This window comes from Halomonas campaniensis, from assembly GCF_014193375.1.
GTDB classification, from domain to species: domain Bacteria; phylum Pseudomonadota; class Gammaproteobacteria; order Pseudomonadales; family Halomonadaceae; genus Halomonas; species Halomonas campaniensis.
This window is the reverse complement of record NZ_JACHZF010000003.1, coordinates 1-209,385: the sequence shown is the minus strand read 5'-3', so window position 1 is coordinate 209,385 and position 209,385 is coordinate 1. Positions and strand designations below refer to the sequence as shown.

Genomic DNA, 209,385 nt, shown 5'->3' with positions numbered 1-209,385 from the left:
AGAGCTACCGGCTGAAGCAGAAGACGCTCAGCTGACGATCACGGGTGGGTCAATTTTGTTGACCGCTGGTGGGTCAGTTCTGATGGCCATTGACACATGCGCTGAACCAGATGCTTCAGCAGACCATGACCACCGCCGAGCCGCTGGAGATCGTGGTGCTGGACAGCGCCGAGGGCACCGCCAAGTCCTATGGTTCCACGCTCTGTTATCCGGTCATCGAGGAGCGCTATCACGATCGCTTCGCCAGCAACGGTATCAGAGGCCTGCTGACCAATGATCTCATCGACCAGCTGCCCGATCTGCAGAAGGAGGTCGAGGTCCAGATGCAGGACCGCGTGGGGCAGGCCTATGACGGGGCACCGCAGACGCGTCAGCGGCTGGCCGCCGAGCGCCTGGAGGAGCGGCACCTGCTGCGCGCCCTGCAGGCGGATGCGGCACGCTTCGACAGCGACCTGCCCACCCGCGTGATCCTCTATTCGGACATGGTGGAGAACTCCGGCCTGGCCGGCGTGGAGGCGATCCTGGCGGGTGACGCCGAGCAGCGTCTCGAGCTGGCGATGGCCGCGGTGGATGGCCTGCCACGCCTCGATTTCCAGGGGGCCATGGTCTACGGCTTCGGCACCGGTGCCGTGCTGGAGGACCCCGCCGCCGCGGACGCCCTGAGCGGCTTCATGCAGCAGGCGGTGTATCTGGCCAACGGCTACCCGGTGGACTTCTCCCGCGAGCTGGCCGTGCGGGCGGTGCGTCCCTCCAGCGTGGCGAGCTACGACCTGGAGGTCGACGCCGATGGTCGCCGGCTTCAGGGACGGATGCAGTTGATGGCGGACGCCGGAGGGCGCCTGACCGACAGCTTCGTCGATCTCGGCACCGATAGCCGCAGCGCGCACTTCGAGGGCGGCCGCCTGCTCTGCAGCCAGGATGACCGCTGCCAGCTCGAGGGCAAGCTGGCCACGGCGTTGCTGTTCGAGGACCCCGAGAACGTCTTCCTGGAGGGCAGCCGAGGTTCGCTGTCGGGCCATCTGGGATTTCGTAACGACCGGCTGGCAGACACCGACAACCCGGCACTGCTCCCGATGGAAGCCGAGGTGAGGCGCTGACATTCCGTCGGTCGGTAACCCGCAACACCCAACCCACGCAGGAAGCTCGAAAAATGAAGAAGACGTTTCGCCCCGCCATCGTCGTGGCGGCCATGCTGGCCTTCGGCCTGCTGCTCAGCGGCTGCCAGACCCTCTCTCCCCAACAGCGCTCCGCCCTGGGGACCGGCGTCGGGTCGCTGGTAGGCGCGGTGGCCGGTTCCCAGCTGGGGGATGGCAACGGCCGTCTGGTCGCCATGGCGCTGGGCGCCGCCCTGGGGGGCTATGTCGGCAACCGCTTCGCCGACCACCTCAACCAGCAGGAGCAGGAGTCGCTGGCGCAGACCACCCGCCAGGCGCTGATGGCCGATGAGGGCAGCGCCGGCGCCATGGACTGGACCAGTGAACAGCGCCGCGATGTGGACGGCCAGATCATCTATGGCAAGGCGGTACCGGCCCACGACAGCCAGTCCGTGGCCTACCTGGCGGAAGTGCGGGGCGAGTCCGTGAGCTCCGAGGAACAGGCCAGGCTCGCGAGCCTGGCCACGGGGACCCACTGTCGCCCGACGCGCACCTCTTTGTCGGTAGAAGACCGCGTTGTGGCGGATGGTGCCATCTGGTGCCGCACCCCGGAAGGCGACTACGCACCGCTAGATACCCTGGCGGCCTGATACCCCCTGGGGGCCGATCCTCGGCTCCCAGGTACTCCGTGGACTTCCACGCACCCAATCCCGAGGAAACGACATGAGCCACAACGACACCACCCTGGAAGCGCCTGCCAGTCCGGCCAGCTCCGCTGCCCAGAACGACAAGACCTTCGCCTTCGTGACCTATGGCCTTAACCTCGCCACCATGCTGCTTGGCATCACCTGTCTCATCGCCGTGGTGCTTTGCTACGTCAAGCGAGGCAGCGGGTCTGCCCTGCTGGAGAGCCACTACCGTTTCCAGATACGTACCTTCTGGATCAGCCTGATCGGCGGCGTGGGCCTGATGCTGGCCTATACCCTCTCCTTCGCCCTGATGTTCATCGGCATCGGCTACCTGCTGCTGCCGGTGGTCACCATCGCCGGGCTGCTGCTGGTGGTCTGGTTCTATACGCGGATGATCATGGGCCTCGTGCGTGTCTCTCGTGACGAGCCGATCAGGAACCCCGCCAGCTGGCTGTTCGGCTGAGCCGGAAAGGCCCGGACGCCCGGGCCTGATTCACCACGCGGGACCCCGAGGCCGCCTGTCGTCAGCCAACCGGCGCGGCAGGCGGCCTCACTTCCTTCCTGAACCCCTGCCCTGCATCGACGTAGCTCTCGGCGTCGGCGCCACCATGCGGCGCTCCCCCCCCCCCCCAGCCGGAAGACGCCTACCGCCGCCATCAGCCCGCCGGCGGCGCTCTCGCGGGTGGTGGCGCTCAGCTCGGTGGCACTGGCTGAGACCCGCTCGACCTGGGCGGCGCCGCTCTCGCTCGATCAGCAGCGCCGAGAGGCCCATGAACATGGCCGCCGCGCCGGATTCTTTAGGGGCGTCAGAAGGTCTCCCACTCCTCCTCTGCGGCGGTGGGCTGCCGTGGCGGTCGGGCCGGCGAAGGCTGGGGGCGGGCAGGCGGTGGGGTGGTGCTCTGCGCCTTGAGCTGCGGGTCGTCGCCCAGCACGAAGGTATCGATCAGCGTGCTCAGCTGAGTGGCATGCCGGCGCATCTCCTCCGCGGCGGAGGCGGTCTGCTGCACCATGGCGGCGTTCTGCTGGGTCATGGTGTCCATCTCGGCCACCGCGGTGTTGATCTGGCTGATGCCGCTGTTCTGCTCGCGGGCTCCGGCGCTGATCGCCGCAATCACCTCGTTCACGCGGGAGACGCTCTCCACGATGCCCTGCATGGTGGTGCCGGCGCGCTCCACCAGCCCGGTGCCTTCCCGCGTGTGGGAGACGGAGGCATCGATGAGCGTGCGGATCTCCTTGGCCGCTTCGCTGGAGCGGCTGGCCAGGGAGCGCACCTCCTGGGCAACCACCGCGAAACCGCGTCCGTTCTCGCCGGCGCGGGCGGCCTCCACCGAGGCGTTGAGCGCCAGGATATTGGTCTGGAAGGCGATGGAATCGATCAGGGTGATGATCTCGCTGATCTGTCCGGCGGAGTGGTCGATATCGGCCATGGTGCGTGCCACCTCGCGCATGGCGGCTTCTCCCTCGCGGGCCACGCCGGCGGTCTCCTGGGCCAGCCGGTTGCCCTGCTCGGCGGCTTCGGCGCTGTGGTTCACCGTGGCGGTGATCTCCTCCATGGAGGCGGAGGTTTCCTGCAGGTTGGCGGCGGCTTGCTCGGTGCGGGTGGCCAGCTCGTCGCTGCCCTGGGCGATCTCACCGGCGGCGCGATCCACGCTGTAGGTGCTGCGCCGCACGTCGCGCAGGGTTGCCTGCATGCGTGCCACGAAGGCGTTGAACTGGGTGGCCAGGTCCCCCAGCTCGTCATCGCGAACGGCGGTGAGGCGTCGGGTCAGGTCACCCTGGCCACGGGCGATCTCGCCCATGGCAGCGGCCGTATCCCGAATCGGGCGAACGGTGTGGCGTACCAGCAGCGTGCCCAGCGCGGCGACCCCGGCGAAGATCAGCAGGCCGATCAGGGCAGCGCTGGTGAGGCTCTGGCGCAGCTCGGTCGCCGCCACGGCCTCGGCCTCGGCCATGCTCTCGTCGATATCGGTGACATAGACGCCGGCGCCGAGGACCCAGCCGAGCTCCGGAATGGCGTCCACGTAGGAGTACTTCGGCTCGACGCGGTCGGTGCCGGGGTATTCCCAGGGGTAGTCGTAGCGGCCGCCGCCGCTGCGGCCGACCTCGATGAAGTCGCGCACCAGGTAGCGCCCGTCCGGTGCGCGCAGGCCGCTCATGTCGGTGCCTTCCCGTTCGCGGCTGTAAGGCAGCACCACGTTGGTGCCGTCGACGTCGTAGACGAAGATGTAGTTGTCGCCCTCGAAGCGGATGGCACGGAGTACCTCGGCCGCCCGGCGGCGCTTCTCGGCCGCACTGAGCGCCGGGTTCTCGAGCACGGGGGTGATGGCGGAACGGGCGCTCTGCACCACGTCCTGCACGCCGGCCTGGCGGGTCTCCAGCAGCAGCTGGCGTTGCTGGGCGAGCTGGGCGTGGCCGTCCTGAACGCGTGAGAGGGCCTGGCTGACGGTCAGGGCGAGGATGGCCATCAGCAGGGGGATCAGGACCAGCAGCAGCAGGCGGGTCTGCAGGCTGATGGAGCGCCTGGGGGCAGGCTGGGTATCGGGCATGGTGGGATCTCGACGAAAGGGTAGATTGGAAGAGGTTTCCATATCGGCCTCTCGGCATGGGACTTTAGTCGCCTTGTTCTAAAGGCAACCCGGCTCGCGCCGATAAGCGAGGGAGGTTGTAGCCAAAGGCTGCTGAATTGACCTGACAACGCCCGCCGCCGCACGAGGGAGGGTATCATGGCGGGCATTTTTGCAATGCCATTCCCACGGGCCGAAGGCAGCAGGGAGGAGAGATGCAGCGTCGAGAGTGCCTTGCCACGCTGGCCGCCCCCGATCGCCTGGAGGGCCTGATGGAGGCGCGCTACCTGCCCAGGGGGCCGGTGTCATGAGGCGGAACCTCTGTCGTGGGCTCGGCGTCCTGACGCTCTGGCTCGCCGTGCTGGTGCCCCAGGCCCAGGCCGAGCACGACCTGGTGCTGGGCATCTTCGCCTACCGCGAGCCGGCGGTGATGATCGAGCGCTACCAGCCGCTGGTCGACTACCTGGATGCCCAGCTGCCCGAGGCTCGGGTCACGCTGCAGGTGCTGGGGCTGGACGAGATCGAGCGCGCCATCTCCCACCGCCAGATCGACCTGCTGATGACCAACCCCAGCCACTACCTGGAGGTGCGCAGCCGCAACAGCCTCACCGGCGCCCTGGCCACCCAGATTCGCCTGGAGCATGGTCAGGAAGTCAGCGCCCTGGGGGGCGTGATGATCACCCGGGCGGACCGCGACGACATCGCCGGCCTGCGCGACCTCAAGGGCCGCAGCGTGGCGATACCCGGCAAGCGCTTCCTGGGTGGCTACCAGACCCAGGCCTACGAGATCCAGCAGGCCGGGCTGTCGCCGGCCCGGGACCTCGCCCTGCTGCAGCTGGGCAGCCACGATGCCGTGGTCGACGCCGTGCTGGAGGGGCTGGTGGATGCCGGCTTCGTGCGTACCGGCGTGCTGGAGAGCCTCTCCCGGGATGGCCGGCTCGACCGCAACCGGCTCAAGGTGCTCAATGCCCAGCGGCTGGCGGGCTTTCCCTTCGCGGTGTCGACGCGGCTCTACCCGGAGTGGCCGCTGATCGCCCTGCCCCAGGTCGAGCGGGCCACCGTACAGCGCATCGCCATGGCCCTGTTCGCCCTGGCCCCGGAACACCCCGTGGCCCGGGCGGCGGGGATCGCCGGCTTCGCCCCGCCCATGGACTACCTGCCCGTGGAGAACCTGGCGCGCAGCCTGCGCCTGCCGCCCTTCGACCAGTCGCCGCCGATCACCTGGCACGATATCTGGGAGCAGCACCGCCCCTACCTGCTGGCGCTGCTGGGCGCCTTGCTGGTGGTGGTCCTGCTGCTGGTGCTGCTGTCGCGCCGCAACCGCAAGCTCAAGCGACAGCGCGAGCAGATGCGGCTGGCGGCCAGCGTCTTCAGCCATACCCACGAGGGCATCATGATCACCTCGCCGGCGGGCCGGATCATCGAGGTGAACCGGGCCTTCAGCGAGATCACCGGCTACTCACGCCAGGAAGCCATCGGGCAGCGCACGAGCCTGCTCAGCTCGGGCCGCCACGACGCACAGTTCTACGCCAGCCTCTGGGAGAAGCTGCTCGACCGCGGCTACTGGGACGGCGAGATCTGGAATCGCCACCGGGGCGGGCGGGTCTATCCCCAGCGGCTCACCATCAGCGCGGTGCGTGACGACAGCGGCGAGGTGCAGCGCTACGTGGGCCTGATCGCCGATATCACCTCGCTCAAGGCCCATCAGCAGGAGCTGGAGCATATCGCCCACTACGACGCCCTGACCGGGCTGCCCAACCGCACCCTGCTCGCCGACCGGATCCGCCAGGCCATGGCGGCGGCAAGGCGGCATCAGCAGCGCCTGGCGCTGGTGTTCATCGACCTCGACGGCTTCAAGGCGGTCAACGACGCCCACGGGCACGCCATGGGGGATCGCCTGCTGATCGAGCTGGGTCGCCGCATGAAGGCGGCGCTGCGCGAGAGCGACACCCTGGGGCGCCTGGGGGGCGACGAATTCGTGGCCGTGCTGGGCGATCTGGATTCCGAGGCGGCCTGCCTGCCGGTGCTGGAGCGCCTGCGGAGGGTGGCGGCGGCGCCGGTCGAGATCGATGGCCAGCGGCTCGAGGTCTCGGCAAGCCTGGGTGTCACCTTCTACCCGGCCGGCGAGGAGCTGGATGCCGACCAGCTCCTGCGCCAGGCCGACCAGGCCATGTACCGCGCCAAGCGCCGGGGCAAGAACCGTTACGAGAGGTTCGAACCGGTGCGGGATGGCATTCCCGCCCCGGCGGACGGCCAGGAATCGTCATCATGCCCGTCGTCGACGTGATCATCGAGCTCTCCCCCGAGGCCTGCCTGGCCCACTACGAGGGGCGGACGGGCCAGGTCCATACCCGCAGCCTGGACGGCCGGCGGGTGATCTTCCCCGCCGAGGCGCTGCGCCGGGTGGTGACCCGGGACGGGGTGCACGGGGTCTTCCGGCTGCGTTTCTCGGCCGAAGGGCGCTTCCAGGCGATCGAGCGACTGCGCTGACGATGGCGCACAAGACCCGTAACCCATCATTCGCGACACCCACAGCAGGAGCACGTGGCATGCCGATCAAGATCCGCTACCTGGCGCTGGATGCGCTGCTGCTGATGGTGGCAACCCTTCTCGCCACCCTGGGCCTGGCCGGCCTGCTGTCCGGGTGGCTGGCCCCCGGCGCGTCGCCGCTGTTCGGCCTGCTGGGCGCGGGTGGTTACCTGGCTCTGCTGCTGGCCGGTCTCGCCCTGGTGGGGCTGTTATGGCGCCGGCAGCGCCTGGGGCGCCTGGCCATGGTGGCCGGGCTGGCGGGGGTGCTGGCCAGCAGTCTCGCCTGGGCCGTGCTGAGTGGGGAGCAGCATGCCGCGACCCAGCGCCAGGCGGGCTATCTGCTCGACAACATCCAGCTGAACGCCGAACAGGTGATGGCCTCGCGGCTGACCCTGATGCGCCGCATGGCGGACCGGCTGGATGCGGCCGGCGGTGAGCTGGACGCGGGGGTGATGCGCCGCGACGTCCAGAGCTACCTCAATGATGCCGGCAGCCTGCAGGGGATCGGCCTGCGTGATGGGTCCGGCGAGTGGGTGTGGGTTCACGGCCGCGATGCAGGCCGGGCGGAGTGGCTGCGCGTTCAGCTGGAGGACGCGGCGGTGATGGAATGGCTGGCGGCGCCGTTCGAGGAGCCGCGCATGATGGTACCGAGTGCCGAGAGCCCGGGCCTGGCGCTGATGGTCATCGCGGTGCCGAGCAGCGGCCAGCAGCTGGTGACCCTGCTGGATACGGCGACGCTGCTGGGTAACGAGCTGCGTGTCCAGCTGGGCCTCTACCGGGTAAGGGTCGAGCAGGCTGCCCGGCCGCTGCTGGAGCTGCGCCTGCCCGGCACCCTGCCCTGGGCCACGGCGGGGCTCTTCGAGGATCAGCTGCTGGCGCGGCGCCACGTCGGCCTGCCCGGCGGCACGCGGTTGACCTTGGCGGCCTATCCGGGCCCCCAGCACGACTGGCTGCAGGCGGGCCTGGCGCCGGCCCGGATCTCGGCCGGGTGGCTGCTGCTGAGCTGGCTGCTGGCCTTCAGCCTGGGGCTCTCCGGGCAGCTGATGGCGCGCTCCCGCGCCCTGGCGTCGGCCCGCTCCCAGCTGGAGGCCCAGCACGCGATTCAGACCATGATCGCCTGCGAGGCCCCGCTGGAATCGACGCTGGCCGAGATCTCCCGGATGCTGGAGCGCCAGCTGCCCGGCTCGCTCTGCTCGATCATGCTGGCCAGCGAGGATGGCCGGGTCCTGCGGCTGGCCGCCGGGGGCAGCCTGCCGGCCGCCTACTGCGAAGGCATCCGCGAGATCGCCATCGGCCCCCGGGCCGGGGCTTGCGGCAGCGCGGCCTTCCTGCAGGCGCCGGTGATCTGCGACGACCTGGCGCAGGACCGCCGCTGGTCCGGCTTTCACCCGCTGCTGCGGGAGCATGGTCTGGCGGCCTGCTGGTCCTGCCCGGTGCTGGGCAGCGATGGCCGCCTCCTGGGCACCTTCGCCACCTACTATCGCCAGCCCGGGGCCCCCGGCTCAGGGGAGATGGCGCTGCTGGAGAAGGCCGCTGGCCTGGTGGCCCTCGCCGTGGAGCGCCAGCAGAGCCGGCGCTCCCTGCGGCTGCTCGAGCGCAGCGTGGAGTCCAGCATCAACGGCGTGGTGATCGTCGATGCCAACCGGCCCGACCTGCCGATCATCTACGTCAATGCGGCCTTCGAACGGCTGACCGGCTACTCCCGCCAGGAAGCCCAGGGCCGCAACTGTCGCTTCCTGCAGGGCGAGAACACCGACCCGGAGGCGGTCGAGGCCATCCGCTCCCGGCTGGCGCGCCACGAGGAGGTCCACGTCACGCTCTGCAACTACCACAAGGACGGCACGCCCTTCTGGAACGACCTCTATATCTCGCCGGTGCGGGACGGCCGAGGAGAGGTGACCCACTTCGTCGGCGTGCAGCACGATGTCTCCCAGCACAAGAGCTACGAGGCGAAGCTGGCGCACCATGCCAGCCACGACGCACTGACCGGGCTGGGCAACCGCAGCCTGTTCGAGGATCGCCTGGCCCATGACGCCTCGCTGGCCCAGCGCCAGCGGCACCGCCTGGCGGTGCTGTTCATCGACCTGGATGGCTTCAAGCCGATCAATGACGCCCTCGGCCATGCGGTGGGCGACCGGGTGCTGATCGAGGTGGCCCGGCGCCTGGAGGCCGCCGTGCGGGCCGGCGATACGGTGGCGCGGCTCGGCGGAGACGAGTTCGTGCTGCTGCTCCCCGGGCTGCTGAGTGAGGAGCAGGTGCTGGAAGTGGTCGAGCGGCTGATGCCGCTGATCGCCCAGCCCTACTGCGTCGACGGCCAGGAGCTCTACCTGACCTGCAGCGTGGGCATCGCCCTCAGCGAGCCGGAGATGGCCGACCCCCAGGCGCTGCTGCAGCAGGCCGACATGGCGATGTTCCAGGCCAAGCAGCAGGGCCGCAACACCTACCAGTGGTTCACCCGCGCCATCACCGAGAAGTTCGGCGAGCGGGTCTCGATGCGCAACGACCTGCAGGAGGCCATCGATACCCAGGCCTTCCAGCTCTACTACCAGCCGCTGGTGGATCGCGACGGCGAGCTGGTGGCGGTGGAGGCCCTGCTGCGCTGGGAGCATCCGCGCCGAGGGTTCGTCTCGCCGGCGGTGTTCATCCCCCTGGCCGAGTCCACCGGGCAGATCATGCCCATCAGCCGCTGGGTGCTGGAGCGGGCCTGTCGCGACATGCTGGCACTGGAGCAGAAGGGGCTGGGCCGGGTGAAGGTCGCCGTGAACCTTTCGCCCCTGCAGTTCCACCGGCCCAGCTTCCTCGCCACGCTGCGCCAGACCCTGCAGGAGACCGGCCTGCCCGCGGAGCAGCTGGAGCTGGAGCTCACCGAGGGCATCCTGATGGACAATACCGAGCTGGCCATCGATATCCTGCATGCGCTGCGCGGCATGCGGGTGGATGTCTCCATCGACGACTTCGGCACCGGCTTCTCCAGCCTCAGCTACCTCCGCCAGCTGCCGATCAGCACGGTCAAGATCGACCGCAGCTTCGTCCGCGACGTGACCCGCAATCCCCAGGATGCCGCGATCGTGCAGGGCATCATCTCCATGGCCGGCCACCTGGGGCTCAGGGTGGTGGCCGAGGGCATCGAGACCCGGGAGCAGCGCCAGCAGCTGGCCGACTACGGCTGTGACACCTTCCAGGGCTACCTGCTGGCGCGCCCCATGCCGCTGGAGGATCTGGCGCTCTTCCTGGCCAGCCCTCAGCCGGCGTGAGTCAGCCGCGGCTCCGCGGACGGGACCCTTAGCCTGAAGGAGCCCACCGCCGCCATCAGTTCGCCGGCGCCGTCGGCCAGCCGCTCGGCGGTGGCGTGGGCCTCGTCCAGCGCGCGGGTGGAGTGCTGCAGCGAGGCCTGCATCTCCAGCACGCTGCCCTCCAGCTCCTCGATGCCCTGGTGCTGCTGCTGGCTGGCGCCATCGATCTCGCGCAGCCGCTGTGCGACACGGTCGAAGGCGGTCAGCACCCGCGCCATGGCCTGGTTGGCGGTTCGCGTGCGGCTGACGCCCGCCTGCACGCTCTCCTCGGTCTCCCGGATGCGGGTGCGGATCTGCTCGGCCGTCTCACGGGTGCGCTGGGAGAGCTTGCGCACCTCGCCGGCGACCACCGCGAAGCCGCGGCCTTCTTCCCCGGCTCGGGCCGCCTCCACCGAGGCGTTGAGGGCCAGCAGGTTGGTCTGGAAGGTGATCTCGTCGATCTCCCCCAGCAGCTCGGCGATGCCGGCGGCGTTGGCTTCCAGCGCCTGCATGGCCTGCTGCAGGGCATCGACCTCCGCCTGGCCGCTGCGCGCATGGCCGGCGGCCTCGCCGGCCAGTTCCCGCACCCGGCTCGCCTCGGCGGCGCTCTCGCGGGTGGTGGCGCTCAGCTCGGTGGCGCTGGCCGAGACCCGCTCGACCTGGGCGGCGTTGCGCTCCGCCTGCTGGCGCAGCCCGGCCTGGCCGGTGAACAGCGCGTCGCTCAGCGTGCCGACCTCGTGGCCGGTGGCCTGGGCCTTGAGCAGGGTGGCCGCCACCCGCTGCTGCATGGTGTCGATGGCGGCAAGGATGGGGCGGCGCCGCTCCCGCTCGCTGAAGGTGGCGTCCAGCCGGCCCTCTCCGGCCTGTTCGGCGAAGGCGGCGACGCGCAGGCCGTCCTGCACCATGCCGTTCAGCACCTGGGCCAGGTAGCCCAGTATCGCCGCCTGGGCCACCACGGCCCCGGCATGCTGTAGCAGGCAGACCACCAGCGCCGCGGCATCGTGGTGGGCATGCTCGCCCAGGCCCGCGTAGAGGTTGACCATGCCGAGGTACTGCAGCCAGGTGAAGGCGACGTGATGCACGGCGATCACCGCGGCGCCGAAGAGGATCACCCGCCAGCGGCTGTAGAGGATCAGTGCCGAGAGCATGATGAAGATGCTGAAGTGGGCCTCGATCAATCCGCCGCTCTGCTCGATCAGCAGCGCCGAGAGGCCCATGAACAGGGCCGCCATGGCGTAGCCGTTGAGGGCATGGCCGGGCAGGCGCCACTGCAGCAGGGCCACCAGCGGGAAGGCGATGCCGCCGAACAGCATCGCCAGCGGCAGGGTCCCGTTGAAGACGCCCAGGGCCAGGCAGAGCGCCAGGTGCAGCCCGGCGGGCATCCACATCAGCCGGTCGATGCGCTGCTGGTGCCGGGCGTCGGCCTGGCCGCGGCGGGGCGTCCGTGGGTGGGGCATGGCGTATCTCCTGTCGAGGGAAAGGGCCGGGGAGGCGAAGCGTCATGCCGCCCTGAGCAGAGCTATCGGCCGGCACGCCGAAAACTTTACTGTATTTTTTATTAGTACAGCTTTTGTACAGAAATTTGCGCGGGCGAGTCTTGCGCCGGTCGCCCGCCATCGACGCTCAAGTTCCTGTTCCTGCGGCCGATGATTGGGACAGACCCATTTCCCTTTGGTGGATCGTCTAAGGGTGCAAGAGGCAGGGATGACAGACGCGCAGGAACAGTACAACCGGGTCACCGCACCCGCCGACATGGAAGCCCTGCTGGAGAGCCTGAGCCAGCCGGGCGGGGCCTCGCTGCAGTTCGACGCCGACGGCAGCAAGCCGATGCCGGTGCTGGTGACCGAGCAGGTGCCCGGCGAGCACCTGACGCTGGATATCAGCGCCATCCGCGAGGTAGCCGGCGAGCTCAGGCGCGGGGCCGAGTTCCGGCTGCTGGGGCAGTCCCGTGACCAGATCCTGCGCACGCCGCCGCTCGCCATGGAGGCGTGCCATGAAGCGGGCGGTCGGATGCTCTGCCGCTGCCCCTACCCCACCAGCCTCGAGGTGCTGCAGCGGCGCGAATCCTTCCGCGCCAGGCTGCGGCTGGGCATGGAGGTGGGCGCCATCCTGCGTGTCAGCGGTGACGAGCCCCCGGTGCAGGGGGACCTCAAGGACCTGTCGCTGGAGGGGTGCCAGCTGGAGCTGCCCCTGGCCGCGGCCAGCCGGCTGGCGTCGCCGCTCCCTCTGGAGATCGAGCTGTGCTTTCCCAACGGCACCCGCTTCGTGGTGCGGGGCAACCCTCGCCACCACGTGACGGATGCCGAGCGGCAGTCGGTGCGCGCCGGCTTCCAGTTCGCGGGCACCAGCGGGGACCAGGAGCGGCAGCTGTGGCACTTCGTGCGGGAGATCGAGCGCGAGGCGGCGCGGCAGGCCAACGTTACCGATGTCTCGCTGCTGCCCTCGCTGCTGTTCCAGAACGATGCCGCCGCCCAGGCGCCGGTGAGCCGACGCAATGTGCAGCCCTACGCCACGCCCATGGCCCGGCGGCTGGCCCGGGTGGCCGGCTACCTGGATGCCCAGCTGCTGGAGCTTCAGGAGGGGCGCTCGCTCGATTCGGTGCAGCTCTCCCGCCATGCCGACCGGCTGCTGGCCCTGCACGACGAGGATCGCGAGGCGCTGCTCTTTGCCACGCGCTGCCTGCGCCACGAGCCGCTGCTGGTGCGGCACGGGCTGGGGGTGGCCGTGCACCTGCTCGACCTGGCCGCGGTGGGCAGCATGCCGCGCGACGTGCGCAAGGCGCTGGTGGCCTGCGCCATGGTGCATGACCTGGGCAAGGCACTGCTGCCGGAAGGGCTGCTGGAGGCGACCGCCCTCGATGACGACCAGCGGGCCGAGCTGCAGACCCACGTGGCGCTGCTGACGCCGCGGCTGACGCACTGCCAGTGGTTGGCCGCCAGCGTGGTCGAGGCGGTGGTGGTGCGCATCAACGAGCGGCTCGACGGCAGCGGCTACCCCGAGGGCGTGGCGGGGGAGGGGCTGGGTGAGCTGGCCCGCCTGGCCGCCGTGGTGGACGCCCTGGAGGCCATGCGCCGCGATCGCGCCGACCGGCCCGCCTGGCGGGTGGCGGAGGCCTATCGCCATCTGCTCAGCCATCCCGAGCGCTTCGATCAGCGCTGGGTGAAGCGCTACATCAAGTACTTCGGCCTGCTGCCCATCGGCTCGCTGGTGCGCTTCCCGGGCGGGGAGCTGGGGTGGGTCCAGCGGCTGGACGGCCAGGGACGCCCCGTCCAGGTGCAGCTGACCGACACGATCGAGCCACCGGGCGAGGCCCTGGGCGAAGTGCTGCGGGGCGAGCGGCTGGCGGCACTCGGCTCCCCCGTCGAGGAGATTCCGGTTTCCGTGTGACGAAACCCCATGCCGGCGCCTCAAGTCCCATTTGCCGGCGCCGATAACAGGAAATAACCCGCAACGGGCAGGCTATTCACGGAAACATCATTTGCCTCGCCTGTCAGAATCGTCAGGATTCACAAGGAGCCTTCCATGAGCAGTTATTCCGGGGCTGCGGCCTACAAGCGAGGGGCCGGCGCCTATGCCCGGGTCGGGGTCGAGAGCGGCGTCATGTCCGCGAGCCCCCACCAGTTGATCGTGATGCTCTTCGATGGCGCCCTGGCCTCGATGCGTGCCGCCCGCATCCATATGCAGTCGGGCAACGTTGCCGAGAAGGGGAAGGCGATCTCCAAGGCGCTGGACATCGTCAACAACGGCCTGATGGCCGCCCTGGACGAGGAGAAGGGCGGGGAGGTGGCCTCTCGCCTGGCCTCCCTCTACGACTACATCTCCCGCCTGCTGCTGGCCGCCAACCTGCACAGCGACGAGAAGAGCCTGGACCAGGCCGAGGCGCTGCTCGAGGACGTGGCCTCGGCCTGGCGCGAGATCGGCAGCCAGGCGGGCAGGGAGTGACCATGCCGGCTCAGGTACCGCCGCGGGATGATTGCACCCGCCAGGACGTGCTGGTGGGCGCCTACGAGTCGCTTCTCGAGCGCTCCACGCGGATGCTCGCCACGGTGCGTGCCGCCGACTGGGACGGCCTGGTGGACCAGGAGACCCAGTACGTGGTGCAGGTGGAGCGGCTCAGCCGGCTGGATGCCGAGCAGCCACTGGATGACCGCCGTGCCGCCCGCAAGGCCGCGCTGCTGGAGCGGATCCTGGAGCAGGACCTCGAGATCCGTCAGCGCCTGATCGAGCGTCGTGACGAGCTGGATCGCCTGATCGGCAGCTCGCGCAAGCAGCTCGCCCTCTCCCGGGCCTATGGCCCGCAGCAGGGCGGGGCGACCACCATCCAGGCCGAGCAGCGCTTCGCCAAGAAGGTGCCGTGAGCGGGATCAACCCTCTCATCGATACCCTGCTGCACCAGGTGCTGGGCAAGCGGGTGGATACCCCGCCGCCCCGTGAACTCAACGAGCCGGTCCGTCCGGTCTCTCCCGCCGATGCCCCCCGGGCCCTGCACAGCGACTCGCGGCTCGATGCCCGTGCCCGCTCCCCGCTGGTGCCCGAGGCCGCGCGACCCCAGCGCGAGCCCGGCCAGGCGCCGGCCGCGGTTCGCCCTGCCGGCGATGCCCCGCCGGCCTCCACCCAGATCCACTTCACGCCCTCCGCCCGCTCCATCGCCGATGTGCTGCTGCGCTTTCCGGCGCCGCCCTCCTCGGTTCAGCCGGCACAGCCGCTGGTGTTACCCGGCGAGGCGCCGGCGGCGGGCCAGCTGGCCGAGCGGCTGCAGGGCAGCGTGCGCGACAGCGGCCTCTTCTACGAGTCTCACCTGGCGCGCTGGTACCGCGGCGAGATGCCCCGCGACCAGCTGCTGCGCGAGCCCCAGATGTGGCGCACCCAGGCCTTCACGCCGGCCCCGGCGCCCGTCGGTGGCCAGGCGGCGTCGCCCTTGCAGCTGCCGCTGCCCTTGCCGGCGAGCGAGGCGGCTCGGGGCGGCATGGCGGGGGCGGAGCGCCCGGCCAGTCAGCCGGCCGCCGCGGCAGCGCCGTCATTGGCAGCGGGTGCCCCGCCGGCCTCCGGCGCCCCCGCGGGCGCTGCCGCTCCGGCCAGCCCGGTGCCTGCGGCCACCGCCCCGGTGGCGGAGGGCCGCGAGGTGGCGGCCTCTGCCCAGTCAGCCGCTGGCGGCCTGGAGTCGGCGGCCCGGCCGGTGCGTGACCCCGTCCAGGAAAGCCTTCAGGGCATCGTGCGCCATCAGCTGGAACTCCTGGTCACGCCGGTGCTGCGCTGGGAGGGCGATGTCTGGACCGGGCTCTTCATGGCGCTGGTCATGCACCTTCCTCCAGGCGAGCAGGGCGAGCCGGGGCGGGAGGAGCAGGACGAGGGCGAGGAGCGGGAGCGCCAGGGGTGGCGCTCCGAGATGACCCTCCGGGTGGCCGGGCTGGGCGAGGTGGGGGTCAGCCTGTGGCTGCGCGAGCCGCGGCTGGACCTGGACCTCACCGCCGCCGAGGCGGCCGTTCGGGATGAGCTGGCCCGGGGTGTGGAGAGGCTCCAGGCGCGCCTCGAGGCCTGTGGCCTGGCCGAGGTCCATGTGCGGATCAGGACTGCGGAGGAAGGGCCGTGAGCGACAGGACGCCCGAGCAGCGGCGCCGCGCGGTGGCCCTGGCCTACCGCGACGGCGACGATGCCCCCCGGGTGGTGGCCAAGGGCTACGGCGAGATCGCCGAGCGCATCATGGCCGAGGCGCGTCGCCAGGGCATTCACGTGCACGATGCCCCCGAGCTCGTTGGCCTGCTGATGGGGCTGGACCTGGACGAGCGCATTCCCCCGACCCTCTACCAGGTGATCGCCGAGCTGCTGGTCTGGGTGCGCGAGATCGCCGAGCAGTCGGAGGAGGGGTCTCGAGTTGAGTAACATCATGTAAAATTTAGTTGTCGTAGAGTAAAAGTCCAAAGCATGCTTTGTCTCTTTCGTGACACATGATGATCTGCTTCATCATAGAAGGATGATTTCTCTCATTCTTTTTTTTTAATATGACCTGGGTCACCTTCCTTGCTTACGCCTACCACTTTCGGGTGAGTTGCATCGCCCCCGCATTCCCCCACAATCGTTCACATTCTGACCAAGTCGTCCAGAGAGACGTCGGGAACCGTCAAGCCTGCTCGAGCCGGATCGGCCGAGTCGGGCGACAAGAAGAATGCTGTGTGCGGCGCATTGTCGCGCAGCCTACAACTTGGCGTTAGGGAACCATGCAAAATATTGACCTCCTGGACGAGATCGAGGAAATCAATCTCGCCTATCTGCTGCTGGCCCAGCGGATGCTCCACAGCGATCGCGTCTCGGCGATGTTTCGCCTCAAGATCGACGACGAGATGGCGGACCTGCTGCTGACCCTGGGGGCCCGACAGCTGGCCCGCCTGGCACGGACCAACCAGCTGCTCTGCCATTTCGGCCACGACAGCGCCGACCGGCTTCGCCAGGTGACCGAGAACCCCCGCGACCAGGGGCTGGGCCGCTTCCATGCATCGCTGCTGATGGCCTCCCGCGCGGGTGCGCTGTCTGCCGCCGAGGGGGCCTGAGCCATGTCGCAGAAGAGTCTGGTAAGCGAGATGCAGCAGGTCCAGCTGGCCATCGACCTCATCGAACTGGGGGCCCGGCTCCAGGTGCTGGAGACCGAGACCGAGATCAGCCGTGCCAAGCTGATCAAGCTCTACAAGGAGGTGCGCGGCATGTCCCCGCCCAAGGGGATGCTGCCCTTCTCGGCCGACTGGTTCATCACCTGGCTGCCGAATATCCACTCCTCGCTGTTCTACAACATCTACCTGCGCCTGCGGGAGGATCACGGCTGCGAGCGAATGGAGGCCTTCGTGCGGGCCTTCCGGCTCTACCAGGAACAGGTCCAGCTCGACGGTGCCGAGACCGTGCTGGGCCTGACTCGGGCCTGGACCCTGGTGCGCTTCTTCGAGAGCGACCTGCTGCAGCTTTCCGGCTGCACCCGCTGTGGCGGCCAGTTCGTCGCCCACGCCCACAGCCCCGCCCACGACTACGTGTGCGGCATCTGCCAGCCCCCCTCCCGGGCCGGCAAGACCCGCAAGCGCCAGCAGGAGGCCGTTGCCTCCCGGCAGGCCGCGAGACGCCGCGCCTGCTGACGTCACCGCGGAGTCACTTCCCCGACCGGCGCCCCTTCTCGGGGCGCCGTCTTTTTCTGAGCTCTCTTCCCTCAAGTCTGCCCGGGGGCGGCCGATACCCACAGTGACGTCCCCGTCGTGGTGGCCCTGCCGGGCCGGCGTGCCGGGACACGATCGCGGGCCAGTTAGCACGGCTCGCGGATCAGGTGACACTTGGTGAGCAAAGGATTCCGGCTGTGCTGATACCCCTTGGATATATCGTCGTCATCCTCTGCGTGTTCGGCGGCTTCGTGCTGGCCGGCGGCAGCCTGGGGCCGATCTTCCAGCCCACCGAGCTCCTGATGATCGGTGGCGCGGGCATCGGTGCCTTCATCGCCGCCAACAACGGCAAGGCGATCAAGGCGACCTTCCGCATCTTTCCCCGCCTGCGGCGCTCCGCCAAGTACGACAAGGCGCTCTACATGGAGCTGATGGCCCTGCAGTACAAGCTGCTGGCCAAGATTCGCCGCGAGGGCATGCTGGGCATCGAGCGGGACATCGACAATCCCCAGGAGAGCGCCCTGTTCAGCGAGCACCCCCAGGTGCTCTCCGACCCGATGATCATGAACTTCCTCACCGACTACCTGCGCCTGATGGTGAGCGGCAGCATGGAGCCCATGGAGCTCGACGAGCTGATGCTCCACGAGATCGAGGCCTTCGAGGCCGAGGCGCATATCCCGGCCGACGCCATCGCCAAGGTGGGCGATGCCATGCCGGCCTTCGGCATCGTCGCGGCGGTGCTGGGGGTGGTGAAGGCGCTGAGCACCGCCGATGCCGGCCCCGACGAGATGGGCCAGATGATCGCCCACGCCCTGGTCGGCACCTTCCTGGGCATCCTGATGGGCTACGGCTTCATCAACCCCCTGGCCAGCCGCATCGAGCGCCAGGCCAAGGAGGCCGAGAAGGTGCTGCAGTGCATGCGGGTCACCCTGCTGGCCAGCCTGCACGGCTATGCGCCGCAGCTGGCGGTGGAGTTCGGCCGCAAGGCCCTGCACAGCGCCGATCGTCCCGGGTTCAGCGAGCTCGAGGAGTACGTGCGCAACGCCAAGTCGGGCCCGGGTAGCGCATGAGCGCGGCAGGCGAGCGGCGCCCGATCATCATCCGGCGCAAGAAGGTCGTCCACCAGCACCACGGGGGGAGCTGGAAGATCGCCCTGGCCGACTTCATGACCGCCCTGATGGCGCTGTTCCTGGTGATGTGGATCCTCTCGGCGGCAAGCCCCGAGCAGCGCGAGGGGGTGGCGGAGTACTTCCGCACCCCGCTGGTCACGGCCATCACCGGCGGTGACGGCAGCGCCCAGACCAGCAGCGTGATTCCCGGCGGCGGACCGGACCCGGTGCACTCCGAGGGCGAGCGGGCGCGGATCGACATGCGCACCCAGACCCGGCCCAGCGAGGTGCAGCGCAACTTCTTCATGGACCTGCAGCGGCGCATCGAGTCGGCGATCCAGGAGGACCCCGAGCTGCGGCACCTGCGCAGCCAGCTGCGCTTCGACATGACCCGGGAGGGACTGCGCATCCAGCTGCTGGATACCGAGCAGCGGCCGATGTTCGACGTGGGCAGCGACCGGGTCGCCCCCTACATGCGCAACCTCTTGCGGACCATGGCGCCGCTGCTCAACGAGCTGGATAACGACCTGAGCATCGGTGGCCACACCGACAGCATGCCCTACGCCGGGGGCTATCGGGGCTACAGCAACTGGGAGCTCTCCAGCGACCGGGCCAACGCCTCCCGGCGAGAGCTGGTGGCCGGCGGCCTTGACTCGGCGAAGCTGCTGCGGGTCTCGGGCTTCGCCGACCGGGTGACGCTGCCCGAGCGCGAGCCCATGGACCCGGCCAACCGGCGCATCGAGCTGCTGGTGCTGTTCCCCGATGTCAGCGAGCAGATTCGCCGCCCGGCGCTGCTGGACGGGCCGGGCATGCCCTCGCCCGCGGCCAGGCTCGGGGGCGGCGACGTCGACCTGGCACCGGTGGAGGCGTTTGCCGAGAGCCTGCGCCAGGCCCTCGGCGGAGAGGCGGCCCCCGAGGCCAACCTCTAATTCACGAGCAGGATGTGCGGATGGATATCACCGATTTCTACGACACCTTCTTCGAAGAGGCCGAGGAGCTGCTCGCCGACATGGAGCGCCACCTCCTCGAGCTGGACGTCGAGGCGCCCGATGCCGAGCAGCTCAACGCCATCTTCCGCGCCGCCCACTCCATCAAGGGCGGCGCCGGGACCTTCGGCTTCGACGTGCTGCAGAAGACCACCCACCTGTTCGAGAACCTGCTCGACCACACCCGCAAGGGCGAGCTGACCCTGCGCCGGGATATCGTCGATACCTTCCTGGAAACCAAGGACATGCTCAACGACCAGCTGGACGCCTACCGCAACGGCGACGAGCCCGACCAGGCCGCCTTCGAGCGCATCTGCCAGACCCTCCAGCAGCTGGCACTGGAGGAGATCGGCCAGGGGCTGGAGGGGGCGCCGGCGCCCAGGGAGACCAAGCCGGAAACGGCGGAAAGCGGGACGGCCTCCCGTTCCACCGCCCAGGACGAGGCGGTTCCCGATACCGCCGGCGCGGCACCGGCGCCTGTCGCGGACGCCGAAGGCGGTGCCCTGGTCGTGGCGCTGCTGGGCGTCAGCGACGACGACCGTCAGCTGCTGGTCGAGGAGCTGGAGCAGCTGGGCGAGATCCGCTGCCAATCCGGTGACCAGGCCCGCTACGAGGTGGTGCTGGCGACCACCGCCAGCGCCGACGATATCGAGGCGGTGATGTGCTTCATCGCCGAACCGGAGCAGGTGGAGGTCAAGCCGGCGAGCGCCGAGCCTAGCGCCCCGGCCGAGCCGACCGCCGCTCCCGAGGCGAGCGCTCCGTCGGCCGCCGTCGAGTCGGCCCCGGCACCCGCCGAGGCCAGTGCCGCGCCGCCGGCTTCCGACAGGCCCAAGGCGGCGCCCCGCGCCAAGCCCGCCTCCAAGGGCAGCGCCGAGTCCACCTCGATCCGCGTCTCGGTGGACAAGGTCGACCAGATCATCAACCTGGTGGGCGAGCTGATCATCACCCAGTCGATGCTCGACCAGACCGTGAGCGAGCTGGGTGGCGTGGGCAACGGCTCGCTGCTCAACGGCATGAGCCTGCTGCAGCGCAACGCCCGGGACCTCCAGGAAGCGGTGATGTCGATCCGCATGATTCCCATGGACTTCGTCTTCAGCCGCTTCCCGCGGGTGGTGCGCGAGACCTCGGCCAAGCTCGGCAAGGAGATCGAGCTGGTCACCGAAGGGGAGTCCACCGAACTCGACAAGAGTCTGACCGAGCGGATCATCGACCCGCTGACCCACCTGGTGCGCAACAGCCTCGACCACGGTATCGAGCCGCCCGAGGAGCGCGAGGCCCAGGGCAAGCCGCGCACCGGTCGGCTGACCCTCTCGGCCCGCCACCAGGGCGGCAACATCCTCATCGAAGTCATCGACGACGGCGCCGGCCTCGATCGCGACCGGCTGCTGGCCAAGGCGCGGGAGAGCGGCCTGCCGGTCTCCGACACCATGAGCGACGACGAGGTGTGGCAGCTGATCTTCGCCCCGGGGTTCTCCACCGCCAAGGCGGTGACCGATGTCTCCGGTCGCGGCGTGGGCATGGATGTGGTCAAGCGCAACATCCAGGGGATGGGCGGCCACGTGCAGATCATGTCGCGCCGGGGCGAGGGGACGACGATCCGCATCGTGCTGCCGCTGACCCTGGCGATCCTCGACGGCATGCTGATCAAGGTGGGCCAGGAGGTCTTCATTCTGCCGCTCTCCACGGTGCTGGAGTCGCTGCAGCCGGCCCGCGAGGACCTCTACTCCATGGCCGGCGACGATGTGGTGCTCAAGGTGCGGGACGAGTACCTGCCGGTGGTGGCCGTCCACGAGGCGCTGGACGTCCAGGGGGCGCGCACCGAGCTCACCGAGACCATCGCCGTGATCGTGCAGGGCGAGGGGCGTCGCTATGCGTTGCTGGTGGACGACCTGGTCGGCCAGCAGCAGGTGGTGGTGAAGAACCTCGAGACCAACTATCGCAAGGTCCCCGGCATCTCCGCGGCGACCATTCTCGGCGATGGCAGCGTGGCGCTGATCCTGGATATCGCCGGCCTGCATCGCCTGGACCGAACCAAGCGGGAGGCGCGCCGCCCGAGCCGCGCGCCTGCCAACGATGACCAGCTCTTCCGTGTGGAAGGAGACAGCCAATGACCAGCCTGAATGCCAATGCCGCCATGGCGGCTGCCGAAGCCCAGAACCGCGAGTTCCTGGTGTTCTCCCTGGGGGACGAGGAGTACGCCATCGACATCCTCAAGGTCCAGGAGATCCGCGGCTACGAGAACGTCACCCGCATCGCCAATGCGCCGGACTTCATCAAGGGGGTGACCAACCTGCGCGGCGTGATCGTGCCCATCGTCGACCTGCGCATCAAGTTCCACCTCGAGCGGGTGGAGTACGGCGGCCAGACGGTGGTGATCGTGGTCAACGTGGCCGACCGCGTCGTCGGCATCGTGGTGGATGGCGTCTCCGACGTCATGACCCTCACCCCGGAGCAGATCAAGCCGGCGCCGGAATTCGGGGTGACCCTCTCCTCCGACTTCCTCAGCGGCCTGGGCAGCCTGGACGACCGCATGCTGGTACTGGTGGACATCGACAAGCTGCTGACCAGCGAGGAGATGGCGCTGGTGGAGAAGGCCTCGGACTGACGCCGGGTCGCGTTGCCGGCCGCCGGGCTCAAGTAGACCCGGCGGCCGCCGATAGAACATTCATCACCAACACTCGTTATCAATAACAAGCAAGACCGAGGGACGCATGCAGGGACTGTCGACGACGAAGAAGCTCTGGGGGCTTTTGGGGGTAATCTGGCTGGCCATGCTGCTGCTGGTCGGCTGGGGGGCCTGGGAAAACCGCCAGACCATGCTGGCCGAACGCAAGGCGGCGCTGGGTGACAGCATCGACATGGCGATGAACGCCATCGCCGGCCAGGCCGAGCGGATGGCCGATGGCGAGCTGGACGAGGCCGAGGCCAGGAGCGTGGCGGCCGCCATGGTGCGCGACATGACCTACGACCAGGGTCGCGGCTACATCTATATCTTCAACGAGGCCTATGAGCTGCTGGCCCACCCGCGCCTGCCGGTGGGCACCTTCGTCGGCGACTTCCAGAACGAGGAGGGGCGTTACCTGTTCCGCGAGTTCGTGGAGTCGGTGCACCAGGACGACGGCTTCGTCGACTATCTCTGGGCCCACGAGGAACAGGGGGGGCTGGCCGAGAAGTCCTCCTTCCACGGCTACTACGCGCCCTGGGGCTGGGTGGTCGGCACCGGGGTCTACATCGACGACATCGACGCGGCCTTCCTGGAGTCGCTGATCGGCAACCTGCTGTCGCTGCTGGCGGTGGGCCTGCCGCTGACGCTGCTGATGGGCCTGGTGATCCGCGATATCTCCCGCCGCCTGGGCGGCGATCCGCGCTATGCGGCGGAGGTGGTGCGCCATATCGCCGACGGCGACCTGACCCGCGATGTCAGGCTCGGCCGCGCCGAGGGCGAGAGCCTGCTGCACGACATCGACCGGATGCGCGCCACCCTGGCGGCCACCATCGGCGACATCCACCGCAGCGCCGACGAGCTGGGGGAGGCCGTGGACGAGCTCAGCGCCGGCAACGACGAGCTGGCCACGCGCACCGAGCAGCAGGCGGCCTCCCTGGCCGAGACCGCCTCGAGCATGGAGCAGCTCACCGCCACCGTGAAGCAGAACGCCGAGCACAGCGACCAGGCCCGCGAGCTGGCCGGCAGCTCGGCCAGCAGCGCCGAGCGGGGCCGCGAGGCGATGAGCGGCGTGGAGGCCTCCATGGCGGCGATCAACGAGAGCGCCACCCAGATGATCACCATCGTCGACACCATCGACGCCATCGCTTTCCAGACCAACATCCTGGCGCTCAATGCCTCCGTCGAGGCGGCCCGCGCCGGCGAGCACGGCCGCGGCTTCGCGGTGGTGGCCGAGGAGGTGCGCAAGCTCGCCAGCCGCAGCGCCGATGCCGCCCGGGAGATCAAGGGGCTCATCGAGACCTCCGGCGGCCAGGTGGAGGAGGGCAGCCGGCGGGTGGAGGAGGCCGGCGAGATCATTGCCGGCATCGCCCGGGAGATCACCCAGCTCAGCACCCTGGTCGGCGATATCTCCGCGGCCTCCCGGGAGCAGAGCCACGGCATCGAGCAGGTCAACGACGCCGTGTCGCAGATGGATCGCATGACCCAGCAGAACGCTGGCCTGGTCGAGGAGCACACCCTGGCCTCCCAGCGCCTGGCCACCCAGAGCCACCGCCTGCGCGATCACGTGCTGCGCTTCCGGACCGGCGGCGAGGCGGCGCGGCCGGCCGCCTCGGCCTCAGCCGAGCCCGAGTCTCACGCGGTACTTCCGGCGCCGCAGCGGCAACCGGCGCTGGCCGAGAGCTGAACCGGCGGCACCCGACGCCCCCTGGCGCCAGGGGAGGAGAGCCGGCCGACAGATGCCGCCCCTCCCGGAACATGACGGGCGGCTCCGGCCCGCTCGCAGCAGACACAAGGTGGCAGCGTGAAGCGACTGATCAAGCGGATCTTCGACAACATGACGGTGCGGCTGAGCTGGTTCCTGGTACTGGGCACCTTCTTCGTGCTGATCCTGATCCTCAGCTTCCTGGGGCTCCATGTCCTGGGTCAATCCGGCGCGGCCATGGCCGAGCTCGCCCCCCATGCCGGCGAGGCTGGCGCCCGGCACCAGCAGGCCTTCGCCGAGCTCTCCGCCACCCTGCGGCTCGCCATCCTCGGCGTGCTGGCGGCGGCGGTGCTGACCACCCTGGCGGTGGTCTGGGGTGTCACCGTCAACGTGCTGCGGCCGCTGTCGCGGGTGGTGACCCACTTCGACACCATGGCCAAGGGGGACCTCTCGGTGCCCATCGAGCACCTGGGCAACAACGAGATCGGCTGGCTCTACGCGGCGGTCGAGACCATGCAGCAGAGCCTGTCGCACACGGTGGGAACGGTGCGACGCAGTAGCGATGCCATCTACCAGGGCTCCCAGCATATCGCCAACGGCAACAACGACCTCTCGGCGCGCACCGAGCAGCAGGCGGCGGCGCTGCAGGAGACCGCCTCCAGCATGGAGGAGCTCTCCTCCACGGTGAAGCAGAACGCCGACAACGCCCGCCATGCCAGCCAGCTGGCCGGGGAGGCGTCGCGCACGGCCGGGGATGGCGGCCAGGTGGTGGGCGAGGTGGTCACCACCATGCACGAGATCAGCCAGAGCTCCCGGCAGATCACCGAGATCATCAAGGTGATCGACTCGATCGCCTTCCAGACAAACATCCTGGCGCTCAACGCCTCGGTGGAGGCGGCCCGGGCCGGCGAGCAGGGCCGCGGCTTCGCGGTCGTGGCCGGCGAGGTGCGCAGCCTGGCCGGCCGCTCGGCGGACGCCTCCCGGGAGATCCGCGGACTGATCGAGGCCTCGGTGGCCCGCGTCGAGGCGGGCACCCAGCGGGCCGACCGGGCGGGCCAGACCATGGAGGAAATCGTCGCCGCCGTGCAGAAGGTGAGCGACATCATGGATGAGATCGCCTCCGCCTCCCAGGAGCAGAGCCACGGCATCGACCAGGTCAACCTGGCGGTGGCCCAGATGGATCAGGTGACCCAGCAGAACGCGGACCTGGTGCAGCAGGCCGCCGCGGTGGCCAATCAGGTGGAGGCCGAGGCGGAGCGCCTGACCGGCGCGGTGGCGGGGTTCCGGGTGCCGCCGCGGGCCGGCGAGGCCCCGGAGGCGGTGCGGCCGGGCGACAGCCTGGCCCGCTGGATGCCGGCGCTGATGCCGGCCGCCGCCGCGCGGCCGGTGACAGACGGCGCGTCGCGAAAGGCCGACCCCGACCGGGAGTGGGAGTCCTTCTGACCCCGGGACCGAATGTGGCGGCTAGCGCCGGGCAAGGCCCCGCGCTGGCCGCCGACCCATAAGCCAACCAGAAGAGCGGCGCCGAAAGTCGCCAAAGGGAGCAGACGATGCGCGATAACCAGCCAGTCACCGGGCACGAGTACGAGCTCAAGGACGATCATTTCCTGATCTCGCGGACCGACCTCAAGGGGCGGATCACCTATGCCAACCCGGCCTTCGTCGAGGTCAGCGGCTATGCCCACGAGGAGCTGATCGGCTCGCCCCACAACCTGGTGCGCCATCCCGACATGCCGCCGGAGGCCTTCGCCAACCTCTGGGAGACCCTGGCGGAGGGCCAGAGCTGGCGCGGCCTGGTCAAGAACCGCCGCAAGAACGGCGACCACTACTGGGTGGATGCCAGCGTCACGCCGATCATCGAGGACGGCACCCTGGTGGGCTACGCCTCGGTGCGGGTCAAGGCGACACGCGAGGCGATCGACCAGGCCGAGGCGGCCTATGCGCGGATCCGCGAGGGCAAGGGCCGGCACCTCAAGCTGGTGCGCGGTCGCCTGCGTCGCCGCGGGCTGCGCGGCGCCCTGGCGCGCATCAATCTGGGCACCGTGCGTGCCCGCATCACCCTGATGGTGGGCGTGGCCGCCCTGCTGCTGGTGGCCAGTGGCGGGATGGGGCTGTTCGGCCTCCAGGCCTCCGGCGAGCGGCTGGCCGAGCTCAACCGTGACGGCCTCGAGGACGTGGTGCGTCTGCAGCAGATCGGCCAGCTGGTCAGCGAGGCCCCCCAGAGCCTCTCCGGCCAGGAGCGCATGGCGCTGCTCAACATCCGCCACGAGCTGGCGGCGGGCCTGGAGCAGACCGTCGAGCGGGTAGAGGGCATCTGGGCGGACTTCATGGCTCGGGAGGTGAACCAGGCGCCCGAGACCCGCGCCTTCGGCGAGGCGCTGCACACCTACCTGCAGGAGGGGCTGCTGCCCGTGGCGGGCTCGCTCACCGGCGAGGCCTTCGACGCCATGATGGCCCTCAACAACGACGCGCCTGAGCTCCTCGAGACCTCGGCCGAGCTGACCGCGTCCGTCAACGCGCTGATCCAGCGCGAGCGGCGTGCCGCCCAGGCCATGGCCGCGGCCGCCGAGGCGGGCCAGCAGCAGATGTTGATGATGCAGCTCGGGGTGCTGGTCGCCGGCCTGCTGCTGCTGGTGCTGCTGGGCGCCCTGCTGCTGCGGGCGGTGATGCGTCCGCTCACCCACGCCATCGACTTCACCCTGCAGATCGCCGCCGGAAACCTGGCGGCCCGGGTGCCCGAGCGGCGCCGCGACGAGGTGGGACGCCTGCTGGGGGCGCTGGACGTGATGCGCAAGAGCCTGGGCAGCATCGTCGGCGACGTTCACTCGGGCATCAAGGTGGTGACCCCGGCGGCCCGCGACATCGCGGTGGGCAACGACGATCTCTCGTCGCGCACCGAACAGCAGGCCGCCTCGCTGCAGCAGACGGCGTCGAGCATGGAGGAGATGACCACCACCGTGCAGCAGAACACCGACAACGCCCGCCAGGCCAGCGGCCTGGCCACCGAGAACGCCACCCGGGTGCGCGAGACCGGCGAGCTGATGCACGACGTGGTGGCCACCATGGGGCGGATCACCGAGAGCTCGAAGAAGATGGCGGAGATCATCGATGTCATCGACTCCATCGCCTTCCAGACCAACATCCTGGCCCTCAACGCCTCGGTAGAGGCGGCCAGGGCCGGCGAGCAGGGCCGCGGCTTCGCGGTGGTGGCCGGCGAGGTGCGCAACCTGGCGGGGCGCAGCGCCGATGCCGCCAAGGAGATCCGCGCGCTGATCGACGGCTCGTCCAAGGAGATCGGCGCCGGTGCCGCGGTGGTACAGCAGGCCGAGTCCGCCATCGAGGCGGTGGTCGCCGCCACCACGCGGGTCAACGACATCATGGGCGAGATCTCCTCGGCCTCCGAGGAGCAGAGCGGTGGCATCATCCAGATCAACCAGGCCATCACCGAGATGGACCAGGTCACCCAGCAGAACGCCGAGCGGGTCCAGGCCACGGCCCGGGCGGCCATGGAGCTGGAGCGCCAGGCCGAGCAGCTGGCCATCGCCGTGACCGCCTTCCGCACCCGGGGGGCGGGCATGGAGCAGGCGCCGAGCCTGGCCGAGCGGCGCGGGTCGGACGACGGCCAGGCCGGTGAGCGCCAGCCCGAGTCGCCCCGGGCCCGGCCGACGGTCTCCCGCGAGGCCACGCAACGGCCGGTGCGCCAGCCGGCCGCCGACGTCGAGGAGTGGGAGGAGTTTTGAGCGAGCCGAGGGAACAGCCGGCCTTCGCCGCCGGCGGCTGGTCATCCAGCGGGGCCATGGAACGGGACCTGGAGCTCACCGATGCCGACTTCACCCGCATCCGCGAGCTGATCTACCGGCGGGCCGGCATCGTGCTGGCGGAGCACAAGCGCGAGATGGTCTACAGCCGCCTCGCCAAGCGGCTGCGCCACTACGGCCTGACCCGCTTCGGGGACTACCTGGCGCGCCTGGAGCGCCAGCCCGAGGCGCGGGAGTGGGAGGCGTTCACCAACGCCCTGACCACCAACCTGACCGCCTTCTTCCGCGAGGCCCACCACTTTCCGCTGCTGGCCGAGCATGTGCGCAGCCGCCCAGGGCCGATCCGGATCTGGAGCGCGGCGGCCTCCACCGGCGAGGAGCCCTACTCCATCGCCATGACCCTCGCCGAGACCCTGGGGTCGCGGGCGGGCGAGGCCCGGGTGGTCGGCACCGATATCGACACCGAGGCGCTGGCCCGGGCGCGGGCCGGCATCTATCCGCTGGAGCAGGTGCACAAGCTCGAGGAGGCGCGTACTAGGCGGTTCTTCCAGCGCGGCACCGGGCGCCAGGCGGGACTGGCGCGGGTGCGCCCCGACCTGCGGGCCATGGTGGAGCTCGAGCCCCTCAACCTGCTGGCGCCGGGCTGGCCGCTCAAGGGGCCCTTCGATGCGATCTTCTGCCGCAACGTGATGATCTACTTCGACAAGGCGACCCAGGCCCGAATCCTGGAGCGCTTCGCCCCGCTGCTCAAGCCCGACGGCCTGCTGTTCGCCGGCCACTCCGAGAACTTCTCCTACATCACCAAGGCCTTCCGGCTGCGGGGCCAGACGGTCTACACCCTGGCGTGAGCCATTCGCGCCGGCTTCCCCTCCCGCCGTCCTCGGGCGGCTAAAGTCTTCTCGCCGCCTGCCGATAGTCCCATCAGAGTCCAGATCCTGCGGGGCTGCCTGTGTGCAGTGTCACGCCGAATGAGAGGAGGCCTGCCTTGAGTGCAGCCAGGATAAGGGTGCTGTGCGTCGACGACTCGGCGCTGATTCGTGACCTGCTCAGCGAGATCATCAACAGCCAGCCCGACATGGAGGTGGTGGCCGTGGCGCCGGACCCCCTGGTGGCCCGGGACCTGATCAAGCGCCACAACCCGGACGTGCTCACCCTGGACGTGGAGATGCCGCGCATGGACGGCCTCGACTTCCTGGAGCGGCTGATGCGCCTGCGCCCCATGCCGGTGCTGATGGTCTCCTCGCTGACCCAGGCCGGCTCGGAGGTGACCCTGCGGGCCCTGGAGCTGGGCGCCCTGGACTTCGTGGCCAAGCCCTCGCTCGGCATTCGCCACGGCATGCTGGAGTACGCCGAGGAGATCGCCGAGAAGATCCGTGCCGCGGCCCGCTCGCAGCCCCAGCGGGCCCGGCGCCGCGACGAGCCGCCGCCGGCGCGCCTCAAGGCCCCGCTGGTCTCCAGCGAGAAGCTGGTGATCATCGGCGCCTCCACCGGCGGCACCGAGGCGATCCGCCGCGTGCTCGAGCCGCTGCCGGCCAACAGCCCGGCGATCCTGATCACCCAGCACATGCCCGGCGGCTTCACCCGCTCCTTCGCCGAGCGGCTCGACCGGCTCTGCCAGATCCGCGTCAAGGAGGCCGAGGAGGGGGAGCGAGTCCTGCCCGGCCACGCCTACATCGCCCCGGGGGATGCCCACCTCAGGCTGGCCCGCAGCGGCGCCAACTATGTGGCGCGGCTGGATGACGGGCCGCCGGTCAACCGCCACCGGCCCTCGGTGGATGTGCTCTTTCACTCGGCGGCCACCCAGGCCGGACGCAACGCCATCGGCGTGCTGCTGACCGGCATGGGCAAGGACGGCGCCGCCGGCCTGCTGGAGATGCGCCAGGCCGGGGCGCCGACCATCGCCCAGGACGAGGCGAGCTGCGTGGTGTTCGGCATGCCGCGGGAGGCCATCGCCCTGGGCGGCGCCGCCGAGGTGGTGACGCTTGACGAGATCGCCCCTCGATTGATGGCGCTGGTGGCGGCCTCCGGCCGGGCCCAGCGGGTGTAGCACACGACAACGACGCCACAACACAGGAAGCAGCGGAATGACTCGACTCATGCGCAACATCAGCATCCACGCGGCCATGGTCGCCGTCCTGGCCTGCTTCTTGGCCTTCATCGCGGTGATCGCCGGGATGGGGGTCGTGGCCGACCGCAATGCCGGCAGCACCCTGCAGACGCTGAGCCTGATCAGCGACCAGCAGCTCAACGAGGTCAACCGCGGCGATGCCCTGATGAACGTGGGGCGCAACCATCTGGAGGTCGCCTCCAACCTGATCATGATCGGCCGGATGGGTCAGGCCAGCGGCCACCTGGACAGCGCCCTGGATCGCCTGGACCGGGCCGAGGCGCGCGTCAGCAACTTCGCCGATAGCCCCAAGACCGACCAGGGGGAGGCCATGGCCGAGCGCGTGGAGACCGCCTTCGCCGCGGTCTTCGAGCTGCTGCGCCGGCAGCACACTGCCCTGGACCAGCTCGACACCACCACCTTCAACCGCCTGCGCGAGGAGCTCGAGGCGCCCGTCGCGGCGCTGGATGCGGCCATGACCGAGTTCGTGGCCTACGGTTTCGATCGGACCGACGCCATGATGCGCGAGTACGACCTGCAGACCGACCGTTTCACCTGGGTCGGTCTGGGTCTGCTGGTGCTGATCGGCCTGCTGGTGGTGGGGATCTATGCCGGGCTGCGCACCATCATCATCCGCCCGCTGGATGCCGCCGTGGAGAACCTCGAGGCCATCGCCCGGGCGGACCTCTCCCGGGAGATCCAGGTGCGCGGCCGCAACGAGATCGGCCGGCTGTTCGCCGCCATGCGCGAGATGCAGCAGAGCCTGACTGGCATCGTCGCTCAGGTGCGCGACGGCAGCGGCTCCATTCACGTAGGCAGCCGCGAGATCGCCAGCGGCAACGCCGACCTCTCCTCGCGCACCGAGCAGCAGGCCGCCTCGCTGGAGGAGACCGCGGCGAGCATGGAGCAGATCACCGCCACGGTGAAGCAGAATGCCGACAACGCCCGTCAGGCCAGCGGCCTGGCGCTGGACGCCTCCGGCACGGCCACGCGGGGCGGCGAGGTGGTGGAGCGGGTGGTCACCACCATGCACGGCATCTCCGAGAGCTCCCGCAAGATCGCCGACATCACCGGGGTCATCGACTCCATCGCCTTCCAGACCAACATCCTGGCCCTCAACGCCTCGGTGGAGGCGGCCCGGGCCGGCGAGCAGGGCCGCGGCTTCGCAGTGGTGGCCGGCGAGGTGCGCAACCTGGCCAGCCGCAGCGCCGATGCAGCCCGCGAGATCAAGGGGCTGATCGAGGGCTCGGTCGCCCAGGTGCAGGAGGGCTCGACGCTGGTCGAGCAGGCCGGTGAGACCATGCAGGAGGTGGTGGCGGCGGTGCGCCGGGTCACCGACATCATGGACGAGATCTCCGCGGCCTCCCAGGAGCAGAGCGACGGCATCGAGCAGGTCAGCCAGGCGGTGGGCCAGATGGACCAGGTGACCCAGCAGAACGCGGCCCTTGTTCAGCAGGCGTCCGCCGCCGCGGCCTCCCTGGAGGAGCAGGCGGCCCGCCTGGAGCAGGCCGTGGCGGTGTTCCGCCTGGCCGGCATGCCGGCCCCGAAGGCCCGCATCGCCACCGAGGCCGAGCCGGCGCCCGCCCGCAGCGAGGCCGCCCCGCAGGAGGGCGCGCCGGCGCAGCGACTGCCGTCGCCGACTCGCCGCCCTGCGCGCCGGGAGGCGGTGACCGAGGACGAGTGGGAAGAATTCTGAACCATGGCCGGCGGCTCAACCGCCGGCATGCAAGACGCTATCGAGAGGAAAGCCAATGGCAGACAAGAACATGAGCATCCTGGTGGTGGATGACTTCCCGACCATGCGCCGCATCGTGCGCAGCCTGCTCAAGGAGCTCGGCTTCACCAACGTGGAGGAGGCCGAGGATGGGCAGGACGCCCTGAACAAGCTCAAGGCGGGCGGCTTCCAGTTCGTGGTTTCCGACTGGAACATGCCCAACCTCGACGGCCTGGAGATGCTCAAGCAGATCCGCGCCGACGACGGCTTGAAGCACCTGCCGGTGCTGATGGTCACCGCCGAGGCCAAGAAGGAGAACATCATTGCCGCGGCCCAGGCCGGCGCCAACGGCTATGTGGTCAAGCCCTTCACCGCGGCCACCCTCGAAGAGAAGCTCAACAAGATCTTCGAGAAGCTGGGCATGTGATGCGAGGGCCCCAGGCCCGACCGAAGGAGAGAGGATGATGAGCCCGAACGAAGCGTTCGAGACCGGCAAGGGGGCCCCCAGCGACGACCTGGTTCAGCGCATCGGGCACCTGACGCGCATGCTGCGCGAGAGCATGCGCGAACTGGGGCTCGACAAGGAGATCGAGAAGGCCGCCGAGGCGATTCCCGATGCCCGCGACCGGCTGAGCTACGTGGCGACCATGACCGAGCAGGCGGCGGAGCGGGCGTTGAACGCCATTGACCGCGCCCAGCCGCTGCAGGAGGACCTGGGCGAGCGGGCCGAGGCCCTGGACGGCCGCTGGGCCGAGTGGTTCGCCGAGCCCAAGTCGCTGGACGAAGCGCGCGAGCTGGTGACCGAGACGCGGTCGTACCTCGCCGAGGTGCCGCAGAAGACCCAGGCCACCAACAAGGAGCTGCTCGAGATCATGATGGCCCAGGACTTCCAGGACCTGACCGGCCAGGTGATCAAGAAGATGATGGACGTCATCCGCGAGATCGAGAGCCAGCTCGTCCAGGTGCTGATCGACAGCGTGCCCGAGGGCGAGAAGCGCGACGACATGCAGCGCCTGGCTGACGATCGCCGCCACAAGGACGCCAGGAAGCGCGACGAGGAGCTGCTCAACGGCCCCCAGATCAAGCCAGATGGTGCCGATGTGGTGAGCAGCCAGGACCAGGTCGACGACCTGCTGGACCAGCTGGGGTTCTGATCCCCGCCCCCTGGCACGCGCCGAGAGTCGTGAAATAGCTCGCGATTATCGGCGCTTTTTGACGTATCACCCCTTCCCCCACCTCCCCACAATGGCCAGGGTCCGTAAGACTGTCCCGACGAGTGGCCATGGCCGACCAGAGCAGCGATCAGGAAAAGACCGAACCGGCCACGCCGCGACGCCTTGAAAAGGCGCGCGAGGAGGGGCAGGTCGCCCGTTCCCGGGAGTTGACCACCTTCATGCTGCTGCTGGGCGGCGTGGCGGGGCTGTGGGGCATGGGCGCCATGCTCTACGACCAGCTGGGGATGGTGATGGAGCAGGCCTTCCTGTTCGAGCGCCGCCACGCGCTGGAAACCACGCCGATGCTCAGCCAGGCCCTGGACCTCGGCAGCCGCACGCTGATGGCGATGCTGCCGCTGTTCTTGCTGCTGGCCGTGGTGGCCCTGGTGGCGCCGGCCCTGCTCGGCGGCTGGCTGATCTCGGCCAAGTCGCTGAAGCCTCAAGCTTCCAAGCTCAACCCGCTCAAGGGGCTCAAGCGTATGTTCGGCGTCCAGGCCCTGGTGGAGCTGGCCAAGGCCATCGCCAAGTCGCTGCTGGTGGGCGGCGTGGCGGTGACCTTCCTGTGGAGCCAGCGCGGCACCTACATGGGCCTGATGGACCAGCCGATCCAGCAGGCCCTGGCCAACGCCCTGGAGCTGGCAGCGCTGGCCTGCGGACTGATCGTGCTGACCCTGCTGGTGGTGATCCTGATCGACGTGCCCTACCAGCTGTGGAGCCATGCCAAGAAGCTGCGCATGAGCAAGGAGGAGGTCAAGCGCGAGCACAAGGAGTCCGAGGGCGACCCCCACGTGAAGGCGCGGATCCGCCAGCAGCAGCAGGCCATGGCCCGGGGCCGGATGATGAGCCAGGTGCCCGAGGCCGACGTGATCATCACCAACCCGACCCATTATGCGGTGGCCCTGAAGTACGAGGAGGCCGGCATGGCGGCGCCGCGGGTGGTGGCCAAGGGGGCCGATCAGGTCGCCCAGCGCATCCGCGAGCAGGGCGAGGAACACGGGGTGCCCAGGCTCGAGGCGCCGCCGCTGGCCCGATCGCTCTATCACCATGTGGATCTCGATGCCGAGATCCCGGAAGCACTCTACACCGCTGTGGCGGAGGTCCTGGCCTGGGCCTTCCGGCTGCGGCGGGTGTCACAGGAGGGGGGCGACGTGCCACCGACACCCGAGGATCTGCCGGTGCCCGACGCGTTGGCAGTGCCGGGACCCGCTGACGAGGCGACACCATGAAGGCCTGGAGCGACTACCTGGGCCGCGGCGACTGGCTGGCCAACGTGCCCATGAAGGTGCTGGCCGGGCCGCTGCTGATCCTGTTCGTCATGGCGATGCTGATCCTGCCGCTGCCACCCATCGCGCTGGATCTCTTCTTCACCTTCAACATCGCCCTGGCGGTGATGGTGCTGCTGGTCAGCATGTTCACCGAGAAACCACTGGACTTCGCGGCCTTCCCCGCGGTGCTGCTGTTCACCACCCTGCTGCGGCTCTCCCTCAACGTGGCCTCCACCCGGGTGATCCTCATGGAGGGCCACCAGGGCGGTGACTCCGCCGGCAAGGTGATCGAGGCCTTCGGCCAGTTCCTGGTGGGCGGCAACTTCGCCGTGGGCCTGGTGGTGTTCCTGATCCTGATCGTCATCAACTTCATGGTCATCACCAAGGGTGCCGGGCGCATCGCCGAGGTGGGCGCCCGCTTCATGCTCGACGCCATGCCCGGCAAGCAGATGGCCATCGATGCCGACCTCAACGCCGGCCTGATCGGCGAGGATGATGCCCGCAAGCGCCGCGCCGAGGTGGCCCAGGAGGCTGACTTCTACGGCTCCATGGACGGTGCCAGCAAGTTCGTGCGCGGCGATGCCATGGCCGGCCTGGTGATCATGGTGGTCAACATCATCGGCGGCCTGCTGATCGGCATGCTGCAGCACGGCATGGACTTCGGCAGCGCGGCCCGCACCTACACCCTGATGACCATCGGCGACGGCCTGGTGGCCCAGATCCCGGCGCTGGTGATCTCCACCGCGGCGGGCGTCACCGTCTCCCGGGTCAACACCGACCAGGACGTCGGCCAGCAGATGATCAGCCAGCTGTTCGTCAATCCCCAGGTGATGATCCTGGCGGCAGCGGTGATGGGCCTGCTCGGCATGGTGCCCGGCATGCCCAACTTCGTGTTCCTGCTGTTCACCGTGCTGTTGGGCGGACTGGCCTGGTACCTGATCCGCCAGAAGGAGAAGCAGCAGGTGGCCGAGGAGCTCTCCGCCGAGCTGCCGCCGGCGCCGGAGGCCCCCGAGGCCAGCTGGGACGACGTCCAGCTGGTCGATACCCTGGGGCTGGAGGTGGGCCACCGGCTGATCCCCCTGGTCGACCAGCGCCAGGAGGGCGAACTGCTCGGCCGGATCAAGAGCGTACGCAAGAAGTTCGCCCAGGACGTCGGCTTCCTGCCGCCGGTGGTGCACATCCGCGACAACCTCGAGCTTGGCCCCAGCACCTATGTGATCAGCCTGAAGGGGGCCGAGATCGGCCGCGCCGAGGCCTTCCCCGGCAAGTGGCTGGCCATCGACCCCGGCCAGGTCTCCGGCGAGCTGCAGGGCACCCCCACCCGGGATCCGGCCTTCGGCCTGCCGGCGGTGTGGATCGACAGCAGCCAGCGCGAGCACGCCCAGGTCTACGGCTACACCGTGGTGGATGCCAGCACGGTGGTGGCCACCCACCTCAACCACCTGCTGCATCGGCATGCCCCGGAGATGCTGGGGCGTGCCGAGGTGCAGAAGCTGCTCGACAAGCTGGGCGAGGAGCAGAAGTCGCTGGTGGAGGAGGTGGTGCCCAAGGCTCTCTCCCTGACGGTGTTCCAGCGCATCCTGCAGAACCTGCTCGAGGAGGAGGTCTCGATCCGCGACCTGCGCACTATCCTCGACACCCTGGCCGAACATGCCGGGCAGCAGCAGGATGCCGCCGAGCTGACCGCCCTGGTGCGCATCGGCCTGGGCCGCGCCATCACCCAGCAGTGGTTCCCCGGCGACGAGGAGCTGCGGGTGATCGGCCTGGAGGCGCAGCTGGAGCAGGTGCTGATGCAGGCCATGAACGGCAGCGGAGCCCTGGAGCCGGGGCTCGCCGAGACCCTGATGGCCCAGGCCGAGAAGGCCCTGGAGCGCCAGGAGGCCAGCGGCGAGCCGCCGGTGCTGGTGGTGCAGCACGCCCTGCGTCCGGTGCTGGCGCGCTTCCTGAGGCGGCGGCTGCGCCACCTGGTGGTCATGTCCCAGGCGGAAATTCCCGATGACCGCACCCTGCGGGTCACCCAGCTGGTCGGCGGACAATGAGCGAGAGGCACAGCGAGTCAATGAGCGTTTTGCGATTCACCGGGGCCAACAGCCGCGACGCCATGCGCCAGGTGCGGGCTGCCCTGGGCGAGGATGCCCTGATCCTGGCCAACCGGCGCACCGAGGCGGGAGTCGAGGTGCTGGCCATGGCCGAGCCCTCCGTGACTCAGGCGCCGATGCCGGCCGCGCCCGGCGCGGGCCAGGATGAGGCCTTCCAGGCGATGAGCGCCCGGCTGCTGCAGGAGATGCAGGAGATGCGTAGCCTGCTCGCCGCCCAGCGTCCGGAGACGGCAGCCGACACCCCCCGGCAGCGCCTGTCAGGCTGGCTGGCCGAGTCGGGCTTTTCCCGCCCGGTGGCCGACGAGGTGCTGGCCGGCCTGCCCGAGTCGCTGGCGGACGGCGACGAGGAGAGCTGGCTGGTGAGCCGCCTGGCGGGCCGGCTCCCGGTGCAGGAGGACGAGCTGGCGCTGCTCGATCGCGGCGGCATCCTGGCGCTGGTCGGCCCCACCGGGGTCGGCAAGACCACCACCGCCGCCAAGCTGGCGGCCCGCTTCGTGATGCGCCACGGCCCGGACCAGGTGGCGCTGGTCTCCACCGATGGCTTCCGGATCGGCGCCCACGAGCAGCTGCGCATCTATGCCGAGCTGCTGGGCATACCCATGCACGGCCTGGACCTCGACGAGCCCCTCGAGGCGCTGCTGCCGGCGCTGGCCGACCGGCGGTTCGTGATCATCGATACCGTGGGCATGAGCCAGCGCGACCAGCGCGTCATCGATCAGGTGGCGCGACTCCAGGGCGGGGCCGCCGTGCGGCCGGTGCTGCTGCTGAATGCCGCCAGCCAGCCGGAGGCCCTGGAGGAGGTGATCACCAACTATCGCAAGGCGGCCCGCGCGGCCGGCCTGGCCCTGGATGACTGCGTGATCAGCAAGCAGGATGAGGCCGGCAGCCTGGGGCCGCTGCTCGATGCGCTGATGCGCCACGGCCTGCGGCTGCTGTTCGTGGCCCACGGCCAGCGCGTGCCCGAGGACCTGGCCGTGGTCGAGGCGGAAACCCTGGCGCGCCAGGCGCTGGCGGTGCGCCGTGCCGCCGGGCGGCAGGCCCTTCCGGCGGCGGGGGTGACGACGCTGCTGGGCCAGGGCCGGCGCCTCGCCGTGCTGCTGGCCGCCCTGCGCGATCGGATTCCCGGCTTCCGCGACCTGGAGGCCGCCTGGGCGCTGGCCGGGGTGCCGCCCAGCCTGCAGGCGATGCGCCTGGACGCCCTGCTGGCCCGGGCCGAGCCGCCACGCGGCAGCCGCGTCTGGATGCCGCGTGCCCGGGTGCGAGGCGAGGAGTGGTCCCAGCCGGACCTGTGCCTGGATCCCGCCGGACAGTGGTCCGCGCTGCCACGGCCCCAGCACCTGGTGCCGGCCGGGGAGCGCGAACGACTGGCCGAGGCCGAAGCCGCGGGCCCGCTGGGCGCCCACCTGCTGGCGGGGCTGCCGGGCGAGGCGGCCCGCGGCTGGCTGGCCGAGCGGAGGCGCGACTGGGTCGCCCAGGTGCGGGGCAGCCTGCGCGTCGAGGCCGGCGGTGAGCGCCACTCCCTGGCGTACCTGGAGGCGGCCATGACACCCCGTCAGCCCCGGGGCGTTCGCTGGCGGGGCCGCGAGGCGGAGCTCAGGCTGGCCGCATGCCCGGTCACCCTGGGAAGCGAGCCGGCCCCGCTGCGCGCCTGGCGTGGCGAGCTGGTCGATCTCGACAGCGGCCGCTCCCTGAAACGCTGCTACTGGCTGGCCCCCGAGGCGCTGCGGGGCCGGGCGGTGCCGCTGCTGCTGGCCCAGCTCGCCGCCGATGCGCTGCCGGCGCTGACCCGCCGGGCGAACCGCCGACTGGCGGAGGTCGACCCCGCCATGGCGCCGGCCCTGCGCCTGACCCTGGCGGCGGGCCTGGCCGCGGTGGCGGTCCAGCTGGAGGCGAGCGGCGAGGCCTGGGCGATCTCCCTGCGCGCCGAGCTGCTGGGCCTGCTGGGGGGGCGGCGCCGCGGCAACGCCGAGACGCTGCTGGAGGCGCTGCTGCATCTGGGGCTCGCCCGGGAGGCGCTGCGTGAGCTGGGGTCGGTCGGGCTCGAGGGGTTGCACTGAGATGGGCATGGATCAGGCGGCGGGACTGAGGCAGTGGGCCTCGCAGCAGGCGACGGGCAGCGGAGGCTGTCCGGCGCATGTGATCGAGACGCTGGTCGCCCTGGCCCGCGAGGAGACGAGTGGCGGTACGGCCGCGCCGGCGCCAGGCCCGGCGCGCTCGGCCCGTCCGGCCCGTCCGGCCCGTCACGCCGCCGGGCCCGGTGCGGATGCCCCGGCCACGACGCTGCTGGTCATCGGCCTGCCGGAGCGCCACCTGGAGAGGGTGCGCGGCCTGCTGGCCCACTGGCAGCAGCGGGGGCGGCGCTGGGTCGGCGACCCCGACGAGTGGCGCCTGGTGCCGGTCGCGGCGGAGAGCCCCCACCTGCCGCTGCTGGCGGAGCAGCAGTCGCACTGGGCGCTGTGGGTCGAGGCTGACGCCGAGGCCTTTCGGCGTACCTGGCGGCTGCTGCTGGCGCTGGCCGAGCGAGCGGGGCCTCGCCGGCTGCTGCTGGTGCACCCGCCGGGGATCGATCGCCGCGGGCTGCTCGACAACCTGCAGCAGGCCGCGGCGCACTACCTGGGCATCCAGCTGGTGGTACTGACATGAGCGCCCTGGCCACCGCCACGCAGCTGGTCATGGGCGCACTGGTGATGCTGCTGCCCGTCGGCGAGGCCGAGGCGGCCGGCAGCTGGGTGGCCACGGCGCCCGCGGTGCGCGCGGTGATGGTCGAGCGCGAGGTGGCCTCGGCGCCGCTGACGGCGCCCGACGCCCTGGCGGCCGGCGCACCGGAGACCGGACGGATCGACAGCGTGGTCTGGCAGTATCGGACCGCGCCGGGTCAGGCGGTGCATGCCCGGCTCTGCCACGCCGACGGCTGCCTGCCGCTGCCGGGCGGCCACGGCACCAGCCAGGCGCTGGCGGGCCTGCCGGCGGGCACCCCGCTGCACTTTCGTTTCTCGCTGGCGCCCGGGCAGCGCGGGGCGGTGACGGTCCAGGGATTGCAGGTGATCGTCAACTACCGGTAAGAGAAGGGTCCTGACAGAGGCAGTCGAACGGGATGTACACAGCAAAGGGCAAGATCGACCAGAACGAGCTCCTGACCCAGTACCTGCCACAGGTGCGGCGCCAGGCGCTGGCGCTTCAGGTCAGGCTGCCGGCGAGCATCGAGCTGGACGACCTGATCCAGGCCGGCATGGTGGGCCTGCTGGAGGCGCTGGGACGCTTCGATGCCGGCCAGGGGGCAAGCTTCGCCACCTTCGCCAGCCAGCGCATCCGCGGGGCGATGCTCGACGAGCTACGCAGCCGCGATTGGCTGCCGCGCAGCGTGCGGCGCAACGCCCGGGCGGTGGACGAGGCGGTGCGTCGCCTGGAGCAGCAGTTGGGTCGCCCCGCCGAGGAGCACGAGATCGCCGCCGAGCTGGACATGGACCTGGCGGACTACCGGCAGGTGCTCAGCGACACCAACAACGGCCAGCTGCTCCCCTACGAGGAGCTGGTGGCGGAGGGGGCCGACCCGGGCAACGACGACCAGGCCCTCTCGTCACCCTTCGCGGCCCTGCTGGATGGGGAGCAGCGCGGGCGGCTCATCGAGGCGATCGAGGCGCTGCCCGAGCGCGAGAAGCTGCTGATGGCGCTCTACTACCAGGAGGAGCTCAACCTCAAGGAGATCGGCGCCGTGCTGGGCGTGACCGAGTCGCGGGTCTGCCAGCTCCACGGGCAGGCGGTCAGCCGCCTGCGTGTAAAGCTGCGGGACGACTGACGCCAGGAGCCTGTCGGATTTGACCGATCGTAGCGAGAGATTCGGATTTCGAGATAAGTTTATCGATCTGATGAGGCGAATAGCCGGCTATTTAACGAATCAGATCGAATGAAATTGGCCGAAAGACCGGATCTCGCAGTAGATCAGCGTTGAGTCCGACAGGCTCCTCAGTTCACAGGTGCCCCATCAGCAGGTCGGTCTGGTCCATGGCGTCCAGGTAGCACTGCTGCAGCCGGTCCGGCGTCAGGGTGTCGCTGGCCTCGGCCACCTGCCGCTCGTGCTCCTCGGCCAGGGCCAGGATAGCCCCCAGGTGACCGCTGCGTCGGGTCAGCGCCTCGCTCATGGCCGGATCCAGCGGCAGCTCATCGAGCAGCTCGTCCTGGGACTCGTCCAGCAGCGGGCCCATCATCGAGAAGAGCCCGGTGGTGAAGGCGTCCTCGGGATCGATGTTGCGGAAGGGCGCGGCCAGGTTGCGGCACATGAAGGCGCGGATCAGGGCGATGCGGACCTTCAGCTTCGACGAGGGCATCTCCCCCGCCAGGGAGAGGGTCATGACCAGGCGGCGCAGCTCGTTGAGACCGAGGATCTGGATCGACCGCTTGAGGTCGGCCTGGTGGGCGCCGTGGGCGTAGAAGCTGGAGTTGGCCCGGCGCAGGATCGCCACGTGCAGGTGGGGCATCTGCAGGATCAGCTCGTAGAGCCGCAGCAGGTCAACGTCATCCCGGTAGAGCTCGTTGACTAGCCGCAGGTGGGCCGCGCGGTTGCCGTGGCGGCCGTGGTGACGGGCGGTATAGAAGGTCGGTTCGGCCAGGTAGCGGCCGTCGAAGAGGTGGCAGTCCAGGGCGCGGAAGCGCTCGAGGTGGTCCCGGTCGCGGATGTCGTCGGCGAGCAGCCGAACACCGCGCAGGCGCAGGGCGCGCAGCCGGTCGTCGTCGAGCTCGTCGGGGTGGCGCAGGCGCAGCAGGTCGGTGCGGGCCAGGAGTTCACGGCCCTGGGTGCGCAGGGTGGAGGCATGGACCAGCAGCCGATAGCCGCGCTCGCGGACCTCGTCCAGGCGGGCCTCGAGCTCCGGGGTCAGGCCGAGGTCCCGGGGCAGGCCGATGATCACCTGGCTGGCCGGTGCGGGCAGCAGGTCGGGGCGATCCAGCCACTCCACCGGCAGGTCGATGACTAGGTCCCGCCGGCCCAGGCGCTTGCGATCATCCAGTTCGTAGATGGCGGTGGCGAGCGCCCGGGCGGTCTCGGCCACCGGGTCGTCCTGGGGCTCCCCGTGGTGGCGGTAGAGCAGCCGGTCGGCGGCGTGCTTGTCCTCGGCGTCGTGGATCGGCTGGAGCGCGATGCTGAAGGCCTCGGCCTCCCTCTCTCCGGTCATGTGTCTCTCTCCCTGCGACATGATGCCTGCCTTTCTGGTAGCGGGCGCCGGGCCCTCGGGTGGCAGGTCGTGGCCATGAGATTATCACCCCCGCCGGCGCCTTGTCCGCCGGGCACGCCTAAAGGTTGGGGGGTGGTGGCCGATATCCCGTTAACACCCCGACTACCGGCAAGGAGCCGTGCATGAATCCGTCGACGCTCATCGGCATCTTCGCCAGCAGCGTGCTGCTGGTCAGCGTCCTGTTCTTCACCGCGGAATCCCCCCAGAGCTTCCTCAACCTGCCGGGCCTGGCCATCGTGCTGGCCGGGACCATGGCGGCCACCTTCATCAGCTACCCCCTCAAGGAGGTGCTGCGGGTGGTGCGCCTGGTGGGGCTGGTATTCCGGCGCGAGAACACCTACAGCCGCGATGACATCAAGGAGCTGGTGGACATGTCGCGGCTGTGGTTCAAGGGCGACGTGCGTGCCGTGGAAGCGGCCCTGGAGCAGACCCGCAACCCCTTCCTGCGCACCGGCATCCAGCTGGTGATCGCCAACACCAAAGAGCAGGAGATCTTCGATCTGCTGCGCTGGCGCATCGCGCGGCTCAAGGCCCGCGAGCAGGCCGAGGCGCAGATCTTCCGCACCATGGCCACCTATGCCCCGGCCTTCGGCATGATCGGCACCCTGGTGGGGCTGGTGAACATGCTGGAGGTGATGGAGGCCGGCGACCTGGAGGTCATCGGCCCGCGCATGGCCGTGGCCCTGCTGACCACCTTCTACGGCATCCTGCTGGCCAACCTGGTGTTCAAGCCGATCGCGGTGAAGCTCGAGCGGCGCACCGAGGAGCGGCTGATCGCCATGAACATGGTGCTCGAGGGCATCTCCCTGATCACCAAGCGGCGACTGCCCTCCTTCATCGAGGAGACCCTCAACTCCTTCGTCGCCAACTACCACGACGAGATCCGGGACGCCGGCCCGCCGCGCCAGGCCCCCGACGGGGCGGGCCAGAATGCTTGATCGGGACGCCCGGGAGGCGTTGCTGCCCGGCGGGGCGGGGGGCGACGAGGGCGAGGGCTGGCTGATGAGCTACCTCGACGTGCTCACCCTGCTGATCACCCTGTTCGTGCTGCTGCTGTCCATGGCCGGCAAGGGGCTGGAGGTGACCGGCAGCGAGCATGCCGGCGAGTCGACGCGGCAGGTCTCTCCGGCCGCCCAGGTCTCTGCCCTGGCGGTGGCGGGCGGGCTCGGGCCCGTGGCCACCGGGCTGCAGCCGCGGCATGATGGCCTGCAGCCGCGCTTCCGCGGGCTGGAGATCGAGGGGGTGAGCGTCGCGGAGGGCGAGCAGGGCATTACCCTGCGCATCGATGACAACCTGCTGTTCTCGAGCGGCCAGGCGGCACTCACCCCCGGCGGGGGCGAGGTGCTGCAGGGCCTGGTGGGAATGTTCGAGGCCTTCGAGGGCCAGGTCTCGGTGGAGGGCCACACCGACAGCATTCCCATCGCCACGGTGCGCTTCCCGTCCAACTGGGAGCTCTCCACCGCTCGGGCCATCGCCGTGTTGCGCTACCTGGCCGAGGCAGGGGTGGCGGAATCGCGGCTCCGGGCCATCGGCTATGCCGACACACAACCGCTGGAAAGCAACGACAGCGCCGAGGGGCGCGCGGCCAATCGACGGGTCGAGCTGTTGCTGAAGCAGTAACCACAAGAGACGGGGCAGCAAGGGAACGAGAGATGAAACACTGTGCACGAGTGGCGGGGCACTGCGGTCGCTGCGAGGGCGAGCTGCCCTTCGACTTCACCATGGCCTTCCAGCCCATCGTCGACCTTGCAGAGGCGCGGGTCACCACCTACGAGGCCCTGGTTCGCGGGCCGAACGGCGAGTCGGCCTGGAGCGTGCTCTCCCAGGTCACCGACGAGCTGCTCTATCGCTTCGACCAGGCCTGCCGGGTGCGGGCCATCGAGATGGCCAGCGCGCTCGGCATGCAGGAGAAGCTCTCCATCAACTTCCTGCCCAACGCGGTCTACGAGCCCTCCGCCTGCATCCAGGCCACCCTGGAGGTCTCCCGGCGGGTGGGCTGGCCCACGGACAAGATCGTCTTCGAGTTCACCGAGACCGAGCGGGTGAGCGACCAGGCGCACCTCAAGCACATCATCGACAGCTACCGCTCCATGGGCTTCACCACGGCGCTGGACGACTTCGGCAACGGCTATGCCAACCTGGACCTGCTCACCGTGCTGGAGCCGGACAAGCTCAAGGTCGACCGGGAGCTGGTGATGGACTGCGACCGGGACCCTCGCCGCCAGGCGCTGCTCCGCGCTGTGCGCGGCCTGGCCAACGAGCTCGGGCTCCAGGTGATCGCCGAGGGCGTCGAGACCCGGGAGGAGGCGCTCTGGCTGGGCCGGGCCGGTCTCACCCGGCAGCAGGGCTACTTCTATGCGCGACCGGCGGTGGCTTCCCTGGGTGAGGACCTGACGCCGCGGCTCCGGGAGCTGCGCGAGGCGCTGACGGCAGGGACGTACCGGAGCCGAGTCGGCTGAGGCCCGGGGCGGCTACTCCACCAGCCCCACGAAGGGCAGCAGGGTGACGGCGAGAATCGCCAGCACCGCGGCGGCCACCAGTAGCATCCGCACGGGGTGGTGCCGCAGCCGCGTCCACAGGGTCGGCGCCTCGCCGCGTTCGGCCAGGTCGTCGCGTTCCCGGCGCATGCGCTCGGCCAGCCCCTGCTGGTAGGCGTCCAGGACCTCCCGGGCGGCATCAAACTGGGCCTCGTCGTGGAGCCAGATGGCGGCCACGCCGAGCCCCCAGAAACCGGCCCGGGTCTCGAAGGTGTCGAAGCCGTGGGCCTCGAGCAGTTCGCGCACCTCCTCGGCCTCCGCGTCGGGCACGTTGCCCAGCCGGAACAGCAGCCTTGCCATCGTCTACCTCCCCGGGCCGCCCGTCACGGCTGACCCCACGGGGTGATGCTGGCCGGCGCCAGCGGCTCGCGCTCCCGGTGGCGGGTCAGCGCGCGCCCCTCAAGGGCGGTCAGCAGGATCTGCAGCGGGTCGCCGTGGCTGACCAGCAGGATCGTCTCGCCGGCGTGGCGGCGCTCCAGGGCGTCGATCACCTCGCACATGCGCCGGGCCACCGCCGCCACCGGCTCCACCCCGTACTCGCCATGTGCCGGGTCGCGGGCGTCATGGGCCCAGACCCGGGCATATCCGTCATCCGTTCCGCCCTCGAGCTCGCCGAAGTGGCGCTCGCGCAGCCGTGTCTCGGCCTCCAGGGCGAGGCCGAAGCGTGCCGCCACCCGGGCGGCGGTCTGGGTGGTGCGCAGGAAGTCCGAGTGCAGCAGCCGGGTCGGCGTCGGCCAGGCCCAGTCGGCCAGCAGCCCCTCGAGCTGGGCCTCGCCCCGGGGGGAGAGGCCGAAGTCGTCCAGGCCCCGTTCGGGCGAGCTGATGATCAGCCCGCGGGCGTTGGCCTGGCTGTGGCCATGGCGCATCAGCAGGTAGCGGTTGTGCATGGCGTGGGCTCAGGGTAGCTCGGCGCGTTCGATCACCACCGGCTCCTGCGGCACGTCCTGGAAGGGGCCGCGGCGCGTGGTGGGAACCCGCTTGATGGCATCCACCACCTCCATGCCGTCCACCACCTGGCCGAACACCGCATAGCCCCAGGTCTGGCTGGACTGCGGGCTGACGTGGTCGAGGAAGCCGTTGTCGTCGACGTTGATGAAGAACTGGGCGGTGGCGGAGTGGGGGGCCCCGGTGCGGGCCATGGCCAGGGTGCCGCGGCGGTTCTTCAGGCCGTTGTCCGCCTCGTTGGTGATCGGGTCGCGGGTCGGCTTCTGGCGCATCTCGGCATCGAAGCCGCCGCCCTGGATCATGAAGCCGTCGATCACCCGGTGGAAGATCGTCCCGTCGTAGTGGCCCTCCTGCACATAGGTGAGGAAGTTGTTGACGCTCTCCGGGGCCTCGGCCTGGAACAGCTCGATGCCGATGGCGCCATGGCTGGTGTGCAGGATCACGTCGGGGGTCGCCTCCTCGGCCTGGGCCGTGGTGGCGGCGAGGCCCAGGGGCAGGGCGGCGGCGAGCAGCAGGGCGGGAATCAGCGGGCGTTTCACGGGGCGTTTCACCTTGTGGCCGAAGGATGGGCCCCCAGCATAAGCGCCGGACGCTTCCCTGTCAGCGTTAGGCCGGCGTATTGCTCAAGGCTGTTCCGGCGACAGGCCTGCGAGGGGGCGCTGTAAACCCCTCCCTGGGCGCTTCCGATGCCATCCCTGGCATAGGACCCCCTCTCCGGCCTGTCCCCGGCGCCTTTCGCCAGTGTGACATAGGCTGCGGCGACAGCGCTGGGGGCAGCCCGTTGGCCACGGGCTCGGCATTGTTTGACATGGGTCACGAGGGAGGGCTGAAAAGAGGTATCGAGTATGGATCTTATGAGGGGATTCCCCGACCATTCGCTGCAGAGGGTCGGCGCGACGCGTCGACCCGGTGAATCCAGGCCCGGCCGGGCGGCCGGGCATCACCTGCGGCGGGAGGGTGCAGCAGATGGTGGCGGAACTCGGTAACTTCGCGCTGATCCTGGCGCTCTGCCTGGCGCTCTTCCAGAGCGTGCTGCCGCTGGCGGGCGCCCGGCTGGGCAATGCACGACTGATGCGTTCGGGCCGCTTCCTGGCCAGCGGCCAGTTCGTCTTCCTGGCGATCGCCTACGGGGTGCTCACCTGGGCCTTCCTGGCCAGCGACTTCAGCGTGCGCTACGTGGCCAGCCACTCCAGCCTGGCCCAGCCGACGCTGTACAAGGTCACCGCGGTGTGGGGCGGCCACGAGGGGTCGCTGCTGCTGTGGGTGCTGCTGCTCGGCGCCTGGGGCGTGGCCGTGGCCCGCTTCAGCCGCGCGCTGCCCCGGGAGATGCTGGCCCGGGTGCTGGCGGTGATGGGCATGATCTCGGTGGCCTTCATCGCCTTCACGGTCTTCACCTCCAACCCCTTCGAACGCATCGTGCCCGGTCCCGTCGACGGCCGCGGCATGAACCCGCTGCTCCAGGATCCGGGCATGATCCTGCATCCGCCGCTGCTCTACATGGGCTATGTGGGCACCGCGGTGGTTTTCGCCCTGGCCATGGCGGCGCTGATGGGCGGCCGGCTGGACGCCGCCTGGGCGCGCTGGTCGCGGCCCTGGACCACGGTGGCCTGGGTCTTCCTCACCCTGGGGATCGCCATGGGCTCCTGGTGGGCCTACTACGAGCTGGGCTGGGGCGGCTGGTGGTTCTGGGACCCGGTGGAGAACGCCTCCTTCCTGCCCTGGCTCACCGCCACCGCCCTGCTCCACTCCCTGGCGGTGACCGAGAAGCGCGGCGGCTTCAAGGTATGGACCCTGATGCTGGCGATCATCACCTTCGCGCTGACCGTGCTCGGGGCCTTCATCGTGCGCTCGGGGGTGATCACCTCGGTGCACGCCTTCGCCACCGATCCGGACCGCGGCGTCTTCCTGCTCGCCATGCTGGCGGCGACCCTGCTCGGCTCGCTGACCCTCTACGCCTGGCGGGCGCCGCGGGTCGGCCTGGGCGGCGGCTTCCACTGGCTCTCCCGGGAGTCGCTGCTGCTGGCCAACAACGTGCTGCTCACCGTGGCCTTCGCGGCGGTCTTCATCGGCACCCTCTACCCGCTGGTGCTCGACGCCTTCGGCCTGGGCAAGATCTCGGTGGGCCCCCCCTACTTCGATACCGTCTTCGCGCCGCTGATGCTGCCGCTGCTGCTGCTGGTGGGCCTCGGCCCCACGGTGATGTGGAAGCAGGCCGACCCCGCCGAGGTGGTGCGCCAGCTGCGCTGGGTGCTGCTGGCAAGCGTCGTGGCCGGCGGCCTCTGGCCGCTGACCCTGGGCGCCTGGCAACCGCTCACCGCCCTGTCGCTGATGCTGGCGATCTGGATCGTCCTGACCGCCTCGCTCGATATCCGCCGGCGGCTGGCCGGCCGCCAGCCCCTGGCCACGCGCCTCCGCCGGGTGCTGCGCCCGAGCTTCCTGGGCATGCACCTGGCCCACGTGGGCCTGGCGCTGGTGGTGGTCGCCATCGCCATGGTCAACACCTACGAGGTGGAGCGCGACGTGCGCATGGAGCCCGGCCAGACCACCGCGGCGGCGGGCTTCGACTTCACCCTGCTGCGCATGGAGGAGGTGCGCGGCCCCAACTACGACGCCGACCAGGCGGTGGTCGCGGTGACCCGCGACGGCCGCCCGGTGGCCACCCTGCTGCCCCAGCGCCGCTACTACGACACCCAGCCCCAGAACCCCATGCACCAGGCCTCGCTGCACCGCGCGGCGACCCGCGACGTCTATGTCTCCCTGGGCGAGCGGCTGGTGGGGGACGCCTGGAGCTTCCGGCTCTACTACAAGCCCTACATGGCCTGGATGTGGAGCGGCGCCATTCTGCTCGCCCTGGGCGGCCTGCTGGCGGCCGGTGACCGGCGCTATCGGCTGGCCCGGCGCCGCGAGCGCGAGCGCGAGCCGGCGACCGCGACCGGCCTGAACCGCGAGGTGACCGCCTCATGAAGCTCAAGCTGCTGATTCCGCTGGTGGCGGTCACCGCCCTGCTCGGCCTGCTGCTGCTGGGGCTGGGGCTCAACTCCCGGGACCTGCCCTCGCCGCTGGTGGGCAAGCCCGCCCCGGCCTTCGCCCTGGAGGCCCTGGAGGACCCACAGACGATCCTGACGGAGCAGGACTTCATCGGTGAGGTGGCGCTGGTCAACGTCTGGGCCACCTGGTGCAGCACCTGCCGCGCCGAGAAGCCGCTGCTGATGGAGCTGGCCCGGGCCGGCATCCCCATCCACGCCTTCAACTACCGCGACGAGCGCGAGGCCGCGCTGCGCTACCTGGCGATGACCGAGAGCCCCTACCGCACCATCGCCTATGACCCCGCGGGCGATGCCGGCATCGACTGGGGCGTCTACGCCACGCCGGAGACCTATGTGCTCGATGCCGAGGGGGTGATTCGCTACAAGCGCATCGGCCCGCTCACCCGCCAGCTGCTGCTCGACGAGGTGCTGCCCCTGATCGAAAGGCTGAGAGCCGAGTCGGCGGGGAGGGCGTCATGACCCGCTGGACGGCAGGCCTGCTCATGCTGCTGGCGCTGGCGCTTTCGCCCGGCATCGCCCTGGCCACGGCCATCGGCGAGCCGCTCGAGTTCGAGACCGAGGCCCAGCGCCAGCAGTACGAGACGCTGACCCGGGAGCTGCGCTGCACCGTGTGCCAGAGCGAGACGATCCACGAGTCCAACGCCGAGCTCGCCGCCGACATGCGCCGGCGGGTCTACCAGATGACCCGGGACGGCATGTCCGCCGACGCCATCGTCGACTTCATGGTGGCCCGCTACGGCGACTACGTGCGCTATCGGCCGCCGCTGCAGGCCAACACCGCCCTGCTCTGGGCCAGCCCCTTCCTGCTGTTCGGTGGCGGCCTGCTGGTGTGGTGGCAGGTGATGCGCCGGCGCGCCCGGCCCGATGACGAGCCCCAATTCACCGACCAGGAGCGTGCGGCGCTGGAGCGCCTGCGCCGTGGCAACTGACCCCGGAGGGATGCGATGAACGGCGTCTTCCTGCTGCTGGCCCTGGGCCTGTGCGTGCTGGCCCTGGCCTTCGTGCTGATACCGCTGCTGCGCGAGCCCCGGGGCGCCGAGGCCCCCGGGCGCCGCGAGGCGCTGCTGGCGGTGCACCGCGACCGCGTCGCCGAGCTCGACCAGGACCTGGCGGCCGGCACCCTGACCGCGGCGCGCCATGCCCGCGCCCTGGCCGACCTGGAGCGCGAGTTGCTCGACAGCGGAGGCCTGGACACCGATGGCGATGCCGGCGTCGAGCGCCGCGGTCAGCGTCGGCTGGTCACCGGCCTGGCCGCGGCGAGCCTGGCGCTGCTGCCCTTCGCCGCCGCCGGGATCTACCTGTCGGTGGGCCACGCCGATGAGGTCTTCGCCGCCCGTGCGCCGTCCGGCCAGCTGGCCCCGCCTGCGCAAGAGGCGCCCAGCGAGGCGGAGATGACCCGCGAGTTCACGCGGCTGGTGGAGGGGCTCCAGGCCCGCCTGGCCCAGGATCCCGAGGATCTGGAGAGCTGGGTGCTGCTGGGCCGCACCCTGGTGTTCCTCGACGAGTTCGAGGCGGCGGGCCGCGCCTTCGGCGAGGCGCTTCGCCACGGCGGCGATCGCGACCCGAACGTGCTGGTGCGCTATGCCGATGTGCTGGCGGAACTCGAGGGGGGGCTGGCGGGCGAACCGGCGGCGCTGATCGAGCAGGCCCTGGCCATCGACCCCGAGCATGCCCAGGGGCTGTGGCTGGCCGGCACCCGGGCCTATCGCGCCGAGGCCTTCGACGAGGCGCGCGGCTACTGGGAGCGCCTGCTGGCGGTGCTGCCGGCGGATTCGGCCGAGGCCGAGGTGATTCGCGGCAACCTGTCACAACTCTCGCTTCGCCAGGAGTGAGTGCCGCCGGGCCAGCCCGCGGTGCTTCCGCTGCTGCCCTGGCGTCAAGGGCCAAGGAGGTCAAGATGACGGTTCGCTTGAGTCGCGAGACGCTGCGTACGGTGCGCCAGGTGCCGCTGTTCGCCGGTCTCGGCGATGACACCCTGGCGCTTCTCACCGGCGGCGCCCACGAGCGCCGCTGTCCGCGCGGCACCCGGCTGTTCAGCGAGGGGGAGCCCGCGGATCGCTTCTACGTGGTACTGGACGGCTGGGTGAAGCTCTACCGCGACAATCCCCAGGGCAGCGAGTGCCTGGTGGGGCTCTTCACCCGCGGCGAGTCCTTCGCCGAGGCGGCGATGTTCGACCGGCTGGGCTTCCCGGTGAACGCCGCCACCGCCGAGGAGGCCCGGCTGCTGGTCTTCCCGGCGGAGCACTTCCTGGAGACCCTGCGCCAGCACCACGGCCTGACGCTCAACCTGCTGGCCAACCTCACCGCGATGCTCAGGGGAATGGTGCGGCAGCTCGACCAGCTCACCAACCAGTCGACCCATCAGCGGCTGGCGGCCTTCCTGGTCTCGCTCTGCCCGGACGACGCCGCCCGCGCCAAGGTCTGCCTGCCCTGCGACAAGATGCTGATCGCCGGCCGCCTGGGCATGAAGCCGGAGAGCTTCTCCCGGGCCATGGCGCGACTCAAGGGGCTCGGGGTCAGCTGCGAGCGCAACGCCGTGTGCATCGATGACCTCGCGGCCCTGAGGCGCCTGTCCGGCGCCGGCGACCCGATGCAGCCGATGCCGGCCTGTCCTCGCCTCAACGGCAGCGACCTGCCTGCCGACCTGCCGTCCCGGCCCATGGCCCGCTGAGCGAGGCCGCGCCGGACCCCCTCGGGAGTGCCGCCGCGACTTTCTCGGCGCCACCCATGACATAAGTCAACTCCCCGGTGCATCAATTGACAGTGGTCAAGTGAGTAAAGAGGTAAAGCTGCTACTACTTACCGGCAGGTGGAGGGTGACGGCTGGTGATGACCGACCGGGGTTGGAAAGGTCATGCCGGGCACCCGCCAGGCACACCCCAAGGGGAAATCAAGCGAGGCACGTTATGACCAAGAGAGCATTGAGCAAGGGGATCTTCGCCTTCAGCTTCCCGCTGGCCGCCATGATGGCGGGCGGCGTGCAGGCGGCGGCGCCGGAGATGTCGGCCGAGGAGCTGGATCGCGCGGGGCAGATCTACTTCTCCCGCTGCGCCGGCTGCCACGGCACCCTGCGCAAGGGGGCCACCGGCCCCAACCTGCTGCCCGAGACCACCGTCGACATGGGCCAGCGCCGCCTGGAGAGCATCATCACCTTCGGCACCGAGGGTGGCATGAACAACTTCGACGGCATCCTCGACGAGGACGAGATCGAGCTGATCGCCAAGTACATCCAGCAGACCCCGGAAGAGCCGCCGGAGATGTCCCTGGCCGACATCCGCGAGACCTGGAAGATCGTCGTCCCCCAGGAGGAGTGGCCCACCGAGCCCCAGCATGACCGCAACTGGGAAAACTTCATGGTCACCATCCTGCGTGACCGGGGCGCCATGGGGATCATCGACGGCGACACCAAGGAGCTGGTCACCGAGGCCGAGACCGGCTATGCCGTGCACGTGGCCAAGGAGAGCTCCGATGGCCGCTTCTGGTACGTCCAGGGCCGCGACGGCCGCCTCTCCAAGATCGACCTGTGGATGGACCCGCCCCAGGTGACCGCCGAGGTGTTCATCGGCATCGACGCCCGCGACGTGGCCGTCTCCCACTATGGCGAGTGGAAAGACAAGTACGTCATCGGCGGCGCCTACTGGCCGCCCCACTTCGTGATCGCCGACGCCGAGACCATGGAGCCGCTGAAGGTCGTCTCCACCCGCGGCTACGACACCGAGGGCAACTACGTCCATGAGGCCCGCGTCGCGGCGCTCTACAACACCCCCAACGCGCCGAGCTTCCTGGTCAACGTCAAGGAGACCGGCCAGGTCTGGCAGGTCGATTACAGCGATATCGAGAACCTGCGCATCGAGCAGATGGAGACCGCCGAGTACCTGCACGACGGATTCTTCGATCCCTCCGGGCGCTACTTCCAGATCGCCGCCAACTACAGCAACAAGATGGTGTTCGTCGACACCGAGACCCGCAAGCGGGTGGGCATGCTGGAGACCGGGCAGATCCCGCACCCGGGCCCGGGCGCCAACTGGGTCGACCCCGAGTGCGGCCCGGTGGCCGGCACCACCCACCTCGGCGAGGGCCGCATGACCTTCTGGGGCAACGACCCGGAGAACTATCCGGACCAGGCCTGGGAGATCTGCGGCAGCGTCGAGACCGACGGCCCCGGCCTGTTCGTGCGTACCCACCCGGAGTCCGACAACGTCTGGATCGACCAGGCCATGCACCCCGAGGCCGACGTCAACCAGTGGGTCATGGTCATGAACAAGGAGACCCGCGAGCTGACCCCGATCCACGTCGCCGACCGTCCCGTCGAGCATGACGCCGTGGCGGTGCACATGGAGTACGACCAGACCGGCTCCGAGGTGTGGGTCTCCATCTGGGCCCGCGGTCGCGGTCACCAGGATGACGGCGCCATCGTGATCTTCGACGACAAGACCCTGGAGGAGAAGGCCCGGGTCGAGAACCTGAACACGCCGACCGGCAAGTTCAACGTCTACAACCGCAAGAACCACGTCGGCTGATCGCGCATCAGCGACGCGCCGGAGCGCCTTCGGGTGCTCCGGCTCCTTCTCCAGCCACTCCCCGCCGCCGGTTCCGCGGTGGAGTGGCCGGGCAAGGGGCCGGACGCCACAACGAGACCAGAACATCGGCTGTCATGACATCTTCGGGAGACCGACATGCTTAGGGAACGCCTGCGCGGCTGGCGCAAGATCACGATCATGGGAGCCACCCTGGGGGGCGCCGTGATCTTCTTCGTGGCCGGGATCATCTTCTGGGGGGGCTTCAACACGGTGATGGAGGCCACCAACAACATGAAGTTCTGCAGCTCGGCCTGTCACGAGATGAGCTGGGTCTACGAGGAGTACCAGGACCGCCCCCACTACCGGAACCCCACCGGGGTGGGCGCCGAGTGCTCCGATTGCCACGTGCCCGACGCCTGGGGCCCGAAGATGGTCCGCAAGATCCAGGCCAGCCGCGAGGTGTGGCACTGGATGCTGGGCACCGTGGACACCAAGGAGAAGTTCGACGGCAAGCGGCTGCAGCTGGCCGAGAACGTCTGGCGCTCCATGCTGCGCACCGACTCCCGCGAGTGCCGCAACTGCCACGACTGGTCCGCCATGGACCTGGAGCAGCAGCCGGCCCGCGCCGCCCGCGAGCATGCCCGGGGGTTCGAGCAGGGCCAGACCTGCATCGAGTGCCACCAGGGCATCGCCCACGAGCTCCCCGAGGCCTGGGACGAGTCGCCGGTCTGGGCCGCCCGCTTCGCCCATGACACCGAGGCCGACCAGGATCGCGGCGAGCCCGAGCTGCCGCTGGAGGCCGAGGAGCTGGGCGAGGCGGTGGCCGCCGAGGGCGACATCGCCTCCGGCCTGGCCTGGGACGCCGTCCCGGCGCTGGACGTGACCCTGTTCCTGCCGGGCCAGGCCTCCATCGAGTGGATCCAGGACGGCAGTGAGCACGGCGGCGGCCGCGCCTTCAGCTTCGGCGACCGCTGCGTCTGGTGCCACCAGGGCGAGGAGGCCGATATCGGCGCCCTGGCCACCAGTGCCGAGAAGATCGAGACCTATGACCTGGGTGACAAGCGCGGCCACGTGCCGATGGCCGTGCAGGCCGCCTTCGATGACGACTACCTCTACATGCGCTTCCAGTGGGAGGCCGGCGAGCACGCGCCGCTGCCCTTTGTCGACGGCGGCATGATGGACCCCGAGAACGCGATCAAGCTGACCGTGAGCTTCGCCGACGATCGCGTCGACATGGCCGACCGCGGCGGCTGCTGGGCCAGCTGCCACCACGACTCCGCCTACATGCCCGACGCCCCCGAGGCGGAGGCCCTGGCCGAGAGCGAGCTGGCCGAGCGTCTCGACCTGATCAGCGGCAACGGCGTGACCAAGTACCTCACCGAGAGCCGCACCGAGGTCGAGGTGCGCGGTCGTCGCGGCGCCGCCCGCGGTGGCTGGGACAAGCTCAAGGAGCGCGAGGAGATCGACGAGCTGTTCGGCGGCGGGGTCTACCTGGACATGGCGCGCTACAAGAGCGGCAGCGAGCGCACCGAGTCCGGCTACATCCTCGAGGAGCGCCACTTCGACGACAGCGAGGCGGTGGTGTTCAGCGCCAGCGAGGCGGACGGGGTGTGGACCGCCTACCTGACCCGCGCCCTGCGCACCGGCGCGCCCGGCGACAAGCCGCTCGCCCTGGACGGCAAGTACAACGTCAACTTCGCGCTGCACGATGACCACGCGGCCTCGCGCTTCCACCACGTCTCCTGGCAGTTCGGGCTGATGTTCGGCGCCGACGAGGTGGACGAGGAGATGGTCGAGATCAACGCCACGCGCATCGAGCGCTGATAAGGAGGATTCATGAAGGCAGGGATGAGGCATCCCGGCAAGTGGCTCGGCGGGCTCTGGCCCGCCCTGCTGCTGGTCGCCGGCACGGCGCTGGCGGCGGAGGGGATCACCGGCTACGGCAGCGCCGAGCTCGGCATGTCCCCGGAGCAGGTGCGTGAGCGCCTGGCGCAGGATGGCGTCACCGAGGTGACCGAGGCACGCACCGACGACGGCGACCTGGTCATCGATGGCCGCCTGGGGGGGGATCCGGCGGCCGGCGCTCCGGCGGCCGGCGCTCCGGCGGTGGAGACCGACCTGCGCTATGTCTTCCCGGCGGGCAGCGACCGGCTGGCGCTGGTGGTGGCCTTCCATCCCGAGGTGGAGGACCACGCCGCGGTGAAGGCGCGGCTGATCGCCGAGCATGGCCAGCCGTGGGAGGAGGAGATGGCCGAGTGGTGGCTGGAGCAGCTCGCCGAGGGCATGCCACAGCCCCCCGTGGCCCTGACCGCCTGGGGCGGGGGCGAGGCGCAGCGCGACCGCTTCGTGCGACTCTGGACCTTCGAGGAGTACCTCAGCGTGGAGACCCTGGACACCCGGCTGCTCGCCGGCCAGGAGTGACGGGGTCGCCGGCATACAAGGGGCCACCCGGCAGGAGTGGCCCTTTCAAGTAGGCAGCGGGTCACGCCATGCCTCCCTCAATCGGTACCCGACCGGCACCGCTGCCGGGCCCGGTCCATGGCCTCGGCGGCACCCTCCAGGGAGAACACCATGAACCAGGGGTCATCCTCGCCGCGCATCATCCGCAGGCGCAGGGTCTCCCCCCGGCGCATCTCCTCCACCAGCAGGGGCCGTTCGTCCAGGGCGAACTGCACGTAGAAGCCGCCGTCGCCGCGCTGGGTGATGAACGCCGCCTCGCCGCTGTGGATGGTCTCGTGATCCACGCGCAGGTCGGCGGGCACGCGATTGACCACCCGGCTCTGCGGCTGGCGCTCGCCCAGCTCCACCCGCAGCTCCAGCCAGGGCCGCTCGCAGTCGCCCGGGGTGAAGTTGAGGCTCAGCAGGGAGTCGCTGTAGCTGTGGGCCTCCAGGGCGCGGTAGTGGCGCTCCTCGCCCAGCGACAGCGTCAGCGACTGCCAGTGGCCGTGGGTTGCCGCGTCGTCGGTGTTGAAGGTGGTGGCGTGTGCCGCCGGGAGCAGCAGCAGCGCGTTCAGCAGCAGGGCGGCCGACGCGGCAGTGAACGGCTTGGGCATGACCGGGGTTCCTGGAGGACGATGCGCCGAATGGTAGCACCGCAGGCCGGGGCTGCCGACCGGCGGTTCACTCCCGGGTGGCGAAGTGGGCGGCCAGATCGGCGATATCCTGCTCGCTCAGCCCGCGGGTCATGTTCTTCAGGAGGTGGCCGCCTTCCCCGGCCTTCAGGCCGGCCATGCGTTCCCGGAAGAGCGACGGCTCCATGCCGGCAATGCTGGGGTAGCGGGTGATGTTGCTGCGGCCCTCGGGGCCGTGACAGCCGGTACATCGCGGCGCCAGCTCGGCGCCGCGCTCGGGATCCCCCATGGGCGTCGCGGACTCGGCCATCACCGCAGGGGCGGCGGCGAGCATCAGCAGGGCGGTCAGCCAGGCCTGGGCAACCTTCGGCATGATCCACTCACTCCGTGGAGGGAACCTGCCTCCAGTCTAGGCGCCGCGGTGGCGAGCGCCCTTGATGCAGGTCATGCCGGGGCGGCGCTCAGTCGAAGTCGCGACTGGGCAGCAGCCAGCCCTCGTCGGGGCGGTAGCCGGCCGCCTCGGCGCGCTGGTACTGCGCCACCATCTCGTCGGTGATGGCCGCCAGCGCCGCGTCGACGCTGGGGTGGTCGTCACTGGTCTCGAAGGAGGGTTCGGCCTGGAGCGGCGTCTGCAGGTAGTGGCTCTGCTCGCAGGTGACCCGCTCGCTCCCCGCTTCCCGGTAGCAGCGGAGGCGGATGGGGGTGGGGATCTCGCCAAGCTGGAAGGTCAGCTCCGTCACCAGGAAGCGCTGCTGGTGAATCAGGGGGTGCCGGATGGCGGCCGGGATGTCCATGGGCGCGAGGATCTCCTGAGGTCGAGCCTGGGCCCGCTGAGAGGGGCGTGCGATTCAACATAGCACCCGAGTCACAGGGGTAAAAGGCGAATACCTTGACCTGTGTTCGTTGTCGGGTGCGGCAATCTATCCCATCCTTCACCACTAAAGAGGTTTTCCGGATACATGTTCTGTTCCGGACAGGCTGGCGGAGAGGTGGAGCGTCCCGTGACAACATTAGTGCGTATCTGGTGGGTGACCCTGGGGCTGCTGCTCGCGGTGGCCCTGTCGATGACCGCCCTGTCCGCCACGGCCCGGGCGGCCGAGTGGCTGCCCATGGTCTTTCCCGACGCGGACGCCGTCGGGGAGCCCATCGAGGCGCCGCCGGCGCTGCCGGTGCTGCGCGACGGCGAGACCGTGGGCTACGTCTTCGAGACCAACGATATCGCGCCGATCCCGGCCTACTCCGGCCATCCGGTCAACATGCGCGTCGGCATGGACCTCGAGGGACGCATCACCGGCGTCGAGGTGCTCGAGCACTCCGAGCCGATCATGCTGGTGGGAATTCCCGAGACGGTGCTCGACGACTTCGTCGGCCAGTACGCCGGCAAGTCGGTGCGGCAGAAGGTCCGCGTGGGCCTGTCGCGTCAGCAGCGCGAGGGCTACGAGCAGGTCGACGCCGTCTCCGGGGCCACCGTCACCGTGGTGGTGATGGGCGAGGGGATCATGCGCTCGGCGCGCCGCGTGGCCCGGGAGCTGGGCATCCTGGTCGGCGGCGGCCCCGCCGAGGCGGCGACGGTCCGCGACGAGCTGTTCGAGGAGGCAAGCTGGGAGGCGCTGCTCGAGGAGGGCGCCATCGGCCATCTGCAACTGACCCGTGGCGAGGTGGACGAGGCCTTCGTCGGCACCGACGCCGAGGGGGTCGACGCCGCCCCGGAAGGCCGCGGGGACGAGACCTTCATCGACCTCTACGTGGCCCACCTCAACGTGCCCACCGTGGGCCGCAACCTGCTCGGCGAACGGCAGTTCGAGCAGCTGATGGCGGAACTCGGCGAGGGCGAGCACGCGCTGGCGATCATGGCCGACGGCCGCTACTCCTTCAAGGGCTCGGGGTTCGTGCGCGGGGGCATCTACGACCGCATCATGATCCACCACGGCGGTCGCACCGACCAGTTCCACGATGCCGACATGCGCCGCCTGTGGGGCATCGAGGCCGAGGGGGCGCCGCGCCTGCCGGAGCGCGATATCTTCATCCTGCGCGAGGAGACCCGCTTCGATCCCGGCCAGGCCTGGGAGCTGGAGCTGCTGGTGCGCCGCCAGGTGGGCGCCCTGGACACCGAGTTCGCCGGCTTCTCCACGGAGGTGAAGGTGCCGGAGCGCTTCCTGGAGATTCCCGAGCCGCCGGCCGACGCCCTGCTGGAGGAGGACGACGCCCAGCCCCTGTGGGTCTCGGTGTGGGAAGACCGCGTCGTGCACATCGTGGTGCTGGGCGCCGGCCTCGGCGTGCTCACCTTCATCCTGCTGTTCCAGGACTGGCTGGCCAGGCGCCCCCGCCTGCTGCATACCCTGCGCTACACCTTCCTGGTCTACACCGTGGTGTTCATCGGCTGGTACGCCCTGGCGCAGCTGTCGGTGGTCAACATCCTGACCTTCGCCAATGCCCTGTTCACCGACTTCCAGTGGTCCACCTTCCTGATGGACCCGATGATGTTCATCCTCTGGAGCTTCGTGGCGGTCACCCTGCTGCTGTGGGGACGCGGCGTCTACTGCGGCTGGCTCTGTCCCTTCGGCGCCATGCAGGAGCTGATCAGCGCGGTGGCGCTCAGGCTCAAGGTGCCGCAGTTCGAGCTGCCCTTCGCGGTCCACGAGCGGCTCTGGGCGCTGAAGTACATCATCCTGCTGGGGCTGTTCGCCGTCTCCCTGCAGTCGCTGGGGCAGGCCGAGGTCTACGCCGAGGTGGAGCCCTTCAAGACCGCGGTGCTGCTGAAGTTCCAGCGCGAATGGGGCTTCGTGCTCTATGCGGTGCTGCTGCTGGTGATCAGCGCCTTCAACCACAAGTTCTACTGCCGCTATGTCTGCCCGCTGGGCGCCGGCCTGGCGATCCCCGCGCGCATTCGCCTGTTCGACTGGCTGCGTCGCCACAGGGAGTGCGGCAAGCCCTGCCAGATCTGCGCCCACGAGTGCCATATCCAGGCGATCCACCCGGACGGTCGGATCAATCCCAACGAGTGCCACTACTGCTTGGATTGCCAGATCACCTACCACGACGACCGCAAGTGTCCGCCCATGGTGGTGCAGCGCAAGAAGCGGGAGAAGGCGACCCGCCTGAGCAGCAAGGTGGCCGAGAGTCGGCGCATCGCCGCCACCGAGGTGTCCGCCGACGGCAGCTGAGGGCTGCCGAGGCAGTGAACCGTAGGCGGCGCCGCGCCCCGCAGCACGGCGCCGCGACGGAAGCAGAAAGGTCGGCCGCAGAGTCGGCGACGAGATGTGATCTCGACAACGAAACGGAGACAGAGTCATGAGCGACAAGCAGAGGGACGACAAGCCCACCGGGGCCGTCAACGAGGGACGCCGCCGCTTCCTGGCGGGCAGCGCCGCGGTCGGCGCGGCCAGCATGGCCGGTGCCGCCGGCGTGGCGGGCGTGGGGGCGCTGACCCGCAGCCAGCCGGCCCAGGCGGCCAGCCACGGCGGCGCCGCCGATATCCATGTGCCGCCGGGCGAGCTCGACGAGTACTACGGCTTCTGGAGCGGTGGCCACAGCGGCGAGGTGCGCGTCTACGGCGTGCCCTCCATGCGCGAGATCATGCGCATCCCGGTGTTCAACCACTGCTCGGCCTCCGGCTGGGGGATGACCAACGAGTCCAAGCGCATCATGGGTGACAGCCACCGCTTCACCAACGGCGATGCCCACCACCCCCACGTCAGCTACACCGACGGCAGCCACGACGGCCGCTACCTGTTCATCAACGACAAGGCCAACACCCGGGTGGCGCGTATCCGTCTCGACGTCTTCAAGACCGACGCCATGGTGACGGTGCCCAACGTCCAGGCGATCCACGGCCTGCGCCTGCAGAAGGCGCCGCGCACCGGCTACGTGTTCGCCAACGGCGAATACATGATCCCCCAGCCCAACGACGGCCGCGACATCAACGACCCGTCGAAGTACTACACCCTGTGGAATGCCATCGATGCCGACACCATGGAGGTGAAGTGGCAGGTGATGGTCGACGGCAACCTGGATAACATGGACGCCGACTACAACGGCAAGTACTGCGCGGCGACCTGCTACAACTCCGAGGGCGCCGTGGACCTGGCCGGCAAGATGCGCGCCGACCGCGACTGGGTGGTGGTGTTCAACATCGAGAACATCGAGGCGGCGGTGGCCAGCGGCGACTTCATGACCATCGGCGACTCCGAGGTGCCGGTGGTGGATGGCCGCAAGAGCTCCGACCTCAACGTCACCCGCTACGTGCCGGTACCGAAGAACCCCCACGGCCTCAACACCTCGACCGACGGCAAGTACTTCATCGCCGCCGGCAAGCTCTCGCCCACCGTGTCGATGATCGAGATCGCCAGGCTGGACGACCTCTTCGCGGGCAACCTGGCGGACGAGCGCGACGTCATCGCCGCCGAGCCGGAGCTGGGCCTCGGGCCGCTGCACACCACCTACGACGGCCGCGGCAACGCCTACACCACCCTGTTCATCGACAGCCAGGTGGTGAAGTGGAACATGGAGGACGCCGTACGCCACTACAACGGCGAGGACGTCAACTACATCCGCCAGAAGATCGACGTCCACTACCAGCCGGGCCACAACCACGCGACCCTCGCGGAGTCCAAGGATGCCGATGGCAAGTACCTGTTCTCCCTGAACAAGTTCTCCAAGGATCGCTACCTGCCGGTGGGGCCGCTGCATCCCGAGAACGACCAGATGATCGACATCTCCGGCGACGAGATGGTGCTGCTCCACGACACCCCGACCTTCGCCGAGCCCCACGATGCGGTGATCATCCGCCGCGACCAGATCCAGACCAAGCAGATCTGGGAGCGCGATGACCCCTACTTCGCCGACACCGTGGCCATGGCCCGCGAGGATGGCATCACCCTGGAGACCGACAACGAGATCATCCGCGACGGCAACAAGGTGCGGGTCTACATGACCACCGTGGCGCCCAACTTCGGCATCACCGAGATTCCGGTGAAGCAGGGCGACGAGGTGACGGTGACCATCACCAACCTGGACCGCGTCGAGGACCTCACCCACGGCTTCTGCGTGGTGGATCACGGGGTCAGCATGGAGATCAGCCCGCAGCAGACCGCCTCGATCACCTTCACGGCCGACAAGCCCGGGGTGTTCTGGTACTACTGCAACTGGTTCTGCCACGCGCTGCACATGGAGATGGTCGGCCGCCTGCTGGTCGAGCCGGCCTGATCCCAGACCCTCGGCAGCCCCTGCCGGCCCGGCGACCCACGCCGGTCCGGCAGTTCCTCTCCCGACAGACAGAGAACGCCATGCGCTCGAGATGGTTGCTCCCTCTTTTCTTCCTGCTGCTGGCCGGCCCCGCCCTGGCCGCCGAATGGCGCGCCGTGCCCGGCGAGGCCCCGCTGCAGCAGGTGCTTGCGGCCGCCGCGCCCGGTGACACGGTGCGGGTGGCCGAAGGCGTCCACCTCGGCAACTTCGTGGTCGAGGTGCCCCTTACCCTGGTCGGCGAGCCCGGTGCCATCCTCGACGGCCAGCGCCGCGGCAGCGTGCTGACCCTGGCCGCCCCCGGCGCCACGGTGCGCGACCTTCACATCCGCGAGGATGGCGCCGACATCAACACCATGGACAGCGGCATCTTCGTGGCCCGCGAGGCGGCGGGTGCCGTCATCGAGAACACCCGCATCGAGGCCCGCGGCTTCGGCATCTGGCTCGATGCCGTGCCCGACGTGAAGGTGATCGGCAACCGCATCAGCGGCGACACCGCGCTGCGCTCCCAGGACCGCGGCAACGGCCTGCAGCTCTACAACGTCACCGGCGCCGAGATCCGCGGCAACGAGGTGTGGGAGGCCCGCGACGGCATCTACATCGACGTCAGCAACCACAACCGGCTGATCGGCAACCTGCTGCGCGACCAGCGCTACGGCGTGCACTACATGTTCTCGCACTCCAACGAGGTGCGTGACAACGAGACCCGCAACAACCGCCTGGGCTATGCGCTGATGCAGTCGCGGCAGCTCGAGGTGGTGGGCAACCGCTCCATTCGCGACCAGAACTACGGCTTCCTGATGAACTTCATCGTCGATTCGGTGATCGCCGAGAACGTCGCCGTGGAGGCGCAGCGCGGCAGCCTCTCGGCCGCACCGGATGGCCACGCCATCAGCGGTACCGAGGGCAAGGCGCTGTTCGTCTACAACTCGCTGTTCAACGAGATCCGCGACAACCTCTTCGCCCGTACCGAGATCGGCATCCACATGACCGCGGGCTCCGAGGACAACGTCTTCCACGGCAACGCCTTCGTGGCCAACGAGACCCAGGTCAAGTACGTGGCCCTGCGCGAGCAGGAGTGGTCCCATGAGGGCAGCGGCAACTACTGGAGCGACTACCTGGGCTGGGACCTCAGCGGCGACGGCCTGGGCGACATCCCCTACGAGCCCAACGACTCGGTGGATCGGCTGATCTGGACCTACCCCATGGCCAAGATCTTGATGAACAGCCCGGCGGTACAGGTGCTGCGCTGGGTGCAGCGCGAGTTCCCGATCCTGCGCCCGCCGGGCGTGCGCGACAGCCATCCGCTGATGGCCCTTCCCGACTGGATGGCGGAGACACTGCAATGACCCAACCGGTGATCGAGATGAGCGCGGTCGGCAAGCGCTTCGGCAAGCTGACCGCCCTCGACGAGGTGAGCCTGACCCTGGGCGAAGGCGAGGTGCTGGGCCTGATGGGCCATAACGGCGCCGGCAAGTCCACCTCCATGAAGCTGATCCTGGGCCTGATCCGCCCGACCCGCGGCACCCTGAAGGTGTTCGGCCACGACCCCGGCGGTGCCGCGGCCAACGACCTGCGCCTGCGCCTGGGCTACCTGCCCGAGAACGTGCAGTTCTACGAGCAGCTCTCGGGCTTCGAGGTGCTCGACTACTTCGCCCGCCTCAAGCGCATCGGCACCGGGGTGGTGAAGCCTCTGCTGGAGCGGGTGGGGCTGGGCCACGCCATGCATCGCCGGGTGAAGACCTACTCCAAGGGCATGCGCCAGCGCCTCGGCCTCGCCCAGGCGCTGATCGGCGAGCCGCGGCTGATGCTGCTCGACGAGCCCACCGTGGGCCTGGACCCCATGGCCACCCGCGACTTCTACGGCATGGTCGACGAGCTGCGCGGCCGCGGGGTCAGCGTGATCCTCTGCTCCCACGTGCTGCCCGGGGTGGAGCGCCATATCGACCGCGCGGCGATCCTCGGCCAGGGGCGCATGCTCGCCTCCGGCAGCATCGACGAGCTGCGCCAGGCCGCCGATCTCCCCCTGGTGGTGCGCCTGCGCACGGCCCGGGCGCCGGAGCGCCTGGCCGAGTCGCTGCGGCCCCACGGCGTGCTGGCGAGACAGTCGGGCGAGGGCCGCCTCGAGCTGGAGGTGCCGGTGCGCGCCAAGATGGCGGTGCTCCGCGAGCTCGCGGCCGACCCCGAGACCGCCGACCTGGCGCTGGAGCCGCCCACCCTGGAGTCGCTCTACGCCCACTTCGACGGCACCATTCGCGACCGGGCGGCGGCCGAGCCGGCCCCCGCCACGGCCATTGACGCGCAGCAGGGAGTGAGCGCATGAGAAACCTGTTCATCGTGGCCGGCAAGGAGTTCCGCGACGGCCTGCGCAACCGCTGGGTGCTGGCCATTACCCTGGTATTCGGCCTGCTGGCCATCGGCCTGGCCTACTTCGGCGCCGCGGCCTCGGGCCAGGTGGGCTTCACCCGGGTCTCCACCACCATCGTCAGCCTGTCGAGCCTGGCGGTGTTCCTGATCCCGCTGATCGCCCTGATGCTGGCCTACGACAGCATCGTCGGTGAGGACGAGCAGGGCACCCTGCTGCTGCTGCTCACCTACCCCATGAGCCGGGTCGAGATCCTCGCCGGCAAGTTCCTGGGCCATGCGGCGATCCTCGGCGTCTCCACCCTGGTGGGCTTCGGGGTGGCCGGGGCGATCATCGCCGCCCTGGGCAGCGTGGAGCAGCTGGGCGAGCTGGTGGCGGCGCTGGCGCTGTTCATCCTCTCGGCGATGCTGCTGGGCTGGGCCTTCATCGGCTTCGCCTACCTGATCAGCGTCAGCGTGGCGGAGAAGTCCCGGGCGGCGGGCATCGCCCTGGTGGTGTGGTTCGCCTTCGTCATCGTCTTCGACCTGGCGCTGCTGGGCGTGCTGGTGAGCACCGGCGGCCAGGTCAGCGAGGGGCTCTTCCACACTCTGCTGCTGCTCAACCCCACCGATATCTTCCGCATCGTCAACCTCACCTTCTTCGAGGCGGCGCGGACCCAGGCGGGGCTGGCCTCCATCGGCGCCGATGCGGCCTTCCACCCGGCGCTGCTGCTCGGCACGCTGCTGGCCTGGGTGGCAGTGCCGCTGGGCCTGGCGCTGTGGATCTTCCGCCGCCGCGAGCTCTGACAAGGAAACCGACGAATGCTGACACGCAGGAAGTTCATCATCGTGCTGGGGGGCGTGACCCTGGCGGGGCTGGCCGGCTGCGGCGGCGAGGAGGAGGTGGCGGTCGCCTGCGAGCCGCGCCCCTTCCGGGACGACGACGAGTGCGCGGTGTGCGGGATGTTCATCGCCGGGTTCGCGGGCCCCAAGGCCCAGGCCTGCCTGCGGGACGGCCGCCTGCTGACCTTCTGTTCCACCTCGGACCTCTTCGTCTGGCTGCTGCAGCCCGACTCGGTGCCTCAGCTGCGCCAGGCCTATGTCCACGACATGGGCGCCACCGACTGGGAGCGGCCCTCGTATGACGCCTTCATCGCCGCCGACGTGGCGGTCTACGTGACCGAGCAGCCGCTGATGGGGGCCATGGGGCCCACCCTGGCCTCCTTTGGCCGCGAGGAGGACGCCCGGGCCTTCATGGCCGAGCACGAGGGGCGGCTGCTGCGCTTTGATGAGATCGACGTCCAGGTGCTCAACGACCTGGCTCGGGCGCATATCCAGCGCACCATGTAGAGGGGGCGGGGTAGAGGGGGCCGGGCGGCGGCCCGGCCCGCAAACACAGCGCCCCCGGCAGCCTGGCTGCCGGGGGCGCTTGCGGTCGGATGCTGGCCCTGTGGCCCTGTGGCTCAGAGCACCGGTTCGAGCATGAAGTCCACCGCGGCCTTCACCTCCTCGTCGCTGAGGTTGGTGAACCCGCCCTTGGCGGGCATGGCGTTGAAGCCCTCGATGGAGTGGGTGTAGAGGGTCTCCATGCCCTGGTCCAGGCGCGGGGCCCAGGCGGCCTCGTCGCCCTTGATGGGGGCGCCGGCGGCACCGGTCATGTGGCAGGCCATGCAGGCCTGGTTGTAGATCGCCTCGCCGTCGGGCTCGGCCTGCACGGCGGCCGAGAGGGCCAGGGCGGCGACGCCGGTCAGGGTCAGGGTGGCCAGTCGCTTCATGAACATGTCTCCTGAATACATCTTATGGCGGTAAAAAATCGGAGGGCGTCCTCGCCTCCGCTGGTTGTCGGCCATGATCGCCCGGGGGCTCATGGGGCGCCATGACCTGGGTCACGACAGCATGTCCCGGTAAGCGTCGTCCCTGACGGCCGTCGGCGCAAGCCCCGCGTGGGTCAGCTCGCCGGGTTCGGGGGGGCGCCGTCGCGGCAGGCCGGCTCGATCCTCAGCAGCTGGGCCAGCTCCGGTTCCCGGGGGCCGAGCATATCGGCCAGGGTGTACTTGTCCAGCACGGCCATGAAGGCGCGAAGTGCCTCGGCCAGGATCGGCTTCAACCGGCAGGCCGGGGTGATCCGGCACTCGTTGCTCTCGCCGAAGCACTCCACCAGCAGCAGGTCATGCTCGGTGTCGCGGACCAGCTTGCCGAGGCGTATCTCGTCTGGCGCCTTCTTGAGCAGCAGGCCGCCGTTCTTGCCGCGGATGGCGGTGATGTAGCCCTTGTGGCTGAGGTCCTGGACCACCTTCATCAGGTGGTTGCGCGAGATATCGAAGCGCCCGGCGATCTCGTGGATGGTGGAGCGCTCCTCTCCCTTGACCGCCAGGAAGATGAGGACACGCAGGGAGTAGTCGGTGAAGCGGGTCAGATGCATGGGGCGTCCCGGTGCTTTGCGGCTTGATATTAGTCAATGTTGATAAGCTAAGCGCCTTTCATTCTACCACCTGATGCCTGCCCGGGCGGAGAGTTCCGTGCCCCTCGGCGGCGGGGCGCGTCAGCACGAAGGCGGCGACTCCACAGAACAGTGCGCCGGTGGCGGCCAGCACGGCGCCGCTGGCGCCTCCCAGCCACAGCACCCCCCAGCTGGCCAGCAGCAGTGTCGCCGCCAGCCGCTTGGCACGGCGTGGCACGGCGCGCCGTTCGCGCCAGGCGTGCAGCGTCGGCCCCAGGCGGGGGTGCGCGTGCAGCCAGCGGGCCAGCCGTGGCGAGCCCTTGGGCGCGGCCCAGGCGGCCACCAGCAGGAAGGGCGTGGTGGGCAGCAGCGGCACCACCAGCCCGGCGGTGCCGAGCCCGATGCAGCCGTAGGCCAGTCCGCTCCAGGCAAGGCGCGTGGCAGGGAGTCTCATGGCAACCGGACCTCGTGAATTGGCAGCGGTGACATTAAGTAGTATTTTATATGCATGTTTAAGATTCACGCAAAGGGAAATCCGGAGTGTCGTCCCTGAGGCCCGCCTTGGCCGCGTCATCCACCCCGGCCTGGCGCTGGTTCTTCCCGCTGGCGGCCCTGCACGCGGCGCTCCTGGTGCCGCTTTCCCTGCTGTCACTCTACCACCCGGCAGGCGTGGCGCTGCTGGCCTCGCCTGCGGCACATGGTCGCGAGCTGATGTTCGGTTTCGCCCTGGCCGTGATCGCCGGCTACCTGCTGGGACCGCTCTCCCACCGCTGGCTCCGGCTGCTGGTCGGGCTCTGGCTGGTGGCGCGCCAGGGCGCGCCCCGAGGCGGAGCCGCTGCTGCTGCCCCTGGCGCTGCTCTTCTCCCTGGCCGCGGTGCTGCGCCTGCTGGCGCTGGAGGCCGGCCAGCACTGGCTTGCCCTGCTGTGGGGCTCGGCGCTGGCCTGGGGGCTGGCCGCCTGGCGGCTGCTCCACTGGAGCCGCCGCATGGTATTTCGCGGCACTGCGCGTGCAATGGCCGATAGCGAGGGGCGCCGGGGGCAAGCCGAAGAGGAGGTCCTACGCCAGGGATGGCGTCGGTAGCGTACAGGGAAGTATTCACAGCGCCTCCTCGCAGGATTGTCGACGGATCAGCCCCGAGTGAATCTCAAACGGTGGTGTTTGATCCAGGTCAGCTACCTCGAGAAGGGTACCGACGCGCCCGGCCCTGAATGGCATACTCTGCCCCATACGGCGGCGCTGCGGTGCCGCCCTCCGGTTCAAGAGGCTGTTTCACGATGCAAGACGACCTGCTGTTCGATCGCCCCCTGGTGGAGAAGTACGACCGTCCGGGACCGCGCTACACCTCCTACCCCACGGCGCCCCAGTTCCATGCGGCCTTCGCCGAGGATGACTACCGCGCCGCCGCCGAGCGCAGCAACCGGGCCGAGGCGCCCAAGCCGCTGTCGGTCTACGTGCACATCCCGTTCTGCAAGAGCCTCTGCTACTACTGCGCCTGCAACAAGATCATCACCCACAACACCGAGCGCGCCGCCGAGTACCTCGAGTGGCTCAAGCAGGAGATCCGCGTGCAGGGGGCGCTGTTCGACGAGTCGCGGCGCATGACCCAGCTGCACCTGGGCGGCGGCACGCCCACCTACCTGAGCAACGTCCAGCTCGGCGAGCTGATGGCGGCCCTGGACGAGGCGTTCCACTTCGCTCCGCCCGCCGAGCGAGAGTTCTCCCTGGAGGTGGACCCGCGCACCGTCACCCCCGAGCAGATCCACGAGCTCCATGCCCTGGGCTTCAACCGGCTGAGCTTCGGCGTCCAGGACTTCGACCTCGACGTGCAGAAGGCGGTCAACCGCGTGCAGAGCGAGGATGATGTCATCTCCCTGGTGCACGCCGCCCGCGAGGCGGGCTTCGAATCGGTGAGCGTCGACCTGATCTACGGCCTGCCGCTGCAGACGGTGGCCAGCTTCGATGCGACCCTCGACAAGATCATCGCCCTGCAGCCGGACCGCATCGCCAGCTACAGCTATGCCCACCTGCCCGAGCTGTTCAAGGCTCAGCGCCTGATCCGCCCCGAGGACATGCCGCCGCCGGAGCGCAAGCTGGAGCTGCTCGAGCTGACCATCCGCCGCCTCACCGCCGCCGGCTACGTCTACATCGGCATGGACCACTTTGCCCTGCCCGACGACGAGCTCTCCCTGGCCCGGGAGAACGGCACCCTGCAGCGCAACTTCCAGGGCTACTCTACCCACGCCGACTGCGACATGATCGGCCTCGGCATCACCTCCATCGGCAAGGTGGGCGATACCTACAGCCAGAACGTCAAGGAGACCGCCCAGTACCAGCACCGCCTGGAGGAAGGGCGCCTGCCGGTGTTCCGCGGCTACCGGCTCAGCGACGACGACCGGCTGCGCCGGGACGTGATCAACGCCCTGATGTGCCACAACCGCATCGACTTCGCCGCCATCGAGCGCCAGCACGCCATCGTCTTCCGCGACTACTTCGCCGATGCCCTGGAGGAGCTCCAGGAGATGGCCGACGACGGCCTGCTGGCGATCCGCGAGGGCGAGATCGAGGTGCTGCCCACCGGCCGGCTGATGATGCGCAACGCCGCCATGGCCTTCGATGCCTACCTGGCGAAGAGCCAGGGGCGCTACTCCCGCACCGTCTAGGAGCCCACCGGCCGCTGCCCACTCGGGAGGCGGCGTCCGCAAGCGCGGGCGCCGCCTTCGCGCTCCTCCCCACCGCCCTGTGGTGGTGTCGCTGTCAAATGAAAATGGATCATGATGCGCCCACGCTTGCACCAGATATGGGGCTTGCCGAGAGGATATGGTCTATATATGGTAGGCGGGCCGCGGGTGATCGAGGCCGACCGCCGACATGATGCATGTCAGTGCAGCCTCCGGAGCACCGGCCTAGGATGAACGGTTCGGCGGCCCCGGCCGCATGGTTACCCTCAGGAGAGCTGTCATGTCCCTGCCGTTGTTGCCTCTACCGTTACAGGCCCTGCCGCGTCCTCCCGCCCCCGCCCGCCTGATTCGCGCCATCGATCCGCGTGTGCCGGTCGGCGTCAAGCGCCGCCTGGTGGAACCGCTGCTCAACCGCACCTTCGCCGAGCCCCTGGCCGAGGGGGAGTTCGACGCCCTGGAGGGGCGCCGCATCACCCTGGCCATCGAGGACCTCGGCATGGCGCTGACCCTCACCCTGGAGGGCGAGCGCCTGAGGGTGTGTGTCCAGTCCGGCGAGGCCACCATCCGCGGCGGCTGGCGGGAGTTCCTCTGCCTGGCCACCCGCCGCGAGGATCCCGATGCGCTGTTCTTCCAGCGCCGCCTGCTGATCGAGGGCGACACCGAACTGGGGCTGATGGTCAAGAACCTGCTCGACGGTCGCGAGGAGGGTCTGGCCCAGGGCCCCTTCGGCGAACTGCTGGTCCGCCTTGAGCGGCTGGCGAACCGAACGAGCTGAACCGCAACCGACAAACTTCCGGAGCCATCCGAATGAGCACTTCCACCAAGGCAGTGAAGTCATCCAACGAGGTGCCCCTGCAGGCCCCCTCCCGCGACATCTGGGATGCCAAGTACCGCCTCAAGGACCGCCACGGCAAGCCCGTGGACAAGGACGTTTCCGCCACCTGGGAGCGGGTGGCCCGCGCCCTGGCCGCGGTGGAAGGCGACAAGGCCGACGAGTGGCTGCCGAAGTTCCGCTGGGCCCTGGAGAACGGTGCCATTCCCGCCGGCCGGATCATGTCCAACGCCGGCGCCGAGGCCTACAAGCCGGCGGTCAGCCTGATCAACTGCACGGTGTCGCGCACCATCCGCGACTCCATGCACGACATCCTCGACTCCGTGGTCGACGCCGGCATGACCCTCAAGGCGGGCTGCGGCATCGGCTACGACTTCTCCACCCTGCGCCACAAGGGGGCCTTCGTGTTCGGCGCCGGGGCCGGCACCAACGGCCCCCTGGCGTTCATGGATATCTACGACAAGATGTGCTTCACGGTGGCCTCCGCCGGCGGGCGCCGCGGCGCCCAGATGGGCACCTTCGATGTCGGCCATCCGGACGTGCGCCAGTTCATCGAGGCCAAGCGCGAGGCGGGGCGCCTGCGCCAGTTCAACCTCAGCCTGCTGATCACCGACGAGTTCATGGAAGCGGTGAAGCAGGACGCCGACTGGCCGCTGGCCTTCCCGCTCCACGAGGGCGAGAAGGAGGACGTCGACGCGAGCGAGCTGCTCTACCGCGACTGGCCGGTGGTGGAAGAGGGCTACACCGTCGACGCCGAGGGCCGCGTGGCCTGCCGCATCGTGGAGGTGATCAAGGCCCGCGAGCTGTGGGACACCATCATGAAGTCGACCTACGACTTCGCCGAGCCGGGCTTCATCCTGATCGATCAGGTCAATCGCATGAACAACAACTGGTTCTGCGAGGAGATCCGCGCCACCAACCCCTGCGGCGAGCAGCCGCTGCCCCCGGAGGGCGCCTGCCTGCTGGGCTCGGTCAACCTGACCCGCTTCGTCATCGACCCCTTCGGCAAGAAGCCCCGCTTCGACTGGGAGCGCTACCGCCAGGTGGTGGCGATCTTCACCCGCATGCTCGACAACGTGGTGGAGATCAGCGGCCTGCCGCTGCCGGGCCAGCGCCGCGAGATCGAGGCCAAGCGCCGCCACGGCATGGGCTTTTTGGGCCTGGGCTCCACCCTGACCATGCTCAAGATCCCCTACGGCTCGCCGGAGTCGCTGGCCTTCACCGAGGAGGTGAGCCGCAACCTGGCCATCGAGGGCTGGAAGCAGGCCCTGGAACTCTCCCGCGAGAAGGGCATGGCTCCGGCACTCGACGAGGACTACGAGATCACCCCGCGGATGATGCGCGAGCGCCCCGAGCTCAAGCAGGACGGCTACGAGGTGGGCGACAAGGTGCCGGGCCGCATCCTGCACGCCCGCTACAGCCGCTACATGCAGAAGGTCGCCGAGGTGGAGCCGGAGCTGGTGGCCCAGCTTGCCGAGCACGGCGCGCGCTTCACCCACCACAGCTCCATCGCGCCCACCGGCACCATCTCGCTGTCGCTGGGCAACAACGCCTCCAACGGCATCGAGCCGTCGTTCTCGCATCGCTACTTCCGCAACGTGATCCAGTCGGGCAAGAAGACCAAGGGGCAGGTGGAGGTGGTCTCCTTCGAGTTGGCGGCCTACCGCCACTTCATCGCCGCCGACGCCGTGGAGAGCGACCTGCCGGACTACTTCATCACCGCCGACGCGGTGAGCCCGAAGCAGCACGTGGCGGTGCAGGCCGCCGCCCAGGCCTGGGTCGACTCGGCGATCTCCAAGACGGTGAACGTGCCCACCGAGTTTGCCTTCGACTCGTTCAAGGACCTCTACCTGGACGCCTACGCCAGCAAGCTCAAGGGCTGCACCACCTTCCGCTTCAACCCGGAGGCCTTCCAGGGCGTGCTGGTGCGCGAGGACGACCTCAAGAACACCACCTATGTCTTCGAGCTGGAGAACGGCGAGACCGTGGAGCTGCGTGGCGACGAGAAGGTGGTCTATGACGGCGAGGAGCACAACGCGGCGAACCTCTATGACGCGCTGAAGGAAGGCACCTATGGCAAGTGGTAGTAACGGCACTTGCCGGATCAGCCCCGAGCGATGGATGCCCAGTGCCACCCAACAACTTTCCGGAGGAGCCCCCTGATGGCCGTCGAGATTTCGTCAAAGATCGTGTCCTACAGCGTCAAGAAGGCGGTGGAAGAGCCGCCGTTGGCCGAGGAGAACCCGCTCACGGTGCGCATCCCCTCGCGCCCCGAGGGCACCCTGGAGGCCGTCTCGGAGAAGATCTCCTACGTCGGCGCCGAGGGGCGCAAGAAGGTCTACCTGCTGGTCTCCTTCATGCCCGTGGAGGGCGTGCTCAACGGCAAGCGGGTGGTGATCGAGCGCCCGGTGGAGTTCTTCTTCCCCTCCGGCCAGCTCTCCAGCGAGCACCAGTGGATCACCGCTACCATGCGCAGCCTGTCGCTGGCCGCCCGGGGCGGCTACGTCACCCAGGCGGTGGCCGACCTGCGCAAGGTGGCCTGGGACAAGGGCCTGGTGCGCTGCGGCATGAACCGCTGGGGCAAGCCGATGTTCCACGACTCCGAAGTGGCGGCCATCGCCTGGTCGATCCAGCAGATCCTCTACCGCCGCGGCTTCCTCGACCAGGACGGCAACCAGGTGCCGGTGGAGGAGCTGGTGGCGCGCTACGCCCAGCGCCAGGCCAGCGGCCACCTGTGGGAGCCGCCCACGCCCGAGGAGATCGAGCAGGCCGAGCGCAAGGCCCAGGAGGCCGCCCACGCCAAGGGCGACGGCCCCACCGTGGTCGGCCACTGCCCCGAGTGCAACGGCGAGCTGATCATGATGGACGGCTGCCCCACCTGCTACTCCGGCTGCGGCTGGTCCAAGTGCGGCTGACAGGCTGATCCCCAGGCGACGAACGCCCACCGCCCCGGGTCACGAGAGTGGCCCGGGGCGGTGGCGTTTCTGGGGTGGCGCTCAGTGATCGTGAGCACTGGCGTTGCCGGCGATCACATTGTGTACATCTTCCAGATAGTGGACGTAGTGCACATAGTGGTCGACGAACTCTCGTCCCAGCTCGGGGTCGTTACCGGCTTGCTGCCTGGCGGCCAGGGTGGTCTCGAAGGCCGAGCGAGCCTCCTGTTCGAACTTCTCTACGATACGCGCCAGGAAGGCATCGATCTCGCCCTCTTCCAGCGCCCTGTCAGCCAGCTGGACGGCGGGGTCGATGTCGCCGGCCGGCTTGATACCGGTGAAAGGCGCACCTTCATGGGCGCGGTGAATGGCTACCAGCCTGGCGAAGAACTGCTGGTCAGCCAGCTCCCGGGCATTGTCACCGAGCGCGCGCACCTCGAGGGTCTTGTCGAACATGGACGCGAGCGCTGCTTCATCGTCGGCGGGAACCCACTTGAGAACCGGCGTGATATCGCCCGACTCCAGCGCCAGCCGAGCTTCCGAGATCACCGGGCCGTCCATGGCATCGCAGTGGGCGAACGCCGGGGTGGCCAGCGGCAGGGCAAGGGCGGAAGTGGCGGCGATGGCCAGAAGATGCTTGCGAAGTGGCAGGGTCATGGTGTCTTGCTCCGAAATCGTGGATGGGCCAGTCGAGCGGCATGCCGACTGTTCCTCCATGCTAGGGAGCCGAGAGGTCGGGGTCGTTCGAAGGCCTGAGATCGAACCTCGCCATAACTCTATTAATATCAATATATTGATGGTTCTTGCGGCGTATTTCGGAAAGTCGAACATCGCGGGCAGGTCGATGAGCACGTCGGGCGGTCATGAACGGGCGCGATAGGCGCTGGGCGTCATGCCGGTGGCCTTCTTGAAGGCCGTGTTGAACACCGACTTGGAGTTGAAGCCGGAGTCGTACATCACCTGGAGGATGGTGGTGCCGGCCTCGACGGTTCTCAGCTGGCGACAGGCCTCGGCGATGCGGTAGTCGCTGACGAACTCGAAGAAGTTCTTGTCGAGCCCCTGGTTGATGGCTCGCGACAGTTCACGGGTGGGCACGCCGAGTTGCCGGGCCAGTTGTTCCACCGTCAGGTTGGCGTCCAGGTAGGGCCTGGCCTCTGCCATGTGGGTCTCGAGACGCCGAAGCAGTGCGTCATCCATCTCCCTGCCTGGCGGACTCGGGTCGGCTTCTGCCTGCGCGAGGCGGGCCTCTTCGGCACTCAGCCCCGAGAAGATGACGGGCTGGCGCAGGGCGTTGATGATCAGGTAGTTGATGAACAGGAAGCCGGTGACTGCACCGATGGTGGAGACCCACAGGGCATGGCTCCTGAAGACATGGGCAGAGAGGCAGTAGATGAGGCTGAGCGTCCAGACGAAGGCGTAGCCGATCAGCAGCGTTCGCAGCCAGGCCAGCTGCTTGTTCTCCAGGTTGGAGAAGAGGCGGCGCAGCGTGGTGCCGAAGCGGCTCAGCGCTCGAATGGTGGCCCAGAGGTAGCCCAGGAAGACCAGGTGGATGGCGGCGGCCAGCAGCGGGGAGGTGAGGACACCCGGATGGTCGCGACTCTGCAGGATCTGCAGTTTCACCTCGCCGGGCTGCAGATAGTACTCCACCAGGAAGATCGCCGACACGACCCAGAACAGCAGGGTATGCACGGCGTGTCGGGGCATCAGGCGGAAGTCGCGATACATCAGTGACTGGGCATAGAGGTAGAGCAGGCTCGCCTGGAGCAGGCCGACCAGGCTGCCCAGGTAGGCCAGGTTGGGGTGCTGAAGGGCCAGCCCGGTGGAATAGAGGAAGACCTCGCCCAGGCCGGCCGCGAAAGCCAGGACACTGGCTGCGAGCAGGCGGTTGCTGATCAGCCGAAACATCTCCGGCAATAGCAGGAAGGCGGCCAGGCCCAGCGACTGGATGATGCTGGTGGCCAGCAGAAGATCAACCAGCGTCAGATACATGGTGGTGACTCGCTCTGGTGTTCCGCGTCAGCCGCGCAACTCGACGTGCTCGAAGTGGCGCCTGAGCCGCCGCACCAGGGCCTCCAGCGCCTCCCGGGGCGGGGCGCCCTCCACCGGCGTGCAGTAGCCGGGGTCGAGGCAGCGCTCCCGACGGGCGAGCTGGATGGCGTAGTGGCTCACGCCGCAGTCGGCCAGGGTCATGGCCAGGCGCTCGAGCTCCTCCAGGGTGAAGTCGCGCCAGTGCACCGTGGTGCGGCACTCGAAGGGGGTGTCGCCCTCCAGCAGCAGCGAGAGGCTGCGCGCGTGGCGCCGCCAGATGCCGGGCCGGCCGCTGATGCGATCGAAGTCGGCGCCGCGTCCCTTGGTATCCAGCGCCACCCAGTCGAGCCCCGGCAGCAGCGCCTCGAGCCGCTCCGGGTAGGGGCCGGCGGTGTGCAGCCCCACCGCCAGGCCCAGGGTCCGGCAGGCCTCGGCGGCGGCCGGCAGGTCGGGGTGCAGGGTGGGCTCGCCGCCGCTGAAGACCACGGCGTCGATCTCCCCCAGCCGCGTGGCCAGCAGCGCCTCCATGGCCTGCCACTCGCCCGGGGCGGCCCGGCGCGCCGGCCCCATGCTGCCCGCCGTCTCGCAGTAGCCGCATGCCAGCGGGCAGCCCTGCAGATAGACCACCGCCGCCCGCCGGCCCGGGAAGGCGTGATCGTCACGGGCGTCGAAGCCGGCGATGGGCAGACGGATCTCGCCGGCGAGCGCGTCCTGTAGCGGGATCATGGGGCGCTTACCCGAGGGCGGCGGCCCGGCTGTGGTCCATGCCGGGTCGACCGTGCCAGTAGCCGTCGCAGATCTCGGCGTCGACCAGGCTGAGCGGGTCCGGCGCGGCCAGCTCGCCGCGGCGGGCGGCGTCGAAGGCGGTGACCACCTCGGCCATGCCCTCGGGGCGCGGGCTCAGGCGGGCGATGCCGACCCCCATCTCGGCCATGGCGGGCAGCTCGTGGCGCAGGTCCTGGCAGGCCCCGGAGAGGGTCTGGATGCCGTTCAGGGTGAACACCTGTTGGTCTTCCTGGGAGCGCAGCGCCAGGCCCTCCGGGTGCTTCTGGCAGACGAACTGGCAGCGGTCCTTGGGCTTCTGGTAGCGCCGTGCGGTGAAGCAGCGCGACGACCAGGCGAGCGGCAGGTGGCCGTAGGCGAACACCTCGCAGGGCGCCTCGAGGCCCTCGTCCTGGCAGTCGGCCAGCAGCCGGGCGAGGTCCTCCCTCGACATCTCTACCGGCGCCTGCCAGCGCTGCATGCCGGCGCGTGAGAGCACCGCAAGCGTGGCCGGGTTGTAGAGGTTCAGGGCGGCGCCGGCGACGAAGGGCAGGCCGGCCGAGGAGAGGCGCTGCAGGGCGCTCTGGTCGTTGGCCTCCACCAGGAACTCGCCGTTGTCGCACAGCTTGCGCAGGTCGCGCAGGTCGGCCTCGGACTCGATCAGGGTCTGGCTCGCGAGCACCACCTGCTTGCCGCTCTGGGTCAGCTCGCGGCCGATGCCCAGCCAGTCGTCGAGCTTCATGTCCCGGCGCCGGGAGCAGACCGACTCGCCCAGGTGGACGATCTCGACGGGCCAGTCGGCGGCCTCCCGATAGAAGTCGGCGTAGCGCTCGTGGGTCCAGTAGAAGAGCACCGGGCCCAGCGACAGCTGGAGCTTGGGGGTCTCGGACATGGGGCTCTCTCCTATTTCCAGCGGCGCTCGTAGGCGCCCAGGGTGGTGGTGCTGCCTTCGGAGACCTCGCCGAGGCCGGTCATCCAGGCGGGTTCGGCGTGGAAGCGGCCGGGAGCACGCTCGAGGCGATCCAGGGCCTGGCGCCAGATGCCAGCCACCTTCGACACATAGGCCGGGCTGCGCTGGCGGCCTTCGATCTTCACCGCGCTGATGCCGAGCTCCGCGAGCTCGGGCAAGAGCTCCAGGGTGTTGAGGCTGGTGGGCTCCTCGATGGCGTGGTAGGTCTCGCCCCCCACCTCGAAGCGCCCCTTGCACAGCGTCGGATAGCCGGCGTTCTCGCCCTCGCCGTAGCGGTCGATCAGCACGCCGTTGAGGCGCGACTCCAGACCCTTCGGGGTCTCCTCCCAGCGCACGTGGGCGGCCGGCGAGCAGACCCCGCGGGTGTTGGGGGACTCGCCGGTGAGATACGACGAGAGGTAGCAGCGCCCCTCGGCCATGATGCAGAGGCTGCCGAAGGCGAATACCTCCAGCTCCACCGGGCTCTGCTTGGCCAGGTCGCGCACCTGGGTGATGGAGAGCACCCGGGGCAGCACGGCGCGCCGGATGCCGAACTGGTCGTGGTAGAAGCGCAGGGCCTCATGGCTGGTCGCCGAGCCCTGCACCGAGAGGTGGCGGGCGAGGTCCGGGTGGCGGCGGGCGGCGTAGTCGAGCAGCCCCATGTCGGCCATGATCAGGGCATCGACGCCGAGTTCCGCGGCCTGGTCCACGGCGCGGGTCCACAGCGCCCAGCCGTCCGGCTGCGGGTAGGTGTTGATGGCGCAGAACACCTTCCTGCCGCGGGCGTGGGCGTAGTCGATCCCCTCCCGGGCGCGCCTGTCGGTGAAGTTGAGACCGGCGAACTGGCGGGCGTTGGTGGTGTTCTGGAAGCCGAAGTAGACGGCATCGGCCCCTTCGTCCACGGCGCGCTTCAGGGCGGGCAGGTTGCCGGCGGGGCAGACGAGCTCCATGGTGAGCCTCCTGTGGTGGGAAACCCGACCATGCTAGTCGACCATTCCCCATGGCCTTTTGACGCGGGTCATGGGGGACCCGGGTTGGGTGTCCGGGCGGGCCAGGCGTCGGCACTTTTTCTTGAATCCAAGCACTCCTGAACGCAAGCGGCCCCCGGGCGGGGGCCGTGACGGGCGGGTCAGCGCGACATCGTTCAGCCGGCGCGTTCGAACAGCAGGTTGTTCTCCAGGTGGATGTGCTGCATCAGGTCGTCGCGGAATTCCCGCAGCCCGGTGTAGAGGGCGCGCCAGGTGGTGCAGGCGCCCTTGGGCGGGGTGATGTTGTCGGTCAGTGCCAAGACCTGCTCGAGGTTCTCGCCGTGGTCGTCATGCTCGTGGCGCATCACCGCGATGGGCCCCTGGGCCTGGGCGCCCATGCCCCGGCGCAGCATCGGGAAGAGGATCTGCTCCTCCTTCTGCATATGGCTCTCCATCTCCTGGTGGATGGTGGCGAGCAGGTCGGCCAGCCCGTTGGGGCAGGTGTCCCGCTCGCCGTGGACCTGCTCGACGCGACGGGCCATGCGCGTAAGCTCGGGCAGCTGCTGGCGGTGGACGTCGTGATAGCGGGTCAGGATATGGTCGATCAGCTCGTCGTTGCTGGCCTCCCGCCAGTCGCGCTCCTCGCTCGTGCCCTGCGGCAGCGCCTCGAGCTCGGCGACCAGGGCCTCGGGGGCCAGGCCGATGCGCTCGGCGGCTTCGCGCAGGCTGATGCGTCCGCCGCAGCAGAAGTCGATGTTGTGGTCGCGGAATACCCGGGTGGCGCCGGGCAGGGTCAGGGCGGTGCGGCCGACGGTCTGTTCGATCAGGCTCATGGTGAGGTCCTCCTGGGGTGGTGTGCTCTGCCTGACTGGCGGGGTGGAATGACCGACGCCGCTGGCAGGTGCATCGAGGTAGGGTTTTAAAGATGTATATTTAATACATCTTTGTGACGGGGCTGACATGGGGCGAATTGTCGCCCCCCGTCTCGCCCCTCATCGCCCGGGGGCGAGGGGACGCTGATGGCGTTACTCGGTGCCATCCTCTTGACCGAGGTCAGCGTCGGATGATGTTGGCTGGCGGCTGTCTCGCCGTCATGCTAGATAGTAATCAATTACTATCTTTCGAGGCATGAGCATGTCGCAACGCCAGCATCTCCCCGCCGACGAGCGCCGGGAGCGCACCGTGGAGGCCGTCGTCGCCCTGTGCGGCGAGGAGGATCCCGCGACCCTGACCACCGGCCGGATCGCCCAGCGCATGGGGGTGACCCAAGGGGCGCTGTTTCGCCACTTTCCCAACAAGGAGGCGATCTGGGAGGCGGTGGTGGCCTGGGTGGCCGAGCGGGTCATGGCGCGGGTCGGTGCCGCCGCCGAGGGCGTCGAGGACCCCCTGCAGGCGCTGGAGGCGATGTTCCGGGCCCATGTGGCCTTCATCGCCGAACATCCCGGGGTGCCGCGCGTGCTGATGGGGCAGCTGCAGCAGCCGCGTCCCGGCCCGGCCAGCCGCATGGTGAAGGGCCTGCTGGCGAGCTACCGACAGCGCCTGACAGGGCGGCTCGAGGAGGCCCGGCGCCGCGGCCAGCTGCGACCCGGGCTCGACCTGGACGCCGCGGCGGCCCAGTTCATCGGCTGCCTCCAGGGGCTGGTGCTGCAGGCGCTGATCGATGGCGACGTGGCCGGGATCGTCGACCGCGCGCCGGCGGCCTTCGACCTCTATCGGCACGGCATCCGAGCGGATCGCGGAGGTGAGGCATGAGCACCCGGGCGAGGCGACTGGGCCGGGGGCTCATGGTGCTGGCGGGAGCCGCCCTGGGCGTGGCGCTGCTGGTGGTCTTCGTGGCCAATCGCCAGGTCCCGGAGCGCCGCGATACGCCGCCTGCCCCGGCCGCGGTGGCGGTGATCGAGGCCCGTCCTCTGGCGTTTCGCCTGGAGGCGCGCGGCCACGGCGTGGCGCGCCCCGCCGAGGCCTGGCAGGCCGTGGCCAATGTCTCGGGCCGGGTGGTGGAGCGCCATCCGGGGCTGGAGAGCGGCACCCTGCTGCGCGAAGGCATCCTGCTGCTGGCGCTGGACCCGAGCCGCTACGAGCTGGCTATCGCCGAGGCCGAGGCGGAGCTGGCCAGCCTGGCCGGCGAGCTGGCCCAGCTTGCCGCCGAGGAGGAGAACACCGGTCGCCTGCTGGCGCTGGAACGCCAGGCCCTGGCCCTCGCCGAGCAGGAGCTGTCGCGCATCGAGCGCCTGGCGGCCAGCGGGTCGGTGTCGACCTCCCAGCGTGATGCCCAGCGGCGCAGCACCCTGGGGCAGCGCCAGGCGGTGGCGTCGCTGGAGAACAGCCTGGCGCTGCTGCCGTCGCGGCGCCAGGTGCTCGAGGCCCAGCGCGAGCGCGCCGCGGTGCGCCTGGCCCAGGCCCGGCAGGACCTGGCGGATACGAGCTTCGAGGCGCCCTATGACCTGCGCCTGGCCGAGGTGGCGGTGGAGCTCTACCAGTTCGTGAGCGCCGGGCAGCGACTGTTCGAGGCGGACAGCCTGGCCGCCGCCGAGGTGGAGGCGCGTATCCCGTTCAGCATGATGCGGCGCCTGCTGGGCAGCGTGGCGCCGTCCGAGCTTCCGCCCGGCACCCTGGACCTCGGCGAACGCCTCGACCTCGATGCGATCAATGCAGAGCTGGAGCTGGTCGGGGCGCCCGGCGTGGGCTGGCAGGGCCGGATCGTCAGGGTGGCCAGCGGCCTCGATCCGGCCACCCGTGCCGTGCGGGTGGTGGTGCGGGTGGACCACCCCTGGCGCGATGCGCGCCCTCCCGATCATCCACCGCTGCAGCGCGACATGTATACCCGGGTGCGGCTCTCGGCCCCCGGCCCCGAGGCCGCGATGGTGGTGCCGGCGTCGGCGCTGCACCGCGGCGAGCTCTACCTGGCCGACGGCGAGGATCGGCTGGTGCGACGCCCGGTCTCCGTGGCCTTCGAGCAGGGAGGGCTGGCGGTGATCGAGGCGGGCCTGGCCCCGGGGGATCGGGTAGTGCTCGACGACCTGCAGCCGGCCATCGAGGGCATGGCGCTCGCCGTGCGCCGGGACGAGGCCGCCGAGGCGCGCCTGGCCGCCCGGGCCCGGGGTGACGCGCCATGATCCGCTGGTTTGCCGCCCACCCCACCGCCGCTAACCTGCTGCTGATCCTGCTGCTGGCTGCCGGGCTGTTCGCCGCCCCCCACCTCAAGCGCGAGACCTTCCCCGACTATCGTCCGGTGGAGGTGTCCGTGGAGGTGGTCTACCGCGGGGCCAGCGCCGCCGACGTGGAGGATGCGGTCTGCCGGCGCCTGTTCGATGCCGTCAAGGGCGTGGAATTTCTCGACGAATTCGGCTGCGTGGCCCAGGACAACCTGGCCAGCGCCACGGCGACCATGGCCGCCGGCGGCGACGCCATCCGCTTCCTCAACGAGATCGACACCGAGGTGAGCGCCATCACCGAGCTGCCGGCCCGGGCCGATCCCCCGGTGGTTCGCGAGCTCCACCGCAGCGACCTGGTGGCCGCGGTGGCGGTCTCCGGCGACATGCCAATGAGCCAGCTCGAGGAGTACGCCCTGCGCCTGGAGGAGCGCATCATGACCCTGCCCGGCGTGGCCCGGGTGGCGATCCACGGCATGTCCCGGCGCCAGTGGCAGGTGGAGGTGCCCCGCGAGGTGCTGGGGCAGCATGGCCTCTCGGCACAGGAGCTGGCGCGGCGGGTGGCCGGCCAGAGCCTCGACCTGCCCCTGGGCACCCTGGAGACCGCCGACCGCGATCTCCTGCTGCGCTTCACCGACCAGCGCCGCTCGCCCGCCGAGCTGGCAGCGCTGGTGGTGGTCTCCGACGCCGGCGGCGGCGAGCTGACCCTGGGCGAGCTGGCCACCATCACCGAGGCCGGCGAGCGCGCCGAGGAGCAGGTCCGCTTCAACGGCGAGCCGGCGCTGGTGCTGGAGGTGAGCAAGGCGCTGCGTGACGATGCGCTGACCGTCAAGGAGCGGCTCGAGTCGCTGCTCGAGGCCGAGCGTCGTCGCTTCGACGGCGGCGTCTCGCTGACGCTGACCCAGGATGCCACCAGCATCGTCCGCGACCGCCTGCAGATGCTGGTGGGCAACGGCCTGATGGGCCTGGTGCTGGTGGTGCTGGTGATGAGCCTCTTCTTCCGCCCGCGGCTGGCCATCTGGGCCGTGCTGGGCCTGCCGGCAGCCTTCATGGGGGCCTTCATCGTCATGGCCCTGACCGGGCTGTCGCTGAACATGATCACCCTGGTGGCGCTGCTGATGGCCATCGGCATCGTCATGGATGATGCCATCGTGATCACCGACAACATCGCCGCCCACGCCGGCGAGGAGGTCACGTCCCTGGAGGCGGTGGTCTCGGGCACCCGCCAGGTGCTGCCCGGGGTGCTCTCGTCGTTCCTGACCACGGTGGCGGTGTTCGCGCCGCTCTCCTTCCTGGCCGGGGAGCTGGGGGCGGTGCTGGAGGTGCTGCCGGTGGTGCTGATCGCTGCCCTGGCGGCGAGCCTCATCGAGGCGTTCTGGATCCTGCCCCACCATCTCAAGGGCAGTCTCAAGGGCAGTCTCAAGGGCAGTCTCAAGGGCAGTCTCAAGGGCAGCGTGGGGAGCCTGGCCGAGGGCCACGACTCCCGCTTTCGGGCCGCCTTCGAGCGAGGCTTCGCGCGCTTTCGCGAGGCCGTCGGGGGGCTGGCCGACCGGGCGATCCGCTTTCGCCATGCGGTGCTGGGCCTGGTGCTCGCCATCATCCTGGGGTCGGCCGGTTTCATGGCCGGGGGGCACGTGGGCAGCGAGGCGATGCCGGATATCGATGGCGACGTGCTGGAGGCGCGCATCCTGATGCCCCAGGGCACGCCCCTGGCGCGCACCGAGGCGGTGGTCGCGAGGGTCGAGGCAGCGATGCGCGAGCTCGATGCCCGCGTCTCGCCGCAGCAGCCGGGAGGCGCCGCCCTGGTGGAGGCGATCCAGGTGCGTTTCAACCACAATCCCAGCGCCCGGGAGGCCGGTCCTCATGTGGCTACCGTCATCGTCGACCTGCTGACCGCCGAGCGGCGGCGGGTGACCCTGGAGGAGCTGACCGCCGCCTGGCGGGAGGCCATCGGCGAGATCGAGGGGCTGCAGCGGCTGATCATCCAGGAGCCCGGCTTCGGCCCCGCCGGCGTGCCGGTGGAGGTGCGCCTGACGGGAGCCGATCTCGATGCCATGCAGGCGGCGGCGCTGGCGCTGGGGGAGCATCTCGAGGGCTACGCGGCCGTCTACAACGTCATCGATGACCTGCGCCTGGGCAAGCCCCAGCTGGCCTTCTCCATGGCTGAGGGTGCCCACGGCCTGGGACTCGCCGCCGACGAGGTGGCCGGCCAGCTGCGTGCGGCGCTGCTGGGGGAGATCGCCGATACCCAGCGCATCGGCGACCAGGAGATCGAGGTGCTGATCCGCCTGGCCGAGGAGGACCGGAACACCCTCGATGCCCTGGCGGACCTGACCATCGCCCTGCCCGACGGCCGCCGGGTGCCCCTGGAGGTGGTGGTCAACGCCGAGGAGCGGCGCGAGTGGGCGCGCATCACCCGCATCGATGGCCGACGCGCCGTCACCGTGGAGGCCAACGTGGATGCGCGCCGGGCCAGCGGTCAGGCCATCGTCGATGACCTCGTCGGCAGCGGCTGGCTGGAGGATTTCGGTAACCGCCACCCCGATGTGGCGGTCTCCTTCGAGGGGCAGGTGGCCAGCTCCGCGAAGACCGGGGGCTCCATCGGCCGCGGCCTGCTGATCGGCCTGGTGGGGATCTTCGTGATCCTCTCCTTCCAGTTCCGCAGCTACGTGGAGCCGCTGATCGTCATGCTCTCCATCCCGCTGGCCTTCATCGGCGCCATCTGGGGCCATGTGCTGATGGGCTACTACCTCTCCATGCCCTCGCTGATCGGCGCGGCATCCCTGGCCGGCATCGTGGTCAACAACGCCATCCTGCTGATCCATTTCATCAAGACGCACCGCGAGCGCGGGCTGGATGCGGTGGCGGCCGCCGGCCAGGCCAGCCGCGACCGGCTGCGCGCCATCCTGATCTCGTCCACCACCACCATCGCCGGGCTGCTCCCGCTGCTGGCCGAGACCAGCACCCAGGCGGCGGCCATCAAGCCGCTGGTGATCTCGGTGGTATTCGGCCTCCTCAGCGCCACCGTGCTGGTGCTGCTGGTGATACCGGCGCTCTACGTGCTGCTGGACGATTGGGGATGGGTCGATGCGGGAGAGCGGCCGGCCACGGCCTCCTGACGCCCGACAGCCCGGGCAGCCCTCCCAACGACAGCGCCCCGGCATGTGCCGGGGCGCTTCGTGTCGTCGGTGCAGCCGAGCCGCCTCAGGCGGCGTCGAGGGGGCGCGAGGGGCCGAAGTGCTCGTGGTGGCGGCGCTCGGCCGGCACGCCCAGCTCGGCCAGGGCCCGGTCGACGGCGCTCATGAAACCCTGGGGGCCGACGGTGTAGCAGCGTGCCCCTTCCGGCAGCAGCCGAGCCAGCAGCGCGCGGTCGACGCGGCCGGTGTGGTCGGCCGCCTCGCCGCGCTCGTGGACGGTCACCGCCTGCAGCCGCTCCGGGTGCGCCTCGGCCAGGGCGGCGACCTCGTCGCGGAAGGCGTGGTGCTCGGCGTCCAGGGCGGCGTGCAGATAGACCACGCGGCGACCCTGGGCCAGCGCCTGGCGGGCCAGGGGCAGCATCGGCGTCTGGCCGACCCCGCCGGAAGCCAGCAGCAGCGGCTCGTCACCCTCGGCCAGGGTCAGGTCGCCGGCCGGCGGCAGCAGCTCCAGGGTGTCGCCGAGTGCCATGGCGTCGTGCAGGTGGCGGCTGGCGCGCCCTTCCGGCTCGCGCTTGACGGAAATCCGGTAGGTGCTGCCGTTGGGCATGTCGGAGAGGCTGTAGTGGCGATAGAGCGGCTCGCCGTCGAGGGTGAGCCTGACCCCGATGTACTGGCCGGGGGCATGCTCGGCCACCGGGCCGCCGTCCACGGGCGCTAGCACGAAGGAGCGGATCACCGCGCTCTCCTGACGGGTCTCGGCGATGCGGAAGGTGCGGATACCGCGCCAGCCGCCGGGGCGCTGCTCGAACTCCCGATAGCGGTACTCCTCCAGCTCGATCAGCAGGCCGGCCAGCTCCTCGTAGAGGCCGCTCCAGGCGGCGGCGACTTCCGGCGTCACGGCGTCGCCCAGTACCTCGCCGATGGCGGCCATCAGGCACTCGCCGACGATGGGATAGTGCTCGGGACGGATATCCAGGGAGACGTGCTTGCTGACCACCGTGGCCAGGGTCTCGCGCACCTTCTCGCGATCCTGGCGGAGCTGAACGTAGGCCAGCACGGCGCCGGCCAGGGCTCTCGGCTGGCCGCCGTCGACCTGGTGGGCCTCGTTGAACAGCGGCTTCACCTCGGGATAGCGCTCGAACATCAGCGGGTAGAAGCGCCGGGTGATGGCGTCGAGGTGCTCGGCGACGGTGGGGGCGGTGGCTGCGATCAGGGCGTCCTGGGCAGGGGTCAGCATGGCTGGCTCCTCTTCGGGTTCGTCGGGGGTGTTTTTTAAGATGCATATAAAATACATCTTAAAGGTAGCGATCGCTACCTCCTGCCCTGATGCAGAATGTCGCACCGGGTCAGTAGGCCCAGACGATGGCCATCAGCAGCCCCCAGGCCAGCACCCCGGCGGCCATGATGGTATAGGTTGCCGCCATGGTCTCCACGTCCTCATCCTGGCGCTGGCAGAGGGCCTGGAGGCCGTGATAGACCAGGCCGATGGAGATGCCGAGTGCCACCAGCACCGCCAGGGCATTGAGCAGCAGGCTGGGGATCAGCAGCACGATCGCCGAGGACCACAGCGGCAGCGGGGCCAGGGCGGCCAGCAGGTAGGCGTCCTGGTAATCGATCCTGAGCTGGCGGCTGCTGTTCACCACGGCGTGGATCAGCCAGCCCATCACGAAGAAGGTCAGCAGCTCCGCCAGGAACAGGATGGTGGTGATGAAACGCCACTCCCGGTCGGCGAAGCCGGCGACGAAGGCGTCCCCGTAGTGGGTGCCGGCGTAGTAGAGCAGTACCGGCGGCAGCAGCGACATCGGGAAGACGATGGCCCAGGCCAGCAGCGGAATGGAGGGGCGGCGCTGCTGCAGCTCCTTCCAGCCGACGCTGCGCGTGAAGGGCAGTCGGAGGACGGTGATCGGGTTCATGGGGCTCTCCTCTTCATGGCGCATGGCGCTCACCCCGAAAGGGTGGCGCCGTACCGGAAGATTAATATCATGTTGTGATATTATCAGCTTTAGACCTCCCCCGGATGCCTGTCAAGGCGCCGGTCGAGACGCAATGGGGCTTGCATGAACAAGGGAACAGGATTGACCAAGCAGGATTTCCAGCGGCTGTCGCACTTCCGCTACCAGCTGCGCTGCTTCCTGCGCCAGAGCGAGGATATCTGCCGGCAGCATGGCGTGACGCCGCTGCAGTATCAGCTGCTGCTGCACCTCAAGGGATTCGAGGGACGTGAGTGGGCCAGCATGGGGGAGCTCGCCGAGCGCCTGCAGGCCAAGCATCACGGCACCGTGGCGCTGGTCGATCGCTGCGAGCAGCTGGGCCTGGTGGAGCGACGCCCGGCTCGTCAGGATCGACGCCGTATCGAGGTCCACCTGCTGCCGAAGGGCGCCGAGCTCGCCGCCCGGATCGCCGAGCTGCACCAGCCGGAGCTGCGCCACCTTCAGGAGGAGTTCCAGCTGCCGGGGTGGCCCCGGCAGCCCTGATCGCGCTGCCCGGGAGGACAGGCGTCGTCGCGGCTGACGGGGGCTAGAGCCCGATGCGGTGGGCCCGGTGGGTGAAGAAGATCCCGCTGGGCGACTCCGCCGGCAGGCGGGCCAGCTCCTCGAAGGTGCGGGTGTCGTAGACCACGATGTGGCCGCTGTCCCGGGCGGAGATCCAGATGTGCTCGCCGCGGGGGGTGAACTCCTTGTGCAGGATCGACTCCCCGGGGGAGAGCGTCTCGATCACCTCATGGGTGCGGGTGTCGATCACCTGGACGCGGTCATTGTTCGGGTGGGCGAAGGTGACCCACACCTGCTGCTCGTCGGGGCGGCTCATCACGAAGATCGGCTGGCCGTGGACCTCGATGCGATCGGTCAGCGACCAGTCGCGGGTATCGGCGACCAGCACCTCGTTGCGGCCCACGGCGGGGAAGAAGGCCTGGCTTCCGGCCATGGCCCAGCCCTCAAGATGCGGCATCTTGTAGACCGGCAGGCGCTCCTCGCCGCGGCCGTAGTCCGGGAGGATTCGCTGCACGCCCTTCTCCGGGTGCCACAGGTCGAGCAGCGCCATGCCATCCTCGCCGAACAGCCCGGCAATGTAGTAGCGCCCGTTGGCGGTGATCAGGGCGTCGTAGGGCATGCTGCCCACGTCGCGATAGCGGGTCACCTCGGGCTCCGGCGTGGACATGTCCAGGGTCCAGATCTCGCCGGCCTCGAACAGGCTGAAGACGAACCTGTTGCCCGGCACGTCCACCACGCCCACCACCTTGGCCTGGCCGGTGGTGCCGTCGGGTTTCTCGTAGGTGGCCGGCACGTCGACGACCAGCTCCATGGTCTCGACGTCGAACACCTTCACGCCGCCCGGCTCGTAGTTGCCCACCGCCACGTAGCGGCCATCCTGGGAGATGGCGCCGCCGATGCTGTTGCCGCCCTGGATGATGCGCCCGTCGATCTCGCCGGTGAGCAGGTCGAGCCGGGTCAGGCCGCCGTCGCGGCCGAACACGAAGGCGTGGCGGGCGTCGCGGGTGAACTTCACCGAGGCGTGGGAGAGGTCGCCGAAGCCCTCGATGTGCCTGAGCACCGTCCTGTGGGTGGTGTCGACCAGCGCCACGCTGCCGGTGGCGCGCTCGATCACCACGCCCAGGTCGCCGGTGCCGCGCAGCTCGGCGGGGCTCTCGGCCAGGGCAGGGCCGGCGGCCAGCAGCGACAGGACGCCGGCGGCAAGCAGGATCTTCAGGGGGGGGATCAGCGGCATGGTGGTCTCCTCGGGGGATCAGTCGTCCAGGGTCTTCAGGCGGTTGTCGGTCTGCAGGTGGTCGGCGATCCAGCGGGCCTCCGCCTCGCTGAGCAGGGCCTGCCAGCCGGGCATGGCGGTGCCGGGGATGCCGTGGCGGATGATGTGCGTCAGCGCCTCGGGGCTGAGCGCCTGCATGCGGTCCCGGGGCAGGGCGGGGCCGAGGCCGCCGCGCAGGGTCATGCCGTGGCAGGAGCCGCAGTCCTGGTAGAGCAGGGTCTCGAGGCGCTCGGCATCGGGCGAGGCCTCGCCGTCGCCGGCCACCGCCGTGAGTGGCAGCAGCAGGCTCAGGCAGATCAGGAATCGGGCGGACGGAAGCATGGGCGTCTCTCGCAGCGGATGTCGGCAGCCGGTGGGGCGGGTCTGGCTGCAGTGTCCGACCGGCGGCGGGGTGGCGCCTTGACGGATATCAATCGTGGGTCGGGTTGGGAAGGCCGTGGGCTCATGAAGCCACATTGAAAATGCCTCTTTTGACTTGCGTCAACCACGGTGGAGATCACCGCTTGCCGGGAATGCCGTGCAGGTAAGATGCTTCATGAAAGCATCTTATCGGTTCGGAGGCACAGCGCCGGATGGCCAGACTCGACTCCCTGGATCGCCAACTGATCGACCTCTACCAGCGTGGCCTGCCGGTCTGCGAGCGTCCCTTCGCGGCCATGGCCGAACGCCTGGAGGCTAGCGAGGATCAGGTGATCCGCCGTCTCGAGCGGCTCCAGTCGAGCGGCGTGCTGAGCCGTGTCGGCCCGGTCTTCGACCACGCCCGCGCCGGGGCCAGCCTGCTGGCCGCGGTGGCCGCGCCCGAGCCTGCCCGCGATGCCGTGGCCGAGGCGATCAACCGCGCCCCCGGCGTCAACCACAACTACCTGCGCGAGCACGATTTCAACCTCTGGTTCGTGATGACCGCGCCCGACGAGGCCGTCCTCGAGGCCCGGCTCGATGCCCTGGAGGCGGAGCTCGAGCGCGAGATTCTGCGCCTGCCGATGCTCGAGGGCTTCCATATCGATCTCGGCTTCCCGATCCCCTGGCATGAACTGGAGGCGCCATGAACGCCCGACAGCCGGCTCTCGCCTGCGCAGAGCCCCTCGCCGAGCGCCGCCTGCGCGCCCTGGTCGAGCAGGGGCTGCCGCTGGTGCCGCGGCCCTGGCAGGCGCTGGCCGAACAGTGCGGCCTGAGCGAGGCCCAGGTGATGGCCTGCATGGCCCGCTGGCAGGCCGAGGGGCTGGTCAAGCGCCTCGGCCTGGTGGTGCGCCACCGCGCCCTGGGCATCGCCGCCAACGCCATGGTGGTGTGGGACGTGCCCGATGCCGAGGTGGCCGAGCTGGGCCGCCGGCTGGCCGCCGAGCCCGCCGTGACCCTCTGCTATCGACGGCCGCGTCGCCTGCCCCGGTGGCCCTACAACCTGTTCTGCATGATCCACGGCACCCGCCGCGAGCGCGTGCTGGCCGCCCTCGACGCGATCATCGAAGGCCACGCCCTGCAGGCCATCCCCCACCGCGTGCTGTTCAGCCTCAAGGCCTACCGCCAGCGCGGCGGCCGCTATACCGCCGAGGAGCGCCCATGACCACCGCGCGTGCCACCCGGCCGGCGCCGGCGGAGCTCGATGCCGCCGACCGGCGCATCATCAATCGCCTGCAGGATGGCCTACCGCTGGTCGCCTCGCCCTACGCGGCGGTGGCCGTGGAGCTCGGCCTCTCCGAAGGCGAGCTGCTCTACCGCCTGGAGCGGCTGCTGGAGAGCGGCGTGCTCAGCCGCTTCGGCCCCATGTACCACGCCGAGCGCCTCGGCGGCGGCCTGACCCTGGCGGCCCTGGCGGTGCCGGAGCGGGACTATGACGCCGTCGTCGAGGCGGTCAACGACTTCCCCGAGGTGGCCCACAACTACCGCCGCGAGCACCGCCTCAACATGTGGTTCGTGCTGGCCACCGAGACCCCGGAGCGCATCGCCCAGGTGATCGCCGAGATCGAGGCCGCCACCGGCCTGCCCGTGTTCAACATGCCCAAGCAGGAGGAATTCCATGTCCGTCTCCACCTGCCCGTCTGACGCCGCGGGGCTGGACGCCACGGATCGCGCCATCGTGCTGGCCACCCAGGCGGGGCTGCCGCTGGTGCCCGACCCCTGGGGGGCGGTGGGCCGGCCGCTGGGCCTCTCCGGCGAGGCGGTGTGCGATCGCCTGGCGCGAATGCAGGAGGCGGGCATCGTGCGCCGGGTCGCCGCGGTGCCCAACCACTACCGGCTCGGCTACGTGGCCAACGGCATGACGGTGTGGGACGTGGACGATGCGCGGATCGATCGCCTCGGCCGCGAGGTGGCCCGGCTGCCCGGCGTCAGCCACTGCTATCGGCGCCCGCGCCACCAACCGGACTGGCCCTACAACCTGTTTGCCATGCTCCACGGGCGCACCCGCGCCGAGGTGGAAGCGCAGGCCGACACCCTTCGCGAGCTGCTCGGCAGCGCCTGCCGGGACCATCGCATCCTCTACAGCTCTCGCATTCTCAAGAAGACCGGCCTGCGGCTCGCAGGGCGGTCCGACCGGCCGGGCTGAGGCCCGCCGCAGGAGGAGGTCCGCATGTTCCGCGTCACCCGCTATATCAAGTCCCTGATGGAACCGACGCCGCTCGCGCCGGCCCGCAAGCCGCCGGGCCCGGTGGTGATCTGGAACCTGATCCGTCGCTGCAACCTGACCTGCAAGCACTGCTACACCACCTCGGCGGACATCGACTTCGCCGGGGAGCTCTCCACCGCCGAGGCCCGAGCGGTCCTCGATGACCTGCACGGCTTCCGGGTGCCGGCGCTGATCCTCTCCGGCGGCGAACCGCTGATGCGGCCGGACATCTTCGAGCTGTCGCGGCGTGCCCGGGAACTGGGCATCTACACCGGGCTCTCCACCAATGGCACCCTGATCGACGAGTCCAACATCGACGAGATCGCCGACGTCGGCTACGACTACGTGGGCATCAGCATCGACGGCCTCGAGGCCACCCACGACGTCATCCGCCAGCGCCAGGGCGCCTTCCGGGAGTCCATGCACGCGGTGAAGCTGTGCAAGGAGCGCGGCATCAAGGTGGGGCTGCGCTTCACCCTGACCCGCGAGAACTACGAGCAGCTGGGCGACATCCTGGCACTGCTCGACGAGCACGACGTCGACAAGTTCTACCTCTCGCACCTCAACTACGGCGGCCGCGGCAGGCGCCACAGCAAGCAGGACGCCTGGTATCGCATGACCCGCGACGCCATGACCCGGCTGTTCGACCACTGCCGCGCGGAGCTCGAGCGTGGCGTGGAGCGCGAGTACGTCACCGGCAACAACGACGCCGACGGCCCCTTCCTGCTGATGTGGGCCCGCGAGCACTTCCCCGACCGGGCCGACGACCTGAAGCAGCGCCTGGTCAACTGGGGCGGCAACGCCTCCGGCGAGCACATCGCCAACATCGACAACCTCGGCAACGTCCACCCCGACACCTTCTGGTGGGACCACGACCTGGGCAACGTGCGCAGCCGCCCCTTCTCCGAGATCTGGCGGGACACCTCCGATCCGCTGATGGCCGGCTTCCGCCAGCGCCCGCGGCCGCTCAAGGGGCGCTGTGCCGAGTGTCGCTTCCTCGACATCTGCAACGGCAATACCCGCGTGCGGGCCTGGAAGGTGACCGGCGATCCCTGGGAGGAGGATCCCGGCTGCTACCTGACCAACGCCGAGATCGGCGTCGACGAGGGCCATGACCGGCGCGTGGCGGCACCCTATGAGGCCATCCAGGCCACCGAGCTCTGAGCCGCGCCAGGCGACGACCATGACCGTGACATCCCGGGAGAGCGAGCCATGACGGCATTCCGCAAGACACAACACCTGAGCTTCGACCTCGACGAGGCGCCGCTGGGCCGCGGCGAGGTGGCCATCGTCGGCGCCGGCCCCGGCGACCCGGGGCTGCTGACCCTGCGCGCCCTGTCGCTGCTGCAGCAGGCGGACTGCCTGGTGTTCGACCGGCTGGTCTCCGCCGAGATCCTCGCCATGGCCAGGCCCGAGGCGCGTCGCTTCTACGTGGGCAAGGCCTCGCGCTGCCACGCCCTGACCCAGGAGGAGACCAATGCCCTGCTGGTGCGCCTGGCCGGCGAGGGCGAGCGGGTGCTGCGCCTGAAGGGCGGCGACCCCTATATCTTCGGCCGTGGCGGCGAGGAGGCCGAGGCCCTGATCGAGCACGGCATCGGCTTCCGGGTGGTGCCGGGCATCACCTCCGCCTCGGGCTGCTCCAGCTACGCCGGCTTTCCGCTGACCCACCGCGACTACGCCCAGAGCGTCACCTTCGTCACCGGCCACTGCAAGGGGGACCGGGAGCTGGACCTGAACTGGGCGGCCCTGGCCGTGCCCCACCACACCACGGTGTTCTACATGGGCCTGGCCAACGCGGCGATGATCCGCCGCGAGCTGCAGCGCCACGGCATGCCCGCCGCCACCCCGGTCGCCCTGGTGGAGCGCGGCACGACCCCGGAGCAGCGCCACGTGCTGGCCACCCTGGGTGACCTGGTCGAGGTGATCGAGCGCGAGGCCTTCCGGCCCCCCACCCTGATCGTGGTGGGCGAGGTGGTGCGGCTGGCCGACGCCCTGGCGCCGTCCATGACCCGCCTGGCCCGCGAGCCGGATGCCGCGCTGGCCGCCGCCCCCCACCTCATGCCCGGGAGGGTCGCCCTGTGATACGACCCGCCCTGCTGCTCGGTGGCCTGCTGGGGCTGCTGGCTCCGGCGCTGCCGGCCCTGGCCGAAGCGCCGGACCCCAACATGCTCTACAACCGCCACTGTGCCATCTGCCACGGCGTGAGCCGGCTGGGCGGCATCGGGCCGGCGCTGCTGCCGGACAACCTCTCGCGGCTCAAGCACGACGAGGCGGTCTCGGTGATCCGCGACGGCCGACCCGCCACCCAGATGCCCGCCTACCGGGAACTGCTCGCGGAGGAGGAGGTCTTGGCGCTGGCCGAGTGGATCTTCACGCCGCCCGAGCACGAGCCCAGCTGGGAGGCGGCGGACATCCTGGCCAGCCACGAGGTGCGTCACCCCTACGGCAGCCTGCCCGATGCGCCGGTGTTCGAGGTCGAGGACCTCAAGAACCTCTTCATCGTCGTGGAGATCGGTGACCACCATGTCAGCCTGCTCGACGGCGACCGCTTCGAGCGGATCACCCGCTTCCCCAGCCGCTATGCGCTGCACGGCGGCCCCAAGTACAGCCCGGATGGCCGCTACGTCTACTTCGGTTCCCGGGACGGCTGGGTGACCAAGTACGACATCTACAACCTGGCGGTCACCGCCGAGGTGCGCGCCGGGATCAACATGCGCAACATCGCCGTCTCCGCCGATGGCCGCTATGTGCTGGCCGGCAACTACCTGCCCCACAGCCTGGTGCTGCTGGATGCCCGGGACCTGGACCTGATCGCGGTGATCCCGGTGGAGGGGCTCGACGGCGAGACCTCGCGGGTCAGTGCCGTCTATACCGCGCCGCCGCGCAACAGCTTCGTGGCGGCCCTGCGCGATATTCCCGAGGTGTGGGAGATCCGCTGGCCCGAGCAGCGCGCCGAGGGCGACGAGGCCATCGTCGGCGACTTCGCGCTGCACCGCATGGAGGCCCCCGACTACCTGGACGACTTCTTCTTCGACCAGCAGTACCGCTACATCGTGGGCGCGGCCCGCGGTGGCCAGGGCGGCCAGGTGTTCGACATGGACGCGGAGCGCAAGGTGGCGGACCTGCCCCTGGAGGGCATGCCGCACCTGGGCGCCGGCATCACCTGGGAACTGGACGGCCGCCGGGTGATGGCGATCCCCCACATCGACAAGGGGCAGGTCTCGGTGTTCGACATGAGCGACTGGTCGCTGATCACCCATCTCGAGACCGACGGTCCCGGCTTCTTCATGCGCAGCCACGAGAACTCGCCCTACGCCTGGGTGGATGTCTTCTTCGGCCCCCACCACGACCGTATCCACGTCATCGACAAGCAGTCGCTGGAGATCGTCGAGACGCTGATCCCGGAGCCCGGCAAGACCGCCGCCCACGTGGAGTTCGACCGCCGCGGCGAGACCCTGCTGCTGAGCATCTGGGACGACGACGGCTACCTGCTGAAGCTCGATGCCAACACCCTGGAGGAGCTGGACCGCATGCCCATGCGCAAGCCCTCGGGCAAGTACAACGTCTGGAACAAGACCCAGTACGAGGAGGGCACCAGCCACTGAGCGGGCGAGATAAGAAGCATTATTGATACCTGTCATGGTCCCGGCGGTCCCGGGCAAGGCACAATGGGCGAGACACCTCCAGTGCAACCCTCGGGACAGCTGCCATGACGTCACCCCAACCCGAGCCGGCCGGCATCCCCGTCGCTCGGCTCGCCTTCCGCCCCTTCTTCCTGCTGGCCTCGCTGTTCAGCGTGCTGGCCATGGTGGTGTGGTTCGCCTTCTGGCACGGCGACATCCTGTTGCGCCCCCATGGCGGGCTGATGTGGTGGCACCAGCACGAGATGATCTTCGGCTTCGGCGCCGCCGTGGCGGTGGGCTTCCTGCTCACGGCGGCACAGAACTGGACCGGCCAGCCGAGCCTGCGAGGGGCACCGCTGCTGGGGCTGGTGGGGGTCTGGTTGGCCGCCCGGCTGCTGATCGCCTTCCCCATGGGGCTCCCCGCCGGGCTGCTGATGGCCATCGACCTGGCCTTCCTGCCCCTGGCCGCCCTGGCGCTCGCGCGGATGGTGGTGGCGGTTCGCCAGTGGCGCAACCTGGTCTTCGTGCCGATCTTCCTGCTCATGGCGGTGGCCAACCTGGCCATGCACCTGGGGGTGATGCGCGGCCAGCTGCCGCCGATCCGCGAGGGCGGCTACCTGGGGGTGCTGCTGATCGCCACCCTGATGGTGCTGCTGGGCGGCCGGGTGATCCCCTTCTTCACCTCCCGGCGGCTCGACCGCCCGAAGCCCGCCGAGTGGCCGATGCTGGAGCGGCTCTCGCTGTGGTCGATCTACGCGGTGGTGCTGCTGCAGCTGGCGGTGCTGCTCGGGGTCGAACTGCCCCGGGGCCTGCTGGGCTGGATCATGCTGGTGGCCGCCGCCGCCAACGGCGTGCGCCTGGCCCGCTGGGGCGGGCAGCATACTCTCGCCGAGCCGCTGCTGTGGGGGCTGCACCTGAGCTATGCCTTCATCGTGGTGGGGCTGGTGATGTGGGCCCTGGCACTGACCGGGGTGTTCCGCGTGGAGCTGGCGCTGCATGCCCTGGCCATCGGCGGCATCGCCAGCATGATGCTGGCGATGATGGCGCGGGTCTCGCTGGGGCATACCGGCCGGCCGATCCGCACCCTGCCGGGTATCGGCGTGGCGCTGGGGCTGATGTTCACCGGCGCCCTGCTGCGTTCGCCGGTGCTGGCGCTCTTCCCGCAGATCACCCACTGGACCTACAACCTGAGCATCGTCTTCTGGTGCATCGCCTACCTGATCTTCCTGTTCCACTATGCGGTGCCGTTGACCACGGCCCGGGTCGACGGAAAGGATGGCTGAGGGCGCACGGGAGGCTGCCAATGCTCGAGCACTACTTCCTGGTCAAGCACCTGCATGTCACCGCCGCGACCCTGAGCCTGCTGTTCTTCATGCTGCGGGCCTGGTGGTCGGTGCGGGAGTCGCCCTGGCGGCAGCGCCGCTGGGTGAAGGTGCTGCCCCACCTGATCGATACCCTGCTGCTGACGCTCGGCGTGCTGCTGATGGTGATGCTCGGGATGTGGCCCCACCAGCACCCCTGGCTGGCCGCCAAGCTCATCGCCCTGCTGCTTTACATCGGGCTGGGCACGGTGGCGATCAAGCGCGGCCCCACGCCCGCGGTACGCGGTGCCGCGGCCCTGGCCGCGGTGGCCACCTTCCTCTACATGCTGGGGGCGGCGATCCGCCATGATCCGCTCTCCTGGCTGGCGGCCGGCTGAGGCGCCGAATGACGCGTGGGCTCGCGGCTCTCTATACTGGGGCGGAGTGTCCGATAACCACCGACAAGGAGTGACTTCATGAGCCAACAGGATCTTCCCTCCGGCGCCGGCCAGGTCGCCGAGCAGTTTCCCGAGGTGTGGGACGCCTATGCCGCCCTGGGCAAGGCGTGCGCCGAGGCGGGCCCCCTGGATGCCCGTACCCGGCGCCTGGTCAAGCTGGCGCTGGCCGTGGGCGCGCGCTCCGAGGGCGCGGTGCACTCCCATGCCCGCCGCGGCCTGGAGGAGGGCGAGTCTCCCGAGGCGCTGAAGCAGGTGGCCATGCTGGCCATCCCGACCCTGGGCCTGCCCAGCGGCGTCGCGGCGCTGACCTGGATCGAGGATCTCACCGAGGCGTGACCCCTCCCTGCCGGCAGTGCGCTGCCGGCTTCCCCCCTTGCCGCGTCTGGCAAGCCTCCGTTGCCGCCTTCCGACCACTCCCTATTGACCCTCGTCAAAGTCATGGACGGGTTCCGGCTGCTACTCTTTAACATGCATGCTGAATGCATATTAAAGGGGGCGGAAACGGCGGTTGCACAGCGGCGAACGCGGGCCGCCGGTTTCGACAAGAATGCAAGACGAGCAAGGGGGTATGGTCCATGACCGAAGGCCTGACAAAGGCAGCTGCCCGCAATATCTTCTATGGCGGGTCGCTGTTCTTCTTCCTGGTGTTTGCCGCGCTGACGGCTCACAGCCATTTCTACATCGTCAATACGTCCACCCAGCCGATGACGGACTCCGTGCGGCAGGGCAAGCATGTCTGGGAGCAGCACAACTGCATCAACTGCCACACCATCCTCGGTGAAGGCTCCTACTTCGCCCCGGAGATCGGCAACGTCTGGACCCGCTATGGCGGCCACGACAACCCCGAGGGGGCCCGCATGGCCCTGGCGGCCTGGATGCGTGCCCAGCCGACCGGTGCCCCGAACCGTCGTCAGATGCCCTACTTCGAGATCAACGACGAAGAGATGCAGGCGCTGATCGACTTCTTCGAGTGGACCGACTCCATCGACACCCAGGGCTGGCCGCCCCATCCGGCCGGTTGATCCGGACGCCATGACCCCGCCGGATTCCCGAACCCAGGAGAGCCGAACCGATGAAATATGAAACGCAGAGGGTGGCCCTGCCATTCTTCATGGTCGCGATGGCGCTGTTCGCGCTGCAGATCGTCTTCGGTCTTGCCGCCGCCGCCGCCTATGTCTGGCCTCACTTCATGTCCGAGGCCATGCCCTTCAACATCACCCGTACCAGCCACACCAACCTGCTGATCGTCTGGCTGCTGATCGGCTTCATGGGCTGCACCTACTACCTGATGCCCGAGGAGGCCGAGAACGAGATCTACAGCCCCAACCTCGCCTATCTGCAGCTGGCGATCTTCGCCATCGCCGGCGCCGGGGCGCTGATCAGCTACCAGTTCGGCATCCACGAGGGGCGCCACTACCTCGAGCAGCCGCTCTGGTCGAAGATCCTGATCACGATCTCCTTCCTGATGTTCCTGTTCAACACCAGCCTGACCATGCTCAAGGGGCGCAAGACGGCCATCAACATGGTGCTGATGCTCGGCCTCTGGCTGGCCGCGGTGTTCTGGCTGTTCGCCTTCTACAACCCCGATAACCTGGCGCTGGACAAGCTGTGGTGGTGGTGGATCGTCCACATCTGGGTGGAAGGCGTGTGGGAGCTGATCATGGCCTCCCTGCTCGGCTACCTGCTGATCAAGATGACCGGCGTCGACCGCGAGATCATCGAGAAGTGGCTCTACGTCATCGTCGGCCTGGCGCTGTTCTCCGGCCTGCTGGGCACCGGCCACCACTACTACTGGATCGGCACCCCCGGCTACTGGCAGCCCATCGGCAGCATCTTCTCCACCCTGGAGGTGATCCCGTTCTTCGCCATGGTGGTGTTCGCCTTCTACATGTTCTGGAAGGGCAACCGCAACCACCCGAACAAGGCCGCCATGCTGTGGACCATGGGCAGTGCCGCCGTGGCCTTCTTCGGCGCCGGCGTGTGGGGCTTCATGCACACCCTGTCGTGGATCAACTACTACACCCACGGCACCCAGATCACCGCGGCCCACGGCCACCTGGCCTTCTACGGCGCCTACGTGATGCTGGTGCTGGGCGTCATCACCTACGCCATGCCGCAGCTGCGCCGCGTGCAGCCCTACAACCAGGTGCTGAACATGTGGGCCTTCTGGATCATGACCTCCGCCATGTGGTTCATGACCTTCACCCTGACCTTCGCAGGCGTCGTCCAGACCCACCTGCAGCGGGTGCTCGGCATGAACTTCATGCAGATCCAGGATCAGCTCGATCTCTTCTACGTGTTCCGCTTCGGCACCGGTATCTTCGTCGGCCTCGCCGCGGTGATGTTCATCTACGCGGTCTTCGGGCCGGCGCGCGAGCAGGTGCCCGCCACCAGCAAGCCGCTGACCGCCACCGAGTGAGCCCCCTGGCGGGCCGCGGCCCCTGCCGCGGCCCGCCGGTGAAACCCCTGGAGTGACCCATGTCCCATACCGCAACGGTGTCCGAGCTCGACCGGGAGCTGCCCTTCTACCAGCCGGTCGGCAATGAATGCGCCCTCTTCGAGCAGGCCTACCGGCAGCACCTGCCGCTGCTGCTCAAGGGCCCCACGGGTTGCGGCAAGACCCGCTTCGTGACCCATATGGCGGAGAAGCTGGGGCGGCCGCTGTTCACCGTCTCCTGCCATGACGATCTCACCGCCGCCGACCTCACCGGCCGCTACCTGCTGCAGGGTGGCGAGACCCGCTGGGTCGACGGCCCGCTGACCCGCGCCGTGCGCGAGGGCGGCATCTGCTATCTCGACGAGGTGGTCGAGGCGCGCAAGGACGTCACCGTGGTGCTGCACCCGCTGACCGACGACCGCCGCCTGCTGCCCCTGGAGCGCACCGGCGAGCTGCTCGAGGCGCCCGACGACTTCATGCTGGTGGTCTCCTACAACCCCGGCTACCAGCATATCCTCAAGTCCCTGAAGCCCAGCACCCGCCAGCGCTTCGTGGCGATGTCCTTCGACTTCCCGCCCCCCGACGTGGAGTGCGGCATCGTGGCCCGGGAGAGCGGCCTGTCCCACCAGCGCTGCGCCGCTCTGGTCAACCTGGCCGCCCGCCTGCGCGAGCTCAAGGGCCAGGACCTGGAGGAGGGGGTCTCCACGCGCCTGCTGGTCTACTGCGCCACCCTGATCCAGGCCGGCATGCCGATCCTGGAGGCCACCCGCGCCACCCTGGTGGAGCCGCTGACCGACGACCTGGACGTCCAGGAAGGGCTTATGGAAGCCATCAACGCAACCTTCGGCTGAGCCGAAGGGGGAGTCCGCCATGCTGCACTTTCTCGAGGTCGAGGAGTTCGTCGGCCGCCACTGGCACCGCTGGGCCTCCAGCGCCGCCAGCTATCGGCGCTATCCCGAGGCCGCCGTGCCCCTGGAGGAGCTGCGCCACGTGCTCGGCGTCTTCTTCCGCGCCAGCGGCGGCGAGTGCGGCCTGGAGGTCGCCGCCATCGTGGCGCGCAGCTCGGCGCATCGGCTCTCGCTGCGCCAGCGCCTCGGCTTCGACGACGAGGCCGTGGACCAGGCGCGTCGCGACGAGGAACATCTGCTGCTGCCGCCGACCCTGGATGTCTTCCCCGAGGCGCGCCTCAACCGCGACCTCTACTTCTGGCTGACCGCCTACCTGGCGGTGGCCCGGCATCCGGAGCGCCACGCCGACCCGCTGCAGGATGACCTGGCGCGGCTGCGCGAGGCGATGCGGACCACCGAGGCGGCCCTCGAGCGCTTCCCCGGCCTTGCCGGGCGCTATCGCGAGCTGTGCAGGGCGCTGCTGGCGGTGCGGCCGGTGCGGCGCAAGCTGCCGCCCATGGAGCAGGCCTTGGAGGCCACGCTGCGCGCCCTGCTGGGCGACGATACGCCGCTCGAGGGCTGGGCCGCCTCCATGGCCGCCGCGGTAGCCGATCCGGAGGTGTCCCTGGCGCCCTTCCAGGCCCCCCGGGGCTATCGGCCGCCGCTGCCGGTGCCTCTGTGGGGCCAGGTGGTCGACCTGGGCCTGGGCCACGGCCGCGAGGAGAGCGACGAGGACCCCCACGACGGCGAGGCCAACAGCGCCCAGCAGGCCAGCGAGGGCAAGCGCAAGGCCGAGCGTCGCCACCAGGACCAGTCGGAGCGCAACGACCCGCTGGTCGCCAACCGCTTCGAGAAGATGCTCTCCTGGACCGAGATGGTGAACCTCAACCGCCTGGTGGAGGACAACGAGGACGAGGAGGCCAAGCGCGCCGCCGAGCAGATCGAGGAGATCGTCATCAGCCCGCACAAGCAGCGGGCGGCGACCCGGCTCAAGGTCGACCTCGACCTGCCGCCGGACGAGGCGCTGGGCGAGCGCCTGCGCGGCAGGCAGCTCTACCCGGAGTGGAACTACCGCAAGCAGCGCTACCTGCCCGACCACTGCCAGGTGATCACCGATCTGCAGAGCGAGGAGGGCGAGCAGTGGGAGCCCGACGACGCCACGCGGCGGCGCATCCGCCGGGTGCGCCGGGAATTCGAGGCGCTGCGTCCGCGCCGCGAGATACTGCGTGGCCAGGTCGACGGCTCCGATCTCGACATGGACGCCGTGATCCGCTCGCGCTGCGACCTGGCCGCCACCGGCGAGGCCAGCGACCGCCTCTACCTGTCGGCCCGCGAGCAGGCCCGCGACCTGGCGGTGGATATCCTGATCGACGTCTCGCTCTCCACCGACGCCTGGCTGGACGACCGCCGGGTGCTCGACGTGGAGAAGGAGGCGCTGCTGGTGCTGGGCCACGGCCTGGCCGGCTGCGGCGACGACTACGCCATCCACTGCTTCACCTCCCATCGCCGCCAGAAGGTGTGGGTTAACACCATCAAGGGCTTCGAGGAGGCGATGGGCGAGCGGGTGGCGCGGCGGGTCTCGGCCCTCAGGCCCGGCCACTACACCCGCATGGGGCCGGCGATCCGCCACGTGACCGGGGAACTGGCCAAGCGACCCAATCGCCACCGCCTGCTGCTGGTGATCACCGACGGCAAGCCCAACGATACCGATTACTACGAGGGGCGCTACGGCATCGAGGACACCCGCAAGGCGGTGCTCGAGGCGCGCCAGCAGGAGGTGCGGGTGTTCGGCGTCACCGTGGACCGCGAGGCGCACCAGTACGTCTCTCACCTGTTCGGCCGCGGCAGCTACGCCATCGTCAACCGGCCCGAGCACCTGGCCCAGGCGCTGCCGGGCATCTACCGACAGATCATCGGTCACTGAGGAGGGCCGGCCATGAGGAACGACAGCGTGTCGAATCGCCGTCCCGCCATTGCCGTGGTGGTGGGGCTGCTGGTGGCCCTGGCGGTGATCACCCCGCTGGCCTGGCTGATCAACACCCGCGACTGGGGCATCCTGGTGATGTTCGTGGTGCCCTTCGCCGTCTGGGGGCTGATCTGGCTGGGCCGCCGCCTGGCCGAATGGGCCGGCGTCGGCCCACCGCCCTGAAGGCCCCCCGTTTACTGCCGCAGTAACGAGACGCGCCGCCTACGTGGGCGGCGCGTCTCATTGGGGGGCAGGCTCGCTATGCCGCCTGGGCCACCAGGTAGCCGGCGCCCACCAGCAGCAGGGTGAAGAGCGTGAGGCCGGTGAAGGCGCCGCGCCAGGCCGGCGTCGAGGCGCGAAGGCCCAGGTAGACCATCAGCACCCGGTGCGCCTTGAAGAAGGTGGTGGCCAGCAGCAGTGCCGCCGACCACAGCGGCAGCGCCTCCAGGCGGGCCTCGCCGCCCAGCCGGGCCGAGGCCATGGTGATCAGGGTCAGGCCCATCAGCACCGCCCAGGTGATCAGCAGCCGGCGGGTGGCGCCATCGGGGGCGGCCTTCGTCGAGACATTCATCGGCTTACCTCAGCAGATAGATGATGGGGTAGAGCAGGATCCAGATCAGGTCGACCATGTGCCAGAAGGCGGCGGCGGTCTCCACGTTGTCGTGGGAGAGCTTCCAGGCCACCAGGGCGATCAGCCCCAGGCCGAAGAGCACATGGGCGAAGTGGAAGCCGGTCAGCAGGTAGTAGAAGGTGAAGAAGGTGTTGGTCTCGGGCGCAAGGCCCTGGCCGAGCTTGTCGGCGTACTCCACCACCTTGACCACGCAGAACACCACCCCCAGGGCGAAGGCGCCGGCCAGCCACTGGCGGCAGCGCCGCCGCTCGCCACGGCCGATGGCCTGCACCGCCAGGGCCGCGAACAGCCCGCTGGTCAGCAGCACCAGGGTGTTAAGGCCGCCGGCCACCGGGTCGAGCAGCTGCTGGGAGGCGTCGAACACCTCGCGCTCTCCGGCGCGCAGCCAGGCGAACAGGCCGAAGAAGGCGGCGAACACCAGCATCTCGCTCAAGATCAGCACCCACATGAGCGGATTGCCCGGCAGTGCCGAGAGCGGCCCCCAGCCGGGGTTGGGCAGCGAACCCTCGCGGGCTGCGTCGCGTTCGCTCATCTCGGCCCTTTTCGTTTCAACCCCCTCCATCTCAGCCCTCCGGGGGGGCGGGAGCGGGCTCGAACTCGGCGCGCACCCCTGGGGTGGTGAGCTTCCAGCCGGCCCAGGCGAACAGCACGGTGAGCAGGGTGGCGGCGAGGATCAGCCCGCCCAGCAGGCCGATCAGCCCGGCGACGGGCTCCTGGGTGTTGATCGCCGCCTCGGTGGTGGCCTCCGGCAGCAGGCCGAAGGTCAGCGGCGTCAGCGCCGCGCCGCCCAGCACGCCGACGAAACCGGCCGCCATCAGGGCGACGAAGGCGCGCCTGGCCCAGGGCAGCCGGCGCAGCAGGGCGATGGCCAGGGTCAGGGTGACCAGCGCGCCGACCGCCAGCAGGCCGGCGACGCGAGCGCTGCGCTCGATCATCCAGGCCACGCCGCCGGTCAGCCCGCCGCTGCCGGCCTCGACGCCCAGGCTGGTGGCCAGCCCCTCGCCCGGGGCCAGGGGCAGGGCGAGCAGCCCCATCACCGCCAGCGAGAAGAGGATGAAGCCCCAGGCCAGGCCGGTGACGGCCGGGGAGCGTCGGGGCCGCGGAGGAGGTGTCATGGCAGCGGCTCCGTCAGTCATCCAGGCGCACCGCGGCGCCGCCAAACAGCAGGCTGCGCGGGTCGCGCAGTGGCTGGCCGGCCATCAGGCGATGGATGCCGACGCCGCAGCGGCCGATGGTCCAGACCAGGCAGGCGGTGAAGAAGCCGTAGCCCAGCGTCCAGGAGGCCCAGGCGGGGGCGCCGACCCACCCCAGCAGGTTCCAGGCGGCCAGGGCGCCGGCGCCGGCCAGGGCGCCCAGCCAGAAGGTGCGGATCTGGAACAGCAGGTGGCTGTCGGCCATGGGCGAGACCCGGCCGCGGCGCAGGTGGGCGATCAGCACACCGATCGGCGCGGTGATCACCGCCATGATGCTGCCCAGGTAGAGCACGTAGATGACGGCGGCCAGGCCGCGACCCCGGGTGTCGGGTGCAAGCGTGGTGTCGGTGTGGGACATGTCGACGGGTCTCCTGTCGGGGGCTTCCTGTAACCATGCATCCTGAATACTACTATGCCGCCGGAATACCCCAGCGACATTGTCGGAAATCAAATCAATGGCCTTTCACTGGCGCCGGGAACGCCTGCGCCCGGCGGGGCCGGGCGCAGGGAGTGGGTGGAAGAGTGAAGGAAACTCAGGTCTTGCCTTCGGCCTTGAGCTGCTCCTGCTCCGCGATCATGCGGTCCACGGAGGAGATGTGGTACTCGTCCGCGAAGGCGCCCTCGGGCTCCTTGAGCCAGATGAAGCAGACCAGCCAGCTGAAGAAGGCGCCCGCCGCCAGGATGTAGAAGAACTGGGTCGGGGTGACGAAGGTGAAGATGGTCAGGTAGACCACCGCCCCCACGTTGCCGTAGGCGCCGGCCATGCCGGAGATCTGGCCGGTGATGCGGCGCTTGATCGACGGGATGATGCCGAAGGTGGCGCCCTCCGAGCCCTGCACGAAGAAGGAGGTGAAGATGGTGATGGCGATCGCCAGGATCAGCGGCCAGCTGGAGTTCATCATCGCCATCAGGGTGAAGCCGATGCCGATGCCGAACATGTAGCTGAGCATCACGAAGCGCCGGTTGCCCATGCGGTCGGAGACCGCGCCGCCCATGGGGCGCGCCACCAGGTTGACGAAGGCGAACGACGAGGCGATCAGGCCGGCGGCCGCGGCGGAGAGGCCCCAGGTCTGCTCGAAGAACATCGGCAGCATGGAGATCACCGCCAGTTCCGCGCCGAAGTTGGCGAAGTAGGTGGTGTTCAGCGCGGCCACGCTGTTGAAGTGGTACTTGTCGTCCTCCGGCACGCCCTTCCTGAGGATCGGCACGTTGACGCGAATGATCTGCACCACCTGGTAGATCACGATGGCCACGATCGCGAGGTAGGCGATTACCGCGGCGGTGGTGGACATGAAGCCCATGTTCTGGATACGCCACACCAGGATCGCCAGCACGCCGACCAGCGGGATGGTCCACAGGATCAGCTTGACCATGTCGGCCCAGCTGCTGACCTCCATGGCCATCGCCTTGCGGGTCTTGCGGTGGGAGGTGGCATCGGGGCCGTCGGTGATGGCGAACCAGTAGAAGACGCCGTAGGCGGCCATCACGAAGGCGCTCTGGGCGATGGCCCAGCGCCAGCCCTCGTCGCCGCCGTACCAGACGATGGCGATGGTGGGCAGGGTCATGGCGGCGGCGGCGGAGCCGAAGTTGCCCCAGCCGGCGTAGAAGCCCTCGGCGAAGCCGATGTGCTTGGGCTTGAACCACAGCGCGGTCATGTGGATGCCGACCACGAAGCTGGCGCCGATGGAGCTCAGCACCAGGCGGGCGACCAGCAGCTGGGTCATGCTGTTGCCGAAGGCGAACATCAGCGCGGGAATCGCCATGACCACCATCAGGATCGAGAAGACCCGGCGGGGGCCGAAGCGGTCCAGCGCCATGCCGACGATGATCCGCGCCGGGATGGTCAGTGCCACGTTGCAGATGGCAAAGAGGCGGATATGGTCCTGGGTCAGCCAGTCGACGTCGCGCAGCATGCTGGTAGCCAGCGGCGCCATGTTGAACCAGACATAGAAGGTGATGAAGAAGGCGATCCAGGTCAGGTGCAGGGCCCTGATCTCCGGAGTGCGTACCTTGAACAGGTCAGCGACTTTCATGGTCGTGTCATCCTTTTCGCAAGGCGAACGGGGCCGATCAGCTGGGCAGGATCAGTAGGGGACATTCGGCGCGGCGAGTCAGGAAGGAGCTGACGCTGCCGAAGGTCATGTAGTCGAGCTCGTCGACGAAGTAGCTCAGCGACTGGGCGATGAAGCCACCGTCGGGCTTCTGGCTGTGGCGGGCGATCACCAGGATGTCCGGCGACAGGCGCTTGGTGGCATCGAGCAGCATCTTGCGGGCGTCGCCCTCGGCGATGATCAGCTCGGCGTCGAGGCCCTCCTTCACGGCCACCTCGACCGCCTCCTCGAGGTCGGCCTTGAGCTCCCGGTACTCCTCCTGGAAGAGGTCCTCGTTGGCGTCGGTGGAGTCACGCGGGTTCTCGGCGACGCCGACCAGCACGATCAGCGGCGACATGGCGTGAAACATGGTGATGGTCCGGGCCAGTGCCAGCTTGGCATTCCGCGAACCGTCATAGGCGATCATGATCTTCATGGGGCACCTCCAGCATCCGGGGTAGAGGCGGGGCGGCCGGGTTCTCCCGGCCGCCGGGCGTGTGGTAAGGGCGGGTCAGGGGTTCTTCACGTAGGCGTTCTTGCGCAGGTAGAACCACCAGTTGATCACCAGGCAGACCGCGTAGAAGATCGCGAAGCCGTACATGGCGAGCTCGGGGGTGCCGGCCTGGATCTGCTCACCCATCACCCGCGGGGCGATGAAGGCGCCGTAAGCGGCCACGGCGGAGGTCCAGCCCAGCACCGGGCCCTTCTGGTGCTGGTCGAAGATCACGCCGATGCTGCGGAAGGTGGAGCCGTTGCCGATGCCGCTGGCGGCGAACAGCACCACGAACAGGATCATGAAGATCGCGAAGTAGCTGTTCGGGTCGGTGGCGTTGTAGGCCAGCATCATCACGTAGCCGGTCACCGCGGAGGCCACCACCATGACCACCGAGATGATCTGGGTGACGATGGAGCCGCCCACCTTGTCGGAGATCCAGCCGCCGATGGGACGGATCAGGGCGCCGACGAAGGGGCCGATCCAGGCCCAGGTCAGGGCGCTGGGGGCGTCGGGGTTGGCCACGCGGGTCACGGTGCCGTCGGCGGCGACCTCCATCATGTTGCCGAAGATGACGTTGATGGAGAGCGGCAGGGCCGCGGAGAAGCCGATGAAGGAGCCGAAGGTCAGGATGTAGAGGACCGTCATCGACCAAGTGTGCTTGTTCGAGAAGATCGCGAACTGCTTCTGGATGTTCGGCTTGATGTCGCCGGGGATCAGGCGCAGCAGCACCACGGTCAGCACGATGGTCAGCGGGACGGCGATCCACATGTTGAGCCATACCAGGGCCAGCATGCCGATGACGCTGGTGACCGCCCCCACGGCGTAGAGGCCGAGGATCTTGCCGAAGGCCTGGGCCGGGGTGCCCGGGTCGGGGGTGATGGTGCGCAGGTTGTTCATGCCGAACCAGCCGGCGAAGGCCAGCGGGATCAGGAAGACCAGCCAGATGAAGCCGGCGTTCTGGATCCAGGTATCGGTGCCTGCCTCGATGCGCCCGATCAGGGTGCCGCTGGCGCTCTGCAGCTCCATGGGGCTGCCGGCGATGGCGCCGAAGATGCCCACGGTCATCACCAGCGGGATCAGGATCTGCATGGTGGTGACGCCGAAGTTGCCGAGGCCGGCGTTCATGCCCAGCGCATAGCCCTGCTGCTTCTTCGGGTAGAAGGTGGAGATGTTGCTCATGGAGGCGGCGAAGTTGCCGCCGCCGATGCCGGAGAGCAGTGCCAGGGCCTGGAAGACCCACAGCGGTGTCTCGGGATTCATCAGCGCGATGCCGGTCCCCAGTGCCGGGAACATCAGCAGGGCGGTGGTCAGGAAGACGGTGTTGCGCCCGCCGGCGATGCGGATCATGAACGAGGCGGGAATCCGCAGGGTCGCCCCGGAGAGCCCTGCCAGGGCGGTCAGGGTGAACAGCTCACCCACCGTGAACGGGAAGCCCAGGTTCTGCATCTGGGTGGTGATCATCCCCCACATCAACCAGACGGCAAAGCCCATCAGCAGGCTCGGGATGGAGATCCACAGGTTGCGGGTGGCGACCTTCCTGCCCTCCTTCTCCCAGAACTCCTCGTTCTCGACATCCCAGTGTTCGATGTCGGCATTCTTCCTGGTCATGGCATTTCCCCTTGAGGCTAGCGGTGTGCTCTTGGCGCTTGGCATCGGTTGACCGATATCAAGACGGTGAGCCTTGGGGGGAAAGATACGCCTGACCGGCAAGGCGCGAAACGTGGCGAAAGGGGCCAGAAAATGGCGGGATACCTCCAGGGAGGTAGTGGGGGATAAGCGGCAACCCATTGCTTGGTATGGGGTTTTTCTTGAGGGGAGTAGAGGGCGAGGGGGGCGCAGGGGCCCCCGGATTATTTGGAGGTATCCACACAGAGCCGCGGGGTATTCCTCGCGGGCTCAGCGGTCGATGCCCTCCTGCACCGCCCACACGGCGGCCTCGACTCGGGAGCGCAGGTTGAGCTTCTTGAGCAGGTGCTTGACGTGCACCTTCACCGTGCCCTCGGTGATGTCGAGCTTGCGGGCGATCATCTTGTTGGAGAGCCCGCCGGCCAGCTCGCGCAGGATCTCCCGCTCGCGCTGGGTGAGGCTCTGGATGTCGGGTGCCGCCGGCTGGCTGCGCTGGCTGCGCAGCGCCCCGGCCAGCAGGGCGGTGAGGCTCTCGCTGATCACCATGCGGCCCAGCGACGCCTGGCGCAGCTGTCGGATCATCTCGTCCGGGTCCATGTCCTTGAGCAGGTAGCCGTCGGCGCCCGCCTGCAGGGCGTCCACCACGTCTTCCTCGTGGTCGGAGACGGTGAACATCACCACCCGGCCGGCGAAGCCCTCCTCGCGCAGCCGCTTGAGGGTCTCGATGCCGTTCATGCCGGGCATGTTGAGGTCGAGGAGCACCATGTCGGGGTCGAGTGCCAGGGCCAGGCGGATGCCCTCCGCGGGCTCGCCGGCCTCGCCGATCAGCGCCATGTCTTCCTCCAGCTCCAGCAGCTGGGAGACGCCGCGGCGCAGCAGCGGATGGTCGTCGATGATCAGGATGCTGGCGGGGGTGTCGTGGGGGGTATCGGTCATCCTGGCTTATTCCCTGTGGCCTTGGCGGTCGGTGGCGATGGCGTCGAGGCGCGGATCGACGGAGGTGGCGGGGCGGCTGTCCGCCCCGACGTGCTGGCTGATCAGGCGCGCGGTCTGGGGGGTGAACACCAGCTCCACCCGGGTGCCGCCGCCGGCGCGGTTCTGCAGCGTCAGGCGGCCTCCCAGGGTCTCGGCCCGGTCGCGCATGATCACCAGGCCGTAGTGCATGGGCGGGGAGCTGTCGTCCGCAAGGCCCACCCCGTCATCCTCGACGACGACGTGCAGGCGCGCCGCGCGGAAACTCACCGTGACCGCAGCCCAGTGGGCGTTGGCGTGCTTGACCACGTTGGCCAGCGACTCCCGCACCACCTGCAGCACGTGGATCTCCTCGTTGGGGTTGAGCAGGTGGGGCGGCAGGTCGACGGTCAGCCCCACCCGGGTGCCCAGCCGCTCGCCGAACTCCTCCACGGTCTGGCGCAGGGCGCTGGCCAGCCCCGGCCCCTCGAGCTTGAGGCGGAAGGTGGTAAGCAGCTCGCGCAGCTGGCGGTAGGCGCTGTCGAGCCCGGTGCGCAGCTCGTCGAACACCGCCGCCTGGGTCTCCCGCGGGGCCTCCTTCTGCTGCATGCGCTCCAGCCGCGCCACCTGCATCTTCAGGTAGGAGAGCGACTGGGCCAGGGAGTCGTGGAGCTCCCGGGCGATGATGGTGCGTTCGTTCATCAGCGTGACCTGCTGCTGCTCCTCGATGCGGCGCTGCAGGTAGACGGCGGTGGCCAGCTGGTCGGCCAGGGCGTTGAGCAGGCGCTTGACGCTGTCGGTGAGTGGGACATCCCGCGGGTACCAGACCTCCAGGGTGCCCAGCATCAGGTCGCCCACGCTCACCGGCAGCAGCTGGCACTCGCCGGCCTCGGTGGCCTGCAGGGTCAGCGGCTGGGGGTCGAGCAGGCAGGCGTGGCAGTCATGGTCGCGGCAGTACTCGGGGCGGCGCGGCGAGTGGGTGGCCAGTATCGGGATGTCGCGGTCGTCATGGGGGTCGTGGAGCGAGAGCCGGATCGGGCCGATCTCCAGCAGCTGCTCCAGGCGGCGCAGCATCGGGGCGGCGCTGGCGCAGAGGTCGTTGCCGCCGCCGTAGAGGGCGCGACTGCCGTCGTGCAGCACCTGCATGGCGCGATTGCTGCGCTCGAGCTCCGCCTTCTTGCGCGAGACCCGCGCCTCCAGCTCGGCGTAGCTGTCACCGAGCTCCTCGGCCATGGTGTCGAAGGTGCGCCCCAGCAGGGCCAGCTCGTCGTTGCCGGAGAGCCGGGTGCGGTGGCCGAAGTTGCGGTGGGCGGCCTCCCGGGCCAGCACTACCAGCTGGCGCAGCGGCAGCACCAGGTTGTGGCGGATATCGTAGAGGGCGATGACCACCACCACGGCGGTGAGGGCCAGGAAGAGGATCTGCAGGGCGCTGAGCAGCTGGATCTTCGACTCGCTGTTCTGCTCCAGCAGGGTGACCAGGGCATCGATGTCGTCGACCAGGTCGTCCAGGGTCGCGCGCAGGGCGTCGGGGTCCACGCCGCCGCCGCCGGTGGCCAGCTCGACCTGGGGGGCCAGCTCCTGCCCCCAGCGCGCCAGGATCAGGCGGTACTGGCGCTGCAGGGCATGGTCCTCGGCGTCGGGCAGGGCGCCGGTCAGCTCGGGGCTGGCCAGGCGCTGCTCGAGCCGCTCGGAGAGCTCGGCCACGCGGGCGCGGGCCTCGCGGCCGGGCCGCTGCTCGTGGCGCTGCAGGGCGCTGACGATCTGGTAGGTGTTCATGCGCAGCGAACCGGCCACGTTGATGGCGGCAGCATCGCCGCGGCTGTCGCTGGCCACGGTCATGGTCACCACGATGCTGACCAGCGCCATGGCGCTGATGGCCAGCAGCGAGGCGGTGATCCGGGCTACCAGGGAATGTCGCAGCAGTCGCATGGCGCCTCGTGCTCGTTCAGGGGGCAGCAGCCAGTCTACTACACCCATGGGGGTATAACGCATACCTCCGATGCCCCTTTGACCCCGGGGGGCGGGGTCCCGAGACTTTCCCGAGACCCACTGCGCTTATTGGCCCCCCGATGATGCCAGCCGCCCCAGATCTCGACCAGGACCCGACCGGGGGCTATCGCCCCCTGGTCGTGGTGCTGCTCTCGCCGCTGGCCTTCGCGCTGGTGTTCGCCAGCTGGACCATCTTCGCGGTGCTGGGCCTGGAGCTCAAGGTCCTGCTGGCGCTGGGCGAGGGGCGCTTCGCGGTGCTGCTGGCCATGCCCATGGCGGTGGGCGCCCTGGCCTCGCTGCCCATGGCGGCCCTGGCGCAGCGCGTCGGCGGGCGGCGGGTGATGATCGCCAGCCTGCTGCTGATCTGCCCCTTCCTGTGGGGGCTCTCCCACTCCCGCGACTACCTCCATTTCCTGCTGGCCGGGGCCGGCCTGGGCCTGGGCGCCGGGTCGCTGTCGGCGGGGCTGGTCTACGTGGCGGGGCTCTGCCCGCGGCGCCACGCCGGCCTGGCATTGGGGCTCTATGGCGCGGGGATGGCCGGCGCCGGGCTCAGCTACCTGCTGCTGCCGCTGATCAGCCAGGCCTACGGCTGGCGCACGGCGCCGCTGCTCTACCTGCTGCCGGTGCTGCTGGTGGCCGCGCTGCTGTGGCTGTTCGCCGATGATCGCCTCGACGAGCCGCGCGGGTCGCCCGCCCGGCCCCCGGGGGGGCTGCTGGCCGGCCTGGGTCGCCTGGCCGGCTGGCGGCTGTGGCGTCTGGCGCTGGTCTACAGCTTCTTCTACGGGGCCTTCGTGGCGCTGGCGCTGTGGCTGCCGGCCTACCTCAGCGCTCAGTATCAGCTCGAGCTGAAGCAGGCCGCCCTGACGGCGGTGCCTTTCGTCCTCGCGGTGGGCATCGGCCAGGTGGTCGGCGGCGCCTGGGCCGACCGGCGCGACTTCCGCGCCCTGCGCTGGTGGGTCAGCGCCTTCGTGCTGGTCTGCCTCTTCCTGCTCTCCTACCCCCCCTTCTCCATGCAGATCGAGGGCGTCCACGGCGTGATCGCCCTGCACTACGCGGCCCCGCTGTGGGGCTTCCTGTCGCTGCTGACCGCCATGGGCATGGCCATGGGCATCGGCCAGGGCAGCCTGATGCGGTTGATCCATCGCGACCACGGCGACGAGATGCCCCTGGTGGGAGGGCTGGCGCTGACCCTGGGCGGGCTCTTCGCCGCCCTGCTGCCGCTGATGTTCGTGATCGGCAGCGAGTGGGTCGGCATCCGCACGGCCGGCTTCATGTTCCTCTACGGCTCGCTCGTCGTGTGCATGCTGGTGATGGTCTGGGACCACGCCAGCGGGTACGCCGGCCGGGCCTGACTCCTCGGGCTTATCCCCTCGGCTCGGCGGGCCTATCACCTTGGGGGTAGAGGGGCGGTATATGGAGGTAACCGGGCAGTAATCCGCCGCCCGATCACCCAGAATCCTCAGCAAGGTTCCTGCCTGGCGTGCGGTCCATCGCGCCACGCCGCACGGCAGGCCGGGTGGCCCAGGGCGGTCACACCCTACTTTCCAAGAAGCCTGGAGATCGACCATGAGTCACTTCATTGATCGGCTGAACTTCTTCCGCAAGGCCCGCGAGCCCTTCGCCAACGAGCACGGCGAGACTCGCGAGGAGTCGCGCGGCTGGGAGGACGGCTATCGTCAGCGCTGGCAGCACGACAAGGTCGTGCGCTCCACCCATGGCGTGAACTGCACCGGCTCCTGCAGCTGGAAGATCTACGTCAAGAACGGCCTGGTCACCTGGGAAACCCAGCAGACCGACTACCCGCGCACCCGCCCGGACCTGCCCAACCACGAGCCGCGCGGCTGCCCGCGGGGCGCCAGCTACTCCTGGTACCTCTACAGCGCCAACCGCCTCAAGTACCCGCTGATCAGGAAACCGCTGCTCAAGCTGTGGCGCGACGCCCTCAAGGAGAAGCGGGACCCGGTCGATGCCTGGGCCTCCATCGTCGAGGATCCGGCCCGGACCAAGCAGTACAAGCGTGCCCGCGGCATGGGCGGCTTCGTTCGTGCCGACTGGAACGAGCTCAACGAGCTGATCGCCGCCTCCAACGTCTACACCGCCAAGCAGTACGGCCCGGACCGCATCATCGGCTTCTCGCCGATCCCCGCTATGTCCATGGTCAGCTACGCCGCGGGCAGCCGCTACCTGTCGCTGATCGGCGGCGTCTGCATGAGCTTCTATGACTGGTACTGCGACCTGCCGCCGGCCAGCCCCCAGACCTGGGGCGAGCAGACCGACGTGCCCGAGTCCGCCGACTGGTACAACTCCGGCTACATCATCGCCTGGGGCTCCAACGTGCCCCAGACCCGGACCCCGGACGCCCACTTCTTCACCGAGGTGCGCTACAAGGGCACCAAGACCGTCTCCATCACCCCGGACTACGCCGAGGTCTCCAAGCTCACCGACGAGTGGCTGTCGGTCAAGCAGGGCACCGATGCGGCCATCGCCATGGCCATGGGCCATGTGATCCTCAAGGAGTTCCACCTCGAGAAGCCCAGCGCCTACTTCACCGAGTACGTGCGCCAGTACTCCGACATGCCCTTCCTGGTGGAGCTGGAGACGCGCGAGGACGGCAGCTACGTGCCAGGCAAGCAGATGCGCGCCAGCGACTTCGCTGACGGCATGGGCGAGAGCAACAACCCCGAGTGGAAGACCGTGGCGTGGGACGAGACCCGCGACCAGCTGGTGGTGCCGCGCGGCTCCATCGGGTTCCGCTGGGGGCAGGAGAGCGGCGAGGAGGGCAAGTGGAACCTCGAGCCCCGCGACTCTGCCGGTGACGAGATCAAGCCGCTGCTGACCCTGGCCGACCACCACGACGACGTCGCCAGGGTCGCCTTCCCCTACTTCGGCGGGCTCAAGCACGAGCACTTCGACCACGTCGAGAGCGGCGGGGCCAGCGACGAGCTGCTCTTCCACAGCCTGCCTGCCAAGCGCCTGAAGAAGGCCGACGGCAGCGAGGTGCTGGCGGTCACCGTCTTCGACCTGATGTGCGCCAACTACGGCATCGACCGCGGGTTTGGTGAGGATGACGGCGCCACCTCCCTGGACGAGGTGAAGCCCTACACCCCCGCCTGGCAGGAGAAGATCACCGGCGTGCCCGCCGAGCAGGTCGCGCGCATCGCCCGCGAGTTCGCCGAGAACGCCGACAAGACCCGGGGCCGGTCCATGATCATCGTGGGTGCCGCGATGAACCACTGGTACCACATGGACATGAACTACCGCGGCCTGATCAACATGCTGATCATGTGCGGCTGTATCGGTCAGAGCGGCGGCGGCTGGGCCCACTATGTCGGCCAGGAGAAGCTGCGCCCGCAGACCGGCTGGACCCCGCTGGCCTTCGGCCTGGACTGGAACCGTCCGCCGCGCCACATGAACTCCACCTCCTTCTTCTACAACCACTCCTCCCAGTGGCGCTACGAGAAGCTCGAGATCAAGGAGATCCTCTCCCCGCTGGCCGACCACAGCAAGTACAGCGGCAGCCTGATCGACTTCAACGTGCGCTCCGAGCGCATGGGCTGGCTGCCCTCCGCGCCCCAGCTGGGTGCCAACCCGCTGCGCCTGGCCAAGGCCGCCGAGGCCGCCGGCCTGTCCACCAAGGACTATGCCGTCGAGCAGCTCAAGGCCGGCAAGCTGGCCTTCGCCGCCGAGGATCCGGACAACCCCCAGAACTTCCCGCGCAACCTCTTCATCTGGCGCTCCAACCTGCTGGGCAGCTCCGGCAAGGGCCACGAGTACATGCTCAAGTACCTGCTGGGCACCCGCCACGGTATCCAGGGCAAGGACCTGGGCGACTTCGGCGGCCAGAAGCCGGAAGAGGTGAAGTGGCATGACGAGGCGCCGGAAGGCAAGCTCGACCTGGTGGTGACCCTGGACTTCCGCATGTCCTCCACCTGCCTCTACTCGGACATCGTGCTGCCGACGGCCACCTGGTACGAGAAGAACGACCTCAACACCTCGGACATGCACCCCTTCATCCACCCGCTGACCGCGGCCACCGACCCGGCGTGGGAGTCGCGCAGCGACTGGGATATCTACAAGGGCATCGCCAAGGAATTCTCCCGGGTCTGCGTGGGGCACCTGGGCGAGGAGACCGACCTGGTCACCCTGCCGCACCAGCATGACTCCCCCGCCGAGCTGGCCCAGCCCGAAGTGCTGGACTGGAAGAAGGGCGAGTGCGAGCCGATCCCCGGCAAGACCATGCCGGCGCTGATCGAGATCAAGCGCAACTACCCCGAGACCTACGAGCGCTTCACCTCCGTGGGCCCGCTGCTGGAGAGCATCGGCAACGGCGGCAAGGGCATCAGCTGGAACACCGACTCCGAGGTGGAGCTGCTCGGCAAGCTCAACCATCGCAAGCTGGAGGGTTCCTCCAAGGGTCGCCCGCAGATCGAGACCGCCATCGACGCGGCCGAGATGATCCTGACCCTGGCACCGGAGACCAACGGCCAGGTGGCGGTGAAGGCGTGGGGCGCGCTCTCCAGGATCACCGGGCGGGATCACACCCACCTGGCGCATCCCAAGGAGGAGGAGAAGATCCGCTTCCGCGACATCGTCGCCCAGCCGCGCAAGATCATCTCCAGCCCGACCTGGTCCGGCCTCGAGGACGAGCACGTCTCCTACAACGCCGGCTACACCAACGTCCACGAGATGATTCCGTGGCGCACCGTGAGCGGCCGCCAGCAGTTCTACCAGGACCACGCCTGGATGCGCGCCTTCGGCGAGAGCCTGCTGACCTACCGTCCGCCGATCAACACCAAGACCCTGGTGAGCTTCGAGCAGCCGGCGGACAACGGCTACAAGAGCAAGGCGCTGAACTTCATCACGCCGCACCAGAAGTGGGGGATCCACTCCACCTACTCGGACAACCTGCTGATGCTGACGCTGAACCGCGGCGGCCCGGTGGTGTGGCTCTCCGAGACCGACGCCGCCGAGGTGGGCATCGAGGACAACGACTGGGTCGAGCTGTACAACGCCAACGGCTCCATCGCCGCGCGAGCGGTGGTCAGCCAGCGGGTCAAGGCCGGCATGGTGATGATGTACCACGCCCAGGAGCGCCAGGTGAACGTGCCGGGCTCCGAGGTCTCCGGCACCCGCGGGGGCATGCACAACTCCGTGACCCGGGTCTGCCCGAAGCCGACCCACATGATCGGCGGCTACGCGCAGCTCTCCTACAGCTTCAACTACTACGGCACCGTCGGTTCCAACCGCGATGAATTCGTCATGGTTCGCAAGATGAAGCACATCGACTGGCTGGATGGCGAGGGCAATGACTACGTGCAGGAGGCCGTGAAATGAAGATTCGTTCCCAGGTAGGCATGGTCCTCAACCTCGACAAGTGCATCGGTTGCCACACCTGTTCGGTGACCTGCAAGAACGTCTGGACCAGCCGCGAGGGTGTCGAGTACGCCTGGTTCAACAACGTCGAGACCAAGCCCGGCATCGGCTATCCCAAGGAGTGGGAGAACCAGAAGAAGTGGAAGGGCGGCTGGATGCGCCGCAAGGACGGCAAGATCGAGCCGAAGATCGGCGGCAAGTGGCGGGTGCTGGCGAACATCTTCGCCAACCCCGACCTGCCGGAGATCGACGACTACTACGAGCCGTTCACCTTCGACTACGAGCACCTGCACACCGCCAAGATCGGTGAGCACCAGCCGGTGGCGCGCCCGCGTTCGCTGATCTCCGGCGAGCGCATGAACAAGATCGAGTGGGGCCCGAACTGGGAGGAGATCCTCGGCACCGAGTTCGCCAAGCGCCGCAAGGACATGAACTTCGAGAAGGTGCAGGCCGACATCTACGGCCAGTTCGAGAACACCTTCATGATGTACCTGCCGCGGCTGTGCGAGCACTGCCTCAACCCGACCTGCGTGGCGAGCTGCCCCTCCGGCGCGATCTACAAGCGCGAGGAGGACGGCATCGTCCTGATCGACCAGGACAAGTGCCGCGGCTGGCGGATGTGCATCTCCGGCTGCCCCTACAAGAAGATCTACTACAACTGGAAGACCGGGAAATCGGAGAAGTGCATCTTCTGCTACCCGCGCATCGAGTCCGGGCAGCCGACCATCTGCTCCGAGACCTGCGTGGGCCGCATCCGCTACCTCGGCGTGCTGCTGTATGACGCCGACCGCATCGAGGAAGTGGCCAGCTCCCCGGACGAGCGCGACCTCTACCACCGCCAGTGCGAGATCTTCCTGGATCCCAACGATCCCGAGGTGATCGCCCAGGCGAGGAAGGACGGCATCACCGAGAACGTGATCAAGGCCGCCCAGGCGTCGCCGGTCTACAAGATGGCCATGGAGTGGGGCCTGGCGCTGCCGCTGCACCCGGAGTACCGCACCCTGCCCATGGTCTGGTACGTGCCGCCGCTCTCGCCGATCCAGTCCGCCGCCGAGGCCGGCAAGATCGAGTTCGACGGCGTGATGCCGAAGATCGAGTCGCTGCGCATCCCGGTGCGCTACCTGGCCAACATGCTCACCGCCGGCGAGGAGGCCCCCGTGGTCCTCGCGCTCAAGCGCCTGATGGCGATGCGCCTCTACATGCGCGGCAAGCACGTGGACGGCAAGCCCAATGCCGAGGTGCTGGAGGACGTCGAGCTGACCGAGGCCCAGGTGGAGGAGATGTACCGCTACCTGGCCATCGCCAACTACGAGGATCGCTTCGTGATCCCCACCAGCCACCGCGAGATGGCCACCGAGGCCTTCCCGGAGCGCGGCGGCTGCGGCTTCAGCTTCGGCGACGGCTGCCACGGCGAGAGCAAGCCGAGCCTGTTCAACGGCCGCTCCCAGACCACCACCCTGGTCAAGCCGGTGGAATCCTTTGATCCGCAGAGCGGGGGGCGGCGCGACGAGAAAGCCGAGGAGGTGCGTCATGGCTGAAGCAGCACTCAAGATGGCCGAGCCGGTCGTCGGCATGCGCAGCCTGCGCGTGCTGGCCCGCCTGCTCGACTACCCCACCCGGGAGCTCCAGGCCGCGGCCGGCGAGCTCATCGAGATCATCGACCAGGAGCGCCGCCTCGCGGCGCCCCTGCGCACCGCCCTGATGGACTGGTGCCAGCGCATTGCCGACGGCGACCTGCTCGAGCTGCAGTCCGAGTACGTGGCGCTGTTCGACAAGGGGCGCGCCACCTCGCTGCTGCTCTTCGAGCACGTGCACGGCGAGTCCCGCGATCGCGGCCAGGCGATGGTCGACCTGATGGACGAGTACAACGCCGCCGGCTTCGCGCTGGACGCCCGGGAGCTGCCCGACTACCTGCCGGTGTTCCTGGAGTACCTCTCGACCCGTGACGAGGGCGAGATCGGCCGCTGGCTGGGCGAGATCCGCCACATCCTCGGCCTGCTCACCGCGCGTCTCGAGGAGCGTCATGCCGACCATGCCCTGGTCCCGAGGGCGCTGCTGGCGCTGATCGGTGCCGAGGCCGAGGCCGACGCCCACCGCGAGGAGGTCCAGGCCGAGGCCCCCGATGACACCCCCGAGGCGCTGGATGCGGTCTGGGAAGAGGAGGCGGTGCGTTTCTCCGCCGAGTCCGACCAGGACTGCGCCCTGCAGTCGGCCGAGGGCCGTCGCCTGGCCGAGCGCAAGCAGGGCGTGCAGAGCGAGGCCGTTCGCATTCTCTCACCCGAGGCGATGCCTCCGGTGACGGGTCGTTAACAGGAGAATCACCATGTCCGCATTCGGCACCTATCTCGACCACCTGATCTACGGCTACTACCCCTACCTGGTCGGCACCGTGTTCCTGGTCGGCAGCCTGCTGCGCTATGACCACGGCCAGTTCACCTGGAAGACCGGCTCCAGCCAGATGCTGTCGTCGAAAAACATGCGCCTCGGCAGCAACCTCTTCCATATCGGCATCATCGTGATCTTCTTTGGCCACCTGTTCGGCATGCTGACGCCGCACTGGGTCTACTCGCCCTTCCTGCATGCCGGCACCAAGCAGCTGCTGGCCATCGTGGTGGGCGGCATCGCCGGGGCCATGTGCCTGGTGGGTGGCGCCATGCTGCTGCATCGCCGCATCTTCAATCCGCGGGTGCGCGCTTCCTCCAGCACCATGGACACCCTGATCCTCGGGCTGATCGTCTTCCAGGCCTTCCTGGGCATGATCACCATCATCTTCTCGCTGGGCCACATGGACGGCGAGATGATGCTGACCCTCTCCAGCTGGGCCCAGGCCATCGTCTTCTTCGGCGGCGGCGCGGCGGCCTACATGGAGAACGTCTCCTGGATCTACAAGCTGCACATCTTCCTGGGGCTGACCATCATCCTGCTCTTCCCCTTCTCGCGCCTGGTCCACGTGTGGAGCGTTCCGTTCGGCTATATCACCCGTCGTTACCAGCTGGTGCGCAAGAGGGGTTGATCGGTCGAGCCAAAGCGTTTCGGCAGGGGCGCCGGGGGCAGGCCGAAGAGGAGGTCCTATGCCAGGGATGGCATCGGTAGCGCCCAGGGATGGGTTCACAGCGCCTCCTCGCAGGCCTGCCGCCGGATCAGCCCCTCTCGCCGGCGCTGGGGACATGAATTGAGCTGTAAGGATTATTCACCATGCAGAAGATCGATATCGAGATGATTCCGGGGGGCGCCAGTCCCCCTCCCATCAAGGTCGGCGGGGCCACCATCGAGGAGGCCGCCATCGCCCAGGAGATGCAATTCCACCCGGCGGATTCCGCCGGCACCGCCCAGCTCAAGGCGGCCCGGGCGCTGGTGGTGCGCGAGCTGCTGCGCCAGCGGGCCGCGGCCCTCGGCCTGCTCGAGGCCTCCGCCGAGGCGCTCGACGAGGGCGACGCCGCCATCGCCGCCCTGCTCGAGCAGGAGCTCGACATTCCCGAGCCCTCCGAGGAGGACTGCCGTCGCTTCCACGCCGCCCACGCCGAGCGCTTCAGCGAGCCCACCCGTCTCAGGGTGCGCCATATCCTGCTGCCCGCCGCGCCGGACGACGCCGAGGCCCGGGATGCCGGCTACCGCCAGGGCGAGAAGCTGCTCAAGGAGCTCGCGGCCATTCCAGAGCGCTTCACCGAGTTCGCCATGCGCCACTCGGCCTGCCCCTCGAAGGAGCAGGGCGGCGAGCTGGGCTGGCTGGCCCCGGGGCAGACCGTGCCCGAGCTGGACCGGGCCCTTCAGCACCTGCCCGAGGGCCTGCACGACCGGCCGCTGGCCTCCCGCTACGGCTGGCACCTGGTCACCATCGACGAGCGCGTCGAGGGCCGCGAGCTGCCCTTCGATCAGGTCGCCGAGCGTGTGCGCCACAGCCTGCGCGAGCAGTCCACCCGTCGCGCGCTGCGCCACTACCTGCTGGTGCTGGAGTCGGAGATCGGCGTCGAGGGGGTGGCCCTGGATGATGACGCCGCCGGCAGCCTGATGCAGTAAGCCGAGGGCCGCCCGGCCCTCCCGTTTCGCGATTCCCCTTTGCATGCTGCCGCCCGCGTCGCGGGCGGTCAGGAGGACCCCATGGCCCACGTCCACGCCAACACTCCCTTCGCCCCGTTGGGCATCGCCGTGCTGACCGTCTCCGACACCCGCGGGTTCGACGAGGACGGCAGCGGCGACCTGCTCTCCGAACGGCTCACCGAGGCGGGCCACGCGCTGGTGGAGCGGCGCATCGTGCCCGATGATGTCTATCGCATCCGCGCGGTGGTCTCGAAGTGGGTGGTGCGTGACGACATCCAGGTGGTGCTGATCAATGGCGGGACGGGTTTCACCCCCCGCGATACCACCCCCGAGGCGCTCTCGCCGCTGTTCGACAAGGCCATCGATGGCTACGGCGAGCTGTTTCGCCAGCTGTCGCTCGAGAGCATCGGCACCTCCACCATCCAGTCCCGCGCCGTGGCCGGCCTGATCGACCGCACCCTGGTGTTCGCCATGCCCGGGTCACCGAAGGCGTGCGCCACCGCCTGGGACGGCATCCTCGAGGCCCAGCTCGATGCCCGCACCCGGCCCTGCAACTTCGTGGCCATGGTGCTGCCGGAGGCCAGGCGTTGCGGCAGCCGTCGGGCGGTCCCGGCGCCTCGCCAGGACGATGACGAGACCCGCCGCCAGGAGGCCAGCGCATGAACTGCGGATGCGCCGAGATCGCCACCCCGGGGCTGCTCGACCTCTTCGACGCCCGGGCGCGGATGATCGCCGCGGCCCGGCCCGTGGAGGGTACCGAGCGGGTCTCGCTGGCCCAGGCTGCCGGCCGGGTGGCGGCCGAGGAGGTGACGGCCAGCCTGGACCTGCCGGGGGTCGACAACAGCGCCATGGACGGCTACGCCCTGCGCCTGGCCGAGCGCTCCTCCGAGGGCCTGCCGGTGACGCTGCGCGTGCCCGCCGGGGCCGGCGTGATGCACCTGCCGGCGGGCGGCTGCGCGCGGATCTTCACCGGTGCGCCGGTGCCGCTGGGCGCCGATGCCGTGGTGCCCCAGGAGCGGGTGAGCCTGGATGACCAGGGGCGGGTTCACATCGAGGGCGAGCTCACCGAGGGGGCCAATATCCGCCGCCGCGGCGAGGAGACCCGGGCGGGCGAGCTGCTGCTGCCGGCCGGGGCGCGCCTCGACGCGGCGGCCATCGCCCTGCTGGCCAGCCATGGCATCGCCGAGGTGGCGGTGATACGCCGGCTCAAGGTCGCGCTGCTCTCCACCGGTGACGAGCTGATCGAGCCCGGTGCCATTCGGGTGCCCGGCCAGGTCTATGACAGCAACCGCGCCATGCTGACGGCGCTGCTGGCCCAGGCCGGCTGTGAACTGCTCGATTTCGGCGTCATCCCGGACGCTCCCCTTGACCTGCATCACGCCTTTGCCGAGGCCCGTGATACGGCCGATCTGGTAATGTGTACCGGTGGTGTGTCGGTGGGAGAAGAGGACCATGTGCGACCGGTCATCGAGCAGCTGGGCGGGATCGCCTTCCACGGCGTGGCCATGAAGCCGGGCAAGCCCTTCGCCCTCGGTTACCTGGGCGAATCGCTCCAGGACGGCACGCCGCTGATTGCCCTGCCGGGCAACCCGGTGGCCTCGCTGGTGGGCTGGCAGCTGCTGGCCCTGCCCTTCGTGCAGGGTCGCCAGGGGCGGACCCCGGCCCCGCTGCAGCGCTTTCCCGTCACCGCCGGCTTCACGCGGCGGGGGACCCGGGGGCGGCGCGAGCTGCTGCGGGTGGTCCTCGACTGGACGTCGGGGGAGCCCGTCGCCCGGCTGGCGGGGGGCCAGGGGTCGCACATGCTGAGCGCGGCGAGCCAGGCCCATGGCTACCTGGTGATCGATGCCAACAAGAACGTGGAGGAAGGCCATGCCTACGGATACTGTCCCGCCGTCCAGTTCCTCGACTGAGCTGCTCTTCAAGCCCCGCCAGCTGCGGGAACTGGTCCGCGGGGTGCCCTGGCTGTCGCACATCGAGGATGACGAGCTGGAGGCGCTGCTCCAGGACAGCGAGCTGCGCACCCTCAAGACCCGCGAGTGGCTGTTCCGCCAGGAGACGCCGGCCGACTGGCTGCATGTCGTGATCAGCGGAACCGTGCGCCTGGTGCGCAGCGCCGGCGACGGCCGCATGGCCACCATCCGCTGCGTGGAACGCGGCGGCACCCTAGGAGAGCTGAGCATGGTCTCCAGCGCCGGGGTCTACCTCTACTCCTCGGAGGCGCTGCGCCGCACCCACGTGCTGTCGATTCCCGCGGCCCGCTGCCGGGAGATCCTCGATCGCCAGCCCGCCTGCCGCGCCGAGTTCATGAGCCGCCTGGCCCTGGAGCTCACCGACCGGCTCGAGGACCTGGCGCTGCTGACCCAGGGGGATGCCATGTCGCGGCTGGTCAGCTACGTGCTGCGCCAGCTGCCGTCGGGGCGCTCGAAGGCTCCCCGGGTGGTGCGCCTGACCATTCCCAAGCGCTGGCTGGCGGCCCAGCTCGCCATGACCCCCGAGACCCTGTCGCGGCTGCTGGCCAAGCTGCGCGACAGCGGCGCCATCAACATCGATCGCCAGCGGCTCACGGTGCTCGACGAGCAGAAGCTGCGCGACTTCATGATGACCGACGACTGACGCGCTTCAGGCGTCGGCAACGCCACGCAACAGGGAGGCACCATGTCCCGAGCCACCAGCAAGCCCCGCACCCTGGTCTACTCCTGCTCCGGCTGCTCCGACGTGGCCCAGCTGGCCAACGACGTGGCGCTGCGCCTGGACCATGGCGGCGTGGCCGAGATGTCCTGCATCGCCGGCGTCGGCGGCGGGGTACCCGGCCTGGTGCGTACCGCCCGCTCGGGGCGCCCTATCGTTGCCATCGACGGCTGCCAGATGCACTGCGCCAGCCACTGCCTGGCCACTGCCGGCGTCACCCCCACCGAGCACGTGAAGCTCTACGAACGCGGCCTGCGCAAGCGCCGCGGCCAGTTCTATGACGAGGCCACCGTCGCCGAGGTGGCCGGCGAGGTGGCCGAGCTGATCGCCCGGCTGCCCATGGGCGCCGAGTCCCGGGTGGCGGAGCAGACGACATGAGCGCCCTCGTCGATGGCTTCGGCCGCACCGTTCGCTACCTGCGCCTCTCGGTCACCGACCGCTGCGACTTCCGCTGCGTCTACTGCATGGCCGAGGAAATGACCTTCCTGCCCCGGGCCCAGGTGCTCACCCTGGAGGAGATGGCCACCCTGTGCCGCGCCTTCGTGGAGCTGGGCGTGGAGAAGATCCGCCTCACCGGCGGCGAGCCGCTGGTCAAGCGCGGCATCGAGACCCTGGTCGGTGAGGTCGGTGCCCTGCCGGGGCTGCGCGATTTCGCCATGACCACCAACGGCGCCGGCCTCGTCAGGCATGCCCGGGCCCTGCGCGAGGGCGGCCTCAAGCGCCTCAACGTCAGCCTCGACACCCTGGACCCGGCGCGCTTCCGCGCCCTGACCCGCACCGGTGACCTGGCCAGGGTGATCGACGGCATCCGCGCCGCCCGGGAGGCGGGTTTCGAACGTATCAAGCTCAACGCCGTGATCCTCAAGGGGCACAACGACGACGAGGTGCTCGACCTGGTGGCGTTCGCCCGCACCGAGGGCGTCGACATCAGCTTTATCGAGGAGATGCCGCTGGGCCAGGCGATCGGCCACGACCGCGCCACCACCTTCTGCGGAAGCGACGAGGTGCGCGGGATCATCGAGTCCCGCCACGCCCTGGTGCCCACCACCGAGACGACGCTGGGCCCCTCGCGCTACTACCGCATGGCGGACTCCGAGAGCCGGATCGGCTTTATCTCGCCCCACAGCCACAACTTCTGCGACGCCTGCAACCGGGTGCGCGTCACCGCCGAGGGACGCCTGCTGCTGTGTCTCGGCAACGAGCACTCCGTGGACCTGCGCGCCGTGCTGCGCCGCCACCCCGGCGACACCGAGCGCCTCAAGGCCACCATCGTCGCCGCCATGACCAGGAAGCCCGAGCGCCACCACTTCACCACCGACGGCGAGGTCCAGGTGGTGCGCTTCATGAACATGACCGGCGGGTAGCGGGCCAGGCCAGCGGAGTAAGCCGACGGCCGGCCTGCCGATGGCCCCTGCCTGACCACATAGTCGAAACAGCGCTGAAACCTTCCACGGGGAGGCGCTGGCATTCTCGTCTACGTTATGGGAGAAACGCTCTCAGGGCCTGCGCCCATCAAACGCTTGAACGAGGAACAACAAGATGCTCAGGAAGACACTGCTTGCCGGTGCCGTGGCCGCCGCCATGGTCGCCTCCGCCGCCCACGCCGAGACCCTGCGCTGGACCCGCTCCGCCGACGGCCTGACCCTGGATCCCCACTCCCAGAACGAGGGGCCGACCCACGCGCTGAACCACCAGATCTTCGATACCCTGGTCTACCAGGACATGGACGTGGAGTACCAGCCGGGGCTGGCCACCGAGTGGTACGTCCACGAGGATGACCCCCACGTCTGGGTGTTCAAGATCCGCGAGGGGGTGACCTTCCATGAGGGCCAGGCGCTGACCGCCGATGACGTGGTCTTCTCGCTCAACCGGGCGCGCCACGAGAATGCCGACATGCGCGGCCTGCTCACCTCCATCAAGGAGGTGCGCGCCGCGGACGACACCACGGTGCACGTGGAGACCCACGACCCCAACCCGCTGCTGCCCAACAACTTCACCAACCTGTTCATCATGAGCCGGGCCTGGGCCGAGGAGCACGGCGTCGAGGAGCCGCAGAACTATGCCGCCGGCGAGGAGACCTACGCGGTGCGCAACGCCAACGGCACCGGTCCCTTCCGGGTGGTGAGCCGCGAGCCCGACGTGCGTACCGTGCTCGAGCGCAACGACGACTACTGGGGCATCGACCACTACCCCATGGAGATCTCCGAGCTGATCTTCACCCCCATCGAGTCGGCGGCCACCCGGGTGGCGGCGCTGCTCTCCGGCGAGGTTGACCTGCTCCAGGAGACCCCGGTGCAGGACATCGAGCGCCTGGGCAACGCGCCGGGCCTCAAGAACGAGCAGGGCGCCGAGAACCGCACTATCTTCCTGGGCATGGACCTGGGGTCCGCCGAGCTGCGTACCGCCGACACCGACGACAACCCCTTCGCCGACCGCCGCGTGCGCGAGGCCATCGACCTCGCCGTGGATCAGAGCACCATCCAGGTGGCGGTGATGCGCGGCAACTCCCAGCCCGCCGGGATGATCGCGCCGCCCTTCGTCAACGGCTACTCCGAGGAACTCGACGCGGTGCTGCCGGCCGACATCGGCCGCGCCCAGGAGCTGATGGCGGAGGCCGGCTACGGTGACGGCTTCCGCGTCACCCTGCAGTGCCCCAACGACCGCTACGTCAACGACGAGCAGATCTGCCAGGCGGTGGTCAGCATGCTGGCGCGCATCGGCATCACCGTGGACCTGGTGGCCCAGACCCGCTCGCTGCACTTCGCCGAGCTGGCCCGGGAGGAGTACGACTTCTACATGCTCGGCTGGGGCGTGCCGACCATGGACTCCGAGTACGTCTTCAACTACCTCTACCACACCAAGGCCGGCGACCGCGGCAGCTGGAACTTCACCGGCTACTCCGACGAGCGGGTCGACGAGCTGACCGTGGCCATGGGCCAGGAGACCGACATCGAGGCGCGCAACGCCATGATCGAGGAGGCGTGGCAGATCGTGCACGACGAGATCGTCTACATCCCGATCCACCACCAGATGCTCACCTGGTCGATGCGCGACGATATCGACTTCAAGGTGCAGAGCGAGAACACCCCGCACTTCAAGTACCTGAAGTTCAACGACTGATTCGTTGGTAACGCCCAAGCCCCCCGGCCGCCACAAGCGGCCGGGGGGCGCAACGCTGTGGTAATCCCATGCTCGCATTCCTGATCCAGCGCGTGCTGCAGGCCATCTTCGTGATGTTCGTGGTCGCGCTCATCTCCTTCTCGCTGTTCCACTATGTGGGCGACCCGGTGCTCAACATGCTCGGCCAGGAGGCCACCGAGGCCGACCGCGCCGCGCTGCGCGCCCAGCTCGGGCTCGACCAGCCGGTGGTGGTGCAGTTCTGGCAGTTCATCGTCAATGCCGCCCAGTTCGAGTTCGGCATCTCCTACCGTTCGGCGCGCTCGGTCAGTGACCTGATCCTCGAGCGCCTGCCGGCGACCCTCGAGCTCGCCATCATCTCGGCGATCTTCGCCGTGGTCATGGGCATCGTGCTTGGCATCTACACCGCCATCCAGCGCGGCAGCTGGCTGTCGAAGTTCATCATGACCGCCTCGCTGATCGGGGTGTCGTTGCCCACCTTCCTGATCGGCATCCTGCTGATCTACCTCTTCGCCGTGGAGCTCGGCTGGCTGCCGGCCTTCGGCCGCGGCCAGGTGGTCGACCTGGGCTGGTGGAATACCGGCCTGCTCACCGCCAGCGGGCTGCGCTCGCTGATCCTGCCGGCGATCACCCTGGGGCTCTTCCAGCTGACGCTGATCATGCGCCTGGTGCGCGCCGAGATGCTCGAGGTGCTGCGCACCGACTACATCAAGTTCGCCCGGGCCCGCGGGCTGTCGAAGCGGGTGGTCAACCTGCGCCACGCGCTGAAGAACACCCTGATCCCGGTGATCACCATCATCGGCCTGCAGCTCGGCACCATCATCGCCTTCGCCATCATCACCGAGACGGTGTTCCAGTGGCCCGGCGTCGGGGCGCTGTTCATCACCGCGGTGCGCTTCGTCGACGTCCCGGTGATGGCGGCCTACCTGATGATGATTGCCCTGGTGTTCGTGGTCATCAACCTGGTGGTGGACCTGCTCTACTACGCCGTCGACCCGCGCCTGCGCGTGCAGGGAGGTGCCAAATGAGCCAGGACGTGCAACGAACCGACGCCTCGCCCGTGGCCGCGAAGCCGCCGGGGGCCCTGCGGACCTTCCTGGCCAGCGACATCGTCTACTCCTGGAAGCGCCAGCCGGTGGTGATACTGGCCACCCTGGTGACCCTGACGATGTTCGCCGGGGCCCTGTTCGCCCCCTGGATCGCGCCGCAGAACCCCTTCGACCCGATCGAGCTGGAGCTGATCGACGCCTTCAGCCCGCCGCTGACCACCTCGGACTTCACCGGCAACTTCTACCTGCTGGGCAGCGACAGCCAGGGCCGTGACGTCTTCTCGGCGATTCTCTACGGCTCGCGCATCTCGCTGCTGGTGGGCTTCGCCGCGGTGCTCTTCGCCCTGGCGCTGGGCACCGCCCTGGGCCTGATGGCGGGCTTCCGCGGCGGCTGGCGGGATGCCCTGATCATGCGCATCGCCGATGTCCAGCTCACCTTCCCGTCGATCCTGATGGCGCTGCTGATCTTCGGGGTGATCCGCGGCTTCCTGCCGCGCTCGATGCACGCCGAGGTGGCAATCATCGTGCTGATCGTGGCCATCGGGCTCTCCGACTGGGTGCAGTACGCCCGGGCGGTGCGCGGCGCGACCATGGTGGAGAAGGGCAAGGAGTACGTGCAGGCGGCCCGGGTGATCGGCCTGCCGGACCACCGCATCCTCTTCCAGCACATCCTGCCCAACGTGATGCGCCCGGTGCTGGTGATCGGCACCATTGGCCTGGCGCTGGCGATCATCGCCGAGGCCACGCTGTCGTTCCTGGGGGTCGGCATGCCGGCCACCCAGCCGAGCCTGGGGACCCTGATCCGGGTCGGCCAGGACTACATGTTCTCGGGAGAGTGGTGGATCCTGCTCTTCCCCGGGGTGGCGCTGCTGCTGCTGGCGCTCTCCGTCAACCTGCTGGGAGACTGGTTGCGTGATGTCCTCAACCCCAAGCTCCGATAGAAAAGGCGTTGCCGATGCCGCCATGGGCCACAAGCCCGACGGCGAGCGGGAACCCGTGCTCAGCGTGCGCCGCCTGAGGGTGGAGTTTCCCACCCGCCATGCCACCCTGGTGGCCCTGGACGACGTCTCCTTCGATATCGCCCCGGGCGAGGTGCTCGGCGTGGTGGGGGAGTCCGGCGCCGGCAAGTCGATGACCGGCAACGCCGTCATCCAGCTGCTGGAGCCCCCGGGCCATATCGCCGGCGGCGAGATCCGCCTGATGGGGCGGCGCATCGACGATCTCGCCGAGGAGGACTTCGTGCCCCTGCGTGGCCGCCATATCGGCATGATCTTCCAGGACCCGCTGACCAGCCTCAACCCGCTCTTCTCCATCGGCGACCAGCTGGTGGAGACCCTCCGCGCCCACCTGCCGATGAGCGAGAAGCAGGCCCGCGGCCGGGCGCTGGAGCTGCTCACCGAGGTGGGCATCCCCGCCCCGGAGACGCGCCTTGACAGCTACCCCCACCAGTTCTCAGGCGGGATGCGCCAGCGGGTGGTGATCGCCCTGGCGCTGGCCGCCGAGCCGGAGCTGATCATCGCCGACGAGCCCACCACGGCGCTGGACGTCTCGGTGCAGGCGCAGATCCTCGCCCTGCTCAAGCGGGTCTGTGCCGAGCGCGGCGCGGCGGTGATGCTGGTCACCCACGACATGGGGGTGATCGCCGAGACCGCCGACCGCGTGGCCGTGATGTACGCCGGGCGGCTGATCGAGATCGGCCCGGTGAAGGAGGTGATCGGCCATCCCCGGCACCCCTACACCGAGGGGCTGATGGCCTCCATCCCGGGCCTGGCCGAGCGCCGCGAGCGGCTCTACCAGATCGAGGGGGCCATGCCGCGGCTGGCGGCGATCCCGCCGGGCTGCGCCTTCAACCCGCGCTGCCCCCACGCCGCCGAGCGCTGCCGCACCGAGCGCCCCGAGCTGCTGCCGGCCGGTGGCAGCCGGGCCGCCTGCTGGCTGCATGATCCCGACAACCCGCTGCCGCGCCGCGCATCGGCGGGTGACTCCCAGGAGGTGGCCCGATGAGCCAGATTCAACCCGCCCATACCGGGCCGACCCGGACCGCCGAGAGCGGCGAGGTGCTGCTTCAGGCCACCGACCTGGCGCGCCACTTCGATGTCTCCCGCCCCTGGCTCAACCGGGTGCTGGAGCGCGCCGAGAAGCTGAGCCTGAAGGCGGTGGACGGGGTGAGCTTCACCATCCGCCGCGGCGAGACCGTCGCCCTGGTGGGGGAGTCGGGCTGCGGCAAGTCCACCGTGGCGCGGCTGATCGTCGGCCTCTACGGCCTGACCCGCGGCCGGCTGGTCTTCGACGGCCAGGAGATCAGCGACCTGGCCGGCCGCTCGGGCCGCCAGGCCGCGGCGATCCGCCAGCGCTTCCAGATGATCTTCCAGGACCCCTACGCCAGCCTCAATCCGCTGTGGCGGGTGGGCACCATCATCGGCGAGCCGCTGCGCTTCTTCCGCCCCGAGATGGGCGCTACCGACCGCCACCGCCGGGTGGGCGAGCTGCTCGAGCAGGTGGGCATGTCGGCGGCGGATGCGCTGCGCTACCCCCACGAGTTCTCGGGCGGCCAGCGCCAGCGCATCTCCATCGCCCGGGCACTCGCCAACGAGCCGGAGTTCATGGTCTGCGACGAGCCCACCTCGGCGCTGGATGTCTCGGTGCAGGCGCAGATCCTCAACCTGATGAAGGACCTGCAGCAGCAGTACGGGCTGACCTACCTGTTCATCAGCCACGACATGGCGGTGGTCAAGCACATGGCCGACCGCATCGCGGTGATGTACCTGGGGCGCATCGCCGAGATCGCCCCCGCCGACCAGCTGTTCGCCACGCCGCACCACCCCTACTCGCGGATGCTGCTGGCGGCGGTGCCGTCGCTGGAGGGCGAGGGGCGCGAGCGCACCACGATCGAGGGCGAGGTGCCGAACCCGGTGCACCCGCCCTCGGGCTGCGCCTTCCATCCGCGCTGCCCCCATGCGAACGCGCGCTGCCGGGCCGAGGTGCCGGCGCTGATCGCGCGCAGCGACGGCAGCGAGGTGGCCTGCCACGCGGTGGAGGAGGGGCGCATCGGGTGAGGCGGGCGACATGATGGCGCTGCTGGAGGCGCTCTCGCCGCTCTCGGCGGGCGTCAACGGCGTGCTGGTGCTGGTCTCGGTGCTGACCTCCGCCGTGACCGCGGCCATCGGCGTGGGCGGCGGGCTGCTGATGATCATGGCCATGGCCCAGGTGATGCCGGCAGCGGCGCTGATCCCGGTGCATGGCATGGTGCAGCTCGGCTCCAACGCCGGGCGCGTCGTGCTCACCTGGCGCCACGTCGACCGGGCCCTGCTGGCGGCCTTCCTGCCCGGCGTGGTGCTGGGCGCCCTGGTGGCGGCCTGGCTGCTGGTGCGGCTGCCGCCCGGGGTGCTGGAGCTGTGCATCGCCGGCTTCGTGTTCTACTCCTGCTGGGGGCCGGGGCTGCCGAAGCGGGCCCTGGGGCGGGCCGGCACCCTGCTGGCCGGGGCGCTCACCACGCTGCTCTCCAGCCTGGTGGGGGCCAGCGGGCCCATGGTGGCGGCCTTCATCAAGCAGGGTACCGAGGGGCGGCTGGGCAAGGTCGCCACCTTCTCCGCCTGCCTGAGCGCCCAGCACCTGACCAAGGCCTTCGTGTTCGGGGTGGCGGGCTTCGTGTTTCGCGACTGGCTGGCGCTGATGCTGGCCATGGTCGCCGCGGGATTCCTCGGCACCTGGCTGGGCCTGCGCCTGCTGCACCGGCTCTCGGAGCAGCGCTTCGACACCCTGTTCAAGTGGGCGCTGACCCTGCTGGCGCTGCGCCTGGCCTGGCTGGGGGTGGCGCGCCTGATGGGCCCGGCGGGCTAGCCCGAGCGCTCATGCCAGGCCGGTTGACCGGCATGTCGGCGGCCGGTGAAATGTGAAAGTGTACAAAAGCACGCCTTTTCCTGTTTTAGCGTCCTGTACAGCAGGGAAATCCAGTTCATAATGCCTAGTGAGGCAGTGCCGCCCGTACGGCACGCAGGGGAACGCAGAGGGAACGCAGATGGTGACCGCAACCATAACCACAATCCGGCGCCATGGCATCGGCGCGATCGCGCTGCTGGCCTGCCTGGCCATCTTCATGGCGGCCAGCACGGCCCAGGCCAATCCGCGCTATGCCGCCATCGTGGTCGATGTCGAGAGCGGCGAGGTGCTGCACGCCGCCAATGCCGACGAGACCCGCTATCCGGCGTCACTGACCAAGATGATGACGCTCTACATGCTCTTCGAGGAACTGGAGAGGGGGAACCTTCAGCTCGATTCGCGGCTGCCGGTCTCCGCCTATGCGGCCTCCAGGCAGGCGTCCAAGCTCTACGTGAAGGCCGGCTCCACCCTTCCCGTGGAGACCGCCATCCAGGCGCTGGTGATCCGCTCCGCCAACGATGTGGCGGTGGTGGTGGCCGAGGCGCTGGGGGGCAGCGAGACAAACTTCGCCCGCATGATGACCGACAAGGCACGGCAGCTGGGCATGCCCCGGACCACCTTCCGCAATCCCAACGGCCTGCCCGATGCCGGCCAGACCACCACGGCGCGGGACATGGCGACCCTGTCGATCCGCCTGATGCAGGACTTCCCCCAGTACTACCCCTACTTTTCCCAGACCCGCTTCTCCTGGAACGGCCAGACCATCACCGGCCACAATCGCCTGCTGGACAACTACCCGGGCGCCGATGGCATGAAGACCGGCTTCATTCGCGCCTCGGGTTTCAACGTGGCCACTTCGGCGGTGCGCGACGGCCGTCGCCTGGTCTCGGTGGTGATGGGCGGCTTCACCGCGGCGTCTCGGGATGCCCACATGTCGGACCTGCTCGACCGTGGCTTCGTGCGGGCCTCCCTCTACGGGCGCGGCGACTGGGTGGCCCAGGCGGACTTCTCCGGCGACCGCATGAGCATCGAGGCGGCTCCGGCGGCCATGCCGGCAGCCCCGGCAAGGCAGCCCGAGCTCCAGCTGGCCAGCCTGCCGGCGCCGGAGCCGCTGCCCTCGGCGCAGCCCGAGCTGCCTGAGACCGCCCAGGGCTCGGCCGCCGACCCGATCCGCGACCTGATCGCCCGCAGCGAGCCGGCGGCCGTCGCCCCCGACCGGGCGCTGCATCGCCTCGAGCCGGCCGGGCCGACCGGGGGCTGGGGGGTTCAGGTAGGCGCCTTCAGCGATCCCGATAACGCCCGCAGCCTGGCCAGCCGGGCCGCCGACCGCCTCACCAGTGAGCTCACCGGGGCCCGGATCGCCGTGGACGAGGCCGGTGGCCCCCAGAAGATCTTCCGCGCCCGGCTGGTCAACCTCGACGAGAACCAGGCCTACCGCGCCTGCCGCAGCCTGACCCGCGAGGGCATGGACTGCATGGTGGTCAACTTCTAGCCTTGCCGTTCGTCTGCGAACGTTCTAGCCTGATCCTCATTCCCACCCCGCCGCCCCATCGGGCCGGCGGGGTGGTGCTGTTGGGTCTCGCGTCGAAGCGAAGGGGAGGCATGGCATGTCGGGGTCGTTCAAGGGTATCGGGTTCATGTGCCTGGGGGTGCTCTGCCTGGCCATCGGCGACGCCATCGCCAAGTGGCTGGGCGAGGTGCACTCGCCGCTGCAGATCATCTTCTTCCGCACCCTGGTCTCGCTGCCGCTGATCGCCGCCCTGGCCCACTTCGGCGGGGGGCTGCGCAAGCTGCGCACCCGGCGCCCGGGGGTGCACCTGCTGCGCGGGCTGATCTACACCGGCACCATGTTCTGCTTCGTGCTGGGCCTGACCCTGCTGCCCCTGGCCGAGGCCACCGCCATCGCCTTCGTGGCGCCGCTGTTCGTCACCCTGCTCTCGGTGCCGCTGCTGGGCGAACGGATCGAGGGGCCGGTGCTGGCCGCCTCGCTGGTCGGCTTCGCCGGAGTGCTGATCGTGGTGCGCCCGGGCGGTGAGGCCTTCGATCCCGGCGCCCTGGCGCTGGTCGGGGCGGCGCTCTTCTATGCGCTGATGATGATCACCGCGCGCCGCTGGGGGGCCACCGAGCACCTCTGGGCCATGGTCTTCTACATGACCCTGGTGCCCTTCCTGCTGACCGCCCTGGCGCTGCCCTGGGTGTGGCAGACGCCCCATCCCTGGCACTGGCTGGCCTTCCTGGGCTCGGGGCTGTTCGGGGTGGGGGCCACCGCCTTCATCACCCTGGCCTTCCGCCATGCCCCGGCGGCCATCGCCGCGCCCTTCGACTACACCGCCATGCTCTGGGCGGTGCTGCTGGGCTGGTGGTTCTGGGGCGAGATGCCGGACCTCTGGGTCTTCGTGGGCAGTGCGCTGATCATCGGCAGCGGCCTGGCCATCGCCTACCGCGAGGGGCGCACCACCCTCAAGCGTCGCCCCACTTCCTGAGGGGTCCCCCGCGGCTCAGCGCCCGGCGAAGAAGGCCCGGGCCGCGGCCTCCGGGTCGGGCCGGCCGCAGATCGCCGAGATCACCGCCAGCCCCTGGGCCCCGGCCTCCCGGGTGGCCGCGACATGCTCCGCCTTGAGCCCGCCGATGGCCACGCCGGGCAGGGGGCTGGCGGCCACCAGGCGGGCCAGCCCCGCGAAGCCCAGCGGCTGGGCGTGGTCGTGCTTGCTGGGCGTGGCGAACACCGGCCCCAGCCCCAGGTAGTCGAGGTGTTCGGCATCCAGGCGTGCCATCTGCTCCAGGGTCTGCACCGACAGGCCCAGCAGTGCCCGCTCGCCCAGCGCCGCGCGGGCGGCCGCGACCTCGCCGTCGTCCTGGCCGATATGCAGGCCATCGGCGCCGCTCTCCACGGCCACCGCCAGGCGGTCGTTGATGATCAACGGCACGCTGCTGCCGGCCAGCGCGGCCTTCAGCCGCCGCGCCTGGTCGATCATCTCCCCGTCGGCGGCGTGCTTGTCGCGCAGCTGCACCACCGTCACCCCGCCGCGCACCGCGGCCACCACGGTCTCGACCAGGCCGCGGCCGGCGCACAGGCCCGGATCGGTGACGAGATAGAGGGAGAGGTCAAGTCGCATCGGTCATCTCCAGTTGCAGGCGGGGCCCTAGAGTCTCGCCCTCCAGGGCATGCAGGGCGTCGAGGAAGGCCACGGCGAAGCTGCCGGGCCCGCGTGCCGTCTCGCCGGCGATCCCGCCGGCCGCGGCGTAGCAGGCCAGGGCGGCGACGGTGGCCGCGAAGGTGTCCTCGGCGCCGGCCACGAAGGCGGCCACCACGCCGGTGAGCGAGCAGCCCAGGGTGGTGACCCTCGGCATCAGCGCATGGCCGCCGTGCACGCGGGCCAGGCGGCGGCCGTCGGTGACGAGATCCACCTCGCCGGTCACCGCCACCACGCCGCCGGTGCGGCGGGCCAGGCGCACGGCGGCCTGCTCGGCGGCCTCGGCCGGGTCGCTGCTGTCGACGCCGCGCCCGCCGGCGCCGCCGGCCTCCAGGGCGATGATCTCCGAGGCGTTGCCGCGGATCACCGTGGGCAGGCGCTCCAGCAGGTGCGCGCCGGTCTCGCGGCGGTAGGCGGTGGCCCCCACCGCCACCGGGTCCAGCACCCAGGGCTTGCCCACCAGGCGGGCCGCCTCGGCGGCCTCGATCATGGCCTCCACCCAGTGGGGCGAGACGGTGCCGATATTGATCGTCAGGGCGTCGGCGATGGCGGTGAACTCCGCGGCCTCCTCCCGGGCATGGACCATGGCCGGCGAGGCGCCGATGGCCAGCAGCACGTTGGCCATGGTGTTCATGGCCACCAGGTTGGTGATGTTGTGGATCAGCGGACTGCGCTCTCGCACCCGCGCCAGGTGGGCGGCGGGGTCGATCGAGGGAAACGTCGTGTGGGACATGCGGCCTCCCGGGCGCGGGAGGTGCAGGCAGGCGCCAGGGCCGGGACCGCACGACTCCCTACGCCGGCATTATCCGGGTCAGGTTCCAAGGGTGCCTCTCAGCCGCGGCGGCTCTGCCCCGCGGCGCCCCTGTCGTCAGGGCCCACTATCCCCGGCCGCCGCGTCGCTGTAAAGGCCCGGGCCCGGCCGATGCCTGCCATCCGGACGCCCCCCCTCAGTCGGCCCGGTCGAGCCAGCGCCGCGCCACGGCGCGGGCGTGGGACAGCTCGCGACACCAGGTCAGCCGGCCGGCGGTCTTGCGGAGCCCCGCGCGGCGCAGCTTGACGATGATCCGCGTCGGCAGGCCGACCATCACCAGCCCGACCCCTTCGCGGTGCATCTCGTCGACCAGGGCCTTGAGGGCGACGATCGCCGTGCCGTCCATGCTCGGCACGTCATGCATGTCGAGGATGATGATCCGTACGCGGTGATCCACCAGGTGCAGCGAGGTGAGCGCCTTCTCGGCGGCGCCGAAGAACAGCGGGCCGTCGATATCGTAGAGGGCGACCGCCTCGGGCAGGGCGTCGCTGGCGGCCGGCGATTCGGTGTCGACGCGGCGGGTCTCGGTCAGCAGCGACATGCGCCGGATGAACAGGGCGGCGGCCAGGCCGATGCCCACGGCCACCGCCAGCACCATGTCGAAGAGCACGGTCAGGGTGAAGCAGGTCACCAGGATGGCCACGTCGCCCGGCGGGGCCGAACGCAGGGTATGCAGGAAGTGGCGGGCCTCACTCATGTTCCAGGCGACGATGAACAGCAGCGCCGCCAGCGCGGCCATCGGCACCCGCCCCAGCAGCCCCGCCAGGGCGACCACCGCCAGCAGCACCACCAGCGCATGCACCACCGCCGCGATCGGCGAGCGGGCGCCGCTGCGGATATTGGTGGCGGTCCGGGCGATGGCGGCGGTGGCGGTGATGCCGCCGAACAGCGGTGCGACGAGGTTGCCGAGCCCCTGGCCGATCAGCTCGGCGTTGGGGTCGTGCCGGGTACGCGTCAGGCCGTCCGAGACCACCGCGCACAGCAGGGACTCGATGGCCCCCAGCATGGCGATGGCGAACGCCGGCCCCAGCAGGGCGCGAATCAGCGCGAAATCCACCACCAGGGGGTCGCCATCCGCGCCGGGCAGCCGCCAGGGAGCCACCAGGCTCGGGGCGATCGGGGGGATCCCCACGCCCGTCTCGCCGTGGGCCTCCCAGGTGAAGCGCGAGGCGATGGTTTCCACCAGGTTTCCCGTGCCGGGGTCACCGATCCATTGGTTGATCGCATAGGCCAGCAAAGCGCCGACCACCAGCCCGATCAGGGGTGCCGGAATCGGCAGGTGCAGCCGCGGCCAGAGCAGCATGACGCCCAGGGTGAAGGCGCCGACCCCCAGCTCCAGCGGGCTCAGGCTGGGCAGGGAGGCGAGGATGCGCCCCAGGTTGTCGACGAAGTGCTCGCCCAGCGGGCCGACCTCCAGCCCCAGGAAGTCGGGCACCTGGAGCACCGCGATCACCACCGCGATCCCCGCGGTGAAGCCCAGTATCACGGGATAGGGGACATACTGGATGAGCCGTCCCATGCCGCTGAGGCCCAGCGCCACCAGGATCAGCCCCGCCATCATCGTGGCGATCAGCAGGCCGCCCAGGCCGTACTGCTGGACGATGGGGAAGAGGATGACCACGAAGGCCGCGGTCGGCCCCGAGACGTTGAAGCGTGAGCCACCGGTCAGTGCGATGATGGCGCCGGCGACGATGGCCGTATAGAGCCCGTGCTGGGGGGGCACGCCGGTGGCGATGGCCAGGGCCATGGAGAGCGGCACGGCCACGGTGCCGATGGTCAGGCCGGCCAGCACGTCGCGGCGCAGGTCGTCAAGGCCATAGCCGTCTCGCCAGGCCGCGCGCAGGCCGGTGGCGATGCCGGGGAGCTGGAAGGGCAGGGGGTTGCGTGCCATGCCGGGAATCCTCGCTGCGTGTCATCCGCGCGGTGGGGAGTGCCTGCCGATGGGGCGTCGACAGTATGTTAATGACGTTAACATACCATGGGAATGGCCGCAGGGGCCCACGGTCGTTGCCCGGCACGACCCCGCTCATTAACATTCAATGTTAATAGACCGGGGAGAATGACCATGGAAAAGAAGACGGCACGCCTGACCCTGCTGATCGACCCCCACAAGAAGCGGGCCTTCGAGCAGCTCTGTGCCGCCCAGGACCTGACCCCGTCCCAGGTGGTGCGCCAGCTGATCCGCGACTACCTGCGCGACCACGGCGTGGAGTACGAGACAGGCCACGACCCTGTCGGCAGGGGGCCGTCAGAGCGTGAGTAGGGAGACGAGAGGGTGGCCGCCCGGTAGCTACTGGCCTCCGGCGGTGTCCGGGAAGCCTGCGTGCGCAGCCCGTTTTCGGACGGCGCCTCAGCCCAGCAGGTGCAGGCCCACCAGGGTGATCAGGCTGGCCAGCACCAGGCAGTTGGAGGTCTCCAGCGACTCCTCGCCCCGCCACGGTTCGGGCCCCAGCAGGGCGGCCGTCGCGGCCCCCAGGGCGACCAGGCCCATGGGCAGCTCCACGGGATCCCAGCCGGCGGTCAGCACGCCAAGCGCCAGCAGCGCCAGGCCGGCAAGCAGCAGCGGCAGGATGGCGCGGTTTTCGATGGTGGGCGTGGCATCGAGTAACATCGTTGCGCTCCGGGTCATGGCGTCGCCTCGCATCAGGGATCTGTCATCACATACGACTGTGGCCCCCCTTCCTTAAGGTTTGCTTACGGCGCCATGACCGGCGTGTGACGCCGCCGTTGTGGATCGAGCGGCTCGAGGCCGTCGATGAGCGGCGCGCCGCGAGGATGAACGCCCCATGAACGGGGCGTTAAGGTTCCTGACAGCCGCGCTGGCGTAAGACTGTCGTCGTCCATCGAACGAGGAGGATGACGACATGAACTGGCTGGATTCCGCACAACGTTACGGCGCCGTCTCACGGGCGGTTCACTGGGGCATGGCCACGCTGCTGATCCTGATGCTCGGCACGGAGTGGCTGGCGGAGCTCGTCGGGATGAGCGAGCGGGAGGCGATGACGTTGCACAAGAGCGTCGGGCTGCTGCTGCTGGGGCTGCTGGTGTTCCGGCTGCTGTGGCGCGGGGTTAACCACGGCAGGCTCGAGTCCCATGCACACTGGAAGTGGGCGGCCCGGCTGGGCCACCTGGCGCTCTACGCGGCGATGCTGCTGATTCCCGTGAGCGGCCTGCTCGCCGCCCTGGGCAGCGGGCACGGCGTGGAGTTCTTCGGGCTGCCACTGTTCGCCCCGGGGGCGGAGATCGAGTGGCTGGAGGAGGCCGCCGAGGAGACCCACGAGGTGCTGGCCAACCTGCTGTGGCTGCTGATCGGCGTGCACGTGCTGGCCAGCCTGGCCCACCAGTTCTGGCTGCACGACAACACCCTGAGGCGCATGGCGTAAGCCCTTGCCGTCCCTTGAGCGAGACGGGCCCCCGGTATCACCGGCGGCCCGCCTCGCTTTTTCTGGCCTGGCTAGGGCCGCCTTTGGAGCGTCGCCACCGCGCGCAGGCCGCCGCCGGGAGCCTCCGCCAGGGCGAGGTTGCCGCCATGGCGGGCCAGCAGGCGCTCGACGATGGAGAGCCCCAGGCCGGCGCCGGCCCAGGCGCCCGCGCGATGGAAGCGCTCGGTGACGCGCTCGCGCTGCGCGGCGGGAATCCCCGGGCCCTGGTCGTCCACGCTCAGTATCAGCCGGGCGTCGTCGGTCGCCAGGGTCACCTTCACCCGGCCCCCGTCCGGGGTGTAGCGCAGGGCGTTGCCGACCAGGTTCTGCACCAGGGTGGCGATGGCGCCCGGCTCGGCCGCCAGCCGCCAGTCGCCTCCCTCCTCGGCGGCGAGCTCCAGCGTCTGGCCGCGCTCCACCGCCAGCGGCGAGAGCTCGGCCAGCGCTTCGCGCACCTCGGCCAGCAGGTCGCCGTCGACCCGGGCGCCCGCCTCCTGCTCCTCCTCTTCGGGCTCCAGGCGCGCCAGGGTCAGCAGCTGGGTGACCAGCCGGGTGGCCCGTGCCACGCCGCTGCGCAGCTCCTCCAGCGCCTCGCGACGGTCGTCGGGATCCTCGGCGGCCAGGGCGTTCTGGGCGTGGAGGTCGAGCACCGCCAATGGGGTACGCAACTCGTGGGCGGCATCGGCGATGAAGCGCTTCTCGCGCACCCGCAGCCGGCGGATCCGCTCCAGCAGCCGGTTGAGGGCGCCGACGATGGTGTCCAGCTCCCGAGGCAGGGGATGCATCACCAGGGGCTGCAGGTTGTGGGGGTCGCGCTGGCGGATCGCCGCCGCCAGCCGCGACAGCGGGCGCAGCCCCCGGCCGGTGGCCCACCACAGCAGCAGCGCCAGCAGCGGCAGGCCGACCAGGTCCGGCAGCAGGGTGCGCAGGGCCACGGCGCGGGTCAGCTCGCCGCGCACGTCGTCGCGTTCGGCGACCATGATGCGCCGCGACGACTCGGCCACGTCCAGCACATAGACCCGCCAGTCGTGGTCCGCCACCCGGCTGCTGGCATAGCCGGGTGGCGCGCCGGTGAAGGGGGCCGTCGGGGCGCTGGCCGAGCGCAGCAGCAGCCGCTCCCCCTCCCACAGCTGGAAGGCCAGCTTGCTCTCGTAGCGGTGGCCGGGCAGGTCCTTGTCCGACTGGTCGGCGCGCGCCAGGGCGCTCTCCAGGCTGGCGAGCAGCGCCTCGCGCTGCTCCTCCGGCAGCGGCGCCTGGATCAGCCCCTCCAGCAGGCGGGCGTTCTGGGCCAGGCTGGCGTCGTAGAGCTCCTCGATCTCGTGGGCGGCATAGCGGTAGCTGACCAGGCCGATGGCCAGCATGCTGGCCCCGAACACCAGCAGCACCAGCCCCAGGGTGCGTCGGCGGATGGAGGTCACGCCTCGGCCTCCCGGGGGGCGCGGTCCAGCACGTACCCGATGCCGCGTACCGTGCGGATCAGCCCCGGGAACAGCTTGCGACGCAGGTGGTGGACATGTACCTCGATGGCGTTGCTCTCCACGTCCTCCTCCCAGCCGTAGACCAGCCGGGTCAGGGTGTCGCGGGTGAAGACCCGCCCCGGGTGGCCCATGAACTCCTGGAGCAGGGTGAACTCGCGGCGCGACAGCGGGACCGCCTCGCCGCGGTAGCACACCTCCCGGCTGGCGGGGTCGAGGCGAATGCCGCGGCACTCCAGCAGCGGGCTCGCCTGGCCCCGGCTGCGACGCAGCAGGGCGCGCAGGCGCGCCTTGAGCTCGGCCACCTCGAAGGGCTTGACCAGGTAGTCGTCGGCGCCGGCATCCAGCCCGGCGATGCGGTCGTCCACGGCGTCCCGGGCGGTCAGCACCAGCACCGGCACCCGGCTGCCGCCGCGCCGCGCGCCCTCCAGCACCCGCATGCCGTCGAGCCCGGGCAGGCCCAGGTCGAGGATCACCGCGTCGAAGGGCTCGCCGCCCTGCAGGGCGGCCAGCGCCATGGCGCCGTCGGCGAGATGGTCCACGGTGTAGTGCTCGGGCTTGAGGGCCAGGCGGATGCCCGAGGCCAGGCTCGGGTCATCCTCGACCAGCAGGATGCGCATCGGGTCGTCATTTCTCCAGTCGTGACAGCAGGTGGCGGACTTCCTCCCGGCGGCCGGCATCGGCGAGCTCGCGGCCGGGTCGGGGCGGCGCCTGCAGGGCCCGCTCCAGGGCCTGGCGCGCCTCGTCATCGCGACCCTGCTGGTGCAGATAGTCGCCCCAGAAGTAGAGGCTGTCGAGCCCCTCGGGGTTGATGGCCAGCGCCCGCCTGAGGTGCCACTCGGCCTTGTCGTCGTCGCCGAAGCCGAGCGGCCAGCCCGGTACCTGGTAGTAGAGCGCCCCGAGGCTGGTATAGGCGGAGCCCTCCAGCGCCAGCGGGTCCTGCGCCAGGGCGGCCTCCAGGTGGCGGCGGGCCTGCTTGACCAGGCCCAGGGCCCCCAGCCCGCCCTCGGCGCCGGCCTGGCTGGAGCGCACGATGCCGGCCCAGATCAGCCGCTCGGCGGAGTCGGGGTGGTCGGCCAGCTGGCGTTCGGCCTCGTCTCCCAGCTCGGCCAGGGCCTTGGCCTGCTGGTCGTCGGGCAGCCGGTAGCGGATCTCGGCCCAGCGTTCCTGGAGCCGGACCACCGCCGGGTCCGTGGCGGTTCCGTCGCCCGCGGCCAGGGCGGCGATGGCGAACAGGCCGCCGAGGCCGGCGACCAGCAGCGTGGCGGCAAGGCGCAGGAGGGGGAGGCGAGAGAGTCGTCGAGCGGTCATGGCGTGGTCTCCGGAGTGTCGATAAAGCGGCGGATGACGGGAAGCTGGCGCGCCAGGGCGCGGTCCACCACCCCCGGCAGCAGGGCGTTGAGGCGCACGAAGAGCCGCTCCGGTCGGCCCAGCTGGGCTTCCTGGCGGCCGTGTTCCACGGCGTGGCGCACCGCCTGGGCGACCCGCACCGGGCTGTCCATGGCGTTGCCCAGGGCTGCGTTCATGGCCTCCACCTCGGGGGCGTTCATGGCGGTGCGGGTGGCTCGGGGCGAGACATGCAACACCCGCACCCGGGTGTCGGCGAGCTCACGGCGCAGGGCCTGGCTGAAGCCGCGCAGGGCGAACTTGGTGGCGCAGTAGCCGACCTGGCCGGGGTAGCCCAGGGTGCCGAAGGTGGAGCCCAGGGTGATCACCCAGCCCTGGCGCGCCGCCATCAGCCGGGGGAGCAGGGCGCGGGTGAGCTGCAGGGTGGCGGTGAGGTTGAGGGTGATGAGGCGCTCGAGTTCGTCATCGGAGCCCTCGGTGAAGAGTGCCACCCGGTTCACCCCGGCGGCGTTGACCAGCATGGTGATGCCCGCCCGGTCCGCGGCGGCCACCAGCCGGGCGCGCGCCTCGGCACGGGTCAGGTCGGCGGGCAGCGCGGTGACCCGGTCGGGGTGGCGGGCCGCCGTGGCCGCCAGGGCCTCTTCCCGGCGGCCGGTGATCAGCAGCTGCGCCCCGGCGGCGGCCAGCTCGTCCACCAGCGCCTGGCCGATGCCGCCGCTGGCCCCGGTGATCAGCACGCGCTGGGCGGGCCAGCCGCCTTCCGGCAGCCGCGGGCGTCGGGCGAGGCGATCAGGCCAGCGCATCGGAGAGCTCCCGGGCGGCGCTGCCGCCGGCACAGCGTGCCTCGACGCCGCGGAACATGGCGCCGTAGAGGCGGTAGACCAGTCGTGCGGTATCGATCACCGCGTCCAGGTCCTGCGCCTCCAGGTGGTTCACCAGCCCCTCGAAGAAGGCCAGGTGGCCGATATCCAGGCTGCCGTGGGAGGTCAGGTAGCGCACCGCATCGTCGGGCAGGCCGAGGCTCACCTGCAGCCGTTCGGCGGCCTGGGTGGCCAGCGCCGTGCTGGTGCCCTCCAGCACCTGGACCATGCCGAAGAAGCCCACCGGATTGCCGTGCTCGATCGTATCGCGAACGGCGGCCACCATCAGCCGGGTGGCAGTGTCCGCCGGCCGAGCGGCGGCCGCCGCAGCGTCGCCGCCGGCAGCGCGGATGTCGTCGAGGATCCATTGCTCGTGGCCGTGCTCCTCCTCGATGTACTCCACCAGGGCGCTGCGCAGCCACCCCAGCCGTTCCGGCAGGCGGGCGCCGCAGGCCATCATCAGCGGCACCGTGAAGCGCACGTGGTGGTAGGCCTGGCCGAGGAAGGCGAGGTACTCGTCGCGGCTGACGCGGCCTTCCAGGGCGCGGGTCAGCAGCGGGGTGGCAAGCAGCCAGTCGCGTTCTTCGCGGGTGGCGTGCTGCAGTTGCTGGTAGGGGGTCATGGGGTCACTCCTTCGTGGGTGTCGAGCAGGTGGCAGGACGGGGCGGCGCACAGCCAGTCGCCATGGGCGGCGTGGATGGCGTCGCGGCGCAGACGGCCGTTGGCCGTCAGCTGGTGGTTATCGGGGGTGAAGGGGGCGCAGCGCCGCCATTCGTGGACGCGGGCGTAGTCGGGCAGGCCGGCGTTGGCCTCGGCCACCGCGGCGGCCAGGGCGGCGTCGTCGACCTCGGGCGAGGCGGGCACCAGCAGCGCGCGGTTGGCGGGCAGCGCTTCGCCGTGGACCAGGGCCTGGGCGATGGCGGGGCGGGCGCAGAGCTCGCCCTCCACCCACTGGGGGTCGACGTTGCGGCCATAGGCGGTGATGAAGACCTCGCGACGACGGCCCTCCAGCACCAGGGCGTCGCCGTCCCAGCGCCCCAGGTCACCGGTGGCGTGCCAGGCCGAGGCGGGCGTGGGCTCACCGAGATAGCCGAGCATGCTGGCCCCACGGACCTGCACCTCGCCGTCGTCGGCCAGGCGCACCTCGGCATGGGGCAGCGGCCGGCCGACGCCGCGGGTGGGCTCGCCGGGGCGGTTGAGGCACACCACCGAGGCGCACTCCGAGAGGCCATAGCCCTCGAAGACGGGCCAGCCGCCGCGCCGGGCACGCGCCAGCAGGGTGTCGGCGACCCGGGCCCCGCCCACCGCCACGAAGCGCAGGCACTCGGGGGCCCTGGGGCGCGCCGCCACCAGCGCCTGGAGCAGCTGGGGCACCAGGATCAGGCTGTGGGGCCGGCAGGCGTCGAGGGTGGCCAGCGCCCGGTTCGGGTCGAAGCCGCTCGCTCCCTGCCACCCCAGCTCGGCGACCCCGGGCAGGCAGGCGGTGGCCCCCAGCCACAGCGGCACGTAAAGGCCGCCGATGTTCTCCAGCAGGGTGGCCAGCGGCAGCATCGCCAGGTGGCGCTCGATGCCAAGCCCCGCCACCGCCTCGGCGATGCTCGTGGCCACGGCCAGCGGGGCGGCGGCATCCAGACAGACCCCCCTGGGGCTGCCGCTGGTGCCGGAGGTGAAGGTGATGCGGGTGGTGCCGGGGTGCAGGGCCGGCGGCGAGGCGACGCGGCGGGTGGCGATGGCCGGGTCTCGCGTGGCGGCGAAGCCAAGGGCCTCGCCGCCGGGGCCGATCCAGGCGTCCAGCCCGGCGGCGTCCACCAGGTGGCGGCGCTGGGCGTCGCTGAAGAAGGCGGGCACCGGCACCGCCACCCGCTGGTCCTGAAGCAGCGACAGGTCCCACAGCGCCCAGTCGACGCCGTTGTCCAGGGCCAGGGCGACCCGCCGGGCGCCGCAATCATGCAGGCGGCGCCGGCGCGCCTCGATCTCGCCCGGCAGCTCGGCGAAGGTGACCCGGCGGTGGACGTCCTCCAGCGCGATGCCGGCCGGTCGCTCCTCGGCGTGGCGGGCCAGCCGGGCGAGGAAGGCCTCAGGCGAGGTGCGCATGGCCCACCTCCGCCGCAGGGGGGCGGGGCGCGGGCAGCAACCCGCGCGCGCCAAGCTCCCGATGGGCGCGGCGCAGGTCGCCGGCCATCACCCAGGGGCGGCGCTCGTAGTAGCGCCCCCAGCAGGCCCGCTCGGCGCCGAGGCGTGCCGGGTCGGCGACCATCACCGGCTCGAGGGTGAGGCCCAGCCGACGGATGCCGTTGGCCACCTCGGGGGTGGCGGTAAACAGCAGCCAGCCGATGCCCTCGCGGCCGAGCTGGTCCACCAGGTGCAGGAAGAGCGGGCGCTGCAGGCCGGGGCGGCGGCTGGCCAGGTTGCCGATCTCGGCGACCTGGTGGCGGGCCACGGGGCGGGCGAAGCGCTCGGCCAGCAGGCGCTCGGCGGCGACGTCCAGATAGCGCTCCTGGAACAGCGGGCCACTCGCCGCCGAGCGCACCCCCACCGCGGCCAGGGGCCAGTCGCCCTGCCACAGGCCGAAGAGGCGTGGCAGCAGCTGGGTGACGGTGGCGCCATGCTCCTCGGCGAAGCGGCGGCGGATCAGGTGTTCCAGGCGGCGCCGCCGGGTCCAGTGCCGGGCCTCCTGCCAGTGCAGCGGCGAGGGGGTGGCCGTGGCCGGCAGGCAGGGCAGGCATTTCGGTTCAGGCATCGGGTCGTCTCCATGACGTGACACCGATACCCTGGCCCCGGCAGCTTAACGAAGGCTTAAGCGATTCGAGGGGCTTCCGAGCGTACGGATGAAAGCGACCCGGGGCGCTGGTGGCGCCCCGGGCCTCTGCCTTTCTCAGGTGGTCGGCGGTCGGTCAGTCGCGCTCGACCTTCAGCGTTTCCTCCTCGCCCCGGCGGGTGGTCACCTCGAGTTCGCGGCCGTCCTCGTCGCGTCCCTCGACCTTGATCAGGTCGTCGCGCTTGAACTCGATCTCCTCGAACTCGGCCATGCCCTCGGCCACGGCGACCTCCATGGCCAGGCGTACCTCGGCCTCGCTCATGCCCCAGGGGCCGTCGTCCCTGCGCTTGCGCTCCTCCTTGTGGAGTTCGCCGCTCTCCAGGGAGAGCCGCACCTCGGCCTGCCACTCGTCGTCGAGCCAGCCCTCGAGCTCCACCTGGCCGCGCTCCTTGGCCTCGATCTCCAGGTAGTGGGTGAAGCCATAGGCGGCGCCTCGTTCGAGCACGGCGTCGAGGCTGCCCGCCGGCAGGGCGTCATCGGCGTGGGCGGCGGTGGCGCCCAGCGCCAGGGCGGTGAGGGAACCGGCAATCAGCATCTTGATGGTCATGGGTAGCACTCCTCTGTGATCGGGTACCGCGGTCGGTACAGCCCCCTTGTATCACCCGCGACCTTGCCGGAAGCTGACCGCGTCGTTCATGCTGCATTCATGTGATGGCTGGCAAGCTGCCCCCATGAACCTCTCGCTCCCCTTTCCCGCCTCTCTCCGCCCGGGCCTTGCCGTCGCCCTGTTGTTGCTGCTCGCCCTCGCTGGCCTGCCGCCCCTCGCGGCGGGCGATGACGACTGGCAGGAGCTCCATGAACGCGTGAGTCGCGGCGAGCTGGTGCCCATGGCCACGGTCCTCGACTGGCTGGAGGCCCGCTACGCGGGACAGGTGCTGGAGGTGGAGCTGGAGAGGGAGGATAGCCGGCTGGTCTACGAGGTGGAGATGCTCGGCCCCCGGGGCCAGCGGGTGGAGTTCGCGTTCGATGCCGCCAGCGGCGAGCTGATCGGCATCGAAGGGGTGGGCATCGACGACATGAGGCGCCGCCCATGAAGGTGCTGCTGGTGGAGGATGATCGTGCCCTGGCCGAGGCGCTGGGCGAGGCGCTGGGCGGCGGCGGGGTGCTGGTGGAGAGGGCGGCCAGCGGCGGCGAGGCCGACTTCCTGGTGCGCACCGAGACCTATGATGCCGTGATCCTCGACCTGGGGCTGCCCGACGGCGACGGCACGCGCTGGCTGGGCCAGTGGCGCGAGGATGGCGTCGAGCTGCCGGTGCTGGTGCTCACCGCCCGCACCCGCTGGGCCGACAAGGCGGCGGGCTTCTCGGCGGGCGCCGACGACTACGTCACCAAGCCCTTCGAGACCGCCGAGGTGCTGTTCCGGCTGCGCGCCCTGGTGCGGCGCAGCCACGGCCATGCCCACCCGGTGCTGCGCATCGGCGAGCTGGCCTTCGATACCCACACCGGCAGCGTGACCCGCGCCGGCTGCCCGGTGAGCCTGACCGCCCAGGAGGCGCGGCTGCTCGCCTACCTGGCCCATGCCGCCCCGCGGGTGGTCAGCCGCAGCGAGCTGGCCGAGCACGTCTACGATCGCGACCACGAGCCCGACTCCAACGTCATCGATGTCCAGGTCAGCCGGCTGCGCCGCAAGCTGGGTGCGGCGCACATCGAGACCCTGCGCGGCCAGGGCTACCGGCTGACGGGCGGCGAGGAGACCGGATGAGTCGCCTGCCCTCGCTGGCGCGGGCCTCCCTGGCCACCCGCCTGCTGGTGGCGGCCCTGCTGGTGATCCTGATCTCCCTGCCCCTGGCGGGCCTCGGCCTCGCCCACCACTTCCGCGTCTCCACCACCGCCGCCTTCGACGAGCGCCTCGAGGCCCTCCTCAACGTGGTCATCGTCGAGGTGCGCTATGACGAGGTCGAGCAGCGGCTGCTGCACGAGCGCTCGCTGGGGGATCCGCGCTTCGACCGGGTCTTCTCCGGCTGGTACTGGCAGGTCAGCGACGGCGGCGAGCGGGTGCTGGTATCGCGCTCGCTGTGGGACCAGCGGCTGCCGGTGCAGGGCGCCTCCGGCCCCGAGGTGCGTGACGTCACGGGGCCGAGGGGCGTGCCGCTGCGCCTGATCGAGCGCGATATCCGCCTCGCCCCCCTCGAGGGCCCGCTGCACGTCGGCGTGGCGCTCAGCCGGGAGGCGCTGGATGCGGAGCTTGCCGGCTTCACCCGCCTGCTGGCGCTCTCCCTGCTGGGGCTGGCCCTGCTGCTGCTGGGCGCGCTGGCGATTCAGGTACGCTGGGCCCTGGCGCCGCTGCGCCGGCTGCAGGCCGACCTGCGCGACGTCGAGAACGGCGAGGCCGAGCGGCTGGACACCCGGCTGCCCGCCGAGCTGTCGCGGCTGGCCGGCGCCATCAACGCCGTGCTGGCGCGGGACCGGCGCCTGATGGAACGGGCCCGCCACGCCGCGGGCAACCTGGCCCACGCCCTCAAGACCCCGGTGAGCGTCCTCTATACCCAGGCGGATGGTCTCGAGGAGCCGCAGCGCCAGCGCATGCAGGCCGAGCTCAAGCGCCTCGACGAGGCCGTGCGCCACCACCTGGCCAGGGCCTCCGCCGCGGGCGATGCCGGGCTGCATCGGCCGAGCCGCTGCCTCGAGGTGCTGGCGCCGGTACTGGCGGGGCTGGGCCGGCTGGCCGAGCGGCGCGGCATCCGCCTGAGCCACGCGCTGCCGGAGGCGATGACGGTGCGCATGGACCCCCAGGACCTCCAGGAGCTGGTCGGTAACCTGCTCGAGAACGCCCTGCGCTGGGCCGACAGCCGGGTCATCCTCGCCGGCCACAGCGAGGCGGGGGGCAGCTGGCTGGAGGTCGAGGATGACGGCCCCGGCATGAGCGAGGCGCAGCGCCAGCAGGCCATGGCCCGGGGGGCGCGGCTCGATGAGGTGCGCTCCGGCAGCGGCCTGGGCCTGGCCATCGTCGCCGACCTGGTCGCCCTCCACGGGGGGAGCCTGAGCCTGGGCCGCTCGCGGCTGGGGGGGCTGGCGGTGCGGGTCTGGCTGCCGACGCGGCCGCTGACCGAGGCCGGCCCGCCGGACCGGCAGGACGGGTAGGCCGGCTCAGGGGGCCGCGGCGGCCGCGCCGAGGAAGCGCTCCTGCCAGTAGGCGATCTCCACCGGCGCCGTTTCCACCCGGCGGCCGCGCCCCGGGGCGTGGATCATCTGGCCGTCGCCGCGGTAGATGCCCACATGGCTGGCCTTGCCGCGTCCGGCGGTATCGAAGAACAGCAGGTCGCCGGGGCGGGCCCGGTCCACGGACGGCAGCGCGCGGAACTGGTCGTCGGCGGTGCGCGGCACCGGGATGCCGGCGGTGCGGTAGGCCAGCGACACCAGCCCCGAGCAGTCCAGAGCGTCGGGCGTGTTGCCGCCGAAGCGGTAGGGGGTGCCCAGGGAGCGTTCGGCGGCCGAGAGGATCAGCGCCCGCTCGATGGTCAGCCCCTCCCCGGGAGCCAAGTCCCGGGTGGCCAGGTCGCGGCTGGCGCAGCCGGTGACGAGCAGCAGGAACAGCGCCAGGCCGAGCAGGCGCAGCGAGGAGCGGGCGGCGGTGGGCGGCATCACGGGCATCGTCGAGTCCACGAGTGGCGGTCCTGCCCCTACATTAGACGCCGCGAACGCTCAGCGAAAGGCGATGCGGGTGCCGTGGGTGAGCATCTCGTCGGGCGTCATGGCGTGGCCCGGCACGCCGATCATCTCGTCGCCGCACTGGTCCGACCAGGTCAGCACGCCATGGGTCAGCCCGATGCCGCCCAGCAGGTCGCGGATCTCGCCGGTCCCCAGGAAGGTGCGGGTCCGGCCCTCGGTATCCGACAGCTCCGAGACGCCGGTGCCATGGTGCAGGCGAACCGTGTAGATGCCGTCCATGGATTCCACCTCGACGATGGGCGAGAAGCCCTTGGCGACAGCGTCGGCCAGCTGCTTGAAGGTGATATGGTCGTGCAGTTCGTAGGCATGGGCGCTCATCGGGGGCCTCCGGGTGTGTTGTCGGTCTTGTACAGGAAGTGTAGAAGGTGTGGTTCGGCCTGCAAGCCATTTATCGGCGAATATCCCGGTGAAGTGGCCCTGCCTGGGCATGAGGTGGCAAAAAGTTATACATGAATTGTATGGCGGAGGGCGGGTGGAAAAGTGTCGTCGCCATCCCCATGATCACAGGACCCGTCAACGTTCACAGGAGAATGGCATGAGCTTTCAGGGCGAGCAGCACCCCGGCGTACAGACCCCCACCGCGGATTCGGAGGGCTTCCGGCTCAACCACACCATGCTGCGGGTGAAGGACCCCGAGAAGGCGCTGGCCTTCTATTCCCGGGTGTTCGGCATGCGGGTGCTGCGCCGGCTCGACTTCGAGGAGATGCGCTTCTCGCTCTACTTCCTGGCGAAGCTGGAGGAGGGCGAGGCGGTGCCCGACGAGGAGGGCGAACGCACCGTCTGGACCTTCAGCCAGAAGGGGCTGCTGGAGCTGACCCACAACTGGGGCACCGAGAACCAGGCCGACTTCGCCTACCACGACGGCAATGCCGAGCCCCAGGGCTTCGGCCACATCTGCTTCAGCGTGCCGGACCTGGAGGCCGCCGAGGCCTGGTTCGACGCCAACGGCGTGGAGTTCGTCAAGCGCGCCGACCAGGGCAAGATGAAGAACGTGGTGTTCGTCAAGGACGTCGACGGCTACTGGATCGAGGTGGTCCAGGCCGACCGCCTGGCCGCGCTGGGCGACTGACGGCCCTGACCGTTTCCCTTGTTCCCTGCGATGAGCCGCCGTTCCCTCTCCGGGCGCGGCGGCTGCTTCACTATCGAGATCCCGTGATCCCTACCGACACCTGGCGCCTTTCACTGCCCTGACGGTTGTCCAGCACCAGATAGTAGTCGCTGCTCTCGGGAATCCTCAGCGTCAGGTCGACATGGCCTCGGGTTTCGCTGGCCAGCAGCGGTCTGGCGGCATTCGGCAGCCGGTCGAACTCGGCCTCCTCCACAAGGAAGAGGCGAAGATGTCCGTCGGTTTCCAGCTGGATCTGCAGGGAGGCGCCCTCGGGAAGGTGTCTCAGGTGGATGGCCTGCCAGCGTCCCGCGTCCACGGCGGTGGTGGTGGCGATCGACTGCTGGCGGGGTGATTGGGCTACCGCCCAATCGGATAGCGGAGTCAGCAGGGACAGCATAATGGCAATAATCATGTTTCGGAAAAGCATATTGGACCCCGGTCGGCGCCTGGAAAAATGGACAGCCACTTGATTAGCTTTAATTACTTTATAGTTTTTTGGTGATACGAGGTTTTCCTTTTGCGATGAATGGGTTGTATGTAATCCATTGTTGCCATGTTGAGAATTGTCAATATTTGAAAGGCAACTTGTTTGACCCTGCCAGTTTTGTAGCCTAATCCTAAATGGCTATCGACGGATAATGACCTCGTACCAGGCGTGCGTGGGCTCTTGTTATCAGATAATACCGGTGGCGTTTCTTCGAATTACCTGTTCAAGCAAATGCTGATGTGTGGTGTGCCAGGTTCCTCGGCAGGGAAGCATGGGCGCCCGTGTCGATCATGATGCAACCGGCATCCCGGGGCGATGGGGTGTCGGTGGACAGTTCGAGGAAGCGTCGTGGATTGGGGAGCATGATCACTGGCCGGCCTTTCCGGCCAAAGTAGTGTCTCTGGCTCAGCAATGGCGCAGGGGGCTTCCGGCCAACCGGGAAGCCAGGAGGGTCGCCAGACTGAACCGGGACGGGAGAGCGTCATGACCAGGGCAGTGGCGGGGCGGCGGGTCAACGAGCAAGGCACCAACAACCCAGGCACCAACGGCGGTTCAGGCACGCAGGCAGATCATCCCCTGCCCGTTGCCGACTGGTGGCGCCCCCGACACCCCTACCGGGGGTTCAGGCGCGGTGGCAAGGCGCGCTGGCAACGCCGTCAGGCGGGGATGGGGCAATCGGCTCGATCGGCTCACCATGGCCTGGAACCCCTGGAGCCCCGCTTCCTGCTCAATGGCGAACTCTCCTCGCTGGTGGGTTCCGGGGCCTTCGGCGACATGGCCTTCGATGCCGCCGAGGGTTTCCTCGCCTTCGGCAACAAGCTCGACGATATCATCTCCACCCTGGACGAGGAGTTCGCCGGCCTGCCGGGGATGCTGGCCACCACCTATACCGTCGAGGATGGCGAGGTGGTCGACAGTGAGACACGCCCGCCGAAGATCGCCGACCTGCTGGGTCAATCTTCGGTAGATCCCGACACTCAAGAAGTCGCAGCGCCGGGGCTGGATTTCACCAAGACAGCATTCGATTCAGCCGACTACACCCCCGAGGAACTGGAAGACTACCTCGTCGACCTGGCCAAGCGCGCCGACTATCTCTATGGCCAGGCATCAGGCGATCTCGGTGGGTTTGGAGGTCAGTGGATCGGGCCCGGGGAAAGCACGGTCATTGCCACCCTGGACCTGGATGGTGACGGCTTCGCCAGCTGGCGCGAGGCCTACGACGTGCTCTTCGTCGGCGCCCTGCTCTCGGTGCTGGATGACTATGCCGCCAGCAACCAGGCAGAAGGCGATATCGACGCTGTCGCCGATGCCCTCGATGAGCGCGTGGGTGCCATCGCCGCGCCCAACAAGGTATTTGATTTAATATCTCTTGAGCCTAACCAGTTCACGTCCAGCGCCGTATACGGAGACCTGCTGAGCCTGACTGGCGGCTTCACCTTCGATCTGCTCAGCGACGCAGACGAAAACACCTTCTACGAGCTCGGCTTCTCCGGCAGCCTGGTGTTCGGCTTCCAGCATACCTTCCAGCTCGACTTCGGCATCGTCGCCGACCAGCTGGGCATGGAGGCTCTGACAGAGCGATTCACCAGTGGCGGCAGCCTGACGCCATCGGATACCCCGGTCCAGCCCGAGATCGACCTCTCTGCTGACCTGGATATCCCCCTGGCCTTCTCCTTCTACCTGCCGGAAGTTGATACCAGCCCCGACCTGGCCCCCTTTCAGGAGAGTTTCGGCCTGCGGGCCGGCACTTTTGTCGACGACGCTCCCATCCAGATGACGCTGTCGTCGAATGAGGATCTGGCCGGACTGTTCGTCAATGCCGGCTTCCTTGGGCTTCAGGCCACGGGTGGCAGCACCTTCACCCTGGATATCGTCCAGGAGGTGGAGGTCACTCCGGACAGCCTGCCGGCCACCCTGGGCTTCGCCGCCGACCTGCCGCTGGTAAGCACCGATGGCGTATTGACCGCGGTCGACGCGGTCAGCGATTTCGACCACCCCGTGGAGTTCGAGCTGGCCTTTTTCCTGAGCGGTGATGCCGGCACCGAACCGCTGGCGGTCATCGTGGCGCCCGCCGAGAGTGGCGATGTGAAGGCCGCCGTGGAGAGCGCGCTGTTGGAGGCCGGGCTGGCGGAGCTGGTCGAGGTGGTGCTCGACGAGGAGGATCGGCTCTCCCTGTCGCTGGTGGCTGACAACACCGGCGCGGAGGGCATCAACCTGCGTCTCGACGGGGATGACCTGCTGATTGACATCGCGGCGGAAGATGGCCTGTTGACCGATGACCTGACCGCCGCCTTCCTGCTGGCGGTGGGAGCGGCACTTCCCCAGCGCGCCACTATCAACGCTGAGGAGGGCGACAGCCTCGATGACCTGATCGATGCGCTCAACGGCCAGCTGGAGGGCGTCACCGTCTCCAAGGTCATGGACGAGATGCCGGACCCTGAAGACGAGAACGAGACGATCGAGGTCTATACCGGTCAGCTGAGGATCTCGGTGACCGGCGTTGACCCCGAGCCCCTGCGGCTCGTCGAGAACTTCTCCATCGACGCCGATGGCGTGGTGCGCCTCGATGAGCTGACCACCAAGAGTGCCAACGAACTCTTCACCCTTCCCCCGGCCAACGATGCATCCTTTGATTTCGATCTGACCCTGACAGTGATCCCCGGCCTCGAGCGGACAACCGGTGACTGGGACGAGATCAGGATCGAGTTCGGTGGCGAGGACATCCTGTCATTGACCGAAGCGTCCCTGGTGCAGGACCGCTCCGGCAACTGGCGCATGGACTACAGCGCCGAGATGGATGCCGATCATCGCGGCGTGCTCGAAACCGGCCTGACCCAGGAAGTGGTCGACTTCAACCAGGTCAGCGCCAACAGCGTACTGGGCATGCTCGGCCAGCTGCGTGCCTGGGCCGATCGCGTGGCGGATTCCGCCTACCTGGGCAACCTCGATATCCCCTTCGCCGACCTGGTGCTCGGCGAGGTCCTGGGTTTCAACGACCTGATCCAGGAAGCCCTGCTCTTCGACCAGATCGGCGAGGAGGCGGGCAATACCCTGAACCAGATCAGCCGCCTGATCGCTCAGGTCGAGAATAGCGATGGCAGCATCGAGACCCTGGTGCCCTTTACCAATGTGCAGGAGCTCAGGGCACGGCTGGCTGCACTGGGCCTGCTGGATACCACCGAGTTCACGGACGGCACCCTGCAGTTCTCGGAAGACGGGACGGCGGTCATCTGGTACGACCCCGCGGCCTCGGGCGCCCATGACCCGAACAATGCCAAGCTGCTGCTACCGCTGACGCTTTCGCGGCTCGAAAGCCGTGTCAGCAGCGCCGAGTCCCCGGTGGACTTCCTGCAGCGCCTCTCCGAGGAGGAGGGCGGCAATACCAGCCTGCTCGGCCCGCTGGAGCTGACCTTCAGCGCCTCCACCATCGAGCTGGCCGTCTCCGAGAGCATGAACGTCACCCTGGGTATCCTGCTCGGGGAGGGGGGTAACCTCGACACCAACCCGGATCTGGCGGAACTGGGCGTCACCCCCATGGACGACCTGGCGGTCACCGGCGGCGGCGAGGTGCAGACCGTTCAGGGCAGGCTCTCGGCGGACGCCTCCTTCCAGCTCCGCGTCGATGGCGGTGCCTGGGAAACCATCACCGTGACCAGGCTCGCCACCAGCACCAATACCACCGCCCAGGATCTGGCCGACGATATCAATGAGCAGCTGCCCGGCGTGATCTCGGCAGAGGTCCAGAACGGCCGTATCGTGCTGGTGGCCGCTGACGGCGTGTCCTCCTTCGATGTCAATGTCCAGCAGACCAACACCGCCTTCAGCGAGATCGGCCTTGCCTCCAGTCGTGCCTCCAATGTGGCGGTGGCCCTGGCCACCCAGGCGGACTACGAACTGGACGGTGATGGCGCCGTCACCATCGTCCTCAACGGGGATGACGCCAACCCGATCGAGCTGGAGCTGCCGGCAGAGGTGACCACGGGCAATCGCACCCTAAGCGACCTGGTCAGTGACCTCAACGCCCTGCTCGTGGCGGAAGGTGAAGACGGTCGCCTGGTCTTCACCCGCAGCGGCAACGAGCTGATCCTGGGCAGCATCTCGGAAGGGGGGCACTATCTCGAGGTCAGCTTCGATGCCCAGTTCGCCAACCTCTTCGGGGCGGCGGGTGGCACAACGGCCGAGACCGGCCTGCTGCTCCAGGGCGGCGGTGAGATCGCCAGCCAGTACGGTCGGATCAGCACTGATGCCAGCACCATCGTCATCGGCTACAACGCCGACGATACCGTCCAGATCGGCATCACCGAGTCCGAAACCGCCGAGCTACGCTCCATCGCCGAGCTGGTAGAGCTGCTCAATCAGAAGCTTGACGATGCCCCCGGTGACTTTGATGGCGAGATCGAGTTTGTCGCCCTGGGTGCCAAGCGTCTGGGCATCAAGGCGCTGGATGACGCGGTCACCGAGATCACCATCACCGGCGCCGAAGCGCTGGGTTTCGCCGATGGCGACAGCATCGATGACTCCCTGCGGCTGAGTGCCGCCCAGGCCGTGACCCAGTATTTCGGCCCGAGCGAGACGGCCACGTTCACCATCGCCTACGATCCTGGCAGCGGCGTGCAGACTGCCGATATCACCCTGACACCCGACGAGATTCTCAAGGCGCGGACCCTCTATGACCTGCAGCGCGTGCTGCAGGACAAGGTAGATGAGGCCTTCGCTGATGAAGATTTGGGAGCCCGCCCCATCGTGGTGGGTATCGATAGTGGCCGGCTGACCTTCACGGCCAGCGAGGCCTCGGGCATTACCAGCTTCGGCATTACGACTGCTGAAACCGATGCCGGTGACCAGGCACGCGACTGGCTGGGGTTGGTCGAGATCGAGGCTGGCTTCGGCAACCTGGAGGCCAACACCGACGACCTGCTGATCCGGACCCGCTCCGGCGAGATCTTTACCGTCGACCTGACGGGCGTGACGGATATCGATGGTGCCATCAATGCCATCAATAAAGCGTCGGGTGCGACTTCAGATTCAGAAGGTGTCTATGGGGACGATGGAAGCGTATACGTAACGATATCCGCTGATAACGCCAGCCTGGTGCTCAAGGACAATACCTCCGGCGACCACGACTTCGAGGTCGAGACCCTCAACGGCTCTCGCACGGCCCGCCAGCTGGGCATCTTCTCTGCCGGCAGCGCGGAGCGCCAGGCTGATGTCGGCGACGACACCATCCTGGGCGATCGCATCGGCAGCCTCGGGCTGAGTGATCGCATGTCCATCGAGCATGACGGTCGCGACCTGCTTGAAGCAGAACTGACCTTGACCCTACCCGATTTTTCCGCCGAGGCGCGCCTGGGCTTTATCGGCGTAGGGCTGGAAGCCGGCACGCCGAAATTGACCGCCAGCTTCTCGCTGGGCCTGGCGGAGCCGGGTGAGGATGCCAGCGGTTACAGCCTCCGCCAGCTTCTCGATGCCGTGCGGGAACGCGACATCACGGCACTCGGTGATTTCCTTGATGCGCCTGACATTGATGTCACTGCCGGTGATATCGCCTTCGATGTCGCTGTGCTGGGTGAAGCAGGAACGGCCGTGGCGGGACTCGGTCTTGCCGATGGCGAGATCGTGGTTCGCCTGGTGGACTTCGGGGACATTGTCGCCGGGGAGTTTGCCCTGCCGACAATCGAGATCGGAAAGTATGAGATTCCTGGTGACCCGACCTCCTCATTTACTTCCTTCAACAGCTTCGAGGAGGCCTTGCAGGCCGTTCTGGGCGACCTGGGCAGCTTCGCTGCGCTGGATTTCTCCACCTTCGGCGCGGCGCTGGAAAGCCTGCGTGGCATCGTCGACGGCTTCTCCGATATCGGCTTCCTCAGCGAGGAGATCCCCATCCTGGGGGTCAGCATCCTCGACATGGTGGGCATCGCGGACGACTTCGCTGCCGGCATCGAGGAGGTCCTGGCCAATCCGGTCGCTACCATCCAGGAGCTGGAAGGCCGTCTTACCGAGGCGCTGGGGCTTCCCGATGGCGCCATCGGCCTGGCCCTGGATCTGGTGGAGGGCAACCAGAACCTGATCTTCGATATCGACTTCTCGAGAAGCTTCAACGAGCCGATCAATATTGAGCTGGATCTGATTGGGCTGGTAGGCACGGAATTCTTTAGTGATATCGAAGGCTTTGAACTTGACGCCTTTGGTCTTTACGGCGCTGCGGGCCTGGCGGTCAGCGGCGCCATCGATGCCAGGCTCAGCTTCGGCATCGACCTGACAACGCTCATCGATGAAGACGGCGACCCGATACTCGATGGCGACGGCAATCCTGCCCCGACCGTCAACCTGCTCTACGGCGATGGGCGCACCAACCTCTCGGGCAACCTGCGCGCCACCGGCGACAACCTCACTTTCAATGCCGCCCTGGGGCCATTGGGGGCCTCGGTACGCGATGGTACGGCGCTGATCGATTTCAGCTTTGCCCTGTTCGAGGGTGGAGATTTCAATCCTCTGGAACTCTTCGGTGCCGATGGCGCCAACACAGGATTCCTCGATGCTTTCGAGGCTGATTTCAATCCGCAGCTTGCTGGCACCGCAGCAACCACGCTGCCGGTCTACTTCCCCACCAGCTCCAGCTATCTGGGCGATATCCTGCTGGGGGCGGGGTTGTCGCTGGATGGAAGCGGCGAGCTGACGCTGGCGGGCACTGTCGGCGGGGGAGCCGACGTACTGGCCTTCAGCGACGGCTTCTTCGACGCCCTGGACTTCGAGAGCTTCGATATCTTCTCCAGCCTGCCGCTGATGATCGACGGCTTCGACCTCTTCCTGGCCAACCTGCAGTCGCTTCTCCAGGGTCAGGTGCTGGGCGTGGATATCCCCTTCCTCGGCGACAGCCTCGCCGACGGCGCCACGGTGATCGAGGACTTCCGCCAGGACTTCGTCGATCCCTTCCGCGAGCAGGTGGCGGAGGCGCCTCAACGCGGCCTGGAGATCGTCCAGGACCTGCTGTTCCGCTCGCTCTGGTCGACCACGGTACTCGTCAAGCTGGATGAGTCGGCGCCCGATGCCTTCTCTGGACTGAGCCTCGAGCAGCTGTTCGACCCCACCGCTACCGGCTGGATCGATATCGGTGATCTCGGCGGCGTCCTGAGTGATGCCTACGGCGCCAATATCGGTCACTACATCAATGCCGAGATGACAGCCGATGGTGTCCAGTGGAACTTCGTGCTGGGCGGCTCCTGGAGTCCCGATGTCGCCTTCGACTTCGACCTGGGCTTCCCCGCCCTGGGCCTGGACCTGGACGTGGACCCCGAGATCATCCTCGAGTGGAGCCTGGGCCTGGGCTTCGGCCTGAGCACCCAGCAGGGGGCCTACTTCGATGTGGGCCGTGTCGACTACACGATCGACGGGGAGGGGGTAACGGCGGGCGTCTCGGCGGGCGATGAGATCGCCGAGTTCCAGGCCAGGGCCCAACTGGCATTCAATGGCGGTGATACGTTAACCGGCCGGCTGGGTTTCCTGGAACTTGAGGTAGTGACATTCGGTTATGAAAAGGATGGCGACAGTGTCGTCAGGGCGTTTGATCAAGATGGCAATATGGTGGGCAGCGCCTTTATCGACGGTGAGCTTTACGGCACCGGCGCCTTTGCCGACTTCCAGGTCGACCTGGTCAACACCTCCGGCGGTAACCGACTCGCCTTCTTCGAACTGGGCCAGCTCGATGCCCAGGTGACCCTGGAGGCGGGCGCTCGACTCGATGTCCAGGGAACCGTCCAGTTCAACGACGATATCCTGCCGTCGGGTACCATCGCGCCGCTGCTGCCCAGCATCCAGACAGACTTCGTCTTCGACTGGGGCAATACCGCAGCCGGCAGCGACACCCCGTTGATCGATGCCAGTTTCGCCTCGGGGCTGAACTTCAACTTTGCCGACTCCCTCAACGAGATCGCCTTCAACGATGTGCGGCTCAACGTCGGCTCCTTCCTCACCGACCTGCTGGGGCCCATCGTCGGCCAGATCCAGCAGATCACCGGCCCGCTGGAGCCGATCATCGACGTGCTGACCACGCCGATTCCGGTGATATCCGATCTCGCCGGCAAGCCGATCACCCTGGTCGATCTGGCCGCCACCTTCGGCGAGTTCAACCCGGGCTTCATCTATGCCATCGCCGACATCATCAAGCTGGCCAACGATATCGGAGGCCTCGATGGAGAGGATGCCTATATTCCCATCGGCAGCTTCACGGTCTTCACGAGTGGTGGAACGATAAGTGCGGATAACCTTGCCAATGGCAGCTTTGACCTGGCAGGGGCCGCCGATGGCATCCTCCCTGATGATCTGGATATCAATACCATCCTGGATGGCCTGGATAGCCTGGGCAGTGATTCGCAAGCGGCCAGCACGACCCGGTCGCTGACCAGCGGCTTCGGCGAGGGCGGTGGTTTCGACTTCCCGATCCTGAACGACCCGGCACAGATCTTCGGGCTGCTGGTGGGCCGGCCGGCGGTGCTGGTCACCTATGACATGCCGCCCTTCGTCCTCGACTTCGAGTACCAGCAGAGCTTCCCGGTCTATGGCCCCATCTTCGCCGTGATCACCGTGGGGCTGGGCATGCAGATCGACCTGGCCTTCGGCTATGACACCTACGGTTTCCAGACCTTCGCCGATGGCAACTTCGAGAACCCCCTCGACCTGCTCGGGGGCTTCTACATCAGCGACCGCGAGAACCCGGATGGCAGCGGCGCCGATGTGCCCGAGCTGATCCTGACCGGCGAGGTCTTCGCCGGTGCCGAGGTGAACCTGGGGATCGGCAGTGCCGGGGTGGAAGGCGGGATCATTCTCACGGTCAACTTCGACCTCTACGACCCGGATCGTGACGGGCGCGTGCGGCTCAGCGAACTTCTCAGCGTCATCGAATTCGAGGCGCGTACCGGTAGCCCGCTGCTGGCACCCATCGCCATCTTCGATATCTCGGGCGACATCGCCGCCCAGCTGCGCGCCTACATCAAGATATTGACCAGCAAGTTTACCGTCGATATCACCCCGCCGATCGTGCTCTTCGAATTCGAGATTCCCTTCGACCGTGAACCCATCCTGGCCACCGAGTCCGGCGATACGCTGATCCTCAATATCGGGGACTCGTCCCACCTTCGCCTGGAAGGCGATACCCGTGATATCGGCGAGCATATCATCGTCGAGCAGACGGGGGCGGACTCGGTCAAGGTCTGGTCGGACCAGTTCGGGGTTCCGGTAAATGCGGCCCAGACCTACAGCGGGATCAGCAGGATCCTGGTGCGCGGTGGTGAGGGGGCTGACACGATCGACCTCAGCCGCGTCTGGGATATCGATGCCGAGATCCATGGGGGAGAAGGCAACGACAAGATCTACCTCGGCGGCGGCAACGATCTGGTCTACGGTGGCCTGGGCAACGATGTCATCGATGCCACCCAGAACAGCGGGGGAGGCAACAACATCATCTTCGGAGGCCGGGGTGACGATATCATCCATGGAGGAAGTGGCGATGACCTGATCTTCGGCGGCACGGGGACACTGCGTCAGGTGGATGTCGAGGTCGAGGGAGGCACGGAAGACGGGCTACGCATAAACGCCTCCGCATCCCGTGACGACGGCAACAACCGCATCACGACGGGAAATGGCAACAACCTGGTCTTCGGCGGCGGGGGCGATGACATCATCATCGGCGGCGATCATGCCGATATCCTCTTCGGTGATGGCGGCCAGGTCACGGTCACCAGGAGTTCGCCATGGACACTGCACTCCGTGCAGTATGTCGACCTGGGCGCTGGCGGCAACGATCGTATCTTCGGTGGCGATGGCGATGACATCATCTATGGCGGCCCCGGTGACGACATCCTCAAGGGCGGCAAGGGCAACGATACGATCTTCGGCGGCAAGGGCTTCGATATCCTCTTCGGCGATGGCTCGGCCTTCGGCATCGACGATACCCTGGCGGACGATCAGGACTTCGACTTCGATGGCGATACCCTGAAGGCCATCCAGTGGGCCTTCGATGGCGACTACGAGCATGGCAACAACACCCTGGACGGCGGGACCGAGGACGATCTGCTGTTTGGTGGCTTCGGCGACAGCACCATCAACGGGGGCAGGGGCGGCGACACCATCTTCGGCGATGGGGGCCGTGTCGAATACACGACCGCAGGCCTCGCCATCCGCATCCACTCCCTGGTCGATGACGCGGAGACCGATCCGGTCAGCGGCACTAATACCCTGCTGGGCGGCGGCGAGGGCGGCAACATCATCTTCGGCGGCGCCGGGGTGGATACCATCCTGGGCGGCGGTGGCCCGGACCTGGTCTTCGGCGGCGCCGGCGATGACGTCATCGATGGCGGTGACGGCCCCGACATGCTGTTCGGCGACAGTGGCCTGGTGGCCTATCGGAACTTCGGCGGGGAGGGCGTGCATCGCCTGATCGGTGACGATGAGCTTCCTGACGACATCAATGCCCTCTTCGATGACAGTGAAGACGATAGCTTCGACCACAACCGTGCCACGATCGACCTGATCCTTGCCCTGCCCAATGACATCAACGGCGATGACACCATCGTTGGTGGCGCCGGTGACGACATCATCATCGGGGGCGGTGGCGATGACCATCTCTATGGCGACTGGGAGGTCGATCCCGACAACCTGCCGGAGAGTGCGCCCCAGGGTAACGACATCCTCATCGGCGACTGGGGGCGTATCGATTTCGCTGACCGCCGCGTCACCTCCATCAGGAGCCTGTTCGCCGATGACGGTTCGGGCGGCAACGATACGCTCTACGGGAATGGCGGCAACGATGTGCTGATCGGTGGTTCCGGTGACGACACGCTCCACGGGGTCAACGGCGGCAGCCTGAACGCCTCCGGTGACGGCTATATGCCCGCTGTCGTCAAGGTGATCACCGGCTTTGACCAGGAGACCGGTGCGCCGGTCTTCGATAACGCAACGGGGGATGACATCCTGGTCGGCGACAACGCCCTGCTGACCTTCGCCCCGGCCGTGGGTCTGCACGACCAAGGCGCCGCCCTGGTGACCTTCGGTGGTTATCTCACCCGAGTGGAAACCACCGACACCAGGAATGCGACCGGTGGCGTCGATACCCTCTTCGGCGACCTGGGCAGCAACGTGCTGATCGGCGGCGCCCAGGGCGACGACATCCACGGTGCCGATGGCGACGATATCATCCTGGGTGATAACGGTGTCGTTACCTTCGGCACCCAGTCGGTCGATGGCGAGTCCTTCGTCTATCTCGATCGCGTCGAGAGTGTCGTGACCGAGGATGATGATACCGTCGGCTTCGTCGGGGGCGTCGATACCATCCTCGGCTTCAAGGGCGACGATATCATCCTCGGCGGCATCGCGGGTGACACCATCGATGGCAATGAAGGCGACGATATCCTGCTGGGCGACAACGGCCTGGTCGAGCTGATCTCCTCCTGGGAGGTGAATACCGATGCCCCCGGCGCCCGATTCTTCCTGGCCGGGGTGGTCGAGCGCATCGTCACCACCGATACCGAGAATGCCAGCGGCGGGGTGGATACCCTCAGGGGCGGTGAAGGCAACGATATCCTCCTCGGCGGTGCCGAGGGCGACGTCCTCTACGGCAACCTGGATGTCCTGCTGACGGGTGACCAGGTCGTCGGCGACAACCTGATCCTCGGCGACAACGGCGAGCTGGTCTTCGATACCGGCAATCCCGACTGGATCCATCTCTCCCTGGTGCGCAGCCTGCTGGGCGGCGATGGTGTGGCCGACCCGGATGTCTTCGTTGGCGGTGCGGATGAGATCTACGCCGGCGACGGCGACGATATCGTCATCGGCGGCCTGGCGGGTGATGAGATCCATGGCCAGGCCGGTGATGACGTGCTGCTGGGCGACAACGGCCGGGTGGAGCTGGTGTCTGCCGAGGCATTGACTGCCGGGCCTGGCGTACTGCCCTACCTGGGGGGTGCCGTCTCTCGGATCGTCACGACCGATACAGAGAATGCCAGCGGTGGCGAAGACACCATCTTCGGCGGCGAAGGCAGCGATATCATTCTGGGTGGCGCCGAGGGCGATGTCCTCTATGGCAATCTGGATGGCGCTCCGCCGGATGACCAGGCCGTTGGCAATAACCTTATTCTCGGTGATAACGGTGAGCTCCGGTTCAATACCGGCAACCCTGCGCATGTGTACCTCGAATTCGTCCAGAGCTGGCTGGGGGGCACGGCCTTCGACGGCTCACTGCTCGACAAGCCTGCTGATGCCAGCGACTTCGTCGGCGGCGCCGACCTTATCTATGCCGGCGACGGTGACGATATCGTCCTCGGTGGCCTGGCCGGCGACGAGATTCATGGCCAGGATGGTGACGATATTCTGCTGGGGGATAACGGTGAGCTGGACTTCGTCTCTGGAGATTCAGTGAATGGCGAAGTCGAGATTCTGGGTGGAGTGCTCACCCGCCTGGAAAGCACCGATGATCACGAGGACGAAGGGGGCCAGGACCTGATTCTGGGCGGCACCGGTGACGATATCGTGCTGGGTGGTGTCGAGGGCGATCTGCTGTTCGGCGAGGCGGGCGACGACCTCCTCCTGGGTGATCAGGGCCGACTGGTCTGGGGTTATACAGGTAACGAGGATGCAGGCGATGCGGCCATCGCCTCCATCGAGGCCTATCTCGAGGGCCTTCACGCCAACCCCTTCGCGGCGACTGGCTTCCTGACCCTGGACCTGATCACCACCACCAATCCGACCCTGGGTGGCCGCGACCTGATCGACGGTGGGGAAGGCGATGACGTGATGTTCGGCGGCACCGACAGCGACATCATGTTTGGAGGCGATGGCAACGACCTGATGTTCGGTGACCATGGCCGCCTCTACCCTCAGCTGACCACTTATCGCGATGAAGATGGCACCGTCCTCGGGCATTCGCGGAACTTCTTCGCCATCGATACCGGTGCTGAGGATGGCGGCGCCGGCGACCTGATGTTCGGCGGCGACGGCGACGACATCATGCTCGGCCAGCAGGGCAACGACGTGATCTTCGGCGGGTCCGGCGACGATGACATGATCGGCGGCCATAACGTCGAGGGTGGCATCGATGCCCTCGATGGTGACACCGCGGCAATCGATTTGCTTTGGGAGACGTTGGGGGCCGATGCCAGGGTTCGCATCGACTCCTTCAACGACATCATGGACGGTGGCAGCGGCAGCGACGTGATGCTGGGTGACAATGGCACCATCTGGCGCACTCAGGAGACCACCAGCCAGCGGCATTTCCAGCTGACGGGTGACGCGATCTACGCCATGCCGGCCGTCGGTACCGAGGCCTCCACCGCCAGCGGCTACCCGGTGCTCAACCTGGATACTGAAAATGGCCAGGGCACGGACCCCAACTGGTCCTTCGGGCGCACCATCACGCTGCTGGATCAATCCCATGCTATCCAGGATGCCGGTGGTGAGAACCGCCCCTACGGCGACGACCTGATGGCTGGCGGGGCCGACGGCGACATGCTGTTCGGCGGCCTGGGAGACGACGTGATCCAGGGCGATGGCAGCATCGAGATCCTGGGCGACTTCGAGCTTGCCACCTTGCTGGGCCAGTGGGGCCTCACCCTTACCGGCTGGCAGCCGACTACCGATACCAGACTGGATGATCTCGTCGCCGGTGAAACCGGGCTGGAGAAGGTCGATATCGACCCGCTGCGCGATAGCGGCGAAGCCGGCCCCCATTCCTTTGATGTCGACGTGAACGAGGGGGTCACGCCGATTCTCTCGCTTCGCTTCAACGTCATCGAGCGTGCCGGCGACGGCGACGACTATATCGAGGGCAATGGCGGCAGCGACCTGCTCTACGGCGGCCTGGGCCAGGACGACATCATCGGCGGCAGCTCCTCGCTGTTCGGTCTGGATGATGACGACCCAATCCAGGCTGCCAACTTGCGCCCCGATGGCGGCGACGAGATCTATGGTGGCGCCGGCGAACGCCTGGGCCGCAACGAGTTCGTGGGCACCGATGACGACCTCATCGACTGGCAGGATCGCCATGGCCGCGATGCCGATGTGATCCTGGGTGATAACGCCAATATCTATCGCCTGGTCGGCGCCGATGGCCTGCCGCTGAGCTACAACTTCGATACCACCCGCCACCTGAGCGCCGGCGAGTTCTTCCAGGCCCGCCAGTTCGCTCCCGGCACGGGTGCGGAGGCCATCGAGAGTGCCTGGTACGCGCTCGATGACAATGGCAACCCGAGCTGGATCCTGATCCAGCCGCGGGCCTTCGAGCTGCTCGACTACCAGGCCGGCGTGGGCGAGACCCGCGAGGGCAACAGCGGTGACGACCTGATCCATGGCGAATCCGGGGATGACCTGATCCACGGCATGGCCGGCCACGATGCCATCTTCGGTGGCAGCGAGGATGACTGGATCACCGGCGGCACCGGCAGCGACTGGATCAGCGGCGGCACCGGCGATGATGGCGTGATCGGCGACGACGGGCTGATCCTGCCCAGCCGCAACGGCCAGGCCGAGCCGCTGTTCGGCATCGAGGCCCTGACCGAGCTCGACAAGGTCATCAGCACGCCGGGCAATATTCAGCAGGCGGTGATCAACCAGAGCCACGAGCTCAAGCTGGCCGTGCGCCTCTTCGCCTTCACCCAGGGTGGCAACGACATCATCTTCGGCGGCCTGGGCAACGACTGGCTGCACGGTGGTGCCGGCGACGATGCCATCTCCGGCGCCGAGGCGCTGCCGGGCTACTACGACGGCAGCCTCAACTGGTTGTTGATTGCCCAGCAGGAGCTCTGGAGCGAAGAGAACACGGCTTACCAGCCGTGGTATGCCGATCGGGCGCCGATCAATCCCGGCGATATCCTGCAGTACGAGGGGCGTCGTCCCGGCACCGGAGAGTTCTCGCTCTACGACGAGCACGACCCCTGGCGGCGCATCATGCTGGGCAGCGACGGCGACTGGGTGAAGAACGCCGAGTGGGTCGATGCCGAAGCTGCACTGGGGATCCTGGAGGCTGATGGTTCCCTCCCAGGTGATGCCGCCGACTATCTCGACCTGCTTGTCACTCGAGTGGTCGGTGGTGAGACCGAGTACCTGATCGGGCTTAACGATGACGATGAGCAGGTGGTGATGTTCGACTTCCTGCTCAACTTCGATCCCACCGAAGGCCCCATCGACAGTCGCTTCGGCGAGGGGCTGACAACCGATGGCGACGACCGCCTCTTCGGCGACCTGGGCAACGACTGGCTGGTCGGCGGCAGTGGCCGTGACCACATGTATGGCGGCCGCGGCGATGACCTGATCAACATGGACGATGATCATGGCTCCAACTTCCACACCGACAACCCCCTGGCCAACAACCTGCCGGATGCGTACCAGTCCTACGCCGACATCGCCTTCGGCGGCGCCGGGCGCGACCGCCTGATCCTCAACACCGGGGCCGACCGGGCCATCGACTGGGTGGGCGAGTACAACAGCTATGTGGTGCCCTTCAGCCCCTTCGGGGCCTTCCACATCAGCCGCTCGCTGCAGCCGCAACTCCCGGAGTTCCTCTATGAGCTCTCCGCGAGCGACGGGGCGGACCAGTGGGCACCGGATCATGATCGCCATGCCGATGACCAGGGGAACGATCGGCGCATCGCCGACCTGGACGATGCCCGCAACTACGAGCCCTATGGCGAACTGGGGCTGGTGCTGCAGAAGGACGCCGACTGGCAAGAACAGACCGGCGCCCCGGACGACCCGCAGCCCGGCAACTTCCAGGGCAAGCGCGAGATCATGCGTCGCGAGCTGTTCCTCGGGGATGGCGTCGATGCCCTTGGGAGCAGCGCCTTCGCCGTGGAGTCCGGTGGCTGGACCATGGGCGGAGGGCTCTATTCCACCTCTGCCGGTACCGAAGGGGGAGCGATAAGCATCCTGCACATGCAGGACCAGCTGCCCAACTACCTAGAGATCCTGGTGGATGTCAGTGCGGAGCGGCCCAAGGCCGGCGTCAAGTCCAACGCCTATATCCTCTTCGACTACCAGGACAGCGACGACTTCAAGTTCGCCGGGATCGACATCAGCACCAACAAGCTGGTGATCGGCCAGCGGATCGGTGACGAGTGGCGCGTCCTTTCCGAGACCAACCTGCAGATGCGCGGTGGTCAGACCTATGACCTCGGGCTGATCCTCAACGGCAACCTGGCGACCCTGGTCGTCGATGGCCGGCACGAGATTCGCCACGCCTTCGGTGCGGACCTGCTCAGCGATGGCTACCTGGCCCTGGGCTCCGACAACGCGGTCAGCCACTTTGCCAACTACCAGGTGCAGAGCCTGCCGCCCCTGACCACCTACGAGGCGATATGGGGATTCGAGGGGAACGCCCACGGCCTGCAGGAGAGTGTCGGTGACTGGCTGCTGCAGGATGGCGTGCTGACCGGTTCGGCGACCGGCGCGCCGGCCATGCTGTTCGGTGATCTACCGCTGGGCGTCGCCCCCTACGCCGATCTGGAACTCGAGGCACGGCTGATGGCCGAGGGGCGCTCGGGCTTCGTCTACGACTACCACGGCGTCGACGACTACAAGTTCGCCCTGCTCGATGTCGAGGCCGGCCAGCTGCTGCTGGGCTACGTGACCGCCAAGGGCACACAGATCAGCACCACCCTGGACGTGACCCTGGCCGAGGGCGAAGCCTACGACCTCAAGCTGACGCTGACCGGGGGCCAGGTCACCGCGGCATTGAAGCCGGCCAGCAGTGGTGAGGGTGCCGACGCTGCCTGGCAGCTTCTGGGCCATGTCTACTACAGCCAGCTCAACGCCGGCGACTGGGGGCTGATGGTCGAGTCGGGCACCAGTGCCGCGTGGCAGCTTCTGGGCCATGTCTACTACAGCCAGCTCAACGCCGGCGACTGGGGGCTGATGGTCGAGTCGGGCACCAGTGCCGCGTTCGAGCACTTCATGGCCCGCACCAACGATGTCGCCTATCTGGATGCGGATGAGGCCCTGACGGCGGCTCGCCCCGCCCTGGGCGCCGTGGAGGCCGGGTCGGGGCCGACCGAGGCGGAGCTCGAGGCGATGATGGCCGAGGCATGGCATCGCCTGAAAGCCGTGCATGGCGACCACCTGCCGGACGAGATGCCGGCGATCGACCTCGAGGTGGTCGACCTGGGTGGGCTGCGCCTGGCTCAGGTGGTCCAGGGGCGAATCCTGATCGACGCCCAGGCGGCGGGCCATGGCTGGTTTATCGATGCCACGCCGGATGCCGACGAGGAATTCACCCTCGGCTCCGACGGCAGCCTGCATGCGGCACAGGGCAGCGATGCCCAGGGCCACATCGACCTACTGACCGTGCTGATGCATGAGCTCGGCCACCTGGCGGGGCTGACCCATGGCGATGGTGCCTTGATGGCCGAGTCGCTGGAGCCGGGACTGCGGCTGCTGCCGATGATGTCCGAGACGGGGGATGGCGGGGAGGTCGAGGCGCCAGAGAACGCGCCTGCCGAGCCGCCCCGCGACCAGGGCAGTGGCAAGGGGCTGGCGCTGGGGCATGAGCTGCTGCTGTTCGATCTGAGGAGTGGTGCGCTGCGTGGCGACAGCGGCATGACCGACACGCCGCCGGTGGAGGCGCCGGCGAGGAGCCTTTCCGACCGCGCCAGGCAGGCAGCGGCGGAGCGAGCCATGGAAGAGGATCCCGTGGGTGAAGACGGCGACATGGACGGATTCGAGTTCGATACGTTGAATTCGCTGGCACTGTCGAAGCCGCTGTCGCTGATCGGAAAATTCGGTTCTCGACTACGCTGAACGTGAGCCGACGGTAACGCTCTGTGACCGTCGGTAGAGGCGCCAAACAGCGGCTGACCATGGGATGTCGGTCGCCACACGAGGTGAAACAGAATGGAGAACACCATGACTGATACTCCGAACGAGGCGCAGGGTGCGCCGAACGGTGCCGATCCCAAGTCATCCACGCCGAAGGTGGTGTGGGACGACTCGGCGATGAACATGTCCTACGCCAACGTGGTGAACGTCACCAGCACGCGCGAGGAGGTGACGCTGTTCTTCGGGACCAACCAGACGTGGAACGCCAGGGAGTCGGAGTTCAAGGTCAAGCTGCACGACCGCATCATCGTCAGTCCCTTCGCTGCCAAGCGACTACTCACCCTGCTGAGTGCGGTGGTCGGCGAGTACGAGAAGCGCTATGGCAAGCTGGACATCGCGGATCCCCGGGAGGGTCGACCCGGTGGCCAGTAGGTCGGCCAATCGACGCTAACGGCGTCATCAGGGAGCGATGCCGCCAGGAGAAGTCATCGTGATGGAAGGCTCAGCCGCACGTCGTCACCCGGATGTTCCGGGGCATGACCGCATTGCCTTTCTCGACCAGGCGCTGTGGAAGCGCCTGGCCGATGCCCAGGATGAGCCGGCGTACCTGCAGGCCTGGCTGAGCCTCCAGAGTCGCATGATCCCCGGGTGTCGCTCCATGGTCGTGCTGTTCCACGAGGTGGAGGACGCCCTGCTGGTCCCAGTGGCCGCCTGGCCGGATGCCAGTCCCCCTGCCGAAAGTCTCTCCGCGGCGGTAGATGCCGCGGTGGCCTCTGCCGCCGGGGCGGCAAGGCGCATCGATACCGACGCCGGTGGTGAGTCGCGCTTTGCCCTTGCCCTGCCCGTCTTCCTGGAGTCCCGGCTCGACGCCGTGGTCGCCCTTGAGGTGGCCGGTGCCGACAAGGAGGGGTTGCCGGAGCTGATGCGACGTCTGCAGTGGGGCGTGGCCTGGTTGGAAACCCTGCTCTGGCGTCGCCGCGCCGAGCAGGAAGCCCAGCAGCGCGAGCGAGTCGAGGCCGCCTTCGACCTGCTGGCACCGGTGCTGGATGCCCGTCACCTGCGCGATGCCTGTGACAGCCTGGCCAGTGAGCTGGCCGCCCGCCTGAACGCCGTTCGGGTTGCCGTGGGACTCAACCGCGGTGGCCGGCTGAGGGTCGCCGCGCTATCCCATACGGCAGTCGCCGACAATCGCATGCAGGCCATGCGCCTGCTGGCCGCGGCCATGCACGAGGCGCTGGATCAGGATGCCACCCTGATGCATCCGGCCCCGCCCGGCCAGGTGTTCTCGACGCTGGCCCATGCTCGGCTGCTGGAGCAATCCGGCAGCGCGGCGGTGGTCTCGGTCCCCCTGGCCTGGGGAGATCAGCGTATCGGCGTGATCCTGGTGGAGCTTGCCGAGCGCGACCGCATGGATGATCACCTGCTGGATACCCTCGAGGCCGTGGCGGCTTCCGCGGCACCGGTGCTGGATGCGCGACGTCGCAGCGACCGCTGGCTGGTCGGGCGTGGCTGGGACAGCCTGGTCGATGGCGCGGGTGCGCTGTTCGGCCCCCGGTACCTGGGCAAGAAGCTGGTGGCTGTCCTGCTGGCCGCCCTGGTGGCCTACCTGTCGCTTGCCACCGGCCAGTTTCGCATCACCAGCGATGCCCTGATCGAGGGCAGTGTGCAGCGCACCCTGGCGGCTCCCTTCGATGGCTACCTCGCCGAGGCATCGGTTCGGCCCGGCGATATCGTCTCCGCCGGCCAGGTGTTGGCCGAGCTGGACGCCACCGATCGTCAGCTGGAGCTGCTGCACTGGCTGAGCATGGAGCGCCAGCGCCAGCTCGAATATGAGCGGGCCCTGGCGGAGGGCGATCGCTCCGCCGTGGCGGTGGCCGCCGCCCAGGCGGAGCAGGCGCGTGCCCAGGCCGACCTGGCGCGGGAACAGGTGCGTCGCAGCCGGCTGGTCGCTCCCTTCGATGCCTATGTCCTGAGCGGCGACCTGTCGCGCTCCATCGGAGCGGCCATGTCCGGGGGAGAGCCGATGCTTGAGCTGGCGCCCCTGGATGCCTACCGGGTCGTGGTCCGCGTCGACGAGCGCGACATCGGCCATCTGGCCGAGCAGCAGCGAGGGCAGCTGGTCCTGGCCGCCCTGCCGGAGCAGGCGCTGGCCTTCCAGGTCGAGCGGATCACCTCGGTTTCCGAGCCCGGCGATGGGCAGAATCGCTTCCGGGTCGAGGGAGTGCTGGAGGACCCCGAGGCCCTGCAGAGGCTGCGCCCCGGCATGGAGGGAGTGGCCAAGGTGAGCGTGGATGAGCGGCGCCTGGCATGGATCTGGAGCTACAGGATCGTCGACTGGTTCCGCCTGCAGCTCTGGCGCTGGTGGCCCTGATGGCCATCGATGCCGGCCTCTACAGTCCCTGGTGGGGAGCCGTTGCCCACTCCCGCCCGCAGCTGCGCGGACACGTCCAGATGCACCGCCACCTCTACCGAGGCCAGCCCTGGTACGTGCTGCAGGACTCCGTCTCCGGCCGTTTCCATCGCTTCGGACCGGCGGCCTACCGGCTGATTGCCCAGCTCGATGGCCAGCGAACCCTCGACGAGGTGTGGCAGGACGTAGTGGCCACCCTGGGCGGCGATGCGCCGACCCAGGACGAGACCATCCAGCTGCTGGGCACCCTTCACGGTGCCGATGCCCTGAGCCACGAGGGTGCCCTGCACCTGGATGCCCTTTTCGAGCGCCGTGACCGGCATCGCCGACGCCAGTGGCTGCAGCGGGTGCGAAGCCCCCTGGCGATCCGCCTCCCGCTGCTGGATCCGGACAGGCTGCTGGACTGGCTCTACCCCCTGGCCCGTCCGCTGCTCGGCCTTTTCGGGCTGCTGCTCTGGATGGCGCTGGTCCTGGCCGCCTCGGTGATGGCGGTAATGCACTGGGAGGGCCTGGCGGCGGATCTCTCCAGCCAGCTGATGTCGATCAACAACCTGCCGCTGCTGATCGGGGTCTTCATCCTGGTCAAGTCGGTCCATGAGCTGGGCCACGGGCTGATGGTGAAGCGCTGGGGGGGCGAGGTGCATGAGCTGGGCATCATGCTGCTGGTGTTCATGCCGGTGCCCTATGTGGATGCCTCTGCCGCCACCGCCTACCCCTCCAAGTGGCAGCGGGCGCTGGTCGGCGCCGCCGGTATCCTCGTCGAGCTGACGCTGGCGGCGATTGCCATGTTCGTCTGGCTGGAAGCCGAAAGCGGCCTGGTGCGGGCCATCGCCTTCAACGTCATGGTCGTCGGGGGCGTATCGACCCTGCTGTTCAACGGCAATCCCCTGCTGCGCTTCGACGGCTACTACGTCTTCGCCGACCTGCTCGAGATCCCCAACCTGTTCACTCGCGCCAATCGCTACTTCTTCTACCTGGTGCAGTGCTACCTCTTCGGCATGGGTGAGGTCCGCTCGCCGGTCACCGCCCGGGGAGAGCGGGGCTGGCTGCTCTTCTACGCCATCGCCTCGTTCTGCTACCGGATGTTCCTGATGGCCATCATCGTGATGTTCGTGGCCTCGATGTTCTTCACCCTCGGTATCCTGCTGGCCGCCTGGTCGGTCCTGCAGATGCTGGTGTGGCCATTGCTGAAGGGGCTGCACTTCCTGTTCAACAGCCCGCGCCTGGAGCGTCGGCGTGGGCGCGCCTGGCTGGCCACCGGGCTGTTCGTCGCCGGCGTGGTGCTGCCGGTGACCCTGGTGCCGGCGCCCTATGCCACCATGGGAGAAGGGATCGTCTGGGTGCCCGACCGGGCGGAGGTTCACGCCACGGCAAGCGGCTTCGTGGCCGAGGTGATCGCCGAGCCGGGCAAGCCGGTGCGGCGTGGCGATCCGCTGATCGTGCTCGATGCCCCGCTGCTGGATGCCGAGATACGTGTCATGCAGGCCCAGGTGCGCGAACTGCAGGTTCGACGTGCCCTGGCAGCCGTCAGCGACCGGGTCCAGGAGCGCATCACCGGTGAGGAGCTGGCGTTGATGGAGGCGCGGCTCGAGGACGCCGAACGGCGACGCGCCGACCTGGTGGTGACCAGCCCCGTGGATGGCATCCTGGCGCTGCCCGCCGCCCAGCACCTGACAGGCCGTTACCTGAGGCGTGGCGAGCCGGTGGCACTGATCGTCGATCCGCAGCGCCCGGTGGTCCGCAGCCTGATCCCCCAGGAGCGCATCGACCTGGTGATGACGCGGACCCGGGAGGTGCTGGCGCGACCGGCCGCGGAGCCGGGCCGTGTGCTGATGCTCACCGATCCGCGGCTATCGCCGCTGGCGTCCACCGACCTGCCCAGCCTGGCGCTGACCAGCGAAGGCGGCGGCAAGGTGTCCCTGGATCCGTCCAACGGGCAACGCCCCAGTGCCATGGAGCCCTACTTCCTGTTCGAGGCCGAGGCCCCGGGGCTGATCGGTGCCGACAGCGTGGGGGGCCGGCTGCAGTTGCGCTTCGACCATGGCAACGTGCCGCTGGGGCAGCAGCTCTATCGGGCGCTGCGGCAGGTATTCCTGGAACGCCTGAATGTCTGATTCGCTGGCCGTTACACCCGGTTCGTCCTGGCGCCTCAGGAGAGGGCCTGCGTCCGCCCTGCAACCCGGTGAACCGCCGGAGCGCTGGCTGGTAGCCTGGAATGGTCTGGCAAGGCAGGCGCCATGGGCCTCGCGTGGGGGCAGGGCTCGCCTCGCGGCGGCCTGGCAGCAGGCCGCGCGCGCATCGCGCCGGGATGCGCTCGTCTGCGTCGAGGCGCAGCGATCTCTCAACAGGGCCCTGCGCGAGCGCCGCCTTTCCGCGGAGGCGGCCCTGGCCCTGGCCGAAGTGCTGCGCACATCGGGCCTGGCCGAGCCCCTCGGCCTCGAGGATCAGCCGGACCTGCTGATGCAGGCCTGGCGCCTGCTCTGTGGCGACATGCTGCTGGACGACCGGTCGGTCAGCCGGCATCCGGCCCTGGCCCTGGCCGCCCTCAGTGCCGCCAGGGCGGGCTGGCAGGTGGTGCTGGTCACGCCCGATGGCCCCGGGGCCGATGCCTTGCAGCAGTTCCTGGCGGCCGAGGCCGAGCCGCAGCGGGAGGTCACCGTGATACCGGAGGAGGGGCGTCGGGAAGACCGCTTGCGGCTCTATACCCGTCAACTGGTCTGCGTGCCGCTCGGGGTGCTGGCCATGGACCTGCTGCATGTCGCCCGCGAGTCCGGCCACACGGCGTCCGCATTGCGAGGCCACATCGCTCGGCTGGGCCGTGGCGGGGCATCGCCAACCGAGCTGTTCCCTGGCTCCCATACCCTGGTGCTGCTTCAGGAGGCCGGAGAGCTGTTCGCCGAGCGCGCCCTGGACAGCGTGGCCCTGCATGCGTCCAACGCCTGCGCCAGTGAGCATTCCCTGGCCGTTCAGGCCCTGGCCTTGTCCGCCCTGCTGCAGGCGTCGCACCACTTCGAGCTCGAGTCCGCCTTCGACCTGCCCACCCTGACCGAACAGGGCCGGCAGGTGCTGGCGGGCCTGGCGGGGTCGCGAGGTGGCCTCATGGCCAATATCGAGATCTGCCAACAGGCGGTACGGGCAGCGCTGCTGGTGAGTGCTGGCTGGCAGGAAGGGGTGCATTACCGGACGGGCCCAGAGCGAGTCGAGATCCTCGACGATCGACTGGAGCCGTTGATTTCCAGCCGGGAGATCGTCCCGGGCCTCAGGACCCTGCTGGACGTGCATGCCGGACTCGAAGGGCGCCATCGGGCCCTGGTCAGCCAGGCACGCGTGCATGCCCTGCTGTCGGGGCTGCCGCGCCTGGGCGGGGTGGGCCGCTGGCTCCCCTCCGTGGCGCAGGAGCTGGACTGGCTGCATCGTCGACCGGTGTGGCGGCCGGCACGAAAGCCGCGTCCGGCCCGCCGCTGGTCCGGGGTCCACCGGTTGGCGAGCCGTGAGGCAGCCGGCAATTGGGTGCGGGAGTGGCTGTCCCGGCGAAGCGACGATGCCGGGAGCCTGCTGCTGACGGTGGAGGGGATCGCTCCTCCGGCATCAGGGCACGAAGGCTCGCCCGGGGCAGGGGCTGGGGCTGGCAGATGGCTGACCCTGGGCGATGCGATGCGTGACTGGCGCTACGGTGCGATGCCGGAGCCCTGGGTGACACACCTGGCGGTGGTGCTGACCTCCGATCACCCCGCCGAGGAGTGGCTGTTCCTGATCGGTGAGCGCTGGCCGGCGCTTGAGGAGTGTTGCCTGGTGGTCATGCCATCGTCGCTGACCGGGGAGAGCCTGCTGACCGGCTGGTGGGGCCGGCTGTTGCCACGCCGCTGGCAGTCACGTCGCCTGGTGACCCGGCGCATCACGGCCAAGCGGCGCCTGATGAGGCGCGACGAGGGACTCAGGAAGATGCTGCATTTCGCCAGGGACTGATTCGCCATGGGAACTTCAAGACCACCACCCCGAAGGGAGTCCTGCACCATGTGGAGCTGTCGTCAACGCGCCGCCCCCCGGGGGCTGTCAGGAGCCGGAGGACTCGGGGCGAGCGGGCTCATCGGCCTTCTCGTGAGCCTGGCATTCGCCCCTCCTCTCCAGGCGGATGGGCTGCGTATCCGGGAGTGCCTGATCGAGCCCAGCGCCAGCGTCGCGATCGGCGCTCCCAGCGAGGGGTTGCTCGAGGCAGTGCTGGTGGAGCGTGGCGATGTGGTCAGGCGTGGCCAGCCATTGGCCCGTCTCACGGCTGACCTGGAGGCCATCACGCTGCGCATCGCCGAGACCCGTGCCGCCAGCCGGACCTCCATCGAGTCCGGGCGACAGCGAGTGGAGTATTTCGGTGCTCAGCGCCGCCGCTCGGCCCAGCTCAGGGAGCGCCAGCTGGTGGCGGTGGAGGACCTGGAACGCACGCGAACCGAGGAGGTGCTGGCGCGTGCCGAGCTGGAGATGGCCGAACTGGAGTCCCAGCTGGCCGTGCTCGAGGCGGAGCGCTCCCGAATCCTGCTCGACTACCGGGAGGTCAGGAGCCCCGTCGATGGCGTGGTGCTGAGCCGTCAGATGCATCCGGGGGAGTATGTCAACGAGCAGTCGTCGCTGATGCAGCTGGTGACCCTCGACCCGCTGCATGTGGAGGCCTTCCTGCCGATCGACCGGTTCACCGAGGTCGAGCCGGGCATGGTGTTGACCGTGGAGACGCCGGCTCCCTTCGCCGGCACCCATGCGGCGGAAGTCGCCATCGTCGATCGCGTCTTCGATGCCGCCAGTGGCACCTTCGGCGTGCGCCTGACCCTCGACAATGCCGACCTGGCGCTGCCGGCCGGTATCCGGTGCAGCTTGCTGCTGCCGCCTGAGTGACGGTCTCGGCCGTGCGGGTCGGCCATCAGTACCCCGTCATCTCCAGGTAGCCCACGCCCAGGCGGTCGCCGCTGTCATGGTCGCGGGCGACCACCTCTCCTTCCCAGTAGGGCACCGTGGTGTCCATCCAGCGCTCGGCTTGGGGCGCCTCCACGACCAGGTCGAGGCCCGCTGCGGGGACTTCCAGCCGCCAGCGGGTGGGCACCTCGCGGTCGGCCGCGCCCGAGGTGGCCAGCGGCGTGAGGGCAAGCTCGCCGGGTGCCAGCGCCCGGGGCTCCCCCTCGGGCGAGATCCAGGTGCCGGAGCGGTATTCGCCGCCGGCCTCCCCGCCGCCCCGCAGCTGGAAGGCCATCAGCCGGTGGCCGTCGTCCAGGTGCAGGGAGAACCAGTCCCAGCCCGCCTGCTCGGCCCCCAGCAGCTGGCTGCTCCACTCCCGGTCGAGCCAGCCGCGGCCGGTGACCGCATGGGTCTCGCCATCCAGGATCACCTCGCCCTCGACCCGCCAGAAGGGCTGGCTGTAGTAATGGGAACCCTGGCCGTCGGCGGCCTTCTGGCTGAAGCCCGCCTCGCCGTGCAGCACCAGGGGCCCCTCGGCGGTGAGCTCGAGGCGGTAGCCAAAGCGCGCCTCGCCCTCGCCGTCGAAGGCGGTTAGGGTCAGCCGCTCGAAGGTGTCGGCGTCGGGGGCGTCCACCCGGGTGACGAGTTCCCAGTCGTCGAGCCAGGCCCGGAAGGGATGGGCCATGGCCCCGGCCTGGCCGGGGCCGTCATGGGTCGGGTCGGCGGCGTGGCTGCGGGCGAAGCGCTCCGCCACCCGGTGGGTCTCGCCCCGGGAGACTGCCAGGTGCGCCATCCACAGCTGGTCGGCGACCCAGGGGCCGGGGGCCGGGCGCTCGGCGGGGGGCACCAGGGCCTGGCGGAACAACGTCCACTGCAGGCCCAGCGGCTCGCCGGCCTGGTCCTCCAGGTTGGCGGTGAGGTACCACCACTCGATGCGGTGGTCGGGATGGGCGCCGTGGTCCTCGGGGAAGCGCAGCGGCGTGCCGGGTCGCGCCTGGGCGAAGCCCTCTGCACTCTCGCCCAGGCCGGCGAAGCCGGCGGAGGGCTCGGGTGCAGTACCCTCCTCGCAGCCGCCCAGCAGCAGGGCCAGGCCCAGTGCCAGGCCCAGCGCCAGGCCGCGCCACGCCGGGTTTCTCCAGGCCGGACCTCTCCAGGCCGGGCCTCTCCACCGCTTGTGGGCTCCTCGGGCACTCATGACGGGGTCTCCTCGGCCAGCAGCGTGCGGGGCGGTGCCTGCCACAGCCGCAGCACGGGCAGCGCGGCGGCCAGCAGCGCCACCGCCACCGCGGTGGCCAGGGTCAGGGCGATCTCGCCGGGAAAGACGTGCAGCGGAAGGCGCCAGCCGAAGGCCGCCACGTTGATCACCGCCACCAGCCCCCAGGTGATGGCGATACCCAGCGGCACCGCCAGCAGGCCCGTGGCCAGGGCCGCGCCGCCCAGCTGGGCCAGCTGGAGGTGGCCCAGCCGGGCGCGGGGCACGCCCAGCGCCCACAGCGGCGCCAACTGGCGCCGTCGCTCGCGGGCCTGGGCGAGCAGGCTGGCCAGCAGCGCCAGGGCCGCCACCCCGAGGGTCAGGGCGTTGAGCGCCCGGGTGATGGTGAAGGTGCGCTCGAAGATGCCGGTGGCAACGCGCTTCACCTCGCGCTGGTCCAGCAGGCTGTCGCGGCCCAGCGCGAAGCGTTCGGCGAGGGCATTGCGCAGGTCATCCGCGTCGGCGCCCGGCGCCAGTACGATGCCCACCGAGCCTGGCGGCGCCCGGAAGCGTTCGGCCAGCCGGGGCGTGGCCAGCAGCACCTCGCCGCGGGGGTTGCCGTAGTCGGGGTAGACCGCCACCACGGTCAGCGTCTGGCGGGCTCCGCCGCGGGCGCCCGCACCGGCCAGGGTGAGGCGGTCGCCGGGAGCGAGCCCCTCGGCGGTGGCCAGCTGCTCGTTGATGAAGGCGTCGCCGGCCGCAAACGCCGACCAGGCCGCCTGGCGCCCCGCCAGGGTCTCCCGCAGGGGCCAGGCGGGCATCAGGGTCGCCCCGGGGGTGATGCCGTAGAGGCCGACCGGCAGCTCCAGGCGCCGCGAGGCCCCCTCGCGCTCGGCCGCCAGCAGGATGGCCTCGCTGCGCCGCGTGGCCAGCCGCTCGGCCACCCCCGGATGCTCGCCGAGCCAGGCGTGAACCTCGTCGAACCGCTCCGCCGGCGGGCGAAGGTAGAGGTCCGCGACCAGGCGCTGGTCCAGCCAGTCGAGGAAGGTGAGGCGAAAGCCGCCCACCATGCTGCCCACCCCCAGGTTGGCGGAGAGCGCGATCAGCAGGGCCATCATGGCCAGCGACAGCCGCGGCAGCTGCAGCTGCAGGTCGGCCAGCGCCCATTGGGCCAGCGGGCGTCGCCGGGCCAGGTGCGCCAGACCGGCCAGGGCCGCGGCCAGCACCGGCGGCAGCCACAGGGCGCTGGCCAGCAGCAGGGCGGCCACCAGGCCGAAGCCGGCCAGCAGCCCCTCGCCCGGCGGCAGGCGGGCCAGCCAGGCCCACAGCGCCAGGCCGACAAGCGCCGCCAGGCCGCCGGCCATGGCCATCAGCCGCAGCTGGCGGTGGAAGCCGGCCCGCCACGCCTGGGCCTGACCCAGGTCGAGCACGCTGAGCCGGGCCGCCCGCCACAGCACGCCGGAGCCGGCCAGCAGCAGGCCGCCCAGGGTCACCGCCAGCCCGCCCAGCCAGTAGTGCCAGGGCAGCCGCAGCTCGGCGCCGACCCCCGCCCCGTAGAGGCTGCCTAGGGTGGCCGCCACGTCGGGCAGCAGCGCCTGGGCTAGCCAGACCCCGCTGGCGATGCCGGCCAGCGCCCCGGCCAGCCCCAGGATCACCAGCTCCAGGGCCAGCAGGCCCACCAGGGCGCGGCCGGTCACCCCCAGCGCGCGCAGGGTGCGCAGCATCCCCAGGCGCTGTTCCAGGGCGAGGCCCAGTGCCGCCTGGACGATGAACAGCCCCACCACCAGCGCCAGCAGCGCCAGGGCGGTGAGGTTGAGATGGAAGCTCTCGGTGAGCTGGCCCGGCGAGGCCAGGGTCGTGGCGGGCGTCAGCACCAGCCCGTCCGGGGCCTCGGCAAGCGCGCCGGGCGCCGCCACCAGCCGGCTGATCCGCTCGCCGCTCTCCAGCAGGGCCGCGGCGGCGGCGATGTCCATCACCAGGGTGTCCGGCGGCAGCGAGGGCGACAGGCTCAGCGGTGGCAGGCGTCGCCCGGCGCTCAGCCCGGGCGTGCTTCCTGCGGCATCGCCCGGGGCGACGCCGAGAACGGCCAGGGTGTCCGGGGCCACCCGGGTCTGCCAGGGGGGCGACAGGAAGCCGGTGAGCTCTCCCGGGCTTGAAGATAGGCTGCCCGCCGTGGCGAAGGCACTGTCGCCGGGCAGGGTCAGCGGGTCGATGCCGATCACCGTCAGCCGGGTGCCGTCCGCAGCCTCCAGCTCGCCCTCCAGCATCGGCGAGACCGGCACCCCTGCCCGGCGCAGGGCGGTGAAGTCCTCCCGGGTCAGCGACTGGCCGTCGCGGCGCTCCAGGCGGTCCAGGCCGGTGGTGAAGAGCGCCTCGGCGCGGGCGTAGCTGTCCCGGGCCGAGGCGTTGATCGCCTGGACGCTGCTCCACAGGGCGCTGGCTACCCAGAGGCCGAGCAGCAGCATCACCAGCTGGCCGGGGTGGCGCCGATAGTGGGAGAGCAGGGTCGACAGGGCCGTGGGCATGGGGGCGGGGAAACTCCGGGGTCGGGTCAGTCCAGGTGGAGCCAGCGGGCCAGGCGCGAGTGACGATGGCGGCGCAGGTACCAGGGAAGCAGGGTCATCGCGATGAGGATCGCGATCGCCGCCATGCCGCTGAGCAGCGGATGCAGCTGGAAGGTGTGCCCCAGGCTGGCGAATATCAGGGTCATGGGCAGCATGCCGATCAACGAGGCCAGCGCGAACCGCCATGCCGTGATGGCGGTCACGCCGGCGGCATAGCTGATCAGGGCGAAGGAAAAGATCGGCACGAGGCGGGTCACAAGGACGGTGATGAACAGTAGCCGCTGCGACCCCTGGGCGCCGAACAGCGGATTGTCCCGGAAGCGTTCGCGGAGCAGGTCGCGGCCCAGCAAGCGGGCCAGGTAGAAGGCGATCATGGCTCCGCCGAGCGCGCTGATCACCGAGAGCACCACGCCGGGGAGGATGCCGAAGGCCAGTCCCGAGGCGGAGGTGATCGGCAGGGTGGGGATGGGGCCCACCACCACCGCCAGCACCATCAGCGCCATCATCAGGAAGGGGCCCAGCGCGCCACGCTCGCCGAGCCACTGTGACAGGGCGTCGGGCGACAGCGAGTCGGGCATCCCCAGCTGCTGCATGACCAGCCAGATCACAACGACATTGACGGCCACCACGACCACGATGCCGCCTCGGAATATCCCCTCACGACGGGTCATGGGCGCGCTCCGTCACGTCTTCCACCTGACCCTTGGACAGCAGCAGGCATCGATCGAGCGGTGAGGCGGCACGGGCGCTGTGGGTCACCATCAGCAGCGCGCAGCCGGTCTTGCGTACCAGTTCCAGCAACAGGGCCAGCACGTCGCCGGCGGTGGTCTCGTCCAGGTTGCCGGTGGGCTCGTCGGCGAGCAGCAGCGCGGGGCGCGGGGCCAGGGCACGGCCGATGGCCAGGCGCTGCTGCTGGCCGCCGGAGAGCTGTTCCGGGTAGCGTTTCTCCAGCCCGGCCAGGCCGAGCCGGCTCACCAGCTCGGCGGTCCATTCGGGGTCCTCCACGGCGGCCAGTCGGGCCTGGAGGCGCAGGTTGTCGATCACATTAAGGCTCGGTATCAGGTGGAACTGCTGGAACACCAGGCCCAGCGCCTCGCGCCGCAGCCGGGCCCGGTCGGGTTCGGCCAGCGCCGACAGTGGCCGGTCGGCCAGGGTGACCGCTCCGGCATCCGGCAGGTCGAGCCCCGCCGCCAGGTGCAGCAGGGTCGACTTGCCGCTGCCCGACTCGCCCATCAGCGCCAGGCTCTGCCCCGCCGCCAGGGTCAGGTCGACGCCGTCCAGCACCGTCAGTGGCCCCTGGGGGGTGGCGTAGGCCTTGTGGACCTGACGAAATTCGAGCATGGAGAGTTCCCGGTGGCGTTCCCTCCGGCATGGTGGCACAGAACGTTGCGCCGCCACAGGCGACTCACGGAGAAGTGAAGCCGGCAAGGCGATAGCGTATAACCGAGGGCATGCCGGGGCATGCGGCCTGATGGCCAAGGGAGGGCAGAGTGACGGTCACGGTGTCGAGACACTTTGTCGGCGAGCTGTTTCGGGGGGTGCCACAGCTTCACCGCGAGCGCGGCAGCCTGCTGCGCCGCGCCGGCATCTCGCCGGGCTGGCTGGACACCCGGCACGGGCGAGTCACCGTGGAGCAGTTTGCCACCCTCTATCGCCTGCTGGTCAACGAGTGCGATGACGAGACGCCGGGGTTCTTCTCCCGGCCGCTGCGTGGCGGCACCCTCAAGCTGCTCTGCCTGAGCCTGCTGGAGGCGCCGACCCTCAGGGTGGCGCTCCACCGCTATCGGCTGTTCTTCCGCATCCTGCTGGATGACTTCGGCTACGAGGTCAGCCACGGCGACGAGCGGGTGCGTATCGGCCTCGTAGAACACTGCGCTCCGGCAGGCAGCCGCATCCTGGTGCACGAGCTGATGCTGAAGCTGCTCCACGGCATCGCGTCGTGGATGATCGCCCGCAAGATTCCACCGCTGCTGATGGAATGCGCCTACCCCCAGCCTGCACACAGTGCCGACTATCGCTACTTCTATCCGGGCCGGGTGCTCTTCGACTGTCCCCAGACCGCCATCTACTTCGATCGAGCGGTGCTCGACGAGCCGATCCGCCAGACCAAGCAGCACCTGGGCGCCTTCCTGCAGCGCGCCCCGGCGGACTGGTTCTATGTCTCCTTCGAGGAGCGTCTGCTCGCCCACCGGGTGCGCGAGCACCTGACCCGCCACGGCGCCTACTCGGCCAGCGTGGCGGAGGTGGCCGAGGCGCTGCACCTGTCGGTGCGCACCCTCTCGCGGCGCCTGGCGGCGGAGGGGACCCGTTTCCAGGCGGTCAAGGACGAGTGTCGGCGGGACTTCGCCATCCAGGCGCTGACCCGCAGCGAGCAGCCGTTGACGACCCTGGCCGAGTCGCTGGGATTCCAGGACCAGGCCTGCTTCAGCCGCGCATTCCGCGGCTGGACCGGGGATACCCCCGCCGCCTACAGGCGGGCGCTGGCGGTACCCCGGTAAGCTTTGTCCGAAAACTGGCTGCGCTCGATCAAACGGCGTTAAAAATCAGCTCAAAGTACTCATTTACAGTTGTAAACTCCGTCTTTTCGCCGATTTTTGCCTTGTCTGTTCTTCGCTCGCCGGCTTTTCAGTCAAAGCTCATACCGCTTTTACGCTTCCTGGCGGATGCGCTTCTTGTCCAGCTTGCCCACGCTGGTCTTGGGGATCTCGTCGACAAAGCGGATGGAGGAGGGCAGCGCCCAGCGGTTGATGCGCCCCTCGTTGACGAACTGCTTGAGGAAGGTCAGCACCTCGTCGCCGGTGGGCGGGGCGTTGAGGTCAAGGGGCACCACCAGGGCGGCGGGGCGCTCTCCCCATTGCTCGTCGGGCATGCCGATCACTGCCACCTCGGCCACGCCGGGGCACTGGGCGATCAGGTTCTCCAGCTCCAGGGAGGAGATCCACTCGCCGCCGGTCTTGATCACGTCCTTGATGCGGTCGCGGATCTGCAGGAAGCCGCGCTCGTCGAGGGTGGCCACGTCGCCGGTATGCAGCCAGCCGTCGCGCCACAGCTCCTCGCTGCGGGTGGTCTCCTTGTAGTAGGCCTGGGTCAACCAGGGGGCGCGGACGCGCACCTCGCCGACGCTCTCGCCGTCCTGGGGCAGCGGTGTGCCGCTCTCGTCCACCACCTGCAGGTGCACCAGCGGCACCGCCACGCCCGCCTTGCAGCGCCACGGCAGCTGGGTCTCGAAGTCGGCCTCGGCGATATCCCGGGGCAGGATGTCGGCGGTGAGCAGCGGGCAGGTCTCCGACATGCCGTAGGCGCTGCGGGTGTCGATGCCCAGCTCATGGGCTCGCCGGGCCAGCGCCTGGGTCAGGGGGCTGCCGCCGATCAGCAGCTTCCAGCCGGAGAGGTCGACACGGCCCGAGGCGACCGGCTCGGCGCCCACCACCATGCCGAGCAGGGTGGGCACGCAGTGGGAGAAGTCCACCTTCTCGCTGACCAGCAGCTTGACCAGCATCTCCGGCTCGTAGCGCCCGGGGTAGACCTGGGTGGCGCCGAGCAGGGTGGCGGTGTAGGGCACGCCCCACGCATGCACGTGGAACATCGGCGTGATCGGCATGTAGACCTTGTCGCGGTCGAGCAGCTCGAACCCCGGCGCCTGGAAGGTGCTGGCCTCGCCCAGGGTGTGCAGCACCAGCTGGCGGTGGGTGAAGTAGACCCCCTTGGGGTTGCCGGTGGTGCCGGTGGTGTAGAACAGCGTGGCCACCGCGTTCTCGTCGAAGGTGGGGAAGTCGTAGTGGCCGGGCTGCTCGGCCAGCAGCGTCTCGTACTCGCCCACCAGGGGCAGGCGGGTCTCGAGGGGCGCCTCCTCCTCCTGGCAGAGCAGGTAGCCGCGAATGCGCGGCAGCCGCTCGTGGAGCCCCTCCAGTAGCGGCACGAAGTCACGATGCACGAGCACGAAGTCGTCCTCGGCGTGCTCCATGGTGTAGTGGACCTGCTCCGGCGAGAGGCGCACGTTCACCGTGTGCAGGATGGCCCCCAGCATGGGGATGGCGAAGAAGGCCTCCAGGTAGCGGTGGCTGTCCCAGTCGAGGACGGCGACCACGTCGCCGGCACGCACGCCCTGGGCACTGAGCAGGTGGGCGAGCTGGTGCACCCGTTCGCGGAAGCGGCGGTAGCTGTGGCGGCCCAGGTCGCGGTAGACGATCTGGTTGTCGCCGGCCATGCGCACGCCGCTCTCCAGCAGCTCGCCGATCAGCAGCGGCGGGTTGGTGGCTGAGGGCGTGGGCGGCAGGATCCTGGGGTTGACGGTGGTCATCGGCGTGTCTCCTCGTGGTTGTCCGGGGTTCCTTCAGCAGCGCTCGATCAGCAGGGCGATGCCCTGGCCGCCGCCGATGCAGAGGGTGATCAGGCCGTAGCGGCCGCCGGTGCGCTCCAGCTCGGCCAGCGCCTTGATCACCAGGATGGCGCCGGTGGCGCCGACAGGATGACCCAGCCCCACGGCGCCGCCGTTGGGGTTGAGCCTTTTGGCCGGGAAGCCCAGCTCGTCGGCCACCGCCATGGCCTGGGCGGCGAAGGCCTCGTTGGACTCGATGACGTCGATATCGCCGATGGCGAGCCCTGCCTGCTCCAGGCAGCGGCGCACGGCAGGAATCGGCCCCAGCCCCATCAGGTGCGGCTCGACCCCGGCGGCGGTGCCGGTGATCAGCCGTGCCCGGGGTGTCAGGCCGCGGCGTTCGGCCTCCTCGGCGTGGGCCAGCACCAGGCTCGCCGCGCCGTCGTTGAGGCCCGAGGCGTTGCCGGCGGTGACGATGCCCTCCTTCTGGAAGGCGGGCCGGAGCCGGGCCAGGTCCTCCAGGGTGACGCCCTCGCGCACGTGTTCGTCCTGGTCAAAGCGGCGCTCCGTCTTCCCCTCGCGCACGGTGACCGGCACGATCTGCTCGGTGAAGCGCCTCTCGGCGATGGCCCGGGCCGCCTTGTGGTGGCTCTCCAGGGCGAAGCGGTCCACGGCCTCGCGGGTGAGGCCGTGGCGAAGGGCGATGTTCTCGGCGGTGCAACCCATGTGGCCGCTGCCGAAGGGGTCGCTGAGGATGCCGAGGGTCAGGTCGGTGACCGCCGCGTGACCCATGCGCAGGCCGCTGCGCGCCTGGGGCGGCAGCAGGTAGGCGCCGCGGCTCATGGACTCGGCGCCGCCGGCCAGGGCCAGGCGGCTGTCGCCCAGGGTGATCTGCTGGGCGGCGGAGAGCAGCGCCTGCACCCCGGAGCCGCACAGGCGGTTGACGTTGAAGGCGCCGGCCTCGTCGGGCACGCCGCTCTCTCGGGCGATATGGCGCGCCAGGTAGGCGTCCTCGGGGCCGGTGGTGATGATATGGCCGTAGACGGCGTGGTCGATGGCCGCGGCCTCGACGCCGGCGCGCGCGAGCGCCTCCTGGGCGGTGACGGTGCCGAGCTCGTGGGGGGCGAGGCCGGCCAGGCTGCCGCCGAAGCCGCCGATGGCGGTACGGGCGCCACCCAGGATGACAACGGAATCCAGACGCATGGTGTCTCTCCTGATTCAGGTCCTGCCCAGCAGCGAGCGGGCAACGACTTCCTTCATGATCTCCGAGGTGCCGGCGTAGATGGTCTGCACCCGGGCATCCAGATAGAAGCGCGAGATGGGGTATTCGCGGGTGTAGCCGTAGCCGCCGAACAGCTGCAGGCAGGTATCGGCGGTGGCGCACTGCATCTCGGTGAGGCGCAGCTTGAGGATGGCAGCCTCGGTGGGGCCCATGGCGCCCTGGCGATACTGCGCCATGCACTTCTCGAGGTAGGCGCGGCCCAGCTCGATGTCGGCCTGCACCTCGGCCAGGGTGAAGCGGGTGTTCTGGAAGTCGCCCACCCGCTGGCCGAAGGCGCGGCGCTCCTGGACGTACTCCAGTGTCAGCGCCAGGGCACCCTCCATGGCGCCCAGGGCCTGGGCGCCGACGCCGAGGCGCTCCCGGGGGAGCTCCTGCATCAGGTAGGCGAAGCCCCGGCCCTCCTCGCCGAGCAGGGCATCGGCGGGCAGCTCGACGCCGTCGAAGAAGAGCTCGGCGGTGTCGCTGGCGTGCTGGCCGATCTTCCTGATCGGCTGGCCCCGGGAGAAGCCGGGCAGGGTGGTGTCGACCAGGAAGAGCGAGACCCCCCTGGCGCCGGCCTCCGGGTCGGTCTTGGCGCAGACGATCACCAGGTCGGCCACCTGGCCGTTGGTGATGAAGAGCTTGCTGCCGTCCAGGCGCCAGCCATCGGCGGTGCGCCGGGCGCGGGTCTTCATGGCGGCCAGGTCGCTGCCGGCACCGGGCTCGGTCATGGCGATGGCGCCGATCACCTCGCCGCTGGCCATGGCCGGCAACCAGCGCTGCTGCTGGGCCGGGGTGGCAATATGCAGCAGGTAGGGCATCACGATATTGGCGTGGATGTTGTAGGCGCTGGCCAGGCCGCCGTAGCCGCGCCGCGAGATCTCCTCGATGACCAGCTGGGTGATGGCGAAGTCGGCGCCGGCACCCCCCAGCGGCTCCGGCATGTCGATGCCCAGCAGCCCGGCCTCGCCCATGCGCTTCCAGAGTGCGCGGGGCAGCTCGCCGGCCTCCTCCCATGCCTCGTAGTGGGGCGCCACCTCCTGCTCCAGGAAGCGGCAGATCATGTCGTGGAAGAGCGGCGTCAGCTCGTCCTGGGGGATGGCCTGGGTCACGCGTTCAGCTCCTTGCGCAGGTGTCGCTTGAGAATCTTGCCGGCGGTGCTCTTGGGCAGGGCATCGGCGAATAGCACCCGCTTGGGCACCTTGTAGTGCGCCATGACGCGCTTCGCGTGGGCGATGAGCGCCTCCTCGCTGGCCTCCTCGCCCTCCTTGAGCACCACCACGGCGGTGATCGCCTCGATCCACTTCTCGTCGGGCAGGCCGATCACCGCCACCTCGGAGACGGCGGGGTGCTGGAAGAGCCCTTCCTCCACCTCGCGGCTGGCCACCACCACGCCGCCGGTGTTGATGACGTCCTTGATGCGGTCGACGATGAAGAGATAGCCCTCCTCGTCGACGTAGCCCACGTCGCCGGAGTGGAACCAGCCGCCGAGGAAGGCCTCCTCGGTCATCTCCGGCTTGTCCCAGTAGCCGGTGAGCAGCTGGGGCGAGCGGTGGACGATCTCGCCGTGCTCCCCGGTGGGCACGTCGTTCATCTCGGCGTCGACGATGCGGGTCTCCACGGTGAGGGTCGGGCGGCCCGCCGAGGCCGGCCGGGCGTCGTGCTCCTCGGGGCGCAGCACCGTGGCCAGGGGAGCGATCTCGCTCTGGCCGTAGCAGTTGTAGAGCCCCACGCCGGGAATGCGCTGGCGAAGCTCCTCCAGCACCGGCACCGGCATGATGGAGGCACCGTAGTAGGCCTTCTTCAGGCGGCTCAGGTCGGAGCGCTCGAAGTCGGGGTGGCGCAGCAGGCTGATCCACACCGTGGGCGGGGCGAAGAAGGAGGCGATGCCCTGGCGGCTGATCTGGGCCAGGCAGTCGTCGGGCAGCGGCGCCTCGCGCAGGTGGACCGGTGCGCCCAGCAGCAGCGCCGGCATCAGGAAGACGTGCATCTGCGCGGAGTGATAGAGCGGCAGGGCGGCCAGCATCGGCTCGTCGCCCTTGATGTCGAGTTCCACCATGCAGGCCATGTATTCGGCGAGCAGGGCCTGGTGGGTCATCATCGCCGCCTTGGGCGCGGCGGTGGTGCCGGAGGTGTAGAGCAGCTGGGCGAGGCTTGCGCCCTCCACCGCCACCTCCGGCTCGGCCTCGCCGCCCTCGCTCATGGCCGCGGCCAGCACGTCGAAGCCATCGCTCTGCCCCGCATGGAGGGTGCCCGACAGTGCCAGCGCCCTGCCCTCAGTGGCGGCGGTCACCGTGTCGGCCAGGCCGAGGTCGCTGAGCAGGCCCGTGGCGCCGGACTGCTCGAGGATATAGCCGAGTTCGTCGGCGGTCAGGGCGTAGTTCACCGGCACGTGCACCAGGCCGGCCCGGGTCGCGGCCAGCCAGGCGATCACGTAGGCGTCGGAGTTCTTGCCGTAGACCGCCAGGCGGTCCCCGGGAGCGAGGCCCGACTCGAGCAACCGGTTGGCGACCCGGTTCACCGCCCGGTTGAGGTCGGCGTAGGACCAGCCCCTGTCGTTGAAGGCCAGTGCCAGCTTGCCGCCGTGCTTGCGGGCGCTGCGGTTGAGGGCCGCGCCGATGGTGTTCTGCTGGATCTTCGGATTGAGGCTCATCTCGTTCCCCCTCAGGCGCCGTTGTTGACCAGATGGCACTGGCTCTCGGAGAGCGGACGGAAGGCCTCCTCGGCGGGAATGGTGCGCACCAGCTTGAACAGGTCGTCCTCGTCGGCGGCTTCCTCCGGCGATTTCACCTCCACCAGGTACATGTCATGCACCATGCGGCCGTCCTCGCGGATATAGCCGCCCGTGGTGAAGATGTCGTTGACCGGGGTCGCGGCCATCTGCTCGCGTACCGCCTGGGCCTCGTCGGTGCCGACGGCATCGAGCGCCTGCAGGTAGTGGAGGGTACTGGAGTAGAGGCCGGCATGGACCTGGGTGGGCATGCTGCCGGTGCGCTCGCGGAAGCGTTCGGCCCAGGCGCGGGACTCCTCGTCGCGGTCGTAGAACCAGGCGGTGGTGAACTGCAGGCCCTGGGCGGCATCGAGCCCGATACTGCGCACGTCCGTGCTGAACAGCACCATGCCGGCCAGGATCTGGCCCGCCTGGGTGATGCCGAACTCGCCGGCGGTGGTGATGGCGTTGATGGTGTCGGAGCCGGCGTTGTTCAGGGCGATCACATCGGCGCCGGAGGCCTGGGCCTGGAGCATGAACGACGAGAAATCGTTGCTCGGGAAGGGGTGGCGGGCGCTACCGACGATGGTGCCGCCATTCTCGACAACGACCCGCTCCACGTCGGCTTCCAGGGCGTGGCCGAAGGAGTAGTCGGCGCTGAGCAGGTACCAGTTGGGGTTGCCCTCCTGGGTGATGGCGCGGGCGGTACCGTTGGACATGGCCCAGGTGTCGTAGACCCAGTGGATATGGTTGGGCGCGCAGCTCTCGTTGGTGACCCCGGAGGAGACGGCGCCGTTGACCAGGCCCAGGCGGTTCTCCTCTTCCAGCAGCTTGACCGCGGCCAGGGTGACCGAAGAGGCCACCAGGCCGGTGACCATGTCGACGTTCTGCTGGTCGATCCACTCGCGCACGACGCTGGAGCCCACGTCGGCACTGTTGCGGTCATCGGCGCTGAACAGCACGATCTCGGCGCCCTGGATGTTGCCGCCCATCTCGTCGACGGCCATCTGGATGGCATCCAGGCCCAGGGGGCCGATCGGGTCGCGGTAGACGCCTGACATGTCGGCCAGGTAGCCGATACGGATCTCGTTGTCGGTGAAGTCGGCGGCCCCGGCGTGGGAGGCGAGCATGACGGAGGCGGCGAGGGCGCCCAGGGCGAACTGGCGGGTTGTGGTCATGGAATGGCCTTTGCGTTGTTGTTGTGTACTGATGTTGTGTACCGATGTTGTCTACCGTTGTTGTGTACTTCGGAGCGTGCTTCGAGCTGACGCTCAGGCCCCATGGTAGGAACAAAGATCGGGGAGGGGTTGATCGATCGGGCCAGGTTTTATGCATTTCCTGCCAATGTGTGCGGCTATATTGCCGAGCATGCTAATGATCTCGACGAATAGTCGACATATGCGGCCAGAGGGGCGGGTGCCGGAAGCTCGAATGACGCAAACGTCAAGGGGCGCCCGAAGGCGCCCCTTGACGTGTTGGCCAGGCCGGTCGTTCAGTGGCTATGGCCGTGGCCATGATCGTCGTGGTCGTCTTCGTCATGGCCAGGGTCGTCATGGCCCGGCTGGGCCAGGGCGTCATGCAGGGTCCGGGCGTTGTGGCGCATCATGCCGAGCCAGGTGCTGGCCTCGCCTTCCGCGGCCAGGGCGTCGGCGTAGAGGGTGCCGGCGATGGGCAGGCCGGTCTCCTCGGCGAGCTGGTTGATGATCGCCGGGCTGGTCATGTTCTCGTGGAACAGCGCCTGGACGTTCTGCTCGCGGATCACGTCGATCAGTCGGGCCATGTTGGCGGCACTGGGCTCCGCCTCGGTGGAGAGCCCCTGGGGGGAGAGGAAGCGCAGGCCGTAGGCACTGGCGAAGTAGCCGAAGGAGTCGTGGCCGGTGATCACGCTGGTGGAAGCGGGGATCTCGCCGAGCAGTTCGCGGATCTCGGCGTCGGTGGCGTCGATCTCGTTGATGTAGCGCTCGGCGTTGGCGGTGTAGGCCTGGGCGTTGTCCGGGTCGGCCTCGATCAGGCCGTCGCGGATATTGGCCACGTAGACGCGGCCCATGGCCAGGTCCTGCCAGCCGTGGGGGTCGTCGTCGCCATGGTCGTGTCCCTCATGGCCGTGGTCGTCGTGATCGTCATGGCCGTGGTCGTCGTGGTCGTCGTGGCCGTCGTGGCCGTCGTGCTCGTCATGGCCATGGTCGTCGTGGGCCGCCGCCACCCGGTCGATGCCCGCGGTGGTGACGACCAGCGGCCCGGCATAGTCGCTGGCGTCGATCAGCCGCTCCATCCAGCCCTCGAACTGCAGGCCGTTGAACACCACCAGGTCGGCCTCGGCCAGGGCGCGGGCATCGGTGGGGCGCGGCGAGTAGACATGGGCGTCGCTGTCGGGGCCGACCAGGGAGGTCACCTCGACGTGCTCGCCGCCGACGTTCTCGACCATGTCGGCCAGGATGCTGAAGCTGGTGACCACCTGTACGCGCTCGGCGGCGAAGGCGGCAGGCAGGGCCAGCAGGGTGGAGACGCCGAGCAGGGCGGCGGAGGCGTTCACGATGCGCATGGGGCAGGGGTCCTCGAGTCTTGTAAAGCAGGGCCAGTTCAGTGGGATTCGGGAGCACCCAGCGGCGCGGCGCGGCGCTGCAGGCGCTCGCGCAGGCTGTGGTGTCGGCCGAGCAGGGCCGAGAGCAGGTAGGCCGCGCCGGCCAGCAGGATGATCGCGGGGCCGGACGGCAGGCTCAGGTGGTAGGAGAGCAGCAGTCCGCCGGTGCTGGCGACCATGGCGATGCCCACGGCGATGCCGATCAGCCCCTCGAGGCGCTTGCTCCAGAAGCGTGCCGTGGTGGCCGGCAGCATCATCAGCCCCACCGCCATCAGGGTGCCCAGGGTCTGGAAGCCGGCGGTGAGGTTGAGCACCACCAGCCCCAGGAAGGCGCCATGCACCAGCCCGCCGTGGACGCCCTGGCCGCGCAGGAACAGCGGGTCCAGGCACTCCACCACCAGGGCGCGGAAGATCACCGCCAGGATGACCACGATCAGGCTGCTGATGGCGGCGATCAGCACCAGGGCGGTGGTGTTCACGGCGAGGATCGAGCCGAACAGCACGTGGGTGAGGTCCACGCTGCTGCCGCCCAGCGACACCAGCATCACCCCCGCCGCCAGCGAGATCAGGAAGAAGCTGGCCATGGCGGAATCCTCGCGATGGCCGGTCATCTGCGACACGCTGCCGGCGAGCACCGCCACCAGCAGCCCGGAGAGGATGCCGCCCAGGCTCATCATCGGCAGCGAGAAGCCGGCGAACAGGAAGCCCAGCGCCACGCCGGGCAGGATGGCGTGGGCCATGGCGTCGCCGATCAGGCTCATGCCGCGCAGCATCAGGAACACGCCCAGCGGCGGGGCGGCCAGGGAGAGCGCCAGGCCGGCCACGAAGGCGCGCTTCATGAAGCCGTAGTCGAAGGGGGCGAGCAGCCAGGCGTCAAGCAGTTCCAGCATCGAGGGCATCCGGGAAGGTCAGGGGCAGGCGCGGCGCCCGGGGCGGCTGGCCGGCGTAGCGGTCGAGCAAGGAGTCGGGGCTGACCCAGCGGCCGTGGCCGCCGGCCAGGAAGAGCACGTCGTCGGCCAGGCGCGAGAGCTGCTCCATGTCGTGGAGCACCACGACGATGGTGACGCCCTGTCGGGCCATGTCGCGCAGCACGTCCATCAGCACGTCCACCGTCTCGATGTCGACGTTGGCGAACGGTTCGTCGAGCAGCAGCAGCTCGGCCTCCTGCATCAGGGTGCGGCCGAGCAGGGCGCGCTGGCGCTGGCCGCCGGAGAGCTCGCCGAGCTGGCGGTGGGCCAGGTGGGAGATGCCCAGCCGCGCCATGATCTCGCGGCCGCGGCGGTAGTGGGCCGCACAGTAGCCCTTCAGCGCGCCGTGGCTGGGCCAGGTGCCGGTCATGATCAGCTCTTCCACGCTCATCGGGAAGGTGAGATCCAGGGCCAGCTGCTGGGGCAGCCAGGCGCGCCGTTCCCTGGGCACCTGGCACTCCACGCTGCCGGCCACCGGGGCCAGCATGCCCATGATCGCCGAGATCAGGGTGCTCTTGCCGGCGCCGTTGGCGCCGATCAGCGCGGTGATGGCGCCGTCCATGAAGCGGCCATCCAGGTGCTCCAGGATCGTCCGGCCGCCGCGGGCCAGCTGCAGGTCGTGCAGTTGCAGGCGCGACATCAGGACCACCACCCGGCGGCCCAGGAGACCGCCAGCCACAGGCCCGCCAGGGGCGCGGCCACCAGCAGCAGGCGGCGGGTAGCGGCCAGCGACATCAGGGAGAAATGGCAGGGCCCTTCCGGGCGATGCCGGTGCGTGCGATGTGCCATGGGGAAGACCTCCGAAAACTGGCGGAGGTTATAACATAACAAAGCGGCCGCTGACCACTCCCCCGAGCACGTCGCGGGCGGGTCAGTAGCGCAGCGCCACGCCCAGCTGGTTCGGTGCCACCAGCAGGGCGACCTCGCCCTCGAGCTGCAGGTCGCCGAGCGACACCCGCACCGGCTGGAAGCGGTTCACCGCGGCGGTGGCCTGGCGCGGCTGGGTCTGCAGCTGCAGCTCGCTGATCAGCATGCCGGTGGCGAAGTTGATGGCGCCGTCGCGCTCGCGGCCGTCGCCCACGGCGATCAGCAGCCCCGCCGCGGTATTGATCGCCAGCGAGCCGAGCCGGGCCTCCAGGCTGCGCCGCCGGCGCTCCTCGGCGGCGACCGACTCCAGCAGGGCCCGGGCGCCTTCGATATCGCCCCGCTCGGCGGCCTCGAGCTCGCGAAGGGCGGCGGGGTGCGGCTGGCGGTCGAGGAACATGCCGCCCAGGGCGAGGGCCGACTTCACCACGCCGACGCGGGCGTCGTAGCGGTCGTCGCGGTCGCTCGCCTCGCTGGCCTGCCAGGCGTTCAGGGCCAGGCTGCCGGCATAGAAGGTGGTCCAGCCCACCTGCCAGGTATTGGCATGGCGGGCGCCGTCGGCCAGGGCGGCCTCGTAGGCCTGCCACTCGGCGTCGGGCGACTGGGCCAGGGCGGGCAGCGGCAGCAGCAGGGCGAGCAGGCAGGCCGCGGCGGGGCGGCGCAGGAAGGGGAGCAGCAGGGACATGGAACGTCTCCGGGTCAGCGATGGCTCAAGCGTAGCACCGGCGGGCCCTCCCCGGGGTGCCGGGTGCGCTACAGCCCCAGGGCGCGGCGCATCACCTGGCGCTTGGCGGGGCCCAGGTGGTCGGCCACTGCCAGCCCGGCGGCGCCGGCCTGGCGCAGCGGCTCCGCCCCGGTGAAGACGCGGTGGAAGGCCGTCATGGCGGCGATCATCGCCAGGGTCTGGGGGCGTCGCGCGCGGGCGTAGCCGGCCAGCAGCCCCTGGCCCCCGGGGTCCTGCCCCGCGCGAAAGGCCGCCACCACCCGCTCGCTCAGCTCCGCGGCATCCTGAAGCCCCAGGTTCAGGCCCTGGCCGGCCAGCGGATTGATGACGTGGGCGGCATCGCCCACCAGCGCCAGGCGCGGGCGCACGTAGCGCTCGGCGTGACGCCCCCGGATGGGGAAGCTGGCGCGCCCCAGCACCGCCTCGAGGCCGCCCAGCCGCTCGGGGAAGGCCCGTTCGATGGCCAGGCGCAGCGCCTCGTCGTCCAGCGCCTCGCGCTCGGCGGTGGCCTCCGGGCTGCCGTACCACACCAGCGAGGCGTGGTGGCCGGGCAGCGGCAGCATGGCCTGGGGCCCACCGGGGGTGAAGCGCTGCCAGCTGACGTCCTGCTGGGGCAGCCGGGTGCGCACGTTGATGATCAGCGCCCGCAGGCCATGGTCCTCGTCGCGGGTGGCGATGCCGGCCAGCGCGCGGACGCGGGAGCCGGCCCCGTCGGCGCCCACCACCAGCCGGGCGGCCAGCAGCCGGCCGCTGTCCAGCTCCAGCAGCGTGCGATGGCGCCCCGGCAGCCAGGCCACCGGCCCGGCATGGCAGTGGGTCGCCACGCCGGGCAGTTCGGCCAGCCGCTGCCACAGGGCGCGGCGGATCACCCGATTCTCCACGAAGTGACCGAAGTCCGGCAGGCCCAGGTCGGCGGCGCCGAAGTGCACCTGGCGCCGTTCGGTCTCGTCGCTCGCCTCGATATGGCGGAACGGGCAGCGGCGTGCCTCAGGGATGAAGCCCCAGGCGCCCACGGCCTCCAGCAGCCGCTGCGAGGCCAGGTTCAGCGAGGAGATGCGCAGGTCGAAGGGGGCGTCGTCGGCGACCGGCTCGGGCGGCCTGCCGCCCTCCACCAGCGCCACCGCCATGCCGGCCTGGCCCAGCGCCGCCGCCACGGCCGCGCCGACCATGCCGCCGCCGACGATGATCGCGTCGAGGGTGTCATCCATCCGGCTGTCTCCTCCCACTTGATGTGGATGTCATCAAAGTGTCACATAGGCGCGTTAGCGTGCGCGCAGTGACACGGAACCGTCATCAAACCGTCACGAAGGGATCCTTCACCCACACGGCAGACCGCTCATGTCGAATCTCGGACCTTCCCCCGATAGTCCCGCCCTCTCCCGCCAGGCGCCGCGCGAGGTGCCGGCGTGGCTGCGGGGCCTCTACGCCGGCCTTTGCCTCTACCTGTTCCTGGCCGCCCTCAACGTGCTGGGCGCGGGCCTCGGCACCTTCGGCAGCGACAGCGACCTGCTGACCCGCGCCTTCGCCTACGGCGAGAACCCCTTCATCGCCCTGATGGCCGGCGTGCTGGTCACCATGGTCGTGCAGAGCTCCTCCTTCACCTCGGCGCTGATCGTGACCCTGGTGGCCAGCGGCGAGATGACCCTGGGCACCGCGGTGTTCGCCATCATGGGGGCCAACATCGGCACCGCGGTGACCGGGGTGATCGTGGCCCTGGCCAACGTGCGCATCAAGCGCAACTTCCGCCGCTCCTTCACCGCGGCCATGATGCACGACTTCTTCAATATCCTCACCGTGCTGATCGTCTTTCCGATCGAGTGGCTCACCAGCCTGTTCCACGAGGGCGGCCGCGGCCTGTTCACCCGCCTGGCCGGCTGGCTGGCCGAGCTGATCGGCCTGGAGGAGGTCGCCAAGCCCAGCAGCCCCATCAAGGTGATCACCGCGCCCATCGTCGATGCCGCCAACTGGCTGGGGGCCGCCCTGATGCCCAGCGTCGCGGCCGCCGGGCTGCTGGTGGCCGGCCTCGGCCTCGCGCTGATGTTCGCGGCGCTGGTGTTCATGGTGCAGAACCTGCGCGGCGCCCTGCTGCGCCACATGGACGGCCTGTTCCGCACCTACTTCTTCCGCACCGACGCCCGCGCCTATGGCGTCGGGGTGGTCTCCACCGTGCTGGTGCAGTCCAGTTCCATCACCAGCAGCCTGATGGTGCCGCTGGCCGGGGCCGGGGTGGTGCGCCTGCGCCGGGTGCTGCCGTTCATGATGGGGGCCAACCTGGGCACCACCGTGACCAGCGTGCTGGCCGCCACCGCCAACCCCATCGCCGCGGCGATGACCGTGGCGCTGTTCCATGTCATCTTCAACCTGACCGGCACCGCCATCTGGTGGCCGCTGCGGGTCATCCCGCTGCGCATTGCCACCTGGTACGGGCGCCTTGCCGGGCAGAAGATTCGCTACGCCTTCCTGTTCCTGATCGGCGTATTCCTGGTGGTGCCGCTGGTCGGCATCACCGCCACCGAACTGTTCATGAGCCTGCGCTGAGCGCGGCCAACCGGGAGGTTCCCCATGTTCAAACAGCTCTATAGCGCGCTCACCTCGGAAAACACCATCGACCAGGCCTACACGGACCTGACCCGGATGCTCGAGCACGGCGCCTGGATGTTCTCCCGCGCCAACGAGGTGCTCTACAGCACCGTGGCCGCCGAGGAGGTGCGCGGGCCGCTCTACGAGCGTGACCGGGCCGTCAACGAGCTCGAGCGCTCCATCCGCCGCAAGGTGCTGCGCCACCTGACCGTCAACCCCGGCCACGACGTGGCCATCTGCCTGGCGCTGATGAGCGTGGCCAAGGACGCCGAGCGCATCGGCGACTACTGCAAGAACGTCTTCGAGGTGGGGGCCTTCTACAGTGAGGGCTTCCACGTGCCGCGCTACCAGCAGCCGCTGGACGAGATGGCGGAGCGGCTCGCCGGGCTCTTCCAGGAGCTGATCGCCGCCACTCGTGACTCCGACGAGGCCAGGGCCCACCGGGTGATCACCGCCACCCGCGAGATCCGCGGCCGCTGCGACGACCTGATCGAGGCGCTGCTGCGCGAGGAGGAGGCGATCGAGTTCCACGAGGCGGTGGCCTACTCCCTGCTGGCGCGCCACTACAAGCGGGTCGCCTCGCACCTGGCCAACATCGCCACCGCGGTGACCGGCCGGCTGGAGGACCTGGACTTCCCCAGCGACGCCGACGACCGCGCCCTGGACTGAGGCCGACCCGCCAGTGGGAGGCCCCAGGTTGCCTCTCAAGTCTCCACAAGGCTTGAGTATGCTGGTGGGAGCTGGGCTTTGCCCGGCGAATGGCGCCGAAGGCGCCCCGGCGGCCTGCCGCTGACAGCGAGAACCCCGCGCCGGCTAACGCCGGCGCGGGGTTTCGCGTGAAGGCGGGCCCTCCCGGTGCTCCCGGCACTCGGCCCCCCGCACTCGGCAGGCGCCGGGCGCCTCAGATCGCCACCCAGCGGCCCGAACGATAGCGCTCCAGCCCGGCGTGGTTGCGCCGGCACAGCCAGAGCCAGCCATGGTTGACCAGCTGGGCCACGGCCGCCTGGCGCGCCAGCACCGCCTTGATCCGCTCCCGCGGGGCATCGACCACCACCGTCAGGCGCTGCGGCTCGTGGCGCCACGCCGTGCCGTCGTGCAGTGACTGCAGCGGCAGGCCGATGCGCAGCTGCGGCGAGTTGCCCTCGATCACCCCGACATGGCCCCCCACCACCGAATGCAGCAGCTTGTTGCCGGCGCCGTACAGCGAGGGGGCGACGACCGAGGCGAAGTACTGCAGGTTGATCCAGCTAGCCACCAGCATAGGGGCGGTCATCAGCGCCTCCAGCATTCGGCCGTCGGGATCGCGCTGCGGGTCATACTCGTGCAGGAAGACCCGTCCCTCCAGGTCGAGGCCCTGGCTGACCGCGCGGGGAGCCAGCAGCAGGGCGGCGTTGTTGGCCAGCCCCCACTCGGGGCGCGGCTGCGACCAGTCGCCGCCGCGCTGCCGCAGCGCCTCGAGGCGCTCCTCATCGCCGGTCGCCGCCACCCCCAGCGCCGTCGCGCGCTCCTCGCGGGTCGCCTGTCCGGCTCGTTCCAGGGCCTGCTCGAAGCGCCCCAGCAGGGGCGCCAGCGCCTCCGGCACGGCATCGGTGTCCAGCAGGGTGACGCGGTCGGTCAGGGTGCAGTGGGTGGCGGCCAGCACATGGGTGGTGGCGGGCAGGGCCACGCCACGTTCCGCCAGGCCCCGGCGCACCTCGCGGTCGTTGAGCAGTCGCGCGGCGAGCCGGGCATTCACCCCGCCCCCCTGGCCGCCGCAGGCGCCGCAGGTGAGCCCGGCGTGATGCGGGTTGTTGTCGCTCGCCGAGTCATGCCCCACGAGCACCAGCAGCGGCGCCACGACGGCCCCCGGCCCCAGGGCCTCGAGCAGCCCCCGGGCCAGCGCGACGCGCTCCTCCAGCGCGAGCGGCTCGCCACCATAGGTATGGAAGGGTCCCTCCAGGGGAGGCGTGGCCGTCGCCGGCGCCGGGCGGCGGCGGCTGTCCTTCAGCAGCTTCCAGCCCCAGGCCAGGCCGGTGGTCTCGACCAGGGTGAAGGTCGACAGCGCATGGTACTTGGCATGGCGGACGCTCTGGCGCCTGGCCTCCTGCCGGTAGCGGCGGCGGTGAAGCCGGGCCAGCGGGGGTGCTTCCTCCGTGCGATAGCTCGGCGTCAGCAGGCCGGGTACCCGGGGCAGGGCGCGTTCGGGCCCGGCAGCGACATGGGTGATCGGCATGCCGAAGAAGCCCGCCACGCCCAGGGTGGCGATCTCGGGCGAGGCCCCCTCGAGATGACGCCGCAGCCGCTCGGAGCGGACATCGATGCAGAAGGCCGCCTGCACCCGTGCCGGCTCCTGTCGCGGCGACGGGGGCCGCGCCAGGGTCGCCGCCAGGCGGCGCTGGTAGCCCAGCTCGAAGGCGCATTGCCAGCACCAGAGGTCGGCCCGGTCGGCTCGGGAAGGGGGAGACGACGCCCACTGCGCCTGCCAGCGGCGGCGCTCCGGCGCCTCCAGCGCGTCGAGGCCCAGCCACTCCCAGGCCAGCAGCACCACCATCAGCTCGTCGATGCCGGCGTGGCGCGCGGCGCCCGGCGTGTGCCAGGCCAGCCCCTGGCACCACGAGGCCCAGCCGTTGACCCGCAGCAGCAGGGCATGGGCCAGCGCCTCCAGGCCTTCGGGTGACAGCGCCAGCGCCTCGAGCAGTACCTCACGCGCGTCCGTCGCGTCCGGTGGCAGCGTCTCGACGCACCGGCGCCGCGCGGCGGTCATGCGCCGGTCGTGGCGGGTCTGGGTCCTCCACCAGCCGTAGAGGGTCTCGTCCAACTCAGCTGCCCAGCGCTGCTGGTGGTGATCGAAGTAGCCGGCGCACAGCTCGGCGACCGGTTCGAAGGGGTCGCGGCCCGCCGACTGGCCACTGCCGTCATCCCGGGCGGCCAGCTCCCAGGCGCTCGCCAGCTGCCGCGGCGGAGTGTCGGGCCGTTCCAGCCGTGACGTCAGCGATGCCTCGTCCAGCGGCGAGTCGCACAGCGCGATGGCCTCGCGCAGGTCCTCGGGGCGGATGCGCCCGCTCTCCCAGGCCTGGCGATAGAAGGCAACCGGCATGGTCAGGGTGACGCCCGCCCGCCCGGCGAGGCGCTCCTCCGCCTCCTCGATGGGCAGGTCCCGCAGGCCCCACCAGGGGTTGACGGCGATCCAGCGGTCGAGCGGCCAGGTGGGGGCGATGCACTCGGCGGCACGGGCCAGGGCCTGGTGGTGTGCCTCGGTCACGTTCGGCCTGGCAGCGGGGGCAACGGCGGTCATGACCACTCTCCTCTGACGGTGACGGTATCGACCCGGCGGGTGGCCGGGAGGCGCTGGCACATCAGGTGATCGATGCTGCGCTCGAGCGGCAGGTGGGCGTAGAGGCCCTGGCGGAAGTGGATACGCCAGCGGACCACGGCGGGGTGATGGGGGCGCAGCGTGACCGCCAGGGCCAGGCCGACCAGCGCCATCAGCATCGCGGCGCCGAGCAGGGCCGATGCCGGGCTCAGCGGTTCCGCCGCCAGCGGCAGCGCCGGCGAGACCAGGGCGTGCAGCAGGGCATAGAGCGGCACCAGGGCCAGGGCCATGGCGGCCAGGGCCAGGCGCTGGCGCAGGCCGAGTCCCGCCGGCATGCCCAGCAGGGCCCCGCCCACGGCCAGCACCAGCAGCGCACCGAGCACCGGGTTGTGGCTGACCAGCTCCGGCCAGGCCAGCAGCACCCCGGCCGCGGTGCCGCCCGCCAGGCCGGCCATGAGCAGGCGCTCCCGTGAGGGGGCCGGGGTCAGCCGCGAGCAGCGTGCCGCGCGCACCGTGCGGCCGCTGGCGAGGAAGGAGTGGGCCTTGTAGAGGGAGTGGGCGAGCAGGTGCACCAGCGCCAGGGTATAGGCGCCGAGGCCGATCTCGAACAGCATGAAGCCCATCTGGGCGCAGGTGGACCACGCCAGGGCGTGCTTGACCGAGGCCTGGGTGAGCATGGTCAGCACCGCCACGATGGCCGTGGTGCCGCCGATGGCGATCAGCAGCAGGTGCCCGGGGGTCAGGCCGTCGAACAGCGGGTAGAGGCGCAGCCAGATGAAGCCGCCCAGGTTGATCACGCCGGCGTGCAGCAGCGCCGAGACCGGGGTCGGCGCCTCCATCACCTTCATCAGCCAGCCGTGCAGCGGCAGCTGCGCGCACTTGCACAGCGCCGCCAGCGCCAGGGCCACGGAGGCAGCCGGAAGGGCCCATCCTTCGCCGGTCGAGGCCTCGGCGGCGGCCAGCAGCACCGGCAGTTCGAAGCTGCCGTAGTGGTGGTAGATCAGCAGCACCGCCGCCAGCAGGGCGAGGTCGCCCAGGCGACTCACGGCAAACTTCTGCCAGGCGGCACGCTGCGCCTCGACGCGCTCCGGGTAGAGGGTCAGCAGGTGGTGCAGCGCCAGGCTGACGCCGACCCAGGCCACCAGCATCACCAGCAGGTGATGGGTAAACACCAGCAGCATGACGCTGGCCAGCACGACCAGGCACCAGGGCAGGAAGCGGGCGCGCCCCTCGTCGCCCTGGAGGTAGCCATCGGCGAAGCGCAGCAGCACCCCGCCGAGGAAGCTGATCAGCAGCGCCATCCACACCGCCAGGCCGTCGGGATAGAGGCCCAGGGGCGCGGCGGCTTCGGGCAGTCCCGTGGCCACCCCGGCGGCGTCGGCCACCAGCAGGCCGCCGATCAGCGCGCTGGCGAGGAAGCTGCCGGCCATCAGGATCTGGCCGATCCGCCAGCAGCGCTGCTGGCGTTCGGGGGCGGCCAGGCGGATGCACCAGCCGGCCAGGACCAGCAGCGCAACCGGCAGCGCCAGCCAGGCCGCCAGCGACGCATGGACCACCATCTGAAGCAGGGTCGTCATGGTACGGCTCCTTTGTGAGACATCCGCCGTACTATGACCCCGTCGTTCTGATGCAAAAAATAGTTTATAAAGAAGCTATTGTTCGTTAAAAAAGAAGATAGCCGCAGATATCGCCGCCGGGCGTCGAGGCCAGGGATGAAGCTCAACTATCACCACCTCTACTACTTCTGGCAGGTCGCCCGGTCGGGCCACCTGACCCGCACCGCCGAGGCCCTGCACGTGTCGCAGTCCTCCCTCTCCCACCAGATCCGCCAGCTGGAGGAGCGCCTGGGGCAGCCGCTGTTCGTGCGGGAAGGGCGCCGGCTGCGCCTCACCGAGGCCGGCCGGCTGGCATTCGACTATGCCAACGCCATCTTCCGCCAGGGGGAGGAGTTGGCCGCGCTGTTCAGCGAGGGCGGCCAGGCGCTGCGCGAGGTGATCCGGGTGGGGGCCGTGGGGACGCTGTCGCGCAACTTCCAGGAGGAGTTCCTGCGCCCGCTGCTCGATCGCGAGGACCTGGAGCTGAGCCTGCAGAGTGGAGGGCTGGACGAGCTGCTGCGCCGCCTCTCCGCCCACCGGCTGGATGTGGTGCTGGCCAACCAGCCGGTGCGGGGCGATGACCAGCATCCATGGCGGTCGCAGCGGCTGGCGCGCCAGCCCGTCAGCATCATCGGGGCGTCGAGCCTTGCCCCGCTGCCGGCCTTCCCCGACGGGCTGCGCGGGCGCGGCCTGATCGTGCCCGGCCCCGACAGCACCGTGCGCCATGCCTTCGAACAGCTGTGCGACTACCATCGCCTGGCGCCCCACATCATCGCCGAGGTGGACGACATGGCCATGATGCGCCTGCTGGCCCGCGACACCTGCCACCTGGCGGTGATGCCGCCGGTGGTGGTGCGCGACGAGCTGCGCGCCGGCACGCTGACCGATTTCGGCGCGCTTCCCGGGGTCTTCGAGGAGTTCTACGCCATCACCATTCGCCGACGCTTCGAATCGCCACTGCTCAAGCGCCTGCTGAGCCAGTCGAGCGAGGCACTGCTGCCGGCCCGGTGAGGCGCGGGCGCTACGGGAACGCCTCGGTATCGATCTCGGCCTGCAGCGCCTCGCCGTAGCGTTCGCCCGCGACCCGGTCCGGGGTCAGCAGGGTGTCCAGCCGCGCGACGGTCACCGGCGCCAGGCGCAGGCCGTCCGCGGCCAGGTTCTCGCGCATGTGGGCCACCGAGCGGGTGCCGGGGATCGGCAGGATGTCGTCGCCCTTGGCGCGCAGCCAGGCCAGGGCCAGCTGGCCGCTGGTGACCTCGTGCTCCCTCGCCACCGCCTGGAGCTCGGCCAGCTGCGACAGGTTGCGGGGCAGGTTCTCGGCGCTGAAGCGCGGCATGCCGCGCCGCACGTCGCCCTCCGCCAGCGGGGTGTCGGCCTGGATCGCCCCGGCCAGGAAGCCGCGCCCCAGGGGGCTGAAGGCCACGAAGGCGGTGTCGGCCTCGCGGCACGCCTCGATCACCGCGATCTCGGGGTTGCGGGTCCACAGCGAGTATTCCGACTGCACCGCGGCGATGGGGTGTTCGCTGCGGGCGCGGCGCAGGGTGGCCGCCGAGACCTCGGAGAGCCCGATGGCGCCGATCTTGCCTTCCGCCACCAGCCGGGCCAGGGCGCCCACGCTCTCCTCGATGGGCACTGACCGGTCCCAGCGGTGCAGGTAGTAGAGATCGATGTGGTCTGTCTTGAGGCGTTCGAGACTCGCCTCGCACTGCTGTCGGAGCGTCTCGGGGCGCCCGTCGATCACCTTGCGGCCGAGCTCGGGGTCGAAGGCCATGCCGCACTTGCTGGCCAGCAGGATCTCGTCGCGCTTGCCCGAGAGGGCCTTGCCCACCAGCCGCTCGTTGGCGGTGGCGCCGTAGAGTGTGGCGGTATCGAAGTGGCGGTAGCCCATGTCGAAGGCGGCATCGAGGGCCTTCAGCGCCTCGGCCTCGGGCACCGGCTGGCCGTAGCCATGGGAGAGGTTCATGCAGCCCAGGCCGATGGCGGGCGAGGCGAGGGCCTGGAGTCGGGAAAGCAGCGTCATCCTGGGGTTCCTTGTTATCGGCGTTTGCGGGCGATGAACTGCACCACGGCGCCCGGACCGGTGTGGCCGCGGCCCTCCACCACCTCGCGCTCGCACTCGCGGCTGAGCGCGATCTCGAGCTCGGCGAAGGCCGCGTCGAGCTCGGCGGCGGTGGGGGTGCGGTCCGGGGTGTCCGGGCCGCCGGTGTCGCGGGGCACCTGGTCCGGCGTGTAGGCCTCGAGGATCAGCACGCCGCCGGGCTTCAGGGCGCGGATCACCTGGCGGTGCAGGTGGGGGCGGCCCGCCGCCGGCACGTGGCAGAAGATCGACACCACCGCGTCGTAGGACTCGGGCTCGAATTCGTGGGCGGTGAGGTCGGCGTGCAGGGTGGTCAGCGCCACCCCCTTCTGCTCGGCCAGCCGGGCGGCCTTGCGCAGGCCCACCGAGGAGGCGTCCACCGAGGTGACCCGGTGGCCGAGCCCCGACAGGTAGACGCCGTTGCGCCCCTCGCCGTCCGCCAGGCAGAGCACCCGCCTGGGCGGCTCGCCGATCAGCGCGGCCTGCTCGCGCAGGAAGTCGTTGGGTTCGATGCCGTAGAGATAGTCATCCGTGCTGTAGCGTTCATCCCACATGGGGCGCTCTCCCGTGGTGGTGGGCCAGCCCATGAGAGTAGCAAGATCGGCTGCAAAAGGGGCGGGCGCGCCGAGGGAGGCGGCATCGGGCGGCGGTCCTGCCGTGCGCTTTTGGTCGAATGCCGCCGGCCAGGGTTGCCGGGTGTGCGGTATGGTAGGCCGCTACCCGGCCACGCCGGCCCCAGGGCCCGCGTGGCCTGCCTACCATCACAGGGACCCACGGAGCGCCAGGCATGGCCAACCCCTTTCCTCTCTCCCCGCGCTACCGCGTGCTGCTGGCCGGGGTGTTCAGCCAGATCCTCTGCATCGGCGTGGCGCGCTTCGCCTACACGCCGCTGCTGCCGCTGATGCAGCAGCAGACCTGGCTCTCCGATGCCCAGGGCGGCTGGCTGGCCGCCCTCAACTACGCCGGCTACATGCTCGGCGCCCTCACGGCGGCCTCCATCCACAGCATCCGGCTCAAGGACACCCTCTACCGCCTCACCCTGCTGCTGGCGGTGCTCTCCACCGCCGGCATGGCCCTGGCCGACAGCTTCTGGCTGTGGGCGGCCATGCGCTTCGTGGCCGGCTTCTCCAGCAGCGGCGCCATGTTGCTCGCCTCCGGGTTGATCCTGCACTGGCTGATCAGCCACGGGCAGCGCGGCGAACTGGGCATCCACTTCGCCGGGGTGGGGCTGGGCATGCTGGTGGCGGCCCTGGCGGTGGAGCTGATGCTGGGCCTGGCCCTCGACTGGCAGGCCCAGTGGTGGGGCTTCACCGCCTTGGCCGCGGCCCTGCTGGTGCCCGCCTGGCGCTGGCTGCCGCGCCCCGCCAGGCCGGTGGAGGGCGCCGGCGGCAGCGGGCAGCGAGCGGCGAAACCGCCGACCCGCACCTTCATGCGGCTGATGCTGGCCGCCTACTTCTGCGCCGGCTACGGCTACGTGATCAGCGCCACTTTCATCGTGGCCATCGTCGAGCGCGAGCCGCTGCTGGCCGGGGCCGGCAACTGGACCTTCGCCCTGGTGGGCCTGGCCGCGGCGCCGGCGGTGATGCTGTGGGACCTGATCGCCCGGCGCATCGGCTACCTGGGCGCGCTGATCGCCGCCATGGCCCTGCAGGTGGTGGGCATCGTGCTGCCGGCGCTGACCAGCAGCCTGGCCGGCGTGCTGCTCAGCGCGGTGCTCTACGGCGGCACCTTCCTGGGCTGCGTGAGCCTGGTGCTGACCATGGCCGGCCGGCTCTACCCGCAGAGCCCGGCCCGGCTGATGGGGCGCATGACCCTGGGCTACGGCGTGGCGCAGATCGTCGCCCCGGCGCTCACCGGCATGCTCGCCGAGGCTAGCGGCCACTACAACACCGGCCTGTGGCTGGCCGGCGGCTTCGTCGCCCTGGGCGCGCTGCTGCTGATCTGGCTGCGCCTGGTGGACCGGACCGCCCAGCGGCTGGATGCCGAGGCGAAGGCGACCATCACCCCCAGCTAATCCATGCGGCAAGGGCCTGGCGGTTGGCAATCTCGACCTGCTGGGCCCGGGGTTCGGTTTCCACATGATGGGGGTTCACGCCCAGCTCGCGCAGCGCGTAGAGCACCAGCGGGCCCCGGCATGACAGGGTGAGTTCGCCTTCGTCCATCCCGTAGTCCGCGGCAATCAAGGCCCTTTCCCGGGATGACAACCGCCTGTCGGGGATCAGGCGTACTTCGACCCGTGTATGCCAGTCCTCATCCTCGGCGAGCCCGTGGTCATCCAGCATGTCGCCACACGGCTCCGGCACGCCACGGAAGCGGCTCAGCACGAAGTCCCGGTAGTCGCGATGCTTCTCGCAGAAGGCTCGCACATGCCAGCGCCCCGCCGCGAACACGAGGGTATGCGGCACGATGATCCTGTCTTCGCCCATGGGGCTGGTGAAGGAGGCGTAGTTGACTTCCAGCCGTTGCCCTTCGCGGGAGGCCTTGACCACCTGCCGCACGACCTGTGGTGACACCACACGGCTCGGCATCGGCAGCGCCTCGGTGTTCGCCGCGCCGAGTCCCAGACCCGTGAACGGCGATGCCAGCTGCTGGTGGGTGCCCAGCAGATGTAGGTACTCCTCGACCCGACCCTGGGTGAAGGAAGGCGAGAATTGCGCGGTGGGCAGGAAGCCCTTGCGCGACTCGTCATAGGCCAGGTTCCCTGGCACCCGTTCCCGATAACGACGCAGCACCTTCTGCGCCTGCTGGCGCCCGATGCCGAAGGCTTCGCCGATCTGCGAGGCCACCACCCGGCCCTCCCACAGCGCCAGGATCTCGATCAGCCGATAGCGGGCCAGGGTGTCCCAGCCGGGAGCCGGAGTGTCGGGCATGGGTAGACGCCTTTCATCCATGGTGAAAAACCCAGCATGACGCAAGTCAGCGTCGGGTTGAAGAATACGCTGGTCGTATGACCAGTGGGTGGCGAGGAGGTCTTAGGGGTGCTTAGCTGTGTAGAACGATAATAGAAACCAGCAGGGATGCATGTTCTACGCACACTCCACATCCACGACGGATAAATCCGACTGGCAAGGGCTGGAAGATCACCTGAAGTCGGTTGGCCGCCTCGCGGCAGAGCGGGCCGAACGCTTCGGTGCTGGCCCATGGGGCGAGGCCGCAGGACTGCTCCACGATATCGGCAAGTACACCATCCCTTTTCAGCGCCGCCTGGAAGGCTCGCCCGAGCGAGTCGACCATTCAACAGCCGGGGCACATATCGCGCTTGAACAATATCCACAGGTGGGCCATCTGCTGGCCTACCTGATCGCCGGCCACCACGCGGGGTTGGCCAATGGTCGGGATATCGGTGAGCGCACGCCGCTGAAGAATCGATTGGAAGCGGACTTGCCTCCCCTCGATTCGGTATGGCAGCAAGAGGTCGCCTTACCCGATGAGCTGTTGCCCCCGGCACATTTGCAGCAGCGTCGCGACAGGGCCTTCTTCCAGTACGCTTTTCTGACCAGGATGCTGTTTTCTTGCCTGGTCGATGCCGACTTCGTCGATACCGAGACCTTCTACTCTCTGCACGAGAAAGGCATCACTCTTGCGCGAGGCGGTAGGCCGACGCTGGACGTGTTGCGTGATGCCCTGGATCAGCGTCTGGCCACCTTTCAGGCAGACAGCGACGTCAATCGTCTCCGCGGTGAGATCCTCTCCCATGTGCGTGCCCAGGCCGAACTGTCGCCTGGCAGGTTCTCGCTGACGGTACCGACCGGTGGCGGCAAGACGCTGGCTTCGCTGGCATTCGCTCTCGATCATGCCATCACCCACGGCATGGATCGGGTGATCTACGTGATTCCGTTCACCAGTATCGTCGAGCAGAACGCCGCCGTGTTTCGCGATGCGCTGGGGGAGCATGGCGAGGCGGCGGTTCTGGAGCACCATAGTGCGTTCGACGCCGGCAACCAGAGTGACCGCAATACCATCGACAAACTCCGTCGCGACAGCGAGAACTGGGATGCACCGGTCGTCGTCACTACGGCGGTGCAGTTCTTCGAGAGCCTGTTTGCCGCCAAGAGCTCGCGCTGCCGAAAGTTGCATAACATCGCAGGCAGCGTGGTGATCCTCGACGAGGCACAGACCATTCCCCTGCCGCTGCTGCGGCCCAGTGCGGCGGCATTGGATGAGCTAGCGCTGAACTATCGCACCAGTGTCGTGCTGTGCACCGCGACCCAGCCGGCGCTGGCCGAGACCGACGATCCTGAGCGTAGTTTCGTCGGTGGTTTGCGTGACTTGCGGGAGCTGGCGCCGGAGCCGGATCGCCTATACCGCGACCTCAAGCGCGTTACCGTGCGCCATATCGGCACTTTGGACGATGAGGCGCTGCGCGATGAGCTGCTCGCGACCGAGCAAGTGCTGTGCATCGTCAACAACCGTCGTCACGCCCGGGCCCTGTTCGAATCGATAGCGGATCGGCCCGGTGCCTATCACCTCACCACTTCCATGTGCGCCGTGCATCGCCGCCGGGTGCTAGCCGAGATGCGTCAGGTCCTCAAGGCAGGGCAGCCCTGCCGAGTCATTTCCACATCGCTGATAGAGGCTGGCGTCGATGTCGACTTCCCTCGCGTGTTGCGCGCCGAGGCGGGGCTGGACTCTATCGCCCAAGCGGCCGGGCGTTGCAACCGCGAAGGTAGGCGCTCAGCGGCGGACAGCGACGTGGCGATATTTACCAGCGCCAACGAGGACTGGGCGCCGCCGCCTGAGCTCAAGAAGTTTGCACAGGCTACTGTCGAAGTTCTTAGGCGCCACGGAGACGACCCCCTGTCGTTGGCGGCGGTAGAGGCCTATTTCCGGCTGCTGTACTGGCAGCAAGGCCCTCAGGAGCTGGATAAGCACGGTTTGCTGAAGCTGGTCGAAGATGGCCGTATCGAAGGGCTGCCCTTCGATACCCTGGAGCAGAAGTTCCGAATGATCGAGAACAACCAGCGTGCCGTGATCATTCCCTTCGACGACACGGCACGTGCTGCACTGAGAGAGCTGGCGTATGCCGAGGGGGTAGGTAGCATTGCTCGCAAGCTGCAACCCTATACGGTGCAGGTCCCGCAGCAAGGCTTTGCCGCGCTGGAGCGGGTGGGTGCCATCGCGGCTGTCGAACCCGATAAGTTCGGCGAGCAATTTATGGTGCTGGTCAACGAGGACCTCTACGACGAGCACATGGGGTTGAACTGGAGCGATCCGACGTTTCGTTCCGGTGAGTCTAATATTTGGTGAAACCAATACCAATCATCAGGGAACAAGGAGCAGCAGATGACATATGGAGTTCGTCTGCATATCTGGGGGGATCGGGCCTGTTTCACACGGCCAGAAATGAAGGTCGAGAGGGTTTCCTACGATGTGATCACGCCTTCCGCGGCACGCGGTATCCTGGAGGCAATACACTGGAAGCCAGCGATTCGCTGGTGCGTGGATCGTATCCATGTGCTGAAACCGATCCGTTTCGAGTCGTTGCGCCGTAACGAAGTGGCAGGAAAGCTGCCCGCCTCCACCGTCTCCAAGGCGATGAAGTCAGGGCGTGTCGATGATGTGGCCTACTTCGTCGACCAGAACCGTCAGCAGCGTGCTGCCACGATCTTACGTGATGTCGGTTATTTGATCGAAGCGCACTTCGAGTTCACCTCGCGTGCCGACGAGAACGATACTCCCGGCAAGCATCTGGATATCTTCAACCGCCGCGCCCGGCAGGGGCAGTGTTTCCATATGCCGTGCCTGGGCACACGAGAGTTTCCCGCCAGTTTCATCCTGATCGAAACTGAGGAAGCCATGCCATCCGTGGATAAGCAGTTGTCCGGTGAGCGGGACCTTGGCTTTATGCTACACGATATCGACTTCTCCAATGGCAAGATGCCACGTTTCTTTCGCGCCAGGATGCTGGATGGCGTGATTGAGGTGCCACCTTTCGAGGAGGCACTGGCATGATCCTTACGGCTCTCAATGACTACTACCAGCGGCTGGCAGATGAAGACAAAGTGCCGCTGCCAGGCTTCAGCAGCGAGAAAGTTAGCTTCTGCCTGACCTTTTCCCAGGTGGGGAAGCCGCTACAGGTTGTCGATCTGCGCGATACCTCAGGAAAGAAGCCTCGACCAAGCCCTTGCCAGGTACCTGTGGACAAGCGGCGTACCTCGGGCATCCACGCCTATCCGCTGTGGGACAAGACCGCCTATGCCCTTGGTGTTACTGCTGGTGAAGGCAAGCGTCTGACCGATGAGCATGAGGCATTCAAGGCGCGCCAGTTGGCGCTGTTCGGCGAGAGCGATGATCCCGATTTGATGGCCTATTTGAGACTGCTGGATCAATGGCAGCCGGAGCGGCTCTCTGAGTTACCCGGATATAGCGAAGAGGTCTTGGATACCAACGTCATATTCCGGCTCGATGGCCAGCGGCAGTATCTGCATGAGAACCGGGAAGCGCGCCGGCTATGGGGCGCTGCGTTGGAAGGCGGCGAAGGGGTGTCGGGGCAGTGCCTGATAACCGGCGATATTGCCCCCTTGGGCACCGACCATCCCGCGATTAGGGGCGTCAGAGATGCACAGTCATCTGGAGCATCGCTAGTTTCGTTCAACAGCGATGCCTATGAGTCCTACGGCTACAGCAAGAACCAAAACGCCTCTATCTCCAAGGCCGCCATCTTCGGCTACTCAACGGCGCTGAATTATTTGCTCCGGGGCGATACTGACAACCACCAGCGCTTGCAGATCGGTGATGCGACGGTGGTGTTCTGGGCCAAAGGCAGGGATAGGGCACGTGCCGAGGCCGCCGAGGGCTTTTTCGCTATGCTCAACGAACCGCCCAGCGATGAGCAGGAGGCCGCCAAGCTAGGCACCCTGATGAAGCAGGTCTCCGAGGGACGCATCCTGTCAGAGCTCGATCCGAAGCTGGAAGCGGATACCCAATTCTTTGTGCTCGGGCTAGCCCCTAACGCGGCGCGCCTATCGGTGCGCTTCTGGTATGTCAATAGCCTGGAGCACCTGGCGCAGCACTATGCCCACCACCACCAAGACATGTCGCTAGAGCCTTCTCCCTGGAAAGGTATAACGCCGGGAGCGTGGCGGCTTGTACTGCAGACGGCACCTATTCATGGCGATAGGCCGAAGTCTGATGATGTGCTGCCGCAGCTCGCAGGGGAGCTGATGCGCTCCATTCTGACGGGATCACGCTATCCACGGTCTTTACTTAATAACATCATTATGCGATTTCGCAATGACGGCAAGGTAAGCGGTATTCGAGTCGCACTCTGTAAGGCGGTACTCGCGCGCGAGGCCCGCCTTATGTTGCATTCGAACTTAACCACGCAGGAGGTGCCCGTGAGTCTCGATCCTCATTCCACCCACCCCGGCTATTTGTTGGGCAGGCTATTCGCCGAGTTGGAAAGTGCTCAGCGCGGTGCGCTTGGCAGCGAGGTGAATGCCACTATTCGTGACCGCTATTACGGTGCCGCCTCGGCGACACCGGCCAGCGTCTTCCCCATGCTGTTGCGCAATGTTCAGCATCATTTGTCGAATATGCGAAAGAAGGACAAGGGTGGGCTGGCGTACAAAATAGAAAACGAGATCGCTTCAATCATCGATGGGCTGGGCGAAAAGTTCCCAAGGAGCCTGCGTATCGAGGAACAAGGGCGTTTCGCGATTGGTTATTACCATCAATCGAAAGCCCGCTTTGCCAATAAAGAAAGCGCCACTAAAAACGCAGAAGCTGAGCAGGGAGAGTCAGAATGAGCGCCATCGCCAACCGTTACGAATTCGTGCTGCTGTTCGACGTCACCAATGGCAATCCCAATGGTGATCCGGATGCCGGAAACCTGCCGAGGCTCGATCCGGAGACCAATCAGGGCCTGGTGACCGATGTCTGCCTCAAGCGCAAGATCCGCAACTACGTCGCCCTGGAGAAGGAAGAAGACGCCGGCTACGCCATCTATATGCAGGAGAAGTCGGTGCTCAACAACCAGCACAAGAAAGCCTATGATGCGCTCGACATCAAGCCCGAGGCCAAGAAGCTGCCGAAGGATCAGGCCAAGGCGCGCGAGCTGACCGCCTGGATGTGCCAGAACTTCTTCGATGTGCGTACCTTCGGCGCGGTGATGACCACCGAGGTCAATTCCGGCCAAGTGCGTGGCCCGGTGCAGATGGCCTTTGCCAACTCCATTGACCCGGTGGTGCCGATGGAGGTCTCGATCACCCGCATGGCGGTCACCAACGAGCGCGACCTAGAGAAGGAGCGCACCATGGGCCGCAAGCACATCATCCCCTATGGCCTCTATCGTGCGCACGGTTACATATCGGCCAAGCTCGCCGAGCGTACCGGCTTCTCGGAAGACGATCTCGAGCTGCTGTGGCGTGCGCTGATCAATATGTTCGAGCATGACCGCTCGGCCGCCCGGGGTGAGATGTCGGCACGCAAGCTGATCGTCTTCAAACATGACCACCCGATGGGCAATGCTCCAGCACACCGGCTGTTCGACAGCGTGAAAGTCGTGCGTGTCGAAGGCGAAGAAAATACACCGGCTCGTCACTACAGCGACTATCGTGTATCCATCGATGCCGAGGCCTTGCCGGCCGGGGTCAGTGTTGACGAGAAGCTATAGGCGAACCGGATGGAGGATGACGTTCGCCTGATCCCGCTCTCGGCGCTGCAGCATATGCTGTTCTGTCCACGCCAGTGTGCGTTGATCCACCTCGAACAGGTGTGGGCGGAAAACCGCTACACGGCGGAGGGACGAATCCTCCATGAGCGTGCTGATCATATTGGACATGAGCGTCGGCGCGGCATTCATACCGCCATGGCGCTGCCGCTGGCCAGTGAGGAACTGGGGTTGACCGGAGTTGCCGATGTCGTCGAGTTCGATGAGTCCCAGCAACCCACAGTAGTCCGCCCCATCGAGTACAAGCGTGGCCGGCCCAAGGCACATCGCGCTGATGAGGTACAGCTGTGCGCCCAGGCGCTATGCCTGGAAGAGATGCTGGATGTATCGATTGAGCAGGGCGCGCTCTTCTATGGCAAGACCCGGCGACGCAAAATCGTCGTGTTCGACGACGAGTTACGGGCACTGACCCGGCGTGTTATCGCCGACACTCGCACGCTGTTCGATAACAACCGTACGCCGCCCGCCGTCTATGAGGCCAAGCGCTGTAACCACTGTTCGCTGATCGATGCCTGTCAACCTCAAGTGATGGGAAAGAAGCGATGCCTGTCAAGATTGTTGGAACCTGGAATCAGGCGGCTTCTAATCGCTGATCGCGTTGAACCAGCGGGTCTTCCTGGTCCGGGTTCAGCCAGACCGTCCGGCGCGGTGTCCAGTTCCGAGTGGAACCGCTCCACCGACCGGGATGTTGCCGTTTCGCCTCGGCATAGATGGCGTCTCGCCTGGCCAGCACTTCGTCATCCTGGCCAGCATGCCGCTCACCC

General features: G+C 69.1%; 179 protein-coding genes and 1 riboswitch. Of the genes, 113 read left to right on the top strand and 66 right to left on the bottom strand.

Annotated features, from left to right (window positions below; genetic code table 11):
* The first annotated feature begins 110 nt into the window (after positions 1-110).
* The 3 genes from BDK63_RS02925 (at position 111) to BDK63_RS02915 (ending at position 2,246) form a co-directional block, all read left to right on the top strand.
* Positions 111-1,097: a hypothetical protein gene (locus BDK63_RS02925; RefSeq protein WP_183329825.1), complete on the top strand. Its 987-nt coding sequence runs from the start codon at positions 111-113 to the stop codon at positions 1,095-1,097.
* A gap of 53 nt (positions 1,098-1,150) precedes the next feature.
* Entirely contained in the window at positions 1,151-1,744 is a 594-nt protein-coding gene (locus BDK63_RS02920; protein WP_183329824.1) for a glycine zipper 2TM domain-containing protein, read from the top strand.
* A gap of 73 nt (positions 1,745-1,817) precedes the next feature.
* A complete protein-coding gene (locus BDK63_RS02915; RefSeq protein WP_183329823.1) occupies positions 1,818-2,246 on the top strand; it encodes a DUF4870 family protein in 429 nt (142 codons plus the stop codon).
* 343 nt (positions 2,247-2,589) lie between these two features.
* Here BDK63_RS02915 and BDK63_RS02910 read toward each other — a convergent pair whose 3' ends face one another.
* Positions 2,590-4,329, bottom strand: a complete 1,740-nt coding sequence (locus BDK63_RS02910; RefSeq protein ID WP_183329822.1) for a methyl-accepting chemotaxis protein — start codon at positions 4,327-4,329, stop codon at positions 2,590-2,592.
* A 325-nt stretch (positions 4,330-4,654) separates the two neighbouring features.
* Between BDK63_RS02910 and BDK63_RS02905 the strand changes: the two genes are divergently transcribed.
* Genes BDK63_RS02905 through BDK63_RS02895 form a run of 3 tightly spaced genes read left to right on the top strand, consistent with a single transcriptional unit; the run spans position 4,655 to position 10,130 of the window.
* The gene (locus tag BDK63_RS02905) at positions 4,655-6,634 is read left to right on the top strand and encodes a PhnD/SsuA/transferrin family substrate-binding protein (protein ID WP_183329821.1); all 1,980 of its coding nucleotides are present in this window, start codon (positions 4,655-4,657) and stop codon (positions 6,632-6,634) included.
* Positions 6,616-6,837, top strand: a complete 222-nt coding sequence (locus tag BDK63_RS02900; RefSeq protein WP_183329820.1) for a DUF2835 family protein — start codon at positions 6,616-6,618, stop codon at positions 6,835-6,837. The genes BDK63_RS02905 and BDK63_RS02900 overlap by 19 nt, the downstream gene beginning before the upstream one ends.
* A 59-nt stretch (positions 6,838-6,896) precedes the next feature.
* Positions 6,897-10,130, top strand: a complete 3,234-nt coding sequence (locus BDK63_RS02895) for a putative bifunctional diguanylate cyclase/phosphodiesterase (RefSeq protein ID WP_246385717.1) — start codon at positions 6,897-6,899, stop codon at positions 10,128-10,130.
* Here BDK63_RS02895 and BDK63_RS02890 read toward each other — a convergent pair.
* A complete protein-coding gene (locus BDK63_RS02890; protein ID WP_183329819.1) occupies positions 10,118-11,605 on the bottom strand; it encodes a methyl-accepting chemotaxis protein in 1,488 nt (495 codons plus the stop codon). The two genes, BDK63_RS02895 and BDK63_RS02890, sit on opposite strands and share 13 nt — an antisense overlap.
* Before the next feature lie 247 nt (positions 11,606-11,852).
* On the opposite strand from BDK63_RS02890, the gene BDK63_RS02885 reads away from it, so the two are divergent.
* From BDK63_RS02885 to BDK63_RS02765, 25 genes are all read left to right on the top strand, one after another.
* Positions 11,853-13,535, top strand: coding sequence for an HD domain-containing phosphohydrolase (locus BDK63_RS02885; RefSeq protein WP_183329818.1), 1,683 nt, complete (start codon positions 11,853-11,855; stop codon positions 13,533-13,535).
* A 135-nt stretch (positions 13,536-13,670) separates the two neighbouring features.
* Positions 13,671-14,090: a flagellar export chaperone FliS gene (gene fliS / locus BDK63_RS02880; RefSeq protein WP_183329817.1), complete on the top strand. Its 420-nt coding sequence runs from the start codon at positions 13,671-13,673 to the stop codon at positions 14,088-14,090.
* Positions 14,091-14,092: 2 nt separating this feature from the next.
* Positions 14,093-14,506 (top strand): flagellar protein FliT, encoded by a 414-nt coding sequence (locus BDK63_RS02875; RefSeq protein ID WP_183329816.1) that lies wholly within the window; start codon positions 14,093-14,095, stop codon positions 14,504-14,506.
* Positions 14,503-15,738 (top strand): flagellar hook-length control protein FliK, encoded by a 1,236-nt coding sequence (fliK, locus tag BDK63_RS18745; protein ID WP_183329815.1) that lies wholly within the window; start codon positions 14,503-14,505, stop codon positions 15,736-15,738. Before BDK63_RS02875 ends, fliK begins: the two co-directional genes overlap by 4 nt.
* Positions 15,735-16,028, top strand: a complete 294-nt coding sequence (locus BDK63_RS02865) for an EscU/YscU/HrcU family type III secretion system export apparatus switch protein (protein WP_183329814.1) — start codon at positions 15,735-15,737, stop codon at positions 16,026-16,028. The genes fliK and BDK63_RS02865 overlap by 4 nt, the downstream gene beginning before the upstream one ends.
* Before the next feature lie 335 nt (positions 16,029-16,363).
* Positions 16,364-16,693: a flagellar transcriptional regulator FlhD gene (flhD, locus tag BDK63_RS02860; RefSeq protein WP_183329813.1), complete on the top strand. Its 330-nt coding sequence runs from the start codon at positions 16,364-16,366 to the stop codon at positions 16,691-16,693.
* Between the two features lie 3 nt (positions 16,694-16,696).
* Positions 16,697-17,263 carry a flagellar transcriptional regulator FlhC gene (flhC, locus tag BDK63_RS02855; protein WP_183329812.1) on the top strand — a complete coding sequence of 189 codons (567 nt, stop codon included), beginning with the start codon at positions 16,697-16,699 and terminating at the stop codon, positions 17,261-17,263.
* Between the two features lie 215 nt (positions 17,264-17,478).
* Positions 17,479-18,351: a flagellar motor stator protein MotA gene (motA, locus tag BDK63_RS02850; RefSeq protein ID WP_183329811.1), complete on the top strand. Its 873-nt coding sequence runs from the start codon at positions 17,479-17,481 to the stop codon at positions 18,349-18,351.
* Positions 18,348-19,319, top strand: coding sequence for a flagellar motor protein MotB (gene motB / locus BDK63_RS02845; RefSeq protein WP_183329810.1), 972 nt, complete (start codon positions 18,348-18,350; stop codon positions 19,317-19,319). Before motA ends, motB begins: the two co-directional genes overlap by 4 nt.
* Before the next feature lie 20 nt (positions 19,320-19,339).
* A complete protein-coding gene (cheA, locus tag BDK63_RS02840; protein WP_183329809.1) occupies positions 19,340-21,487 on the top strand; it encodes a chemotaxis protein CheA in 2,148 nt (715 codons plus the stop codon).
* Positions 21,484-21,981: a chemotaxis protein CheW gene (cheW, locus tag BDK63_RS02835; protein WP_183329808.1), complete on the top strand. Its 498-nt coding sequence runs from the start codon at positions 21,484-21,486 to the stop codon at positions 21,979-21,981. The genes cheA and cheW overlap by 4 nt, the downstream gene beginning before the upstream one ends.
* Positions 21,982-22,087: 106 nt before the next feature.
* Entirely contained in the window at positions 22,088-23,725 is a 1,638-nt protein-coding gene (locus tag BDK63_RS02830; protein ID WP_183329807.1) for a methyl-accepting chemotaxis protein, read from the top strand.
* Between the two features lie 117 nt (positions 23,726-23,842).
* Complete coding sequence (locus BDK63_RS02825; RefSeq protein WP_343065262.1) at positions 23,843-25,186, top strand: methyl-accepting chemotaxis protein; 1,344 nt, start codon at positions 23,843-23,845, stop codon at positions 25,184-25,186.
* Between the two features lie 107 nt (positions 25,187-25,293).
* On the top strand, positions 25,294-27,483 hold the full coding sequence (locus BDK63_RS02820) for a methyl-accepting chemotaxis protein (RefSeq protein WP_183329806.1): 2,190 nt from the start codon (positions 25,294-25,296) through the stop codon (positions 27,481-27,483).
* Between the two features lie 56 nt (positions 27,484-27,539).
* Positions 27,540-28,349 (top strand): CheR family methyltransferase, encoded by an 810-nt coding sequence (locus tag BDK63_RS02815; protein WP_183329836.1) that lies wholly within the window; start codon positions 27,540-27,542, stop codon positions 28,347-28,349.
* A 137-nt stretch (positions 28,350-28,486) separates the two neighbouring features.
* Positions 28,487-29,548, top strand: coding sequence for a protein-glutamate methylesterase/protein-glutamine glutaminase (locus BDK63_RS02810; RefSeq protein WP_183329805.1), 1,062 nt, complete (start codon positions 28,487-28,489; stop codon positions 29,546-29,548).
* Between the two features lie 37 nt (positions 29,549-29,585).
* On the top strand, positions 29,586-31,304 hold the full coding sequence (locus tag BDK63_RS02805; protein ID WP_183329804.1) for a methyl-accepting chemotaxis protein: 1,719 nt from the start codon (positions 29,586-29,588) through the stop codon (positions 31,302-31,304).
* A 55-nt stretch (positions 31,305-31,359) separates the two neighbouring features.
* Positions 31,360-31,749 carry a chemotaxis response regulator CheY gene (cheY, locus tag BDK63_RS02800; protein WP_183329803.1) on the top strand — a complete coding sequence of 130 codons (390 nt, stop codon included), beginning with the start codon at positions 31,360-31,362 and terminating at the stop codon, positions 31,747-31,749.
* 37 nt (positions 31,750-31,786) lie between these two features.
* The gene (cheZ, locus tag BDK63_RS02795; protein WP_183329802.1) at positions 31,787-32,476 is read left to right on the top strand and encodes a protein phosphatase CheZ; all 690 of its coding nucleotides are present in this window, start codon (positions 31,787-31,789) and stop codon (positions 32,474-32,476) included.
* Positions 32,477-32,604: 128 nt separating this feature from the next.
* Positions 32,605-33,762, top strand: a complete 1,158-nt coding sequence (gene flhB, locus BDK63_RS02790) for a flagellar biosynthesis protein FlhB (RefSeq protein WP_183329801.1) — start codon at positions 32,605-32,607, stop codon at positions 33,760-33,762.
* Positions 33,759-35,840, top strand: a complete 2,082-nt coding sequence (gene flhA / locus BDK63_RS02785; protein ID WP_183329800.1) for a flagellar biosynthesis protein FlhA — start codon at positions 33,759-33,761, stop codon at positions 35,838-35,840. Before flhB ends, flhA begins: the two co-directional genes overlap by 4 nt.
* 20 nt (positions 35,841-35,860) lie before the next feature.
* Positions 35,861-37,957: a flagellar biosynthesis GTPase FlhF gene (gene flhF, locus BDK63_RS02780; RefSeq protein WP_183329799.1), complete on the top strand. Its 2,097-nt coding sequence runs from the start codon at positions 35,861-35,863 to the stop codon at positions 37,955-37,957.
* Between the two features lie 79 nt (positions 37,958-38,036).
* Positions 38,037-38,543: a hypothetical protein gene (locus tag BDK63_RS02775; protein WP_183329798.1), complete on the top strand. Its 507-nt coding sequence runs from the start codon at positions 38,037-38,039 to the stop codon at positions 38,541-38,543.
* Entirely contained in the window at positions 38,540-38,962 is a 423-nt protein-coding gene (locus BDK63_RS02770; protein WP_246385714.1) for a flagellar protein FlhE, read from the top strand. Before BDK63_RS02775 ends, BDK63_RS02770 begins: the two co-directional genes overlap by 4 nt.
* Before the next feature lie 32 nt (positions 38,963-38,994).
* Complete coding sequence (locus BDK63_RS02765) at positions 38,995-39,696, top strand: RNA polymerase sigma factor FliA (protein ID WP_183329797.1); 702 nt, start codon at positions 38,995-38,997, stop codon at positions 39,694-39,696.
* Positions 39,697-39,868: 172 nt separating this feature from the next.
* Here the strand turns inward: BDK63_RS02765 and BDK63_RS02760 are convergent, their stop codons facing one another.
* A complete protein-coding gene (locus tag BDK63_RS02760; protein WP_183329796.1) occupies positions 39,869-41,068 on the bottom strand; it encodes an EAL and HDOD domain-containing protein in 1,200 nt (399 codons plus the stop codon).
* Between the two features lie 182 nt (positions 41,069-41,250).
* Here BDK63_RS02760 and BDK63_RS02755 point away from each other — a divergent pair, with 182 nt between their 5' ends.
* From BDK63_RS02755 to BDK63_RS02745, 3 genes are read left to right on the top strand one after another with little or no spacing between them, the layout of a single operon-like run.
* Positions 41,251-42,066, top strand: coding sequence for a motility protein A (locus BDK63_RS02755; RefSeq protein WP_183329795.1), 816 nt, complete (start codon positions 41,251-41,253; stop codon positions 42,064-42,066).
* Positions 42,059-42,748, top strand: a complete 690-nt coding sequence (locus BDK63_RS02750; RefSeq protein ID WP_183329794.1) for an OmpA/MotB family protein — start codon at positions 42,059-42,061, stop codon at positions 42,746-42,748. The genes BDK63_RS02755 and BDK63_RS02750 overlap by 8 nt, the downstream gene beginning before the upstream one ends.
* Positions 42,749-42,780: 32 nt before the next feature.
* Positions 42,781-43,587: an EAL domain-containing protein gene (locus BDK63_RS02745; RefSeq protein ID WP_183329793.1), complete on the top strand. Its 807-nt coding sequence runs from the start codon at positions 42,781-42,783 to the stop codon at positions 43,585-43,587.
* Positions 43,588-43,599: 12 nt separating this feature from the next.
* Here the strand turns inward: BDK63_RS02745 and BDK63_RS02740 are convergent, their stop codons facing one another.
* The 3 genes from BDK63_RS02740 to BDK63_RS02730 are packed head-to-tail and all read right to left on the bottom strand — an operon-like array spanning position 43,600 to position 45,101.
* Positions 43,600-43,965 carry a DUF6164 family protein gene (locus BDK63_RS02740; protein ID WP_183329792.1) on the bottom strand — a complete coding sequence of 122 codons (366 nt, stop codon included), beginning with the start codon at positions 43,963-43,965 and terminating at the stop codon, positions 43,600-43,602.
* A 23-nt stretch (positions 43,966-43,988) separates the two neighbouring features.
* Positions 43,989-44,552, bottom strand: coding sequence for a histidine phosphatase family protein (locus BDK63_RS02735; RefSeq protein WP_246385711.1), 564 nt, complete (start codon positions 44,550-44,552; stop codon positions 43,989-43,991).
* Between the two features lie 9 nt (positions 44,553-44,561).
* A complete protein-coding gene (locus tag BDK63_RS02730) occupies positions 44,562-45,101 on the bottom strand; it encodes a peptidylprolyl isomerase (RefSeq protein WP_281379220.1) in 540 nt (179 codons plus the stop codon).
* Positions 45,102-45,576: 475 nt separating this feature from the next.
* On the opposite strand from BDK63_RS02730, the gene BDK63_RS02725 reads away from it, so the two are divergent.
* From BDK63_RS02725 to BDK63_RS02690, 8 genes are all read left to right on the top strand, one after another.
* The gene (locus BDK63_RS02725) at positions 45,577-47,574 is read left to right on the top strand and encodes a heme lyase CcmF/NrfE family subunit (RefSeq protein ID WP_183329790.1); all 1,998 of its coding nucleotides are present in this window, start codon (positions 45,577-45,579) and stop codon (positions 47,572-47,574) included.
* The gene (locus tag BDK63_RS02720; protein WP_183329789.1) at positions 47,571-48,116 is read left to right on the top strand and encodes a DsbE family thiol:disulfide interchange protein; all 546 of its coding nucleotides are present in this window, start codon (positions 47,571-47,573) and stop codon (positions 48,114-48,116) included. Before BDK63_RS02725 ends, BDK63_RS02720 begins: the two co-directional genes overlap by 4 nt.
* Positions 48,113-48,586: a cytochrome c-type biogenesis protein gene (locus BDK63_RS02715; protein WP_183329788.1), complete on the top strand. Its 474-nt coding sequence runs from the start codon at positions 48,113-48,115 to the stop codon at positions 48,584-48,586. Before BDK63_RS02720 ends, BDK63_RS02715 begins: the two co-directional genes overlap by 4 nt.
* Positions 48,587-48,601: 15 nt before the next feature.
* Positions 48,602-49,489 carry a c-type cytochrome biogenesis protein CcmI gene (gene ccmI / locus BDK63_RS02710; protein WP_183329787.1) on the top strand — a complete coding sequence of 296 codons (888 nt, stop codon included), beginning with the start codon at positions 48,602-48,604 and terminating at the stop codon, positions 49,487-49,489.
* 65 nt (positions 49,490-49,554) lie between these two features.
* On the top strand, positions 49,555-50,328 hold the full coding sequence (locus BDK63_RS02705) for a Crp/Fnr family transcriptional regulator (protein WP_183329786.1): 774 nt from the start codon (positions 49,555-49,557) through the stop codon (positions 50,326-50,328).
* A gap of 235 nt (positions 50,329-50,563) precedes the next feature.
* On the top strand, positions 50,564-52,177 hold the full coding sequence (locus BDK63_RS02700) for a cytochrome D1 domain-containing protein (RefSeq protein ID WP_183329785.1): 1,614 nt from the start codon (positions 50,564-50,566) through the stop codon (positions 52,175-52,177).
* A 156-nt stretch (positions 52,178-52,333) separates the two neighbouring features.
* Entirely contained in the window at positions 52,334-54,001 is a 1,668-nt protein-coding gene (locus BDK63_RS02695; protein WP_246385708.1) for a NapC/NirT family cytochrome c, read from the top strand.
* A gap of 12 nt (positions 54,002-54,013) precedes the next feature.
* The gene (locus tag BDK63_RS02690) at positions 54,014-54,598 is read left to right on the top strand and encodes a hypothetical protein (protein ID WP_183329784.1); all 585 of its coding nucleotides are present in this window, start codon (positions 54,014-54,016) and stop codon (positions 54,596-54,598) included.
* 77 nt (positions 54,599-54,675) lie between these two features.
* On the opposite strand, the gene BDK63_RS02685 is transcribed toward BDK63_RS02690, so the two are convergent.
* The 3 genes from BDK63_RS02685 to BDK63_RS02675 all read right to left on the bottom strand — a co-directional run bounded on the left by BDK63_RS02685 (position 54,676) and on the right by BDK63_RS02675 (position 56,042).
* Positions 54,676-55,230, bottom strand: a complete 555-nt coding sequence (locus BDK63_RS02685) for an invasion associated locus B family protein (RefSeq protein ID WP_183329783.1) — start codon at positions 55,228-55,230, stop codon at positions 54,676-54,678.
* A gap of 67 nt (positions 55,231-55,297) precedes the next feature.
* The gene (locus BDK63_RS02680; RefSeq protein ID WP_183329782.1) at positions 55,298-55,621 is read right to left on the bottom strand and encodes a c-type cytochrome; all 324 of its coding nucleotides are present in this window, start codon (positions 55,619-55,621) and stop codon (positions 55,298-55,300) included.
* An 88-nt stretch (positions 55,622-55,709) separates the two neighbouring features.
* Entirely contained in the window at positions 55,710-56,042 is a 333-nt protein-coding gene (locus tag BDK63_RS02675) for a hypothetical protein (protein WP_183329781.1), read from the bottom strand.
* Between the two features lie 207 nt (positions 56,043-56,249).
* Between BDK63_RS02675 and nosR the strand changes: the two genes are divergently transcribed.
* The 6 genes from nosR to BDK63_RS02645 all read left to right on the top strand — a co-directional run bounded on the left by nosR (position 56,250) and on the right by BDK63_RS02645 (position 64,182).
* Positions 56,250-58,412 (top strand): transcriptional regulator NosR, encoded by a 2,163-nt coding sequence (gene nosR / locus BDK63_RS02670; protein ID WP_343065261.1) that lies wholly within the window; start codon positions 56,250-56,252, stop codon positions 58,410-58,412.
* 127 nt (positions 58,413-58,539) lie between these two features.
* Complete coding sequence (nosZ, locus tag BDK63_RS02665; RefSeq protein WP_183329780.1) at positions 58,540-60,453, top strand: TAT-dependent nitrous-oxide reductase; 1,914 nt, start codon at positions 58,540-58,542, stop codon at positions 60,451-60,453.
* Positions 60,454-60,533: 80 nt separating this feature from the next.
* Positions 60,534-61,838 carry a nitrous oxide reductase family maturation protein NosD gene (locus tag BDK63_RS02660; protein ID WP_183329779.1) on the top strand — a complete coding sequence of 435 codons (1,305 nt, stop codon included), beginning with the start codon at positions 60,534-60,536 and terminating at the stop codon, positions 61,836-61,838.
* Positions 61,835-62,812, top strand: coding sequence for an ABC transporter ATP-binding protein (locus BDK63_RS02655; RefSeq protein ID WP_183329778.1), 978 nt, complete (start codon positions 61,835-61,837; stop codon positions 62,810-62,812). Before BDK63_RS02660 ends, BDK63_RS02655 begins: the two co-directional genes overlap by 4 nt.
* Entirely contained in the window at positions 62,809-63,639 is an 831-nt protein-coding gene (locus BDK63_RS02650; protein WP_183329777.1) for an ABC transporter permease subunit, read from the top strand. Before BDK63_RS02655 ends, BDK63_RS02650 begins: the two co-directional genes overlap by 4 nt.
* Positions 63,640-63,654: 15 nt before the next feature.
* A complete protein-coding gene (locus BDK63_RS02645) occupies positions 63,655-64,182 on the top strand; it encodes a nitrous oxide reductase accessory protein NosL (protein WP_183329776.1) in 528 nt (175 codons plus the stop codon).
* A 113-nt stretch (positions 64,183-64,295) separates the two neighbouring features.
* Here the strand turns inward: BDK63_RS02645 and BDK63_RS02640 are convergent, their stop codons facing one another.
* From BDK63_RS02640 to BDK63_RS02630, 3 genes are all read right to left on the bottom strand, one after another.
* Positions 64,296-64,607, bottom strand: coding sequence for a c-type cytochrome (locus BDK63_RS02640; RefSeq protein ID WP_221202479.1), 312 nt, complete (start codon positions 64,605-64,607; stop codon positions 64,296-64,298).
* Positions 64,608-64,780: 173 nt separating this feature from the next.
* Positions 64,781-65,254, bottom strand: coding sequence for an Rrf2 family transcriptional regulator (locus tag BDK63_RS02635; protein WP_183329775.1), 474 nt, complete (start codon positions 65,252-65,254; stop codon positions 64,781-64,783).
* Positions 65,255-65,312: 58 nt separating this feature from the next.
* Positions 65,313-65,726: a YbaN family protein gene (locus tag BDK63_RS02630; protein ID WP_183329774.1), complete on the bottom strand. Its 414-nt coding sequence runs from the start codon at positions 65,724-65,726 to the stop codon at positions 65,313-65,315.
* A gap of 86 nt (positions 65,727-65,812) precedes the next feature.
* Between BDK63_RS02630 and BDK63_RS02625 the strand changes: the two genes are divergently transcribed.
* The 5 genes from BDK63_RS02625 to BDK63_RS02605 all read left to right on the top strand — a co-directional run bounded on the left by BDK63_RS02625 (position 65,813) and on the right by BDK63_RS02605 (position 71,698).
* Positions 65,813-66,295, top strand: coding sequence for an NnrS family protein (locus tag BDK63_RS02625; protein WP_343065259.1), 483 nt, complete (start codon positions 65,813-65,815; stop codon positions 66,293-66,295).
* Positions 66,296-66,547: 252 nt separating this feature from the next.
* Positions 66,548-67,933 carry an oxygen-independent coproporphyrinogen III oxidase gene (gene hemN / locus BDK63_RS02620; protein WP_183329772.1) on the top strand — a complete coding sequence of 462 codons (1,386 nt, stop codon included), beginning with the start codon at positions 66,548-66,550 and terminating at the stop codon, positions 67,931-67,933.
* 298 nt (positions 67,934-68,231) lie between these two features.
* Positions 68,232-68,726 carry a ubiquinone anaerobic biosynthesis accessory factor UbiT gene (gene ubiT / locus BDK63_RS02615; protein WP_183329771.1) on the top strand — a complete coding sequence of 165 codons (495 nt, stop codon included), beginning with the start codon at positions 68,232-68,234 and terminating at the stop codon, positions 68,724-68,726.
* Positions 68,727-68,758: 32 nt separating this feature from the next.
* Complete coding sequence (locus BDK63_RS02610) at positions 68,759-70,870, top strand: adenosylcobalamin-dependent ribonucleoside-diphosphate reductase (RefSeq protein ID WP_183329770.1); 2,112 nt, start codon at positions 68,759-68,761, stop codon at positions 70,868-70,870.
* A 75-nt stretch (positions 70,871-70,945) separates the two neighbouring features.
* Entirely contained in the window at positions 70,946-71,698 is a 753-nt protein-coding gene (locus tag BDK63_RS02605; protein WP_183329769.1) for a ribonucleoside-diphosphate reductase, read from the top strand.
* 81 nt (positions 71,699-71,779) lie between these two features.
* Here the strand turns inward: BDK63_RS02605 and BDK63_RS02600 are convergent, their stop codons facing one another.
* The 6 genes from BDK63_RS02600 to ytfE form a co-directional block, all read right to left on the bottom strand.
* Positions 71,780-72,373 carry a DUF6448 family protein gene (locus BDK63_RS02600; protein ID WP_183329768.1) on the bottom strand — a complete coding sequence of 198 codons (594 nt, stop codon included), beginning with the start codon at positions 72,371-72,373 and terminating at the stop codon, positions 71,780-71,782.
* Positions 72,374-72,577: 204 nt separating this feature from the next.
* Complete coding sequence (locus BDK63_RS02595) at positions 72,578-73,705, bottom strand: helix-turn-helix domain-containing protein (RefSeq protein ID WP_183329767.1); 1,128 nt, start codon at positions 73,703-73,705, stop codon at positions 72,578-72,580.
* Positions 73,706-73,732: 27 nt separating this feature from the next.
* Positions 73,733-74,470 carry an anaerobic ribonucleoside-triphosphate reductase activating protein gene (locus BDK63_RS02590; RefSeq protein WP_183329766.1) on the bottom strand — a complete coding sequence of 246 codons (738 nt, stop codon included), beginning with the start codon at positions 74,468-74,470 and terminating at the stop codon, positions 73,733-73,735.
* A 7-nt stretch (positions 74,471-74,477) separates the two neighbouring features.
* Positions 74,478-75,398 (bottom strand): U32 family peptidase, encoded by a 921-nt coding sequence (locus BDK63_RS02585; RefSeq protein WP_183329765.1) that lies wholly within the window; start codon positions 75,396-75,398, stop codon positions 74,478-74,480.
* An 11-nt stretch (positions 75,399-75,409) separates the two neighbouring features.
* Positions 75,410-76,405, bottom strand: coding sequence for a ubiquinone anaerobic biosynthesis protein UbiU (gene ubiU / locus BDK63_RS02580; RefSeq protein WP_183329764.1), 996 nt, complete (start codon positions 76,403-76,405; stop codon positions 75,410-75,412).
* Positions 76,406-76,599: 194 nt separating this feature from the next.
* Complete coding sequence (gene ytfE, locus BDK63_RS02575) at positions 76,600-77,256, bottom strand: iron-sulfur cluster repair protein YtfE (RefSeq protein ID WP_183329763.1); 657 nt, start codon at positions 77,254-77,256, stop codon at positions 76,600-76,602.
* A gap of 301 nt (positions 77,257-77,557) precedes the next feature.
* Here ytfE and BDK63_RS02570 point away from each other — a divergent pair, with 301 nt between their 5' ends.
* The 3 genes from BDK63_RS02570 to BDK63_RS02560 are packed head-to-tail and all read left to right on the top strand — an operon-like array spanning position 77,558 to position 82,694.
* Positions 77,558-78,175 (top strand): TetR/AcrR family transcriptional regulator, encoded by a 618-nt coding sequence (locus tag BDK63_RS02570; protein WP_183329762.1) that lies wholly within the window; start codon positions 77,558-77,560, stop codon positions 78,173-78,175.
* Complete coding sequence (locus BDK63_RS02565; RefSeq protein WP_183329761.1) at positions 78,172-79,539, top strand: efflux RND transporter periplasmic adaptor subunit; 1,368 nt, start codon at positions 78,172-78,174, stop codon at positions 79,537-79,539. Before BDK63_RS02570 ends, BDK63_RS02565 begins: the two co-directional genes overlap by 4 nt.
* Positions 79,536-82,694, top strand: a complete 3,159-nt coding sequence (locus BDK63_RS02560; RefSeq protein WP_183329760.1) for an efflux RND transporter permease subunit — start codon at positions 79,536-79,538, stop codon at positions 82,692-82,694. Before BDK63_RS02565 ends, BDK63_RS02560 begins: the two co-directional genes overlap by 4 nt.
* An 85-nt stretch (positions 82,695-82,779) precedes the next feature.
* On the opposite strand, the gene hmpA is transcribed toward BDK63_RS02560, so the two are convergent.
* Entirely contained in the window at positions 82,780-83,949 is a 1,170-nt protein-coding gene (gene hmpA / locus BDK63_RS02555; protein WP_183329759.1) for an NO-inducible flavohemoprotein, read from the bottom strand.
* 109 nt (positions 83,950-84,058) lie between these two features.
* The gene (locus BDK63_RS02550; RefSeq protein ID WP_183329758.1) at positions 84,059-84,625 is read right to left on the bottom strand and encodes a YIP1 family protein; all 567 of its coding nucleotides are present in this window, start codon (positions 84,623-84,625) and stop codon (positions 84,059-84,061) included.
* Between the two features lie 162 nt (positions 84,626-84,787).
* Here BDK63_RS02550 and BDK63_RS02545 point away from each other — a divergent pair, with 162 nt between their 5' ends.
* Positions 84,788-85,186 (top strand): MarR family winged helix-turn-helix transcriptional regulator, encoded by a 399-nt coding sequence (locus tag BDK63_RS02545; protein ID WP_246385705.1) that lies wholly within the window; start codon positions 84,788-84,790, stop codon positions 85,184-85,186.
* Between the two features lie 43 nt (positions 85,187-85,229).
* Here the strand turns inward: BDK63_RS02545 and BDK63_RS02540 are convergent, their stop codons facing one another.
* Together BDK63_RS02540 and BDK63_RS02535 are read right to left on the bottom strand one after the other, a co-directional pair.
* Positions 85,230-86,438 (bottom strand): cytochrome D1 domain-containing protein, encoded by a 1,209-nt coding sequence (locus BDK63_RS02540; protein WP_183329756.1) that lies wholly within the window; start codon positions 86,436-86,438, stop codon positions 85,230-85,232.
* 18 nt (positions 86,439-86,456) lie between these two features.
* Complete coding sequence (locus BDK63_RS02535) at positions 86,457-86,798, bottom strand: c-type cytochrome (protein ID WP_183329755.1); 342 nt, start codon at positions 86,796-86,798, stop codon at positions 86,457-86,459.
* Between the two features lie 251 nt (positions 86,799-87,049).
* On the opposite strand from BDK63_RS02535, the gene BDK63_RS02530 reads away from it, so the two are divergent.
* The 15 genes from BDK63_RS02530 (at position 87,050) to BDK63_RS02460 (ending at position 99,934) form a co-directional block, all read left to right on the top strand.
* Positions 87,050-87,523 (top strand): Lrp/AsnC family transcriptional regulator, encoded by a 474-nt coding sequence (locus BDK63_RS02530; RefSeq protein ID WP_183329754.1) that lies wholly within the window; start codon positions 87,050-87,052, stop codon positions 87,521-87,523.
* A complete protein-coding gene (ahbB, locus tag BDK63_RS02525) occupies positions 87,520-88,038 on the top strand; it encodes a siroheme decarboxylase subunit beta (RefSeq protein ID WP_183329753.1) in 519 nt (172 codons plus the stop codon). Before BDK63_RS02530 ends, ahbB (BDK63_RS02525) begins: the two co-directional genes overlap by 4 nt.
* Entirely contained in the window at positions 88,035-88,517 is a 483-nt protein-coding gene (locus BDK63_RS02520) for an Lrp/AsnC family transcriptional regulator (RefSeq protein ID WP_183329752.1), read from the top strand. Before ahbB (BDK63_RS02525) ends, BDK63_RS02520 begins: the two co-directional genes overlap by 4 nt.
* A complete protein-coding gene (gene ahbB, locus BDK63_RS02515) occupies positions 88,492-89,019 on the top strand; it encodes a siroheme decarboxylase subunit beta (protein ID WP_183329751.1) in 528 nt (175 codons plus the stop codon). The genes BDK63_RS02520 and ahbB (BDK63_RS02515) overlap by 26 nt, the downstream gene beginning before the upstream one ends.
* 24 nt (positions 89,020-89,043) lie before the next feature.
* Complete coding sequence (gene nirJ / locus BDK63_RS02510) at positions 89,044-90,243, top strand: heme d1 biosynthesis radical SAM protein NirJ (RefSeq protein ID WP_183329750.1); 1,200 nt, start codon at positions 89,044-89,046, stop codon at positions 90,241-90,243.
* Positions 90,244-90,291: 48 nt separating this feature from the next.
* Positions 90,292-91,161 (top strand): uroporphyrinogen-III C-methyltransferase, encoded by an 870-nt coding sequence (cobA, locus tag BDK63_RS02505; protein WP_183329749.1) that lies wholly within the window; start codon positions 90,292-90,294, stop codon positions 91,159-91,161.
* Positions 91,158-92,684 (top strand): cytochrome D1 domain-containing protein, encoded by a 1,527-nt coding sequence (locus tag BDK63_RS02500; RefSeq protein ID WP_183329748.1) that lies wholly within the window; start codon positions 91,158-91,160, stop codon positions 92,682-92,684. The genes cobA and BDK63_RS02500 overlap by 4 nt, the downstream gene beginning before the upstream one ends.
* Positions 92,685-92,788: 104 nt before the next feature.
* Positions 92,789-93,985 carry an NnrS family protein gene (locus tag BDK63_RS02495; protein ID WP_183329747.1) on the top strand — a complete coding sequence of 399 codons (1,197 nt, stop codon included), beginning with the start codon at positions 92,789-92,791 and terminating at the stop codon, positions 93,983-93,985.
* 20 nt (positions 93,986-94,005) lie between these two features.
* Positions 94,006-94,401 carry a SirB2 family protein gene (locus BDK63_RS02490; protein WP_183329746.1) on the top strand — a complete coding sequence of 132 codons (396 nt, stop codon included), beginning with the start codon at positions 94,006-94,008 and terminating at the stop codon, positions 94,399-94,401.
* A 78-nt stretch (positions 94,402-94,479) separates the two neighbouring features.
* Positions 94,480-94,797, top strand: coding sequence for a carboxymuconolactone decarboxylase family protein (locus BDK63_RS02485; RefSeq protein WP_183329745.1), 318 nt, complete (start codon positions 94,480-94,482; stop codon positions 94,795-94,797).
* 239 nt (positions 94,798-95,036) lie between these two features.
* Complete coding sequence (locus tag BDK63_RS02480; protein ID WP_183329744.1) at positions 95,037-95,483, top strand: c-type cytochrome; 447 nt, start codon at positions 95,037-95,039, stop codon at positions 95,481-95,483.
* 50 nt (positions 95,484-95,533) lie between these two features.
* Positions 95,534-96,880, top strand: coding sequence for a cbb3-type cytochrome c oxidase subunit I (locus tag BDK63_RS02475; RefSeq protein WP_183329743.1), 1,347 nt, complete (start codon positions 95,534-95,536; stop codon positions 96,878-96,880).
* Positions 96,881-96,939: 59 nt separating this feature from the next.
* The gene (locus BDK63_RS02470) at positions 96,940-97,749 is read left to right on the top strand and encodes a CbbQ/NirQ/NorQ/GpvN family protein (RefSeq protein ID WP_183329742.1); all 810 of its coding nucleotides are present in this window, start codon (positions 96,940-96,942) and stop codon (positions 97,747-97,749) included.
* Between the two features lie 19 nt (positions 97,750-97,768).
* Entirely contained in the window at positions 97,769-99,709 is a 1,941-nt protein-coding gene (locus tag BDK63_RS02465; RefSeq protein WP_183329741.1) for a nitric oxide reductase activation protein NorD, read from the top strand.
* A 12-nt stretch (positions 99,710-99,721) separates the two neighbouring features.
* Positions 99,722-99,934 carry a hypothetical protein gene (locus tag BDK63_RS02460; protein WP_221202478.1) on the top strand — a complete coding sequence of 71 codons (213 nt, stop codon included), beginning with the start codon at positions 99,722-99,724 and terminating at the stop codon, positions 99,932-99,934.
* A 76-nt stretch (positions 99,935-100,010) separates the two neighbouring features.
* On the opposite strand, the gene BDK63_RS02455 is transcribed toward BDK63_RS02460, so the two are convergent.
* The 9 genes from BDK63_RS02455 to BDK63_RS02415 form a co-directional block, all read right to left on the bottom strand.
* Complete coding sequence (locus BDK63_RS02455) at positions 100,011-100,322, bottom strand: cytochrome C oxidase subunit IV family protein (RefSeq protein WP_183329740.1); 312 nt, start codon at positions 100,320-100,322, stop codon at positions 100,011-100,013.
* Positions 100,323-100,326: 4 nt separating this feature from the next.
* Positions 100,327-100,914: a cytochrome c oxidase subunit 3 family protein gene (locus BDK63_RS02450; protein ID WP_183329739.1), complete on the bottom strand. Its 588-nt coding sequence runs from the start codon at positions 100,912-100,914 to the stop codon at positions 100,327-100,329.
* Positions 100,915-100,945: 31 nt separating this feature from the next.
* Positions 100,946-101,497, bottom strand: a complete 552-nt coding sequence (locus tag BDK63_RS02445; protein WP_183329738.1) for a hypothetical protein — start codon at positions 101,495-101,497, stop codon at positions 100,946-100,948.
* Positions 101,498-101,510: 13 nt separating this feature from the next.
* Positions 101,511-101,933, bottom strand: a complete 423-nt coding sequence (locus BDK63_RS02440) for a DUF4870 family protein (protein WP_183329737.1) — start codon at positions 101,931-101,933, stop codon at positions 101,511-101,513.
* 175 nt (positions 101,934-102,108) lie between these two features.
* Positions 102,109-103,608, bottom strand: coding sequence for an MFS transporter (locus BDK63_RS02435; RefSeq protein WP_183329736.1), 1,500 nt, complete (start codon positions 103,606-103,608; stop codon positions 102,109-102,111).
* A 37-nt stretch (positions 103,609-103,645) separates the two neighbouring features.
* Entirely contained in the window at positions 103,646-104,101 is a 456-nt protein-coding gene (locus BDK63_RS02430; protein ID WP_183329735.1) for a universal stress protein, read from the bottom strand.
* Positions 104,102-104,176: 75 nt separating this feature from the next.
* Positions 104,177-105,769: an MFS transporter gene (locus BDK63_RS02425; protein WP_183329734.1), complete on the bottom strand. Its 1,593-nt coding sequence runs from the start codon at positions 105,767-105,769 to the stop codon at positions 104,177-104,179.
* A 288-nt stretch (positions 105,770-106,057) separates the two neighbouring features.
* Complete coding sequence (narL, locus tag BDK63_RS02420) at positions 106,058-106,723, bottom strand: two-component system response regulator NarL (RefSeq protein WP_183329733.1); 666 nt, start codon at positions 106,721-106,723, stop codon at positions 106,058-106,060.
* A 6-nt stretch (positions 106,724-106,729) separates the two neighbouring features.
* Positions 106,730-108,667, bottom strand: a complete 1,938-nt coding sequence (locus BDK63_RS02415; RefSeq protein ID WP_183329732.1) for a type IV pili methyl-accepting chemotaxis transducer N-terminal domain-containing protein — start codon at positions 108,665-108,667, stop codon at positions 106,730-106,732.
* Between the two features lie 143 nt (positions 108,668-108,810).
* Between BDK63_RS02415 and BDK63_RS02410 the strand changes: the two genes are divergently transcribed.
* The 19 genes from BDK63_RS02410 (at position 108,811) to BDK63_RS02320 (ending at position 131,375) form a co-directional block, all read left to right on the top strand.
* Entirely contained in the window at positions 108,811-110,079 is a 1,269-nt protein-coding gene (locus tag BDK63_RS02410) for an MFS transporter (protein ID WP_183329731.1), read from the top strand.
* A gap of 214 nt (positions 110,080-110,293) precedes the next feature.
* Positions 110,294-114,061 (top strand): nitrate reductase subunit alpha, encoded by a 3,768-nt coding sequence (locus BDK63_RS02405; protein WP_183329730.1) that lies wholly within the window; start codon positions 110,294-110,296, stop codon positions 114,059-114,061.
* Positions 114,058-115,638: a nitrate reductase subunit beta gene (narH, locus tag BDK63_RS02400; protein ID WP_183329729.1), complete on the top strand. Its 1,581-nt coding sequence runs from the start codon at positions 114,058-114,060 to the stop codon at positions 115,636-115,638. Before BDK63_RS02405 ends, narH begins: the two co-directional genes overlap by 4 nt.
* On the top strand, positions 115,631-116,410 hold the full coding sequence (narJ, locus tag BDK63_RS02395) for a nitrate reductase molybdenum cofactor assembly chaperone (RefSeq protein ID WP_183329728.1): 780 nt from the start codon (positions 115,631-115,633) through the stop codon (positions 116,408-116,410). Before narH ends, narJ begins: the two co-directional genes overlap by 8 nt.
* A 13-nt stretch (positions 116,411-116,423) precedes the next feature.
* On the top strand, positions 116,424-117,113 hold the full coding sequence (narI, locus tag BDK63_RS02390; protein WP_183329727.1) for a respiratory nitrate reductase subunit gamma: 690 nt from the start codon (positions 116,424-116,426) through the stop codon (positions 117,111-117,113).
* A gap of 182 nt (positions 117,114-117,295) precedes the next feature.
* The gene (locus BDK63_RS02385; RefSeq protein ID WP_183329726.1) at positions 117,296-118,117 is read left to right on the top strand and encodes a peptidylprolyl isomerase; all 822 of its coding nucleotides are present in this window, start codon (positions 117,296-117,298) and stop codon (positions 118,115-118,117) included.
* Between the two features lie 81 nt (positions 118,118-118,198).
* The gene (gene moaB, locus BDK63_RS02380) at positions 118,199-118,801 is read left to right on the top strand and encodes a molybdenum cofactor biosynthesis protein B (protein ID WP_183329725.1); all 603 of its coding nucleotides are present in this window, start codon (positions 118,199-118,201) and stop codon (positions 118,799-118,801) included.
* On the top strand, positions 118,798-120,048 hold the full coding sequence (locus BDK63_RS02375; protein ID WP_183329724.1) for a molybdopterin molybdotransferase MoeA: 1,251 nt from the start codon (positions 118,798-118,800) through the stop codon (positions 120,046-120,048). The genes moaB and BDK63_RS02375 overlap by 4 nt, the downstream gene beginning before the upstream one ends.
* Positions 120,008-120,751, top strand: a complete 744-nt coding sequence (locus BDK63_RS02370) for a Crp/Fnr family transcriptional regulator (RefSeq protein WP_183329723.1) — start codon at positions 120,008-120,010, stop codon at positions 120,749-120,751. The genes BDK63_RS02375 and BDK63_RS02370 overlap by 41 nt, the downstream gene beginning before the upstream one ends.
* A 42-nt stretch (positions 120,752-120,793) precedes the next feature.
* Positions 120,794-121,204 carry a putative zinc-binding protein gene (locus BDK63_RS02365; RefSeq protein WP_183329722.1) on the top strand — a complete coding sequence of 137 codons (411 nt, stop codon included), beginning with the start codon at positions 120,794-120,796 and terminating at the stop codon, positions 121,202-121,204.
* Positions 121,201-122,190, top strand: coding sequence for a GTP 3',8-cyclase MoaA (moaA, locus tag BDK63_RS02360; protein ID WP_183329721.1), 990 nt, complete (start codon positions 121,201-121,203; stop codon positions 122,188-122,190). Before BDK63_RS02365 ends, moaA begins: the two co-directional genes overlap by 4 nt.
* Before the next feature lie 175 nt (positions 122,191-122,365).
* Positions 122,366-123,946: an ABC transporter substrate-binding protein gene (locus tag BDK63_RS02355; protein ID WP_183329720.1), complete on the top strand. Its 1,581-nt coding sequence runs from the start codon at positions 122,366-122,368 to the stop codon at positions 123,944-123,946.
* A gap of 68 nt (positions 123,947-124,014) precedes the next feature.
* A complete protein-coding gene (locus tag BDK63_RS02350; protein ID WP_183329719.1) occupies positions 124,015-124,992 on the top strand; it encodes an ABC transporter permease in 978 nt (325 codons plus the stop codon).
* Positions 124,989-125,954 carry an ABC transporter permease gene (locus BDK63_RS02345; protein ID WP_183329718.1) on the top strand — a complete coding sequence of 322 codons (966 nt, stop codon included), beginning with the start codon at positions 124,989-124,991 and terminating at the stop codon, positions 125,952-125,954. Before BDK63_RS02350 ends, BDK63_RS02345 begins: the two co-directional genes overlap by 4 nt.
* The gene (locus tag BDK63_RS02340) at positions 125,929-127,017 is read left to right on the top strand and encodes an ABC transporter ATP-binding protein (RefSeq protein ID WP_183329717.1); all 1,089 of its coding nucleotides are present in this window, start codon (positions 125,929-125,931) and stop codon (positions 127,015-127,017) included. The genes BDK63_RS02345 and BDK63_RS02340 overlap by 26 nt, the downstream gene beginning before the upstream one ends.
* Positions 127,014-128,069: an ABC transporter ATP-binding protein gene (locus BDK63_RS02335; protein WP_183329716.1), complete on the top strand. Its 1,056-nt coding sequence runs from the start codon at positions 127,014-127,016 to the stop codon at positions 128,067-128,069. Before BDK63_RS02340 ends, BDK63_RS02335 begins: the two co-directional genes overlap by 4 nt.
* Before the next feature lie 10 nt (positions 128,070-128,079).
* A complete protein-coding gene (locus tag BDK63_RS02330) occupies positions 128,080-128,853 on the top strand; it encodes a sulfite exporter TauE/SafE family protein (RefSeq protein ID WP_246385702.1) in 774 nt (257 codons plus the stop codon).
* 178 nt (positions 128,854-129,031) lie between these two features.
* Positions 129,032-130,384 (top strand): D-alanyl-D-alanine carboxypeptidase, encoded by a 1,353-nt coding sequence (locus BDK63_RS02325; protein WP_183329715.1) that lies wholly within the window; start codon positions 129,032-129,034, stop codon positions 130,382-130,384.
* Between the two features lie 115 nt (positions 130,385-130,499).
* Positions 130,500-131,375, top strand: a complete 876-nt coding sequence (locus BDK63_RS02320) for a DMT family transporter (protein ID WP_183329714.1) — start codon at positions 130,500-130,502, stop codon at positions 131,373-131,375.
* Positions 131,376-131,390: 15 nt separating this feature from the next.
* Here the strand turns inward: BDK63_RS02320 and thiE are convergent, their stop codons facing one another.
* From thiE to dauA, 3 genes are all read right to left on the bottom strand, one after another.
* Positions 131,391-132,008, bottom strand: coding sequence for a thiamine phosphate synthase (thiE, locus tag BDK63_RS02315; RefSeq protein WP_183329713.1), 618 nt, complete (start codon positions 132,006-132,008; stop codon positions 131,391-131,393).
* A complete protein-coding gene (gene thiM, locus BDK63_RS02310; RefSeq protein WP_183329712.1) occupies positions 131,998-132,819 on the bottom strand; it encodes a hydroxyethylthiazole kinase in 822 nt (273 codons plus the stop codon). Before thiM ends, thiE begins: the two co-directional genes overlap by 11 nt.
* 38 nt (positions 132,820-132,857) lie before the next feature.
* Positions 132,858-132,960, bottom strand: a riboswitch (TPP riboswitch).
* 73 nt (positions 132,961-133,033) lie between these two features.
* Complete coding sequence (gene dauA / locus BDK63_RS02305) at positions 133,034-134,788, bottom strand: C4-dicarboxylic acid transporter DauA (protein ID WP_183329711.1); 1,755 nt, start codon at positions 134,786-134,788, stop codon at positions 133,034-133,036.
* A gap of 174 nt (positions 134,789-134,962) precedes the next feature.
* On the opposite strand from dauA, the gene BDK63_RS02300 reads away from it, so the two are divergent.
* Positions 134,963-135,160, top strand: coding sequence for a CopG family transcriptional regulator (locus BDK63_RS02300; RefSeq protein ID WP_183329710.1), 198 nt, complete (start codon positions 134,963-134,965; stop codon positions 135,158-135,160).
* A gap of 87 nt (positions 135,161-135,247) precedes the next feature.
* Here the strand turns inward: BDK63_RS02300 and BDK63_RS02295 are convergent, their stop codons facing one another.
* Positions 135,248-135,508, bottom strand: a complete 261-nt coding sequence (locus BDK63_RS02295; RefSeq protein WP_183329709.1) for a hypothetical protein — start codon at positions 135,506-135,508, stop codon at positions 135,248-135,250.
* A gap of 253 nt (positions 135,509-135,761) precedes the next feature.
* Between BDK63_RS02295 and BDK63_RS02290 the strand changes: the two genes are divergently transcribed.
* The gene (locus BDK63_RS02290) at positions 135,762-136,280 is read left to right on the top strand and encodes a cytochrome b (protein WP_183329708.1); all 519 of its coding nucleotides are present in this window, start codon (positions 135,762-135,764) and stop codon (positions 136,278-136,280) included.
* Positions 136,281-136,351: 71 nt separating this feature from the next.
* On the opposite strand, the gene BDK63_RS02285 is transcribed toward BDK63_RS02290, so the two are convergent.
* The 8 genes from BDK63_RS02285 to BDK63_RS02250 all read right to left on the bottom strand — a co-directional run bounded on the left by BDK63_RS02285 (position 136,352) and on the right by BDK63_RS02250 (position 143,366).
* Entirely contained in the window at positions 136,352-137,737 is a 1,386-nt protein-coding gene (locus tag BDK63_RS02285; protein ID WP_183329707.1) for an ATP-binding protein, read from the bottom strand.
* Entirely contained in the window at positions 137,734-138,414 is a 681-nt protein-coding gene (locus BDK63_RS02280; protein ID WP_183329706.1) for a response regulator, read from the bottom strand. The genes BDK63_RS02285 and BDK63_RS02280 overlap by 4 nt, the downstream gene beginning before the upstream one ends.
* Positions 138,415-138,421: 7 nt before the next feature.
* Positions 138,422-139,105 (bottom strand): tetratricopeptide repeat protein, encoded by a 684-nt coding sequence (locus BDK63_RS02275; protein WP_183329705.1) that lies wholly within the window; start codon positions 139,103-139,105, stop codon positions 138,422-138,424.
* Positions 139,102-139,944, bottom strand: coding sequence for an SDR family oxidoreductase (locus tag BDK63_RS02270; protein ID WP_183329704.1), 843 nt, complete (start codon positions 139,942-139,944; stop codon positions 139,102-139,104). The genes BDK63_RS02275 and BDK63_RS02270 overlap by 4 nt, the downstream gene beginning before the upstream one ends.
* The gene (locus BDK63_RS02265; RefSeq protein ID WP_183329703.1) at positions 139,931-140,623 is read right to left on the bottom strand and encodes an iron-containing redox enzyme family protein; all 693 of its coding nucleotides are present in this window, start codon (positions 140,621-140,623) and stop codon (positions 139,931-139,933) included. Before BDK63_RS02265 ends, BDK63_RS02270 begins: the two co-directional genes overlap by 14 nt.
* Positions 140,620-142,095, bottom strand: a complete 1,476-nt coding sequence (locus tag BDK63_RS02260) for an AMP-binding protein (protein WP_183329702.1) — start codon at positions 142,093-142,095, stop codon at positions 140,620-140,622. Before BDK63_RS02260 ends, BDK63_RS02265 begins: the two co-directional genes overlap by 4 nt.
* Entirely contained in the window at positions 142,079-142,741 is a 663-nt protein-coding gene (locus tag BDK63_RS02255) for a thermostable hemolysin (RefSeq protein ID WP_183329701.1), read from the bottom strand. The genes BDK63_RS02260 and BDK63_RS02255 overlap by 17 nt, the downstream gene beginning before the upstream one ends.
* A gap of 154 nt (positions 142,742-142,895) precedes the next feature.
* On the bottom strand, positions 142,896-143,366 hold the full coding sequence (locus tag BDK63_RS02250) for a PepSY domain-containing protein (RefSeq protein ID WP_183329700.1): 471 nt from the start codon (positions 143,364-143,366) through the stop codon (positions 142,896-142,898).
* A 124-nt stretch (positions 143,367-143,490) separates the two neighbouring features.
* Here BDK63_RS02250 and BDK63_RS02245 point away from each other — a divergent pair, with 124 nt between their 5' ends.
* The 3 genes from BDK63_RS02245 to BDK63_RS02235 are packed head-to-tail and all read left to right on the top strand — an operon-like array spanning position 143,491 to position 145,900.
* On the top strand, positions 143,491-143,853 hold the full coding sequence (locus tag BDK63_RS02245) for a PepSY domain-containing protein (protein ID WP_183329699.1): 363 nt from the start codon (positions 143,491-143,493) through the stop codon (positions 143,851-143,853).
* Positions 143,850-144,521, top strand: a complete 672-nt coding sequence (locus BDK63_RS02240; RefSeq protein WP_183329698.1) for a response regulator transcription factor — start codon at positions 143,850-143,852, stop codon at positions 144,519-144,521. The genes BDK63_RS02245 and BDK63_RS02240 overlap by 4 nt, the downstream gene beginning before the upstream one ends.
* Positions 144,518-145,900: a sensor histidine kinase gene (locus tag BDK63_RS02235; RefSeq protein ID WP_183329697.1), complete on the top strand. Its 1,383-nt coding sequence runs from the start codon at positions 144,518-144,520 to the stop codon at positions 145,898-145,900. The genes BDK63_RS02240 and BDK63_RS02235 overlap by 4 nt, the downstream gene beginning before the upstream one ends.
* Positions 145,901-145,906: 6 nt before the next feature.
* On the opposite strand, the gene BDK63_RS02230 is transcribed toward BDK63_RS02235, so the two are convergent.
* On the bottom strand, positions 145,907-146,401 hold the full coding sequence (locus tag BDK63_RS02230; RefSeq protein WP_425485924.1) for a C40 family peptidase: 495 nt from the start codon (positions 146,399-146,401) through the stop codon (positions 145,907-145,909).
* Between the two features lie 60 nt (positions 146,402-146,461).
* Complete coding sequence (locus BDK63_RS02225; RefSeq protein WP_183329695.1) at positions 146,462-146,806, bottom strand: hypothetical protein; 345 nt, start codon at positions 146,804-146,806, stop codon at positions 146,462-146,464.
* Between the two features lie 217 nt (positions 146,807-147,023).
* Between BDK63_RS02225 and gloA the strand changes: the two genes are divergently transcribed.
* Entirely contained in the window at positions 147,024-147,557 is a 534-nt protein-coding gene (gloA, locus tag BDK63_RS02220; RefSeq protein WP_183329694.1) for a lactoylglutathione lyase, read from the top strand.
* Between the two features lie 70 nt (positions 147,558-147,627).
* Here gloA and BDK63_RS02215 read toward each other — a convergent pair whose 3' ends face one another.
* Complete coding sequence (locus BDK63_RS02215) at positions 147,628-147,993, bottom strand: hypothetical protein (protein WP_221202477.1); 366 nt, start codon at positions 147,991-147,993, stop codon at positions 147,628-147,630.
* Positions 147,994-148,566: 573 nt separating this feature from the next.
* Between BDK63_RS02215 and BDK63_RS18490 the strand changes: the two genes are divergently transcribed.
* From BDK63_RS18490 to BDK63_RS02185, 6 genes are all read left to right on the top strand, one after another.
* Positions 148,567-165,858 carry a hypothetical protein gene (locus BDK63_RS18490; RefSeq protein WP_183329692.1) on the top strand — a complete coding sequence of 5,764 codons (17,292 nt, stop codon included), beginning with the start codon at positions 148,567-148,569 and terminating at the stop codon, positions 165,856-165,858.
* Positions 165,859-165,963: 105 nt separating this feature from the next.
* A complete protein-coding gene (locus BDK63_RS02205; RefSeq protein ID WP_183329691.1) occupies positions 165,964-166,308 on the top strand; it encodes a DUF3467 domain-containing protein in 345 nt (114 codons plus the stop codon).
* Positions 166,309-166,369: 61 nt separating this feature from the next.
* Positions 166,370-168,247 carry a GAF domain-containing protein gene (locus tag BDK63_RS02200; RefSeq protein WP_246385726.1) on the top strand — a complete coding sequence of 626 codons (1,878 nt, stop codon included), beginning with the start codon at positions 166,370-166,372 and terminating at the stop codon, positions 168,245-168,247.
* A complete protein-coding gene (locus tag BDK63_RS02195; protein ID WP_183329689.1) occupies positions 168,184-170,400 on the top strand; it encodes a site-2 protease family protein in 2,217 nt (738 codons plus the stop codon). Before BDK63_RS02200 ends, BDK63_RS02195 begins: the two co-directional genes overlap by 64 nt.
* A gap of 286 nt (positions 170,401-170,686) precedes the next feature.
* Positions 170,687-172,252 carry a hypothetical protein gene (locus BDK63_RS02190; RefSeq protein ID WP_183329688.1) on the top strand — a complete coding sequence of 522 codons (1,566 nt, stop codon included), beginning with the start codon at positions 170,687-170,689 and terminating at the stop codon, positions 172,250-172,252.
* Between the two features lie 132 nt (positions 172,253-172,384).
* Positions 172,385-173,167 (top strand): efflux RND transporter periplasmic adaptor subunit, encoded by a 783-nt coding sequence (locus tag BDK63_RS02185; RefSeq protein WP_183329687.1) that lies wholly within the window; start codon positions 172,385-172,387, stop codon positions 173,165-173,167.
* Positions 173,168-173,192: 25 nt separating this feature from the next.
* Here BDK63_RS02185 and BDK63_RS02180 read toward each other — a convergent pair whose 3' ends face one another.
* Genes BDK63_RS02180 through BDK63_RS02165 form a run of 4 tightly spaced genes read right to left on the bottom strand, consistent with a single transcriptional unit; the run spans position 173,193 to position 178,321 of the window.
* Complete coding sequence (locus tag BDK63_RS02180; protein WP_183329686.1) at positions 173,193-174,419, bottom strand: lipocalin-like domain-containing protein; 1,227 nt, start codon at positions 174,417-174,419, stop codon at positions 173,193-173,195.
* On the bottom strand, positions 174,416-176,941 hold the full coding sequence (locus tag BDK63_RS02175) for an FtsX-like permease family protein (protein ID WP_183329685.1): 2,526 nt from the start codon (positions 176,939-176,941) through the stop codon (positions 174,416-174,418). Before BDK63_RS02175 ends, BDK63_RS02180 begins: the two co-directional genes overlap by 4 nt.
* Before the next feature lie 26 nt (positions 176,942-176,967).
* Positions 176,968-177,651, bottom strand: a complete 684-nt coding sequence (locus BDK63_RS02170; RefSeq protein ID WP_183329684.1) for a TVP38/TMEM64 family protein — start codon at positions 177,649-177,651, stop codon at positions 176,968-176,970.
* Positions 177,638-178,321 (bottom strand): ABC transporter ATP-binding protein, encoded by a 684-nt coding sequence (locus BDK63_RS02165; RefSeq protein WP_183329683.1) that lies wholly within the window; start codon positions 178,319-178,321, stop codon positions 177,638-177,640. The genes BDK63_RS02170 and BDK63_RS02165 overlap by 14 nt, the downstream gene beginning before the upstream one ends.
* Before the next feature lie 149 nt (positions 178,322-178,470).
* Here BDK63_RS02165 and BDK63_RS02160 point away from each other — a divergent pair, with 149 nt between their 5' ends.
* Positions 178,471-179,478, top strand: coding sequence for an AraC family transcriptional regulator ligand-binding domain-containing protein (locus BDK63_RS02160; protein ID WP_183329682.1), 1,008 nt, complete (start codon positions 178,471-178,473; stop codon positions 179,476-179,478).
* Positions 179,479-179,627: 149 nt separating this feature from the next.
* On the opposite strand, the gene BDK63_RS02155 is transcribed toward BDK63_RS02160, so the two are convergent.
* The 11 genes from BDK63_RS02155 to BDK63_RS02105 form a co-directional block, all read right to left on the bottom strand.
* Positions 179,628-181,280: a fatty acid--CoA ligase gene (locus BDK63_RS02155; protein WP_183329681.1), complete on the bottom strand. Its 1,653-nt coding sequence runs from the start codon at positions 181,278-181,280 to the stop codon at positions 179,628-179,630.
* 33 nt (positions 181,281-181,313) lie between these two features.
* Positions 181,314-182,501, bottom strand: a complete 1,188-nt coding sequence (bktB, locus tag BDK63_RS02150) for a beta-ketothiolase BktB (protein ID WP_183329680.1) — start codon at positions 182,499-182,501, stop codon at positions 181,314-181,316.
* A gap of 15 nt (positions 182,502-182,516) precedes the next feature.
* Positions 182,517-183,623, bottom strand: coding sequence for an acyl-CoA dehydrogenase family protein (locus BDK63_RS02145; RefSeq protein WP_183329828.1), 1,107 nt, complete (start codon positions 183,621-183,623; stop codon positions 182,517-182,519).
* A gap of 44 nt (positions 183,624-183,667) precedes the next feature.
* On the bottom strand, positions 183,668-185,212 hold the full coding sequence (locus BDK63_RS02140) for a fatty acyl-CoA synthetase (RefSeq protein WP_183329679.1): 1,545 nt from the start codon (positions 185,210-185,212) through the stop codon (positions 183,668-183,670).
* Between the two features lie 11 nt (positions 185,213-185,223).
* Positions 185,224-186,447, bottom strand: coding sequence for an ABC transporter substrate-binding protein (locus tag BDK63_RS02135; RefSeq protein WP_183329678.1), 1,224 nt, complete (start codon positions 186,445-186,447; stop codon positions 185,224-185,226).
* A 314-nt stretch (positions 186,448-186,761) separates the two neighbouring features.
* Positions 186,762-187,811 carry a metal ABC transporter solute-binding protein, Zn/Mn family gene (locus tag BDK63_RS02130; RefSeq protein WP_183329677.1) on the bottom strand — a complete coding sequence of 350 codons (1,050 nt, stop codon included), beginning with the start codon at positions 187,809-187,811 and terminating at the stop codon, positions 186,762-186,764.
* Positions 187,812-187,849: 38 nt separating this feature from the next.
* Positions 187,850-188,740, bottom strand: a complete 891-nt coding sequence (locus BDK63_RS02125) for a metal ABC transporter permease (RefSeq protein WP_183329676.1) — start codon at positions 188,738-188,740, stop codon at positions 187,850-187,852.
* Positions 188,724-189,458 carry a metal ABC transporter ATP-binding protein gene (locus tag BDK63_RS02120; protein WP_183329675.1) on the bottom strand — a complete coding sequence of 245 codons (735 nt, stop codon included), beginning with the start codon at positions 189,456-189,458 and terminating at the stop codon, positions 188,724-188,726. Before BDK63_RS02120 ends, BDK63_RS02125 begins: the two co-directional genes overlap by 17 nt.
* A complete protein-coding gene (locus BDK63_RS02115; RefSeq protein ID WP_183329674.1) occupies positions 189,458-189,607 on the bottom strand; it encodes a hypothetical protein in 150 nt (49 codons plus the stop codon). Before BDK63_RS02115 ends, BDK63_RS02120 begins: the two co-directional genes overlap by 1 nt.
* A gap of 82 nt (positions 189,608-189,689) precedes the next feature.
* Positions 189,690-190,367 (bottom strand): hypothetical protein, encoded by a 678-nt coding sequence (locus BDK63_RS02110; RefSeq protein ID WP_183329673.1) that lies wholly within the window; start codon positions 190,365-190,367, stop codon positions 189,690-189,692.
* Between the two features lie 68 nt (positions 190,368-190,435).
* Positions 190,436-191,614: an FAD-dependent monooxygenase gene (locus BDK63_RS02105; RefSeq protein WP_183329672.1), complete on the bottom strand. Its 1,179-nt coding sequence runs from the start codon at positions 191,612-191,614 to the stop codon at positions 190,436-190,438.
* A gap of 130 nt (positions 191,615-191,744) precedes the next feature.
* Here BDK63_RS02105 and BDK63_RS02100 point away from each other — a divergent pair, with 130 nt between their 5' ends.
* Entirely contained in the window at positions 191,745-192,944 is a 1,200-nt protein-coding gene (locus BDK63_RS02100; RefSeq protein WP_246385699.1) for a Na/Pi cotransporter family protein, read from the top strand.
* Between the two features lie 24 nt (positions 192,945-192,968).
* The gene (locus BDK63_RS02095) at positions 192,969-193,655 is read left to right on the top strand and encodes a phosphate signaling complex PhoU family protein (protein ID WP_183329671.1); all 687 of its coding nucleotides are present in this window, start codon (positions 192,969-192,971) and stop codon (positions 193,653-193,655) included.
* A gap of 232 nt (positions 193,656-193,887) precedes the next feature.
* Here the strand turns inward: BDK63_RS02095 and BDK63_RS02090 are convergent, their stop codons facing one another.
* Positions 193,888-196,260: a putative inorganic carbon transporter subunit DabA gene (locus tag BDK63_RS02090; RefSeq protein WP_183329670.1), complete on the bottom strand. Its 2,373-nt coding sequence runs from the start codon at positions 196,258-196,260 to the stop codon at positions 193,888-193,890.
* A complete protein-coding gene (locus BDK63_RS02085) occupies positions 196,257-197,855 on the bottom strand; it encodes an NADH-quinone oxidoreductase subunit L (protein ID WP_183329669.1) in 1,599 nt (532 codons plus the stop codon). The genes BDK63_RS02090 and BDK63_RS02085 overlap by 4 nt, the downstream gene beginning before the upstream one ends.
* Before the next feature lie 135 nt (positions 197,856-197,990).
* On the opposite strand from BDK63_RS02085, the gene BDK63_RS02080 reads away from it, so the two are divergent.
* Positions 197,991-198,884, top strand: a complete 894-nt coding sequence (locus BDK63_RS02080) for a LysR family transcriptional regulator (protein ID WP_183329668.1) — start codon at positions 197,991-197,993, stop codon at positions 198,882-198,884.
* 10 nt (positions 198,885-198,894) lie between these two features.
* Here the strand turns inward: BDK63_RS02080 and BDK63_RS02075 are convergent, their stop codons facing one another.
* Both BDK63_RS02075 and BDK63_RS02070 read right to left on the bottom strand, forming a co-directional pair.
* The gene (locus BDK63_RS02075) at positions 198,895-199,893 is read right to left on the bottom strand and encodes an aldo/keto reductase (protein WP_246385696.1); all 999 of its coding nucleotides are present in this window, start codon (positions 199,891-199,893) and stop codon (positions 198,895-198,897) included.
* Positions 199,894-199,907: 14 nt separating this feature from the next.
* On the bottom strand, positions 199,908-200,504 hold the full coding sequence (locus BDK63_RS02070; RefSeq protein WP_183329667.1) for an SAM-dependent methyltransferase: 597 nt from the start codon (positions 200,502-200,504) through the stop codon (positions 199,908-199,910).
* A gap of 233 nt (positions 200,505-200,737) precedes the next feature.
* Here BDK63_RS02070 and BDK63_RS02065 point away from each other — a divergent pair, with 233 nt between their 5' ends.
* Complete coding sequence (locus tag BDK63_RS02065; RefSeq protein WP_183329666.1) at positions 200,738-201,964, top strand: YbfB/YjiJ family MFS transporter; 1,227 nt, start codon at positions 200,738-200,740, stop codon at positions 201,962-201,964.
* Here BDK63_RS02065 and BDK63_RS02060 read toward each other — a convergent pair.
* On the bottom strand, positions 201,951-202,820 hold the full coding sequence (locus tag BDK63_RS02060; RefSeq protein WP_183329665.1) for a WYL domain-containing protein: 870 nt from the start codon (positions 202,818-202,820) through the stop codon (positions 201,951-201,953). The genes BDK63_RS02065 and BDK63_RS02060 overlap by 14 nt on opposite strands.
* Positions 202,821-202,971: 151 nt before the next feature.
* Between BDK63_RS02060 and BDK63_RS02055 the strand changes: the two genes are divergently transcribed.
* The 5 genes from BDK63_RS02055 to cas4 form a co-directional block, all read left to right on the top strand.
* On the top strand, positions 202,972-205,197 hold the full coding sequence (locus BDK63_RS02055) for a CRISPR-associated endonuclease Cas3'' (RefSeq protein WP_183329664.1): 2,226 nt from the start codon (positions 202,972-202,974) through the stop codon (positions 205,195-205,197).
* Between the two features lie 36 nt (positions 205,198-205,233).
* On the top strand, positions 205,234-205,902 hold the full coding sequence (gene cas5c, locus BDK63_RS02050) for a type I-C CRISPR-associated protein Cas5c (RefSeq protein WP_183329663.1): 669 nt from the start codon (positions 205,234-205,236) through the stop codon (positions 205,900-205,902).
* Complete coding sequence (cas8c, locus tag BDK63_RS02045; RefSeq protein WP_183329662.1) at positions 205,899-207,698, top strand: type I-C CRISPR-associated protein Cas8c/Csd1; 1,800 nt, start codon at positions 205,899-205,901, stop codon at positions 207,696-207,698. The genes cas5c and cas8c overlap by 4 nt, the downstream gene beginning before the upstream one ends.
* Positions 207,695-208,564, top strand: coding sequence for a type I-C CRISPR-associated protein Cas7/Csd2 (gene cas7c / locus BDK63_RS02040; RefSeq protein ID WP_183329661.1), 870 nt, complete (start codon positions 207,695-207,697; stop codon positions 208,562-208,564). Before cas8c ends, cas7c begins: the two co-directional genes overlap by 4 nt.
* Before the next feature lie 9 nt (positions 208,565-208,573).
* Positions 208,574-209,385, top strand: an 812-nt coding sequence (gene cas4 / locus BDK63_RS18770) for a CRISPR-associated protein Cas4 (RefSeq protein ID WP_425485920.1), incomplete at its 3' end; no start/stop codon positions are given.

Bases quoted from the DNA above. Each gene is read 5' to 3' on its own strand.
- BDK63_RS02925 (WP_183329825.1), top strand. From the start codon at position 111: ATGCTTCAGCAGACCATGACCACCGCCGAGCCGCTGGAGATCGTGGTG.
- BDK63_RS02920 (WP_183329824.1), top strand. From the start codon at position 1,151: ATGAAGAAGACGTTTCGCCCCGCCATCGTCGTGGCGGCCATGCTGGCC.
- BDK63_RS02915 (WP_183329823.1), top strand. From the start codon at position 1,818: ATGAGCCACAACGACACCACCCTGGAAGCGCCTGCCAGTCCGGCCAGC.
- BDK63_RS02910 (WP_183329822.1), bottom strand. From the start codon at position 4,329: ATGCCCGATACCCAGCCTGCCCCCAGGCGCTCCATCAGCCTGCAGACC.
- BDK63_RS02905 (WP_183329821.1), top strand. From the start codon at position 4,655: ATGAGGCGGAACCTCTGTCGTGGGCTCGGCGTCCTGACGCTCTGGCTC.
- BDK63_RS02900 (WP_183329820.1), top strand. From the start codon at position 6,616: ATGCCCGTCGTCGACGTGATCATCGAGCTCTCCCCCGAGGCCTGCCTG.
- BDK63_RS02895 (WP_246385717.1), top strand. From the start codon at position 6,897: ATGCCGATCAAGATCCGCTACCTGGCGCTGGATGCGCTGCTGCTGATG.
- BDK63_RS02890 (WP_183329819.1), bottom strand. From the start codon at position 11,605: ATGCCCCACCCACGGACGCCCCGCCGCGGCCAGGCCGACGCCCGGCAC.
- BDK63_RS02885 (WP_183329818.1), top strand. From the start codon at position 11,853: ATGACAGACGCGCAGGAACAGTACAACCGGGTCACCGCACCCGCCGAC.
- fliS (WP_183329817.1), top strand. From the start codon at position 13,671: ATGAGCAGTTATTCCGGGGCTGCGGCCTACAAGCGAGGGGCCGGCGCC.
- BDK63_RS02875 (WP_183329816.1), top strand. From the start codon at position 14,093: ATGCCGGCTCAGGTACCGCCGCGGGATGATTGCACCCGCCAGGACGTG.
- flhD (WP_183329813.1), top strand. From the start codon at position 16,364: ATGCAAAATATTGACCTCCTGGACGAGATCGAGGAAATCAATCTCGCC.
- flhC (WP_183329812.1), top strand. From the start codon at position 16,697: ATGTCGCAGAAGAGTCTGGTAAGCGAGATGCAGCAGGTCCAGCTGGCC.
- motB (WP_183329810.1), top strand. From the start codon at position 18,348: ATGAGCGCGGCAGGCGAGCGGCGCCCGATCATCATCCGGCGCAAGAAG.
- cheA (WP_183329809.1), top strand. From the start codon at position 19,340: ATGGATATCACCGATTTCTACGACACCTTCTTCGAAGAGGCCGAGGAG.
- cheW (WP_183329808.1), top strand. From the start codon at position 21,484: ATGACCAGCCTGAATGCCAATGCCGCCATGGCGGCTGCCGAAGCCCAG.
- BDK63_RS02830 (WP_183329807.1), top strand. From the start codon at position 22,088: ATGCAGGGACTGTCGACGACGAAGAAGCTCTGGGGGCTTTTGGGGGTA.
- BDK63_RS02820 (WP_183329806.1), top strand. From the start codon at position 25,294: ATGCGCGATAACCAGCCAGTCACCGGGCACGAGTACGAGCTCAAGGAC.
- BDK63_RS02815 (WP_183329836.1), top strand. From the start codon at position 27,540: ATGGAACGGGACCTGGAGCTCACCGATGCCGACTTCACCCGCATCCGC.
- BDK63_RS02805 (WP_183329804.1), top strand. From the start codon at position 29,586: ATGACTCGACTCATGCGCAACATCAGCATCCACGCGGCCATGGTCGCC.
- cheY (WP_183329803.1), top strand. From the start codon at position 31,360: ATGGCAGACAAGAACATGAGCATCCTGGTGGTGGATGACTTCCCGACC.
- cheZ (WP_183329802.1), top strand. From the start codon at position 31,787: ATGAGCCCGAACGAAGCGTTCGAGACCGGCAAGGGGGCCCCCAGCGAC.
- flhB (WP_183329801.1), top strand. From the start codon at position 32,605: ATGGCCGACCAGAGCAGCGATCAGGAAAAGACCGAACCGGCCACGCCG.
- flhA (WP_183329800.1), top strand. From the start codon at position 33,759: ATGAAGGCCTGGAGCGACTACCTGGGCCGCGGCGACTGGCTGGCCAAC.
- flhF (WP_183329799.1), top strand. From the start codon at position 35,861: ATGAGCGTTTTGCGATTCACCGGGGCCAACAGCCGCGACGCCATGCGC.
- BDK63_RS02770 (WP_246385714.1), top strand. From the start codon at position 38,540: ATGAGCGCCCTGGCCACCGCCACGCAGCTGGTCATGGGCGCACTGGTG.
- BDK63_RS02765 (WP_183329797.1), top strand. From the start codon at position 38,995: ATGTACACAGCAAAGGGCAAGATCGACCAGAACGAGCTCCTGACCCAG.
- BDK63_RS02760 (WP_183329796.1), bottom strand. From the start codon at position 41,068: ATGACCGGAGAGAGGGAGGCCGAGGCCTTCAGCATCGCGCTCCAGCCG.
- BDK63_RS02755 (WP_183329795.1), top strand. From the start codon at position 41,251: ATGAATCCGTCGACGCTCATCGGCATCTTCGCCAGCAGCGTGCTGCTG.
- BDK63_RS02750 (WP_183329794.1), top strand. From the start codon at position 42,059: ATGCTTGATCGGGACGCCCGGGAGGCGTTGCTGCCCGGCGGGGCGGGG.
- BDK63_RS02745 (WP_183329793.1), top strand. From the start codon at position 42,781: ATGAAACACTGTGCACGAGTGGCGGGGCACTGCGGTCGCTGCGAGGGC.
- BDK63_RS02740 (WP_183329792.1), bottom strand. From the start codon at position 43,965: ATGGCAAGGCTGCTGTTCCGGCTGGGCAACGTGCCCGACGCGGAGGCC.
- BDK63_RS02735 (WP_246385711.1), bottom strand. From the start codon at position 44,552: ATGCACAACCGCTACCTGCTGATGCGCCATGGCCACAGCCAGGCCAAC.
- BDK63_RS02725 (WP_183329790.1), top strand. From the start codon at position 45,577: ATGGTGGCGGAACTCGGTAACTTCGCGCTGATCCTGGCGCTCTGCCTG.
- BDK63_RS02720 (WP_183329789.1), top strand. From the start codon at position 47,571: ATGAAGCTCAAGCTGCTGATTCCGCTGGTGGCGGTCACCGCCCTGCTC.
- BDK63_RS02715 (WP_183329788.1), top strand. From the start codon at position 48,113: ATGACCCGCTGGACGGCAGGCCTGCTCATGCTGCTGGCGCTGGCGCTT.
- ccmI (WP_183329787.1), top strand. From the start codon at position 48,602: ATGAACGGCGTCTTCCTGCTGCTGGCCCTGGGCCTGTGCGTGCTGGCC.
- BDK63_RS02705 (WP_183329786.1), top strand. From the start codon at position 49,555: ATGACGGTTCGCTTGAGTCGCGAGACGCTGCGTACGGTGCGCCAGGTG.
- BDK63_RS02700 (WP_183329785.1), top strand. From the start codon at position 50,564: ATGACCAAGAGAGCATTGAGCAAGGGGATCTTCGCCTTCAGCTTCCCG.
- BDK63_RS02695 (WP_246385708.1), top strand. From the start codon at position 52,334: ATGCTTAGGGAACGCCTGCGCGGCTGGCGCAAGATCACGATCATGGGA.
- BDK63_RS02690 (WP_183329784.1), top strand. From the start codon at position 54,014: ATGAAGGCAGGGATGAGGCATCCCGGCAAGTGGCTCGGCGGGCTCTGG.
- BDK63_RS02685 (WP_183329783.1), bottom strand. From the start codon at position 55,230: ATGCCCAAGCCGTTCACTGCCGCGTCGGCCGCCCTGCTGCTGAACGCG.
- BDK63_RS02680 (WP_183329782.1), bottom strand. From the start codon at position 55,621: ATGCCGAAGGTTGCCCAGGCCTGGCTGACCGCCCTGCTGATGCTCGCC.
- BDK63_RS02675 (WP_183329781.1), bottom strand. From the start codon at position 56,042: ATGGACATCCCGGCCGCCATCCGGCACCCCCTGATTCACCAGCAGCGC.
- nosZ (WP_183329780.1), top strand. From the start codon at position 58,540: ATGAGCGACAAGCAGAGGGACGACAAGCCCACCGGGGCCGTCAACGAG.
- BDK63_RS02660 (WP_183329779.1), top strand. From the start codon at position 60,534: ATGCGCTCGAGATGGTTGCTCCCTCTTTTCTTCCTGCTGCTGGCCGGC.
- BDK63_RS02655 (WP_183329778.1), top strand. From the start codon at position 61,835: ATGACCCAACCGGTGATCGAGATGAGCGCGGTCGGCAAGCGCTTCGGC.
- BDK63_RS02650 (WP_183329777.1), top strand. From the start codon at position 62,809: ATGAGAAACCTGTTCATCGTGGCCGGCAAGGAGTTCCGCGACGGCCTG.
- BDK63_RS02645 (WP_183329776.1), top strand. From the start codon at position 63,655: ATGCTGACACGCAGGAAGTTCATCATCGTGCTGGGGGGCGTGACCCTG.
- BDK63_RS02640 (WP_221202479.1), bottom strand. From the start codon at position 64,607: ATGAAGCGACTGGCCACCCTGACCCTGACCGGCGTCGCCGCCCTGGCC.
- BDK63_RS02635 (WP_183329775.1), bottom strand. From the start codon at position 65,254: ATGCATCTGACCCGCTTCACCGACTACTCCCTGCGTGTCCTCATCTTC.
- BDK63_RS02630 (WP_183329774.1), bottom strand. From the start codon at position 65,726: ATGAGACTCCCTGCCACGCGCCTTGCCTGGAGCGGACTGGCCTACGGC.
- hemN (WP_183329772.1), top strand. From the start codon at position 66,548: ATGCAAGACGACCTGCTGTTCGATCGCCCCCTGGTGGAGAAGTACGAC.
- ubiT (WP_183329771.1), top strand. From the start codon at position 68,232: ATGTCCCTGCCGTTGTTGCCTCTACCGTTACAGGCCCTGCCGCGTCCT.
- BDK63_RS02610 (WP_183329770.1), top strand. From the start codon at position 68,759: ATGAGCACTTCCACCAAGGCAGTGAAGTCATCCAACGAGGTGCCCCTG.
- BDK63_RS02605 (WP_183329769.1), top strand. From the start codon at position 70,946: ATGGCCGTCGAGATTTCGTCAAAGATCGTGTCCTACAGCGTCAAGAAG.
- BDK63_RS02600 (WP_183329768.1), bottom strand. From the start codon at position 72,373: ATGACCCTGCCACTTCGCAAGCATCTTCTGGCCATCGCCGCCACTTCC.
- BDK63_RS02595 (WP_183329767.1), bottom strand. From the start codon at position 73,705: ATGTATCTGACGCTGGTTGATCTTCTGCTGGCCACCAGCATCATCCAG.
- BDK63_RS02590 (WP_183329766.1), bottom strand. From the start codon at position 74,470: ATGATCCCGCTACAGGACGCGCTCGCCGGCGAGATCCGTCTGCCCATC.
- BDK63_RS02585 (WP_183329765.1), bottom strand. From the start codon at position 75,398: ATGTCCGAGACCCCCAAGCTCCAGCTGTCGCTGGGCCCGGTGCTCTTC.
- ubiU (WP_183329764.1), bottom strand. From the start codon at position 76,405: ATGGAGCTCGTCTGCCCCGCCGGCAACCTGCCCGCCCTGAAGCGCGCC.
- ytfE (WP_183329763.1), bottom strand. From the start codon at position 77,256: ATGAGCCTGATCGAACAGACCGTCGGCCGCACCGCCCTGACCCTGCCC.
- BDK63_RS02570 (WP_183329762.1), top strand. From the start codon at position 77,558: ATGTCGCAACGCCAGCATCTCCCCGCCGACGAGCGCCGGGAGCGCACC.
- BDK63_RS02565 (WP_183329761.1), top strand. From the start codon at position 78,172: ATGAGCACCCGGGCGAGGCGACTGGGCCGGGGGCTCATGGTGCTGGCG.
- BDK63_RS02560 (WP_183329760.1), top strand. From the start codon at position 79,536: ATGATCCGCTGGTTTGCCGCCCACCCCACCGCCGCTAACCTGCTGCTG.
- hmpA (WP_183329759.1), bottom strand. From the start codon at position 83,949: ATGCTGACCCCTGCCCAGGACGCCCTGATCGCAGCCACCGCCCCCACC.
- BDK63_RS02550 (WP_183329758.1), bottom strand. From the start codon at position 84,625: ATGAACCCGATCACCGTCCTCCGACTGCCCTTCACGCGCAGCGTCGGC.
- BDK63_RS02540 (WP_183329756.1), bottom strand. From the start codon at position 86,438: ATGCCGCTGATCCCCCCCCTGAAGATCCTGCTTGCCGCCGGCGTCCTG.
- BDK63_RS02535 (WP_183329755.1), bottom strand. From the start codon at position 86,798: ATGCTTCCGTCCGCCCGATTCCTGATCTGCCTGAGCCTGCTGCTGCCA.
- BDK63_RS02530 (WP_183329754.1), top strand. From the start codon at position 87,050: ATGGCCAGACTCGACTCCCTGGATCGCCAACTGATCGACCTCTACCAG.
- ahbB (WP_183329753.1), top strand. From the start codon at position 87,520: ATGAACGCCCGACAGCCGGCTCTCGCCTGCGCAGAGCCCCTCGCCGAG.
- BDK63_RS02520 (WP_183329752.1), top strand. From the start codon at position 88,035: ATGACCACCGCGCGTGCCACCCGGCCGGCGCCGGCGGAGCTCGATGCC.
- ahbB (WP_183329751.1), top strand. From the start codon at position 88,492: ATGTCCGTCTCCACCTGCCCGTCTGACGCCGCGGGGCTGGACGCCACG.
- nirJ (WP_183329750.1), top strand. From the start codon at position 89,044: ATGTTCCGCGTCACCCGCTATATCAAGTCCCTGATGGAACCGACGCCG.
- cobA (WP_183329749.1), top strand. From the start codon at position 90,292: ATGACGGCATTCCGCAAGACACAACACCTGAGCTTCGACCTCGACGAG.
- BDK63_RS02495 (WP_183329747.1), top strand. From the start codon at position 92,789: ATGACGTCACCCCAACCCGAGCCGGCCGGCATCCCCGTCGCTCGGCTC.
- BDK63_RS02490 (WP_183329746.1), top strand. From the start codon at position 94,006: ATGCTCGAGCACTACTTCCTGGTCAAGCACCTGCATGTCACCGCCGCG.
- BDK63_RS02485 (WP_183329745.1), top strand. From the start codon at position 94,480: ATGAGCCAACAGGATCTTCCCTCCGGCGCCGGCCAGGTCGCCGAGCAG.
- BDK63_RS02480 (WP_183329744.1), top strand. From the start codon at position 95,037: ATGACCGAAGGCCTGACAAAGGCAGCTGCCCGCAATATCTTCTATGGC.
- BDK63_RS02475 (WP_183329743.1), top strand. From the start codon at position 95,534: ATGAAATATGAAACGCAGAGGGTGGCCCTGCCATTCTTCATGGTCGCG.
- BDK63_RS02470 (WP_183329742.1), top strand. From the start codon at position 96,940: ATGTCCCATACCGCAACGGTGTCCGAGCTCGACCGGGAGCTGCCCTTC.
- BDK63_RS02465 (WP_183329741.1), top strand. From the start codon at position 97,769: ATGCTGCACTTTCTCGAGGTCGAGGAGTTCGTCGGCCGCCACTGGCAC.
- BDK63_RS02460 (WP_221202478.1), top strand. From the start codon at position 99,722: ATGAGGAACGACAGCGTGTCGAATCGCCGTCCCGCCATTGCCGTGGTG.
- BDK63_RS02455 (WP_183329740.1), bottom strand. From the start codon at position 100,322: ATGAATGTCTCGACGAAGGCCGCCCCCGATGGCGCCACCCGCCGGCTG.
- BDK63_RS02450 (WP_183329739.1), bottom strand. From the start codon at position 100,914: ATGAGCGAACGCGACGCAGCCCGCGAGGGTTCGCTGCCCAACCCCGGC.
- BDK63_RS02445 (WP_183329738.1), bottom strand. From the start codon at position 101,497: ATGACACCTCCTCCGCGGCCCCGACGCTCCCCGGCCGTCACCGGCCTG.
- BDK63_RS02440 (WP_183329737.1), bottom strand. From the start codon at position 101,933: ATGTCCCACACCGACACCACGCTTGCACCCGACACCCGGGGTCGCGGC.
- BDK63_RS02435 (WP_183329736.1), bottom strand. From the start codon at position 103,608: ATGAAAGTCGCTGACCTGTTCAAGGTACGCACTCCGGAGATCAGGGCC.
- BDK63_RS02430 (WP_183329735.1), bottom strand. From the start codon at position 104,101: ATGAAGATCATGATCGCCTATGACGGTTCGCGGAATGCCAAGCTGGCA.
- BDK63_RS02425 (WP_183329734.1), bottom strand. From the start codon at position 105,769: ATGACCAGGAAGAATGCCGACATCGAACACTGGGATGTCGAGAACGAG.
- narL (WP_183329733.1), bottom strand. From the start codon at position 106,723: ATGACCGATACCCCCCACGACACCCCCGCCAGCATCCTGATCATCGAC.
- BDK63_RS02415 (WP_183329732.1), bottom strand. From the start codon at position 108,667: ATGCGACTGCTGCGACATTCCCTGGTAGCCCGGATCACCGCCTCGCTG.
- BDK63_RS02410 (WP_183329731.1), top strand. From the start codon at position 108,811: ATGCCAGCCGCCCCAGATCTCGACCAGGACCCGACCGGGGGCTATCGC.
- BDK63_RS02405 (WP_183329730.1), top strand. From the start codon at position 110,294: ATGAGTCACTTCATTGATCGGCTGAACTTCTTCCGCAAGGCCCGCGAG.
- narH (WP_183329729.1), top strand. From the start codon at position 114,058: ATGAAGATTCGTTCCCAGGTAGGCATGGTCCTCAACCTCGACAAGTGC.
- narJ (WP_183329728.1), top strand. From the start codon at position 115,631: ATGGCTGAAGCAGCACTCAAGATGGCCGAGCCGGTCGTCGGCATGCGC.
- narI (WP_183329727.1), top strand. From the start codon at position 116,424: ATGTCCGCATTCGGCACCTATCTCGACCACCTGATCTACGGCTACTAC.
- BDK63_RS02385 (WP_183329726.1), top strand. From the start codon at position 117,296: ATGCAGAAGATCGATATCGAGATGATTCCGGGGGGCGCCAGTCCCCCT.
- moaB (WP_183329725.1), top strand. From the start codon at position 118,199: ATGGCCCACGTCCACGCCAACACTCCCTTCGCCCCGTTGGGCATCGCC.
- BDK63_RS02375 (WP_183329724.1), top strand. From the start codon at position 118,798: ATGAACTGCGGATGCGCCGAGATCGCCACCCCGGGGCTGCTCGACCTC.
- BDK63_RS02370 (WP_183329723.1), top strand. From the start codon at position 120,008: ATGCCTACGGATACTGTCCCGCCGTCCAGTTCCTCGACTGAGCTGCTC.
- BDK63_RS02365 (WP_183329722.1), top strand. From the start codon at position 120,794: ATGTCCCGAGCCACCAGCAAGCCCCGCACCCTGGTCTACTCCTGCTCC.
- moaA (WP_183329721.1), top strand. From the start codon at position 121,201: ATGAGCGCCCTCGTCGATGGCTTCGGCCGCACCGTTCGCTACCTGCGC.
- BDK63_RS02355 (WP_183329720.1), top strand. From the start codon at position 122,366: ATGCTCAGGAAGACACTGCTTGCCGGTGCCGTGGCCGCCGCCATGGTC.
- BDK63_RS02350 (WP_183329719.1), top strand. From the start codon at position 124,015: ATGCTCGCATTCCTGATCCAGCGCGTGCTGCAGGCCATCTTCGTGATG.
- BDK63_RS02345 (WP_183329718.1), top strand. From the start codon at position 124,989: ATGAGCCAGGACGTGCAACGAACCGACGCCTCGCCCGTGGCCGCGAAG.
- BDK63_RS02340 (WP_183329717.1), top strand. From the start codon at position 125,929: ATGTCCTCAACCCCAAGCTCCGATAGAAAAGGCGTTGCCGATGCCGCC.
- BDK63_RS02335 (WP_183329716.1), top strand. From the start codon at position 127,014: ATGAGCCAGATTCAACCCGCCCATACCGGGCCGACCCGGACCGCCGAG.
- BDK63_RS02330 (WP_246385702.1), top strand. From the start codon at position 128,080: ATGATGGCGCTGCTGGAGGCGCTCTCGCCGCTCTCGGCGGGCGTCAAC.
- BDK63_RS02325 (WP_183329715.1), top strand. From the start codon at position 129,032: ATGGTGACCGCAACCATAACCACAATCCGGCGCCATGGCATCGGCGCG.
- BDK63_RS02320 (WP_183329714.1), top strand. From the start codon at position 130,500: ATGTCGGGGTCGTTCAAGGGTATCGGGTTCATGTGCCTGGGGGTGCTC.
- thiE (WP_183329713.1), bottom strand. From the start codon at position 132,008: ATGCGACTTGACCTCTCCCTCTATCTCGTCACCGATCCGGGCCTGTGC.
- thiM (WP_183329712.1), bottom strand. From the start codon at position 132,819: ATGTCCCACACGACGTTTCCCTCGATCGACCCCGCCGCCCACCTGGCG.
- dauA (WP_183329711.1), bottom strand. From the start codon at position 134,788: ATGGCACGCAACCCCCTGCCCTTCCAGCTCCCCGGCATCGCCACCGGC.
- BDK63_RS02300 (WP_183329710.1), top strand. From the start codon at position 134,963: ATGGAAAAGAAGACGGCACGCCTGACCCTGCTGATCGACCCCCACAAG.
- BDK63_RS02295 (WP_183329709.1), bottom strand. From the start codon at position 135,508: ATGTTACTCGATGCCACGCCCACCATCGAAAACCGCGCCATCCTGCCG.
- BDK63_RS02290 (WP_183329708.1), top strand. From the start codon at position 135,762: ATGAACTGGCTGGATTCCGCACAACGTTACGGCGCCGTCTCACGGGCG.
- BDK63_RS02280 (WP_183329706.1), bottom strand. From the start codon at position 138,414: ATGCGCATCCTGCTGGTCGAGGATGACCCGAGCCTGGCCTCGGGCATC.
- BDK63_RS02275 (WP_183329705.1), bottom strand. From the start codon at position 139,105: ATGACCGCTCGACGACTCTCTCGCCTCCCCCTCCTGCGCCTTGCCGCC.
- BDK63_RS02270 (WP_183329704.1), bottom strand. From the start codon at position 139,944: ATGCGCTGGCCTGATCGCCTCGCCCGACGCCCGCGGCTGCCGGAAGGC.
- BDK63_RS02265 (WP_183329703.1), bottom strand. From the start codon at position 140,623: ATGACCCCCTACCAGCAACTGCAGCACGCCACCCGCGAAGAACGCGAC.
- BDK63_RS02260 (WP_183329702.1), bottom strand. From the start codon at position 142,095: ATGCGCACCTCGCCTGAGGCCTTCCTCGCCCGGCTGGCCCGCCACGCC.
- BDK63_RS02255 (WP_183329701.1), bottom strand. From the start codon at position 142,741: ATGCCTGAACCGAAATGCCTGCCCTGCCTGCCGGCCACGGCCACCCCC.
- BDK63_RS02250 (WP_183329700.1), bottom strand. From the start codon at position 143,366: ATGACCATCAAGATGCTGATTGCCGGTTCCCTCACCGCCCTGGCGCTG.
- BDK63_RS02245 (WP_183329699.1), top strand. From the start codon at position 143,491: ATGAACCTCTCGCTCCCCTTTCCCGCCTCTCTCCGCCCGGGCCTTGCC.
- BDK63_RS02240 (WP_183329698.1), top strand. From the start codon at position 143,850: ATGAAGGTGCTGCTGGTGGAGGATGATCGTGCCCTGGCCGAGGCGCTG.
- BDK63_RS02235 (WP_183329697.1), top strand. From the start codon at position 144,518: ATGAGTCGCCTGCCCTCGCTGGCGCGGGCCTCCCTGGCCACCCGCCTG.
- BDK63_RS02230 (WP_425485924.1), bottom strand. From the start codon at position 146,401: ATGCCGCCCACCGCCGCCCGCTCCTCGCTGCGCCTGCTCGGCCTGGCG.
- BDK63_RS02225 (WP_183329695.1), bottom strand. From the start codon at position 146,806: ATGAGCGCCCATGCCTACGAACTGCACGACCATATCACCTTCAAGCAG.
- gloA (WP_183329694.1), top strand. From the start codon at position 147,024: ATGAGCTTTCAGGGCGAGCAGCACCCCGGCGTACAGACCCCCACCGCG.
- BDK63_RS02215 (WP_221202477.1), bottom strand. From the start codon at position 147,993: ATGCTGTCCCTGCTGACTCCGCTATCCGATTGGGCGGTAGCCCAATCA.
- BDK63_RS18490 (WP_183329692.1), top strand. From the start codon at position 148,567: ATGACCAGGGCAGTGGCGGGGCGGCGGGTCAACGAGCAAGGCACCAAC.
- BDK63_RS02205 (WP_183329691.1), top strand. From the start codon at position 165,964: ATGACTGATACTCCGAACGAGGCGCAGGGTGCGCCGAACGGTGCCGAT.
- BDK63_RS02200 (WP_246385726.1), top strand. From the start codon at position 166,370: ATGGAAGGCTCAGCCGCACGTCGTCACCCGGATGTTCCGGGGCATGAC.
- BDK63_RS02195 (WP_183329689.1), top strand. From the start codon at position 168,184: ATGGATCTGGAGCTACAGGATCGTCGACTGGTTCCGCCTGCAGCTCTG.
- BDK63_RS02180 (WP_183329686.1), bottom strand. From the start codon at position 174,419: ATGAGTGCCCGAGGAGCCCACAAGCGGTGGAGAGGCCCGGCCTGGAGA.
- BDK63_RS02175 (WP_183329685.1), bottom strand. From the start codon at position 176,941: ATGCCCACGGCCCTGTCGACCCTGCTCTCCCACTATCGGCGCCACCCC.
- BDK63_RS02170 (WP_183329684.1), bottom strand. From the start codon at position 177,651: ATGACCCGTCGTGAGGGGATATTCCGAGGCGGCATCGTGGTCGTGGTG.
- BDK63_RS02165 (WP_183329683.1), bottom strand. From the start codon at position 178,321: ATGCTCGAATTTCGTCAGGTCCACAAGGCCTACGCCACCCCCCAGGGG.
- BDK63_RS02155 (WP_183329681.1), bottom strand. From the start codon at position 181,280: ATGACCACCGTCAACCCCAGGATCCTGCCGCCCACGCCCTCAGCCACC.
- bktB (WP_183329680.1), bottom strand. From the start codon at position 182,501: ATGCGTCTGGATTCCGTTGTCATCCTGGGTGGCGCCCGTACCGCCATC.
- BDK63_RS02145 (WP_183329828.1), bottom strand. From the start codon at position 183,623: ATGATCTGCCGCTTCCTGGAGCAGGAGGTGGCGCCCCACTACGAGGCA.
- BDK63_RS02140 (WP_183329679.1), bottom strand. From the start codon at position 185,212: ATGAGCCTCAATCCGAAGATCCAGCAGAACACCATCGGCGCGGCCCTC.
- BDK63_RS02135 (WP_183329678.1), bottom strand. From the start codon at position 186,447: ATGACCACAACCCGCCAGTTCGCCCTGGGCGCCCTCGCCGCCTCCGTC.
- BDK63_RS02130 (WP_183329677.1), bottom strand. From the start codon at position 187,811: ATGCGCATCGTGAACGCCTCCGCCGCCCTGCTCGGCGTCTCCACCCTG.
- BDK63_RS02125 (WP_183329676.1), bottom strand. From the start codon at position 188,740: ATGCTGGAACTGCTTGACGCCTGGCTGCTCGCCCCCTTCGACTACGGC.
- BDK63_RS02120 (WP_183329675.1), bottom strand. From the start codon at position 189,458: ATGTCGCGCCTGCAACTGCACGACCTGCAGCTGGCCCGCGGCGGCCGG.
- BDK63_RS02115 (WP_183329674.1), bottom strand. From the start codon at position 189,607: ATGGCACATCGCACGCACCGGCATCGCCCGGAAGGGCCCTGCCATTTC.
- BDK63_RS02110 (WP_183329673.1), bottom strand. From the start codon at position 190,367: ATGTCCCTGCTGCTCCCCTTCCTGCGCCGCCCCGCCGCGGCCTGCCTG.
- BDK63_RS02105 (WP_183329672.1), bottom strand. From the start codon at position 191,614: ATGGATGACACCCTCGACGCGATCATCGTCGGCGGCGGCATGGTCGGC.
- BDK63_RS02100 (WP_246385699.1), top strand. From the start codon at position 191,745: ATGTCGAATCTCGGACCTTCCCCCGATAGTCCCGCCCTCTCCCGCCAG.
- BDK63_RS02095 (WP_183329671.1), top strand. From the start codon at position 192,969: ATGTTCAAACAGCTCTATAGCGCGCTCACCTCGGAAAACACCATCGAC.
- BDK63_RS02090 (WP_183329670.1), bottom strand. From the start codon at position 196,260: ATGACCGCCGTTGCCCCCGCTGCCAGGCCGAACGTGACCGAGGCACAC.
- BDK63_RS02085 (WP_183329669.1), bottom strand. From the start codon at position 197,855: ATGACGACCCTGCTTCAGATGGTGGTCCATGCGTCGCTGGCGGCCTGG.
- BDK63_RS02080 (WP_183329668.1), top strand. From the start codon at position 197,991: ATGAAGCTCAACTATCACCACCTCTACTACTTCTGGCAGGTCGCCCGG.
- BDK63_RS02075 (WP_246385696.1), bottom strand. From the start codon at position 199,893: ATGACGCTGCTTTCCCGACTCCAGGCCCTCGCCTCGCCCGCCATCGGC.
- BDK63_RS02070 (WP_183329667.1), bottom strand. From the start codon at position 200,504: ATGTGGGATGAACGCTACAGCACGGATGACTATCTCTACGGCATCGAA.
- BDK63_RS02065 (WP_183329666.1), top strand. From the start codon at position 200,738: ATGGCCAACCCCTTTCCTCTCTCCCCGCGCTACCGCGTGCTGCTGGCC.
- BDK63_RS02060 (WP_183329665.1), bottom strand. From the start codon at position 202,820: ATGCCCGACACTCCGGCTCCCGGCTGGGACACCCTGGCCCGCTATCGG.
- BDK63_RS02055 (WP_183329664.1), top strand. From the start codon at position 202,972: ATGTTCTACGCACACTCCACATCCACGACGGATAAATCCGACTGGCAA.
- cas5c (WP_183329663.1), top strand. From the start codon at position 205,234: ATGACATATGGAGTTCGTCTGCATATCTGGGGGGATCGGGCCTGTTTC.
- cas8c (WP_183329662.1), top strand. From the start codon at position 205,899: ATGATCCTTACGGCTCTCAATGACTACTACCAGCGGCTGGCAGATGAA.
- cas7c (WP_183329661.1), top strand. From the start codon at position 207,695: ATGAGCGCCATCGCCAACCGTTACGAATTCGTGCTGCTGTTCGACGTC.